Source organism: Campylobacter concisus (assembly GCF_003048375.1).
In the GTDB taxonomy this organism is placed as follows: domain Bacteria; phylum Campylobacterota; class Campylobacteria; order Campylobacterales; family Campylobacteraceae; genus Campylobacter_A; species Campylobacter_A concisus_T.
The window spans coordinates 403,700-634,385 of sequence record NZ_CP021642.1 but is presented as its reverse complement, the minus strand read 5'-3'; the positions used below and the strand labels follow the sequence as shown (position 1 = coordinate 634,385).

The 230,686-nt window shown below is 39.9% G+C and carries 229 protein-coding genes, 1 tRNA gene, 1 other RNA gene and 3 pseudogenes (2 of these 234 cut by a window edge); 64 read left to right on the top strand and 170 right to left on the bottom strand.

Annotated elements, in window-relative coordinates:
- The 3 genes in view from CCS77_RS03160 to CCS77_RS10685 are tightly spaced (at most 2 nt apart) and all read right to left on the bottom strand, a layout consistent with a single transcriptional unit that may run on beyond the window.
- Positions 1–845, bottom strand: the 5' portion of a protein-coding gene (locus CCS77_RS03160) for a cation diffusion facilitator family transporter (RefSeq protein ID WP_236635292.1). 79 nt of this gene lie to the left of the window's left edge; only the first 845 of its 924 coding nucleotides appear in the window; it begins with the start codon at positions 843–845; its stop codon lies beyond the left edge, outside the window.
- Entirely contained in the window at positions 820–1,239 is a 420-nt protein-coding gene (locus CCS77_RS10690; RefSeq protein WP_250645221.1) for an ABC transporter six-transmembrane domain-containing protein, read from the bottom strand. Before CCS77_RS10690 ends, CCS77_RS03160 begins: the two co-directional genes overlap by 26 nt.
- Before the next feature lie 2 nt (positions 1,240–1,241).
- Positions 1,242–1,724, bottom strand: coding sequence for an ABC transporter six-transmembrane domain-containing protein (locus CCS77_RS10685; RefSeq protein ID WP_250645220.1), 483 nt, complete (start codon positions 1,722–1,724; stop codon positions 1,242–1,244).
- A 141-nt stretch (positions 1,725–1,865) separates the two neighbouring features.
- Here CCS77_RS10685 and CCS77_RS03150 point away from each other — a divergent pair, with 141 nt between their 5' ends.
- From CCS77_RS03150 to CCS77_RS03140, 3 genes are all read left to right on the top strand, one after another.
- On the top strand, positions 1,866–2,240 hold the full coding sequence (locus CCS77_RS03150) for a cupin domain-containing protein (RefSeq protein ID WP_107916549.1): 375 nt from the start codon (positions 1,866–1,868) through the stop codon (positions 2,238–2,240).
- Positions 2,241–2,443: 203 nt separating this feature from the next.
- Positions 2,444–2,875, top strand: coding sequence for an NAD(P)-dependent oxidoreductase (locus CCS77_RS10465; RefSeq protein ID WP_236635290.1), 432 nt, complete (start codon positions 2,444–2,446; stop codon positions 2,873–2,875).
- A gap of 100 nt (positions 2,876–2,975) precedes the next feature.
- The gene (locus CCS77_RS03140; RefSeq protein WP_107916548.1) at positions 2,976–3,389 is read left to right on the top strand and encodes an Rrf2 family transcriptional regulator; all 414 of its coding nucleotides are present in this window, start codon (positions 2,976–2,978) and stop codon (positions 3,387–3,389) included.
- A gap of 47 nt (positions 3,390–3,436) precedes the next feature.
- Here CCS77_RS03140 and CCS77_RS10605 read toward each other — a convergent pair.
- The 3 genes and pseudogenes from CCS77_RS10605 to CCS77_RS03130 all read right to left on the bottom strand — a co-directional run.
- A pseudogene (locus CCS77_RS10605) lies at positions 3,437–3,517 on the bottom strand (hypothetical protein); the annotation flags it as partial.
- A gap of 210 nt (positions 3,518–3,727) precedes the next feature.
- On the bottom strand, positions 3,728–4,657 hold the full coding sequence (locus CCS77_RS03135; protein ID WP_004317514.1) for a ribose-phosphate pyrophosphokinase: 930 nt from the start codon (positions 4,655–4,657) through the stop codon (positions 3,728–3,730).
- Positions 4,658–4,757: 100 nt separating this feature from the next.
- Positions 4,758–5,165, bottom strand: coding sequence for a hypothetical protein (locus tag CCS77_RS03130; RefSeq protein ID WP_107714861.1), 408 nt, complete (start codon positions 5,163–5,165; stop codon positions 4,758–4,760).
- 132 nt (positions 5,166–5,297) lie between these two features.
- On the opposite strand from CCS77_RS03130, the gene CCS77_RS03125 reads away from it, so the two are divergent.
- Entirely contained in the window at positions 5,298–5,660 is a 363-nt protein-coding gene (locus CCS77_RS03125; RefSeq protein ID WP_107916547.1) for a DUF488 domain-containing protein, read from the top strand.
- Here the strand turns inward: CCS77_RS03125 and mnmA are convergent.
- The 11 genes from mnmA to aroQ are packed head-to-tail and all read right to left on the bottom strand — an operon-like array spanning position 5,647 to position 14,488.
- A complete protein-coding gene (gene mnmA / locus CCS77_RS03120) occupies positions 5,647–6,699 on the bottom strand; it encodes a tRNA 2-thiouridine(34) synthase MnmA (protein ID WP_256372123.1) in 1,053 nt (350 codons plus the stop codon). The two genes, CCS77_RS03125 and mnmA, sit on opposite strands and share 14 nt — an antisense overlap.
- A gap of 16 nt (positions 6,700–6,715) precedes the next feature.
- A complete protein-coding gene (locus tag CCS77_RS03115) occupies positions 6,716–7,306 on the bottom strand; it encodes a TIGR00730 family Rossman fold protein (RefSeq protein WP_021090074.1) in 591 nt (196 codons plus the stop codon).
- A complete protein-coding gene (fliY, locus tag CCS77_RS03110; RefSeq protein ID WP_103557968.1) occupies positions 7,306–8,160 on the bottom strand; it encodes a flagellar motor switch protein FliY in 855 nt (284 codons plus the stop codon). Before fliY ends, CCS77_RS03115 begins: the two co-directional genes overlap by 1 nt.
- Positions 8,150–9,253, bottom strand: coding sequence for a flagellar motor switch protein FliM (fliM, locus tag CCS77_RS03105; RefSeq protein WP_012140115.1), 1,104 nt, complete (start codon positions 9,251–9,253; stop codon positions 8,150–8,152). The genes fliY and fliM overlap by 11 nt, the downstream gene beginning before the upstream one ends.
- On the bottom strand, positions 9,253–9,957 hold the full coding sequence (locus tag CCS77_RS03100) for an RNA polymerase sigma factor FliA (protein WP_004317527.1): 705 nt from the start codon (positions 9,955–9,957) through the stop codon (positions 9,253–9,255). Before CCS77_RS03100 ends, fliM begins: the two co-directional genes overlap by 1 nt.
- Positions 9,929–10,273, bottom strand: a complete 345-nt coding sequence (locus CCS77_RS03095; protein WP_012140116.1) for a hypothetical protein — start codon at positions 10,271–10,273, stop codon at positions 9,929–9,931. The genes CCS77_RS03100 and CCS77_RS03095 overlap by 29 nt, the downstream gene beginning before the upstream one ends.
- Before the next feature lie 13 nt (positions 10,274–10,286).
- The gene (locus CCS77_RS03090) at positions 10,287–11,153 is read right to left on the bottom strand and encodes a P-loop NTPase (protein WP_021087392.1); all 867 of its coding nucleotides are present in this window, start codon (positions 11,151–11,153) and stop codon (positions 10,287–10,289) included.
- Positions 11,146–12,504, bottom strand: coding sequence for a flagellar biosynthesis protein FlhF (flhF, locus tag CCS77_RS03085; RefSeq protein ID WP_021090073.1), 1,359 nt, complete (start codon positions 12,502–12,504; stop codon positions 11,146–11,148). The genes CCS77_RS03090 and flhF overlap by 8 nt, the downstream gene beginning before the upstream one ends.
- A gap of 9 nt (positions 12,505–12,513) precedes the next feature.
- Positions 12,514–12,990 (bottom strand): 2-amino-4-hydroxy-6-hydroxymethyldihydropteridine diphosphokinase, encoded by a 477-nt coding sequence (gene folK / locus CCS77_RS03080; protein ID WP_004317550.1) that lies wholly within the window; start codon positions 12,988–12,990, stop codon positions 12,514–12,516.
- Complete coding sequence (locus CCS77_RS03075; protein WP_103575842.1) at positions 12,987–14,012, bottom strand: aminopeptidase P family protein; 1,026 nt, start codon at positions 14,010–14,012, stop codon at positions 12,987–12,989. The genes folK and CCS77_RS03075 overlap by 4 nt, the downstream gene beginning before the upstream one ends.
- The gene (gene aroQ / locus CCS77_RS03070) at positions 14,009–14,488 is read right to left on the bottom strand and encodes a type II 3-dehydroquinate dehydratase (RefSeq protein ID WP_004317604.1); all 480 of its coding nucleotides are present in this window, start codon (positions 14,486–14,488) and stop codon (positions 14,009–14,011) included. The genes CCS77_RS03075 and aroQ overlap by 4 nt, the downstream gene beginning before the upstream one ends.
- A gap of 84 nt (positions 14,489–14,572) precedes the next feature.
- Between aroQ and mqnF the strand changes: the two genes are divergently transcribed.
- A complete protein-coding gene (mqnF, locus tag CCS77_RS03065; protein ID WP_107916544.1) occupies positions 14,573–15,790 on the top strand; it encodes an aminofutalosine deaminase family hydrolase in 1,218 nt (405 codons plus the stop codon).
- Positions 15,778–16,641 (top strand): signal peptide peptidase SppA, encoded by an 864-nt coding sequence (gene sppA, locus CCS77_RS03060; protein WP_107916543.1) that lies wholly within the window; start codon positions 15,778–15,780, stop codon positions 16,639–16,641. The genes mqnF and sppA overlap by 13 nt, the downstream gene beginning before the upstream one ends.
- 51 nt (positions 16,642–16,692) lie before the next feature.
- Here sppA and CCS77_RS03055 read toward each other — a convergent pair whose 3' ends face one another.
- The 4 genes from CCS77_RS03055 to CCS77_RS03040 form a co-directional block, all read right to left on the bottom strand.
- A complete protein-coding gene (locus CCS77_RS03055) occupies positions 16,693–16,932 on the bottom strand; it encodes a ribonuclease (RefSeq protein ID WP_107917285.1) in 240 nt (79 codons plus the stop codon).
- Positions 16,913–17,344, bottom strand: coding sequence for a WG repeat-containing protein (locus tag CCS77_RS03050; RefSeq protein WP_107916542.1), 432 nt, complete (start codon positions 17,342–17,344; stop codon positions 16,913–16,915). The genes CCS77_RS03055 and CCS77_RS03050 overlap by 20 nt, the downstream gene beginning before the upstream one ends.
- Before the next feature lie 88 nt (positions 17,345–17,432).
- Positions 17,433–17,791: a transfer-messenger RNA gene (gene ssrA / locus CCS77_RS03045) on the bottom strand.
- A 30-nt stretch (positions 17,792–17,821) separates the two neighbouring features.
- Positions 17,822–18,226 carry a hypothetical protein gene (locus CCS77_RS03040; protein ID WP_004317574.1) on the bottom strand — a complete coding sequence of 135 codons (405 nt, stop codon included), beginning with the start codon at positions 18,224–18,226 and terminating at the stop codon, positions 17,822–17,824.
- Between the two features lie 85 nt (positions 18,227–18,311).
- Between CCS77_RS03040 and panB the strand changes: the two genes are divergently transcribed.
- Together panB and CCS77_RS10730 are read left to right on the top strand one after the other, a co-directional pair.
- Positions 18,312–19,127 carry a 3-methyl-2-oxobutanoate hydroxymethyltransferase gene (panB, locus tag CCS77_RS03035; RefSeq protein WP_107916541.1) on the top strand — a complete coding sequence of 272 codons (816 nt, stop codon included), beginning with the start codon at positions 18,312–18,314 and terminating at the stop codon, positions 19,125–19,127.
- Between the two features lie 102 nt (positions 19,128–19,229).
- On the top strand, positions 19,230–19,364 hold the full coding sequence (locus tag CCS77_RS10730; protein ID WP_256372120.1) for a hypothetical protein: 135 nt from the start codon (positions 19,230–19,232) through the stop codon (positions 19,362–19,364).
- Positions 19,365–19,366: 2 nt separating this feature from the next.
- Here the strand turns inward: CCS77_RS10730 and CCS77_RS03030 are convergent, their stop codons facing one another.
- The 16 genes from CCS77_RS03030 to galU all read right to left on the bottom strand — a co-directional run bounded on the left by CCS77_RS03030 (position 19,367) and on the right by galU (position 37,518).
- Positions 19,367–20,254, bottom strand: a complete 888-nt coding sequence (locus tag CCS77_RS03030) for a cache domain-containing protein (protein ID WP_107916540.1) — start codon at positions 20,252–20,254, stop codon at positions 19,367–19,369.
- Positions 20,247–20,618: an HIT family protein gene (locus CCS77_RS03025; protein ID WP_107916539.1), complete on the bottom strand. Its 372-nt coding sequence runs from the start codon at positions 20,616–20,618 to the stop codon at positions 20,247–20,249. Before CCS77_RS03025 ends, CCS77_RS03030 begins: the two co-directional genes overlap by 8 nt.
- A gap of 14 nt (positions 20,619–20,632) precedes the next feature.
- The gene (locus CCS77_RS03020; protein ID WP_103607166.1) at positions 20,633–21,673 is read right to left on the bottom strand and encodes an AI-2E family transporter; all 1,041 of its coding nucleotides are present in this window, start codon (positions 21,671–21,673) and stop codon (positions 20,633–20,635) included.
- A gap of 200 nt (positions 21,674–21,873) precedes the next feature.
- Complete coding sequence (locus tag CCS77_RS03015) at positions 21,874–22,953, bottom strand: cytochrome C (protein WP_107916538.1); 1,080 nt, start codon at positions 22,951–22,953, stop codon at positions 21,874–21,876.
- A gap of 23 nt (positions 22,954–22,976) precedes the next feature.
- Positions 22,977–23,987, bottom strand: coding sequence for a Holliday junction branch migration DNA helicase RuvB (gene ruvB / locus CCS77_RS03010; protein ID WP_012140129.1), 1,011 nt, complete (start codon positions 23,985–23,987; stop codon positions 22,977–22,979).
- Between the two features lie 49 nt (positions 23,988–24,036).
- Entirely contained in the window at positions 24,037–25,143 is a 1,107-nt protein-coding gene (locus CCS77_RS03005; RefSeq protein ID WP_107916537.1) for a sensor histidine kinase, read from the bottom strand.
- Positions 25,127–25,795, bottom strand: a complete 669-nt coding sequence (locus tag CCS77_RS03000) for a response regulator transcription factor (protein WP_103611339.1) — start codon at positions 25,793–25,795, stop codon at positions 25,127–25,129. The genes CCS77_RS03005 and CCS77_RS03000 overlap by 17 nt, the downstream gene beginning before the upstream one ends.
- A gap of 90 nt (positions 25,796–25,885) precedes the next feature.
- A complete protein-coding gene (nrfD, locus tag CCS77_RS02995; RefSeq protein ID WP_107916536.1) occupies positions 25,886–26,821 on the bottom strand; it encodes an NrfD/PsrC family molybdoenzyme membrane anchor subunit in 936 nt (311 codons plus the stop codon).
- On the bottom strand, positions 26,814–27,377 hold the full coding sequence (locus CCS77_RS02990) for a 4Fe-4S dicluster domain-containing protein (RefSeq protein ID WP_012140133.1): 564 nt from the start codon (positions 27,375–27,377) through the stop codon (positions 26,814–26,816). The genes nrfD and CCS77_RS02990 overlap by 8 nt, the downstream gene beginning before the upstream one ends.
- 9 nt (positions 27,378–27,386) lie before the next feature.
- Positions 27,387–29,660 carry a thiosulfate reductase PhsA gene (phsA, locus tag CCS77_RS02985; protein WP_107916535.1) on the bottom strand — a complete coding sequence of 758 codons (2,274 nt, stop codon included), beginning with the start codon at positions 29,658–29,660 and terminating at the stop codon, positions 27,387–27,389.
- Between the two features lie 291 nt (positions 29,661–29,951).
- Positions 29,952–31,295 carry an anaerobic C4-dicarboxylate transporter gene (locus CCS77_RS02980; RefSeq protein WP_021090082.1) on the bottom strand — a complete coding sequence of 448 codons (1,344 nt, stop codon included), beginning with the start codon at positions 31,293–31,295 and terminating at the stop codon, positions 29,952–29,954.
- Between the two features lie 91 nt (positions 31,296–31,386).
- Positions 31,387–32,787, bottom strand: a complete 1,401-nt coding sequence (locus CCS77_RS02975; RefSeq protein ID WP_012140135.1) for an aspartate ammonia-lyase — start codon at positions 32,785–32,787, stop codon at positions 31,387–31,389.
- Between the two features lie 493 nt (positions 32,788–33,280).
- Positions 33,281–34,870 carry an ABC-F family ATP-binding cassette domain-containing protein gene (locus tag CCS77_RS02970; RefSeq protein ID WP_107916534.1) on the bottom strand — a complete coding sequence of 530 codons (1,590 nt, stop codon included), beginning with the start codon at positions 34,868–34,870 and terminating at the stop codon, positions 33,281–33,283.
- Between the two features lie 60 nt (positions 34,871–34,930).
- Entirely contained in the window at positions 34,931–35,476 is a 546-nt protein-coding gene (locus CCS77_RS02965; protein ID WP_107916533.1) for a DUF1287 domain-containing protein, read from the bottom strand.
- Between the two features lie 3 nt (positions 35,477–35,479).
- Positions 35,480–36,700 (bottom strand): glucose-6-phosphate isomerase, encoded by a 1,221-nt coding sequence (locus CCS77_RS02960; RefSeq protein ID WP_107916532.1) that lies wholly within the window; start codon positions 36,698–36,700, stop codon positions 35,480–35,482.
- Positions 36,697–37,518, bottom strand: a complete 822-nt coding sequence (galU, locus tag CCS77_RS02955) for a UTP--glucose-1-phosphate uridylyltransferase GalU (protein ID WP_009294249.1) — start codon at positions 37,516–37,518, stop codon at positions 36,697–36,699. The genes CCS77_RS02960 and galU overlap by 4 nt, the downstream gene beginning before the upstream one ends.
- Positions 37,519–37,644: 126 nt before the next feature.
- On the opposite strand from galU, the gene CCS77_RS02950 reads away from it, so the two are divergent.
- From CCS77_RS02950 to CCS77_RS02925, 6 genes are all read left to right on the top strand, one after another.
- Positions 37,645–38,280, top strand: a complete 636-nt coding sequence (locus CCS77_RS02950; protein WP_107916531.1) for an IMPACT family protein — start codon at positions 37,645–37,647, stop codon at positions 38,278–38,280.
- A gap of 36 nt (positions 38,281–38,316) precedes the next feature.
- Positions 38,317–39,132, top strand: coding sequence for a prolipoprotein diacylglyceryl transferase (gene lgt / locus CCS77_RS02945; protein ID WP_107916530.1), 816 nt, complete (start codon positions 38,317–38,319; stop codon positions 39,130–39,132).
- A 119-nt stretch (positions 39,133–39,251) separates the two neighbouring features.
- Positions 39,252–39,950, top strand: a complete 699-nt coding sequence (locus CCS77_RS02940; protein ID WP_035160410.1) for a fumarate reductase cytochrome b subunit — start codon at positions 39,252–39,254, stop codon at positions 39,948–39,950.
- Between the two features lie 14 nt (positions 39,951–39,964).
- Positions 39,965–41,983: a fumarate reductase flavoprotein subunit gene (locus CCS77_RS02935; RefSeq protein ID WP_021087339.1), complete on the top strand. Its 2,019-nt coding sequence runs from the start codon at positions 39,965–39,967 to the stop codon at positions 41,981–41,983.
- The gene (locus CCS77_RS02930) at positions 41,976–42,695 is read left to right on the top strand and encodes a fumarate reductase iron-sulfur subunit (protein ID WP_004317555.1); all 720 of its coding nucleotides are present in this window, start codon (positions 41,976–41,978) and stop codon (positions 42,693–42,695) included. The genes CCS77_RS02935 and CCS77_RS02930 overlap by 8 nt, the downstream gene beginning before the upstream one ends.
- Before the next feature lie 329 nt (positions 42,696–43,024).
- Positions 43,025–43,408 (top strand): restriction endonuclease, encoded by a 384-nt coding sequence (locus tag CCS77_RS02925; protein ID WP_256372122.1) that lies wholly within the window; start codon positions 43,025–43,027, stop codon positions 43,406–43,408.
- 80 nt (positions 43,409–43,488) lie between these two features.
- Here CCS77_RS02925 and CCS77_RS02920 read toward each other — a convergent pair whose 3' ends face one another.
- The 10 genes from CCS77_RS02920 to CCS77_RS02875 all read right to left on the bottom strand — a co-directional run bounded on the left by CCS77_RS02920 (position 43,489) and on the right by CCS77_RS02875 (position 58,297).
- The gene (locus CCS77_RS02920) at positions 43,489–45,321 is read right to left on the bottom strand and encodes a dynamin family protein (RefSeq protein WP_107916528.1); all 1,833 of its coding nucleotides are present in this window, start codon (positions 45,319–45,321) and stop codon (positions 43,489–43,491) included.
- A complete protein-coding gene (locus CCS77_RS02915; protein ID WP_107916527.1) occupies positions 45,314–47,395 on the bottom strand; it encodes a dynamin family protein in 2,082 nt (693 codons plus the stop codon). Before CCS77_RS02915 ends, CCS77_RS02920 begins: the two co-directional genes overlap by 8 nt.
- Positions 47,396–47,728: 333 nt before the next feature.
- On the bottom strand, positions 47,729–48,472 hold the full coding sequence (locus tag CCS77_RS02910; protein ID WP_107916526.1) for a hypothetical protein: 744 nt from the start codon (positions 48,470–48,472) through the stop codon (positions 47,729–47,731).
- Positions 48,473–48,664: 192 nt separating this feature from the next.
- On the bottom strand, positions 48,665–49,675 hold the full coding sequence (gene tsaD / locus CCS77_RS02905) for a tRNA (adenosine(37)-N6)-threonylcarbamoyltransferase complex transferase subunit TsaD (RefSeq protein WP_107916525.1): 1,011 nt from the start codon (positions 49,673–49,675) through the stop codon (positions 48,665–48,667).
- The gene (locus tag CCS77_RS02900) at positions 49,672–50,970 is read right to left on the bottom strand and encodes a M99 family carboxypeptidase catalytic domain-containing protein (protein WP_107916524.1); all 1,299 of its coding nucleotides are present in this window, start codon (positions 50,968–50,970) and stop codon (positions 49,672–49,674) included. Before CCS77_RS02900 ends, tsaD begins: the two co-directional genes overlap by 4 nt.
- Positions 50,970–52,205, bottom strand: coding sequence for a uracil-xanthine permease family protein (locus tag CCS77_RS02895; protein ID WP_107916523.1), 1,236 nt, complete (start codon positions 52,203–52,205; stop codon positions 50,970–50,972). The genes CCS77_RS02900 and CCS77_RS02895 overlap by 1 nt, the downstream gene beginning before the upstream one ends.
- Positions 52,192–53,301, bottom strand: a complete 1,110-nt coding sequence (dxr, locus tag CCS77_RS02890; protein ID WP_107916522.1) for a 1-deoxy-D-xylulose-5-phosphate reductoisomerase — start codon at positions 53,299–53,301, stop codon at positions 52,192–52,194. Before dxr ends, CCS77_RS02895 begins: the two co-directional genes overlap by 14 nt.
- Positions 53,283–54,014 (bottom strand): phosphatidate cytidylyltransferase, encoded by a 732-nt coding sequence (locus CCS77_RS02885; RefSeq protein WP_107916521.1) that lies wholly within the window; start codon positions 54,012–54,014, stop codon positions 53,283–53,285. The genes dxr and CCS77_RS02885 overlap by 19 nt, the downstream gene beginning before the upstream one ends.
- A 634-nt stretch (positions 54,015–54,648) precedes the next feature.
- On the bottom strand, positions 54,649–55,755 hold the full coding sequence (locus tag CCS77_RS02880; protein WP_107916520.1) for a D-TA family PLP-dependent enzyme: 1,107 nt from the start codon (positions 55,753–55,755) through the stop codon (positions 54,649–54,651).
- An 88-nt stretch (positions 55,756–55,843) separates the two neighbouring features.
- A complete protein-coding gene (locus tag CCS77_RS02875; protein WP_107916519.1) occupies positions 55,844–58,297 on the bottom strand; it encodes a molybdopterin-dependent oxidoreductase in 2,454 nt (817 codons plus the stop codon).
- 154 nt (positions 58,298–58,451) lie between these two features.
- Here CCS77_RS02875 and CCS77_RS02870 point away from each other — a divergent pair, with 154 nt between their 5' ends.
- The 3 genes from CCS77_RS02870 to CCS77_RS02860 are packed head-to-tail and all read left to right on the top strand — an operon-like array spanning position 58,452 to position 59,953.
- On the top strand, positions 58,452–58,745 hold the full coding sequence (locus CCS77_RS02870; protein WP_107916518.1) for a putative quinol monooxygenase: 294 nt from the start codon (positions 58,452–58,454) through the stop codon (positions 58,743–58,745).
- Positions 58,746–58,777: 32 nt separating this feature from the next.
- Positions 58,778–58,999 carry a nicotinate phosphoribosyltransferase gene (locus CCS77_RS02865; protein ID WP_087581498.1) on the top strand — a complete coding sequence of 74 codons (222 nt, stop codon included), beginning with the start codon at positions 58,778–58,780 and terminating at the stop codon, positions 58,997–58,999.
- A gap of 51 nt (positions 59,000–59,050) precedes the next feature.
- Positions 59,051–59,953, top strand: a complete 903-nt coding sequence (locus CCS77_RS02860) for a hypothetical protein (RefSeq protein WP_107916517.1) — start codon at positions 59,051–59,053, stop codon at positions 59,951–59,953.
- Between the two features lie 267 nt (positions 59,954–60,220).
- Here CCS77_RS02860 and CCS77_RS02855 read toward each other — a convergent pair whose 3' ends face one another.
- From CCS77_RS02855 to galE, 28 genes are all read right to left on the bottom strand, one after another.
- Complete coding sequence (locus CCS77_RS02855; RefSeq protein WP_107916516.1) at positions 60,221–62,959, bottom strand: M16 family metallopeptidase; 2,739 nt, start codon at positions 62,957–62,959, stop codon at positions 60,221–60,223.
- A gap of 100 nt (positions 62,960–63,059) precedes the next feature.
- Positions 63,060–63,776: a basic amino acid ABC transporter substrate-binding protein gene (locus CCS77_RS02850; RefSeq protein WP_012140154.1), complete on the bottom strand. Its 717-nt coding sequence runs from the start codon at positions 63,774–63,776 to the stop codon at positions 63,060–63,062.
- Between the two features lie 671 nt (positions 63,777–64,447).
- On the bottom strand, positions 64,448–65,962 hold the full coding sequence (locus tag CCS77_RS02845; RefSeq protein WP_107916515.1) for a 2-isopropylmalate synthase: 1,515 nt from the start codon (positions 65,960–65,962) through the stop codon (positions 64,448–64,450).
- A gap of 140 nt (positions 65,963–66,102) precedes the next feature.
- On the bottom strand, positions 66,103–66,834 hold the full coding sequence (gene pssA, locus CCS77_RS02840) for a CDP-diacylglycerol--serine O-phosphatidyltransferase (RefSeq protein ID WP_009294672.1): 732 nt from the start codon (positions 66,832–66,834) through the stop codon (positions 66,103–66,105).
- 1 nt (position 66,835) lies between these two features.
- Positions 66,836–67,453, bottom strand: a complete 618-nt coding sequence (locus tag CCS77_RS02835) for a phosphatidylserine decarboxylase (protein ID WP_107916514.1) — start codon at positions 67,451–67,453, stop codon at positions 66,836–66,838.
- A gap of 2 nt (positions 67,454–67,455) precedes the next feature.
- Positions 67,456–69,381 (bottom strand): ATP-dependent zinc metalloprotease FtsH, encoded by a 1,926-nt coding sequence (ftsH, locus tag CCS77_RS02830; RefSeq protein ID WP_021087314.1) that lies wholly within the window; start codon positions 69,379–69,381, stop codon positions 67,456–67,458.
- On the bottom strand, positions 69,374–70,207 hold the full coding sequence (locus tag CCS77_RS02825; RefSeq protein WP_107916513.1) for a 50S ribosomal protein L11 methyltransferase: 834 nt from the start codon (positions 70,205–70,207) through the stop codon (positions 69,374–69,376). Before CCS77_RS02825 ends, ftsH begins: the two co-directional genes overlap by 8 nt.
- On the bottom strand, positions 70,207–70,572 hold the full coding sequence (locus CCS77_RS02820) for a chemotaxis response regulator CheY (RefSeq protein WP_002939933.1): 366 nt from the start codon (positions 70,570–70,572) through the stop codon (positions 70,207–70,209). Before CCS77_RS02820 ends, CCS77_RS02825 begins: the two co-directional genes overlap by 1 nt.
- Before the next feature lie 63 nt (positions 70,573–70,635).
- Positions 70,636–71,346: a 1-(5-phosphoribosyl)-5-[(5-phosphoribosylamino)methylideneamino]imidazole-4-carboxamide isomerase gene (hisA, locus tag CCS77_RS02815; protein ID WP_107916512.1), complete on the bottom strand. Its 711-nt coding sequence runs from the start codon at positions 71,344–71,346 to the stop codon at positions 70,636–70,638.
- A complete protein-coding gene (gene hisH, locus CCS77_RS02810; protein WP_103638682.1) occupies positions 71,346–71,957 on the bottom strand; it encodes an imidazole glycerol phosphate synthase subunit HisH in 612 nt (203 codons plus the stop codon). The genes hisA and hisH overlap by 1 nt, the downstream gene beginning before the upstream one ends.
- Positions 71,954–72,850, bottom strand: a complete 897-nt coding sequence (locus CCS77_RS02805) for a PDC sensor domain-containing protein (RefSeq protein ID WP_107916511.1) — start codon at positions 72,848–72,850, stop codon at positions 71,954–71,956. Before CCS77_RS02805 ends, hisH begins: the two co-directional genes overlap by 4 nt.
- Before the next feature lie 2 nt (positions 72,851–72,852).
- Positions 72,853–74,634 (bottom strand): UDP-N-acetylglucosamine 4,6-dehydratase (configuration-retaining), encoded by a 1,782-nt coding sequence (pglF, locus tag CCS77_RS02800; RefSeq protein ID WP_107916510.1) that lies wholly within the window; start codon positions 74,632–74,634, stop codon positions 72,853–72,855.
- A complete protein-coding gene (gene pglE / locus CCS77_RS02795; RefSeq protein WP_107916509.1) occupies positions 74,635–75,726 on the bottom strand; it encodes a UDP-N-acetylbacillosamine transaminase in 1,092 nt (363 codons plus the stop codon).
- Between the two features lie 49 nt (positions 75,727–75,775).
- Positions 75,776–76,366 (bottom strand): UDP-N-acetylbacillosamine N-acetyltransferase, encoded by a 591-nt coding sequence (pglD, locus tag CCS77_RS02790; RefSeq protein ID WP_107916508.1) that lies wholly within the window; start codon positions 76,364–76,366, stop codon positions 75,776–75,778.
- Complete coding sequence (gene pglC, locus CCS77_RS02785; RefSeq protein WP_107916507.1) at positions 76,353–76,958, bottom strand: undecaprenyl phosphate N,N'-diacetylbacillosamine 1-phosphate transferase; 606 nt, start codon at positions 76,956–76,958, stop codon at positions 76,353–76,355. Before pglC ends, pglD begins: the two co-directional genes overlap by 14 nt.
- Positions 76,951–78,066: a N,N'-diacetylbacillosaminyl-diphospho-undecaprenol alpha-1,3-N-acetylgalactosaminyltransferase gene (gene pglA / locus CCS77_RS02780; protein WP_107916506.1), complete on the bottom strand. Its 1,116-nt coding sequence runs from the start codon at positions 78,064–78,066 to the stop codon at positions 76,951–76,953. Before pglA ends, pglC begins: the two co-directional genes overlap by 8 nt.
- A gap of 2 nt (positions 78,067–78,068) precedes the next feature.
- A complete protein-coding gene (locus CCS77_RS02775; protein WP_107916505.1) occupies positions 78,069–80,168 on the bottom strand; it encodes an STT3 domain-containing protein in 2,100 nt (699 codons plus the stop codon).
- Positions 80,161–81,285, bottom strand: coding sequence for an N-acetylgalactosamine-N,N'-diacetylbacillosaminyl-diphospho-undecaprenol 4-alpha-N-acetylgalactosaminyltransferase (gene pglJ, locus CCS77_RS02770; RefSeq protein ID WP_107916504.1), 1,125 nt, complete (start codon positions 81,283–81,285; stop codon positions 80,161–80,163). Before pglJ ends, CCS77_RS02775 begins: the two co-directional genes overlap by 8 nt.
- Positions 81,282–82,325, bottom strand: a complete 1,044-nt coding sequence (locus tag CCS77_RS02765; RefSeq protein WP_107916503.1) for a glycosyltransferase — start codon at positions 82,323–82,325, stop codon at positions 81,282–81,284. The genes pglJ and CCS77_RS02765 overlap by 4 nt, the downstream gene beginning before the upstream one ends.
- Positions 82,322–83,380, bottom strand: a complete 1,059-nt coding sequence (locus CCS77_RS02760) for a glycosyltransferase (protein ID WP_107916502.1) — start codon at positions 83,378–83,380, stop codon at positions 82,322–82,324. The genes CCS77_RS02765 and CCS77_RS02760 overlap by 4 nt, the downstream gene beginning before the upstream one ends.
- A complete protein-coding gene (locus CCS77_RS02755; RefSeq protein ID WP_107916501.1) occupies positions 83,377–84,309 on the bottom strand; it encodes a glycosyltransferase family 2 protein in 933 nt (310 codons plus the stop codon). Before CCS77_RS02755 ends, CCS77_RS02760 begins: the two co-directional genes overlap by 4 nt.
- Positions 84,310–85,071 carry a glycosyltransferase family 25 protein gene (locus CCS77_RS02750; protein ID WP_107916500.1) on the bottom strand — a complete coding sequence of 254 codons (762 nt, stop codon included), beginning with the start codon at positions 85,069–85,071 and terminating at the stop codon, positions 84,310–84,312.
- Positions 85,072–86,589 carry an MATE family efflux transporter gene (locus CCS77_RS02745; protein WP_107916499.1) on the bottom strand — a complete coding sequence of 506 codons (1,518 nt, stop codon included), beginning with the start codon at positions 86,587–86,589 and terminating at the stop codon, positions 85,072–85,074.
- Positions 86,589–88,718 (bottom strand): STT3 domain-containing protein, encoded by a 2,130-nt coding sequence (locus tag CCS77_RS02740; RefSeq protein ID WP_107916498.1) that lies wholly within the window; start codon positions 88,716–88,718, stop codon positions 86,589–86,591. The genes CCS77_RS02745 and CCS77_RS02740 overlap by 1 nt, the downstream gene beginning before the upstream one ends.
- Positions 88,719–88,726: 8 nt before the next feature.
- Entirely contained in the window at positions 88,727–89,959 is a 1,233-nt protein-coding gene (locus CCS77_RS02735; RefSeq protein ID WP_103571625.1) for a nucleotide sugar dehydrogenase, read from the bottom strand.
- A complete protein-coding gene (locus CCS77_RS02730; RefSeq protein ID WP_107916497.1) occupies positions 89,956–90,399 on the bottom strand; it encodes an ecotin in 444 nt (147 codons plus the stop codon). The genes CCS77_RS02735 and CCS77_RS02730 overlap by 4 nt, the downstream gene beginning before the upstream one ends.
- Entirely contained in the window at positions 90,396–91,718 is a 1,323-nt protein-coding gene (locus CCS77_RS02725) for a UDP-glucose dehydrogenase family protein (RefSeq protein WP_107916496.1), read from the bottom strand. Before CCS77_RS02725 ends, CCS77_RS02730 begins: the two co-directional genes overlap by 4 nt.
- 8 nt (positions 91,719–91,726) lie before the next feature.
- Positions 91,727–92,710: a UDP-glucose 4-epimerase GalE gene (gene galE, locus CCS77_RS02720; RefSeq protein ID WP_107916495.1), complete on the bottom strand. Its 984-nt coding sequence runs from the start codon at positions 92,708–92,710 to the stop codon at positions 91,727–91,729.
- Between the two features lie 190 nt (positions 92,711–92,900).
- On the opposite strand from galE, the gene CCS77_RS02715 reads away from it, so the two are divergent.
- The gene (locus CCS77_RS02715) at positions 92,901–93,941 is read left to right on the top strand and encodes an LLM class flavin-dependent oxidoreductase (RefSeq protein ID WP_107916494.1); all 1,041 of its coding nucleotides are present in this window, start codon (positions 92,901–92,903) and stop codon (positions 93,939–93,941) included.
- Here the strand turns inward: CCS77_RS02715 and CCS77_RS02710 are convergent.
- From CCS77_RS02710 to CCS77_RS02700, 3 genes are read right to left on the bottom strand one after another with little or no spacing between them, the layout of a single operon-like run.
- On the bottom strand, positions 93,938–94,795 hold the full coding sequence (locus tag CCS77_RS02710) for a DNA ligase (RefSeq protein ID WP_236635301.1): 858 nt from the start codon (positions 94,793–94,795) through the stop codon (positions 93,938–93,940). The two genes, CCS77_RS02715 and CCS77_RS02710, sit on opposite strands and share 4 nt — an antisense overlap.
- A gap of 5 nt (positions 94,796–94,800) precedes the next feature.
- A complete protein-coding gene (locus CCS77_RS02705) occupies positions 94,801–95,859 on the bottom strand; it encodes an NAD-dependent epimerase (RefSeq protein ID WP_107916492.1) in 1,059 nt (352 codons plus the stop codon).
- 20 nt (positions 95,860–95,879) lie between these two features.
- Complete coding sequence (locus CCS77_RS02700) at positions 95,880–96,890, bottom strand: 3'-5' exonuclease (RefSeq protein WP_107916491.1); 1,011 nt, start codon at positions 96,888–96,890, stop codon at positions 95,880–95,882.
- A 63-nt stretch (positions 96,891–96,953) separates the two neighbouring features.
- Between CCS77_RS02700 and waaC the strand changes: the two genes are divergently transcribed.
- From waaC to CCS77_RS02675, 5 genes are all read left to right on the top strand, one after another.
- Positions 96,954–97,928: a lipopolysaccharide heptosyltransferase I gene (gene waaC, locus CCS77_RS02695; protein ID WP_107916490.1), complete on the top strand. Its 975-nt coding sequence runs from the start codon at positions 96,954–96,956 to the stop codon at positions 97,926–97,928.
- Positions 97,921–98,814: a lipid A biosynthesis lauroyl acyltransferase gene (locus CCS77_RS02690; protein ID WP_107916489.1), complete on the top strand. Its 894-nt coding sequence runs from the start codon at positions 97,921–97,923 to the stop codon at positions 98,812–98,814. Before waaC ends, CCS77_RS02690 begins: the two co-directional genes overlap by 8 nt.
- Entirely contained in the window at positions 98,808–99,512 is a 705-nt protein-coding gene (locus CCS77_RS02685) for a glycosyltransferase family 2 protein (protein WP_107916488.1), read from the top strand. Before CCS77_RS02690 ends, CCS77_RS02685 begins: the two co-directional genes overlap by 7 nt.
- Positions 99,509–100,573, top strand: a complete 1,065-nt coding sequence (rfaQ, locus tag CCS77_RS02680; protein WP_107916487.1) for a putative lipopolysaccharide heptosyltransferase III — start codon at positions 99,509–99,511, stop codon at positions 100,571–100,573. Before CCS77_RS02685 ends, rfaQ begins: the two co-directional genes overlap by 4 nt.
- A gap of 126 nt (positions 100,574–100,699) precedes the next feature.
- Entirely contained in the window at positions 100,700–101,398 is a 699-nt protein-coding gene (locus CCS77_RS02675) for a glycosyltransferase family A protein (RefSeq protein ID WP_107916486.1), read from the top strand.
- 133 nt (positions 101,399–101,531) lie between these two features.
- Here CCS77_RS02675 and CCS77_RS02670 read toward each other — a convergent pair whose 3' ends face one another.
- Positions 101,532–102,302, bottom strand: a complete 771-nt coding sequence (locus CCS77_RS02670; protein WP_107916485.1) for a polysaccharide deacetylase family protein — start codon at positions 102,300–102,302, stop codon at positions 101,532–101,534.
- 103 nt (positions 102,303–102,405) lie between these two features.
- Between CCS77_RS02670 and CCS77_RS02665 the strand changes: the two genes are divergently transcribed.
- A complete protein-coding gene (locus CCS77_RS02665) occupies positions 102,406–103,503 on the top strand; it encodes a glycosyltransferase family 9 protein (RefSeq protein ID WP_107916484.1) in 1,098 nt (365 codons plus the stop codon).
- On the opposite strand, the gene CCS77_RS02660 is transcribed toward CCS77_RS02665, so the two are convergent.
- The 5 genes from CCS77_RS02660 to CCS77_RS02640 are packed head-to-tail and all read right to left on the bottom strand — an operon-like array spanning position 103,451 to position 108,855.
- Positions 103,451–104,566 (bottom strand): glycosyltransferase family 4 protein, encoded by a 1,116-nt coding sequence (locus tag CCS77_RS02660; RefSeq protein ID WP_107916483.1) that lies wholly within the window; start codon positions 104,564–104,566, stop codon positions 103,451–103,453. The genes CCS77_RS02665 and CCS77_RS02660 overlap by 53 nt on opposite strands.
- Entirely contained in the window at positions 104,563–105,636 is a 1,074-nt protein-coding gene (locus tag CCS77_RS02655) for a glycosyltransferase family 9 protein (RefSeq protein WP_107916482.1), read from the bottom strand. Before CCS77_RS02655 ends, CCS77_RS02660 begins: the two co-directional genes overlap by 4 nt.
- On the bottom strand, positions 105,623–106,660 hold the full coding sequence (locus CCS77_RS02650) for a glycosyltransferase (RefSeq protein ID WP_107916481.1): 1,038 nt from the start codon (positions 106,658–106,660) through the stop codon (positions 105,623–105,625). The genes CCS77_RS02655 and CCS77_RS02650 overlap by 14 nt, the downstream gene beginning before the upstream one ends.
- Entirely contained in the window at positions 106,638–107,957 is a 1,320-nt protein-coding gene (locus CCS77_RS02645; RefSeq protein WP_107916480.1) for an O-antigen ligase family protein, read from the bottom strand. Before CCS77_RS02645 ends, CCS77_RS02650 begins: the two co-directional genes overlap by 23 nt.
- Positions 107,920–108,855 (bottom strand): glycosyltransferase family 9 protein, encoded by a 936-nt coding sequence (locus CCS77_RS02640; protein ID WP_107916479.1) that lies wholly within the window; start codon positions 108,853–108,855, stop codon positions 107,920–107,922. Before CCS77_RS02640 ends, CCS77_RS02645 begins: the two co-directional genes overlap by 38 nt.
- A 131-nt stretch (positions 108,856–108,986) precedes the next feature.
- Between CCS77_RS02640 and CCS77_RS02635 the strand changes: the two genes are divergently transcribed.
- Together CCS77_RS02635 and waaF are read left to right on the top strand one after the other, a co-directional pair.
- Positions 108,987–110,018 (top strand): glycosyltransferase family 4 protein, encoded by a 1,032-nt coding sequence (locus CCS77_RS02635; RefSeq protein WP_107916478.1) that lies wholly within the window; start codon positions 108,987–108,989, stop codon positions 110,016–110,018.
- A complete protein-coding gene (gene waaF / locus CCS77_RS02630; protein ID WP_107916477.1) occupies positions 110,015–110,968 on the top strand; it encodes a lipopolysaccharide heptosyltransferase II in 954 nt (317 codons plus the stop codon). The genes CCS77_RS02635 and waaF overlap by 4 nt, the downstream gene beginning before the upstream one ends.
- 34 nt (positions 110,969–111,002) lie before the next feature.
- Here waaF and CCS77_RS02625 read toward each other — a convergent pair whose 3' ends face one another.
- The 6 genes from CCS77_RS02625 to CCS77_RS02600 all read right to left on the bottom strand — a co-directional run bounded on the left by CCS77_RS02625 (position 111,003) and on the right by CCS77_RS02600 (position 118,298).
- Entirely contained in the window at positions 111,003–111,515 is a 513-nt protein-coding gene (locus tag CCS77_RS02625; RefSeq protein WP_201741725.1) for a DUF6882 domain-containing protein, read from the bottom strand.
- Complete coding sequence (locus tag CCS77_RS10460; RefSeq protein ID WP_201741724.1) at positions 111,454–111,711, bottom strand: DUF6882 domain-containing protein; 258 nt, start codon at positions 111,709–111,711, stop codon at positions 111,454–111,456. The genes CCS77_RS02625 and CCS77_RS10460 overlap by 62 nt, the downstream gene beginning before the upstream one ends.
- A 15-nt stretch (positions 111,712–111,726) precedes the next feature.
- The gene (gene dnaE / locus CCS77_RS02620; protein WP_107916476.1) at positions 111,727–115,338 is read right to left on the bottom strand and encodes a DNA polymerase III subunit alpha; all 3,612 of its coding nucleotides are present in this window, start codon (positions 115,336–115,338) and stop codon (positions 111,727–111,729) included.
- A 1,058-nt stretch (positions 115,339–116,396) separates the two neighbouring features.
- On the bottom strand, positions 116,397–117,299 hold the full coding sequence (locus CCS77_RS02610) for a glutamate--tRNA ligase family protein (RefSeq protein WP_107916474.1): 903 nt from the start codon (positions 117,297–117,299) through the stop codon (positions 116,397–116,399).
- The gene (locus CCS77_RS02605) at positions 117,277–117,522 is read right to left on the bottom strand and encodes an RNA recognition motif domain-containing protein (RefSeq protein WP_009294719.1); all 246 of its coding nucleotides are present in this window, start codon (positions 117,520–117,522) and stop codon (positions 117,277–117,279) included. The genes CCS77_RS02610 and CCS77_RS02605 overlap by 23 nt, the downstream gene beginning before the upstream one ends.
- A 224-nt stretch (positions 117,523–117,746) precedes the next feature.
- A complete protein-coding gene (locus CCS77_RS02600) occupies positions 117,747–118,298 on the bottom strand; it encodes a DJ-1 family glyoxalase III (RefSeq protein ID WP_103647540.1) in 552 nt (183 codons plus the stop codon).
- Between the two features lie 81 nt (positions 118,299–118,379).
- Here CCS77_RS02600 and CCS77_RS02595 point away from each other — a divergent pair, with 81 nt between their 5' ends.
- Positions 118,380–118,637 (top strand): SelT/SelW/SelH family (seleno)protein, encoded by a 258-nt coding sequence (locus tag CCS77_RS02595; RefSeq protein ID WP_257639680.1) that lies wholly within the window; start codon positions 118,380–118,382, stop codon positions 118,635–118,637.
- Between the two features lie 43 nt (positions 118,638–118,680).
- Here the strand turns inward: CCS77_RS02595 and CCS77_RS02590 are convergent, their stop codons facing one another.
- The 9 genes from CCS77_RS02590 to pheS form a co-directional block, all read right to left on the bottom strand.
- The gene (locus tag CCS77_RS02590; RefSeq protein WP_107916473.1) at positions 118,681–119,292 is read right to left on the bottom strand and encodes a DUF4304 domain-containing protein; all 612 of its coding nucleotides are present in this window, start codon (positions 119,290–119,292) and stop codon (positions 118,681–118,683) included.
- Positions 119,293–119,316: 24 nt separating this feature from the next.
- Complete coding sequence (efp, locus tag CCS77_RS02585; RefSeq protein ID WP_004317246.1) at positions 119,317–119,883, bottom strand: elongation factor P; 567 nt, start codon at positions 119,881–119,883, stop codon at positions 119,317–119,319.
- Positions 119,884–119,904: 21 nt separating this feature from the next.
- Entirely contained in the window at positions 119,905–121,485 is a 1,581-nt protein-coding gene (gene serA, locus CCS77_RS02580) for a phosphoglycerate dehydrogenase (protein WP_223230287.1), read from the bottom strand.
- Positions 121,479–121,961, bottom strand: a complete 483-nt coding sequence (locus CCS77_RS02575) for a hypothetical protein (protein ID WP_103602688.1) — start codon at positions 121,959–121,961, stop codon at positions 121,479–121,481. The genes serA and CCS77_RS02575 overlap by 7 nt, the downstream gene beginning before the upstream one ends.
- 5 nt (positions 121,962–121,966) lie before the next feature.
- The gene (locus CCS77_RS02570; protein ID WP_107916472.1) at positions 121,967–123,643 is read right to left on the bottom strand and encodes a 30S ribosomal protein S1; all 1,677 of its coding nucleotides are present in this window, start codon (positions 123,641–123,643) and stop codon (positions 121,967–121,969) included.
- Positions 123,644–123,723: 80 nt separating this feature from the next.
- Positions 123,724–124,548, bottom strand: coding sequence for a 4-hydroxy-3-methylbut-2-enyl diphosphate reductase (locus CCS77_RS02565; protein ID WP_103605497.1), 825 nt, complete (start codon positions 124,546–124,548; stop codon positions 123,724–123,726).
- Positions 124,529–125,815 (bottom strand): 3-phosphoshikimate 1-carboxyvinyltransferase, encoded by a 1,287-nt coding sequence (gene aroA, locus CCS77_RS02560; RefSeq protein WP_107916471.1) that lies wholly within the window; start codon positions 125,813–125,815, stop codon positions 124,529–124,531. The genes CCS77_RS02565 and aroA overlap by 20 nt, the downstream gene beginning before the upstream one ends.
- Positions 125,812–128,148, bottom strand: coding sequence for a phenylalanine--tRNA ligase subunit beta (gene pheT / locus CCS77_RS02555; protein WP_107916470.1), 2,337 nt, complete (start codon positions 128,146–128,148; stop codon positions 125,812–125,814). Before pheT ends, aroA begins: the two co-directional genes overlap by 4 nt.
- Complete coding sequence (gene pheS / locus CCS77_RS02550) at positions 128,145–129,140, bottom strand: phenylalanine--tRNA ligase subunit alpha (RefSeq protein ID WP_107916469.1); 996 nt, start codon at positions 129,138–129,140, stop codon at positions 128,145–128,147. The genes pheT and pheS overlap by 4 nt, the downstream gene beginning before the upstream one ends.
- 118 nt (positions 129,141–129,258) lie before the next feature.
- On the opposite strand from pheS, the gene CCS77_RS02545 reads away from it, so the two are divergent.
- Positions 129,259–129,612 carry a histidine triad nucleotide-binding protein gene (locus tag CCS77_RS02545; protein ID WP_004317216.1) on the top strand — a complete coding sequence of 118 codons (354 nt, stop codon included), beginning with the start codon at positions 129,259–129,261 and terminating at the stop codon, positions 129,610–129,612.
- A 78-nt stretch (positions 129,613–129,690) separates the two neighbouring features.
- On the opposite strand, the gene CCS77_RS10820 is transcribed toward CCS77_RS02545, so the two are convergent.
- The 4 genes and pseudogenes from CCS77_RS10820 to argH all read right to left on the bottom strand — a co-directional run bounded on the left by CCS77_RS10820 (position 129,691) and on the right by argH (position 134,260).
- Complete coding sequence (locus CCS77_RS10820; protein ID WP_430516332.1) at positions 129,691–129,999, bottom strand: CZB domain-containing protein; 309 nt, start codon at positions 129,997–129,999, stop codon at positions 129,691–129,693.
- Positions 130,000–130,056: 57 nt separating this feature from the next.
- Positions 130,057–130,362, bottom strand: a pseudogene (locus CCS77_RS10815) (methyl-accepting chemotaxis protein); the annotation flags it as partial.
- A 500-nt stretch (positions 130,363–130,862) separates the two neighbouring features.
- Positions 130,863–132,845, bottom strand: a complete 1,983-nt coding sequence (locus tag CCS77_RS02535; RefSeq protein ID WP_107916467.1) for an AAA family ATPase — start codon at positions 132,843–132,845, stop codon at positions 130,863–130,865.
- A gap of 11 nt (positions 132,846–132,856) precedes the next feature.
- Entirely contained in the window at positions 132,857–134,260 is a 1,404-nt protein-coding gene (gene argH, locus CCS77_RS02530; RefSeq protein ID WP_107916466.1) for an argininosuccinate lyase, read from the bottom strand.
- 269 nt (positions 134,261–134,529) lie between these two features.
- Here argH and CCS77_RS02525 point away from each other — a divergent pair, with 269 nt between their 5' ends.
- Entirely contained in the window at positions 134,530–134,919 is a 390-nt protein-coding gene (locus tag CCS77_RS02525; protein WP_012001374.1) for a hypothetical protein, read from the top strand.
- 2 nt (positions 134,920–134,921) lie between these two features.
- On the opposite strand, the gene CCS77_RS02520 is transcribed toward CCS77_RS02525, so the two are convergent.
- From CCS77_RS02520 to CCS77_RS02505, 4 genes are read right to left on the bottom strand one after another with little or no spacing between them, the layout of a single operon-like run.
- Positions 134,922–135,461: an oxidoreductase gene (locus CCS77_RS02520; RefSeq protein WP_107916465.1), complete on the bottom strand. Its 540-nt coding sequence runs from the start codon at positions 135,459–135,461 to the stop codon at positions 134,922–134,924.
- Between the two features lie 2 nt (positions 135,462–135,463).
- Entirely contained in the window at positions 135,464–137,641 is a 2,178-nt protein-coding gene (locus tag CCS77_RS02515; protein WP_107916464.1) for a heavy metal translocating P-type ATPase, read from the bottom strand.
- A 1-nt stretch (position 137,642) separates the two neighbouring features.
- Positions 137,643–137,846: a heavy-metal-associated domain-containing protein gene (locus tag CCS77_RS02510; protein ID WP_004317198.1), complete on the bottom strand. Its 204-nt coding sequence runs from the start codon at positions 137,844–137,846 to the stop codon at positions 137,643–137,645.
- Positions 137,843–138,397 (bottom strand): GNAT family N-acetyltransferase, encoded by a 555-nt coding sequence (locus CCS77_RS02505; protein ID WP_107916463.1) that lies wholly within the window; start codon positions 138,395–138,397, stop codon positions 137,843–137,845. Before CCS77_RS02505 ends, CCS77_RS02510 begins: the two co-directional genes overlap by 4 nt.
- Positions 138,398–138,547: 150 nt before the next feature.
- On the opposite strand from CCS77_RS02505, the gene CCS77_RS02500 reads away from it, so the two are divergent.
- The 4 genes from CCS77_RS02500 to CCS77_RS02485 all read left to right on the top strand — a co-directional run bounded on the left by CCS77_RS02500 (position 138,548) and on the right by CCS77_RS02485 (position 141,985).
- Complete coding sequence (locus CCS77_RS02500) at positions 138,548–139,255, top strand: YebC/PmpR family DNA-binding transcriptional regulator (protein ID WP_021093135.1); 708 nt, start codon at positions 138,548–138,550, stop codon at positions 139,253–139,255.
- Between the two features lie 11 nt (positions 139,256–139,266).
- Positions 139,267–139,761 carry a peptidylprolyl isomerase gene (locus CCS77_RS02495; protein ID WP_012001370.1) on the top strand — a complete coding sequence of 165 codons (495 nt, stop codon included), beginning with the start codon at positions 139,267–139,269 and terminating at the stop codon, positions 139,759–139,761.
- Between the two features lie 11 nt (positions 139,762–139,772).
- Positions 139,773–141,128, top strand: coding sequence for a cation:dicarboxylate symporter family transporter (locus tag CCS77_RS02490; RefSeq protein WP_107916462.1), 1,356 nt, complete (start codon positions 139,773–139,775; stop codon positions 141,126–141,128).
- A gap of 164 nt (positions 141,129–141,292) precedes the next feature.
- Complete coding sequence (locus tag CCS77_RS02485) at positions 141,293–141,985, top strand: aspartate/glutamate racemase family protein (protein WP_009294309.1); 693 nt, start codon at positions 141,293–141,295, stop codon at positions 141,983–141,985.
- Positions 141,986–142,505: 520 nt separating this feature from the next.
- Here CCS77_RS02485 and pckA read toward each other — a convergent pair.
- The 7 genes from pckA to CCS77_RS02450 form a co-directional block, all read right to left on the bottom strand.
- On the bottom strand, positions 142,506–144,080 hold the full coding sequence (gene pckA, locus CCS77_RS02480; RefSeq protein ID WP_201741731.1) for a phosphoenolpyruvate carboxykinase (ATP): 1,575 nt from the start codon (positions 144,078–144,080) through the stop codon (positions 142,506–142,508).
- 107 nt (positions 144,081–144,187) lie between these two features.
- Positions 144,188–145,990: a biotin/lipoyl-containing protein gene (locus CCS77_RS02475; protein ID WP_107916460.1), complete on the bottom strand. Its 1,803-nt coding sequence runs from the start codon at positions 145,988–145,990 to the stop codon at positions 144,188–144,190.
- A 121-nt stretch (positions 145,991–146,111) separates the two neighbouring features.
- Positions 146,112–147,500: a TRAP transporter large permease gene (locus CCS77_RS02470; protein ID WP_107916459.1), complete on the bottom strand. Its 1,389-nt coding sequence runs from the start codon at positions 147,498–147,500 to the stop codon at positions 146,112–146,114.
- The gene (locus CCS77_RS02465; protein ID WP_021085810.1) at positions 147,488–148,009 is read right to left on the bottom strand and encodes a TRAP transporter small permease subunit; all 522 of its coding nucleotides are present in this window, start codon (positions 148,007–148,009) and stop codon (positions 147,488–147,490) included. The genes CCS77_RS02470 and CCS77_RS02465 overlap by 13 nt, the downstream gene beginning before the upstream one ends.
- Complete coding sequence (locus tag CCS77_RS02460; RefSeq protein WP_107916458.1) at positions 148,002–149,354, bottom strand: sodium-dependent transporter; 1,353 nt, start codon at positions 149,352–149,354, stop codon at positions 148,002–148,004. The genes CCS77_RS02465 and CCS77_RS02460 overlap by 8 nt, the downstream gene beginning before the upstream one ends.
- 1 nt (position 149,355) lies before the next feature.
- The gene (locus CCS77_RS02455; protein ID WP_107916457.1) at positions 149,356–150,687 is read right to left on the bottom strand and encodes a sodium-dependent transporter; all 1,332 of its coding nucleotides are present in this window, start codon (positions 150,685–150,687) and stop codon (positions 149,356–149,358) included.
- Positions 150,687–152,030 (bottom strand): sodium-dependent transporter, encoded by a 1,344-nt coding sequence (locus tag CCS77_RS02450; protein ID WP_107916456.1) that lies wholly within the window; start codon positions 152,028–152,030, stop codon positions 150,687–150,689. The genes CCS77_RS02455 and CCS77_RS02450 overlap by 1 nt, the downstream gene beginning before the upstream one ends.
- 206 nt (positions 152,031–152,236) lie before the next feature.
- Here CCS77_RS02450 and CCS77_RS02445 point away from each other — a divergent pair, with 206 nt between their 5' ends.
- The 3 genes from CCS77_RS02445 to CCS77_RS02435 all read left to right on the top strand — a co-directional run bounded on the left by CCS77_RS02445 (position 152,237) and on the right by CCS77_RS02435 (position 153,594).
- Positions 152,237–152,539 (top strand): F0F1 ATP synthase subunit C, encoded by a 303-nt coding sequence (locus CCS77_RS02445; protein ID WP_004317263.1) that lies wholly within the window; start codon positions 152,237–152,239, stop codon positions 152,537–152,539.
- A 46-nt stretch (positions 152,540–152,585) separates the two neighbouring features.
- Positions 152,586–152,670: transfer RNA gene (locus CCS77_RS02440), tRNA-Leu, on the top strand.
- A 60-nt stretch (positions 152,671–152,730) separates the two neighbouring features.
- Positions 152,731–153,594 carry a VIT1/CCC1 transporter family protein gene (locus tag CCS77_RS02435; protein WP_107916455.1) on the top strand — a complete coding sequence of 288 codons (864 nt, stop codon included), beginning with the start codon at positions 152,731–152,733 and terminating at the stop codon, positions 153,592–153,594.
- On the opposite strand, the gene ribD is transcribed toward CCS77_RS02435, so the two are convergent.
- The 11 genes from ribD to CCS77_RS02380 form a co-directional block, all read right to left on the bottom strand.
- On the bottom strand, positions 153,591–154,652 hold the full coding sequence (gene ribD, locus CCS77_RS02430; RefSeq protein WP_107916454.1) for a bifunctional diaminohydroxyphosphoribosylaminopyrimidine deaminase/5-amino-6-(5-phosphoribosylamino)uracil reductase RibD: 1,062 nt from the start codon (positions 154,650–154,652) through the stop codon (positions 153,591–153,593). The genes CCS77_RS02435 and ribD overlap by 4 nt on opposite strands.
- A gap of 51 nt (positions 154,653–154,703) precedes the next feature.
- Positions 154,704–156,353: a formate--tetrahydrofolate ligase gene (locus CCS77_RS02425; protein WP_107916453.1), complete on the bottom strand. Its 1,650-nt coding sequence runs from the start codon at positions 156,351–156,353 to the stop codon at positions 154,704–154,706.
- Position 156,354: 1 nt separating this feature from the next.
- Complete coding sequence (gene rimP, locus CCS77_RS02420) at positions 156,355–156,771, bottom strand: ribosome maturation factor RimP (RefSeq protein WP_107916452.1); 417 nt, start codon at positions 156,769–156,771, stop codon at positions 156,355–156,357.
- Positions 156,764–157,129, bottom strand: a complete 366-nt coding sequence (gene rbfA / locus CCS77_RS02415) for a 30S ribosome-binding factor RbfA (protein ID WP_004317240.1) — start codon at positions 157,127–157,129, stop codon at positions 156,764–156,766. Before rbfA ends, rimP begins: the two co-directional genes overlap by 8 nt.
- The gene (gene infB, locus CCS77_RS02410) at positions 157,126–159,783 is read right to left on the bottom strand and encodes a translation initiation factor IF-2 (protein WP_107916451.1); all 2,658 of its coding nucleotides are present in this window, start codon (positions 159,781–159,783) and stop codon (positions 157,126–157,128) included. Before infB ends, rbfA begins: the two co-directional genes overlap by 4 nt.
- Complete coding sequence (locus tag CCS77_RS02405; RefSeq protein WP_021085774.1) at positions 159,770–160,024, bottom strand: hypothetical protein; 255 nt, start codon at positions 160,022–160,024, stop codon at positions 159,770–159,772. The genes infB and CCS77_RS02405 overlap by 14 nt, the downstream gene beginning before the upstream one ends.
- 21 nt (positions 160,025–160,045) lie before the next feature.
- Positions 160,046–160,930 (bottom strand): homoserine kinase, encoded by an 885-nt coding sequence (gene thrB, locus CCS77_RS02400; protein WP_107916450.1) that lies wholly within the window; start codon positions 160,928–160,930, stop codon positions 160,046–160,048.
- Positions 160,931–160,938: 8 nt separating this feature from the next.
- Complete coding sequence (locus CCS77_RS02395; RefSeq protein WP_107916449.1) at positions 160,939–161,301, bottom strand: glycoprotease; 363 nt, start codon at positions 161,299–161,301, stop codon at positions 160,939–160,941.
- Positions 161,302–161,381: 80 nt separating this feature from the next.
- On the bottom strand, positions 161,382–162,266 hold the full coding sequence (lpxC, locus tag CCS77_RS02390) for a UDP-3-O-acyl-N-acetylglucosamine deacetylase (protein ID WP_103636471.1): 885 nt from the start codon (positions 162,264–162,266) through the stop codon (positions 161,382–161,384).
- 60 nt (positions 162,267–162,326) lie between these two features.
- On the bottom strand, positions 162,327–163,697 hold the full coding sequence (locus tag CCS77_RS02385) for a M23 family metallopeptidase (RefSeq protein ID WP_107916448.1): 1,371 nt from the start codon (positions 163,695–163,697) through the stop codon (positions 162,327–162,329).
- A 61-nt stretch (positions 163,698–163,758) separates the two neighbouring features.
- Complete coding sequence (locus CCS77_RS02380) at positions 163,759–164,589, bottom strand: prephenate dehydrogenase (RefSeq protein ID WP_009294324.1); 831 nt, start codon at positions 164,587–164,589, stop codon at positions 163,759–163,761.
- An 89-nt stretch (positions 164,590–164,678) separates the two neighbouring features.
- Here CCS77_RS02380 and bamA point away from each other — a divergent pair, with 89 nt between their 5' ends.
- The 7 genes from bamA (at position 164,679) to recO (ending at position 171,347) form a co-directional block, all read left to right on the top strand.
- Positions 164,679–166,934, top strand: coding sequence for an outer membrane protein assembly factor BamA (bamA, locus tag CCS77_RS02375; protein ID WP_103636470.1), 2,256 nt, complete (start codon positions 164,679–164,681; stop codon positions 166,932–166,934).
- A 129-nt stretch (positions 166,935–167,063) separates the two neighbouring features.
- Positions 167,064–167,978 (top strand): acetyl-CoA carboxylase, carboxyltransferase subunit beta, encoded by a 915-nt coding sequence (gene accD / locus CCS77_RS02370; RefSeq protein WP_107916447.1) that lies wholly within the window; start codon positions 167,064–167,066, stop codon positions 167,976–167,978.
- Between the two features lie 2 nt (positions 167,979–167,980).
- On the top strand, positions 167,981–168,436 hold the full coding sequence (locus CCS77_RS02365; RefSeq protein WP_009294328.1) for a 23S rRNA (pseudouridine(1915)-N(3))-methyltransferase RlmH: 456 nt from the start codon (positions 167,981–167,983) through the stop codon (positions 168,434–168,436).
- Between the two features lie 11 nt (positions 168,437–168,447).
- Positions 168,448–168,804 (top strand): RNA polymerase-binding protein DksA, encoded by a 357-nt coding sequence (gene dksA / locus CCS77_RS02360; RefSeq protein WP_021085778.1) that lies wholly within the window; start codon positions 168,448–168,450, stop codon positions 168,802–168,804.
- 9 nt (positions 168,805–168,813) lie between these two features.
- A complete protein-coding gene (locus CCS77_RS02355; protein ID WP_107916446.1) occupies positions 168,814–169,812 on the top strand; it encodes a uroporphyrinogen III synthase HEM4 in 999 nt (332 codons plus the stop codon).
- A complete protein-coding gene (locus CCS77_RS02350; RefSeq protein ID WP_107916445.1) occupies positions 169,809–170,732 on the top strand; it encodes a tRNA dihydrouridine synthase in 924 nt (307 codons plus the stop codon). Before CCS77_RS02355 ends, CCS77_RS02350 begins: the two co-directional genes overlap by 4 nt.
- A complete protein-coding gene (recO, locus tag CCS77_RS02345; protein ID WP_021085792.1) occupies positions 170,733–171,347 on the top strand; it encodes a recombination protein RecO in 615 nt (204 codons plus the stop codon).
- On the opposite strand, the gene CCS77_RS02340 is transcribed toward recO, so the two are convergent.
- On the bottom strand, positions 171,344–172,492 hold the full coding sequence (locus CCS77_RS02340; RefSeq protein WP_107916444.1) for a Cj0814 family flagellar-dependent secreted protein: 1,149 nt from the start codon (positions 172,490–172,492) through the stop codon (positions 171,344–171,346). The genes recO and CCS77_RS02340 overlap by 4 nt on opposite strands.
- Before the next feature lie 135 nt (positions 172,493–172,627).
- Here CCS77_RS02340 and CCS77_RS02335 point away from each other — a divergent pair, with 135 nt between their 5' ends.
- Positions 172,628–173,611 carry a Cj0814 family flagellar-dependent secreted protein gene (locus tag CCS77_RS02335; RefSeq protein ID WP_107916443.1) on the top strand — a complete coding sequence of 328 codons (984 nt, stop codon included), beginning with the start codon at positions 172,628–172,630 and terminating at the stop codon, positions 173,609–173,611.
- Positions 173,612–173,703: 92 nt separating this feature from the next.
- Here CCS77_RS02335 and CCS77_RS02330 read toward each other — a convergent pair.
- From CCS77_RS02330 to obgE, 27 genes and pseudogenes are all read right to left on the bottom strand, one after another.
- Positions 173,704–174,515, bottom strand: a pseudogene (locus tag CCS77_RS02330) (cell surface protein).
- Positions 174,516–174,663: 148 nt separating this feature from the next.
- Positions 174,664–175,503 (bottom strand): SEL1-like repeat protein, encoded by an 840-nt coding sequence (locus CCS77_RS02325; RefSeq protein WP_107916442.1) that lies wholly within the window; start codon positions 175,501–175,503, stop codon positions 174,664–174,666.
- 229 nt (positions 175,504–175,732) lie between these two features.
- The gene (locus tag CCS77_RS02320) at positions 175,733–176,443 is read right to left on the bottom strand and encodes a Cj0814 family flagellar-dependent secreted protein (protein ID WP_201741723.1); all 711 of its coding nucleotides are present in this window, start codon (positions 176,441–176,443) and stop codon (positions 175,733–175,735) included.
- Between the two features lie 136 nt (positions 176,444–176,579).
- Positions 176,580–177,338, bottom strand: a complete 759-nt coding sequence (locus CCS77_RS02315; RefSeq protein WP_103613484.1) for a tRNA 2-thiocytidine biosynthesis TtcA family protein — start codon at positions 177,336–177,338, stop codon at positions 176,580–176,582.
- A complete protein-coding gene (locus CCS77_RS02310; RefSeq protein ID WP_107916441.1) occupies positions 177,335–178,018 on the bottom strand; it encodes a 5'-methylthioadenosine/adenosylhomocysteine nucleosidase in 684 nt (227 codons plus the stop codon). Before CCS77_RS02310 ends, CCS77_RS02315 begins: the two co-directional genes overlap by 4 nt.
- Positions 178,015–178,944 carry an ACP S-malonyltransferase gene (fabD, locus tag CCS77_RS02305; RefSeq protein WP_107916440.1) on the bottom strand — a complete coding sequence of 310 codons (930 nt, stop codon included), beginning with the start codon at positions 178,942–178,944 and terminating at the stop codon, positions 178,015–178,017. Before fabD ends, CCS77_RS02310 begins: the two co-directional genes overlap by 4 nt.
- Positions 178,945–178,953: 9 nt before the next feature.
- Entirely contained in the window at positions 178,954–179,538 is a 585-nt protein-coding gene (locus tag CCS77_RS02300) for an FKBP-type peptidyl-prolyl cis-trans isomerase (RefSeq protein WP_223154902.1), read from the bottom strand.
- A 55-nt stretch (positions 179,539–179,593) separates the two neighbouring features.
- Positions 179,594–180,436, bottom strand: coding sequence for a tetratricopeptide repeat protein (locus CCS77_RS02295; RefSeq protein ID WP_009294338.1), 843 nt, complete (start codon positions 180,434–180,436; stop codon positions 179,594–179,596).
- Positions 180,437–180,449: 13 nt separating this feature from the next.
- The gene (locus CCS77_RS02290) at positions 180,450–180,956 is read right to left on the bottom strand and encodes an OmpA family protein (RefSeq protein WP_002939415.1); all 507 of its coding nucleotides are present in this window, start codon (positions 180,954–180,956) and stop codon (positions 180,450–180,452) included.
- Between the two features lie 64 nt (positions 180,957–181,020).
- Positions 181,021–182,277 (bottom strand): Tol-Pal system protein TolB, encoded by a 1,257-nt coding sequence (tolB, locus tag CCS77_RS02285; protein ID WP_107916439.1) that lies wholly within the window; start codon positions 182,275–182,277, stop codon positions 181,021–181,023.
- 24 nt (positions 182,278–182,301) lie between these two features.
- The gene (locus CCS77_RS02280) at positions 182,302–183,249 is read right to left on the bottom strand and encodes a TonB C-terminal domain-containing protein (protein ID WP_002939376.1); all 948 of its coding nucleotides are present in this window, start codon (positions 183,247–183,249) and stop codon (positions 182,302–182,304) included.
- Between the two features lies 1 nt (position 183,250).
- Entirely contained in the window at positions 183,251–183,649 is a 399-nt protein-coding gene (locus tag CCS77_RS02275; protein ID WP_002939405.1) for a biopolymer transporter ExbD, read from the bottom strand.
- Positions 183,650–184,234 carry a MotA/TolQ/ExbB proton channel family protein gene (locus CCS77_RS02270; RefSeq protein WP_009294341.1) on the bottom strand — a complete coding sequence of 195 codons (585 nt, stop codon included), beginning with the start codon at positions 184,232–184,234 and terminating at the stop codon, positions 183,650–183,652.
- Positions 184,235–184,624 (bottom strand): ATP synthase F1 subunit epsilon, encoded by a 390-nt coding sequence (gene atpC, locus CCS77_RS02265; RefSeq protein WP_002939398.1) that lies wholly within the window; start codon positions 184,622–184,624, stop codon positions 184,235–184,237.
- Positions 184,625–184,642: 18 nt separating this feature from the next.
- Complete coding sequence (gene atpD / locus CCS77_RS02260; RefSeq protein WP_002939420.1) at positions 184,643–186,040, bottom strand: F0F1 ATP synthase subunit beta; 1,398 nt, start codon at positions 186,038–186,040, stop codon at positions 184,643–184,645.
- An 11-nt stretch (positions 186,041–186,051) separates the two neighbouring features.
- Positions 186,052–186,939, bottom strand: a complete 888-nt coding sequence (atpG, locus tag CCS77_RS02255) for an ATP synthase F1 subunit gamma (RefSeq protein WP_002939426.1) — start codon at positions 186,937–186,939, stop codon at positions 186,052–186,054.
- Positions 186,940–186,948: 9 nt separating this feature from the next.
- Positions 186,949–188,466, bottom strand: coding sequence for a F0F1 ATP synthase subunit alpha (gene atpA / locus CCS77_RS02250; RefSeq protein ID WP_107916438.1), 1,518 nt, complete (start codon positions 188,464–188,466; stop codon positions 186,949–186,951).
- Between the two features lie 14 nt (positions 188,467–188,480).
- Positions 188,481–189,011 carry a F0F1 ATP synthase subunit delta gene (locus CCS77_RS02245; protein ID WP_107916437.1) on the bottom strand — a complete coding sequence of 177 codons (531 nt, stop codon included), beginning with the start codon at positions 189,009–189,011 and terminating at the stop codon, positions 188,481–188,483.
- Positions 189,011–189,523, bottom strand: coding sequence for a F0F1 ATP synthase subunit B (locus CCS77_RS02240; RefSeq protein WP_012001332.1), 513 nt, complete (start codon positions 189,521–189,523; stop codon positions 189,011–189,013). Before CCS77_RS02240 ends, CCS77_RS02245 begins: the two co-directional genes overlap by 1 nt.
- Before the next feature lie 9 nt (positions 189,524–189,532).
- Positions 189,533–189,955 (bottom strand): FoF1 ATP synthase subunit B', encoded by a 423-nt coding sequence (locus CCS77_RS02235; RefSeq protein WP_103609739.1) that lies wholly within the window; start codon positions 189,953–189,955, stop codon positions 189,533–189,535.
- 95 nt (positions 189,956–190,050) lie between these two features.
- Positions 190,051–190,911, bottom strand: coding sequence for a ParB/RepB/Spo0J family partition protein (locus CCS77_RS02230; protein ID WP_107916436.1), 861 nt, complete (start codon positions 190,909–190,911; stop codon positions 190,051–190,053).
- A gap of 15 nt (positions 190,912–190,926) precedes the next feature.
- The gene (locus CCS77_RS02225; protein WP_002939402.1) at positions 190,927–191,709 is read right to left on the bottom strand and encodes a ParA family protein; all 783 of its coding nucleotides are present in this window, start codon (positions 191,707–191,709) and stop codon (positions 190,927–190,929) included.
- A complete protein-coding gene (locus CCS77_RS02220; RefSeq protein WP_107916435.1) occupies positions 191,706–192,341 on the bottom strand; it encodes a biotin--[acetyl-CoA-carboxylase] ligase in 636 nt (211 codons plus the stop codon). Before CCS77_RS02220 ends, CCS77_RS02225 begins: the two co-directional genes overlap by 4 nt.
- 1 nt (position 192,342) lies before the next feature.
- Positions 192,343–193,131, bottom strand: coding sequence for a bifunctional hydroxymethylpyrimidine kinase/phosphomethylpyrimidine kinase (gene thiD, locus CCS77_RS02215; RefSeq protein WP_107916434.1), 789 nt, complete (start codon positions 193,129–193,131; stop codon positions 192,343–192,345).
- A 16-nt stretch (positions 193,132–193,147) separates the two neighbouring features.
- Positions 193,148–194,053 (bottom strand): methionyl-tRNA formyltransferase, encoded by a 906-nt coding sequence (fmt, locus tag CCS77_RS02210; RefSeq protein ID WP_107916433.1) that lies wholly within the window; start codon positions 194,051–194,053, stop codon positions 193,148–193,150.
- Complete coding sequence (locus tag CCS77_RS02205; RefSeq protein ID WP_107916432.1) at positions 194,053–194,787, bottom strand: hypothetical protein; 735 nt, start codon at positions 194,785–194,787, stop codon at positions 194,053–194,055. Before CCS77_RS02205 ends, fmt begins: the two co-directional genes overlap by 1 nt.
- A 1-nt stretch (position 194,788) precedes the next feature.
- Positions 194,789–195,844 carry a GTPase ObgE gene (obgE, locus tag CCS77_RS02200; protein WP_107916431.1) on the bottom strand — a complete coding sequence of 352 codons (1,056 nt, stop codon included), beginning with the start codon at positions 195,842–195,844 and terminating at the stop codon, positions 194,789–194,791.
- Between the two features lie 176 nt (positions 195,845–196,020).
- On the opposite strand from obgE, the gene polA reads away from it, so the two are divergent.
- Positions 196,021–198,657 (top strand): DNA polymerase I, encoded by a 2,637-nt coding sequence (gene polA / locus CCS77_RS02195; RefSeq protein WP_107916430.1) that lies wholly within the window; start codon positions 196,021–196,023, stop codon positions 198,655–198,657.
- Positions 198,658–198,806: 149 nt separating this feature from the next.
- On the opposite strand, the gene ttdB is transcribed toward polA, so the two are convergent.
- From ttdB to larA, 8 genes are all read right to left on the bottom strand, one after another.
- Positions 198,807–199,418: a L(+)-tartrate dehydratase subunit beta gene (ttdB, locus tag CCS77_RS02190; protein WP_107916429.1), complete on the bottom strand. Its 612-nt coding sequence runs from the start codon at positions 199,416–199,418 to the stop codon at positions 198,807–198,809.
- Positions 199,415–200,314, bottom strand: a complete 900-nt coding sequence (ttdA, locus tag CCS77_RS02185; protein WP_107916428.1) for a L(+)-tartrate dehydratase subunit alpha — start codon at positions 200,312–200,314, stop codon at positions 199,415–199,417. The genes ttdB and ttdA overlap by 4 nt, the downstream gene beginning before the upstream one ends.
- Before the next feature lie 179 nt (positions 200,315–200,493).
- Positions 200,494–201,018: a lysozyme inhibitor LprI family protein gene (locus CCS77_RS02180; RefSeq protein ID WP_103574851.1), complete on the bottom strand. Its 525-nt coding sequence runs from the start codon at positions 201,016–201,018 to the stop codon at positions 200,494–200,496.
- A gap of 81 nt (positions 201,019–201,099) precedes the next feature.
- Complete coding sequence (locus CCS77_RS02175) at positions 201,100–201,522, bottom strand: DUF2809 domain-containing protein (protein WP_236635287.1); 423 nt, start codon at positions 201,520–201,522, stop codon at positions 201,100–201,102.
- 57 nt (positions 201,523–201,579) lie between these two features.
- Positions 201,580–202,326 carry a nickel pincer cofactor biosynthesis protein LarB gene (larB, locus tag CCS77_RS02170; protein ID WP_107916427.1) on the bottom strand — a complete coding sequence of 249 codons (747 nt, stop codon included), beginning with the start codon at positions 202,324–202,326 and terminating at the stop codon, positions 201,580–201,582.
- A complete protein-coding gene (gene larE, locus CCS77_RS02165) occupies positions 202,323–203,096 on the bottom strand; it encodes an ATP-dependent sacrificial sulfur transferase LarE (protein WP_107916426.1) in 774 nt (257 codons plus the stop codon). Before larE ends, larB begins: the two co-directional genes overlap by 4 nt.
- The gene (gene larC, locus CCS77_RS02160; protein ID WP_107916425.1) at positions 203,068–204,258 is read right to left on the bottom strand and encodes a nickel pincer cofactor biosynthesis protein LarC; all 1,191 of its coding nucleotides are present in this window, start codon (positions 204,256–204,258) and stop codon (positions 203,068–203,070) included. The genes larE and larC overlap by 29 nt, the downstream gene beginning before the upstream one ends.
- A gap of 2 nt (positions 204,259–204,260) precedes the next feature.
- Positions 204,261–205,511 carry a nickel-dependent lactate racemase gene (larA, locus tag CCS77_RS02155; protein ID WP_107916424.1) on the bottom strand — a complete coding sequence of 417 codons (1,251 nt, stop codon included), beginning with the start codon at positions 205,509–205,511 and terminating at the stop codon, positions 204,261–204,263.
- Positions 205,512–205,715: 204 nt separating this feature from the next.
- Here larA and CCS77_RS02150 point away from each other — a divergent pair, with 204 nt between their 5' ends.
- Positions 205,716–207,395 (top strand): anaerobic C4-dicarboxylate transporter, encoded by a 1,680-nt coding sequence (locus CCS77_RS02150; RefSeq protein ID WP_107916423.1) that lies wholly within the window; start codon positions 205,716–205,718, stop codon positions 207,393–207,395.
- Between the two features lie 92 nt (positions 207,396–207,487).
- On the opposite strand, the gene flhB is transcribed toward CCS77_RS02150, so the two are convergent.
- Complete coding sequence (gene flhB / locus CCS77_RS02145) at positions 207,488–208,561, bottom strand: flagellar biosynthesis protein FlhB (RefSeq protein ID WP_002942594.1); 1,074 nt, start codon at positions 208,559–208,561, stop codon at positions 207,488–207,490.
- 142 nt (positions 208,562–208,703) lie between these two features.
- Here flhB and CCS77_RS02140 point away from each other — a divergent pair, with 142 nt between their 5' ends.
- From CCS77_RS02140 to rpmA, 3 genes are all read left to right on the top strand, one after another.
- Entirely contained in the window at positions 208,704–209,666 is a 963-nt protein-coding gene (locus tag CCS77_RS02140; RefSeq protein ID WP_107916422.1) for a hypothetical protein, read from the top strand.
- Between the two features lie 107 nt (positions 209,667–209,773).
- Positions 209,774–210,088 carry a 50S ribosomal protein L21 gene (gene rplU / locus CCS77_RS02135; RefSeq protein WP_002942523.1) on the top strand — a complete coding sequence of 105 codons (315 nt, stop codon included), beginning with the start codon at positions 209,774–209,776 and terminating at the stop codon, positions 210,086–210,088.
- Positions 210,089–210,099: 11 nt separating this feature from the next.
- Positions 210,100–210,357, top strand: a complete 258-nt coding sequence (gene rpmA / locus CCS77_RS02130) for a 50S ribosomal protein L27 (RefSeq protein WP_002942569.1) — start codon at positions 210,100–210,102, stop codon at positions 210,355–210,357.
- A 118-nt stretch (positions 210,358–210,475) separates the two neighbouring features.
- On the opposite strand, the gene uvrA is transcribed toward rpmA, so the two are convergent.
- Positions 210,476–213,304, bottom strand: coding sequence for an excinuclease ABC subunit UvrA (uvrA, locus tag CCS77_RS02125; RefSeq protein WP_107916421.1), 2,829 nt, complete (start codon positions 213,302–213,304; stop codon positions 210,476–210,478).
- Between the two features lie 173 nt (positions 213,305–213,477).
- Between uvrA and CCS77_RS02120 the strand changes: the two genes are divergently transcribed.
- The 15 genes from CCS77_RS02120 to CCS77_RS10725 all read left to right on the top strand — a co-directional run bounded on the left by CCS77_RS02120 (position 213,478) and on the right by CCS77_RS10725 (position 226,260).
- Complete coding sequence (locus tag CCS77_RS02120; RefSeq protein WP_002942606.1) at positions 213,478–213,762, top strand: NADH-quinone oxidoreductase subunit I; 285 nt, start codon at positions 213,478–213,480, stop codon at positions 213,760–213,762.
- Positions 213,763–213,864: 102 nt separating this feature from the next.
- Positions 213,865–214,278 carry a nucleoside-diphosphate kinase gene (ndk, locus tag CCS77_RS02115; protein ID WP_107916420.1) on the top strand — a complete coding sequence of 138 codons (414 nt, stop codon included), beginning with the start codon at positions 213,865–213,867 and terminating at the stop codon, positions 214,276–214,278.
- Between the two features lie 14 nt (positions 214,279–214,292).
- Positions 214,293–214,652 (top strand): hypothetical protein, encoded by a 360-nt coding sequence (locus CCS77_RS02110; protein WP_002942543.1) that lies wholly within the window; start codon positions 214,293–214,295, stop codon positions 214,650–214,652.
- Between the two features lie 11 nt (positions 214,653–214,663).
- Positions 214,664–214,810 (top strand): 50S ribosomal protein L32, encoded by a 147-nt coding sequence (gene rpmF, locus CCS77_RS02105; RefSeq protein WP_002942540.1) that lies wholly within the window; start codon positions 214,664–214,666, stop codon positions 214,808–214,810.
- A 3-nt stretch (positions 214,811–214,813) separates the two neighbouring features.
- The gene (gene plsX / locus CCS77_RS02100; protein ID WP_103598196.1) at positions 214,814–215,803 is read left to right on the top strand and encodes a phosphate acyltransferase PlsX; all 990 of its coding nucleotides are present in this window, start codon (positions 214,814–214,816) and stop codon (positions 215,801–215,803) included.
- Positions 215,804–215,806: 3 nt separating this feature from the next.
- Complete coding sequence (locus CCS77_RS02095; RefSeq protein ID WP_107916419.1) at positions 215,807–216,811, top strand: beta-ketoacyl-ACP synthase III; 1,005 nt, start codon at positions 215,807–215,809, stop codon at positions 216,809–216,811.
- Between the two features lie 197 nt (positions 216,812–217,008).
- Positions 217,009–217,608 (top strand): peroxiredoxin, encoded by a 600-nt coding sequence (locus CCS77_RS02090; protein WP_002942572.1) that lies wholly within the window; start codon positions 217,009–217,011, stop codon positions 217,606–217,608.
- 122 nt (positions 217,609–217,730) lie between these two features.
- Positions 217,731–218,813: a PilZ domain-containing protein gene (locus CCS77_RS02085; protein ID WP_009294380.1), complete on the top strand. Its 1,083-nt coding sequence runs from the start codon at positions 217,731–217,733 to the stop codon at positions 218,811–218,813.
- Positions 218,814–218,821: 8 nt separating this feature from the next.
- The gene (locus tag CCS77_RS02080; protein ID WP_107916418.1) at positions 218,822–221,110 is read left to right on the top strand and encodes an ATP-binding protein; all 2,289 of its coding nucleotides are present in this window, start codon (positions 218,822–218,824) and stop codon (positions 221,108–221,110) included.
- A gap of 59 nt (positions 221,111–221,169) precedes the next feature.
- Positions 221,170–221,781, top strand: a complete 612-nt coding sequence (plsY, locus tag CCS77_RS02075; RefSeq protein WP_103607835.1) for a glycerol-3-phosphate 1-O-acyltransferase PlsY — start codon at positions 221,170–221,172, stop codon at positions 221,779–221,781.
- Positions 221,778–222,104, top strand: a complete 327-nt coding sequence (locus tag CCS77_RS02070) for a dihydroneopterin aldolase (RefSeq protein ID WP_107916417.1) — start codon at positions 221,778–221,780, stop codon at positions 222,102–222,104. The genes plsY and CCS77_RS02070 overlap by 4 nt, the downstream gene beginning before the upstream one ends.
- A 76-nt stretch (positions 222,105–222,180) precedes the next feature.
- Entirely contained in the window at positions 222,181–222,852 is a 672-nt protein-coding gene (gene hsrA / locus CCS77_RS02065) for a homeostatic response regulator transcription factor HsrA (protein ID WP_002942555.1), read from the top strand.
- A gap of 38 nt (positions 222,853–222,890) precedes the next feature.
- Positions 222,891–224,108, top strand: a complete 1,218-nt coding sequence (locus CCS77_RS02060; protein WP_188117583.1) for a sensor histidine kinase — start codon at positions 222,891–222,893, stop codon at positions 224,106–224,108.
- Between the two features lie 3 nt (positions 224,109–224,111).
- The gene (locus CCS77_RS02055) at positions 224,112–225,560 is read left to right on the top strand and encodes a Ppx/GppA phosphatase family protein (RefSeq protein WP_107916416.1); all 1,449 of its coding nucleotides are present in this window, start codon (positions 224,112–224,114) and stop codon (positions 225,558–225,560) included.
- 565 nt (positions 225,561–226,125) lie between these two features.
- Positions 226,126–226,260, top strand: coding sequence for a hypothetical protein (locus CCS77_RS10725; protein WP_256372119.1), 135 nt, complete (start codon positions 226,126–226,128; stop codon positions 226,258–226,260).
- 71 nt (positions 226,261–226,331) lie between these two features.
- Here CCS77_RS10725 and CCS77_RS02050 read toward each other — a convergent pair whose 3' ends face one another.
- From CCS77_RS02050 to CCS77_RS02020, 7 genes are all read right to left on the bottom strand, one after another.
- Entirely contained in the window at positions 226,332–227,210 is an 879-nt protein-coding gene (locus tag CCS77_RS02050) for an excinuclease ABC subunit A (protein WP_107916415.1), read from the bottom strand.
- The gene (gene fliN, locus CCS77_RS02045; protein ID WP_002942551.1) at positions 227,207–227,524 is read right to left on the bottom strand and encodes a flagellar motor switch protein FliN; all 318 of its coding nucleotides are present in this window, start codon (positions 227,522–227,524) and stop codon (positions 227,207–227,209) included. The genes CCS77_RS02050 and fliN overlap by 4 nt, the downstream gene beginning before the upstream one ends.
- Complete coding sequence (locus CCS77_RS02040; protein ID WP_002942548.1) at positions 227,521–227,940, bottom strand: chemotaxis protein CheX; 420 nt, start codon at positions 227,938–227,940, stop codon at positions 227,521–227,523. Before CCS77_RS02040 ends, fliN begins: the two co-directional genes overlap by 4 nt.
- 77 nt (positions 227,941–228,017) lie before the next feature.
- A complete protein-coding gene (trpA, locus tag CCS77_RS02035) occupies positions 228,018–228,767 on the bottom strand; it encodes a tryptophan synthase subunit alpha (protein WP_107916414.1) in 750 nt (249 codons plus the stop codon).
- Complete coding sequence (gene trpB / locus CCS77_RS02030; protein ID WP_107916413.1) at positions 228,760–229,941, bottom strand: tryptophan synthase subunit beta; 1,182 nt, start codon at positions 229,939–229,941, stop codon at positions 228,760–228,762. Before trpB ends, trpA begins: the two co-directional genes overlap by 8 nt.
- Positions 229,934–230,548: a phosphoribosylanthranilate isomerase gene (locus CCS77_RS02025; protein ID WP_107916412.1), complete on the bottom strand. Its 615-nt coding sequence runs from the start codon at positions 230,546–230,548 to the stop codon at positions 229,934–229,936. Before CCS77_RS02025 ends, trpB begins: the two co-directional genes overlap by 8 nt.
- A gap of 7 nt (positions 230,549–230,555) precedes the next feature.
- Positions 230,556–230,686: the final stretch of an EcoRI family type II restriction endonuclease gene (locus CCS77_RS02020; protein WP_103606795.1), read on the bottom strand. 595 nt of this gene lie beyond the right edge of the window; only the last 131 of its 726 coding nucleotides appear in the window; its start codon lies off the right edge, out of view; it ends in the stop codon at positions 230,556–230,558.

The following is a 230,686-nucleotide window of genomic DNA, read 5'->3' as shown; positions in this document are numbered from 1 at the left end:
TCACTCTCAAACTGAAGCGTGACATGGCCGATACCAACGTGAGAAAGCTCGTGCTCGATGTGCTTTATCATCTTTGAAATTTCAGCCACACTTAGCGCATCATCCACCACCACGTGGGCTATTAGCGCGTTTGTGCCAGCATTTATCGCCCAGATATGTAGGTCATGTACGATTTTAACGCCATCTACACCCTTTATAACGCCTAAAATTTCATCCATATCAAGCTTAAGCGGCACAGCTTCGATCAGGATATTAAAGCTATCTTTTAGCAAGCTAGCGCCGCTTTTTATGATGAGTAGAGAGACAAAGATACTTGCAATGCTATCGGCCTGCGTGAAGTTAAATTTCATCACAAGAAGCGCCGCGACGATGGCACCAACTGAGCCAAGCGTGTCGCCAAGCACGTGCAAATACGCACCTTTCATGTTTAAATTTTCTTTTGTATCAGCGCTTTTATGCATATAAATAGCCACGACTAAATTTACCACAAGCCCCAAAATACTAACAAAAAGCATTGTTTCAGCCTCTATCTCTGGCTCGTTAAAAAGCCTAACGATCGCCTCGACTACGACAAAGACTGCAAGTGCGATAAGAGCGATAGCATTTATGAAAGCAGCGATGATCTCGACCCTTTTGTAGCCAAAGGTCTTTTGTAAATTTGCCCTTTTTTCTGCGATCTTAAAAGCAACCAGTGACAAAAAGAGAGCCGCAGCGTCTGAGAGCATGTGAAATGCGTCGCTAATAAGCGCAAGCGAGTTTGAAACGAAGCCAAAAACGGCCTCAACTATCATAAACGTGAAAATTAGAAAAAACGAATTTCTAAGAACGCTCTTGTTGTGCATCATTGTCCTTCTTTTGGGCGTCGATCCTCTTACCGATATCTTTTAAATTTGAAAATTCCTCTATGAGCTTTGGCGAGTCATCAAGACTGATGACGAAATTCCATATATAGGTCATCACAGAGTAGATGTGGCCAGCATTTGTCTGCTGCGAGCTTAGCACTATTATCGCCACCAAAAAGAGCAGCGATGCGCTAATGCCGATGATAAAATAGCTCATCGCCTCCCTATTTGAGATCGCTATACGAAATTTAGAAACGACATCGTAGTGCCTATTTAACGTGCTTTTGTTAAAAACACCTATCACCTTTGCTTCTTTTTCTAGGCGGTCATTTAAGCGAAGATAAAGGTCGTCATTTTTCTTGATATATCTTGGTAAAAATATAAGAAAAAAGGTCATCACTACAAAGCACGCCACAGCGACCTTTGGCCGGGCAAAATGAGCATAAATGCTGAGCCGATGATCGAAATGACCGATGTAAAAAACATAGGAAAATGCGTCTCAAAGAAATTTACAAACTCTCGAGAGAGCGCTACTCTGGAGATGATGGCGGAGTCGTCTTTGGCATTTTGTTTTTCATTCATGATGACATTTACAGCAAGCTTTGCATATATACTTGCAAAAACTTGCGTATCCACGCGGCGCCTGATAGCTCCTACAAGCCACGCTATGAGCACAAAAAGTGCGTAAATGAGGGCATTTAACGTATTTCTTTGCATGATTGCGTTTATCGCAAAGCCCGCAAATATCGGATAAGCAAGAAAAAGTCCGTTCTCTGCTAACACAAAAGTAAAGGTCAAAATGAGTTTTTTGTTATGCTCGGTCGCTATGCCTTTTAGCGTTTTAAAGGCGTTATTTTGCAAATTTTGACTCCAAGTTATCATAAATTTTTCGTAAATTATAGCCTAAATTTGCAAATTTTGATAATTTTTTGTTGTAACTCTTGACATTACAACAAAAAATCACTATACTTCGCTCATCGGTTGTAAATAAAAAGATTACAACAAAAAAACAAGGAGAACAAAATGAAAAATTATCAAGTTGCAAAGATCGCAAATGCGCCAAGAGTCGAGCTAAAAGAGGCTTTAAATTTAACTGGCTGTGAGGTATCTATAAACGAACTTCCAGCAAATGTGAGCGTGCCATTTGTCCATGCGCACAAGCAAAACGAGGAGCTTTACATCATCATTGAGGGTGACGGCGAGCTTTTTATCGACGGCGAAGTGATAAAAGTAAGCAAAGGCGACGCAGTGCGCATAGATCCAGATGGTAAAAGGTGCTTTAAAGCTGGCAAAAACGGTATCAAAATGATCTGCATCCAGACAAAACGCGGTAGCCTAGAGCAATACACCATGACTGACGGCGTGATAGTCGATGACGTAAAGCCAAGCTGGCTGTAAATTTAAAAAGCAAAATTTAAATAGCAATCTTGGACACAAATGGCAAAAGCGGCGTAAATTTATCTAAAAATGGCTTCAAAACTCGGCGATTGTTAAAAAACAAAGAGTAAAACGACGACGTAAAAGTCATCTATAAAAGATATTTTTGAGCCTACAAAAGCTGATCTAACAGACTTCGATGCGATTATCAGCGCATTTGCCGTTTGGTCGTTATAAACCTTCTCTTCTCACAAAAAGTGGTCGCTCACCTAGTAAATTTACTAGAAGGCACTAGCACAAGGCTCGTCGTAGCTCTTGGCGCTGGCACGTTATTTGTTGATAGCAAAGGCACTATGCTCATGGATACGCCAGACTTCCCAGCGGCATATATGGGCGTGGCAAAGGCGACGGCGGAGTCATATTTTGAGCTAAAAGGTAGCACAAATGTGCTTTGGACGTATGTAAGTCCAGCAGGCGACTACGACGCAAACGGCGCTCGCACGGGCAAATACGTGCTTGGCGGGGATGATCTCATACTAAACTCAAAAAATGAGAGCTACATCAGCTACGCAGATCTTGCGCTTGCGATCATTGACGAGCTAAAAAACAAGAAATTTATCCAAAAGCGCTTTACCGCGGTCGGCGAGAGAGCTTGAGTTTATAAATTTGACGGCTGGCGAAGGCTCGTAAGTCAAATTTAGCTGGCTGTCTTTGGCAGAAAATTTAAGTATAATCACGAAAAATTTAAGGACGATCATGCAAGTTGGCATTAAATTTTCAACTGCGATACACGCGCTTTTGTGTGCTAAATTTTTTGAAAATGAAAAGGTTACAAGCGAATTTATAGCTGGTAGCATAAATACAAACCCAGTTATCGTTAGAAAGCTACTTGGCGTCTTAAAGGCTGCAGGGCTCGTAAATGTCGCAGCTGGAGTTGGTGGGGTAAGCCTTACAAAAGAGCCAAAAGATATAAATTTGCTTGAAATTTTTAACGCAGTAAATGAGAAAGAAAAACTTTTTAAAATTCACTCTGACTCGCCAAAAGCCTGCCCAGTCGGCGGCAGGATAGAAGAGCTTTTGAGCGGACACTTTTTAAGGGCGCAAACTGCCCTAGAAAACGAGCTAAAAAGCGTTACTTTGCAAGATTTATTAGACGAGCTTGCAAGATAAATTTAGGCTAGAGCTTGATCCTTTCTAGCCTAAAATAAATTTACAAACTACTCCTGCATTGCTATCCATTTTTGTGCGATCCTAACGGCATTTGTCGCAGCTCCCACGCGGATCTGATCGGCACTGCACCTTTTGATTAGAGCTTAAATTTTAGTGGCTAGCATGTAGAAATTTAGCGGCGAGATTTCATTGTGATTTTTGTTTATTTGGCTTTAAATTTAGGCTTGTTGCAAGCAGGATTTTAAGTCTTTTGGGCTAGAAATTTAACCCAACAGATAAATATCAATTAGCCAAAATGGATAAATTTAGCAGGCTAACGCTCTAGCCTGCAATGGTTACTAAAACAAGCTATTTACGCTTTCGTTGTGATAAACACGGCGTATCACTTCGCCAAAGAGTGAAGCTGTGCTTAGCACTTTTATACAAGGGAGTTCTTCTTTTAACGGGATCGTATCAGTCACTACTAACTCGTCTAAAAAGCCAAGTTTTAGTCTATCATAGGCTGGTCCGCTAAGCACTGGGTGCGTGCAAAACGCCATTACGCTAGTTGCGCCGCGCTCTTTGAAAATCTCAGCTGCTTTCACGATGGTGCCAGCGGTGTCGATCATATCATCAACCAAGATCACATCTTTGCCTTTAACATCGCCGATCACGTTCATAACTTCGCTCTCATTTGCTTTCTCGCGGCGTTTATCAACGATGACCATATCTAATAAATTTAGATTTTTTGCCAAGGCTCTAGCACGAGCCACGCCGCCTACATCTGGGCTTGCGACGACTGGATTTGGTAAATTTTTAGCTTTTACGTAGTCGTTAAAGATGATGCTACCATAGAGGTTATCTACTGGGATGTCAAAAAATCCTTGAATTTGTCCTGCATGAAGGTCCATAGTAACGACCCTGTCGATGCCTGCTGTTTGCATCATATTTGCCACAAGTTTTGCAGTGATAGGCACTCTAGGAGCTGCTTTTCTGTCTTGTCTAGCGTAGCCAAAATACGGCACGATCGCTGTTATAGAGCTTGCACTGCTGCGTTTTAAAGCATCAGTTAAGATAAGAAGTTCCATTAAATTTATATTTGCTGGGGCGCATGTTGGCTGGATGACAAAGACATCTTTTCCACGCACGCTTTCGCCGATTTGCACGCTGATCTCACCATCGCTAAATCTTTTTATGCTAGCTTCACTGAGCGGAAGCGACAAATATTGCGAAATTTTCTTCGAAAGCTCGATATTTGCGGTGCCTGAGAAAATTTTATAGCCTCTCATAATAGTAACCTTTTTTAGTGATCTTTATGTTGGGATTTTATCAAAATGAGCTTTAAATTTAAATTTATTATTCCAGCTACTTTATTTAAAGTTAAATTTGTTAGTTTTTATCTCCGCAGTCAAAAATTTGAGCTCTTACCCTATAACCAAGCGCAGACGAGCTTCCCACAGGGCAGGCTTTGATACCTTCAAAAAGCCAGTAGCAAAGCGCCTCTTCTTTTATAATGTAAAGTACGACTCTTTTATGGAGTCCTACTATTTCAACTGCTTCATTTTTTAGATCATTTATCGCACCTTGTCTAAGTCTTTCAATAGCTGGGTTTATTCTGCCATTTGCCTCATCGCTTCCCTCTGCCTCTCCTAAAACTTTGCAGCTATAAGGTGTAGAATTTACCATAGCTATACCTTTTGAATTTGGTGACAACGGCTTTGGTTCAAACTGTGGAGCAACACAACCAGACAATAGACCTGCAACCGCGCAAAGTAGAGCTAAATTTAAAACTTTCATCATAACCTCCTTGAAATAAATCCAGATGTTATTTTATTTCAAAAGAATAAAAAAGGCAACATAAATTTAAAGAAGATAATTAGTTAAAAATATTTTTGACTTTTTTATTTTATCAGGGCTAAAATCACGCTCATGTTTAAAATTTACAGAATTTACGACTTTATTAAAAGCGACGACGAGAGTTTTAAAGGTGTCTTTATCGATAGACTTTATCCTAGAGGCGTGAAAAAAGAGATCTTTTCTAGCTTCATCTGGCTAAAATCAGTCACTCCATCAAACGAGCTAAGGTCATGGTTTCATGAGGATAAGGAGGCTAGGTTTGATGAGTTTTGCAAAAGATTTAGGCAAGAGCTAAATGGCAAAGAGGAGCAAGAGGGGCTAAAAGAGCTTAAAAAGCTAGAAAAAGAGTATAAAAACGTGGCGCTTCTAACTGCTGTCAAAGAGCCAGAATTTAGCCACGTTAAGGTGATAAAAGAGGCGCTTAGTTCTTTATAAAGCCACTTGCGATGACGCGATCACCTTCATACATCACGCAAAGCTGACCTTGCGCTACGCCAAGTGCGTTTTGATTTAGCGTTAGCTTTGCGGTTTTGCTAGCTTTATCAACCTCTACAAAAGCCTCAAGTTTAGGGCTTCTATACCTTATCTTTGTTTCGCACTCAAATTTATCTTCATCTATAAATAAATTTACGTTTTCAAGCTCAACCACCTTTTGAGCAAGGTCATCCTTTGTGCCGACAACGATCTCGTTTTTATCAGCGTTTATCTTGATGACAAAGTGTGGCTCATGAGCGCCAAAAACCTCAAAACCACGGCGTTTGCCGATAGTGTAGTGCATGTAGCCTTGATGGCGGCCGATGATATTGCCGTCTTTATCGACCACGTTGCCTGGCAAATTTGTATTGTAGTGCTTATTTAAAACCTCAATGTAGGTATTTTCCACAAAGCAAATTTCACTGCTTTCTGCCTGAGTAGCGAACTCTTCAAGCACTTTTACGCCTCTTGCTAGCTCTTTGATATCTTTTTTAAATTTATCCCCAAGCGGGAAAATGACATCTTTTAGCACCTCTTTTGGCACCTGAGCTAAAAAGTAGCTTTGATCCTTGCTAGGATCTTTGGCGCAGGTTATAAAACCATCAACCACCTGCACGTAATGCCCAGTAGCAAGCTTCTCGCAGCCATTTGCCTTTGCAAAGTCAAGTAGAGCACCAAGCTTTATAAATTTATTACACAAGGCGCAAGGATTGGGCGTTTTGCCCTCTTTATAAAGCCTGACAAATGGATCATAGACATATTCGTTAAATTTATCCTGCAGATCGAGGATATGCACCTTGATGCCAAGATATTCGCCCACTTTTTTGACTTTTCTGATGTTTTCTTCATGATATCCTGGCTTTTGATGAAGCATCATGTAGCAGCCTTGCACCTCATGTCCAGCCTCTTGCAGAAATTTAGCCGTCATCGTGCTATCTACGCCGCCGCTCATTGCAACCATTATTTTCATATTTTTACCTTTTTTAAATTTAAAGGCGATATTTTATATCTTATTTTTAAATAGCCAAAATTTCGCTTACGATAAGCTCCAGATCATCGGTGATTTTATATAAGCTTAGATCTTCTTCGTTTATCGTTTTTTGAGGGATCAGCGTCTTTCGTATAAACTCATCAAGCCCTTGCCAAAACTCGCATCCATAAAGAAAAATTTTCACTTTTTTGCTGCCAACATGAGCAAGTACCAAAATTTCAAATAGCTCATCAAGTGTGCCAAAGCCGCCAGGAAAGACGACAAATGCGATAGAGCTATCAGTTAGGGCAAATTTTCTTGGGCTTAAATTTGAAAAGAGATATTTTGCGGTGACGTATGGATTTGTATTTTGCTCAAACGGAAGCCTCACGTTTAGTGCGACGCTAGGGGACTTTGCGCTATCAAATGCACCCTTATTTGCCGCTCTCATTATGCCGTCCCCACCGCCAGTTAAGATAGCAAAACCTAGCTCATTTAGCTTGTAAGCTAGCTCGTATGCCTTTTTGCAGTAGAAATTTTCTTCATCAAATCTAGCCGAGCCAAAGAAGGTTACATTTTTGTTTTTATACTTTAAAACGCTTGGAAATTTTAAGAGATCATTTACTAATTCATTCATTATTTTAACTGCTGAAGCCTCTCACGTTTTGAGCCTATCTGAGTGATCTGAATGCCAAAGTTTCCGTCTATTATGACAACTTCGCCAAGGGCTATCACCTTATCTCCTATCAAAATTTCAAGCGGGTCGTTTGCGAGTTGATTTAGCTCGATGACTGAGCCTATATCCATGGTTAGCACATCTTTTAAGAGCATCCTTTTTGAGCCGATACGAACGCGCATTGGTAGCCTTACGTCCATGATAAGGCCGATATTTCTCATCTCTTCTGCGCTAAATTCGCCCTTTAGTGCATGAGGAGCAGCTTGAGCCTTTGCGCCATCTGCTGGCTCGCTCTTAGCAGGCTCAAAAAATCTCATAAGCGTGTGATCGCAGACAAAAGCCACGTGCTCATTTAGATCCTCGATCTTTATGTTAAACAAAAAAAGCTTTTCAAAAACGCTAAAATCAAGCGATGAGTTTTCATCTAAGAAATTTACATTTATCACCTCAAAGCTGATCTTTGGCATGCCCTTTTGCGCTCCAAGAGAGGTGCTAAAGGCGCTAAAGAGGTTTGAAAATATCTCTTTTGCGGCGTCAAGCTCGTCGCTACCGAGGTTTTCATTTTTTGAAATTTCCTCCTCGCCCATCATCCACTCGCTAACCGCACTTATAAGCACCGGCGTGCAGGCGATCTCTGCTTTTGCATTGATGTCACCACTTAATGTCACACTAGCCATGACAACTGGCGGTTTTATGCCATTTTGCGCTGGCGCGTCAAATTCATTTCTCTCGCCGATCTCTGGCGCTCTGCCCGTCAGCCCTTCGATGGTCGCTTTTAGTTCATTTGAAAAGATGTTAAAAAATTCATTCGTCATTATCTTCGCTCTCTTCTTCGTTGTTGTGTTCGTTGGCCTCGTCGTATGCCATTAGTTTTGCTTTTCGCTCTTCTTCGTATTTTTCTAGGATGTGTTTGATCTCGTCTTTATCAGAGCGGATTAACTGCTCGATCTTGATAGACTTTCTAAATCTATGAAGCCCAACTTCTGCTAAAAATACCTCTTTTTTATCGATGCAAACGATCGCCTTATCATCAGCGCCTCTATCAAGCCTTAAGATATCGCCCTCTTTTAAATTTAAAAACTCATTTACGCTAACGATTGATTTACCAAGGATCGCCTCATAAAGCACCTCAGCGCGGCCTATTAGAGTTTTTAGCTCTTTGTTTCTACTCTTTTTAGCGCTAGTTTCGCCAAGCATGATGTCCCTATTTGCAAGGCGCGAAAGGATCGGCTCTAGGTAGATGACTGGATAGCATAAATTTATCATGCCGCTTGAGCCACCAACGATGATCTCCATGACGACCATGATAACGATCTCGTTTTGAGATACGATCTGCACGACGTTTGGACTGCTCTCTTTAGCCTCGACGTTTGGATACATATCAGTTATCATCGACCAGCTCTCTTTTAGGCGCTGCATGATCATCCTAAGCACCGCATCGAGTAAATTTACCTCGATGTCAGTTAGCTCTCTGTTTGCCTCGAAATTTTCGCCAGTTCCACCAAGTAAGCGATCTATCATAGGAAATGCTATGCTTGGATTTATCTCTAAGATGCAGTTTCCATCGAGTGGCTTTATCGAAAAGACGTTAAAGCTCGTTGGGCTTGGCAAACTCATCAAAAACTCGCCGTATGTCATCTGATCGACGCTGTGAAGCCTAAGCTCAACGATACTTCTCATAACGCTTGAAATTTGACTAGCTAAATTTCTAGCAAGCTTGTCGTGGATACCTTTTATCGCACGGAGCTGCTCTTTACTGACGCGGTTTGGACGCTTGAAGTCATAGATAATGATCTGCTTTTGCTCGCCTTGCGGGCTCTCTTCTATCTCGATATTGCTCGTATCGCCGTCTTCATCGACGACTTCAAGTAGTGCATCTATCTCTTCTTGACTTAAAATATCAGCCATTAAACCCCCAAGCTGCGTCTGATGCGATCAAGCAAACGTTTATGAATTTGTGAAATTCTACTCTCGCTGATATTCATTATCTCGCTGATCTCTTTTAAATTTAGCTCTTCGTAGTAGTAAAGCTGAACTATCATCTGATCGCGCTCATCAAAGTCTTTTAACGCACTTTCGATCTTTAAGATAAGATCCTCTTTTTCTACGCTTTTTTCAACATCGCTTTGACCGATTAGCTCCATTTGTTCATCGATCGGCAAAATGGTGATGATGCCACTAACACCCCTTGCCTCTCTTATCTTTTCGATATCTTCATTTAGCTTTTCAGCCAGATACTCATCGCTTGGCTCTTCTTCGTGTGTGTTAAAGTAGTTATCTATCTCGGTATTTATGCTCTTTACTAGCTTTCTATCGCTTCTGCTAACAACATCAAGCGCTCTAAGGTAGTCAAGCATCGAGCCATAAATTCTCTTTTTGCCATATCCCCAAAATGAGTCGTTTTGCTCTTTGTCATACTTCCTGCTAAGCTTTATCATCTCTTCAACGCCAACGCTTATAAGATCATTTACGTCGATACTTGAAGGCAAGCGCTCCTTTAGTCTAAACGCCATTGCACGCAGAGCTGGCATGTATTTTAAGACGATCTCGTCTTGCTCTTTTTTAATGGTGCTTTTATAAGCGTTAAGCTGCTTTTGCTTTAGTTCGTACATTTTGCTTACCAGAGTCTAAATTTTCGGTGGTTACTTTTAGCATGATATTTTCCATCCGTTTTTCCCTAACGTTTAGCTCAGAGATGAGATAGTCCGCGATCTCCTCATGTCTTTGCTTGTCAAAAAATTTCTTCAAAGTCCTTTTTACATCGACGTAGTTCATTATCACGATGTGAATTATAAGGTAAAAAAATAAAGTAATAACTAGCGTATAAACGAGCATTTCGATAGGCTCGCTCACCTTTAGCAAGGTAAAAACTATGCCTATGAAAAATCCACAAACCGTAAAAAATGCTATAAAATTTTCTGCACGCAAAGCTCAATCTCCATTAAAATTGTTCTATCAAACGCTTAAAGAAGCCCCCAAAGCTCCTGCTTTGCTCATCTTTAAGCACTTTTCGTTCCAACCTATAAAGCAAATTCGAAGCTATCTGCTTGATCTGCACGCTAGCAGAGCCGTAAGCTTCGTCATCTGTAAAGAGTGTCCTTTGCTTTATGCTCCTTGCCACGCTCTTATCAGAAGCCACGTAGCCAATTAGCTCTAAATTTAAATTTGGTCCGATATTTGCATTTGCCACTCGCTTTACATTTTCATAAATTCTAGTAGCCTCAGCCTCGTTTTTTACCATATTTAAAAGTAAAAGCTCGTTATTTTTAAATCTTGAAACGATCTTTATGACCGCATACGCGTCAGTTATCGCCGCAGGGTCAGGCACGGTTACCACGACAACCTCATCAGCCGCCTCTAAAAAGAGCTGCGTGCTGCCGCCTATGCCAGCACCGGTGTCGATGATCAAAAAGTCAAGCCCATCAAGTTCGCTCGCCTCATCTAAAAATCTCTCAAATAAAAATTGATTATTAAATTTCAAAATTTCATCGCCGCTCTCGCCAGGGATGAGGATGAGATTTTTATTTATAGGTATCAAGATATCTTTTAAGCTGCACTCGCCCTTTAGCACGTGAAGCAGGTTTTTGCCCATTTTTACATTTAGGATCACATCAAGGTTTGCAAGGCCGATATCAGCATCAAATAGCCCTACTTTATAGCCATTTTGCGACAAGACATTTGCCAAATTTGCACTTATCGTGCTCTTGCCAACGCCGCCTTTGCCACTTGTAATCGCTATAAAATGCGTATTTTTAGCCTTATTTTGAGACTGGACTAAATTTTGTAGTTTTTGCGCTTGGTTATTCATCACTAGCCTTTTGCTTTGTAAAGCCGTCAAACACGCACTCTACTAAAAATTCGCTCTTCGCCTCCACAAGATCATCAGGCACCTCTTGACCCACGCTAAAGTAGCTAACTGGCGTATTTGTCTCATATATCAGCGAAAAGACGTTGCCAAAAATTTTGGTCTCGTCAAATTTGGTGATTATTAAAGTGTCGATCTCCAAAAATGAAAATCCATTATAAATTTCTATCAGATCCTCGACCTTTGAGCCAGCTGAGAGGACTAAATTTACATCGATCTTTGCGCCGCTATGCTTTAAAAATTTATCAAGTCTTTCAAGCTTTTCTTTGTCATACTGTGAATTTCCAGTGGTGTCGATTAGTATCACGTCACAGTAGCTAAGCTGCTTTATGGCGTTTTGAAAGTCCTCTACCTCTATCACATCAAGGATTGGCAGTTTCATCATCTTAGCGTATTGAAATAGCTGCTCGACCGCTCCGATACGGTACGTATCAAGCGTGATGATGCCCGTTTTATAGCGCTTTTCGTTGCCGTAAGCAAAACGAGCCGCGAGCTTTGCAAGAGTCGTCGTCTTGCCAACTCCAGTTGGACCAACTAGCATCATTATGCGCTGTTTTTTATCGTTTAGTTCTTTTCTACATGGCAGCATATTTCTCAAAAGTGAGTAGAAGTACCTTTTTACCGCGGTTGGGTTGCTTTTCATCGAGACTGGCAAATTTTCAAGCGTCGTTTGCATGATCGCCTCTAAATGCTCCTCTTTCATGCCGCTTTGTTTTGCAAGCTTGTAGATGCTAGCGAACTCTGGCGGGATCGAGAGATTGTTGCGATTTGGGGCCTTTTCGTCCCAGATCATGTCAGTTATCAGCCCTATTTTCTCGCTTAGCACGCTTACTTGCTTTGCCACATCGTCTATTTTTTTATTCATGCCATTTGTGTTTGGCTCTTTTATCTCGTTCATATCGACATTTGCGATCGCGCTTATCTCTTTTGCGACGTCTGAGATGTTTAAAAGCACGCTCTCATTTGGATCGTAAGGCTCAGGCGACGTCGTCTTTGCCTCAAATTTAGCAGGCTCCTCTTTTATCTCAAATTTTGGCTTTGGCGGCTCGTAGTTTTTACTAAATTTAGAGTAGGCATTTTCATAGTTTATTGCTTTTACATTTGGTTTTGGTGGCTGCTTTACCTCGTCCTCTTCGACGCTTACTAAAATTTCATAAAGCGGCTTTTTGTTTATCGTTTTGGCTTGAATTTGCTTTGTGGTAACGAGTATGGCCTTCTCGCCGCACGCCTCTTGAGCCTTTTTCAAAGCCTCGATGGTGCTCTCGCCTGTAAAAGTATGAAATTTTGTAGCCATTTATATCCTTTAACCTCTCATAAGCCCTAGTGGCACGATCACGCTAAGCCTCTTGCTAGCCCCTGGGTGCGGGACGATAAGGCGCGGCGTCTTATAGACTTTTTTACTAAAATACAAAATATCCAGATCAAGCGTGCGTGGCGCATTTTTAAACGTCCTCACGCGCTTAAATTTACTCTCATAGTGCCCCAAAATTTTTAGCAAATTTCTAGGGCTCATAGATGTTTGTAAATTTATAACAGCGTTACTAAAATCATCCTGCGCTTCGTAGCCAAACGCCGCATTTATAAGGATCGGCGAGACTTCAACCACGTGAAAACGCCTATCTTCACTAATCGCTCTTATAAATTTATCAAACCTCTTTGCGCTATCGCCGATGTTGCCACCCATGCCAACTAGCGCCTCATACTTAAACTCATCTCTTTTTTGAAAAAAACTAGGGCAAAAACGGCTTTTTACGATCTTTCTTGCTCCAGCTAGCCTCATAAAATTTCGCACCCACCTTCTCTTGCAACCACGACGTCCTCGATGCGCACCCCAAATTCATTTTCTAGATAAATTCCAGGCTCCACGCTAAAGACCATGCCCTCTTTTATGAGCGTTTCGCTCCTTGCTGAGATGACTGGAAGCTCGTGTATATCAACACCTACGCCATGTCCTGTCGAGTGAAAAAAAGCCTTTTCATATCCAGCCTTTGCTATCACACTTCTTGCTGCAAGGTCTATCTCACACGCCCTAACGCCAGCTCTAGCGACCTTTATCGCAGCAACCTGAGCCTCTTTTACGATCTCGTAAATTTCTTGCATCTTGGCGTTTTTAAATTTTTGCTCCTTTGAGAAGTTAAAATTTTCATCAAAGCAAGCAGTTCTAGTGCGGTCAGAGCAGTAACGCTTAAATTTAACCCCAGCGTCAAGCAGCAGCAAATCGCCACTTTTTAAAATTTTATCCCCAGGCAGTGCATGCGCCTTTGCGGCATTTTCGTTTATCGCCACGATCGGATCAAAGCTAAGGCCTAGCTCATTTTTTTGCCTAAAGATGAGCGAGGCGTTGAAATGAAGCTCTTTTTCGCTCATCCCTTCGCCATTTTCACGCACAAATTTAGCAAATTCGTCAAAGCATTTCGCCCCAAATTCGCTAGCTTTTTTTAAAATTTTTATCTCATCTTCGCTCTTGCAAATTCTCTTTAGCCTAGAGAAATTTGCCTTTGGCTTGAAATTTATCTTAAATCCCTTGCTTAGCGCGTTAAACTCACTTAAGCTTAGCTCATCAGGGTTAAAAACGAGGCTGCTTGGCTTCATCTTTCTTAAAAATGCCCGCACCTCACTTATTAAATTTCTCTGCGCTAAAAGAACGACTACGCCTGCATTTACACAGCTTTTTGCCTCGAAATAATATCTCGCGTCCGTGAAAAAGTATTTCACGCCATCAAGGCATAGCAAAAACTCATTGTCGCAGCTGTAGCCGCACTCGTAAAATACGGCGTTTTCGTCCTTTAAGATGAAATTCATTGTGCTTTTTGATTTGCTCTTACTGCTTTGATTTGCTCAAAAATTTGAAGCATGCCTATCATCGCTAAATGATAGCCAACTGGTCCAAAGCCCACGATCTGACCTGCCGCAACTGGTGCGATGAGGCTTTTGTGACGAAACTCTTCTCTTCTATAAACGTTGCTGATATGCACCTCGATAACTGGTAGCGCAACCGCACTTAGCGCGTCACGGATAGCGATAGAGGTGTGAGTGTAAGCGGCTGGGTTTATGATGATGCCGTCAGCATCGCCCAAGCACTCTTGGATCTTATCGACTAGCTCGCCCTCAAGGTTGCTTTGAAAAAACTCGATCTCAACGTCATTTTGATCGGCGACGATCTTCATTTGAGAGTGGATATCCTCCATCTTCATAACGCCGTAAATTCCTGGCTCTCTAGCGCCAAGCATGTTGATATTTGGGCCTTGGATAACCATTATTTTTAGCTTCTTATCCATGTCACTCCTTTTTGATTAAATAGCCCAAATTATACATTTTCGTTCCTAAATTTTCGCTACAATAACAAAAATTTAAGGCTAGAAATGGAAATTTTAAAAGCAAAAAAGATCATCACTGGCGGAGAAAATCCAAAAATTTTAAGAAATTCTTGTCTTGTCATTGATGAAGGTAAAATTTTAGAAATTATAAACGAAAAAGAGGCGCAAAAGAAATTTAAAGAGGCGAAAATTTGCGACTTTGGTGATAGCGTGATAGCCCCAGCCTTCGTAAATACGCACGTTCATTTGGAATTTAGCTCAAACGTTAGCACCCTAAAATATGGCGACTTTATAAAATGGCTTGGCTCTATCGTCGATAAAGGCCGCGAGCTAGCTAGGATAGACGCTAAAAAAGCGATGAGTGAAGCCATAAATTCGCTGCTTAAAAGCGGAGTTTGTGCCATTGGCGAGATATCTAGCTTTGGTAGTGATCTTGAAATTTTAGCCACTAGTCCGATTAAAGTCGTGCTTTTTAGTGAGATTTTAGGCTCAAGCGAGCAGATGAGTGAACAAAATTTGCAAAATTTCTTAGCTAAATTTGAAAAAACAAAGGGCTATAAAAACAAAAATTTTACCCCAGCCATCTCGCTTCACTCGCCCTACTCTGTGCACCCAACACTCGCTAAAGCTGCCCTTGAGATAGCTAAAAAGGATGATCTTCTTGTTAGCACGCACTTTTTAGAGAGCAAGGCTGAAAAGCAGTGGCTAGAGCACGGTAGCGGTGGCTTTAAAAAGCATCTTTTAAGATTTAGCCAAGATCCTAAGCCGATGTATGACGCGCAGGGCTACTTTGCGATGTTTCGTGAGATAAATACTCTCTTTACACACTGCGTTTATGTGAGCGATTTTGCTAAATTTAAGCCTCATCACAGCGTGACACACTGCGCCGTTTCAAACAGGCTACTTGGCAAAAAGGCGCTAAATTTAAAAGAAATTTTCAAAAACAACGTCAGTCTAAACATCGGCACAGACGGCCTTAGTTCAAATATCATCCTAAATTTCTGGCATGAACTAAGAGCTGCACTTTTTACCCATGCTAGCCTTGATCTAAACGAGCTTGCCACCAGGCTTTTTGTCGCTGCAACGCATGGGGGCGCAAAGGCGCTTAGGACAAATAACGGCGAGATAAGGGCTGGACGCGCAGCTGATCTTGCCATATATAACGACCTAGAGTGCGATGATAGCGAGCTAATACTTCAGCTCATACTTCACACAAACGAGGCTAAAAAACTATATATCGGAGGCAAAATTTGCAAATTTTAAGGCTTATTTTTAGAGGAATTTTGGGAATTTTTAAATTTATCAATAACTACTTTAAGGCGCTCATATTTTTACTCATTTTATTTTTTATATTCGCACCAGATGGCAAGATGAAAGAGCCAAATTTAGCCCGCATTGACATCACCGGCACGTTAGTAGATACTAGCGAAATTTTAGAAGGACTCGAAAAAGCAAGGCTGGATAACAACATCAAAGGCGTGCTACTCTACATCGACAGCCCAGGCGGCGCGCTAAGCCCTAGCGTGGAGCTAGCCATGGCGGTCAAGAGGCTAAAAGAGAGCAAAAAGGTGCTCGCATACGCAGCTGGCAACATGGCAAGTGGCAGCTACTACGCTGGCGTAAATGCCGACACTATCGTAGCAAACCCAGGCGCTTTCATCGGCTCGATCGGCGTCATCATGCAAGGGGCAAACATCGAAAATTTAGCCAAAAATTTAGGCGTGAGCGAGCAGGTGGTGAAGGCTGGCGAGTTTAAAGAGGCTGGCACTTTTATGAGGAGCTGGAGCAAGCAGGAGCGCGAGAGCTTGCAAGGGCTCGTAAATGACGCTTACATGCTCTTTGTAAGCGACGTGGCGGCGGCTAGGAATTTAGATATCAAGAAAAAAGACGAGTGGGCAAACGCAAGGGTCTTTTTGGCGCACAATGCCCTAAAAATGGGGCTAATAGACAGCCTTGGCAGCTACATAGACGCTCAAAATGAGCTAGCAAAAATGAGCCTCGTAGATGAGCCCGTCTGGCAAGAAAAACCGCAGCTCGAAAAGATAATGGAGAAATTTACAAAGCAAGGCATAAACTCACTTTTTAACGCATTTTTCGAGACAAAGCTTAGATAAAAAACCAGCCAAGTTAAATTTAACTAGCTAGCAAAGCTTTTTATGGCTAGCTTATCTGAAATTCCCCTCGCTATCCACAAAGAGTTCTCGCTCTGCTATTTTTATCAAAAAAGTAGTTTCATTTATCCTTTGAAGCACCTCAAATTTACCATAAATGCTATTTTTGATAACGACACTAAAGTTTTCATCCAAAAGCCCAAATTTATCACCTAGTCGTGATAAGTAGAAAGTATTATTTGACCTGTCTATAGCCTTATCAAGCACCACTATCTCATTTTTTGCTTTCGTCAAAAATGACAAAACATCCTTTGGTGTTTATATAACCCCTTTTGCCGTCTTTTTGAACAGCAGCAAAGCCTTCGTAAAAGCTATAAGCGTCATCAAATTTACACTCTATGATCTGCTCACCTTTGGTGTTTATATATCCCCATTTGCCATCTTTTTGAACAGGAGCAAAGCCTTCTTTAAAATACCAAGCATAATCAAATTTACACTCTATGATCTGCTCACCTTTTGTGTTTATGTATCCATACTTGTAATCTTTTTTAACAACAGCAAAGCCTTCGTGAAAAAAATCAGCATCATCAAATTGACACTCTACGATCTGCTCACCTTTAGTGTTTATATATCCCCATTTGCGATCTTTTTGAACAGCAGCAAAGCCTTCGTTAAAACTCCAAACACCATCAAATCCCAAAAACATATCCCTCTCCTTTGTTTATATGAGTTGTGTTATTTTAGTTTATATTATTTTAAAAGTGAGTAAAAATTAAGAGAATTTTAAAGTAAGGTGGTGGAAGCGAGGGGGATCGAACCCCTGTCCAAAAGCAAAATCCGTACAGCCTCTACACGCTTAGCAAAAGTGAAAATTTCATCTAAAAAGGCTCACTTTCCAAAACCAAAATTTAGACTAAGACTAAAATTTCAGCTAGCAAGCAGTCACTTTACTGGCCTACTCTAGCTAAATTACTCGCTTACATCCTAGCTAGAATGAGACAAAGCGAGGCTCAACTGAACTTACGCAGCTTTAGCGTAAGCAGGAGCGAAATTAACGTTGTTTGCGTTTAAATTTAATTTGAGCTTTTTACGCTTTGCTCAAAGCGACGTGCCACCGTACAGACTCTGCTCCTGTCGAAGCCAAGTCGCTCCCATAAAAAATGAAATGGTTTAGTTGGATTGTTTAGTCAAGCTTTGCAGGTACGTCAATGATCTTTGGCTCAAGGACGCTAAAATACTCTAGGTCTTTCTCGACGTCGCCTTTGTATTTATGAAACTGATCGCTAATAAGCAGCAACCAATCTATAAATTTATCATTTGCTGGACCTTTTAAGCTTCTAGCCTCTTGAGTGACCTCTTCAGCCAAAGTAGTGAGCTTTAAGATCGGGTCAAGATGCATAAAACCTGCTGCTGATTTGATATTGTGAAAGATCCTAGAAAGCTCTAAAATGCTCTCCTTATATTTATCAGCTCTTCCTAAATTTATTATCAAAGGCTCTAGTAAATCGCACATCAAAGTGTAGTGGGAGAGAAACTCCTCAACTATATCATAAGAATAATCGACTTCAAGCCTTTTTAATATACCCATTTTCATGTCCTTAAGAAATTGGCGTAATTGTAGCAAAATTTTGATAAAATTGTTAGCATTATCACAAATTTTACCGGACTTAGCCATGAGAGATGAAAAAATCGCAAAGAAAAAACTCACTATAAATGATATAAAAAATAAAAAAGGCATCGAGCCTATCGTGATGATAACTGCCTACGATGCGCTTTTTGCTAAAATTTTTGATGATTATGCTGATGTGATCCTTGTTGGCGATAGCTTAAATATGAGCTTTAACATGCAAGAGAGCACGCTAAGTGCTGATATGAACACCATGCTTTATCACACAAAGGCTGTTTGCGCCGGGGCTAAAAAGAGTTTTATCCTAGCTGATATGCCATTTGGCAGCTACACAAATGAAAAACAAGCTATCAAAAATGCGATGAAATTTTTTAAGCAGACAAATGCCGATGCGGTGAAGCTTGAAGTTGGCATGCATCAGGTAAATTTAGTAAAACGTCTCTGCGAAGAGGGCATAAACGTGACGGCTCACATCGGACTAAAGCCGCAGTTTTTTAAATTTGAAGGCGGATACAAGATAAAAGGCAGAAGCGAGCTTGAGGCAAAAAGGCTGGTTGAGGAGGCTTTGGCGTTTGAGCAAGCTGGCGCGTTTAGCATACTTCTTGAGGGCACGCTTAGCAATGTAGCAAGCGAGATAACAAGACAGGTTCGTGTGCCAGTTATCGGTATAGGTTCTGGAGCAGACGTCGATGGTCAGGTGCTTGTCTGGTCTGATATGCTGGGTTTCTTCGAGGACTTTAAGCCTAAATTTGTTAAGCGCTATCTTGACGGAGCCACTCTTGTGCGAAAAGGCGTACAAAGCTACGCTAATGAAGTAAAAAACAAAATTTTCCCAAGCGAAGAGTTTTCGTATAAGGGTTAAATTTATAGCTAAACTTAAAAACGCAAATTTACTACGGCAAATTTTTAATCACGTGACACATCCTGTCATATCCTCTTTATAAAATGCAAAAACAAAGGAGAGGTGATAAACGAGATGACAAAAGATCAAATTTACAAGCAGCTTGACAATATAGCCAGCACAAAAGAGTATTTAAAACTAGCCGAACTTGCTAAATTTGAGCTAAAAGATCTTATAGAGAGCTTTTTAAAGAGGTAAATTTAAAAAAGCTCTTCTGATTCAAGATAGTTTTGCGAGATGTTTCGCTCTTTTTCGTCAGTATTTACGTGAAGGACATAGTAGCCTATCTGCGTGTTGCTAGCATCAAGTAGCGGCACAACGCAAAAATAGTGCGTCTTATATACGTAAAATTCATACTTTTTAAGGTCGATATCGCGCAAAATTCCAACTATATTTAAATTTGCACTGCTTAAATTTTCGATGTAATAATCACTTAAAATTTGATCACTCGGAGCGCTTTTATGTGCTGGCATCTTATCTTTTGATAAGAGCACAAAAAGATCTATGCCTTGCGTTTTATAAAAATTTCCAAGTGAGTCGTAGTTTAGCAAAACCTCGATACTACCGATGTTTTTGCCCTCATGCATCACATTTGAAACAGCCCTTATATGCACCCCCGCATACCACGCCTCGATGCCAACCATGGGCCTATCTTGACGCCTTGACTCTTGGACTAAAAACCTGCCACTAGCGATCATATCGCCATATCTGTTTAGATCCCAGCTTCTTACGTAGCTTTTTAAGTCTTTGTCATAAAGATGAAGTTTGATATTGTTATACATCGACGCTGCGCCAAGAGTTTTTGTCAAATTTTCGATGTTTTTTACGCATTCGTCGCGGTTTTGACCTAGCAAGCACATCTGTATAGACTCGTTTTGAGCAAGCAAGATCGAGATCGCCATTGATGAAAATTTCTCATCGTCGATGCTTTTGTTTAGCTGTTTCACATGATAGTCAAAAAAGACACGCATATTGTTTTGCTTTTTTTCAGCCATATATGAGCTATAAAGAAAGTAAAAGAGGCTACCAAGCAGCGCAAAAACGACTAAAACGATATAGATATTAAAATATTTTTTGTATTTACTCAAAACTAAGCCTTAGTTTTTCTTCTAAAAATTTAGCAAACTCATCAAATTTAGGCAGCTTAAGCTCGCTTTTTCTTTTGGGGCTAGCCCAAACGCTATCTGGAAAAAACGCGTCCTTTTCAAATCTCGCAATGACGTGAATATGCACGTGTGGTACGTAGTTTCCAAAGCTTGCGATGTTTATCTTAGTTGGTTTATAAAACTCAAGCATCGCCTTTTCAGCCACCAGCATCGCTTCAAAAAGCCTAGCTCTACTCGCCTCATCACAATCACTTAGCTCGCGGTAGGGCTTAGCAGTAAAAATTTTCACCCACGGAAGCTCGTTCTTTTCGCGCTCAACTCTTATAAATTTATCTTCATATATCATATTTTGCCCCTATTTTATACGAAATTTCTCTCTCGCAAAAGCGTGTAAAGCTTGATCGTTGAGATAAAAAATGTCACGATCGCAGGTCCAAGTATCACGCCCCAGAAGCCAAACGTCGTGATACCAGCGATCATCGCAAAAAAGATGAGTAGCTCGTTTATCTTTGTTGGTATCTTGACTAGTTTTGAGTTTATAAATTTAATGACAAGCGGCTTTAGCAGCGTATCAGCGCCAAATGAGATCACGATGATGGTGTAAAGTGCGATCGTGATAGCGGCTGCTGTGTTGCCATTTGCAAACTCATAAATGCTAATAGGCGCCCACGCCAAAAAGCCACCAACGACTGGGATGAGTGAAGCGAAGCTAAAAAATATGCCAGTTAGCACGCCGTCATAGCCGTAAAAACTGGTGATAATGGCAAATAAAAAGCCCTGGATGATCATATTTGCGATAGTTGAGTAAAAAACGACGCCCATCACGTTGCCAACTTCGCTAAGTATCGACTCAGTGTCCTCTTTTTTAAGCGGAAGCGCCTCTTTTAGATAGTTTATAAGCTCGTTGCCGTAAAGATTGCAAAAGAAGAAAAATACTAGGATGATGATCATATCAACGCCAAATTTAAGGCTTAGTTTGCCTAAATTTGCAAGATTAGCAGCGACTTGCGAAAATAGCATCTTGATATCAAGCCCGCCTATAAATTCCTTGATCTTTGGCTCTAAGAAATTTATCGACTCTGGCAGGCTAAAGTCGTAGTTTTTGATAAATTCGATCGTCTTTGTGACGTTGTTTATATCAAAGCCAGCTGCGTATTTCGCGATCTCGATAACGGCGTAAAGAAGCGGCGCGATAAATAAGCATAAAAGCGCAAATGTCGTAAGACCTGATGAGAGCGTTTTGCGGTTTTTAGTAAGCGTTAAAAATGCGATCTGCACGTTCGCAACAGCCACAGCAAGCAGCGCTGCGATAAAAATGTCAAGTAAAAATGGTTTAAAAAGATAGACCACCAAAGCCAAAGCACAAAACGCAAAAATTCCAAAAAACAGCCTGTTATTCATTTCGCTCCCTTAAAATGGGGTAATTATAGCAGATTTATCAAAGCTACTCATTTGCTTGATAAATTTGCGAAAACGCTTTGGCGCCAAATTTGCAAGGAGCAGGCTTTTGGCATTTTTAGCCTGCCACAGCTTAATAAATTTAGATAAATTTATACCTTACGTAAATTTTCTAGCTCAAAAGTCCCTATAAATTTAGCCTTTTACGTGCACTGAAAATTTGCTCCGACAACCTCACACTCATCACAAATTTGCATATAGATCGTGCCCTCGCCGTCTATCAAAGCACCAAAAGGAATTTGCGCTAGATATTTCATCCTTTGACCGCATTTTGGGCAGGCTAGATACTCAGCATCTTGCTGCCACTGCGGATATCCGCCAAGTAAAATTTCACTATCTATTATATATGAGTAATGAGCGCAAACCTCGCTGGCGAGCTCGAAATTTTGCCCATCAAGCACCGCCACAGCCTCTCTTACATAGTCTTCGCTCTCACCCTCGCCTACTACCTCAGTTTGCACGCTATTGCCGTCATTTTGGCAAAAGTACTGCACAAAGCCAACGCATGTCGGGCAAAATTTAAGCACAGCGTCATTTTTAAGCTCTAGCCCAAGTAGCTTTAGGCTCTCTTTTTTGATTGTAAATTCCAGCATCTCGCCGTTACAAAATTTACATTTTTCATCATTTGCTGCTTTAAATTTAACGCTTGCCTCTGCGCTTTGGCTTGGCTCGCAGGTAAAGCACTTATCAAAAACTAGGCTTCTTCTCTTGCCACTGCCATCAAAGCTCCAGCCTGCAACCTGCGCATATCCATCCATATCAACGTGAAGCTTTGCCCTCCAAGGCTTTGGCGCTTTATAAAGCTTAAAAAATAGCTCCCTCACCACCTCATCACCCTGCCACGCAAGCGCACAAAGGATGTGATTTGTTTTTACAGTGTTTTGGGCGCCCTTTAGGCTATTTATAAGCTCATCTCTGATCTTTATTGAAGCCTTTTTGTAAATTTCAGGTGGGTAGTACCCGCTGTTTTTTGTCACTTCTTCGATGATCTGCTCGTCGCAAATACCATGCAGATAAAAAATATATGTGAGGTCGCTGTAAATTTCATCATATTTATATAGCTCGTCAATGCGAGCGAGGATATCTTTCTGCCTCTTTTTGATCTCATCTTCGCTTAAGCCCTCGTAAAACTCCAGCTTCTCTTTTTGCCTGCACTCATAGCAGATCCCGTCAAAGTAAATCGTCCTTTGCTTGCACTTAGGACAAAGATGTGGCTCGCCCATTTTTGCTCCAAATTTAAATTTCGCTACTCAAAAAGCCCTTTTTCGATGTCGATCTTGACATTAAAGGTCTCAAAACACTTCGCACTTGCGATCCTGCCCTTTGCGGTGCGCTCAATAAAGCCATTTGCAAGCAGATATGGCTCGATGACGTCCTCAACCGTGCCCTCGTCCTCGCTAAGAGCCGCTGCGATCGTGCTAAGACCCATAGGACGGCGCCTTGCTTGCATCAAAATTTCTAAATACCTAATATCCATCTCATCAAATCCAAGTGAATTTACACCAAGTGCGTTAAGTCCCTCTTTTGCGCGCTCATGGCTGATGATTTGCTCGTCATTTACCTCAGCAAAGTCGCGAATTCGCTTTAATAGTCTAAGAGCGATCCTAGGCGTGGCACGTGAGCGTTTGGCGATCTCGAGCGAGGCGTTTTTGTCGCACTCTTTGCCAAGCTTAGCTGAGGCTATCTGCACGATACGGCTTAGCTCGCTACTTGTGTAAAACTGCAGTCTAAAGTCCATCCCAAAGCGGTCCCTTAAAGGCGCTGAGATCATGCCAGCACGCGTCGTTGCACCTATTAGCGTAAATTTTGGCAGGTCTATCTTGATAGTCTGAGCAGCTGGCCCTGAGCCTATGATGATATCTAGCCTAAAGTCCTCCATCGCAGGGTAAAGGACTTCTTCGATAGCTGGGCTTAGGCGGTGTATCTCGTCGATAAAAAGCACGTCGCCCTCTTGTAAATTTGTAAGGATCGCCGCAAGGTCGCCACTCTTTTCTATCATGGGAGCCGCGGTCATTTTGATACTTACGCCCATTTCGTTTGCGATGATGTGAGCTAAGGTCGTCTTACCAAGTCCTGGAGGGCCGTAAAATAGCACGTGATCTAGGCACTCGTTTCGCTTTTTGGCTGCTTTTATAAAGACGTCTAAATTTTGTTTTATCTTTTCTTGACCGATGTAGTCTTCAAATTTGCTAGGTCTAAGAGAGACTTCAAAGTCATTTTCAAAGCTTACTTTTTCGATTTCAACGATTCTATCCAAAGTTTTTCCTTCTAAATTTAAGGCTTCATTTTACGCTTTTATGCTTAATCTAAGCTCGTTTAAATTTATAGTAAAAGGTGCTGCCTTCATTATAAACGCTATCAACGCCGTATAAAATTTCATGTTTTTGGCAAATTTCACTGACGATATTTAGCCCAAGACCAAAGCCACCTTGGATTTCATCCTCTCTGACGTATCTTTTCCAGACCCTTTTGACGTCCTTTATCCCCTTGCCAAAGTCCTGCACGCTAAGATTTATGCGATCTGCTTCAAGCTCTAAATTTACTATTATCTCGCTCTCTTTTGGGCTGTATTTTATGGCGTTTGTGATGGTGTTATCGATGATGCGCTGAGCTTCTACCTTGCTTAGCATAGTAAATGCCTCACTTGCTAAATTTGTCTTTATCTCGATACTCTTGACATCAGCCACGCTTGAGAGAAATTTCACTCGCTCTTTAACATACTCGCCTAAATTTAGCCGTTCATTTGGAAATTTGATATAGCCACGCTTTATAAAAAACTCGACATCTTCGTAGGTTATTTGCATCTGTTTTAGGGCATTTTTGATGCGTGTTATATACTTGTTTTCAAGCCCTAGCATCTCAAGGTTCATGCCAGCTACGCCAAGTGGGGTCTTTAGCTCGTGCATAGCGTCGTTAAAGAAGTTGTTCATATACTTTTGAAACTCTTTATAAGGCTTTACGCTGCTTAAATATAAAAAATAGACGATAAAAAGCACTGCCACAAGGATGACAAGCAGCATGATGGCTGTTAAAAAGATGTTCTTTTTGTTATCAAGCTCCTTTTCTACGACGATGTAGTAAGGGGTCTTATCTTTTATAAAAAAGCTCTTGTAAAAGAGATATCCGCCCTCTTCTAGCGTTACAAATTTAAAGCTACTTGGCTCTTTGCTAAGCGTTGAGATGACTGGTTTAAAATTGACGTCATAAATCGCAAATTTATATTTTAGTGAGCTAGCTATATTTTCATTTTTGAGAAATGAATTTTTAATGATGGTTTCATGCTTCATAGCGCCAAAGAGAGCCTTTGAGCTGCTATTTTTCTGACTTAAATTTAAGATCACAAAGCTTTGAAAGCAAAAGAGCGACATTATGACAAATGTCGCTATGATCTGGATCTTAAAGCTCTTGTGCATCTATCTTGTAGCCTATGCGCCTCTTTGAGATGATAAAGTTATTGTTTGTCTTGTTTCTTATCTTTAAAACGTGCATCCTTATATCAGCGCCCTCGATCTCTTTGTCGTTCCAGACAAGATCTCTAAGCTCCTCCATACTGACGTAAGAATTTAGATGTGAGACCAAACACTCGACCAAAGCGACCTCTTTTGCGCTAAGATCGACCATCTTGCCATCTTTAAGTAGCACGCGTTTATTTAGGTTGAAGCTAAACTCGTTATTTATCTTTACTATGTTTTTATCATCAGTGCCATAGTACTTTCTCATAAGCTCAGCAACTCTAAATTTAAGCTCAGCTAGCTCAAATGGCTTTTTTAGATACTCGTTACAGCCAAGCTCGTAGCCAATCGCCATATCATCTATATCAACTAAAGATGTCGTTATCATGATAGGAGCGTTTGGATTTAGACTTCTTATATACTTGATGACCTCGTGACCATTTACTCCAGGCACTTTTATGTCAAGTATAAAAAGGTGATAGAAATTTTTTTCTATCAGGTCGCAAGCCTCTTGACCGTCGCTCACCGCTGTAACTTCATAACCAAGCGTCTGCAAAAACTCACAGACGCTCTCTTGAAACCCCAAATCATCTTCTAAAAGCAAAATCTTCAAAATGCTCTCCTAAAAAACAAACTTTAATAAGATTTTTATCTATTGTAATACTTAATAGGTAAATTTCAAATTAAAATTCTTTTTTAAGTATTAAATAAAAATTTGTCCTGCATAGACTATGTAATATCTTAGCAAAAAGACACCACAAATGACTAAAATAGCGTTTAGCACGGCAAATTCGCGTTTGAAATCATGCACCTTTAAAACGCTTAAGTCTAAAATGATAGGCACAGCCATACCAAGACCTATGACACCGATATAAAACATCAGCCCAAGTGAATTTGCGCTAAGTGCGTTTGCTACGCTCTGCGCACCACTTGCACTTGCACCTTTTACAACCATGAAAAGAGCGACTATCAGCAAAAACTCGACTATTATCGCTAAAAAGTCAAATTTTAATAAAAAGTGTGCAGTTTGGTTTTGCGCTCTCTTTTCATCTTTTAGCACGCCAAGAAGCAGCGTAAAAGCACCAGCACAGCTTAAGCCAGAAACTAAGAATAATAGTGGCAAAACAGGCGTGTTCCAAAGTGCGATCTTGTGAGCTGCGCTTAGCAAAAAGCCAGTATATGCGCCAACGCCGATGCCAAGGATGAAAAGTAAAATTCCAAGCAAACCTGAAAGCTTGCTAGCTAAATTTGCAAGCGCGTCAAAAAGTGAAATTTTAAGTGACGCGATCTCGTTTTTAAACGCACCAATCGCGTATATAACGCTAAGAGGCGTATAAACTAGAAGCAGCGCAACGCCTATTGACATAACTGAGTCAAAGTTGTAAAGCAAGAGTATCCAGTAAAAGCTAAGCGGCTTGCCAAGATCAAGCACCAAAAGAGCAAGTCCAAGGATGATTGCCACTGGAGCGATAAGAGCGGCTGCTTTAAAGTAGTAGTTGTCCTTGCCAAATTTATTTGAGATAAGCACAGCAACGATGCTAGCACCTGCGCTAAGTCCTGCTAAAAATAGATAAAAAGCTATCGGCCAGCCCCAGTAAATTTCTGTGTATTGAGCTAGGCTTCCTGACATGTTATTCATGGTGTGCTCCTTTTGTATTTGCGATCATTGCAAGTGAAGGTTTTGTGTTTAACTCCGCTTTTGGCAAGTAGTATTTGCTCTCTTTTAGTTTCTTTGAAATTTTAGAGTTTTCATCATTTACGTCGCCAAAGGTTAGGGCATTTGTAGGGCAGACGCTAACACAAGCTGGCTCTTTGCCCTCTTCTAGCCTACTCTCATAGCAAAATGTGCATTTGCCTATCTCACCATCTGGCAATACGTAGCGAGCGTCGTATGGACAGGCCAGGATGCAGTACTTACAGCTAACGCAAATTCTATGATCAAGCAGCGTCACGCCATCAGCAGTTTTAAAGCTAGCACCAGTTGGGCAAACCTCAACACAAGGTGCATCTTCGCACATAACACAGCTTTGACGTAAAAAGTCAGTTTTTAAATTTGGAAATGTCCCACTCATCTTTGCATGCACCTGCAAGCGGTAAAGTCCCCTTGGCACGTTATTTGCACTTCTGCAAGCTACCGAGCAGCCTTGACAGCCGATGCATAAATTTTCATCATGTATCATCATATATTTTTTCATTTTCTATCCTTACGCTTTACTTATGCTAACGCCAACATTTGTAACCATAGTCGCAGCCACTGGCCCCTCAGCTGGATCAAGAAGCACGCTTGTGTTAAGCCCTACGTGATCTATGCTCTTAAGGCCTGGCGTGATGTGTCCAAAGCCGTGATAGATAAAGAGCGTATCTTCTCTAATGCCCTCAGTCACCATAAGCTTGCCCTTTTGCTCGCCAAATTTATTCTTCACTAAGACTGTGTCGCCGTCACGTAAATTTTGCTTTTTAGCGGTGTTTGGATTGATCCAGATAGGGCTATCGCTCATGAGGTCATTTAAAAATGGAACTGCCTGAGTGTGACCGTTGGTATGAATAGGCGTTTTGCCGCATGTTAGGCAAAGCTCGTGTCCGTCAAATGTGTCCATATCTTTATCATTTAGCGCGCCATATCCTGCAAACTGCGCCTCGACATCAGGTAAAAATAGCTCTATCTTGCCGCTTTTTGTTTTAAGCTTAGCCATATCGTCCATCAAGCCATTTTCTCCTACAAATTTAGCAGCTGCTGGATATTTAGCGACAAATTTATCGATCATGCCTTTTTCTCTAAACAAAATTCCCGGCTCATCCCACGTGATAAAGCCATCTTTTTCTAGTGCGGCAAGTAAATTTACATCTCCGCCAGCTTGCTGCATCCTAAACTCACGTATGTCGTTCCAAGTGTAAAGCTCATCTATCTTCATGCGGCGTGCTAGCTCTCTAAAGATAAACGCCCCGTCCTTCGTGTCGCCAACTGGATCAACGACTTTATTTCTTATCATATAAGCTGGTTTTAGACCTGACTTGTCCTCTATGCCCTCGTCACGCTCTAGGTAACTGCTCTCAGGCAAAATGACATCAGCAAAGGTCGCCATATCGTTTGGATAGACATCGCTCACTACGATGAGCTCAAGCTTCTTCATCGCCTCTATGCTCTTCATCGTCTCAGCTACGTTTATGAGGTGGTTAAAGCGGATGTTAAACCAACCTTTTATGGCGTATGGCTTCTCGTTTAAGATAGCGTTATCTATATCCATCAAAACGCCATGTTTTCTGTTTACAAATTTATGCGCTCCAGCCTCGCCAGCGAAGTCTAGTCTGGTAACTTTTGGCACTTTAAATTTATCATCTGGGTTTTTAAGAACTGGGAATTTATCCTCGCCTACTAGTTTGTTAAAGGTCTTTGCGTTTTTGCCACCAAAAAGACCGCCCTTAACCTCCCAGTTGCCCATCATCGCATTTGCAACCATGATGGCTTTTGTCCTCATGTATTCAGCTCTTGTGGTAGTTGTCTTATGCCCAAAATCAAAAATAACTCTTGGAGCAGCTTTATAAATTTCATCAGCGATGCGTCTAACATCACTTGCTTTTATGCCAGTGATTGTCTCTTGCCATTCAGGCGTTTTGCCCTCTACGCTTTTAACAATCTCATCAAAGCCAGTTGTAAATTTCTCAATAAATTCTTTATCGTAAGTGCCATTTTGTATCCAAGTGTTGATGAGTGCTAGCACAAATGCTAGATCAGTGCCAGGTTTAACTGGTAGCCACTCATCAGCTTTTGCAGCTACAACGCTAAATCTTGGCTCAAGCACAAGTAGCTTTGTGTCCTTGCTAGCTGCAAATTTAGCAAGCTTTTTGGCATCAGCTATGACGATGCCCTCAAAGAGGTTGTGACCAAAATTTACAACGTATTTTGCATTTGCAAAGTCTCTTTTTAGCTTAGCGATGCCATACATCTGCTCGCAGACCATTTGGTAGGTGATCGGACAGCATGAAAAGTGCGAAAAGCAGTTTGGAGAGCCATAAGCTGAGGCGAAATTTACCATTAGCTTGTGCGTTTGCGAGCTTTTACAGGTAAATACAAAGCTTTCAGGACCATACTTTTGCTTGATATCAAGCATCTTTGAAGCGACATAGTCAAGCGCCTCGTCCCAGCTAACCTCACGCCATTTATTTTCGCCTCTCTCGCCAGCTCTGATTAATGGCTTTTTGATCCTATTTTCATCATAGAGCTGGCTAAGTCCTGAGCCGCCTCTTGCACAAAGAGAGGTTGCCGTGCCGCCAGCTTTTGGATTGCCACTTAAAAAGCGAACTTTGCCATCAACGACTTTTGCCTCGATAGGACACCTTGAAGAGCACATCTCACAAAAGCTATGAACGTGCTTTTCGCCTTCATTTGCAGCACCTTGCAAAGCACCACCTGATAGAGATGATGCAGCTGCGCTAACTCCTGCACTGAATTTTAAAAATTCTCGTCTATTTAAGCTCATCTTTCTCCCTTTAAAAGAAATTTTACTTTTTGTTATTTTATTATTTAAAGTTGAAACTAAAATTAAATTTTATTTAATAATTTTTTTTAGTTTTTATTTTTTATGATATGTGAGATTAAATATCAAAATAGAGCAAATTTTAAAAATGATAAATTAAGATGGATTAAATTTTAGCGCGATTTTTGCGTGATTTAAAAAAAGAAAATTTAAATTTGAAATTTAAGAATTTGATATAAAAAATTGAAAATTTAAAGTGGATTAAAAAAGCCGAGAGAGATCTCGGCTTAAGTTTTATATAAGAACTGGAGCTACTATAAATCCAAGGATAACTGATAATGCAACCATTATAGTTCCTGGGATGAAGAATGAGTGGTTAAATACAAATTTACCAACTCTTGTAGTTCCTGTATCGTCCATCGCTATCGCACCTAGTGTTGTAGGATATGTTGGCAATACAAATAGACCAGAAACTGCAGCAAATGAAGCTACAAGTATCCAAATTTGACCTGAATTTTCAGGGCTAGTCATACCAAGAGCAGCAGCAACAGCAGGCATCATAACCTTTGTTGTAGCAGCTTGAGAGTATAGCAAGCAGCTTAAGAAATAAAGTGCAACAGCTAGGATAAATGGATACTGAGTAACGAAGTCTTTTGCAACCTCTTTGATAGCATCAAGGTGTCCATTAACAAATGTTGTACCAAGCCATGCGATACCAACAACGCAGATGCACGCATTCATACCACTTTGGAAAGTGCTAGTTGATAGAAGTTTGCCTGTCTCAACTTTGCAAGCTACTGCTATCGTAAAGCCAATAGTTAGCATAAAGCTAATGATAGCTGCATCTCTTGAAAGGATAGGTTTTTCTACTAAATTTAAGCTCTTTGAGATGCAAAGCGCATAACAAACAACGATCAAAACGCCAACTGCAAAGATAGCAACTGATCTTTTTGCGTATGGTTTTGGCTCGTGATACTCGACATCCTTAACCTCTGCAACCAAACCTTTTGCAAGTCTATCTTGATAGATAGGATCTTTTGAAAGGTCAAGATCGTAAAATTTATTGATAATAAACGCAGTGATAATCATCGCAACAAATGTAGTTGATATACAAATAAATAGCAACACTGGATAGCTAACACCTAACTTCTCACATAGACCACTCATAGCAACAAACGCAGCTGAGATAGGACTTGCAGTGATCGCTACTTGAGAAGAGACAACTGAAAGCGCAAGCGGAGCTGAAGGTTTGATATTTTGAGTTTTTGCAACCTCAACGATAACAGGGATCATAGAAAACGCAGTGTGTCCAGTACCTGCAAGGATAGTTAAAAAGTAAGTAACTATCGGAGCAAGAAAGTTGATCTGTTTTGGATTCTTGCGTAAAATTTTAGTTGCTACTTGAACTAAATAATCAAGTCCGCCCGCAACTTGCAAAGCTGTGATCGCTGAGATAACTGAAGCGATGATCAAGATAACATCCATAGGGATGTCTTTCATATCGACTTTCATACCAAGTAAAGCGAGTATCACAACGCCTAGACCACCTGCGTAGCCAACGCCCATACCACCTAGTTTGACACCAAGATAGATGCCGCCAAATAGGACTATAATCTGTAAGATCAGCATTATATCCATCGAAAACTCCTTTATTAAATTTTATTACTAAAATCACCACTTAAGCGTGTCAGAATTCTGGCACGCTTTTAATAATACTTTGCTTAAATTTTTACTTAACCATGCTCGGATTTAGCATATTTTTAGGCTCTAAAATCTTATCGATCTCTTCTTTGCTTAGATAGCCTCTCTCTAGGCAGATATCGCCAACTGCCTTGCCTGTTTGAAGAGCTTCTTTAGCGATGCTTGCTGATTTTTCGTAACCGATATATGGGTTAAATGCTGTTACGATACCAACTGAGCCAAGAACTGATTTTAAGCAAGCCTCAGGGTTTGCAGTAAGTTTTTTGATAGCTTTTTCAGCTAGTGTTTTCATAGCATTTTCAAGGATAAATATAGAGTTAAATAGCGCATAAGCGATGCCTGGCTCAAATGCATTTAGCTCAAATTCGCCTCTTTCAGAGCAAAGCATAATAGTTACGTCATTGCCGATAACCTCATAGCAAGCTTCACCTACAACCTCAGCGATAACTGGATTTACCTTGCCTGGCATGATTGAGCTGCCTGGTTGCATTTGAGGCAAATTTATCTCACCAAGACCGCATCTTGGGCCTGAGTTCATTAGTCTTAAGTCATTTGCGATTTTTGAAAGTCTAACAGCTGCGGTTTTAAGCGCACCACTTACGTGGACAAAGTCTGCAGTATCTTGCGTAGCAGCGATAAAATCATCAGCCTTTTTAAAATCAACTCCAGTGATCTCTTTTAGTTTTTTAACAACTACATTTTTATACTCTGGGTGGCAGTTGATGCCTGTGCCTATCGCAGTTGCACCCATGTTTAGATGCGTCATTGACTCACGAGCAGCTGTGATCTTTTCGATGTCACTTTTGATGTAGCTTGCAAATGCGTTAAAAGTGTTGCCAAGTGTTGTAGGAACGGCATCTTCAAGCTCTGTTCTACCCATTTTGATGATATCTTTAAATTCTTTTGCTTTTTTCTCAAGCTCATCTTTTAGTAAATTCATAGCAGCAAGCAAGTCAGTAAGTTTTGCATAAGTTGCTACTTTAATAGAGCTTGGATAAGTATCATTTGTGCTTTGTCCAAGGTTTGTGTGGTCATTTGGATGGATGTATTGATACTCGCCTTTTTTGTGACCAAGGCTCTCAAGCGCGATGTTTGTGATAACCTCGTTTGAGTTCATATTTGTACTTGTTCCTGCTCCACCTTGAACCATATCAACGACAAATTGATCTAAAAACTCGCCAGCTATTACTCTATCAGCAGCTTTTGCCAAAGCATCAGCTATCTTTGGATCTAAAACGCCAACCTCTTTATTTGCAAGCGCAGCAGCTTTTTTGATCTGTGCAAATGCCTTTACAAAGTATGGATACTCTTTTAATGTTCTACCGCTCATGTGGAAGTTTTCAGTAGCCCTAAATGTTTGGATACCATAGTAAAAATTGTCAGAAATTTCCAACTCGCCAATAAAATCATGTTCTCTTCTGGTTGCCATAACAGCTTCTCCTTAGTAAAAATTTGTTACCGAGTGAAATTATATAGGTATTTGAGATTTTAAATATTAATGACTACTTAATTTTTTTAAGCTTTAAGTTTTTGACTTGATATGGCGCTCTTTTAAAGAAAATTATATTTCATATTTAAGCTGATTTTTAGGAATTTGCTTGTCTAAATTGTTATATTACTAATAATATCACTTTTTTATTATATAAAAAGGGTCAAATTAACTCAGATTTGTCCTACACTTTAAGTTTAAAAGCCATTTTTGAGAAAATTTAACAAATAATTAATGTAAATTTAAAGTTTAAACAACACAAAAATAAAAAAATTAAGTTAAACTTTAATTATAATATTACTTCGTGACACATTTATATGATGAAAATTTAAAATTTGCAGCTCTATCTAAATTTACAAACTCGCTATGAATGGTAAATTTAAGGGGATAAATTTAAGCTGCCCCTAGAAATTTCCTAGAGGCAAAGTAGCATTTAGCCTTCAAGTCCTAAATTTGCTCTATACTCTTCGTATGTGCCTTTAAAATCAACGACTTCGCCACTACCTTTTAGGTGTAAAATTCTATTTGCAAAGGCATCTATCAGCTCCCTGTCGTGGCTCACGCAGATGACTGAGCCACTAAAGTTGTAAAACGCCTCGCCAAGCGCAATGATAGCCTCAAGATCAAGGTGGTTATTTGGCTCGTCCATGACAAGTAAATTTGGACGATGAAGCATAAGTTGAGCTAGCCTTACACGGTGCTTTTCGCCACCACTTAGCGCGCCGACTGCCTTTTCTTGCTCAGCACCGCTAAAGAGCATCCTACCAAGACACTTTCTGATCTCGTCGATGTCTTTGTTTTTGGCATCTTGGAGGTACTCATAAAGCTTTAGCTCGCCCTCTATCTTATTTACTGTATCTTGCGCAAAATACCCTGGCTCTATGGTCGCACCTATATGTACCTCGCCCACGTCAGGCTTTAGCTCGCCCATTATAATCTTACAAAGTGTACTTTTACCAACGCCATTGTGACCGATGATAGCTAGCTTGTCGCCCTTTTCGAGCTTGAAATTTAACCCGTCAAATATCACTTTATCATCAAATTTCTTACTTACGTTTTTAAGCTCAATTAGTTCATTGCCTATCTCGCGGTTTGCACGAAATAAAATGCTTGGATCACGTCTGCTTGAGACAGCGATCTCTGCTATGTCGAGCTTTTCAAGCTGTTTTGCACGTGAGGTCGCCTGCTTTGCCTTGCTCGCATTTGCTGAAAATCTCGCGATAAATTTCTCTAGCTCCTCTTTCTCTTTTAGCTTCTTATCACGCTCCATCTCATGCTGCTTTGCAATCAAATTTGCAGCCATATACCAGTCGTCGTAGTTGCCTGAAAACTCGCGAATTTTCTTAAAATCCACGTCCAAAATGTTTGTGCAAACCCTATTTAAAAAGTGCCTGTCGTGACTGATAACCACAAGTGTGCCCTCGTGGCGGTTTAGCTCGTTTTCTAGCCATGCGATTGCGTCTATATCAAGGTTGTTTGTTGGCTCGTCTAAGAACAAGATGTCTGGCTTTGGAAATAGCACTTGAGCCAGCAAAACCTTAACTTTATCCGAGTTTTCAACCTCGCTCATAAGCTTATCAAATTCATTTAGTCCAAGCGAGCTTAAAATTTTTTCTATCCTAGTCTCGTACTCGTAGCTTGGATCCTCTTCAGCGCTTATCATCTCAAGCTCGCTTAAGCGCTCGTTTATCTCATCTGTAAATTCCTCGCTCATATAGAGCTTTTCTTTCTCTTTTACAGCGTCATATAGGCGTTTGTTGCCATAAAGCACGGCATCTTTTAGCGTGAAATTTTCAAACGCAAACTGATCTTGCCCAAGCACACCAACCTTTAGTCCATTTTCTATGATGATCTCGCCGCTAGTTGGCTCAATAGCTCCGCTTAAAATTTTTAAAAATGTCGATTTACCAGCGCCATTTGCGCCGATTAGTCCGTATCTGTTGTGGCGATTTAGCTTTAAATTTACATCCTCAAATAGCAAACTGCTTGCAAATCTTTGAGTAAGTCCCCTAACTTCTAACATTATTTTTCCTTGAATTTATTTTTTGCGATTTTGCCTAAAATTTGATTAAAAAGCCATTTGCTACTTTAGTCTAAAATGCCCCGTGATCTTGTAGCTATAAAGTATGTTTTCTTCTTGCACGCCAGAGCCGATATTGTGGATGACAAGCGGCGTTTGGCCTTCAAATTTATCTGAGATCACGCCGATGTGAGGTAGATTTCTTGGGAGCATCCATGTGACGATATCCCCTGGCAGAAATTTATCATCGCTCACCTCAAAACCTTTTCTTTTTAGATAGGTAGCGATGTTTAAAACGCGCCTGTGATCGATGTTTTTATCAGCCTTTTTAAGTCCCCATTTTTTAGGATATCTTGCGAAATTTCTACTCATATCTTCAAAAATAAGCCTTTGCAGATCCATATCCTGATGACGTAGCGCCCTTACCACAACGTCGGTGCAAACGCCCTTTTTGATATCCACGTCGCCCATTGGGTAAGCAAGCCTTTCATAGCTTGGATCATAACTTAGCGTCACGCCGATCTGCGACCTAGCGTCATTTACAAATTTACTCGCCGAAAAAGCAAAAATTTGCGTGGCAAAAAGAGCTAAAAGTAGAAAATTCTTCATTTTCTACTTTAAAAGCATAGTTTTTAAGATGCGTTTTCCTATCTCAACGCCTGGTTGATCGTATGTGTTGATGCCTAGCATGATACCAGTGGCCGAGGTTAGTAGCTCATAGTAAAAAATGAGCCAGCCAGCATGAAACTCATCAAGCCTCTCAAGCGTGATAGTATCGACACTTATGCCCTCTTGCACCAGCGCCATAGCAGTCGCGTCGCACTGCAAATTTATAAGCTCATTTAGGCTTAGACCCGCCACAAAATCGCACTCTTCAAGCCCTTTTAGGCTTAAATTTGGGATAGTCTTGTCGCTTGCGTGATCTTTTATCTTTATAAATGTCACACTCTTATCTTTTACGCCGTCCATGATAAGCTGCAAAAAGCTGTGCTGGTCGCGGCTACCAACAAGTCCGACTGGCGTAAGGCCGACCCTTTTATAGCCTCTTTTTTTACCAAGGCTCTCCGCCCAAAGCTGCACGTACCAGTCGTTAAATTCAAAAAATCTATCGCAATAGCTAAATATGACATTTATGCTAGCACTTCTGCTAGTGGCGTAGTGGTAGGCTTTAGCGACTATTGAGCTATCTTTTTGCTCGATGTATTGCTTTTTACAAGCAAGCGCGCCCTCCAAAAGTGCCTTTATATCGTAGCCGCAGATACCAAGAGGCACAAGACCGATCGCACTTAGCACGCTAAATCTCCCGCCAACATTTTTTGGGATGTTAAAAAATTTAATGCCATTTTCTTTGGCGAAATTTTCTAAATTTGTCCCAGGATCAGTTATGATGAGGAAATTTTTACCTAAATTTTGAGGCTTAAAGTCATCAAGCAAGCACTTAAAAATAGTGATCGTCTCGATCGTGTTGCCTGATTTTGAGCTTATTATAAAAAGGGTCTCGTCAAAATTTAGCCCACTAAGCGTGCTTTTGTAGCTGCAAGGATCGACGTTATCTAAAAACAAAAGCTCTCTTTTTATCCATTTTGTGCCTTCAAGCATCGATTTTAGCGCCTTTACGCCAAGACTGCTGCCACCAATGCCAACAAGTACTACATTTTTGATATGAGCTAGCCCCTTCTCATATTCCTTGATCTCGCCGAGCAAATTTTGCCCAAGAGCTGGCAGGTGGTAGTAGCCTATCTCGCCGCTTTCGTACTCGTCGTTTATGCGTTTGGCATAGGAGTCGATGACCTCGCTGCTTGCAAAGTTAAATTTAAATGAAGTTTCTATCATTTACTGCGCTCGTAAAAGAAATTTGTAGCCTCGACAAAGCCATCGATGCTGCCACAATCAAACCTCTTGCCCTTAAATTTATAAGCTAGCACCATGCCATCTTTTGCCTGCGTTTTTAGCGCGTCTGTGATCTGGATTTCGCCGTTTTTGCCTGGTTTTGTTCGCTCTAAGATGTTAAAAATATCTGGCGTTAGGATGTAGCGCCCAATTATCGCTAAATTTGTCGGAGCCTCGGCAGGATCAGGCTTTTCAACCATATCATCTACCATTATAAGATCATCTTCTATAAACCTACCACTTACGACGCCGTAAGACTTGGTCTGCTCTTTTGGCACCTCCATCACTGCAACGACACTGCAGCGATACTTTTCATAAATTTTAACCATTTGCGAAAGCACGCCCTCGCCGTTTTCATTTATACATAGATCATCTGCCAAAATGACCCCAAATGCCTCATCTCGAACTAGCGTTTTACCCGTATAAATGGCGTGTCCAAGCCCTTTCATAGCATTTTGCCTAGTAAATGAAAATGTGCATGAGCTCATTAAATTTCTAACTTCGCTAAGCAGTGACTCTTTTGAGCTGCCTGCGATCTCTTTTTCTAGCTCGTAACTGATGTCAAAATAGTCCTCAAGCGCCCTTTTTCCGCGTCCTGTGACAAAGGCCATATTATCCATGCCAGCCTCAAGCGCCTCATCAACGCCGTAGTGAATGAGCGGTTTTGTAAGGATCGGCAACATCTCTTTTGGGAGTGATTTTGTAGCTGGTAAAAACCTCGTTCCATATCCAGCCGCTGGAAATAGGCAAGTTTGTATCATTTTAGTCCTTCGTGAAAAATTGCAAAATTCTACTATCTTTTCCTTAATAATATAAATTTGTCTGAATTTACAAGGCTTTAATTAGCAAATTGATAAGATTTTTAAAATTTTTAAAAAAGAGCAAATTTGCAGACGATTGATAGGATTTTCAAAGCCCAGCTTGATATAAAAAAGTCAAATTTCTTAGCATTTTTGTGCCCGATAAGCTCGTTTAAAAGCTTGCACGAACACCTAAAAGAGGAGCATTTTAAGGCCGTTCATGTAGTTTGGGCGACAAGGGAGCTAAACAAATACGGACAAATCGTTGAAAATCAAAGCGATGATGGCGAGCCAAAGGGCACTAGCGGCCAGCCAAGCCTAAACGCGCTAAGAGGAGCCCAGCTTATAAATGTTGGTGTCTTGATAGTTCGCTACTTTGGCGGGATAAAGCTTGGCACTGGAGGGCTTGTTAGGGCCTACTCAGGGGCTGTGAATGAAGCGATAAATGAAGCCATAAAAGATGGTGGCGTGATGAAATTTGAGTTAAAAGATGAGGTTAAATTTTTTACGCCATTTTCGCTGATGAGCCGCTTTGAGCACTATTTTTCCACTAAAAATTTAAGCGAGTTTGAAAGAGAATTTAATGACCTCGGAGCGATCTGGAGCGTAAATTTAAACGAGGCTGAGTTTGCTGAGCTATTTAAATTTTGCAAAGAATTTGAAGCAAGCGAGTTTAAATTTCTAGCCTTGCCACTTGCCAGCAAAGCGCTGTTTATTTATTAATTGTAAAATCGCATAAATTTAAAAAGAAAGTAAAAAATGGAAATTTGGAACGACATTTATAACCACTTTAACCCAGTCGCCTTTAGCCTCTTTGGCTTTAGCGTGCACTGGTATGGGCTTATGTATATTTTGGCCCTTGTTTTGGCGCTTGCCATGGCAAAGTATCTCGTTAAAAAAGATGATATCCCTATCTCAAATCAACTTTTAGATAACTACTTTTTTTGGGTAGAAATAGGCGTCATTTTAGGCGCTAGACTTGGCTGGGTTTTAGTTTATTCTGGCGAAGCGGGATATTATCTAACGCAGCCTTGGCAAATTTTTAATCCAATCCACAACGGCGAGTTTATAGGAATTCGCGGCATGAGCTATCACGGCGCTGTGGTTGGCTTTTTGCTAGCGACAATTTTATTTTGCAAAAGATATAAGCAAAATGCTTGGCAGCTACTTGATCTTTGCGCCATTTGCATACCTTTTGGCTACACCTTTGGCAGGATAGGAAATTTCTTAAATCAAGAGCTTTTTGGACGCGTCACAGACGTGCCTTGGGCGATAAACGTCTTTGGTCAGCCAAGACATCCAAGCCAGCTTTATGAAGCATTCTTAGAAGGTTTAGTTATTTTTGTTGTTTTATTTTTATATAGAAAATATAAGAAATTTAATGGCGAGCTCATAGCACTTTACGCCATTTTATACACATTTGCAAGATTTATTTGTGAATTTTACAGAGAGCCTGATTCTGGACTTGGATTTATTATTTTTGGTCTATCAATGGGGCAAATTTTATCACTTATTATGTGCGGGTTCGGAATTTTTGTCTATATTAAACTCTATAAGAGATTTACGAAAATTTAATGTCAATATTTAAAATTTATTAAAGTAAAGTTCTGATAACATTAGCTTTATCAATTAATGCTAATGTTTAAATTAGTATTAAGAAATGATAACTTATTTCAAATTTCTTAGGAGGGCTCATGACCGGGCTTATAGAAGGTTTTTTGGGGAAACGGTCGGACGGCAAAAAAAGCCGCACTCCAGCCGCTTGGGATAGATGGCAAAGTATTACAGGATTTATTCTAGCCTGTTTCATATTGTGCCATATGGTTTTTACTTCTACTATACTACTTGGCAAAGACGCATTTAACGCTGTCGTAGGATTTGCAGAGGCTAAATTTTTATTTGGCGAGGCTACTTGGTGGATCACAAATGTTATAGCTGCTGTTATCTTTGTAGTTTTTGTAACTCACGCCTTCTTGGCAATGAGAAAATTTCCTGCAAATTATAGACAATACTTAATGTTTAGAGGCCACAAAGACCGCATGAAGCACCTTGATACCACACTTTGGTGGTTTCAGTTTTTAACAGGCTTTGCTCTATTTTTTGCAGCAAGCGCTCACCTTATAGATATTATCTTTGGCGGACACATCACTGCTGACAAATCAGCTGCTGCTTTTCACAAACTAGAAATTTTCTACTTCGCACTACTTGTTTTCATGGTCGTTCACGCTAGCGTTGGCATGTACCGCTTATATGTCAAATGGGTAAGCATTGATGGCGTAAATAAACACGAAATGTTTGCCAAAAGAAATAAGGCAAAGACAGTTGTATTTGTCATTTATGGCATACTTGCTGTGATCGCGCTAATCGCCGATTTCGTGTGGATCAGCCATTAAAAAGGAGCTAGAAGATGAATGTAAAATATTATGACGCATTGGTAATTGGTGGCGGTCTAGCTGGTCTTAGAGCTGCTGTGGCTGCTGGAGAAAAGGGTTTAAGCACCGTAGTTTTGAGCCTCATCCCTGTAAAACGTTCTCACTCTGCTGCTGCACAAGGCGGCATGCAAGCAAGTCTTGGTAACTCTAAAATGAGTGAAGGCGATAACGAAGATGTCCATTTTGCTGACACAGTAAAAGGTAGCGACTGGGGTTGTGATCAACAAGTTGCACGTATGTTTTGTCAAACTGCTCCAAAAGCTATTAGAGAGCTTGCAGCTTGGGGCGTGCCTTGGACTAGGATCACAAAAGGCGAAAGAAGCGCTATCATAAACGCTCAAAAGACAACTATCGTTGAAAAAGAAGAGGTTCATGGCCTTATCCACTCACGTGACTTTGGTGGTACAAAAAAGTGGAGAACTTGCTACACAGCTGACGCGACTGGTCACACCATGCTTTTTGCTGTTGCAAACGAAGCGCTTAAGCACAATGTAGAAATTCACGACCGCAAAGAGGCGATCGCTTTGATACACCAAAATAACCGCTGTTACGGCGCGATCGTTCGTGACCTAGTTAATGGCGAGATCACAGCCTATGTTTCAAAAGGCACACTTATAGCAACTGGTGGCTATGGTAGAGTTTATAAACACACTACAAACGCTGTTGTTTGCGAAGGTATCGGCGCTGCGATCGCACTTGAGACTGGCGTAGCTCAGCTTGGCAATATGGAAGCTGTTCAGTTTCACCCAACTCCGATCGTCCCATCTGGCATTCTTTTAACAGAAGGTTGCCGCGGTGATGGCGGAATTTTACGTGACGTTGATGGATACCGCTTTATGCCTGATTATGAACCAGAGAAAAAAGAGCTAGCTAGCCGTGATGTCGTTAGCCGCCGTATAATGGAGCACATCCGTGCAGGCAAAGGCGTACCTAGCCCTTATGGCTATCACGTTTGGCTTGATATCTCTATCCTCGGACGCGAGCACATCGAGAAAAATTTACGTGACGTTCAAGAAATTTGCGAAATTTTTAACGGCATCGATCCTGCTGACACTGAAGTATATACTGACGAGACAGGACATCAGCGTGGCAAAGGCTGGGCACCGATCCTACCTATGCAGCACTACTCAATGGGCGGCATCAAGACAAAACCAACTGGCGAGAGCCCAACTTTAGCTGGTCTATTTAGCGCTGGCGAGGCTGCTTGCTGGGATATGCACGGCTTTAACCGCCTTGGTGGTAACTCAGTTTCTGAGACAGTCGTCGCTGGTATGATCGTTGGTGATTATTTTGCAGATTACTGCGCTAGCCACGAGATCGAGATAAACACAGCTGATATCGAGAAATTTGTTAAAAAACAAGAAGACTATCTAAATAGCCTCGTCACAAAAGATGGTAAATTTAACGTTTTTGATATCAAAAACAAGATGAAAGAGGTAATGTGGGAACACGTTGCGATATTTAGAACAGGCAAAGGTCTAGAGCTTGCTGTTAAAGAGCTTGAAGCACTCTACAAAGAGTCACTTGATGTAAAAGTAAGCAACAAAGCACTATTTGGCAACCCAGAGCTTGAAGAGGCTTACCGCGTGCCAAAGATGCTAAAACTAGCACTTTGTATCGCAAAAGGTGCACTTGATAGAACAGAGAGCCGTGGCGCTCACTGCCGCGAAGACTATCCAAAAAGAGATGACCTTAACTGGCTAAACAGAACGCTTACAAGCTGGAAAGAAGGCGACACTATGCCAACTATCACTTATGAGCCACTTGATATCATGAAGATGGAGATGCCGCCAGCATTTAGAGGTTATGGTGCAAAAGGAAATATCATCGAGCATCCAAACAGCGCTATCCGCCAAAAAGAGGTCGATGAAATTCGCGAGAAAATGCAAGCAGAAGGCAAGAGCAGACAAGAAATTCAAGAGGCTTTGATGCACTATGACCTTCAACCAAAATATAAAGCACCAAATGAAAGAGCAGGTATAGGAAATGAGTAGAAAAATAACCATAAAAGCTTTTAAATACAATCCTTTAAGCAAAGTTTCAAAGCCTCATTTTGCGACTTATGAGCTTGAAGAGACTGATGGCATGACGCTATTTATCGCGTTAAATCAAATTCGCGAGAAATTTGATCCAGATCTTAGCTTTGACTTTGTTTGTCGTGCGGGAATTTGCGGAAGTTGTGGCATGCTAGTAAATGGCAAACCAAGTCTAGCTTGCAGAACTCTAACAAAAGACTTTGAAAGCGGTGTCATCGAGCTTATGCCCTTGCCAGTCTTTAAACTACTAAAAGATCTAAGCGTAGATACTGGTAACTGGATGAACGCTATGAGTAAGCGTGTCGAGAGCTGGATACACACAGATCATGAGACTGATATCTCTAAGCTTGAAGAGAAAGTTGAGCCAGAAGTCGCTCAAGAAGTTTTCGAGCTTGATCGCTGTATAGAGTGCGGAATTTGCGTCGCATCTTGTGGAACAGCTATTATGAGACCTGATTTCATCGGCGCTGTTGGTCTAAACAGGGTTGCTAGATTTAAGATAGACGCGCTTGATAAGAGAACTGACGAGGACTTTTACGAGCTAATAGGCGATGATGATGGCGTATTTGGTTGTATGACTTTGCTTGGCTGCGAAGACAACTGCCCAAAACACTTACCACTTCAAAGCCGCATAGCTTATATGCGTAGAAAAATGGCTGCTATAAAGTAGCAAAGGGGCTGTAAAAAGCCCCAAATTTATTTAAAAACTCTACAAACTGACGCCAAGATACAGATACAAATATCTAGTGCCGCAAATACTAAAAACACAAATATTAAAAGCGGAAACGACAAGACTATGCCTATTATATAGCCAAGTGGCAAGGTAATAAAAAATAAAAGACCAAAGCCAACACTAAAGCAAAAAATAGCGCAAACAATGAAGCGATCACATTCATAAATAAGTTGATATTTTCTGAGAAAAACTCTGTTAGGCTTACATATTTCATGCGGTGAATTATAGCTTTTAAGATTACAAAAATTGATTAAAATTTATCTAGCATTTTAGAAAAAATAGACTATGAAGCCGGAAGTTTTACAAACAAAGGTCCAGATGGTGGGATAGATGGCATAATAGACGAAGATGAGCTAGGACTTTCTAAAATTTACATCCAAGCAAAAATATATAAAGATGGCAGCAACATAGGCAGGCAAGAGATACAGCAGTTCATCGGTGCTATCTCAAATAAAAATACCAAAAAAGGCGTCTTTATCACTACAGCGAAATTTACAAAAGAGACCCAAACGTTTGCTAAAGATAGTCAAAACTTTAGCGTAGTCTTGATAGATGGCGACAGACTGGCTGAGCTAATGATAAAATACAAGGTAGGCGTTCAAACAGGACAGATATATGAAATTTGCAAGATTGATACCGACTTTTTTTAGGAAAATAATTTTTAAATATGCTAGCTAATTTAAAATTTACAAGGCGCTCACAGCTCACACGCGCAGTTTGAAGTCAAATTTCACTTTAATATCACCGAACTCTCTTGCAGTTTTTCTAGCTTTAAAATTTGCTCTTTTGGCTTTGCTTTTAGGCGCTCAAGCATCGCTATTTTTTGGGCGTAAATTTCATTAAATTCGGTCTTTATATCAAGCAAAGTTTTATTTAAAAAAGAGTTATTTGAGCACATAAGATCGTCAAATTCATAAAGGCTAAAGGCATTTAGCATGCGCTCATAAACCTCTTTTGCGCTTGGGATGTAAAGTGGAGTGCCCATTTGCAGGTGCGAATTTAGCGAATTTTCGATCTTTTGCTTTAGAAAATAAACCGCAAGTTTAAGCGCATTTTCGTAGTTTGATGCGACCTTTACGTCAAGCTTTTCAAAAAAGAGCGAAATCTTTTGCGTCGCCTTAAATTTGGCATTTTCATACTCTCTTAAGAAATTCTCATAGGTCCTGCCAGCATAGGTATTTATCGATTTTGTCTCGTAGTTTGAGGCAAACTCATCAAATGGATTAAAGCTCTCATAGCGAGATTTGTAGATGAAAAGCTCATCTTCTAAGCTTTTATAAAGCCCATCTAAAGCCGATATGATCTCATTTTCAAGCTCTTTTAGATCCCTTTTGTAGCGTTTAAAAAATTTAGAAAAAATGGCGTCTTCATAGATGAGCTTTGAAAAGACCTCGTCCGTGTCAAGGCTTATCATCTCAAAGTTCTCACGCTTATAAATTTCTTTGTTTAAAAGCGTCTTTGCTGGGTTAAATTTTGTCCTAGAAAATGGCTTAAGCAGCTTAAAAACTTCATCGCTTGCAAGCTTGATAGCCTCGCTCATATCGCTGTATCGCAGGGCGATTTTAGGCTTAAACTCCTCTTTTATCGCTTCTAGTTTTTCTTCAAGCGTGGCATTAAATTTATCCAAAATTTCACCAGCTGCATTATAAACTTTAAGGCGGTTTTCTTGCTCAGCGATTAAAAAATTTACTATCTTTTTCGCCCTTGCTTTTATGAAATTTTCTTTAAAGCTCGCGTTTAAAAACGTCTCTTTTACCGCGCTTAGTGCTTTAGCGAAATTTGAACTTTCTAGCTCGCTCTTGTTTTCATTTATGATGCCAAGGAGTGCTTGCTTTGACGAGATGGCGATGATATCTTCAAAAAGCTCGCCATAGGTTTGCCTAGCGTGCTTTAGCAAGCTTTCAAGCTCATCCTCGCTTAGCTTATCCTTTTGGTTGATGAAGCAAAGAGCCTTTAGATCGTTTGTCCTTAAAATTTCTTCTACGCTTTCAAGCTCGCTAGCCTTTGCAGCGTTGTTTGCGAGGCTTAGCCAGATCGCGCCGCAAACCTTTTTTAGCGTATTTTTGGTCTCTTTTGTGTCGGCATCTCGTAGCGAGTTTAGGCCTGGCGTGTCGATGAAATTTACCTCTTTTAAAATTTCACTTGGCGCATAAAGTGTCATACTCTTTATCTGCTCGCTCATGGCGTTTAGCTCTGCAAGCTCGCTGCTAGCTAGCAAGCTCTCGCTGCCATTTGTAAATTTCACGCTAAGAAGCGGCATCTTTGCAAATTTTAGCCGCACAGCCTTTGCCGTGACAGGCGTTAGACCTGATGGCAAGATGTTTTGTCCAAGCAGAGCGTTTAAAAAAGTTGATTTGCCACTTGAAAACTGACCGATGACGGCGATGAGAGGCGGCTCATTTAGAGTGTCGATTAGTAAATTTAGGCTATCTTTTATCTCATCGCTTGCGTGCAGGCTTGGATCGTTTAGCTCATTTACCAGCCTTGCTAGCTCGCCCTTAAAGTCGTTTGTAAAAACCTTAAAATATCTCGCCTTATAGGCATTTATGAACTCATTAAACATTTTCTAGCTCCCCTAAAAGCGAGCAAATTTCATCTTGCAAGGCGTTTTGCTCTTTTAGTTTTAAAAGTGAGTTTTGATTTTGCGAGCTAAGCTTTTCTAGCTCATGATCTAGCTCTTTTAGCCTCTGATCAAGCGTCGTTTTTTGAGCGCTTTCATAGGTTTTTATGAGATTTAAAAGGCGATTTTTTTCGTGGTCAGTTAAAATTTCACAAAATTGAGAGATATTTTTATCTTTTAGCAAACCCTCTTTTAAGCCTAAAAGTGCTTCACTTGTGTCATTTGAAATTTTCGCTCTAAATGCAGCTAAAAGCTCCTTAAAATCAAGCTTTACGCCCATTTGCTCTAAAAAGTCATTGATGTTAAAAATCTCATCTTTACTCATCACATAATCATCAAAATTTAAAGCGATATTTTGCTCGCACGATCTTGTTTGCACCAAAGTTTCGTTTCTAGCCTCTCTCATAAGTGCCATCACACCATCACGAAGTGTCGTTTTTGCGATTTGCTCTAGGCGCTCAAAATTTAAGCTTTGCTTTTTGCTTTTGCAGTAGGCTATCTCGCTTTTTACCTTATCGTTTAAGTTTTGCAAAAGCGTCTCAAGCCCCATTTTATAGATATTTTTGGTGTTGCTGCTTTCAAGCTTTGCAAGCTCGTTTTTGGTTAGGTTTTCAAGTTTAGAGAAATTTTCACTAAGTGCGTTTTTGACGTTTGCCTGCTCATTTTGAAGCTTTTTAAGCTCCACTTCATAAGCTTTGAGCGACAAAATTTCAGTCTTAGTGGCTTCAAGCTTGCTATTTAGGATATTTTTTAGCTCCTTTTGATACGAGCTTAAGATGAGGGCTGATTTTTTAGAATTTTTGCCAAAAAGCACCTCGTAAAGATAGTCCTTAAACTCCTCTACACCGCTATTTGCAGCGCCTTCTAAGTAGCTTTTTGCACTAAGTGCAAAGTAATCAATCTCCACGCCATTTATCTGCTCCCCGATCGCTTTTTTTGTGTAGTTTAGCGTCTCATTTAGCTCTTTAGCACTTAGCTCATCGGCGTGAGTTAGCACCACAGCAAGCCTTACTATGTGCGAGTTTTTAAGGCATTTTTTTAAAAAAAGCGCGTCCTTTTGCGTGGCGCTTTGCGAGGCGTTCATGAGGTGGGCTAAAAGGTCGCACTCCCTCATAAAATTTGTAGTGATCTGCTCTCTTAAAACCACCGCATCATCGATGCCTGGCGTGTCTATGATGCAGACGTTGTCCTTTAAAAGCTCCAAATCGTCATAAAGCTCGACGCTTTTTACGAGATTTGCTGTTTTTGAGCTTGAAGAGGTGTAGTTTTTTATCTCGTCTATGCCGATATCTACGCTTTCGCTTGGTAAATTTTCGCTTGGTATGCCAAGTGCTAAAAGCTCATCAATGCTGTAAAAATTTACCCTTGCAAAGCTATCTTTGGAGTATTTTAAAATGGTTAAATTTATCGTTTCTGGCACGTTTGAAGCGCCAAGGACGGGTTTGTTTAAAAGGGCGTTTAAAAGGGTTGATTTGCCAGAATTTATGATGCCACTTGCTGCTATGTTAAAAAGCGTTTCGTTTGATCTTTTTTTGGCTGCCGCAAGTGCCTCTAAAAATGCTTTATCGCTATCAAGCAAGCTTGCTTTTTCGTTTATCTCATTTAAAAAGTCTAGGTTTTTATGGAAGTGATCTTTTGGCTTGGTGTGAGAAATTTTAGCCTCATTAGCACCTTTGTTTTTGCTTATGATCTTTTCTAAAAAGGCAAATTTCTCATCATCTATGATCTTTTCATCACGTAATTTTTCTAGGTATTTTACTATCTCGTCACTTGAAATTTTAGCCTCGCTTAGCGCTTTAAGAGTCGCAAGCTGCGCACTTTGTATGCTAAATATATCCAGCTCAACCTTAAGCCTTTTTAGCACCGCTCTAAACTCATCAAGCGCCATAAACTGGTCTAAATTTCTCTCATCACAAACTAGAAGAAGAGCTAGCAGATCTGGGTAAAATGGCACGCTAGCAGCAGCATTTGTATAAATTTTATTTGCACGCCAAGCCTGTTTTAAAAACTCATCCATAAAGACTCTTTTTATTGATATTTTGGGATTTTATTAAATTTTTACTTATGAAGCTATCAATCAAAATTGTAAAGACCGTTTAGTAGGCAAAAGCTTTGATGCAAATGATTTTAGGACACTGCCTAGATACTCTATACTTGCAGGTTAAGAGGCATCTTATTTTTGCAATATGTATTGCATTAAAAAGAGCTTCATACAACTAAAAAAGTAGTCAAAAAGAAGTAGTGAGTTTTGGTTGCAAAATAACGAATTTGCTCTTATTTGAATGAACTAGAGCATGCTTTTAAAATGTAATACTTTTAAACTTAAAGATATTTATTTTAGTAGCAAAATTTATCTTGTATAAAACATCGCAACCAAACCGCGGTTTATATCTTTAGTATCGCCATCATCTATCTTCGTAGCCTTTGAGATGCTCACACTTTTATCGCTATTTATCGTAAAAGTGAGCTCAATAACTCTCTCATTTACCTTTCTAGCATTTTGACCAAAATAGATTACTTCTGGCTCTTTTTGTGAGTAGTAGGCGGCATATTTGCTTTGGGCTACGACGTTGTCAAAGACCCATTTTTGTTTGATATCTAAATTTTGAGCGAGCTCATTTTTAAACTCAAGGTCACAGCTAACAGAGGCTAGGTAGCCAGCACTTTCTTTCGTCGGATCAAATTTACAGTGCTTGTTTGCGATGGATAAAATAGTCTCTTTATCTATGCTTTTACCACTTTTTAATATGCTATTTGCGCTATCAAGTGCTAGCTCAAGGCTGTTATCAACTCTTTTTTGCTGAGCAGCTTTGGCGCTATTTAGAGCTTTTATGTAACTGCTATTTTTTCTTTCAAACTCATCTTCAAGCACATTTTTGCCCACCACGCAGCTTACTTTAACCACTTTTTTATCGTCACTGCTGATGTCTTGCCACTGAGTGCTTGTACAGCCTTTAAAGCTATCTATCGCTGAGCCTATTGTTATTGATTTATTACCTTTTAAAATGTAGTTTTTAACAATGCCTATGTTGCTTTCCTTGCAGCCCACTAATAATAAAAGTGCGCTAAATCCTAGAAATAGAGCCTTTTTCATCATTTTACCTTTTTGTAAATTTGACAAAATAGTACCAAACTAAAGTTTAAATTATTATGATTTTATTAAAATAAATTACATAAATATAATTTATTAAAATAACTTTGGAAAATTTAAGCTTGAAATAGCACAAACTTGTATTGTTTTAAAATTTAAAAATAGAAGATTTTAAATAAAAGGTTTTGAGTAATTTTACAAATCTAGCTCAAATTTCTTAAAACTAACCCTTGGATTTATAGTTAGCTTATCATGAGAGATAAACTCTTTTTTTAAGTATTTTTCACGTCCCGCTCTTGCTATCATAAGCGCGTTATCAGAGCAAAACGCAAGTGGTGCTAGCAAAAGTTTGCACCCATTTTTTTGGCAAAGCGTTTCAAGCCTTTTGCGTAAATTTAAATTTGCACTCGCTCCACCAACCACGCCAAATCGCTTGAAATTTCTTAGCGTAAAAACCTTTTCAAGCTTATTTAAGATGTGCTCACAGGCCGTATTTTCAAAGGCGTAGCAAATATCTGCGATATCTTTTTGCGTGATGGTTTTAAGCTTTGAAATTTCAACTCTGACTTGATTTTTAAGCCCTGAAAAGCTATATTCAAGGCGCTTATCGTGAAGAAGTGGGACGGTAAATTTAAACCTATCTTTATCCTCACACAAAAGTGCGTTTTGCTGCACCACAGCACCTCCTGGGTAGCCAAGATCAAGCATCTTTGCCACCTTGTCAAAGCTCTCGCCAAAGCTATCATCGCTTGTGCTTGCAAGCTCTAAAATCTCGCCATTTTCGTTAATCTCAAGTATCATCGTATGTCCGCCACTGACTAGCAAAACGCCAAGTGGAAATGTGGCTTCGCGGTCTAAAAATAGCGAGTAGATGTGGCCAACTAGGTGATTTACGGCGATTAGTGGGATATTTAGGGCGATACTTAGCGCTTTTGCCATGCTCACACCTCCTATCAGGCTCACACTTAGCCCTGGCTCGTTTGTCACGGCGATCGCGTTTATATCTTTTAAATTTGGCAAGATATCATTTAAAAGTGCTGGCAGTGCCTTTGTATGAAGCCTAGCTGCAAGCTCTGGAACCACGCCACCAAAGATAGCGTGCTCCTCTTCTTGTGAGATCTTTTTATAATAAATTTGCTCCAGCGTGCCTTCATCTATGAGCGCAACAGAGCTGTCATCGCAGCTGCTTTCGATGCCAAGTATCATCTAAACTCCGCTAGTATCATGCCAGCAAATTTCTCTTTGCCATTTTCGCTTTTGTAAAACTCAACTCGGTAAATTTTGCCATCTTTATCTATGCTATAGCTTTTGTTTAGGCTGTTTTTATCGATCTCTTGCTCGCTCTCATCAACGCTTTTAGTGCCGTATCCTATGACATTTACGCGCGTGTTTTTGAGCGCTTTTATCTTAAAGCTCTTTTTAACGCTAAATTTATCGCCACTTTTTAGCACAAGCTCGTTGCCATCGCTCAAGAGAGAAATTTTATCAAGCGGCTTTGCAAACTCAAAGTATTGCGGCTTTAGCCTTGTGACAGAGCGGTTGCCATACTGCACTTTGAAGCTATCTTTTTCTTTTATGACAGCGATTAGCGGATTTGGCGAGTGGTAGCTTAGCTCGCCCTTTTTAAATGGCACGAAGCTTATCACTGGTTTTAAATTTTTAAGGCTAAGAGCATAGCTGTCAAATAGCTCAAGTCTGATCTCTTTTTCGATCGCCTTTTTCACGTTTTTGACATCAAGCTCAAAGGGCCTAGTAAAGCTAATGCCAGCCTTTTTCATATACTCTTCGATCGCTATAAGGTGATAATATGTCCTTTGCTCGGCATTTAAATTTTTACTAGCTTCGTTTGCAAAGGCAGACTTGTTTTGCGTGATCGCGTAGTAGGTGAGACTTTTTAGCATCTCTTTATCGCCCATCGCTGTGTGTGTATTTTTGACGTGATATTGGTGTTTTGGGTCTATAAGGTGCTTATTTAGCACGTCTTTTACGCTTGATGCGATGCTTTCAAGTTCTGGGTACTTTGAGCCTAGCAATGTGCTTTGGTCGATGATGCAGGTGTTGCCCCATTTGTCTGGATTTTCATCCTTGCTTATAAATTTATCTCTATAATATCCACTGCCATCGTGCAAATTTAAGATGAGAGTGACGTTTTTGTCGGTGATGACGTCTTTTATCTTCATCACTGAGTTGTAGTCTGGATCGTCCTTTTCGACGTGGGCGAATTTTCTATTCATATCGCCCTTTGTGCCGCGACTTCGCTCGATGATACTTGGGAAATTTAAATTTGGCACGACCCAAAGCGAGCCTTTTGTGATGTTATAATCAGTCGCCACGATAGAAGCCGCCAAAAAGCCGCCTGGCTCGTCGCCTTGTATGCCACCGATTAAGAGCATAGTATTGCTACTTGGCTCACCTTTTTTGATAAGTGCATAGTCTAGTGCGCCTGCATTTGCAAGGCTTGCAGCCGCTAGAGCTGCCAGAAAAAGTCTAAATTTAGGCATTAATATCCTTCGTAATGCTTTGTTTTTGGTAAAAGCAAATTTAAAACTATACCAGTAACCGCGCCAAGTCCGATACCTGAAAATTTAACCGCACCAAGGTCAAGCACCATGCCGCCGATGGCAAAGATGAAGATGAGGGCTACGATTATCATATTTCTAGGATCGGCAAGATCGACTCTGTTTTTTATAAGTGTCTCCATGCCAACGCTTGCGATGATGCCAAAAAGTAACAGCATGATACCACCGATGACTGGAGCTGGGATGGTCGAGAGCACCGCGCCAAGCTTGCCAACGAAGGCTAGCACGATAGCAGTGATCGCTGCAAAGGTCATGATCGCTGGATTATACGCTTTTGTAAGGCTAACTGCGCCTGTGACCTCTGAGTAGGTGGTGTTTGGCGGACCACCAAAGGCAGCAGCTAGCGAGGTGGCCAGACCGTCGCCTAAAAGGGTGTTTTTAAGACCTGGATTTTTCAAAAAATCCTCTTTTGTGACGTTTGATATAGCGAGCATATCGCCGATGTGCTCGATCGCTGGGGCGATGGCGATAGGTATCATATAGATGATCGCTTCAAGTTCAAATTTTGGTGCGCTAAAGCTTGGCACTCTAAACCAAGGGGCGCTTGCGATAGCGCTAAAATCAACCATGCCAAAGCAGTAAGCCACGATGTAGCCAGCGATGATGCCAAGCAGGATCGGTATGAGCCTAAACATCCCACGTCCTAGCATCATGACAACGATAGTAGCGATAAGCGAGGTGGCTGCAACTATCATCGCTACGTTTTGGGTGTAAGTCTGGGTAGCTGAAGTAGCCATCTTAACGGCATTAGGAGCTAGTATCAGACCTATGGTCATGATGACTGGACCAACGACAACTGGAGGCAAAATTTTATGCAAAATTTTCTCGCCGCCAAAGCGAACGACAAGACTTAGCGCGACGTAGAAAAACCCAGCAAATATAACTCCGCCCATAGTCACTGGTATGCCCCATTTTTCGATGCCATACTGAAGCGGAGCGATGAAGGCAAACGAGCTTGCTAGAAAGATCGGTGGGACGTTTTTTCTAGTTATTAGCTGAAAAAGTAACGTGCCAAGGCCAGCCGTAAAGAGCGCGACGTTTGCATCAAGCCCCGTAAGGATAGGCACGAGCACCAGCGCACCAAAGGCTACGAACAGAAACTGCACACCGATCAAGCTTTGCCTAAGATCAAATTTATACCCCTCATACCTTTGCATTTAGCATCCTTTTTGCGTATTCTCTAACCTCTTTATCAACTTCATAAATTTCATCTACGCTTGAAATTTTAAGACTCTTAAATTTTTTTGCTGAGCCTAAAATAAGCCTTGATATATCTAAAAATGAGCACTTTTTCTCTAAAAAGCTAAATACTCCAACCTCGTTTGCAGCGTTTATGACGACACCTAGATCAGGACTAGCTAAGACTTCATCTTTTAGCGAAAAGACTGGATATTTTTTAGGGCTTATTTTATGAAATTTGATACTTTTTAGATCAAGTAAATTTGCGTGAGAGACGATATTTTGCTCAACTTTTTCAAAGATAGCATGCGAAATGGCTAGCTTCATATCTGTGCGTGAGAGGTGCATCGTGCTTGAGCCGTCTACGAACTCGACTACGGCGTGGATGGCTGAGGTTGGCTCTATCACGGCCTCGATATCTTTTATGCCGTAAAGCCAGTAGGCCTCCATCACCTCAAAAAGCTTGTTTGTCATCGTCGCACTGTCAATCGTTATCTTTGCGCCCATATCCCAGTTTGGGTGTTTAAGCGCGTCGCTTGGCGTGGCATCTTTTAGAAATTTGATCGGTTTTTTATAAAATGCCCCTCCGCTTGCTGTGATGATGAGCTTGCTTGGGGTAGTTTTATTTTCTAGTAGAAATTTAAGACCAAAATGTTCGCTATCAATGGGCAAAATTTCTCTTGTTTTTAAAAATTTACCGCCGACAACGAGGCTCTCTTTGTTTGCAAGTGCAAGTTTTTTACCAAGTGCTTGTGTCTTTAGACTAGGAGCAAGTCCAGCAAAGCCCACAAGAGCGTTTATCACCTTTTTTGAGCTTGAAATTTCAAGCATTTCTAGCAGTCCAGCCTCGCAAAAAAAGATGTTTTTAGCTTCAACGTTTTTTACATTTTTAGCTAACTTTTCATCGCCCACACAGACAAATTTTGGCTTAAATTTTAAAATTTGCTCGTTTAGCAAAGCTACGTTTTTGGCGCAGCTTAGCGCCTCAACCTCTACATTAAATTTCTCGCAAAGCACTAGAGCATTTTTGCCGATCGAGCCAGTTGAGCCAAGTATTACCACGATAGCGACCAAAGTAGCGCAACAACGCCAAATAAATAACCATCTATCCTATCAAGCATGCCGCCGTGACCTGGGAAAAGCGTGCCGCTGTCTTTGACGCCGCAAAGTCTTTTTAGATAGCTCTCAAAGAGATCTCCCCAGACCGCAAAGACGCAGACTAAAAAGCTTGAAAATAGAATTTGAAAAAATCCATCTGTTACGAAATTTCCAACTACGCAGCCAACTATGGTGCCTACTATCACGCCGCCAACTGCACCTTCTATGGTTTTGTTTGGTGAGCTTGGGCTAAACGGATGCTTGCCAAAGGCTTTGCCAACGAAAAATGCGCCACTGTCGCTTGCAACGACGCTTAAGATAAGCCATGCAAGATAGCCCATGCCATACTCTGAATAAAGCATCCACATCATAAAGATAGGAGTTGTCGGATAGACAAAAGGGGCGACTAGCTTTAAATTTTCGCTTTTTATGTGTGCAAGGATAGATGCCACTAGCATGATAGCTAGGATCGCGATGAAGATCGGATTTGTAAAATATGTAAGCACGTAAAATGCGAGTGCTGCATAAACTAGCTGTTTGTGATTGATGCCATAAAGCTTGAGCGACTCATTAAAGGCAAAGTAAAGCACAGCGCCAAGCAAAATAAAATTTAAAATATAATTATCTATAAAAAAAACTACCAAAATAGCAACAAACATCAAAACGCCAGTGATAATGCGTGAAGACATACACTCTCCTTAAAATCGTTATTTTGCCGTAATTATAACACTTAAAATTTAGACGGCGTTTATAAGAGTGAAATTTGGTTTAAAATGTGTTTGAAAATTTGATACGAGCATGAAAGGATGTTTAATGGGGCTTTACATTGCTTGCGTTTTATTGAGACTCCAACAAATTTTAAAATTTCATGAACGAGTAATTTCGGCTCTGATTTTAGTGGCAAGCTTTGCGAGACCTAAAATCAGTAGTCAATTCTTGCGAGTGAGTGAAAGTTTAAAATTTGCAAAATAGATTTTTATAAATTTAATGTTTGTTTCTTTGTTAAGGGGGAAGAGGCTTGAATTACGAAGTCGCTCCCTTCCCCCTTAACGATCCCCTAACCCCGACGACGTTATAGGTAGCATGCTTCAGTGCTTTGCACTGCATGCGTTTGAATATTAAGCGAGTATCAGAGAAATTTTAAAATTTTATGAACGAGTAATTTCGGCTCTAAAATTTGAGCTAAGCGGTAAGCGAAGCCAAATTTTAGTAGTTAACTCTTGCGAGTGAATGAAAGTTTTAAAATTTACCAAAAAGCATAAATTTACTACGATCCATGCAGTGGTTTAAATTTGTTTAGTGCAGATTTTATCTGCCATATCCCTACTCCACCCTGCCTCTTGCCAAAACTGGCACTTTTTCGCAGACCTCATCGCCGCTTACGAGATAGGCGTAGTCGTATAAATTTACCACCGGGCAGATGTGATTTGGATAGATGCGCACAAGATCGCCCACGCGCACGCTGTTAGCAAATTTCTCGTTTAAAATGATCGCATGCTCGTCAAATAGGCTATCTATCCACACTTCATGCTCTGCGATGAGCCCCATGCCAGGCGTCGTGCAAAAGCCCTCGCTGCGCCTCTCTTTAGTTAGCGCCTTTGCCCCAGCATCAAGGATCATGCGGGTCGCAGTCGGCCTTGAGATCACGACACTAAGCACGCTAGCAGCGTTCATATCAAAGCCACCATAAGCGTTTGCCTGTGACGCATCCATAAATATATATGTACCAGGGCGAAGTTCCGTGACACCTTTTGGTATCTCAAAATCATTTACCAGCGATGGCGTCGAGCCGATGCTAACGACTAAATTTTCATATCCAAACTCACGCGCGATATCAGCAAATTTTAGTGTTCTCTCGGTTGCCACCCTAAAAATTTGCTCACACTCACGCTTATCTTTTGCCTTGTATGAGTGTCCATCATGCGAGAAAACACCGCAAAATTCCGCGTTTTTACACTCCCCAAAAGCGCTCATCAAAGCTCTAAAATCGCTCTCTTCAATGACGCCTGAGCGGTTTTCGCCGACCTCTATCTCCACAAGTAGCTCAGCCACCTCTTTAGCCTCGCCAAAGACCTCGTCAATGAGCCTTAAAACGCCCACGCTATCGACGCCAAAGCTCACTTTAACGCCAGCTTTTCGCATGGCTATGATACGAGCAAATTTCTGCCTTGTGACGATCTCATTTGCGATGAAAATGTCGCTTAACCCCTCTTTTGCCATCACTTCAGCCTCGCCCACCTTTGCCACCGTGACGCCCTTTGCGCCGTGAGCCACTTGCATTTTCGCAAAGTATGGCATCTTGTGCGTTTTGGTATGTGGTCTTAAGCTTACGTTAAATTTATCAGCGTATTTTTGCATTTTTTCTAAGTTTTTTAGCACTATCTCCCTGTCTATGAGCAGTGCTGGAGTGTCTATTTTAGTGATTTTCATGAGCTATCCTTTCTTTTTTCTTAGATTTTAACTCTAATTATTTAAAAAAGGATAGCTTTTAGCACTTTAAATTTTCAAAGTGTTACTTTTAGGCCTTTCTTGCGCCGATCTTTGGTGCGTCAAACGCCCTGACACGTTTTGGCGTGCCCTTAAATTTCTCGACCTCGACAAGGCTCGTGTGAGCGGTGTTGCTCTGGCTCATCTTGCTTGATGGCACGTCTTTTGTGAGCACGTTTAAATTTCCGTGCAAGCAAAGGCTCTTTTCGCCCGGCAACTCAGGGTCGTACCATGCGCCCTCGCTCACGATGACAACGTTTTGTGGCACGTCCTCGGTGACAAACGCACCACATAAAATTTCGCCCCTGTCGTTGTAAATTTTCACCACATCGCCCATTTTTATCCCTCTAGCCTCGGCTGTTTTTGGGTTTATAAGCACTGGCTCGCGCTCTGCGATCTCGTTAAAATGGCGAAGCACGGAGTTATTTAGCTGCGAGTGAAGTCTAAATTTAGAGTGCGCGCCGCTGATGGCGATAGGGTATTTTTTATTTTTTGCGCCCAGCCACTCAAAGGGCTCAAGCCACGTCGCATGCGGTGGGCAGTCGTCGTAGCCAAAGCCAGCAACCGTTTCAGAGTAAATTTCTATCTTGCCAGATGGCGTTTTTAGCGGATTTGCCACTGGGTCGTCGCGGAATTTCTTGTAGTTTGTAAAGTAGCGTTTTGACTCATCGACCTTGTCAAATCTAAAATATCCCTTTTCCCAAAACTCATCAAAGCTTGGCATGCTCTCATACCCAAGTCCAGCAGCCTTTTTAACGGCATCTTCGTAAATTTCTTTAACCCACTCTAACTCAGTTTTACCCTCGCTAAATGCCTCTTCTCTGCCCCACTCTTTTGCGATCAGTCTTGCGATCTCGTAATCGCTTTTACTCTCGCCAAATGGCGCGACAAGCGGCTTAATGGCAAAGAGATATTCACTAGTTGAATTTGCCATCTCGATGTCTGTTCGCTCGCACTCAAGCGCAGCTGGCAAGACGATGTCGCTTAGTTTTGCCGTGCTCGTCCAAAACGGCTCGCAAGTGATGATCGCGCTAACTTTTTGCATAGCTTTTATCGCTCTATTAGTCTCAGGGTGCCTTGTGAATGTCGAGCCGTTGGCGTTAAACATCACTCTGATCTTTGGCAGCTTGTAGCTCTTGCCATTTCTAGTTATCTCTTTGCCAGGGCTTAAAAGTGCGTCTATGAGCCTTGAGTTTGGCAGCTCGTAGCCCTTAGTCTTTGGCACAAGGCCGCTATCTATAAATTTTTGTGGCACTTTTGTCTCAAAAGCCGCTAGTTTAGGCGCTATAAAGCTCTCGTCTGCGTTTTTATGCATGCCGTCATTTGTGACAAAGCCACAACCCTCTTTGCCGATGTGTCCAAGCATCGCATTTAGCGTCACAAGCGCCCAGTAGGCCATCTCGCCATGATCTTGCCTTTGTATGGCGTAGCCGCTAACGATAACTGAGTCGTTTTTGGCTAGGTCTTCACAAAAAGTTGCCAGATCTTGCTCGCTCACGCCACAAATTTTACTTGCCCAAGCTAGGTTTTTATTGACTCCGTCTTTTGTGCCGAGCATATATTCTTTAAATTTATCAAAGCCAACGGTGTATTTTTCTATAAATTCTTTGCTGTAAAGCCCTTTTTCAAAAAGGTAGTTACACATACCTATCATCATCGCCGTATCGGTGCAAGGCACTACTTCAAGGTACTTTGCGTCAAAATATCTTGTGCTTTCGTTATTATAAACATCGACGCTATAAATTTTCATCTCACCGCTTTTGCCTTTTTTTCTGATCTCGTCGTAGTATTTATATGAGTTGTGAAGCGGCACGCCAATGGCGATCTTGTTTGAAACGACCGGATTTGTGCCCCAAAATACAATCGTTTTGGCATTTTTTAAGATAGCCTCCCACTTTGTAGGCGCTAGTGTCGGGTCGATCGAGCCTGTGATGTGGGGCATGATGACAGTCGCTGCGCCGTATGAGTAGCCGCCAAGCTCATTTACATATCCGCCAAGCACGTTAAGTAGCCTCTTTGCAGTCTTTTGGCTGTGACCAACTTTACCAAGGCTACCCCACTGATAAACCTGTCCGTATATCGCTTCAGAGCCGTATTTATCGAAATTTTCTTTTAAAATTTTCGCGCTTAGCTTTATCGCCTCGTCCCAGCTTACGCGCACAAATTCCTCTTTGCCACGAAGCTCTGGCTTTGGGTTGTTTGGGTCAGCCAAAAAGCTCTTTCTAACAAATGGAAATTTGACCCTGCTTTCATTTTGGATATGATCAAGAAGTGCGTTGTTTAGCTCATTTGGGCACGCATCACCCTCAAATGGCTCAGTCTCTACCACGCGACCTGCGATAGTTTTTACATAAAATGGGCCAAATTTGTTCGCACATAGGCCACTTTGCTTATCAAAAAGCGCCTGAGCTGCTCCGTCAAGTTCTTTTGCCTGAAGGCTTGCTGCGCTTAATGCACCAAGCTTTAAAAAGTCTCGTCTTTTCATTTTTTCTCCGATATTTGGTTAAATTTGTTTGGTTTTATGAGTTATAAATTTAGTATTTTGTATCATCTCGTCATGAAAAGGCCTTGTAATGTAATACGCAAACTTGCGTCTTATGTTGCGCAATTGTAACCAAAAAATATTAAAGGATAGGCAAATGGTGGGATTTTATGTAAATTTAAAAATAAAAGCTGGCTTTGAAGCGAAATTTGAAGAAATTTTAAAAGAGATCGTGCCAGCTTCAAGAAAAGACAAAGGCTGCATAAGCTACGAGTGCGGCAGGGTTGCGGGCACGCAGAGTGAGTACTGCTTTATGGAGAGCTGGGAAAATTTAGAAAGCCAAAAAGAGCATATGAATAGCGCTCACATGGTGAAAAATGCGGCTGCACTGGAGGCTTGCAAAGAGAGCCAAGAGGTGAAAATAATAAATTTCGTGGACGTAAAGGAATAATATTTGCTTAAAAAAGGGCAAATTTTAGAAAAATGAGCGAAGAAAAGATGCTTGAGATGATAAATGCGACTGCCGATGTTATATTTATGGCTATACTTAGAGGGCGTGTGAGCCTTGAAGCCTGCAAAAAGGACAAGGAATTTATAGACGCCCTAAGAGAAGAGCTGCTTAGCAAAAACCCAAACAAGCTCAAAGTCGCGCAAGACTCGCACCAGATGATCGCCATTTTTGAAAAATACCGCAATAAAAAATAATCCCACTTAAAATTTAAATCCATTTGCCGATATTGTGTTAAAGGATTTGACATGATAAACGCACTAAATGGACTTAATCAAAGCTTTAACTATCAAGACGCTTTTAATAAGCAGCCAACGACTATCGCAAATTTAGGCAAAGTAAAAATTTCTCCCAATGCCCTAGACATCAAGCATCTATCGCTTTCTGGCTACTCGTCAAATGATAAAATTTCTATCTGGGGCAAGATGAACGGGCTTGATAGCTCTATGGGCAAAGATGAAATCTCTAGCCTTAAAAATTTCGTTGATAGCACGAAGCTTTGGCTAGCAAGCTCCATCCTAACTAACGAGAAAAACGGCTTTAGCGTAGATGAATTTAACAAAACCTACAATATATCTGCTATTGCCACCGACACTATTGGCATCATGATCAATCACAATAATGGCGCGCTTCATCTAAGCCCTGAAGCTAGAAATTTGCTAGATTCTGATCTAAGCATAGATAAATTTAAAGACAAATGGCTGGAATTTACCGCCGAAAGGATACTTGGCGAGCATGCAAATGTGAAAATTTCTTTCAAAGACGGGGCTTTGCAATACGAGCAAACATCGGCTAAAAAGCGCATAGATATCTTAGGTCAAGCGATGCTACAGCGTGTAAGCTACGCTGATAAAAATAGCAAAGATGAGTTTTTGAAATTTCTAAAAACAAGCTATGAAAAAGGAGAAAATATCGCTGATGTGCTGCAAAATATCGCTCTTGTGCCAGTTAGAGAAGATGGCGATGAGGATATAGAAGAAGAGAAATTTAAACCTATGCAAGTTACCAAAAAGAGCGTGACCTACACAGACAAGGATATAAAACGCGAGTTTTTTGAGGAATTTATCAGGCGCGAGGTAGAAAACGGCGCGAGCTTTGATGATCTAGTGCAAAAGCTAAATAAGCTAAAGCCAAAGGATATACTAGCTTAGCTTTAGAGTTTAAATTTTGGGGCTGGCTTAGCGTGCTAAATTTATTTTGCTTAAATTTTTGAGGTTGGCTTAGTTCTCTAAATTTCTATTTAAATTTGAATTAAAGAGTTAGCCCAGCTCCAAATTTTTCTACTCAAGTTTAAATTTAAAGAGCTAGCTTGACTTCTCAAATTTCTGCTTAATCTTAAATTTTAAAGAGCCAGTTTCGCTCCATAAATTTATATTCAAGTTTAAATTTAAAGAGCCAGCCTAGCCCCAAAAAAATTTCTACTTCGGATTATTTATACTTATCACCATATTTTTCTCATCAAGATATAGCCTAGCAGCCTCTTTGATATCGTCATTTGTGAGCGCTTTGACCGCATCTATATACTCATCAGCCGTGTAAAGTGGCGTGTTAAAAATTTTATTTGAGATGATGAGATTTTGCCAAAACTCAGGCTTTTCGTAATCTTTTTTTATAGAAATTTCACTCTGCGCCTTAAAATCCTCCAAATGCTTTGGCAAGAGCGCGCCATCACGCTTGATGCTAGCTATTATCTCTTTTATCTCGGCGATGATCTTGTCCGTGTTTGCAGGGTCGCAAGTAAAGCCGATCACCGCCTTTGAGTGCTCATACGGATAGCGAGCGAGCCTAGCGTTTAGGCTAAAGCCGTATGTTTGACCTTTGTCTTCTCTGATCTTTTCTCGAAGCGCCGTTTTTAAGACCGAGCTTAGCGCTCTTAGCTTGACCACCTCTTTGAAGCTATATTTTGTATCTAAATTTATTATATCCACGCTCACATCGCTTCTTTTTGTGCTTTGATACTCCCTTTTAAACGTGTGCTCTCCCTTGATGCTTCGCACGCCGTCATCTTTAAAATTTTCAGCCTCGCCAAGCTTAGGCAGCGTGGCGATATACTTTTTAACAAGTGGCAAAAGCCTCTGCTCGTCGGTGTCGCCGATGATTACGAAGGTGTATGAGGCTGCGTTTGTAAATTTATCTTTGATGATAGCTTTTAGCTCATTTAGCTTTAGCGCATCGATCTGCGCCATCTCGATGGGCGCTACACGCTTATTGTTTTCATAAAAAAACTTGCTAAATTCGGTACTAAATTTATATTCAGGTAAATTTTGCTCTTTAGCTAGCTCATCTTTTGCTCTTTGTTTTATCCTCTCAAGCACGTTTGCATCGGCTCTTGGGGAGCTAAACTCTAAATTTATAACAGCTAGCAACGAACCAAGATCGCCACTGCTTGAAGAGCCGTAAATGCCCTGTGTAAGCGCCTCTATGCTCTTTTCGTAGCTTACTATCTTGTCGTTTAGCACCTTTGAAAGCTCGTAGTTGTTAAATTTGCCAACGCCACTCTCATTTGTAAACGCAACCGCAAAGCCGCCAAGCTTAGGATCAGCTAGATCTGAAGTGCCGCCCTTGCTAATGGCTGCAAACAAGATACTATCTTTTTTGGTGGCTAGTGGCTTAAAGATGACTTGCGAGCCATTTGGCAGCTTATAAGTGTAGATGCCATGCTTTTGGTCAAATTCGCTAGAGACTATATCTTTTGGCTCTAAATTTTCATTGCCAAGGCTCTTATTTAGGCTCTGGCTAGCCAAATTTGTATCGTAAGGTTTTGCCTCATCTTTTAGCTTCAAAAAGGCATCTTTGCTAAGCTTAAAACCATCTTTGCTAAAGACCCTCACGCGCTCATCAGGTATGGCTAAAATTTGCCTAAATCTAGCATTAACATCCTCTAGCGTGATCTCGTTTAAGAGCTTTAGGCTAAGGTTTTTGCTATCTTCATCGCTTAGTACAAAGCCTCCATTTTCGATCATATTTAAAATTTCGCTTGCATAAACGCTTGATTTTTTAGTTTTTGAGCGTTTAAATTTAGCCTCTACATTTGCCACAAATGCCTTTTTAACATCGGCAAAATCGCCTTTATTAAAGCCAAATTTCTCAATGCCCTTTAAAACGCTTAACATATCTTTAAGGCTAGCGTTAAAATCATCTCCGATCACATTTGCCTCAAAGCTATAAATTTTTTGCTTTGCTTGAAGCGTTTGCGCCATAAAATCAACACTTAAATTTGATGAATTATTTGCGTTTTTTTGCTCATAAAGCATATTTATAAGGCTAGCTATTAGCGCATCTTTTAAATTTCGCTTCACATCAGCCTCGTCTGAGACTGGCTTAAATTTATCAAAAAAGCTAAGTCTTACAAACTGAGCTGCCGTCTCGTTTGCGTCGTAGTTAAAGACATTTAGCCCATCTTTAAAAGCGATGCTTTTATCTGGATGAACGTATGAGTTGCTATTTTTTGCTGCGCTAAAGCTTTTTTCTATCAGAGCTTTTATCTCGTTTTTATCAAAGTCGCCAACTGCTACAAAGCTCATAAATCTTGGCTGATAAAGCCTCTCGTAAAACTCTTGCATGTGCTTAGCATCTACGCTTTTTATCACGTTCATATCGCCTATTGGCACTCTTTTTTGATAGATGCTGCCAGCAAAGATGTCCTTGCTCTGGGCAAGATAGAGCCTATATGCTGGCGTGTTTCGCTGACGCTCCTCCTCCATTATGACGCCTCGCTCCTTATCAAGCTCGCCTGCGTCGATCTTTATGCCATCGATCCAGTTTGAAAAGACCTTGAAAACGTCCTTTAAATTTTTCTCATTTACATTTATGCTTAGCGTGTAGCTCGTCTGATCGTAGCTTGTTTGCGCGTTTAGATCAGCGCCAAATTTAACCCCGAGGCTCTCAAGCTGTTTAATGAGCTCATTTTTGCTAAAGTCACGGCTGCCATTAAACGCCATGTGCTCCAAAAAGTGCGCAAGCCCCTGCTCGCCGTCTCTCTCATCGGTCGAGCCTGAGTTTACGACTAGGTAAAAGATGGCCGTTTTTTGTGGGAGTTTATTCTCTTTTATATAGTATTTAAGCCCGTTTTTTAGCTCTCCACTTAGCATATCTTTGTCATTTTGCAAGGCAAAGAGGCTAAGCGCTAGGCACAAAAGTAGCAGAATTTTTCTCATAATCCGTCCTTTAAATTTCTATGTAAAAGCGGATTTTAGTATAAATTTTAAAATGCAAGATAAAGCTAGCCTGCTAAATTTGCAGGCTAGTTTGGAGGTGTTATTTTAGTTCGTATTTTTTAAGCAGTGCGTCGTAGCTGCCGTCTTTTTTCATCTCATCTAAAATTTGATTTATCTTAGCGATAAGCTCGCTCTGCTTATTTTTATCAAAAGCGATTGAAAAGCCCTCGCTACCATCAACCTCTTTGAAAAATGCCTCTACTTCAGGGTTTTTCTTGATAAAGCCATAGCCGATCGAGCTATCAAGGATAACTGCGTCAAATTTACCAACTTTTAGCCCCATTATAAGTGGCACAGTATCTTCTGAAGGCACTACTTTTGCGCCATTTATCGCATTTGCGGCTAGCTCTTGGATGGTGCCTTGTTGCACGCCTACTTTTTTGCCAGCTAGCTCCTCTTTAGCTTTTAAAGCGTCGTTGCCTTTTTTCTTTAGGTAGATGTTTTCAGTTAGATAGTATGGCTTTGTAAAGTCGATCGACTTCAGTCTATCAGGAGTCGCGCTCATCGCACTTATGATGCCATTTATCTTGCCAGCTTTAAGCGCTGGGATGAGGCCATCAAAGCTCATATTTATGATCTTGTATGAAAAGCCAGCACGCTTTGAGATTTCGTCTATCAGATCGATGTCAAAGCCTGTTATTTTGTTGTTTTCATCGATATATTCAAATGGCGGGTAGTTTGCCGCTGTACCAAATTTTAGCTCGTTTGCACAAAGAGCAACAAAAGCTGTCAGTAAAAGAGCAAAGATCTTTTTCATGTCTATCCTTTAAGGTGATTTAAAGCCCTAATTATCGGCATTTATCTATTAAAATTTGTTTAAATTTAACGTAATGACAGAAATTTGCACAAGAGCGTATAGGTAAATACGCCAAAAGAAGTCAAGCAAATTTTAAAATTTCATAAACAAGTAATTTTGGCTCTAAAATTTGAGCTAAGCGGTAAGCAAAGCCAAATTTTAGTCGTCAATTCTTGCGAGCGAGTGAAAGTTTTAAAATTTGCAAAAATAGCTTGACTAAATTTGTAAATTTCTTTTTATTTAAAGGGAGACAAGTGGACTTAAATTTTGCTTAACAGGCTCGCAACTGCATGGCAGACACGAAGCCCGTCCCCTTATCTCTATTTTTAAATCCCTCGTCCTCTTGCAGTTACGAGGCAAAGCCCGAGTAAAAACCACTCGCACGTTAGAGGTGGCATGCTTCAGCACTTCGCGCTGCATGCGTTTGTATATCAGTGGGCTTCAGGCAAATTTTAAAATTTCATGAGTGAGTAATTTCGGCTCTAAAATTTGAGCTAAGCTGCAAGCGAAGTCAAATTTTAGTAGTCAATTCTTGCGAGTGAATGGAATTTTAAAATTTGAAAAACGCAGTAAATTTAAAGAATAGCTAAATTTAAATTAGCCAGCTGCAAATTTAGCAGCCAGCTAAAATTTTAGTTTTTATGGATGCGAAGGTAGCTATTTAGTGCGCCGACATAGGCTTTTGCGCTTGCCATCATCGTATCGATATCAAGTCCGTGACCCATGACAGCGGCATTGCCCTCAAACTCGACCTTGACATCAACCTTCGCAAGAGCGTCTTTGCCCTGCGAAACGGCCGTAACCTTATAGTCTTTTAGCGTGCCATTTATGCCACTAATGCGGTCAATAACCTTAAATATCGCATCCGCAGTGCCATTTCCAAGGGCGGAGTCACTGATGATCTCGTCGTTGTGCTTGATACTCATAGAGGCACTTGCTAAGCTTCCACCGCTACTTTGAAGAAACCCTGTGATCTCGTAAGCTTGTGGGATCTTAGTGATCTCCTCGGCTACAAGCGCCCTGATATCGTCGTCAAATATCTCTTTTTTCTTATCCGCCAACTCTTTAAATTTCTCAAACGCCTTATTGAGTGCCTCGCTATCAAGGTCAAATCCAAGGCTAGCAAGCTTATCTTTAAAGGCGTGGCGGCCGCTGTGCTTGCCAAGAACGAGCGAATTTTTCTCTAGACCGATGCTCTCAGCGCTGATGATCTCGTAGGTCTCTTTGTGTTTTAGCACGCCATCTTGGTGGATGCCACTCTCGTGCGCGAAGGCGTTTTTGCCAACGATTGCTTTGTTTGGCTGTGGCTCGATACCTGTGATGCTAGCGATCAGTCTTGAAGTTGGATAAATTTCTTTTGAGATGATGCCTGTGTAAAGCGGCGCAAAGACGTCCTGACGAGTTTTGATAGCCATCACGATCTCTTCAAGTGCAGCGTTTCCAGCACGCTCGCCGATGCCATTTATCGTGCCTTCAACCTGCCTTGCACCAGCTTTTATAGCAGCTAGCGAATTTGCCGTAGCCATGCCTAGATCGTTGTGGTTATGCACCGAAACTACCGCTCTACCACCTATAAATTTTACTATTTCGCTAATGCGAGCTGCGATCTCCTCTGGATACAAGTAGCCAACCGTATCTGGGATATTTATGGTTTTTGCCCCTGCGTTTATCGCTGCGTCGCAAATTTCTTTTAAAAAGCTCATCTCACTTCTGCACGCATCCTCGCAGCTAAATTCCACGTCGTCGCAAAACGTTTTTGAGTATTGCACTGCCTCAACTGCACGCCTGATCACCTCGTCTGGGCTCATTTTTAGCTTGTACTGCATGTGGATCGGACTTGTTGCTATGAAGGTGTGAATTCTTTTGTTTTTTGCCGGAGCTAATGCCTCGCCAGCTGCCTTAATATCACGCTCAACCGCACGTGCAAGCGAGCAGACAGTGATGTTTGAAGCTTGCTTTGCGATCTGATTTACCGCGTCAAAATCCCCTGGGCTAGCCGCTGCAAATCCAGCCTCCATCACATCTACACCAAGCCTTTCAAGCTGAAGTGCGATCTGTAGCTTTTCAGCTGTGTTCATAGAAGCTCCTGGGCTTTGCTCGCCATCTCTTAAAGTCGTATCAAAGATTATAATTTTATTTTTATCCATTTTTTGTCCTTTTATGATTTTTTATATTTAAATTTAATGAGTTAAGTAAAGAAGAATTTGCTACCTAAGTAGCAGCAGTAGAGAGTTTTTGATTTCGATTTTTGGTAAAAATTTACGCGATTTTATTATGCCATTTTCGCTCATTCGCTCTCCTTTTTTTTGTGATTTTTGCTAAACATTATCGCCGCTCTAATAATACCATAAAGCATATAAACGCTCATAAAAAAGGTCGCACTCTCGTAAGGATATAGATAAAGCATAGAAAATACAACTACAAGTGCTACTAAAATTCGCATAACATGAGTTTGTTTTAAATTCATCTTTTTAAAGCTTGGGTAGCGGATGTTGCTAACCATCAAGATAGCTAAAACTGCTTCAAGCAATATCAAGCACCACTCAAAACCATATAAAAATTCATGCTTTAGATAAACACCAACCCAAAGCACTCCAATGATGGCTGCTGATGGTATAGGAAGTCCGATGAAAACATTTGGCTCGTATGTGCCGGTAGTGACATTAAAACGAGCTAGTCTAATAGCTCCAAAGACTACAAACATAGCTGCTATTAGCGCACCAAATCTACCAAATTTTGCACCAACTGTTAGATAAAATAAAATCGCTGGGGCCACACCAAATGCTACAAGGTCTGCAAGACTATCAAACTCCACGCCAAATTTACTTGTAGTTTTTGTAAGTCTTGCCACGCGTCCATCAAGTCCGTCTAAAATCAGTGAAAGAATGATGTAAATAATAGCTTTAAAATAGTTTCCCTGAATAGATGAAATAATGCTTATAACGCCCAAAAAAGCGCTTGCAGCGGTAAATAAATTTGGCAAGATATACATTAACTGCATTTTTTGTATGCTATTCATTTTATTTTTCCTCTTCAAAGTATCCAAGAAGTGAAGCAGCTTTAACGCTCTCGCCAACGCTTACACAAATTTTAGTATCTCTTGGCAAGTATAAAATCACTTCGCCGCTTCCTAAAAAGCCAAATTTTCTAGAGGCTTTTAGACTGGTAATGTTATAAATTTCTAAACTTCTACTAAAAACTCCAGCTATGATCTTCATAGCAAATTTGATATTTCCTTTTTCAAAACGAATTATCGCTCTTTCGTTTAGCATCTCTGAAATTTTCATAGCCTGGCATAAAAAGAGCCCATGCCTTTTTTTAACTTCAGTGACGTTAGCATCGCTTATAGCTCTTAGCGTACCTACGCCAAAAAATGGCTTTGAGATAACTATCTTAGCTACCTCTTTATCATCAAAATTTGAAACGCTGATCTCTTTTATCTTACCATCTATTGGCGAAAGTAAGGCTAGTTTATCATCAGTAAAAGGCTCTCTTTCAGGGTCTCTAAAAAAATATAGAGTTAAAAAAAGTAGTGCTAGAAAAAATAGTGGCGCAATACCAAACAATGCAGATATAGCAAATAAAATCAAAAAGAATAATATAAATTTATACCCTGCTTTTGCGATGTAGCCACTCATTTTTATTCCTCTTTTTTGCCTTTTTCCTCTTCTTCAAGCTCTACAAGCCTGCTTTCAAGACCATTTTCTTCTTCGTAGTTTTTGATGATCTCTCTAACTCTTTTTCCCTCGATAGTCTCTTCTTCATAAAGCGCTGAAACCATGTTTTCAATGGCGCCTTTATAAATTTCAAGAAGACCAAGCACAGCTGTATATCTCTCATGAAGAAGTGCTTTTACAAACTCATCAACCTTTTCAGCCATCTTGTCGCTATAGTCTTTTATGCTTTGTCCACCATTTAAAAATGTTGCACGTTGCTTTTCAAGTACCATAAGACCGGCAACATCACTCATACCATACATGCTAACCATAGCTTTTATGATATCAGTCGCGCGCTCTAGGTCGTTGCTAGCTCCAGTTGATATCTCTTTTATAAATACCTCTTCAGCAGCTCTACCAGCCAAAAGCACATCCACTTCTGCAAGTAGTTCATGCTTTTGCATCATAAATTTATTCTCTTCAGGTGTATTTAGCGTATAGCCAAGCGCTGCAAGACCGCGTGGCACGACTGAGACCTTTGTTACTCTTTTTGCACCTTTTGTTAGCTCAGCTACCAAGGCATGGCCACTTTCATGGTAAGTGACTATCTTTTTCTCTTTTGGATTTACGCGGCGTGATTTTTTCTCTAAACCAGCTATCGATCTCTCGACAGCCTCCACTAGATCAGCCTGCTCGACAAAAGTCTTTGACTTACGTCCTGCAAGAAGTGCCGCCTCATTTATGATATTTTCAAGGTCAGCACCTGCTAAACCAGTAGTAAGCCTTGCGATGTCCTCGATATTTACATCTTTGCCGATTTTAACATCTTTCATATGGACTTTTAAGATGTCGCAACGTCCTTTAAAATCAGGCTTATCAACAAGCACTTGCCTGTCAAATCTACCCGGTCTTAAAAGTGCAGCATCTAAAACTTCAGGTCTATTTGTAGCTGCTATAACGATGACTGGCGACTTGTCCGCATCAAAGCCGTCCATCTCAGAAAGAAGCTGATTTAGCGTCTGCTCTCTCTCGTCATTGCCACCCATCGGACCAGAATTTCTGCTCTTACCGATCGCATCGATCTCATCTATAAATACAATCGCTGGAGCCTCTTTTTTTGCATTTTCAAAAAGGTCTCTAACCCTACTTGCACCAACACCAACAAACATCTCAATAAAGCTTGATGCTGACATAGAGAAAAATGGCACGCTAGCCTCGCCTGCAACTGCTCTTGCAAGAAGTGTTTTACCAGTACCTGGAGGGCCAACTAGCAAAATACCTTTTGGAATTTTAGCTCCAAGTCTTAGATATTTATCTGGGCTCTTTAGATAATCAACTATCTCTTGAACCTCTTCTTTTGCCTCTTCTACGCCTGCAACATCGTCAAATTTAACTTTTGGTTTTTCAGAATTTATAAGCTTTTTTGCACTTCCTATGCCCAGTATGCCACCGCCGATATTTTTTTGCATACGACTAGCGATAAACATCCAAATAGCAAAAAATATAAACACCGGTATGATCCATGAAAATATAAGATCTCCAAACCAGTTATTTTCGCTATAAACGCTGTAAGTTATGCCGTTTTGCTCAAGTATGCCAATGAGCGTTGGATCATTTATGCGCTTTGCGAGGTAGATGGTTTTGTCATTACCAACGCCTTTTATCGTGGTTTCAGATATCGCAACCTCATTTAATTGCTTATTTTTTAGCATATCTTTAAATTCAGAATAAGCTATCATCTTGCTTTGAGCGTTGCTACCAAGCCCAAAAGTACCGCCTAGTCCGTCGCCACTAAAGCTTCTAAAAGCTAGAACTATAACTATCGCAAAAATAGCAAAGATAAAGATGGGATTTTTGTTAAAAAACCCGTTATTATCGCCATTATTTTGGTTATTATTTTGATTATTCATCCATTTCCTTATAAACAAAGCTAACCCAATCATTAGCCTGTTTTATCTCAACTAGCTCCAAATCCTTAAATGTATCTTTAATCCTATCTTCGTATTTGTTCAAAATTCCTGACAATACTAAATAGCCGCCTTTTTTAAGTGATTTTTTCAAGTCATTTGAGAGCATAAAAATGACATCAGCAATGATATTTGCTACGACGATATCATATTTTTGCTCTAAATTTGCAATAGATCCTGTCCAAATTTTATTAAATTTAACCTCATTTAGCTGAGCATTGCTAAGCGAGCTTTGCGTGGCCTGCTCGTCTGTATCGCAGGCATCGACATTGCAGCCAAGCTTTGCTAAAGCTATGCTTAATATCCCGCTTCCGCATCCCACATCTAAAGCGCTATCACCACTTTTTGCATATTTTTGTAAAAGTTGCAAGCAAGAATTTGTGCTTTCATGGTGCCCTGAGCCAAAGGCTAGAGCTGGGTCGATTATGATATTTGTTACGCCACCAAGTGGCTCTTCCCAGCTAGGTCTAATATAAATTTTATCAACCAAAATAGGCTTAACTGCCCTTTTATATTCGCCTAGCCAGTCTTTATTTTCTTTTAAATTAAGAGAAATTTTTAAATCATTTGAAATTTTACGAACGCTAGAGAGCCCTTTTGCATACTCTTCGACACCCCAAGCTATATCTTTTAGATCATACTCTTCCCTGATGATGATCTCATGGTCTAGCTCTTCTACACAGGTGACCCCAAAAGAAAAAACTAACTCTAAAATTTCATCATAAAAATTTGATGTTTTGATGCTTAATTCGTAAAATTTATCTTTCATTAACCAAGAACGTCTTCAAGCTTCTCTTTTAAAACTTGTGGCGTAAAAGGTTTAACGATGTAGTTATTAACACCTGCTTTTAAAGCTGTTATAACCTCGGCTTTTCCGCCCTCTGTTGTTACCATTATGATAGGCATATCAACATATTTTTGCTCAGCCCTTACCTTTTTAACAAGTTCAAGACCGTTCATCTCAGGCATGTTCCAGTCAGTAATAAGAACCTCAATACCCTCGTTTTGTGTCAAGATATTCCAAGCTTCAAGCCCGTGCTCAGCCTCAAGAATTTCTTGATGTCCTAACCTTTGCAAAGTATTTTTTATGATCCTTCTCATTGTTGAGCTGTCATCTACAACCAAAATCTTCACATAATATCCTTTTAGTAAAAATTGCCCTATTCTAGCTAATTAAAATTTATAAAAGCTTTAACGCTAGCCAACTTGTTTGAAAGCATCTTTCAAATCAAGTCGTCCCTCATAGTAAGCTTTTCCAACGATCACGCCAGCTATCTCTTTTGTCTCTTTTAGCGCCAAAATGTCGTTTATATCGCTCACACCGCCACTTGCTATGGTCTCAAGCTTGCTGCTTCTAGCTATTTGCAAGCTAAAATCAACATTAACTCCGCCAAGCATTCCATCTTTGTTAATATCGGTGCAAATCACAGCTTCTACACCCACATCTGCAAATTTTTTTGCAAGATCGACTGCTTTTATGCTTGAAACCTCACCCCAGCCCTGCACTGCCACATAGCCATCTTTGGCATCTATGCCAACTACGACCCTATAAATTCCAGCCATTTTTGCTGTAAATTCTGGATCTTTTAGAGCAACTGAGCCAAGGATTACCCTGCTAACTCCAAGGTCCAAATAGCGCTTTATACGCTCTTCATCCCTTATACCACCGCCAACTTGCACCTTTAAATTTGTAGCTTTTACTATCTTTTCGATCGTCTTAAAATTTATGGCTTCCCCTGCAAATGCTCCATCAAGATCGACCACATGCAGCCATTTTGCGCCGTAATCTTCAAACCTCTTAGCAAGCTCACTTGGCTCACTGCTATAAATTTTAGCACTTTGCATGAGCCCTTTGCTAAGCCTAACTGCTTGCCCCTCTTTTAGATCTATCGCTGGGAAAATTTCCATCATAACCTCGCAAAATTTTCTAAAATTTTAAGCCCAACCTCATGACTTTTTTCTGGATGAGGCTGAAAACCAAAGAGATTTTCATGCTGCACCGCGCTTGTAAATTCATATCCATAAGTTGTCTTTGCAAGCGCAAATTTATCATCACAAACCACGTGGTAGCTATGCACAAAGTATAAATACTCAAGCTCTTTTAATCCTAATCTTAAAGGGCTATTTTGTTTAAACTCGAGTGTGTTCCAGCCAACATGTGGGATCTTTAGCGGTTTATCAAATTTAGCTTCATCAAATTTAACGACCTCTCCCGGTAAAAGTGAAAGCCCCTCATGCTCGCCAAATTCAAAGCTTTTTTCAAATAAAAGCTGCATACCAAGGCAAATTCCTATAAAGGCTTTTCCGCTTTTTACAGCCTCTTTTATCGCTTCATCCATGCCGTTAAATTTGAGCTTTTTCATCGCCTCGCCAAATGCCCCAACGCCTGGCAGAACGATGTGAGAGTGCTCTTTTAGGCTCCCAGGCTCACTTAGTAAAACGCACTCATGGCCAAGGAATTTAAAAGCATTTATCACGCTTTTGATGTTTCCAGCACCATAATCAATAATAGCGATCATTTGTTCTCTTGTCTTTTTACACTAAAGAGATAAAAGCTAAGTGCCGCCATCAGCATCGCCACACCGCCTATTAGATAGATAGCGTTTATGATATTTTCAGGTGCGGTGATAGCAAATTTAAACACAAGCATAAGCGCTTCTATAGCAAGTGCGATGATGATAGAGCCGATAAATCTAACCATCGTCTTATAAATAACGCTATTTTCTTCGTGATTTTTGCCCAAAACCTCTTCTTCAAATATCGTCTTAACAAGGTCAAAAATGGCAAGAGCTAGCGTTAAAATAATGGTTGATTCAAAAATTTCTTCTACGTTTATATGCTCGATACTCTTTGAAATAAAGCTCTTTACGCCGTGCCAAAATAAAAATGCGCAGATCATAAAAAGCGATGCACAAAAGAGAGCATATACTGTCTTTAAAAATCTACCAAAATGCTCCTCGACAAAGCCGCTATCGACCATATTTAGGATATTTTCTAGGCTTATGTCGATGCAAGCTATAAATTTAAGCTCATTTTTTTCATTATAGATAGGCACGCTTGCTGTGACGCATAAACCTCCATTTAGACTTGATGGATATGGATCGCTTAAAACGCACCTTTTCTCGCGCACAGCGGTGTAGTAATATGCCTTGTTTGCACGGTTTTCGCCTTTTGGAATTTTATACTTTTCATTTAGGCTGATCGAGTCATCGATCTGTATGCCATTTTCGTCTAAAATGTATAGTGCGTCAAAATTTTCTATCTCGTGGCTGATCTTATCAAAACCAGCTTTTATATTTTCCAAACAAACCCCAGGCAGTCTGTTTGGCAAATTTCTACTAAACAAATAGCAGATATACGCCCTTGCCTTATATCTCGTGTCACTAAATCTCTTAATATCTTTTATAACCAAAACTAGCCTTTTAAATTTAATGCATGATTAAACTCTGGCACGATCACCTTAAGAGCAGGCGCTACCTCGTCATCTTCAAGCTGTAAAAGCCCATTTATCTGTGAATTTAAAAGAGTTAGATCGTATGGCTGTGAGTGTGTCACGAAGATCGACTCATACTTAGTTTGAACGTCATCTTTGTTGATCAGTAGCTCCTCATAAAGCTTCTCGCCAGGTCTAAGCCCCACAAATTCGATACCCAGATGCTCTTTGTTTGAAAGCAGAAGCATCTTTTTAGCAAGATCGACGATCTTAACTGGCTCGCCCATATCAAGTACAAAAAGCTCTCCGCCTTTTGCGATAGAGGCTGCTTGAAGGACTAGCTGACACGCTTCAGATGTAAGCATAAAGTATCTTGTGATCTCTGGGTGCGTGACGCTTAAAGGCTTGTTTGCAGCGATCTGCGCTTTAAATTTAGGTATAACTGAGCCACTTGAGCCAAGGACGTTACCAAAGCGCACACAAACTATCTCGCAGATACCTGCTTCGTTTGAATTTAGCGCATAAAGCTCGCAAACACGCTTAGTTGTGCCCATGATATTTGTTGGGCGCACAGCCTTGTCTGATGAGATCATGACAAATTTCTTAGCACCATATTTTTTAGAAAGATCGACTGCATTTTTTGTACCAAGGATGTTGTTTTCAACTGCTGAGCGAGGATTTAGCTCGCAAAGTGGCACGTGTTTATATGCTGCCGCGTGGATGACGATCTCTGGTCTAAATTCCTCAAAAACCTCTTCAAAGTCTTTTAAATTTGTGATATTTACAAGCTTGCTAACAGTTCTTTTATCTCTTGTATCTTCGCCTATTTTATAAAGGTTAAACTCGCTGTGTTCAACCATTATAAGCTCGCTTACGCCATATTTCAAGCACTGCTTACAAATTTCGCTTCCTATACTACCGCCAGCTCCAGTGACAAGCACTTTTTTGTCTTTTAAGAAATTTGAAATGGCTTCTGGATTAAGGTCTTTTGGCTTTCTAGCAAGCAAATCTTCGATCGAGATATCTTTGATCGGCTCATTTTCGATAAGCGAAAAGAGCTTCATATCTCTTATGCCATATCCAGTAAGCTCATCAACTAAAGCTTGAAGCTCGTCTTGATCAAGTGCTAGTGCGATGATAGCAGTCTTTGCGTCGTAGTCTTTTATAAGGCTTGGTATATCTTTTTTATCTTGAACTAAAAATCCATCACAATATGTGCCAACAAGATCGCTTCTACCATCTACCACACCAACTGCATAGTAGTCAAGATAGCCCTGCTTTAAGCCACGTAAGACGTGAAGCGCCTTTGAGGTCGCGCCTATAACGATACAAGGCTCGCCTTTGTGAGGTCTGTTTGAAAAGTCAAGCACCATACGTTTTGAAATTCTCAAAAGCCCGATAAGTAGGCATGAGATGAGAAGGTCGATAAATATGACGCTTCTTGGGTAAGGATTTAAAAAATCTTGTATGATGAAAAACACGATCGTAAATAAGATCGCCGCGCAAACGTGAGCTAGGAAAATTTTACGAGCTTCATTTAAGCCGAAAAATCTCCACGGCACCTTGTAAATTTTAAACATCCACATAAAAAAGAGCTTAAATACGATCAAAAATCCAGCCGTTACAAAAAGCCCTTGCACGTAGATATCTGGGATGTCGGCGTTAAATCTTAAAAGATAAGCTGCATATATCGAAAAAACAAATATAAAAACATCACCAAGAAGGAAAAATACGAGCCTCTTTAACTTCGTTGCATGAAACATTTAAGCATTTTCCTTGACTATTTTTATCACTCTTTCTTGTGTCTGCTCGCTCATATCGCTGCCACTTGGCAAGCAAATTCCTCTTGAAAATAGATCTTCGCTATATCCATCAACAAAACTTAGTGCGCCTTTAAATACTGGCTGCATGTGCATAGGCTTCCAAAGTGGGCGGCTCTCGATATTTGCATCAGCTAGTGCTTTTATAACTTTTAAATGTGCATCTTTTTTAGCAAAAACACCAGTTGTGAGCCATCTATTTCCACGAGAATTTGGTAGCTCTGGCATAAATTCTAAAATATCGCCAAGCTCTTTTTCATAAATATCAAATACTCTTCTCTTTTGTTCGACTCTCTTTTCTAAAACCTCCATCTGAGCCACGCCAATAGCGCCTAGGACGTTGCTTAAGCGGTAGTTGTAGCCATAATCCTTGTGCTCGTAGTGAAGCAAAGGCTCTCTTGCTTGAGTGCTGTAAAATCTAGCTTTTTCTACAAATTCGCTATCTCCAACTAGCATGCCGCCACCTGAAGTGGTGATGATCTTGTTGCCATTGAAGCTATATCCGCCCATCACGCCAAATGTGCCAAGCGCCTTGCCGCCGTAAAATCCACCAAGTGCTTCAGCTGCATCTTCAACCAAAGCGATGCCTTCGTTTTGGCAAATCTCGCAAATTTCTTTCATCTTTGAAGCTTGGCCGTAAAGATGTGTGACGACTAGTGCTTTTGGCTTTTTAGGTAAATTTGATATCGCTTTTTTTAGTAGCTCTGGGCTTAAATTCCAGCTCTCGTCGCTATCTATAAAGACTGGAGTTGCCTTTTCATAAAGTATCGGCGAGACTGAAGCCATAAAAGTAAAGCTAGAAGCTAGCACAAGATCGCCCTCTTTTACGCCAAGGACGCGAAGCGCTAGGTGAAGTGCCGCAGTTCCAGCGCATAGCGCAAGCGCATCTTTGGCGCCAGTATAAGCTTTTATGCTATCTTCAAATTTATTGACATATTCGCCAAGCGGCGCTATGTAGTTGCTTTCAAAAACTTTTTTTATATATTCTTGCTCTTTTCCACTCATGTTTGGTGGAGATAAAAAAACCCTATCCATTTTCATACCTTTCGTGATTTTTTGGCGATTTTAGCACTTATTTTTAAATTTATATCTTAGCGCGCTCGCATGCAGGCACGCCGTAAGCCTTTATGCCGTCCTTTATATCTCTAACAACTACGCTTCCAGCGCCTATGATGCAGTTTTTGCCGATGCTTATGCCTTGAATGACGCTTGAGCCAATGCCAACGTGCGTAAATTCTCCCACGCTCACATTACCAGCAAGGGCTGCATTTGGGCTGATGTGAGCAAATTTACCTATCACGCACTCATGCTCTATCACCGCGCCAGAGTTTATGATAGCGCCCTCTTTTATGCAAGCTTTTGCGTTTATCACGGCATTTGGCATGACCACTGTGCCTTTTTCTATCACAGCACTCTCGCTCACAACCGCACTTTTATGGATCAAATTTACTATCTCAAAGCCAGCGACCTCGACCTTTTGGCTGATCTTTTGCCTTGTTTTATTATCACCTATGGCTATTATGATGTCAGCTTTTTCAAGCTCTGGGCTAAATTTACGCTCGCTAGCATCATCTAAAAAAACTATCTCATCATAGCCATTATCTCTAGCGATGTCAGCTATCACAAGACCATGCCCACTCGCTCCGTAGATGTAAATTTTCTTAGTTTTTGCCATTAAATTTCTCCGTCGTCGCCTGCCCCTCTTTGCTGACGCCACTTCGTTTTAGCACCTTTTCGATGGTCATTAAAGCGATCTTTACATCAAGCATAAAGCTTAAATTTTTAGCGTAATAGACGTCGTATTCAAACTTCTTTTCCCAACTTATGGCGTTTCTGCCATTTACCTGCGCTAGCCCGGTAATGCCTGGGCGCACATCGTGGCGGTGCTTTTGTGTTTCGTTATAGATGGGTAGATACTCTACTAAAAGCGGCCTTGGTCCGATAAAACTCATATCGCCCTTTAGCACGTTAAAAAGCTGTGGTAACTCATCGAGGCTAAGTGAGCGGATAAGTTTGCCAAATTTACCAAGACGCTGATCATCTGGCAAGAGCTCGCCATTTGCGTCACGCTCGTCACTCATCGTCTTAAATTTATAAATTTTAAAAATTTTCTCATTTAGCCCTGGTCTTGCCTGAGTAAAAATGACGTCGCGGCTAACCTTAAAATAGATAAAAATCGCCGTTGCTATGATGATAGGCGATGTTAAAATGAGCAAAAATAAAGCTCCCAAAATATCAATCACTCTCTTTAAAAAATTTCTATACATCTATAAATTTCCTATAAATTTCTATATATCTTTTTGCGATTTGCTTCTCATCAAACTCACTAACTGCCCAGTCTCTGCCATTTGCACCAAGCTTAGCGCAAAGTGCTTCGTCATCAAGTAAAATTTTTATCTTGCCAGCAAGATCACTTGCATCTTTTACCTTACATAAAAGCCCGTTGTAGCCATCTTTTACAGCTTCATTACAGCCTGTCACGTCACTTGCAACGACTGCTTTAGCCATGCTCATCGCCTCTAAAACCGTTCTTGGAAAGCCCTCTTTGTAGCTTGGCAAAGCTAGCAAGTAAGAAGCTTTTAAAAGCTGTGGTATGTCGTTTCTAGCGCCAAGATATCGCACCTTGCCACCTTTTAAAAAGCTCTCGTCTGCGGTTGATTTATTACCAGCAAAGCCCTCACCCACAAAGACAAATTCGCAGTTTTTATAACCATTTAAAATTTCTGCTGCCTCATAAAATTCACGAACACCCTTGTGCCACATGGCTCTTGCGATCATGAGAACCACCTTTTTATCGCCAAGATCAGCTGCCTGCGTGATAGCTGGGTCAAATTTAGCAGTATCGACGCCGACACTTTTTATGCGATACACTTTGCTTTTATCTATCAAATTTTTAGAGATCAGATAGTCTGGATCTGCGTCATTTACGAAGACGCAAGCATCAGCTTTTGCAAAAGAGAGCTTATAAAGGCTCTCCATGACAAAACGCACAGCCTTTGTCTTAATATCATCATCGATATAAAAGCTACCAAGGCCTTCAACCAAATTTATCACGTGCTTTATGCCAGCGTTTTTAGCAGCAAATGTGCCAAAGACATTTGACTTGTGAGCGCCAGTTTGAAGCAGGTCTAAATTTAGCTCGCCTAAAATTTGAGATAGTTTTTTTGAGTTATTTATCACGGTTAGCGGATTTAGGCTCGCCTTATCAAGCTCGTAGGTGACGGTGTGAAAGCTTTTAGCAAGCTCATTAGTGAAATTTCCTTTTGGAGCGATAGCAAAAACCTCATGCCCCATATCTTTTAAAGCCTGCATAATAGGGCGTCTAAAAAAGTGTATGCTCATATCAGCGTGGCTTAAAAATCCTATCCTTGCCATCTCTACCTCTTTAGCCTATAAACTTTTGCCGCCCCATCAAGTATGACTGGCTCAAAGACCTTAGGATCATATCTTTCAAGCACGAAAAGCTGGATGTAGGCGCTATTTAAAATGCTCTCATCAAGGATGATAAACCTACCATAATCCCTCATAAAAATAACAGAAATGTTTGAGCTTTCATTATTTTTATACTCTTTTACATTTAGCTTGCCAGCCTCGTTGTAGTCGGTCTCTATGAAAGATCTTAGCGGTAAGACATTGCCATCATAGATCAAATTTGTGACATCACTTGTTAGAGTAAATCCGCCACTTAGCCTAATGCCCTTTTCGCTTTGCGAGATCGCTCTAGTGGTGATGAAAAGTCCGTTGTTTAAATTTTTACCACTTTTTAGATCGATCTTGCTAAACTGCAAAATGGTCGGGAAAATGCTAAGCATCCTATCTGGCAGATAATAATATATCTCTCTGCTCTTTGCTGGCAGGCTAAAATTAGCCTCTTTTATCTCGCTAAAAAACTGATCGGCGCTTAAATTTCTATCTTTTAAAATTTGAGCCAAGTTGCCGTTAAAGTGCTCTTTGAAATTTCGCTCAGTGTATTCTACATCAAGCCTTGCCATATTTGCTGAGCTCATCTCGTCGCTACCAAGCGCAAAGCTCACGGCAAAATTTTCACGCCCAAGGTGCTTTCCGCCGTCAATTAGCGTCTTAACATCGCTGTAATACCTGATCGGATATCCATAGTCCCACCACGCAAGCACGTAATCTTCGCGCCCTGCGATGCCTTTTAGCTTGTTTAAAATTTCAACCTCTTTATTTACAAAGACTGGCTCAGCCTTGTAGCCATAGATGTGAATGAGCGCTGGAGCAAGCACAAGAGCTGCTATGAAGGCTCTTATGAGATTTAGCACGGCTCCTTTTAGCTTTAAATTTGCAAGCACGAACTCCACTAAATAGCCAAAGCCAAGCGCCATGATAGGCACGGCGTAAATGGTAAATCTAAGGCCGCTTTTAAAGGCCAAAAAGCCAAGTGCGAGCATGCCAAGCGAGACGGCAAATGAGCGGTGCTTGTAGCAAAAAAGAGCGACGCCAGCAAGCGAGATCAAAAATGTGATGACATTTGCGCTGATCCTCTCACAAAATAGCGTAAAATCAACGACGCTTGACTCTTGGATAGTTTGATTGACATTAAAAAAGTGAAAACTCATACCGCCAACTTCAGGCGCATCTCTAAAGACGTAAAATTTAAGCTGAAAGATTATCGGATTTAGCCCGCCACGGATGACAAAGACGACAAAGATAATCGCCAAAATGCCAAGAGCAAATTTTAAATTTATCACCTCTTTTTTAAATAGACAAAGTGCGTAAATAACGATAACAGCGATAAATTTAAGAGTTATATCAAGATTTGAAATAGCAAGTAAAAGCAGAGAAATTTCAAGGTAAAAAAGTGGATTTTTCCTATCAAAAATGAGCGTGTAGAGTAAAAATAGTCCAGTTAAAATGCTAATAAGCGAAAAGGCGCTCATATACCACCACATATAGATAAGCACGCTTAAAGGTGCTATTATCAGGCTCTTTGCGTCCTTTTTCTCAAGCACTCTAACAAGCCCCCAAACGACAAAAACGCTAAGTGGAATGATGAGCATATCAGTGTCGTAGTAACCTGCCATAGTGCGGTTGTAGTAGCTATTTGCGATCACTGCAAGAAGTGCAGCGATGAAGCCAGCCATTTTTGCTTTGTATTCATTTGCGATCAAGACAACAGGCACAGCCACAAGCGATGAGAAAAATACGCTCATATAAATCATCGCTGTCTCGAGCTTCACGCCCAGAAATTTCACGATCCAGTAAGTAAGTGTCGAAAGCGGATAGCCGTAGTAGCTAAGGTCGTTTTCCTGGTGAAAGCCAGCCAGCATATCCCTTGCGCCCTCGGCAAATGCATAGCCGTCGTTTGTGCTGATCATCAGCTCGTTGTTCCAGAAAAATACCGGATACTCGCTCGCCCAAAAGACCCAGTAAAGCCTACAAACCATGCCAAAGATGACTGCGACAAATATCATAAGGTATAAAGAGTAATTTTTAAAAAACAAATTTCTATTCATTAGGATTTTCCAAAAAATTTATAAGCTCACTCGCTATATTTTCACTATCAAAAAATTTAGCCCGATTATACGCAACATTTTCAAAATTTTGCCTTATCTTTGGCTCGTTAAGCACTTTTAACATCGCCTCTTTCATTGCATTTTCGTCATCAACAGGCACTAAGATGCCAAACTCGCTATCGCCCAAAAGCTCCTTTGCGCCGCTCTTGTGCTCGGTTGAGATGATAGTTTTTTCGCATGCTAGCGCTTCAAGCAAGACGTTTGAAAAGCCCTCAAAACGCGAGGCACAAAGCAAGCAAGAGGCGTTTTTTATATGCCTAAAAGGATTTTTATCAGTGCCAAGAAGCTTTACTCGCTCGCCCACGCCAAATTTATCTATCAAATTTTGCAGCTCGTCCTTTAAAGGCCCTTTGCCAAGGATGCCAAGCGTAGCGCGAGGGTCGTTGATTGAAGCTATTATTTTTATTAGCATGGCTTGATTTTTACCGCTATCAAGGCGGCCTATGTTTATGAAAAATGGCTTAAAGCCATCCTCAAGTGGCTCATCTTTTAGCAAATTTATAGTTTTTAGATCAAGGGCGTTATAAAGCACCTTTGTTTTGTCCTCTCTCATGCCAAAATTTCGCACCAGATCCTCTTTGTTGCCAGCTGCATTTGCGAGGATTAGATCAGCTTTTTTATAAAGATGATTAAGTAAAAATTTATTAACTCTGCCGCTTAGATCGTTTTTATATAGGATCGACGGACAGCTTCGCTCGCTGATAACTAGCCTAGCCTTTAGCCCTAAAATCCTAGCAACCCCAGCGATATAGCAAGGGCGGTTCATCAGCACAAACTGCGTGTCGATGCCCAAAATTTGACAAAGATTTTTATATTTAAAGGCAAGCATTGGCATCGCTAAAAAGAGCCTTGCAAGCTTCTTTAGCCCGCTCTCGTAAGGATCGCTATTTTCTATAAAGTGAATTTGCACCTCGCTTGGGATCTCATACGCGATGACCTTGCTCATTAAGATGAGATGAACTTCATAACGTTTGATCAAAAATGGCAGTAAATTTGCCACATTTCGCTCAGCCCCACCAGGCCCCATCGAGTATAAAAAAACGGCTAATTTTTTCACTTGCTAACAACCTTTTTTATAAATTCTCGCCACTGCTTGATGATATTTTCTTTGCTAAATAAATTTGCACTTTCGCTGGCGTTTTTTGCTAGTTTTTGCCTTAAATTTTCATCTTTTAAAAGCATTTCAAGCTTATCTTTTAGATCATTGCTATCACCATTTTTAAAGATAAGCCCGTCTGTGCCGTCATTTATAAGCTCCTTTGCGCCCACAGTGTCGCTACTTAGCCTAGCGCAGCCAAAAGCACCTGACTCGATTAACACATTTGAAAGCCCCTCGCTTCGTGAGCTAAGAGTGAAAATTTTTGCCTCGCTGTAAAGCTTACTAACATCACTTATGTGACCTAAAAATTTGACATTAAGCCCTAAATTTAGAGCCATCTCTTTTAGCTGCGCCTCCTGCCTGCCACTGCCTGCGATCTTTATCTCCCAGCCATCAAGCAAGCTCTTATCCACCTTGCTAAGTGCCTCAAAATAGACATCATAGCCCTTTACCGCCTCCAGCCTTGCCACGCTTAAGATGACGTTTTGCTTCTCACAAATTTCAGGTACGTCGATAAAAAGTGGGTTGTGGATGACCTCGCGATTTTTGGCAAATTTATAGTAGTCGTAGTCACTTTTGCTTAGCACGCTTAGGCCATCTACAAAGCGGTAGCTAATATCACGCATAGCGCTTGCGATTTTGCTTTTTAGGTAGCTGTGCTCGTGATGCTCGGTTGCTATAAGTTTGCTCTTTAGCCCAGCATTTGCCAGCACGCAAGCGACGTTTGTCCAGTCGATAAAGCTAATTATCAGATCAGCCCTTTGCTCCTTAAAAAGCGCTCTAAGGGCTAGGATTTTTTTAAATTTTAAAGCAAGCCCTGAGCCAGTGACATTAAGATTTACGATCTTTATCTTTTCACTAAATTTATAAAGCCCAAGGTCTTCTTCAAGCAGGGCGATAGTGATCTCATTGTCTTTGCTAAGCTCATTTGCAAGCACGTTTAGCACGCGTTCAGCCCCACCATTTCTAAGTGCGGCTATGACAAAAAGAATTTTCACTTTACACCTCCAAGCCTTAAAAGCTCCAGCCATTTTTTATAAATTTGCTCCACGCCAAACTCATCAAGCCTAGCCCTTGCATTTTTAGCAAATTCACCCATTTTTGCCTCATCTTGCAGCAAATTTGCAAGCTTTTCGCTCATCTGATCAGCGTCATTTATCTCGCAAAGCAAGCCATCAAAGCCATCTTTTATAAGCTCTTTTGCCCCGCTAGTTTTTGTCGCAACCCGCACGCAGTCATAGTTTATCGCCTCTATCAATGTGTTTCCAAGACCCTCGAAATTTGAGCAAGATAGCAGCACCTTTGCCCTTTTATAAAGAGAGGCGATGTAGCTTACATTTCCTAAAAACTCCACCTCTGCACCCAAATTTTTAGCTAAATTTTCTAAATTTGACCTCTCGCCGCCATCTCCAGCGACAACAAATTTATAGCCGCTTTGCTTTAAGCTTGCAGCCACTCTTACAAACATTTCGCAGTTTTTTATCTTATTTAGCCTGCCAACAAATATGATCAAATTTTCTTTAGTAAAGCTCTCACTGCGTATCTCTTCAAAGAGCGGGTTGTAAATTTTCATCACATTTTTGCAAAATTTCGAGTAGTAGCCAAGATCCTCGTCGCTTAAGACACTAAGTGCGTTTGCAAATGGATAGCTAAGGCGTCTTAGCACCTTAAAAATGGCTCTTTTTGGCGCAAGATAGTTTGTGTGCTCGCTTATGATAATAGGCGTTTTTAGCCCAGCTGAGCTAAAGAGCACCAAGGTATTTACGGCGTCTAAAAATGATATAACAGCATCAAATTTGCCCTCTTTTATGAGCGCCCTTAAGGCAAGCACCTTTAAAACTCTCTTTTTTAAATTTCCAACCAAGCCAAGCTCATCAGCCCCAACGCCCAAATTTATGAGCTTCACGCCACTTGCCAGCTCGTAAAATGGCTCATCTTTGTCAAATTTAACAAGGCTTACATCATGATCCATGCTAAATCTTGATGCGATCACCGCGCAAACTCTCTCCGCACCGCCACTTCTAAGCGTTGATGTGACAAATAAAACCTTCATACGCCAAACCTTTGTTTTATCTTTACTCTAAGCTTTGAGAGTGCCGGTAAAATGCCACTTGGTAGCGGGCTAAGTAGCAAAAAAATAAACGCTTCTTTACTAAATTTAATGCTAAGACTCTTAAAGATACACCTTAGCATAAGGCCATATTCGCCTGCTATTTTGGCGTAGTAAGCGGCGTTTTTATACTGCATAGCTAGAAATTTTGGCTCATTTTTTATAGCGATGTCGTAGTGCAAATTTGCTGTTTTTATGTAGGCGTTTGCCACGTTTAACGCGTGTTTGCCAGCATTTAGCGTCACACTATCGCTTCTTGCGATACGGTAGATGTAAAGTGGCTTTTTAAGATAAAAGACATTTTTTTCAAAAAAGCGGATATAAAGCTCATTTTCGCCGCCAAAACTGCTCTCATCAAATCTAAAGCCGTCTATAAATTCACGCGAAAAAAGTTTAAAATACTCGCCATTTATCCGCCCGCAGTGATAATCAACCTTGCTCATCGCCCCACTCTTGCTATATGGGCTTCTACCAGCTATCATCTCGGTCATCACGCCATCTTTCTCGCAGATCGCGTCTGCAAAAACGCACGAATACTCGCTACTTTTTAAAATTTCATAGCACACAGCAATCGCCTCTGGCAAAAGCTCATCGTCATCGTCAAGCAAGCAGACAAACTCGCCTGTTGCGTTATCAAAGCCGTTATTTTTGTTGCCATTTGGGCTCTTTTTGTGAGCGCTGTTTTTTACAAATTTGATCCTAGCATCGTTAAAACTCTTACAAATTTCTCTCGCACTCTCGTCATCGCCGTCATCGGTCACAACTATTTCTAAATTTTTATAGCTTTGAGCTAGAGCGCTTTTTATGGCCTTTTTTAAAAGCTCTGGACGCTTATAAGTCGCGGTTACTATGCTAATTAATGGCTCGCTCATTTAGCCCCTTTTAAAAATTCTCTCATAGCCTTGAAGCTTTTCAAGTCGTGAGAAAAATATAAATTTAATTGTTTTTATGTAGGCCTTTAAATTTGCGCTGTATCCCCTCTCAAGGCGCTCGCCCTCGATGTTTGAGCCACTTAGATCAGTTGGGTGTGCAAAAAGATCGCAAAAATACATCTGCATATCATTAACGCCAAGCAAATAGTCCCAAACGTCGGTCGTGCAAAGCGCATTTTTATGAATTTCAAGCAAATTTTTAGCACTTTTTTTAGTTAGCACATAAGCCCCTGCTCTATAAATGCTTGAAAATGAGTGCTTTGAGACCTGCCAAAGTGGCTTGCTTAGGCTAGCATCCACCTTTTTACCAAAGGCGCTAAACCTGCCCTCTAGCCCATCTTGCATGCCACATATGAGCACGCTCTCTTCTGGTATTTTGCTAGCTGCTAAAAAGGCCTCTTTTATCGCCTCATCATCTCCGATCACGTCATCTTCAAAGATGAGTGCAAATTTCGCATCACTTGCCAAAAATGCCTCGTAAGCTTTTACGTGCGAGAGCGAACAGCCAACCTCTGCTGGGCTTAAAACCTTGCCGTAAGCTTTAAATGATGGCGAAATGATCTTGTAGTACTCCCTCGCGTTTAGCTCCCTGCCATCAACTGCGTCTATTAGATTAAAGCTATCATAAGAGCTAAATTTTTGCTGCAAAAGCTCGCGCCTTTTAGTGTCTTTTGCCAAAGAGATCAGATAAATTTCATTCATTTAAGACCTTTTAAATTTTTTTAAAATTTTACGCCAAACTATGCCTCGCTCAAAGGCATTAAAAAACAAAAAATATCCCAAAATATAAGCTGCGCCGGCGTAGATCGCAGCAAAGATGGCAAATTTTAGCCAGTTATCTAGGCTCACAAAGTCCTTGCAGGCAAATATCGCAAGCACGCAGAGCGCAAAAACGGCTAAATTTTTAAAATAAACCCCATAAAACGTGGTGAGCTTTACCTCCAAATTTAAGGCTGCATTTATAAGGTCAAAGCCGAGAATTCTTATGCTATAAAAAACGGCTGCGACGATGACGATGCCATAAACGCCGTAGCCACTAAATTTAAGCAGTGCGATCTGCGCTATGATCGTGCTAACGCCAAGGATAGTGTTGGCAATAGCTGGTCGGCGAAGCTTGTTTGTCGCGCTATCAAGGTTAAAAAGCGAAAAAACAAAGCTTATAAAGACAATGGGCACTAGCGTGATCATCGAGACGTTGTAGATAAATTTGACCTCATCTGCGCTTTTAAAAGGCAGCCAAAGCGTGTAAAAATCCAGCCCAAAAACGACGAAAAATGCGGCCGGAGCGCTCATCACAAAGGCGATCACCTTCATTGAAAATTTAGCCTCTTTTATGAGGTCCGTGATCAAATTTTTAGAGTAAAGCTCGACAAATTTTGGCGCAAAGATACCGCTAAGCTGCGCTACAAAGCTCTCCAGTATGATAGGGGCGGCCTTAGCAACTGAAAGAAGGCCAGTGGCGTTTGCACTTACGAAAATGTTGCAGATAAATAGGTCCATACCTGTTAAAAGTATACGGTTTAGCGCGTTAAAGCTATTCCAAATGCCAGAGCTTAAAAGCTCTTTGATCTTAGAAAAGTCAAATTTACTAAGGCTAAATTTTAGATCCGGTGTGATGCGAGCCGACATAAAAATAGTGCTAAAAAAGACAAAAAGGCTAGCAACTAGCGCTGAAATCGCGATGTATGAAATGAACGGCTTAAAAAAGAAAAAGAGCGCCACGATAAGAGCTGCTAGGATCGCGCTTGAGATGGCGTTTCTGATGGAGAGCAGATAGAGCTTGTTTGTCACAAAGGCACATACCGTCAAAACGCCGTTAAATAGCCCAACGCAGAAATTTATAAAGTAAAAAACAAGGGTCATTCTCACATCAAAAAGTAAATTTTCAGGGACGTTTAAAAAGCTTTGCAAATTTAGTATGAAAACAGAGCTAAGCACCACGACTACGGCACAAAAGAAGATATTTACAACAAGCACTGATGAGTAGTAGGTGTTTGCAAGACTTAGGTCTTTTTTGTGCCACGCATGAGCGACGAAGCGGCCGCTCACTGAGTTTATCGCCACGCTCACGACTGCGGCATAGCTAACGATGGCGTTGCTAAGGCCTACAAAGCCAAATGCCTCGTTGCCAAGGCTTTTTAAGATAAAAGGCGTAAGAAAGAAATTTATGCCCATTGATACGACAAAAACGACGATTGAGCTTATTAGATTGATTAGCATTAGACTTTTAACCTGTAAATTTTTACGCCACTTGAGATGGCAAATGGCTCAAAGTATCTCTCATCTGCTCGCTCAAATATAAAAAGCTGCACAAGAGCTGAATTTAAAGCATTTTCATCAACTAAAACCACGCGCGCATAGTCCTCTAAAAACAAAACAGAAATTTTCGCCTTTTCGTCGATAGTTTTCTCGTCTATTTGTAGCCCTTTACCAGAGCCTTTTATCTTATAAAAGGACTTTACGGCTACCTTTTCGCCGTTTTGTGTGATAAATTTTGGCTCTTTTAGTGGTAAGATATAGCCATTTCCAAGGTCTATGCCAGCCTCACTAACGCTATTTATAGGGCTAATGTAGTAAAAAAACTCTTCTTTTGGCTTCTCGCCACTCATAACGTCGATGTAGCTATATCTAAAGACATTTGGGGCGATATCTATCATATCTGGCACAAGATAGTAAAAGACCTCTTTTTTTGCCGCTGGCAAAGTAAAATTTGCGCTTTCAAGCTGGCTTAAAAAGAGGTTTAGATCGCTTGTATTGTGATCTTTTAAAATTTCTTCTAGCACTCTACTTTTTTTCTCAAACGAGATGTCGTTGTACTCGCTCACTACTCTGGCTAGCTTAGCTGAGATTGTCTCATCTTTTCTTAAGGCAAGGCTAACAAAGTAGTTATTCTCGCCGCCTTGCCTGCCAGGATCATTTAGCGTCTTAACATCAGCAAAGTACCTTATGGCATATCCATAATCCCACCACGAAAGCACGTAGTCATCGTGCTTAGCAGCCTTTTTTAGCTGATCAAGCGCCATTGCCTCATCGTGCGTGATCAAAGTATGCGGTCTATAAGAGTAAGCGATCTCTAAATTTGGAGCAAGAGCAGCAGCCGCAAAGATAAAAAAGGATAAATTTTTAAGAGAATTTCTAAGGTCAAATAAATTTAAAAAAAAGTGCAAGAAATATCCAAACCCAAGTGCAACAAGTGGCGTTACATACATAGCAAATCTAACTCCGCCAAATAGCGATAAAGCGCCAAGTCCAAGCAGTGGCAGGCTAAGTAAAAATGGACGAAATTTAAAGCAAAGCACCAAATATCCAATCGCTGCTGCTAGTAAAATAAGGATATTTCCAGCCATGAAATAGACAAAATATAAAGGGCTAGCGCTTTTTACCTCATCAATTAGCGTGTATTCGCTTATAAAGTGAAATTTACTTGCAACCTCTGAGCTGCTTTTAAAGACATAACTGCCAATCTTTGAGATAATAAGATCAAAACCACCAAAATAGATAAAAATAGCTAGCATAATAGCTAGAAAAATGCTCAAATTTCTAGGTGAAAGCAGTTTTTTATATTTGCAAAAAATGGCGTAAAATGAAGCAATAACCGCTAAATTTAAAATCAAAATTTTATTTGCGATGAGTGGATCTTTTGAAAAAATATTGAAGCTAACGATGCTTATAAACATAAAAAATATCGCTTGGTAGTTTTCTATCCTGCTTCGCACAAAAGCAAGCGTGTAGATAAAAAAAATAAAAATGATGCTTAAAATAAGGGCATAAGAGCTTTGATACCACCAAAGATAAAGCGATACAAAAAGGCTGGGCAAAACGATAAATTTTTGTTCATTTGCATTTAAAAGTCTGATCAAAAGATAGATGATAAAAAGCGCAAATGTAACATTTAGCATATCGCTATCAAAGTAGCCAAGCGACGTTCTTACAAGATAGCCTGGCAAGATAACGCTCATAAATGCAGCCACAGCTCCAGCTTTTAGGGTCTTGAACTCATTTGATATCAAGATAACTGGAAGCGCGATAAGGGGTGCTAAAAGCGCGCTCATATAAAACATCACGCTTTCAATCTTGAAAGGTAAAATTTTGCAAATATAAAAAACTATGGTTGAGATTGGGTGATTAAAGGGGCTAGAGTCATTTTGCTGATGAAAGCCAACCAGCATATCTCTAGCGCCCTCTGCGTAATAGTATGCGTCATTTGTCGTAAGCATAAATTCGCCATTAAAGTAAAACTCTGGCATATCCTTTGCCCACAATACCCAAAGCATCCTAGCTGCAAATCCAAACAGATAAGCAGCCAGAAAGATAAGTAAAATTTTACAATTTACGCTTACTTTGTGCACTAAATTCCTTACAGCCTAGCGTCAGCCTCTGGGTAGATATTTTTTATATCATAAACCAAGTGGCCTTTTAGGTTGAGCTTTTTAAATTCATTGTGAGCTACGGCGATCACGATGCAGTCGTAGTCGTCTAGGTTATACTCTTTTACTAGATCAAAGCCGTACTCATGTTTTACCTCAGCGCTATCAGCCCAAGGATCAGTCACATCGACCTTGCAGCCAAAGTCTTTTAGCTCATCAACCACGTCTATAACGCGAGAGTTTCTTATATCTGGGCAGTTCTCTTTAAATGTCATGCCAAGAACAAGCACGCGCGCTTTATTAATAAGCACGCCTTTTCTTATCATTAGTTTTATCACTTGATCGGCTGCATATCTGCCCATATCATCGTTGATGCGGCGACCTGCTAGGATCATTTCAGGGTTGTAGCCCACTTCTTGAGCTTTGTGAGTTAGATAGTATGGATCTACGCCGATGCAGTGACCGCCGACTAGACCTGGGCGGAAATTTAAGAAATTCCACTTCGTACCAGCAGCCTCAAGCACGTCTATGGTGTTGATGTGAAGCTTTTCAAAGAGCATCGCAAGCTCGTTTATAAAGGCGATGTTAATGTCGCGTTGGGTGTTTTCGATGACCTTTGCAGCCTCTGCTACTTTGATGCTTGAAGCTTTGTGGGTGCCAGCTGTGATGATAGAACGGTAAATTTCATCGACCTTGTCAGCGATCTCTGGAGTTGAGCCACTTGTTATCTTTTTGATCTTTGTCACAGTGTGCTCTTTATCCCCTGGGTTTATGCGCTCTGGAGAGTAGCCGCAGAAGAAGTCTTTATTAAATTTAAGCCCACTCTCTTCAAGAAGTGGCACGCAAATTTCTTCTGTAACGCCTGGATAAACGGTGCTTTCATAAACAACGATGTCGCCTTTTTTAAGCACTTTTGCCACGCTCTGGGTCGCTTTTACCACTGGGGTTAGATCAGGGCGTTTGTTCTTATCTATAGGAGTTGGGACGGTTACGATGAAGAAGTTGCAACTTCTGATGTCATCTAAATTTAGGCTAAATTTCATGCCATTATCGATCGCTTTTTTCATCTGCTCGTTGCTAAGTTCAAGCGTTCTATCATAGCCACTCTTAAGCTCTTCTATACGTTTTGCATTTACGTCAAAGCCGACTACTTCGTACTTCTCACTAAAAGCTGCCGCTAATGGAAGTCCTACATATCCAAGTCCTACTACTGCTATTTTCATTTCTCTTTCCTTTTTAAAATTTTTGGTTTTATCGTTTTTATACGTTCATAAATTCTTATCTCTGCGCCTATACCTTGCGGAGTTACGATCCTTATGGGGCTAGCGCCAGGCAAAATTTGAGTAAATTCATAATAAATTTGCCTCTTTTTCTTTTTGTCGTTGCAAGGCTTAAGCGGCTTATCTTCTGCGCTAAATTCATAATAAACCCCGCTTTTATCCTCTTTTTTATCTAAATGTCCACCCTCTAGCATAGCAAATTCACAGTCTGTTTGCACCTCTTTAAAAAATGCAACTTCATATTTAAAATAATCAACCGGCATCTTTGAGACAGGCAGCTCAAAAACCTGCTCTTGCGTCTTTGCCTCGCTTTTACCTGTCTCATCACTAGCTAAGAGAGCAAAAGGTAGCAAACAAGCTATGAGAGATAAAATTTGCTTCACGCTTTGACGCCTATTTGAAAATACTTAAAGCCATGCTCGGCTAAAATTTTAGCGTTATACTGGTTGCGTCCGTCAAATATGACAGCGTTTTTTAGCCTCTCTTTGATCTCCATAAAATCAGGCGATCTAAACTCGCTCCACTCCGTCACAAGCACCATAGCATCGGCGTTATCAAGAGCGTCATATTTATTTTTAGCGTATTTCACATCTAAATTTGGCATATATTTTTTAGCTTCTTCGCTTGCTTTTGGATCGTAAGCGACCACTTTTGCGCCAGCCTCGTCTAAAAGCTTTATCAAAATTAGCGAGCTAGCCTCTCTCATATCATCGGTATTTGGCTTAAATGCAAGCCCCCAAAGTGCGATCGTTTTGCCCTTTAGGTCGCCGCCAAAGAAGTTATAAATTTTCTCAAATAGCACTCTTTTTTGAGCCTTATTTCTTGACTCGACCGCGTTTAAAAGCTCTGGCTCAAAGCCATTTTGTCTAGCTGTGTAGATGAGTGCCTCGACATCTTTTGGAAAGCAGCTGCCGCCGTATCCGCAGCCTGGATAGATGAAGCTATATCCGATCCTTGAGTCGCTGCCGATGCCTTTTCTTACTAAATTTACATCAGCTCCCACACGTTCGCAGATATTTGCTATCTCGTTTATAAAGCTGATTTTAGTCGCCAGCATCGAATTTGCAGCGTATTTTGTCATCTCGGCTGACTTTACGTCCATGCAGATAAGCCTGTCGTGATTTTTCATAAATGGCTCATAAAGCTCCCTCATCACGCTAAAGCCCCACTCGCTGCTAGCCCCGATAACTACGCGATCTGGCTTTAAAAAGTCTTCAACCGCAGCGCCTTCTTTTAAAAACTCTGGGTTTGAGACTACTTCAAATTTAACATCTACATTTCTCTTTTTAAGCTCAACTTCGATCACCTCGTGCACCTTAGCTCCAGTGCCAACTGGAACGGTTGATTTATCGACTACAATTAGCGGTTTGCTTAAATTTTCTCCGATAGATTTCGCAACTGAAAGGACATATTTTAAATCCGCCTGTCCATCAGCGCCCATAGGCGTGCCAACCGCGATAAATAGCACATCTGCATGCTCTAGCGCCTCGGTTATCTGCGTGCTAAATTTAAGCGAACCATTTTTGTAACACTCACTTACGATATCAGCAAGCCCTGGCTCATATATAGGCACGACGCCGTTTTTTAGCGCCTCGATTTTTTTGCTATCAACATCGACGCAGATCACGCTGTTGCCCATCTTAGCAAAGCATGCACCACTCACTAGTCCAACATATCCAGTTCCAATTACTGCTATTTTCATGCTTATCCTTAAATTCTCTTTTCCCACTCAAGAGCGGTTTTTATGATGAGCGCTAGATCGTCTCTTTTTGGCTTCCAGCTTGTTAGCGAGCGTAGTTTGCTTGCGTTTGAGATTAGGATAGCTGGGTCGCCGTCCCTTCTTGGCGCATTTAGCACTTTAAAATTTACTCCGCTTACTTTTTTTGCGGTCTCGATGACCTCTTTTACGCTAAATCCCCTGCCATATCCCACGTTAAAAGTCTCACTACCGTTTTTGCCGATATACTCCAGCGCGCTTATGTGGGCGTCTGCTAGGTCGCTAACGTGGATATAGTCTCTAACGCATGTGCCATCTTTTGTCGCGTAGTCATCGCCAAAGATACCCATGCTCTCGCGCTTGCCAAGGGCAGTTTGCACGGCCACCTTGATAAGGTGAGTGGCGTTTGGATAGTTCTGACCGATAAGCCCCTCCTCGTCCGCGCCTGCTACGTTAAAGTAGCGAAGTATCGCAAATTTGAAATTTTCATTTGAAGCGGCGTAGTCCTTGATGATCTGCTCACTCATAAGCTTGCTTCTGCCGTATGGATTTATCGGGTTTGTAGGTGTTGTCTCGCTTACCTCCGCCACGTCTGGCTCGCCATAAACTGCGGCAGTTGAGCTAAATATAAATTTATTTACGTTGTAGGTTTTTGCATATCTTAACACCCTTGCGACGTTTGCGGTGTTGTTTAGATAGTATTTTAGCGGTTCGCTCATACTCTCAAAGACCTCAATAAACGCTGCGAAATGGATGATCGCATCAAATTTGCCATTCGCGAAAACTTCGCTTAGATCATCCTCTAAATTTGCATTTATAAATTTGAAATTTCCTATTTTTTGGAGTGCCTCAAGTGCTTTTTGTGAGCCCTTGCAGAGATTGTCGATGATGGTTATCTCATCTTTGCCTTGCTTTAAAAGTGCTTTTACTACGTGGCTGCCGATATATCCAGCTCCACCTGTTACTAAAATCTTCAAGTTTAAGCCTTTCATAAAAAAGTGGTTAATTTTATCAAAAATAGAGTAAAGCAAAAGTAAAGCAAGGTTAGTTTTTAAATTTTGCTTGAAAGCTGCGTGGATAGGTCTTTGCCTTTATAAATTTAAAATAGACTTACAATCTATTTTAAATTTAATCTTTATAATCCCTCATCTACAAAAAAGGACAAAAATGAATGTTTCAATCTTAAATTTACTACCGATAAAACAAGGCGGTGACGCAAAAGAAGCCATAGATGCGGCCGTCAGACTGGCTAAATTTGCCGAGAATATCGGCATAAATCGCTACTGGGTTGCCGAGCATCACAACATGCAAAATTTAGCAAGCTCAGCCACGCAGCTCATCATCGCGCACATCTTAGAGCATACAAAAAGCCTTCGTGTGGGCTCTGGTGGCGTGATGCTACCAAACCACAGCCCCTACTCTATCGCCGAGCAGTACGCCACTCTTGAGACTCTATATCCAAACCGCGTCGATCTTGGGCTAGGCAGAGCTCCAGGGACCGACCAAGAGACAGCTGCGGTGCTTAGACGCGGTGCCAGAGAGATAGAATTTGATATGCAAATAAACGAATTAATGGACTATTTTAACGCCAAAAGAGCCGTAAAAGCCTATCCAAAAATTGAAAAATTTCCACCTATTTACATACTTGGCTCAAGCATATATAGCGCATATGTGGCGGCTGAGTTTGGTCTGCCTTATGCCTTTGCGTCGCACTTTGCACCACGTGCGCTAGAAAAAGCGGTAGAAATTTATCGTCAAAATTTTAGACCTTCTTCGTTTCTTGCCACGCCTTATGTCATCGCAGGAGCAAATGTGATAATAGCCCAAAGTGACGAGCTAGCAAAGAGTTTAGCCACTACGCAAACGCAGTTTTTCTTAAACGTAGTAACTGGCGGAAAAGAGTATTTGCAACCGCCAAAAAAAGATAACGACGAGGTCTTTGCCATAAGTGGCAAGGCAGGCGCACAGGCTCCGCATTTTGGACCGATCGACTTTAGGCAGATAGAGCTAAAAAATAGAGAAAGAAGCGTCACGGAAGAGATGATGGCGTGCTCTTTTATAGGCTCAAAGCAAAGCGTTAAAGAGCAAATTTTAGAGTTTCAAAACAGACTTGAAGTCGATGAGATCATGGCTCAAAGCTTCATTTTTGATGAGGATGCACAGCTTGACTCTTTTAGGGCGTTAAAAGAGATCGCGGATGAAATTTAATCCTCTCTAACCCTTAAAAATATAGGAAATCTTGGCTTGCCATTAGTCGTTAAATTTTGAAATTTATATGTGATGATAGAGCCTATCTTTGGGGGATTTGTGCGCTGCTCGTCGCTTAGTCCCGAGCCTATTTTAAAGATAGTGCCCTCTTTTGGCTCGCCAGCTCTTTCTTTATCATCCTTGCTACCAAGTGCCTTGCAGGTGAGTGAGCCAGCAAATTTTTCGTATTTGCCGCTGCCTTTATTTACGGCGATAACCTCACACTCGGCGTCTTTAAATTTCTTAAATTTGAGCGCATTTTTACTTCGTTTTCGCTCGTATGGCGCATTTGGCTCACGCACCACAGCTCCTTCGCCACCCTTTGCGATGATACTTTCAGCAAATTTTAAAAAGTGAGCGTTATCGCGCATTTTTATCTGTTTTATGATGATCAAATTGTCATTTGGCTCATTTTTTAGAAATTTAGCCAAAACTTCAAGCCTACGAGGCAAGCCACCACTTGCCTCTGGCACGTCAAAAATGTGAAATTTAAGCCTGCTCCACGCCTTTTCATCTGGCAGCTTATCCATAACGCTTGCTTGAATCTCTTCAAATTTAAGCTCCTTTGCGTAAAGCTCGCCATCAAGTGCAAATTTAGGGAAATTTTTAGTAAAACTTAGCGGTGCATTTAGCTTTTTGCCCTGCCTTGAGAGCAAATTCTCTCCGTCCCAGTAGGCACGCACGCCATCAAGCTTCTCACTAGCTAGCCAGCCTGAGACGTTTTGATCTTTAAATTCGCTAAGGCGCAGCAACTTAAATTTGCCCTGCCCTGCTCCAAAGGCAAAGCTAAGGCAAAATACCAAGAATACAGCTATAAATTTCAAATTTTTATGCCGTAAAACTCGCTATACCACTCGACAAATTTAGCCACGCCGTCATTTACTTTTGTATTTGGCTTGTAGTCAAAGTCAGCCACCAAGTCGCTCACGTCTGCAAATGTCGCTGGCACGTCGCCTGCTTGAAGTGGGAGGAAATTTTTCTTGATCTCGCGGCCGATCTTTATCTCAACTGCCTTGATGTAGTCCATGAGCTCGACTGGGCTGTTGTTGCCGATGTTATAGACCTTAAACGGCGCTTTTGAAGTGGCAGGGTCTGGGTGCTTTGCGTCCCAAGCTGGGTTTGGTTTGGCTGGGTTGTCGATGCATTTAATTATGCCCTTTACGATGTCGTCCACGTAGGTAAAGTCGCGCTTCATCTTGCCGTAGTTGAAAACATCGATGGTTTTGTCTTTAAGTGCGGCGTCAACAAACAAAAATAGCGCCATATCAGGGCGTCCCCATGGTCCATAAACCGTAAAAAAGCGAAGCCCAGTCGTTGGCACATTAAATAGATGGCTATAAGTGTGCGCCATCATCTCGTTGCTCTTTTTAGTCGCTGCGTAGAGGCTTATAGGGTGATTGACCGCCTCGTGCGTAGAAAAGGGCATGTTCTCATTTAAGCCATAAACCGAGCTAGAGCTTGCATAGACTAGGTTTTTGATCTCATTGTGGCGGCAGCACTCGAGGATGTTCATAAAGCCTGTGATGTTGCTGTCTATATAGGCTTTTGGATTTATGAGCGAGTAGCGAACGCCAGCTTGTGCGGCTAAATTTACCACTACGTCAAATTTCTCCTTCTCAAAAAGCTCTTTCATCGTCTTTTCATCAGCGAGGTCAGCTTTTATAAATTTTAAATTTGGATGCGTTTTTGAGGTGATAAGCTTGCCATAGTCTATCTCGCTCACGTCAAAGCCTGCCGTTTTTAGGCGTGCAAGCTTTAAATTTACGTCGTAATAGTCATTTATCACGTCATATCCAACGACCTCATCTCCGCGCGCCACAAGGGCATTTGCAAGGTGAAATCCTATAAATCCAGCTGTTCCTGTTACTAAAATTTTCATATTTTTCCTTTCGTTTTGACCTATTCGTCGTCTAAATTTATCTCAGGCACTTTCTCTTCAAAAAGTGTCTTGCTCTTTGGCTCTTTTGGCTTTAGATCGCTTGCTTTTTTGAGCAAACCGCCCAGCATATCGCGGTTTAGCTCCTCTTTGCTAATCGGCCTTACATCATCAAATTCGCTAAACTCTAAAGCCTCTTTATCTACCTTTATCTCATAGTCTAGCTGTCCGCTAAGCCTTGCTAGCTCGTCACTTATCGCAGAGCAAAAGACCTCGCTATATCCCCTGTGAGCGCAGTTTTTAGCTAAAAATTCGCTCATCACGTTTAGGTGATTTATATAGTCATCTTGCAAGATATTTGCCTGCAAAAGCTCAAATTTCAAAAATAGCCAGTAGGTGTTGAGCACGTCGCTTTCGCAGTATTCTTTTATCTTATCAAGCTCGCCTGCGTAGTATAGCTCAAGCACCTGATCACCGTGCACGTCGTACTTGCCAGGTAAATTTAAGCTAGCACAAAGCGTGTCGAGCTTTAGCCCTCTCACACTTCCAAAATCGCTTATAAAATCAAGCAAATCAAGGTGAAATTTAGGCGAATACCTTGCCCTATAATTTTCCCATTTGTTTTTGTTTAGCTCTTTGTTTTCGCTCTCGTAATATGCCGCTGCGTTTAGGTTGTAGCGCATCGCACGCACCATAAGCATTGGCAGGTCAAAACCACGGCCGTTAAAGCTAACAAGCCTTGGGTTATAATCATTTATAAATTTTAAAAATTTAGCGATGATCTCGCGCTCGTCCTTGCCCTCCATCGTGCTAACTTTTAAAAATTTGCCGTATTCATCGGCCATCACCGCAGAGATCGCCACGACTCTATGAAACATCACAGGCAAAAACTCACTCCCACTGGCCTCTTTTTGCAAGGCCATCGCCTGCACGCTCACATCTTCGTCGCTTCCGTCGATGCCGTAAATTTTTCTTATCAAATTTGCATCAGGTATCGTCTCGCAGTCAAAGACGCAGATGTAACTTTTCGCCATTTTAGCCCTTTTTTAAGCATTTTTTTTTAAAATCATACCAAAAATTTATATTTAAAGTAGCCAATGCAAGATAAAAATCAACTAAAAATAGCCATAGTAAAGCTTTCGGCACTTGGGGACATCGTCCATGCAGCCATCGTGCTTCAGTTTATCAAAAAGCACTACCCAAATGCTCACATCACATGGCTAGTTGATGCCCGTTTTGCAAGCCTTTTAAAAGATCATCCCCTAATCGACGAACTAGTCATTTTGCCACTTAAAGAGAGCTTTAAAAAGAGTTACAAGATCATAAAAACGCTTGGTAAATTTGACAAGATCATAGACCTGCAAGGACTTTTCAAATCAGCCGTCGTCGCAAAACTACTTGGCAAAGAAATTTATGGCTTTAGCAGAGAAAGTGTCAAAGAAAAGATCGCAGCCAGGCTTTATAGGCATAAATTTAAGATCGACTACAACGAAAATATCATAGTTAGAAACCTAAGCCTTGTTGGATACGCCTTAAATTTTAGCTTTGAAAAAAGTGAAATTTTAAAAAAATCGCCCTGCTTTGAAATTTGCAAAAAATTTAAAAATGAAAGCGGCAAAAAACGCGTTTTAATCGCTGCCTTTGCAAGCGAAGAGAGCAAAATTTATGACAAATTTAAAGATGTGATCAGACTGCTTGATGGTTGCGAAATTTACCTTTGCTACGGGAGTGAGAGCGAAAAAACAAGGGCTGAGGCGATCATTTCAGGCACAAAAGCAAAACTGCTTGAAAAGCTAAGCATAAAAGATATGATAGATTTTATCGCGAGCTGCGATCTGGTAATCGGTAACGATAGCGGTCTAACGCACCTTGCATGGGCTGTAAATAGGCCTTCTATCACGCTTTTTGGCAACCGACCAAGCCACCGCAATGCTTACATCACAGACAAAAACTTAGTTGTTGATATGGGCAAGGAGATAGATGCTAGAAGTATCGATAAAAACGACTTTTGCATAAGAGAAATTTACCCTGAAACGGTTGCAAATTTCGCAAAAAGGCTGCTAAATGGATAGGATATATCTTGCTGGCTTTTACACTTTAAAATTTCTTATATTTTTACTGCCTAGCTCGCTTCAAAACCTGCTTGCTAAATTTTTAGCATTTGCATTTATGAAGCTTAAAAAAAAGAGATTTCATATCGTGATGACAAATTTAGACCTTGCATTTGGCGAAACGAAAACCAAAGAAGAAAAGCTTGAGATCGCTAAAAAATGCTACTACAACTTTGCAAAATACCTTGGTATAAATTTCATCCTCAATCAAAACACGACAAAGCAAAAGATACTTGAACAAATTGTTTTTAAAAATGAGCACTTTTTACTTGATGCGATGAAGTCTGGTCGGCCTATCATCGTCACAACGGCGCATTTTGGGCAGTGGGAGATATTTGGTCTAGCTGTCGCAGCTCATTTTGGGCCATCTTCAGTGCTTGGTAGAAAGCTTGATAGCAGCGTCATGGATAAAATTTTAAGAGCAAATAGAGCGCAGTTTGATGTGGAGCTCATTGACAAAGATGGCGGCGCAAAAGATATCTTAAAAGCGCTGAAAGCTAGGCGAATAGTAGGAATTTTAGTCGATCAAAATACCGCGCCAAAAGATGGCATAAAGGTGCAGTTTTTTGGCAAAGATGTGCTTCATACACCAGCTGCAAGCGTGCTAGCGCAAAAGACAAATGCCCTTATCATAAACGCATTTATCTACCAAAAAGGTGAAAATTTAAATGAAATTTGCTTTGAAGAGCCAATAGATATAAGCACGTTTGATAAAGAAGATGCTGTGCAAAAAGTGACGCAGATGCAGTGCAGTGCGTGCGAAGAGATGGTTAGAGCAAGGCCAGAAGAATACTTTTGGTTTCACCAAAGGTTTAAGAGGTTTTACGAAAATGAGTACAAATGCTAAGCGTTGTCATTTTGACTTTTAACAGCGAAAAGTACCTAAAAGAGGTGCTAGAGAGCGCTAAATTTGCTGATGAGATCATCGTGGTTGATAGCGGCTCAAAAGATAGCACAGGGCAAATTTGTGATGGCTTTAGTAACGTGAAATTTCACGAGCAAGCTTGGCTTGGATTTGGCGCGCAAAAGCAAAAGGGCGTGGATCTAGCCAAAAATGAGTGGGTATTTGTGCTTGATAGCGACGAGGTGATAACAGACGAGCTTAAAAATGAGATCATTAGCACGCTAAAAGAGCCTAAATTTATAGCTTATAACGTTGCTAGGCTAAATTTTTTCTTTGGCAAAGCGATAAAAAATATGGGGCTATATCCAGACTACACGGTGAGGCTTTTTAATAAAAATTTTGCCAAATTTGATGGCAGAGCTGTGCATGAAAAGGTTGTTTTAAATGACGGCTCACAAAGGCTTGGCTCGCTTAAAAATCACTTCTTGCACTACGCGTATGAGAGCATCGAGCAGTTTATCGCCAAGCAAAATCGTTACTCAAGCATGGGTGCAAAAAGAAATTTGCTAAAGGCGCTTACAAGCCCAACTTGGACATTTTTTAAGCTTTATGTGCTAAAAGGTGGCTTTAAAGAGGGCTTTTCTGGCTATGTTATCGCTAGACTTTACGCCCAGTACACATTTTGGAAATATATAAAATGAAAATACTTGTGATTAAATTTAGAAACATCGGCGACGTGCTTTTAACAACGCCGCTTATTGAAAATTTACACCACTACTACCCAGATGCAACCATCGACTTTGCCCTAAATAAAGGCACAGAAGCGATGATAGAAGGCAATCCTTATATAAATAAAATCCACATTTACGATAGGCAAAGTGCAAATTCTGGCTTTTTTAAAAAGCTAATGACCGAGCTAAAATTTATAAGAGCGATCAAAAAAGAGAAATACGATATGGCGGTGCAAACGACCACTGGAGACCGCGGCGTCATCATCTCAAAATACGCCAAGATAAAAAAAATAGTTGGCTTTTTAGGCAAGCATAAGGCGATAAATAAGCTTTTAAGCGTAAAGGCAAAATACTACGAAAATTTCTCTCACACGGTCGATCTAAATTTAAACGCACTAAGGGCTTTGGGCTTTGAGCCGGTTAACAAAAAAGTGAGCGTCTTTTCAGACGAGAGCGTGGAGTATCTAAATTTACCAAAATGCTTTGTGCACGTGCATCTAACAAGCCGCTGGATGTTTAAATGCGCAAACGACGAGAGTATGGCAGAGCTCATAGACTACTGCGAAAACGAGCTAAATATAAAGGTCGTGCTAACAAGCGACAACAAAGAAAATGAGCTAAATAAGCTTGCAAATGTGCTAAAAATTTGCAAAAGCGAGCCTATAAATTTAGGTGGCAAATTAAATTTGAAACAAACGATCACCCTATCAAAGCGCTCAAGCCTCTTTATCGGCGTCGATACTGCCATAATGCACATCGCTGCGGCAAATAACGTGCCAGTGATCGCCTTTTTTGGCCCTAGCGGAGCTTTTGAGTGGGGACCTTGGGATAATAGCTTGATGCAAAATGGCTACACAGCGCAAAATGGCATCCAAAGCATGGGCAAGCACATCGTCTATCAAAAGGAGTGGGACTTTGTGCCTTGCGATAAAGAGGGCATAAAAGAGCACGGTGTTGAAGATACTTTAATGGACTTTAGCGATGAGATGCCAGAGATAAAAGAGAGGATAAACAAAATTTTAAAAGGATAAAAATAAAGCTTCCTATTAAGCCCCCCCCTCGTACTTTGCAATTAAAAATCGCTTTTATATAAAGCTTAGCTATGTTATGCATTTTTATTGCGATCAAAATAATATAATCTAGAATTGCTGAATATTATGAAATTTGTCATAATAGATGACGGCTCACCATTAAAATATGAAATACCAGATTTTAATCTAAATTTACGCTGGATAAAAATCAATGAAGACATAAAATGGAACCAAAGTGGAGCAAGAAATTTAGGAGTTCTAAGCGCAAAAAGTGATAGACTAATAATCACGGACTTAGATCATATCTTTTATGAAGACACATTAAAGTTTATGGCAACCTATAATTTTAAAGAAAAAGAAATCTACAAATCTAGACGTACTCATATTCATAGAAATGGCTTTGTGGCAGGCAACTATCCTGGTGCAGGAAATATATATGCAATGAGCCGAGGTGATTTTTTAAAATATTTTGGCTATGATGAAGAATTTGCTGGAAACTACGGCTATGAAGATAACTTTTGTGCTGAATATTTTGATGCGCTTGGTTTTAAGAGAAAATATATTACAAAGAGAAAATATTTTTACAGGGAAAGAGACGATAACGATGTTAATCACAAAAGTTCATATCACTCATTAAACAGAGATGATTCACAAAATAAAATAATTTATGAAAAGAAAAAAGAAAAAATGAAGAAATATGGTGCAATAGTAGCACATTCAAGAATATTTCTAAATTTTACTTGGCATGTTTTAAGCGAACAGTTTAGAAATAACATCCCAGAAAACACTATAAAAAAGAAATTTTGGCTTTTGAATTGGAGATGATAAAATTACGATAAGATTCACTGATATTTTAAATAATAAAAAAAGAATCGCTATATTTTGAGATCAAAAAAGTTCTTTATCTTTTTTGATCTCACTAATTAATTGAAAAAAATTAATTAATGTTTTATTGGTTTTAACTCCTAAGAAAAGCATATATCGAGCCCAAAAAGTCATTTTGATAGATAAACATGGTCTTTTTAAGCCATTTTTCATCGCGCTTTGTCACTATGCGTTTTATCTCCTCTAAATTACCATCGGCCTTATTTATGCCGCGCTTTGTCGTGAAAAACGCCTTATAGCCATGCTTTTTAGCAGCACTTAGATACTCATCATTATATTTGCCTCTTGGCCAGCAAAGTGCGTCATCTTCAAAGCCAAAATTTTTCTTCATAAACTCACGGCAAAGACCAAATTCCTCATCCAAGCTAAGCTGCCCAAAATATCCATCAAAATGCCCGTGCGTATGCGAGTGAAAATAAAAGCACTCACTCATCTTCTCGATCTGCTCTAAATTTAAGATCACATCTTGTGGTCTGCTAGGAGCCGTATTTTTACACTCACTATGGCTGCCATTTAAGAAAGTTCCACGACTTATCTCATGGGCCTTTTGCGCTGCTTCTATCCAGCCAGTAACTATAAACATATTTGCTTTTAGTCCAAATTCTTTAACGATAGGATAGGCATAGGTGTAGTTGTCCATCCAGCCATCATCAAATGTTATACAAACGCTCTTTTTAGGCACCTCAAGCTCGCCTTTTTTATATGCGATAAATTCATTTATGCTTAACGTTTTATAGCCATTTTCAGCTAGAAATTTCATATGAGATCTAAACTCATCCACGCTACTAGCGATAAAGCCGCCCTTTTCAAGCACGTGGTGATACATCAAAACTGGTACGCTCATTTTTACCTTTTTATAAAGTTTTATTTTTTAATTTTGTATTCTAACAACCTATTTATTAAAAACTATGTAAAATATGCCTTAAATCAAACTAAAGGAATTTGTTTTGTTTTACCTTTTACAATATCTACTTTTTTATCCCATATTTAAATTTATAAGTTTTTTTAGAAAACCATCTGATAAAATTTTAATCATACAAACTGCCAAGATCGGCGACTATGCAAATTCGACTATTATTTTTGAGCCTTTGGCTAAATTTGATATATTGCTTGATGAGATAAATGTTGCTTTTGCCAAACATGACAATAGGATTGATAAAATTTTTATAATAAATGATATAAAAAAGAAAAAAACTTCCAAGCTAAGACTGGCATTTGCACTTTTTAAACAAAACTATAAAGATGTTTATGTCCTTATGCCAAATAGTCTAAATCTTTTCTTAGCACGCTGCACTCTGGCTAAAAACATAGTAACTATCAAACATTATGCTACTTCTAGCAGCTTTAAACTGCTAGCTTTTGGTATGAAAAAAATTTCACATACATTAAATGACTTAACACTATCAACATATCTAAAGATGATAAACGTTAATGAGTTAAAATTTGAAAAACAACTACAAAAACCACTGTTTGTACCATCAGAAAATATTATCAAAAGCGATAAATTTAAGGTAGGTATAAGTCTTAGTGCTGGCAATAAAATGAAAACGCCACCTAATCAAATTTGGGAGAAGATCTTAAAAATTTTCTCTAAATTTGACTGCGAAATTTATGTTTTTGGCGTTGGTGATGAGGCTAAACTGCTGGAAAAACTAATTTTAGAAAGTAGTGAAAGAAATAGTTTTGAGGGATTAAAATTTATATCGATGATAGATAAGGTCAAACTTGAAAAACTTCCGTTTTATCTATCACAGATGCAGTTATACATAAGCTCTGATACTGGAAACTACTATGTGGCTGACAGCGTGCACACTCCAACGATATGTTTAATGGGACCATGCTTTGCAAGTGAGCAAAGAGGAGTATTTGATTCGCTTGTTATAAATTCTGCTTTATCCCCAATTAGTTCGGTATTTAAAACTGTTAGAAATATAGATGCAAGTTCCTTTTTTGAGCTCAGCAAAGATGATCTAGAAAAGATTGAACGATTTGTCAAAGATCACTATATATCGCATCAACGCTGCGAATATAGTTATCTAAGCTAAAAGTATCAATAACTGCACTATCTGGCGCTTTTGAGCTTGATTTAGTTAAATTTTCAAGACATTTTAAAAGCGACCTTGGGTCTCTTTGGACTATGAAAAAATCTTCTTTTTTTGATGATATATTATAAATTTCTCTTATAACTGGTATGTCTGAGTAAATAACGCCAAGGCCACAACTAAGCCCTTCTATAACGACTCTTGGCAGGCCTTCATCACTTGAAAAGCCTAGTACGTAGTCACAATTTTTATAAATTTCTCCCATTTGTTGCACAAATCCCAAATATTGTGCTTTACCAGATTTTATTAGCATATCAAATTTCTCTTTTGCACCAGGTGTCAGCTCTCCACTGCCTGCAAAATAAACATCGACATCATCTCTTTTTAAAAGAGTTAGCGCATCAAAGACCAGCTCATGTCCTTTGAGTGTTAAAAAATTTGCAGGCATTATTATATTGATCTTATTTTTATCAAATTTTATATTGTCTATAACTGTTGTCTCATTATTAACTATCACTGGATTATATATGATGTTTTTTTGTATTTCTATCTGTTTGGCATAAAATTCATAAGTTGAGTTTGAAACGCAAATAGGTATAAATTTTTGTTTATTTAAAATTTTAAGTTTAAATGGTTCTATGGGAGAGTTCTTTCTTAAATGCTGTATAACTTTAATGCCTAAAACATTTGCGGCTTCGATATAGGCAAGATTTGTTGAAAAGTGATTATTTAGATGAATTATGTCTGGTTTTTCATTTGAAAGCATAGCGATGGCATATTTATAATCTTTTTGATAAAGGTATTTAGCTAAAGCTTCTTTGCTAAATATACGCAACAGCTCTTTTATTATTTTTGCTGGCTGCCTCTTTGGCATAAATTTTATAAAGTTCACGCCAAGATTACTGATTATTTCGGATATATTTTGCTCACCAACTTTATAGTCATTTTCAAAAAAAACGCTAAATTGATATTTCTTGTATTTTTCTAGACCTTCTAAGAGATATATAAAGCTCTTTGTTCCGCCACCATATTCATGTCCAGTATCCACAAACAAAATTTTTTTCAAATCATTTCCTTGAGCATATCATAAACCTCTTTTTCATCAATTTGCAACATACATTTTTGAAATTTACACTTTTTGCCTACGCATGGAGAGCAAGTGCGTGGTTTTTTAATAAATTTATGAATATCTATATCAAAATCTGGATTTGAATTTATAGGTGATGCCACCGTAAAAAGACCAATAGTTGGAGTTTTTAGGGCTGCTGCGACATGCAAAGGACCAGTATCTGGCGTGATTAGTATATTTAGCCTTGAAATTAGTGCGGCTGCTTCTCTGATATTAAATTTACCAGCAAGGTTTAAAAGACGAGGATCATTTATCCTTTCTTCTAACTGCTTAGTCATGGCACGCTCAGCAGGACTTCCTGTTAAGACTATGATAGCATTTCTATCTTGCAAAACAAGCTTTGCAAGTTTTTCCCATTTATCTATAAACCACTGCCTAGAAATAGTGCTAGCACCCATTTGAAAACCGATAATTTTACGGCTCTCATAGCCTTTTAGCGCCTCATCAACATTAGTAAAATCACTTGCCCCAAGGTATAAATTTAGACGCGTGTCACGACTTTGAATGCCTATAAATTTAAGCTGTTCTAGACGGTTTAATACCACATATCTATCATCTCCATATGGCTCTGGAACATTTGAGTGAAATGAGCTAAACTTATTATTTAAATTTGGCAGTTTAAATAGATATTTTGCCCCACTAAGAACAGCTAGTGGAGTAGCTTGCGGTTCATTTGAGTGCAAAATAAAAACTATATCTGGTGATAGTTTTTTTATTTTTTTTAAAATATCCAAAAACCCACTTTTTTTACCATCATATAATAAAATTTCATCAATGTTTGGATCGGTTTTAAAAAGTAACGCAGTAGATGGATTTAGTAGCGCAACTACTTTTACATGCGGAAAATTTTGCTTAAACACTCGAAATACTGGTGTGTTAAAAATAGTATCGCCCAGCGCTGTGTTACTAAAAAAACAAACGCTTTGAAAAGGCTCGGTTACCAACTGTGTCTTTTGTATTTTTTTAAAATTTAAAATTAGACGCATAAAGTTTTCAAAGAGTTTCATACATTTTTTCCGTTTGTCTCACCATTGTTTGGATTGAGAAATTCTCCACTATAAAATCTCTAGCATTTGCGCTAAATTTGGCACGAAGATTGGCATCTTCTATGAGAGTTTTTAGAGCATTTTTTAAAGAATCTTTGTTGTCGTTCTCAAATAAAAGTCCAGTTTCATTATCTTTTATCGCTTCGCCAATGCCTCCTACATCACTACCTATACAAGGCACGGCACAAGACTGAGCCTCAAGCAATGCTGTGCCAAGGGCTTCCATTTTTGATGGCAAAACGAATAGATCAAAGCTACCTAAAAAATCGCTCACATCGGCTCTATTGCCAAGCATTAAAATGTTTGAGGTTTTTATATTCTGCAAATTTTCATATTGTGGGCCATCACCTACTACAACCAAAAAAGTATTTGATAAATTTAACTCATTAAATGCTTCAAATAAAATTTTGTGATTTTTAGCAGCTCTCAACACTGCCACAATGCCCACTATAATGGAATTTGTTGGTAAGCCAAGCTGGTCTCTTATGTTTTTTTTAAAATGTGGAGTAAATTTATCAGTATCGACTCCAGTGTAGATAGTCTCTATTAAGCTTTCTTGTACTCCTTGAGATATAAGCTGAGTCTTGACGGCGTTTGAAACAGCAACGATCTTATCATTTATGTTGTAACTAAATGGCGACCTAATTGGCGTTTGCAAATGTCTAGTGCGAACTACCTTTGCACCAGTTATTTTACTAACTATGGAACCTATAATTCCATCTTTACCCGAGTGAGTTGAGATGATTTTTATCTTATTTTTCTTTACAAATTTGCAAATTTTTAAAATTTCAAGGATATTAAAAGATTTTTTAAGGTTAAACTCGACAAATTCACACTCTATCTGCTTTTCAAGGCTTTTTGAGCCAGGGTTTAGCCCATAAAAAACTTTAAATTTGCTCTTGTCTAGTCCGTTTATCACACGCTGCGTGCGGTGCTCTTGCCCGCCAAATCCAAGAGAGCTTTCAAGCTCTAGTATATTTAACATCGTTATTAGGGCCTTTTTTATAATATATACCAAGTGCCATACCTAATGTAAGGTAGAAAAGTTTTGCTTCGCTACTTCCAAAAAAACTACCAAATAGCAAGCTTGCAATAAAACCAAGTCCGCCAAAGAAAATCGTGTGTCCAAACACCATTAAAAGCATATTATTATTTTTACTTACCTGAATGCTAGTTTTTAAATAACTTATCCAAATTCCAATAAATGCGAGAAGCCCAAATATGCCAAGCGAAAAAAACATCCCTAAAAATTCATTATGAACTTGTGAATAATCAGAAAAAGGCACATCTTGCTCGCTATTTAATTTTCTAATAGTTTTTCCATATAAAAATCTACCATATCCAGTCGGCACAAATGGCTCATGCAGTCTATAAATAAGGACTGACTTCCACGAAGCTATTCTAGAAGGAACTGACTCAGTTAGCCCCATTTCAGAGTATGTCCCCATCTCTTTTGGAGATTTTTTCATAAGCTCAATATATTTTGGTATTAGTGTCAAATTATATCTATCTGGAGATATGTGATGAGAAATCTCATAAAAACCAAAGATAAATATAGTAACTAACGCGCAAGATAATATTCTAATTTTATTTGATCGTATAAAAATAAAAAAAACAGCTACTAGCACAAATATAACACCTATATAAGTAGCTCTTGTATTGTTTGAAATGATGCTAACTAGTGAGATTACTAAAAAAAGAACCGCGAATGCTTTATTTTTTTGAAATGTTAAAAGAGAAATGGCACATCCAAAAGCATACACTGCCCAAATTCCAAACCTCTCGCCGCCACCATCGTAAATATATCCATCTAACAACCCACCAGTTCTATAACGAAAATCAAAGCCAACATTAGCCCACGTTATTATATTTATGACAGAATGCAGTAAAAGTGAAGAGAAAAATATATAAATATAAATTTTAATTTTCTCATATCCTAAATTCATAAAATAATAGAACAAAACGATCATAAATGCGACATTTTTTATAACACCCTTATTAACCTCTTTTAGTGTTTCATTTATATCTATGGTAAAAAAAAGTGATATATACGCCAATAAAGCTATGATAAAAAGTAGAGCTAGTGGGGCTTTTATTTTTAGTAAATCTTTCAAGCTCCATTTTTTATACTCTGTTGCAACGACTAAGAGAGTAAATAATGACATAGATATGGACTGTATAGAAGCTACTTTTGCCACTGGCAAAGAAAAGAGATAAATGGTAAAAAATATATATTTTAAATTTTCAAGCAAACTGTAATATTTTGTTAAAAATTTCATCATTTTTGATTTCCTCTGCTATTTTGTTTGGGCTTTGCAAGACTATGCACTCACCGCTGCCGTAGATTGGTGCCCATCTTAAAGGATTTGTTTTTCCAAATAAAACGATCGTCTTTACACCAAGCGCTGGAGCTAAATGTGCTACACCTCCGTCAAGAGTAAGAACAAATTTGGCTGCCCAGATATAACTTGCTAGCTCATCTAAACTTTTTGTTCTAGCAAAAACAACATCTGCCTTATGTGATATGTCATTACCAAAGTTGGCCTCTTCTGCACTAATGGCAATATTTTTAAATCGTTGCTTTAGAAATTCTAAAATTTCTAAGATTTTACCTTCACTTAAGCGATTTTGTTCTACTCGTGATGAGATATGAAAAAATACAAAGTCTTTAAATTTTTCATTTTTTTCACTTGGCACGTAAAGTGTTTTTTCATCTTTAAAATTTACCCCAAGTGGCGCCAAGCATTGACAACACAGCATGGCTTCATGTAAGGACTGATCAAAATTTAACCTATCTGTTATGAGATGTCTATCTTCGTTTTGTTTGACTGCTCCTATTATCTTTTTAGCACGAGCCACTCTTGCAAAGATAGCGGCAGATGGCGAATAGGAGCTTCTAAAAATAACAACTACATCATAATTCTCACGCCAAATTTGAAATAAAATTTTACACTTTCCAAAAAAAGCTTTAACCTTCGCGGCAATGGATCTCACATGCTTTGGCTTTGTATATGTGTATATTTTGTTTAAAAAAGGGTTGTTTTTAACAACACAAGCATTTAAGCTATTTACTACGATATCTATCTGAGTCTGAGCGTAGGCTTTGCGCAACGCTTTAATGGCTGGCGTAGTGCAAATTAAATCACCTATGTTGTCATTTCTTATAAGTAAAATTTTCAAAATGTTCCTTCATTAAAATGGCAAATTATATCTAAGATTATTTTAAAACAAGCCAATTTTTAGGTTAAGGCATTTTTTTGTATTATTAAATAATTTAATATTATTTAAAAATGTTTTTGGCGGAGTTATAGATGAAAAAAATAGTATTTTTAAGAACTAATCCAAACGCAGTTGGAGGTGCTGAAAGATACTTAAGAAGGCTTATTAAGGCCCTAAATGAGCTTGGTATCCAAACAGAAATTCGCTCATATCTTGGAGATGCTGGCATATCTTCTTGGAAAAAGGCGCTAAATTTTAACCGCCAAGTAAAACGCCAAAAAAAAGAGGACGAGTTTTATTTTAGTCTAGAGCGAGTAAGCTGCGCCGATATCTACAGGGCTGGAGACGGCGTGCACAAGGTTTATAGGGTGACAAAGAACTTTTGGTGGCTAAACCCCCTAAATTTCGTCTATCCATACTTAGAGAAAAAATGCTTTAAAAACTCCCAAAAAATCATCACAAACTCAAATTTCATAAAAGAGCAGATCATCGCGACTTACGGCATAGAGCCTGAAAAGATCACGACTATTTATAACGGCGTAAATTTACCTCAAAGGGTGCAAAAAGCCGAGGCAAAGCTCACGCTTTGTGAGGAATTTGGACTTAAATTTGAGCTTGCGACCCTGCTTTTTGTGGGAAATGGCTTTAAAAGAAAGGGGCTAAAAGAGTTTTTACTCCTTGCTTCAAAGCTAAAAACGCCCGTAAATACGCTCATTGTCGGCAAAGACAAAAACATCTCAAGCTACAAACGCCTAGCTAAAAAACTTGGACTAAACGCCTACTTTCTCGGCGAACAAAAGAGCACGGCGAAATTTTATGAGGCGAGCGATATTTTTATCTTTCCAACGCACTATGAGCCATTTTCAAATGTCGTGCTAGAGGCGCTTAGCTTTAAAAACGTGGTCTTTACGACGGCTCAAAATGGCGCTAGCGAGATTTTAGAAGATAAATTTGTGCTTCAAAGCCCAAATGACGAGAGCGCACTGGAGTTTATAGATGAAATTCTCACAGACCACGAGCTTTTAGCGAGCCTACAAGAGAAAGCCTACGAGCTTTCTTTAAATTTTAGCATTGAAAAGAACGCCGCTCTTACGCTTGAAGTGATAAAAGACGCCCTAAAATGAGAGTTTTTATCGAGCTTCCAACCTGGCTAGGTGATAGCGTGATGGCAAGCGCTGCGATCGAAAATTTGGTGCAAAATGAGAAGAATTTACAAATCGTTTTTTTTGGCTCATTTGTAGCTTGCGAGCTTTACAAAAGCCATCCAAACTGCGAAAAAGTGGTCGTTGATGAGAGCAAAAAGGCTAAATTTAGATTTTTATCACTTGCAAAAAGTGCTAAAAGTCTTGGCAAATTTGATCTAGCACTTAGCTTTAGAAGCTCGTTTGCTAGCAAATTTTTACTCTTTTTTATAGACGCTAAGAAAAAAGCCATCTTTAAAAAGAGCAAAACCGTCCTTCATCAGGTGCTAAAATATGCAAATTTTGTAAAAAATGCCCTAGGCCTAAGCGAAATTTCTACTCAGCTAAAGCTGCATTTTACACCTCAAATTTCAACCAAAAAAACACTAGCTCTAAATCCAGGTGCGAGCTATGGAAGTGCGAAAAGATGGTATCCAGAGTACTTTGCGCAGGTGGCTTTAAATTTTAAAGATGAGTTTGAGATCGTTATCTTTGGTGGCAAAGGCGAGCAAGAAATTTGTGAAAAAATAGAGCAAATTTTAAAAGAAAACGGCGCAGCCTGCCAAAATTTAGCTGGCAAAACCAGTGTCAAAGAGCTTTGTGAGCGCATAGCTGGGCTTAGCAAAAATGGCATTTTCGTCACAAACGATAGCGGCCCTATGCACGTAGCTGCCGCTTTTCATATACCAACGATCGCTCTTTTTGGACCGACAAAATTTAGCGAAACCTCGCCCTGGGGCAATGAATTTGCAAAGATAGTGCATCTAAATTTAGCTTGCATGCCCTGTATGAAGCGAGTTTGCCCGCTAAAAACGCATGCTTGCATGAAAGAGCTAAAGCCACAAATGGTGATAGATGAGATAAATTTACTAAGAAAAGAGCTAGATTATTAAGCTAAGTGCCTAATAACCCAGCTAAAATATAAACTTACAACTTCGCGGAGATATTTGTCAGTCTATTAAGATCATCAAATTTAAAGCTAAGTTCATCCTTAAACTTAGCTACTATCTCATCTTTGTTTTCGCTAAATTTTATCTCGCAACCTAGCAAAAGTCCTTTTATAAAAAGCCTGTGATCTAGCTCATAGGCGCTTATGCACTCATTTACTACGCTTACTACTTCGTTTGCTAAAACTGGCTCTTTAAAGATGGTCTCCGCCCTAAATGCCACGTATGCAGCGCCTCCGTCGTAATCAATTTTGTAGTAGCTTAGCTCCTCGCCAAGCGCCACGCAAGCAACCATGCTGAGCGTATGACCATTTACATTTTCGTCCAGCTCAAACTGCGCCGTGCTAAACGCTTCAAGCCCAAATTTCTCGCCAAACTCACGCGCCCTGTTTGCAAGGCTAAGCAAGCGCTCGTCAAAGCCATTTACATTTTCATAGCCCCAAAAGCCAAGTGCTAGACGAAAAGCTTTCAGAGCCGATAAACTGCATATCAAACTCCTGCTTGTCAAAGCAAATTTTGCCACTTTCAAAGTCAGCCTGCCATTTGCTAGCCTCAACCACTTGCTTAAAAAGCCGTTTTTGAAGCAGCATCGCTCTGCCAAGGCAAGCGCTAAAAAGCTCACTCCAGTTACTTTTATCTATGCCAAGCTCATCTAAAAAATGGCTCTTTTTTCTAAAAATATCAAACATTTCTTGTCCTTAAATTTACGCCGAAGCAGCGAGCTTTTCTATCTCTTCGCCTACATCGTCGCTTACGATAAAGTCAGTCTTATAGATGAAAATTTCGCCTGTCGTTTCATTTTTTATCTTCAAAATTAGCCGTTTTTGATTATTTGGCGCATTTTTGCTAAAAACTAGCGAGTAAATTTGCTCCAGCTTTTGCCTGCTAAGCTCGCTAAGACTTAAAAGCACCTCTAGCTCGGCATACTCTCTTACTTTTTGAGGGGCGCTCGCATCTTCGTTTTTACTAAATTTAGAGTTTTGCTTTAGCTTTCTAGTCTTAAAGTCTAAATTTTGCGCATCTTCTAGGCTATAAACCTCATTTAAATTTGTCCTTACAAACTGATCGTCGCGCGAGATATTTATCCTAAATGCATAAGGCAGATCGCGCTTTGCCTCGTCTTTTACGATATCTTCGATGTTGCCAAGCTCTCTTTCAAAGACGGCGATCTCGATGTTGCCGTGAAAGTCCAGCACATTTATAGTGCCCATTTTTTTGCCACTTTTTGTGATCCTTGTGCTAAAGTCCTCGATCTTGCCAACCACCAAAATTTCAGCACTTTGTGGCAAGGTTTCAAACTCCGAGCTTAGCGTGTATTTGATCTTATTTATCTCGTCCTTATAGTCATCAAGCGGATGTCCTGAGAGGTAGATACCAACGCTCTCTTGCTCAAATTTCAAGATCTGTTTGATGTCAAATTCATCATCTATAGTGACGAAATTTATCTTCACATCATTCATGCTATCATCTTCGCCAAAGAGGCTCTCGGCCGCATTTTTACGTATCTGAGCTGCATTTTTGCAAGCTTCTACGATATTTTCTACATTTTGTAAAAGCATCTTGCGGCTAAAGCCAAATTCATCGAAGCAGCCAGCTTTTATAAGGCTTTCAAAGACCTTTTTATTGACCTTAAATGGATCGATCCTTGAGACAAAGTCATCCATGCTCTTAAACTCGCCCTTTGCGTCACGCTCAGCGATGATGTTCTCAATTGCTGCTCCGCCAACGCCTTTAATCGCTCCAAGCCCAAATATAATGCCGTCGTGATCACCATTTTTAACTACGCTAAATTCTTTGGTTGATTTGTTGATAGATGGTGGCAAAGTATCGATGTTTATGCGTTTTATCTCATCGATGTAGCGAACGATCTTATCGACGTTGCTCTCCTCGCTTGTTAGAAGTGCCGCCATAAATTCAGCCGGATAGTAAGCCTTCAGATAAGCAGTCTGAAATGTGACATAAGCGTAGGCTGCGGAGTGAGACTTGTTAAAGCCATATCCTGCAAATTTAACGATCAGCTCGAAAAGATCGTCCGCCTTTTGGCCATTTAGCCCCTTAGCCTCAGCGCCTTTTACAAACTCGCCCTTTAGCCTATCCATCTCCTCTTTGATCTTTTTACCCATCGCACGGCGCACAAGGTCCGCCCCACCAAGACTAAAGCCGCCTATGGCTTGCACGATCTGCATGACTTGTTCTTGATAGACGATGACGCCGTATGTTGGCGCAAGGATCGGCTCAAGCTCCTTAAATGCGTATGTTATCTCCGCCTCGCCATGTTTTCTTTTGACGAAGTCATCAAGCATACCACTCTCCATCGGTCCTGGTCGGTAGAGTGCTAGCATCGCGACGATATCCTCAAAGCAGTCTGGGCGCAGGCTAGTTCCTAGCTTTCTCATGCCCTCGCCCTCTATCTGAAAGATGCCGATGGCTTGGCCACTTTGTATCATTTTATAAACGCCAGAGTCGTTTTTATCGACCTGCTCCCAGATGATGTCTCTGCCAGTGCGCTGTTTAACGAGTTTGATCGCATTGTCGATAACCGTTAGCGTCTTAAGGCCAAGAAAGTCAAATTTTATTAAATCAACGTCTTCAAGGTATTTGAGGCTATACTGCGTCACAAAGCGATCTTCTGGGCTGTTTGGCTGGCGAAATAGCGGGGTTTTATTCCAAAGCTCTTCGTTTGAGATGACGACACCCGCTGCGTGCTGACCTGCGTTTCTGTTTAGCCCCTCAAGATCAAGGGCAAATTTCCAAATTTTTGCCGCCTTTGGATTTTGACTGATTAGCTCAGCTATCTTTGGCTCTTTCTCGTAGGCGTCTTTTAGCGTGATGTTAAGCTCATCAGGGATAAGCTTTGCCATCGCATCAGCCTCCGCATAAGGCATGTCGCAGACTCTAGCGACATCTCTAATGACACCCTTTGCGAGCAATTTACCAAATGTAATAACGCCAGCAACGTTAAATTTACCGTATTTTTGCGTGACGTAGTCGATGATCTCGCCGCGTCTGCTCTGGCAAAAATCCACGTCGATATCTGGCATGCTAACGCGCTCTGGGTTTAGAAATCTCTCAAAAAGCAGGTTGTATGGGATAGGATCAAGGTCGGTGATCTTTAGCGAGTAAGCGACCAAGCTACCAGCCGCGGAGCCACGTCCTGGGCCAACTGGCACGCCTCTGCGCTTGGCTTCGTTGATGAAGTCCCAAACGATCATCATATATCCTGGGAAATTCATCTTATTGATGATGCCGATCTCTATCTCAAGGCGCTTTCTATACTCTTCGTGTAAATTTTCAGGGACAAATTTCAGCCTCTCTTCAAGACCCTTTCTACACTCATGCTCAAAAAATACAGCGTCATTTTTGAAGCTATATCTGTTTTCTGGCTCTGGGAGGGTCAAATTTCTCTCCTTAGCGCACTCAAGAGTAAATTTAAAATTTGGCGGAGTTGGGTTGCCAAGCTTGATCTCAAGGTTGCACTTATCCACGATCTCTTGGGTATTTTCTATCACTTCAGGGATATCTAAAAATAGCTCATTCATCTGCTCTTTGCTTTTAACAAAAAACTCATGGACGCTGTGGCGAAGGCGGTTTGGATCGTCTAAGGTTTTGTTCATCGCGATGCACATGAAAACCTCGTGTGCAGCGGCTCTTTCTTTAAAAGTGTAGTGGGTGTCATTTGTGGCGATGACCTTGATGCCAGTCTCTTTTGCGATACGCAAAATGTCATCATCTATGCGCCTTTGATCGCCGATGCCGTGGCGCATGATCTCAAGGTAAAAGTCATCGCCAAAAATTTCTTTATATTCAAGCGCGACCTCTTTTGCCCGCTCGTAGCCTTTAGCGCCAAATTTGACGTTACGGTCGCTTAAATTTAGATGCCAGCTCACCTCGCCCTGCAAGCAAGCAGAGCTGCAAACTAGGCCCTCGCTATGCTCTTTTAAAATTTTTTTATTGATACGAGGATAGTAGTAAAAGCCCTCGATATAGCTCATGGAGCTAAGATACATCAGATTTTTATAGCCGGTCTCGTTTTTGGCGATTAGGATGAGGTGAAAGCGCTGTTTGGTGCTCTTGTCATCGAGCTGTTCGCCGTTATGCACGTATGCCTCAATGCCAATTAGCGGTTTTATCCCATTTTTTTTCATCTTTTTGTAAAAATCAATCGCGCCAAACATGTTGCCGTGATCTGTGATCGCTGCTGCCGTGTCGCCTCTGTCATGGAGCGTATGAGCTAGCTCTTCTATCTTGTTTGCTCCGTCTAGTAGGGAGTATTCGGTGTGTAAATGTAGGTGTGTAAAGCCAGAATTTTCACTCATTTTTTATCCTTTTTAATGAGCGGATTTTACAAAATTTTGGCTAATAAGGCGCTTGATGATAGCTTAATGATAGCTTTAAAATTTAGAGATTTTTCAGTCTATAGCAAGAGCAAAGCGCGCGATTATGCTGTAACACTGCGCTATTTAGCGTTTGACAAATTTTAAAATTAGAGCCGGCAAATCACGGCTTTAAATTTAGTAGTCTGCTAAGGCGAGTGAGTAAGATTTTAAAATTTGCTTTGCGATGCATACATTTTATTGAAATTCCAGCAAATTTTAAAATTTCATGAGCGAGTAATTTCGGCTCTAAAATTTGAGCTAAGCTGCAAGCGAAGCCAAATTTTAGTAGTCAATTCTTGCGAGTGAATGAAATTTTAAAATTTACAAAATAGCAAATTTCTCTTTTAAAAATACAGACCTTAAATTTAAAAACTCTTTTATCCAAAAGGGAGACAAGGGGACTTGAATTACGAGGCCGTCCCCTTATCCCCCTTTTTAAATCCCCCAATCCCCTCGCACGTTGAAAGGGCATGCTTTAGTGCTAGCGCACTGCATGCGATTTATTTTTAAGAAATTTCCAGCAAATTTTAAAATTTCATAAGCGAGTAATTTCGGCTCTAAAATTTGAGCTAAGCTGCAAGCAAAGCCAAATTTTAGTAGTCAATTCTTGCGAGTGAGTGAAAATTTAAAATTTGCAAAGCAATCTAATCAAATTTAAATGTTTGTTTTTCTTGTTAAGGGGGAAGAGGCTTGAATTACGCTCTGCTTGCAGTTGCGAGCTTGCGAAGCAAAGCCGTCCCCTTATCCCCCTTTTTAAATCCCCCCAAACCTCTCGCACGTTAGAGGTGGCATGCAATAGCGCTGACGCACTGCATGCGTTTTATCGTCAGGCAAGTGTAGGCAAATTTTAAAAATTTATGAACGAGTAATTTCGGCTTTAAAATTTGAGCTAAGCGCTAAGCGAAGCTAAATTTTAGTAGTCAATTCTTGCGAGTGAATGAAAGTTTTAAAATTTGCAAAATAGTGCAAACAATAACACCAGCACTACATATCTAAATTTATATCAAATTTTTAGAGTTCATCAACCTCTCAGCTATATTTTTAAGCATAAATTCATAAAGCAAGTTTGAAATTTTATCTGCTGAGCTTAAATTTAGTCCAAGATCATTTGCTAACATTTTGTAGTAAATTTGAGGACTTTGACTTAGATCTATTGGTGGCGACTTGGAGCTTTTAGAAAGCTTTTTGGCTCCGTCTAAAAGTAGCTTGTGGTGGATAAATTTAGCATTTAAAAAGCTAAAATTTAGCCTTTTTGCAAGGTATCTTTGAGCTAGCGTGCAAGGCAGCAGGTCCTCGCCTCTAACCACTAAATTTACTCCCATATCCTCATCGTCTATGACGCTTGCGAAGTTGTAAGCTGGGGTAAAATCCTTTTTGTAAATGACAAAATCGCCCATCTGCGCTGCCACTTGCCTGCCAAGCTCATCATTTTCATCCACGCTTAGTCTAATAGCGGTTTTATCTTTTATAAATTTTAGCTTTTTATCTTTGCAAATTTTAGTGTAAATGCCGTTTTTATAGGCATCTTTTGTGGCTCTTGTGCACTCACAAATGTAAATTTCATCTAGCTTTTTAAGTGCGTTTTCATATCTTTTGGCTCTTGTTTTGAAGCTAAAATTTTGCTCAAAGTCGTCTATGCTTTTAGCACCTTTGTCATAGCAAAGCCCTAAAAATTCTAAAACGTCAAAGATATTTTGAACAAATTCGCGCCGGTATCTGCCAAGGTCATAATCATCAATCCTTAAGTGCAAAACACCGCTCAGTGAGCGCGTCAAAAGGTAAGTCAAGATGAAATTGTAGGCGTTGCCAGCGTGTAGATAGCCACTTGGTGTCGGAGCTATGCGCGAGACTATGCCACCAGATGGTGGCAAATAGTCATTAATCCCTTGGTCTAGCCTCATTTACTCTTAAAGTGCGTCCGCCAAGTTCTTTTTCATTTAGTGCGTCGATCGCCTTTTGGCCCTCGTTCGCGTCGTCCATTTCAACAAAGCCAAAGCCCTTTGAGCGGTCTGTTTCTCTATCTTTTACGATTTTTGCGCGCCTTACTTCACCAAATTGTGCAAAAGCTTCCTTCAACTCTGCCTCTGTCGTTCTATACGACAAATTTCCTACATAAATGTTCACAGGATTATTCCTTAAAAAAATTATCGATCTGATCGATTAGAGAAATAATAGCTTATTTCCGTCAAAAAGATGTAAAAATCAAGAAAAATATTACAAATTTTTAAAAAATATCCTTAAATACAATAAATCGCAACAATACGGCATTATAATATCTATCACTAAACAAAATTTATCCTTAAGTTTAAGTAGAATAATTAAATAAAAAATTACAATTTTTTTATAAACTATTTATAAAGTAAATCATTTTTTACTTTAAGATAGGCCTCTTCGCCAAGCAAATTTTTCACTATAAAAAGCGCAAATTCCATAGAAAAAGCTGGCCCCTTGCCAGTGATGATATTTTGATCTTTTAGCACGTTTTTATCGCTCACGTAGCCTCTTTTGTCGCTTCTTACATTTTCTTCAAAGCCAGGATAGCAAACAAAATGCTCTTTAAGCACACGTGCTCGCTCAAGCACCATAGGAGCGGCACAAATGGCACAAATTAGCTTGCCTTTTTTATCAAATTCTTGCAAAATTTCCCTTAGCTTAGCGTCATTTGCAAGATTTTCTGCACCAGGCAGACCTCCTGGAAGCACGATCGCATCATAGCCTAGCTCCTCCACCTCACGAAGTGTGACATCAGCTTTTACATTTATATTGTGAGCACCTCTGATCTGCGCGTCCTTCAAGCTAGCGATAGATGCTATAGCTCCAGCTCTACGCAAAACATCGACGGAGGTTAGCGCCTCGATCTCCTCAAAACCATCAGCTAGGATTACGGCTACCTTTTTCATAAAATCGTCCTTTCTTGTGTTATCTGTTTGTTAGGATAAATTTTATATAATCAAAGCTTATTTCACAAGAAAGGACAGAGCATGCAAGTAAAAATTATTTACTGCAACTCTTGAAACTATCGTCCGGTAGCTTCTCGTGTAGAAGATGAAATAAAAGCGAACTTTAGTGATGCAAGAGTCGAGTTGGTTGTAGGAGATGGTGGAAATTTCATCGTCGAGGTTGATGGAAACGTTATCTTTTCTAAAAAGGATCGCATCGGAAACGATGAGTCAAGGTTCCCACACGGCGAAGAGATCACAACTCTTATAAACAAATATCTCAAAGAAAAGTCGGCTTAATGCTAACTAGCGGGGCAGGCAACTGCCTCGTTTTGCTCCAAATTTACTCTTTAAAATTTATCTCATCTTTTTTATATTTTTTAAGCAGCTCGTTTATCTGGTTTTGAAATTTACCCCACCTTGCTTCAATGCCGTGCTTTGTGAAGAGCCTTTTGGCATGAGAGATCAAAATTTCACATTTATCTTTTATCAAAAGATATTCGTAGAGCTGATTTATCGCTGCAAGGCCGTTTTGTTCGAGTATTAGCTCTATTAAATTTGCTTCAGAGTTATTTTGCTCAAAAAATTTAAAAACAAAGCCAAGATCGTTTGCTACATTTTCATAAATTTTAGCCACGTCACTATCTGGCTCTAGCTCGTAGTGTGAAGCAGATGTGCGAGTGATTTCATGTATTCTGGCTCTGTAATGGCACTCATACTCTTTTGGCTTGCTAAGCGCTTCTTTGCCAAGAGTAGCCTCTATAAAAGGGGCGTAAATGCCGCAATTTATATAAAATCTCGTGCGCTCTGAGCTATTGCCACTACTTTTTTGAAAATTTACAACATAGATAAAATTTGTGGTATTTTTGTAGAAATTTAAAGCGCTCTTGCTAAAACCATTATCCTTAAATAGCGGCTTTAGCAGAGCGATAAGCTCGTCAAATTTCTCTTTCATAAATTTAACGTGCCAGATGTATGGTTATTTATTTGCGCGCTCGATGTACTCGCCACGAACTGTATCAACGCGGATGACCTCGCCTTCTAGTACGTGAAATGGTATCTGAACTACCGCGCCGCTCTCAAGAGTAGCTGGCTTTTTGCCACCTTGTGTGTCACCCTTGAAATTTGGTGGAGTTTCAACTATCTTTAGCTCGACTACTTGTGGCACTTCAACGCCGATAGCATTGCCGTTGTGAAATAAAATTTCAACCATCATGCCATCGATCATCCATTTTTTAACATCGCCCACATCCTCGTCGCTGATCGCAACTTGCTCGTAAGTAGTCGTGTCCATAAACTGGCAAAACTCACCATCATCATAGAGGTATTGCATCTCTTTTTCTTCAAGATGCGGCTGCTCGCACTTATCGCCTGCGTGAAAAGTCTTTTCAAGAACCTTTCCATCGACAAAAGATTTGATCTTTGCACGAACAAAAGCTGCGCCCTTGCCCGGTTTAACGTGTTGATATTCTACGATTTTATAAGGAACGCCATCGATCTCGATCTTTAGTCCCTTTTTTAGATCGCCCATTGAATATGAAGCCATTTTTTATCCTTTCGTAATTTGTTATATAACTGCGTATTGAGCCCAAACACAAGCTTCAAGTGCGTTTAATCTCTCTAGCGTTTCTGTTTTTATATGTTCATCAACCAAGATGACCGCAAGCGCCATGCCGTGCTCATCTCTACCAAGACGGAAGTCTGCGATATTTATCTTCTCATCAGCTAAAATTTTACTGATCTGAGCGATAACGCCTGGTACGTCGTGGTTTTTAAAGATGATCATCTTGCCTTTTGGCTTGAAGTCAGTCTTAAAGCCATTTACGGTTACGATGCGTTGTTGATTTTCACCAAAGACCGTGCCACCAACGCTTACGATGCCATTTTCAGTCGTAATTCGAACTGTGATCTTGTTTTTAAAGATACTATCTCCACCTGTGCTAGTTTCGGTAGTTATGCCTTTTTCGTCGCATAAAAATTTAGCATTTACGTAGTTTATCGCATCGCCAAGACTCTCTTTTAAAGCGCCAACGATTGCAAAAGTTAGCATTGAATTTGCATATTCACCAATCTGCCCGTGAGTCTCTATACGGATAGCTTTGATCGCGCTTTTGTTTATCTGAGCTGCAAGAAATGCCATCTTGCTTGTAAGATCGATATAAGGCTCAACAAACGGCGGTAGATCTTCTGTTTTTATAGGTAAATTTAAAGCGTTTGGATAGCTTATACCGCGTGCTGCCAATATAGCTTGCTCGACTGCCTCAACTGCGATATTTCGTTGTGATTCAAGGGTATTTGCCCCAAGGTGTGGCGTGACGCTTACATTATTTAGATCAAGAAGCGGATGGCTTGTCGCTGGCTCTTTTGTAAAGACGTCAATACCAGCAAATGCTATCTTGCCACTTTTTAGCCCTTCATAAAGTGCCTCTTCGTTATAAAGACCGCCTCTAGCGCAGTTTATAAGCCTTACGCCATCTTTCATCTTTGCTATCTCTTTAGCGCCGATCATATCGGTGGTCTCTTTAGTCTTTGGAGTGTGGATCGTAATGAAGTCACATGCCAAGATGTCATCAAAATTTTTAGTATAAGTGCCACCCATATCGATGACTTTAGATGGATCGATATATGGATCGTATGCGATGATATCCATGCCAAAAGCTTTTGCGCGAGCTGCTACTCTTGAGCCGATGTTACCAAAACCTATCACGCCTAGCTTTTTCTTAAAAAGCTCAACTCCATACCACTTCTCTCGTTTCCAAATTCTATCTAGTTTTAGATCGTTGTGAGCGTATTCAAGTGATCTTGCAGCTGCTAGCATGTGCGCCATAGTTAGCTCAACTGCTGCGATAGTATTTGCGGTCGGGACGTTCATAGCGATGATGCCTCTTCTTGAACAGCCATCTATATCAACGTTATCCACGCCAACACCAGCTCTAACGATAGCTTTTAGCTTCTTACCAGCTTCTAAAAACGCCTCATTCACCTCAGTCGAGCTTCTAGTGATCGCTACATCAGCCTCGCCTAAAATTTTTAAAAGCTCATCTTTTGGGGTATTAACTGCGTCTATTACATTTATATCTTGTTCTTTTTTTAAAAGTTCAAAACCTACTGGGTGTATCGCATCGCAAACAATGATAGTTTTCATAATTTTACCTCTCTCACACTTGAGTGGATATCGTAAACTCTTAGCTGCAAAATGATATTTTGCAAAAGCCTTGAGTCTTGGGTATTTAAAAAGATCTGGCTCTTAGCCCCATCTCTTACTACAGTGAAATCAACCTCGCTATTTCGCAAAGTCTGCATCAAACAAAACATAGAGTAGATGTCATTTTTATCTATCATAAGTTCATATGCTGTGATCTTTGGCTTTTCTATCTTAGGTCGGTTGTATTCTATAAAAATTTCATTTACGGGCAATACGTAATCTTTTTTCTTAATAGTTGCCAGCTCATTGATCCAGTTTTCACTGCCAGCTGTGTTTTTGGTTATATTTTGCTCACTTGTAATATTTTTTTCAGTAGTTTGGCTGAAATTTACGCTTGCAAATTTAACAAGATAAACTCCAACCAAACCTAACATCACAAAGAGCAGAACAACTACTAATAAAAACGTGCGTCTGCCCATTTATACTAGCGTAATTGTTCTTTTATGATGTCGCCAAGTGTTACTTTATCATCGTTGTCGTTGATCTCATTTAACACTTCACGCTCTTTTTGTTTTGCTAAACGGCGTATGCTTAGGCGAATTCTATTTTTCTTCTCATCGATAAATGCGATAGCAGCTTCGATCTCATCGCCGATCTTTAACGTGCTAGCATCTACGCTACCTAGATCTTCTTTGCGGATTAGCGCATCGACATTATCGCCAAGCTCAACAAACACGCCAAAGTCTTTAATGTCACGGATCGTTCCTTTTACGATGTCGCCTACACTAAATTTATTAGCAAATGCTTGAACTGGGCTTTGTTTTAGATCTTTTAGGCTTAGAGAAATTTTTTGCTCAGCGCTGTCGATTTTGATGATCTTTACTTCTAGCTCATCGCCAGCCTTAAACATATCTTTGCACTTGTCATTTCTATCCCAAGATGCATCTTCGTTGTGTAGCAAGCCCTCAACGCAGCCTACTCTAACAAATGCACCAAAATTTGTGATAGTTGTCACAACACCTTTTACTACGTCGCCCTCTTTGAATTTAGCTTTAAATTCATCAAATGGCTTTGGAAGTAAATTTTTAAGGCTCACTCTTAAGCGGTGTCCTTTTGCGTCTATTTCGATAACCTCAACATCGATCTCTTGACCTTCGCTAATGTGATCTTTTGGATTTTTGATATTTTTGTCCCATGAAATTTCAGATATATGTAAAAATCCTTCAATATCATTTCCAAGATCGACAAATGCGCCATAAGGCTCGATGTTGCTAACTGTTACTTTTATAGTGTCGCCAACTTCTAGACCGTCGCTTATGATCTCTTCCCAAGGATCTGGAGTAGCTGCCTTGATAGATAGAGATAGATGGCGTTTTTCATTGTCATAGCTAATAACTTTAACTAAAACTTTATCGCCTTCTTTGTATAAAGAGCTAGGATTTACTGGACCTTTATAGCTTATCTCGCTGTAGTGCACAAGTCCGTCTACACCGCCAACATCAACAAACATACCATAAGTTGTGATCTTTTTAACTGTGCCCTCTATAACGCTATCGTTTTCTACTATGCTTGATAGGGCTTCTTTGCGTTTTTTGCGGTCGTCATCTAAAATTTTCTTTCTTGAGACAACGATGCTGTTCTCTTCTTTATCGACTTTTATAACTCTTACTTTGTATGATTTTCCAACTACGCCCTCAGCGTTTTTAAATCCGCTGTGCGTTCTTGGTAAGAAAAATTCTACACCATTTGCGTCTTGAGTGATAAAACCACCTTTATTTTTTCCAACTACTTTTACGTCGATTTCGCCAGAATTTTCAGGATCGTAAGCTTCAATGAAAGCTTTAACTTTCTCTTTTCTAAGTGCTTTTTTGTGCGACACTATAGGTCTTCCATTTCTTGATCCAGTTATTACAACTTTGATCGTATCGCCAACTTTATGCGTCAGGTTGCCGTTTGTGTCAGTGATTTCAGAAACATTTAAAATGCCTTCTGACTTCTTGCCAACGTCGATTAAAACCTCATCACCATTGATACTGACGATCTTTGCGTCACTATCTTCTTCAGTCTTTTTAAAAGACTCCTCTAACATCGCAGCAAAATCAATATCTTCGATATCTTCGTCTTTTGCTTTTCCTAATTGAACACTTTTGTTCACAGCCATCTTGATCCTTTAAATTTTATTATGCCAGTAGAGGCAAATTGGCTTATTATAGTTAATTGTGGCTTTAGCTAGGATAAATTTTATACTTTTTTGATTCTATCAACGACTTTTTGTATGATCCAGTCAGGTGTGCTAGCCCCCGCACTTATACCACACAAATTTTTGCCCTCAAACCATGATCTTTCAAGCTCTTCTTCACTTTCTATAAGATAGCTATCTTCGCAGAAATTTTTAGATATTAGGTAGAGTTGTTTTGTGTTTGAGCTGTTTTTTCCGCCGATTATTATCATCACGTCAGCTCTTTTTGCTAAATTTTTAGCAGCCTCTTGGTTTTCAAATGTCGCGTTGCAGATCGTGTTAAAAACGCGCAACTCTTTTACATGAAGCATGAGATAGTTTGCGATCTGCATAAATTTCTCAACTTTTCTAGTAGTTTGGCTAACAAGCGCGACCTTTTGTTTAAATTTAATGCCCTCTAACTCACTCTCTTCAAGCACGACATAGACATTGCCCTTGGCATACGACTTCACTCCTTTTACCTCTGGGTGATGCATGTCGCCAAAGATCACTACATCATAGCCCTCTTCGCTCATTTTTTCGCAAATTTGTTGTGGCTTTGTCACAAACGGACAAGTTGCATCGATCACTTTTATATCGGTTTTTTTTAGCTCTGCAAGGTCGTTTTTAGTGATGCCATGAGTGCGAATGATCGCCTTTTTCTCATCTTTTAGCTCATCTATGCCCTCAAGCGTCTTTACATTGTAGTTTTTCTCAAGCCTATTTATCTCTTCATTGTTATGGATGAGCGGACCGATAGTTGCGGCATCTCCAGCATTTTCAGCTATCTTTATCGCTCTTTTTACGCCAAAGCAAAAACCATAACTACTAGCAAGCTCGATCTTCAACCTTAGCTCCCATTTTCTTTAAAATTTCAGCAAAATTTGGAAACGAAGTGGCGATAAATTCGCTCTTTTCTATCTGCATGCCACATTTTAGCCCAAGTATGGCAAAGCTCATGGCGATCCTGTGATCTCCGTGGCTATCTATCGTGGCAAATTTAGTCTCAGAGCCAATTATGATAAAGCCATCTTCGAGCTCGCTAGCACCTATGCCGCACTGCTTTAGCGCATTTATCGTGACAGCTATCCTGTCGCTCTCTTTTACGCGAAGCTCTTTTGCATTTGTTAGCTTGCTTTGACCCTTTGCGCAGGCAAATGCGATGGCTAAAGCTGGGGCTTCGTCGATGAGCCACGAGATATTTTCGCTAACCTCTACGCCTTTTAAATTTGGCGAGTATCTAACCTCAATATCGCCGATATCTTCATATTTACTTGAGGTTTTGTGAAATTTTATCTCAGCGCCCATTTTTTCTAAAACTTTGTAAGCTTCGATGCGAGTTTTATTTAGCAAGATATTTTTTAAAATAATATGCGAATTTGGGATAATTAAAGCTGCAACCGCAAAGAAAAATGCTGAGCTTGGGTCATTTGGCACGTCTATATCAAGTGGCGCAAGTGGGGCTTTCATAGGCTCCAGAGTGATCTCTAAGCCGTCACGCTTTATATCAGCTCCCATGCCAGCAAGCATGCGCTCAGTGTGGTCTCTGCTTAGCTCTGGCTCGCTAAATTTGCAGCCATTTGAGTAAAGAGCCGCCAGCAAAAGCGCACTTTTTACCTGAGCTGAGGCGATCTTGCTCTCAAAACTAAACCTTTCAAATCTCGTCCCTCTTATGCAAAGAGGAGCGTTGTTTGCGTTATTTGCGCCATCTATCTTTGCCCCCATTTCATTTAGAGGCTTTGCTATCCTTGCCATCGGACGAGAATTTAAATATTTATCGCCACTTAGCACGAAAAAGCCGTCCTGCGCGGCTAATAGCCCCATAAAAAGTCTCATTGCCGTGCCTGAGTTGCCACACTCTAAAATTTCATTTGGCTCTTTTATCTTTTGTGGCGGAGTAATTATTATCTCAGCGCCGTTATCCTCTACTTTTGCGCCAAGGAGCTCGACTATTTTTAAGGTATTTAGAGTGTCGCCTGCTCTTAGGTAGTTTCTAACGCGAGATGGCTTGTCGCTTAAAAGCGAAAACATCGCGCATCTATGCGAGATAGACTTGTCAGCTGCGATGTCATCGATGGTTAAATTTAGACTTTTTTCTAATGGATAAATTCTCATCTTATTCCGATATTTAGTTTCTCTTTTAGCTCGCTTAAAATTTTATCCATAAGCGCGTTTATATCGTCATCTTCGAGCGTTTTTTCCATATCTTGGAATGTAAATTTAAGGCTAAGGCTGATCGCACCATTTAGTTTTGCATCTTTATAGATATCAACTGGCAAGAACTCTTTTAACTCTTTTAAATTTAGCCCTCTTATGCACTCATAAATTCGTCCAGCCTCGAAGTTTTCAGGCACGATGAGACTAAGATCCCTTGTCGTGCTTTGAAATTTAGAGTATGGCACTGCAAGGATTGGCTCAAATTTAAGCTTCGCAAAATCAATCTCACAGACATAAGTTTTAGGCAGATCTCTTTTTGCCTCTACCCTCGCATCAACTCTGCCGATATAGCCGATCTTTTCGCCATTTTGATAGATGTGTGCCTGCTCGTATGGGCTAAGATATGATATCTCTTGGCAAGGTTTTAGCTCAAATTTACCTATTACATTTTGCACCATCGCTGCAAATGCGTAGAAATTTGCCTCTTCGCCCTTTGCGCCGTTTATCAGTGTTGGCTCTTTTAAAAGACCTGATACGACAAAGCCTAAATTTAAACCTTGATTTGCATTTTCGTCAAAAACTTCGCCAAGCTCAAAAAGCCTAACTGAGCGTTTTGAGTTTTTGATGTTTTTCTCGCTTGAGCTTAGAAGGTGGTTTGCAAGTGCCGGTCTAAGCGTGTTTAGCTCGTTGTTTATAGGATTTAGTATCTTGATCTTGCAAGGCTTGAAATTTAGCTCACTTAGCTCATCAAGGTTGTCAAATACGTAATGCACGCTTTCAAAAAAGCCATTGTCGGCTGCACGGCGCCTTAAATTTAAAGAATTTTTATAGTCAAAATATGTCTTATTTAGCCTATTTTTCTCAGAGAAATTTAACGGCGTTGAGGCGATATTGTCGATGCCTATTATCCTCACGATCTCCTCGCAGATATCATGAGAATTTACGATGTCATGGCGAAATAACGGCACTTTTACATTAAAGCTCTCTTGCTCGACATTTACCGCGATCTCAAAGCCAAGTTTCTTTAAAATTTTAACGACATCGTTTCTTGCAACCTCTTGACCGATCATATTTTTAAGCTCGCCAAGCGAGATGCTAAGCGTGATAGGCTCGGTGTTTAGAAGTGACTGTTGTGAGCCAGCAAAAAGACTTAGGCTATCTTTAAAGCCAGCTAGCCTTTTAAAAAGATAGTCCGCCCCGTAAGCTAAATTTGGCTCGCTACCACGGCTTGATCGATAAACTTGATCGCCTTTTGGTAAATTTTTATTTTCAAAAATGGCCTTTGAAACAATATCTGGTTTTACGTAGCTAGCCTCTACCAAGATCACCTTTGAGCCCTCATCAACCCTAGCCTCATCGCTTTGGTAAATTCCAGCAACGCCTAAATTTTTATCCTCGCAAAAGACCACGCACTCACCATTTTCGCCGTTTTTGATGTCAAAAACTGCTTTTTCGCCCTCGCCCACAAGCTTAGCGTGATCATAAGCTCTAAACAAGACGCCCGTGCAAAATGTCGCGTATTCAAGCAGTCTTTCTACTAAATTTGTCTTTTGACAATCAATTAGAGCTAGCCTCAAGCGAGTTAATAAATTTTCACTTAATGCATTTTTTAGCTCAAATGCTTTATACAAAAACGAGCCATTTACCTTATCTTCGGTTCGCACAGATGCGATCCTGCCGATGCCTAGTAAATTTTCGCTATCTTCATTTTCGTGACTATCTTTCATATTTAGATCAAGTGCGGTGCAAATTTCTCTTGCGATGCCGTGTAAATTTTGGCAGTCGCCCCTGTTTGCTGTGACATCAACCTCGATGATCACATCTTTAAACGCTTCAAATTCACCAAGACTTGTGCCAAGTTTTAGCTTGCCGATACTCTCATCAAGTGGCAAGATGCCGTCATTTGTCTTAGGTAGTCCTAGCTCAGTTGAAGAGCAGATCATACCGCATGACTCGATGCCTCGCAGCTTTGCCTTTTTGATCTCAAGACCATTTGGCATCGTCGTACCAATGAGCGCAACTGGCACAAACTGACCAGCCTCGACGTTTTTAGCCCCACACACTATCTGAAGCGTTTCGCTGCCAACATCAACCTGACAAACGCTTAGCTTATCGGCATCTGGGTGCTTTTCTCTACTTTTTACGTAGCCAACTACGATGCTCTTTGGTAAATTTATCTCTTTATAGCTATCAACTTCTAAACCGATTGAATTTAATGTCTTTGAAAGTGTCTCGCCGCTAACCTCGCCAAGGTCGATCCACTCGTTTAACCAATGCTTTGAAATTATCATTTAAACTGCTCCAACAATCTTAAATCTCCCTCAAAAAGTGACCTTAGATCAGGCACTCTATGAAGCAACATCGCAAATCTCTCAACGCCAAGGCCAAAGGCATATCCACTTACATTTTTATAGCCAACCGCCTTAAATACATTTGGATCAACAACGCCGCATCCAAGCACCTCAAGCCAAGTAGTCTGCTTGCACACCCTGCAGCCCTTGCCGTGGCAAAATATACAACTAATATCAACCTCTGCGCTAGGCTCCGTAAATGGGAAAAAGCTAGGGCGAAAGCGCACTTCAACGGCGCCAAACATGTGCTTCAAAAAGCCCTCAAGCATTGATTTTAAATTTGCAAAGCTAACTTTCTCAGCGTCCTCCACCACAAGGCCCTCGACCTGGTGAAACATCGGTGTATGCGTTAAGTCCATATCACGTCTAAAGACCGTGCCTGGCGCTATCATGCGGATAGGTGGCTTTTGATTTAACATAGTTCGCACCTGAACTGGGCTCGTATGCGTCCTTAAAAGTCTAAAATCATCTAGGTAAAATGTATCTTGCATATCCCTTGCTGGGTGGTATTTTGGTAAATTTAGCGCCTCAAAGTTGTGAAAATCATCTTCTATAAGCGGTCCAGTCTCGAGCGAGAAATTTAGAGCTAAAAAATACTCAATTATCTTATCCATCGTAGCCATCACAGGGTGCAGCGCCCCGCTAGCAACAGGCTCGTTAAAGAGCGTGATATCAGCGGCCTCTTTTTTCATCTTATTATCTATCTCTTGCTCGCTAAGCTCAGCCTTTTTGGCTTCTATAAGCGCGCTTAGCTCATCTCTTTGCTTATTTAAATTTGCTGCAAATTCCTTTTTTTCATCTTCGCCAAGCTCTTTTAGCTTTGCAAAGCCTTGCGCCAAGATGCCCTTTTTGCCAAAAATTTCTACCCTGACCTTCTCGAGATCATCAAGAGTTGAAATTTCATTTTTGATTTTGTTAATGAAATCTTGCAATTTTTTACCTTTATGAATTTTTGCATCGATTTTATAGAAAAAGAGTTAAAATCAAGATAAAAAGCGCGAAATTTAAGCACACTTTGATATAATTTCTCAAACTTTCAAAGGAGCTAAAATGACCATATTTGAAAAGATCGTTGCTGGTGAAATTCCTTGTAACAAAGTGCTTGAAAGCGAGAAATTTCTAGCTTTTAACGACATCAACCCAAAAGCGCCGATCCACATCCTCATCATCCCTAAAAAACACTACAAAAACTTCCAAGAGATGGATCCAGTTTTGATGGGCGAGATGACTAAATTTATCCAAGAAGTGGCGAGCTTAATGGGCGTTGATAAGAGCGGTTACCGCCTCATAACAAACTGCGGCGAAAACGGCGGTCAAGAGGTTATGCACCTACACTTTCACCTACTTGCTGGCGCAAAACTTGGCTGGAGTGAAGGCGTAGCTGATCCACAAAGCACATTTTAAAAATAAAATTTAGACTCTTTTTGAGTCTAAATTTCACTTCAAATTTTTACTTTTTAAAACATCTAAAATTAAATAAATTTATTTCCTAGCAGCTTTTACCGCTTCAAGTAGCTCTTCAAAGCCTGCTTTACTTGAGTGCTCGACATCTTTTAGTATCTCGACACCTGCTAGATGCCCCTTATCTTTGTCAGCAAAAATCGCCATAGCCTTATCTAGTCCGTGATGGACATTTTCGTGGTGCGTAGCTATGCTTGAGAGGGTTCTTGGATCTTTTATGATGGTATTTTTCACATCCTTTTCATACCACTTGCCAAATCTACACTCATGCACGTCTTGAATTTTATTTATCTCGCCAAGAAGCACGCCTCGGTAGCCATTTAGCTTCATGTTGATGTGATCTATCTTGCCGTTGCTTACATTTACTTCGTTTGTGACATTTAGAGCTTGATTTAGGATGTTTTGCGTGTTGGCATTTACGCTTGAGATGTTGCCCTCAAAACCGCCTAAAATTTGCATCGCATTTGCTGAAATTTTAGAGAAACTCTCGCTCATTTCGATCATCGTATTTGCACTTTGCTTAAGGCCATTTATATTTACTTCAACCTCAAGTGTAGCCTTTTGCGTGCGCTCTGCAAGCTTTCTAACCTCATCTGCAACGACTGCAAAGCCGCGTCCATGCTCGCCCGCACGAGCCGCCTCGATAGCAGCATTTAGTGCTAGCAAATTTGTCTGATCTGAGATGTCTTTTATGAGATTTATGATCTCAACGATAGAATTTACGCTTCCATCAAGCGAAGAAGCGTCGTTTGAGAGATCGCCACTCATCTGGCTTACTTGCTCGATCGAGCTTAAAATTTCAGCCGTTTGAGACTTTAGCTCGCCTGTTTCTTTGAAGGTTTTTTCATTTAAATGGTTTATATTTTCAAGCATTTTTAGGTTTTCTTCGATGGTTGATTGCAAGAAATTCATACCATCTTGATAGCTAGTAAGCAGCAAATTTACAGCCTCTTGCTTATCCTTAGCTTGCTCTTTTGGCTCGCAAGTTTTGACATTTTTTAGCTCATTTTTAAGTGCTAAAATTTCAGCCTTTAAAGCTTCATTTTCTCTTTCTAAAGCTTCATTTTTACTACCAAGCTCTTTATTTTTGCTGTCAAAAAACATTTTTCATCCTTTAAAATTTGTAAATTTCGCGTAATTATAATTAAAAATTCTACTATATGGTTGCGATTTTAAAAATTTATTTTGATTTTTTACTCCTTAAACCAATTTTCAATCTCGTCGATCCAATCTGGACTTTTGGCGTTATTATCTAGAGCTATTTCAACATATTTTTTAGCAAACTCTATTTTTCTATATCCACTATCTTGATCAAAAAAGTCTTTTAGTATTTTTCTGTCATCATCTCTTAGATTAAAACAAAAGTGTGAATTAAGAGATTTGTCGTCTTTAAAATTCTTTACATCTCCAAGTATAGCAGAGATATCTTCGTCTTCAATATATGTTTTTAATGCTTTAACAAAAACAATACCGTTCAAACAGTCCTCTATCTCAGTTTTCATTTCACAATCATTGTAACCCACATCAACTAAAATCGTTCTTTTCTCACTGTTTTTATTTAGAATTCTTTTTGCCACCATTTTTTTATCCCATGCACCTTTGCATACAAGCTGTTCACTCTTACCATCACTATCAATCAAGCAATATATCTTGCCATTTATGTTATCTTTTTCCGACATTGGCAATTTTAGATACTCATAAATTTTTATGACTTCAGATGCCCCACCAACTGGCAATATTCTTAAATTATACTTTTCCACCAAATCTTTAAAATAGAAGTCAAAATAAATTTTATCAGAGCTACCCTCACAAATCAACCAATTATATGGTTTATCAAGCCTTACCGATGAAACAATTGATTGAACCAAATCATAAATACTTTTAAGTTGAATATCGCTTGGTATTTGAGTATAGTCTATATTTCTAATTTGTTTCAACTTTTCCCTATAATTATATAAATCAAATGTGTTAAAATTAAATTCAAGGCTATCTTTTGCGTTTTTCTTTGTCAGAAAGTGTGCATTTGCGTTGATAGCAACTGGGAGAAAACCGTACCAATGAGTAGTCACAATAACTTGTGCTTTATATTGTGAAATTTCTATTAACTTTTCAAATTGAGCAAAATTTTTTGATAAATTTAAAGATGCTTCTGGTTCATCTATGGCAAGTATAATTTCTTTGTGTTCTATAGTTTGACTATCTAGTAATGCCGCAGCTATATCTATAAGTGCCTGTCTTTTCTCACCAGAACTTAAGCTGTCAGCTTTTATTTTATTACCATCAACTATTTTATGTAAAACTCTTATTGAAAAAAACAACTCAATAACTTTATCTATTAATTCCTTTGGTGTAATATTAATTCTATTTGAAGGACTCTTATAGGCATAAAGGTTTAAAAGATCGTTTTCCAACTCTCTAACAAATACATTTAAATCTGTATTTATACTTTGCAAAGGTGTCTTAATTATTTTTTCTATTTTAGTGCTAATATCCATACCGATTAATTTTTGCATATTATCAGTCTCAAGCTTTGTAAACTCCTCTATCCCAGCTTCTACTGGCATGTAAATATATGAATAACAATCCCAAACAATATGATTTAAATACTTAAAGCATTCTCTAAAATCTTTATTTTCGCTTTCCTTTTGGCTATTAAATTTAATTTCAAATAATTTTGAAATAATACTATCAAAAGAACCAAAATATGCACTATAATCATCCTTATGAGCATTACCAGAAATAATTAAATAATGACTTTCACGATATAAAATATCAATTTTTTTTAAATCATTAACTAAGTTTTTAGGCTCTTGACTTTTATTGCTTCTAAAATCATTCTCAACCTGCTCAAAATTCCATAAATATTCACTAATTTTTTTAACTTTATCTGCTAGCTCATTATCATTTTTATCATAATTTTTAATAATTTTATTAACTATATCTTTTTTTAATAGATGAATAACTACTATATATGGTGTATTTGCATCGGTAGTGCTTGCTCCTTTCGTTAGGTTCCATTCCCTGTCATTAAAATAAGTATCAAGAGCCTCCAAAATTGAACTTTTTCCTGCACCATTATCACCTATATATGCTGTAAAATTATGACTAGTAGTAACTGGTATATATTTAACTCCTCCATATATTTTATAGTTCTTTAATAAAATTCCAACGATCATCTCATTACTCCTTAATTTTGAAGCCAAGTCTCCAAAATTTCTATCTGATCCTCCACACTTTTATTTGCCGTGCCGCCTTTTGAAGTGCGGGCCTCTTTTGAAGCGTGCAGATCTAGAAATTTAATAGCATTTTCATCTAAATTTTCATCGACACTTTTTAGCTGCTCTTTGTTTAGCTCACTTAGATCAAGCCCCAAGTTTTCAGCCTTTGCCACAGCTTTTCCGGTGATGAAATGAGCCGTTCTAAATGGTATATTTTTCTCACGCACTAGATAGTCAGCCAGATCAGTGGCACTTAGATGGCCTGTTTTTGTCGCTTTTAGCATATTTTTTTCATTAAATTTAGCCGTTTTTATCATCTCATTTAAGATAGTAGCTGAGCTTAAAATGGTCGCAACGCTATCAAAAATACCCTCTTTATCTTCTTGCATATCTTTATTGTAAGCAAGTGGCAAGCCCTTCATCGTCGTTAGCAGCGCTACTAAATTTCCATTTACACGCCCAGTTTTACCGCGTATGAGCTCAGCGACGTCTGGATTTTTCTTTTGAGGCATGATGGAGCTACCCGTGCTATAAGCATCACTAATGCTTACAAAGCCAAATTCCTGCGAGCTCCAAAGTATGAGCTCCTCGCAAAGCCTAGAAGCGTGTGTCATAAAAACACTAATGTTAAATAAAATCTCCAGCGCAAAGTCGCGGTCGCTCACGCTATCCATCGCATTTTGCGTGCAACCTGCAAAGCCAAGCTCGTTTGCAACGATGCTCCTATCTATCTTGTGCGGCGTGCCTGCAAGGGCTGCTGAGCCAAGCGGACTTAGGTTGTTTCGCTCATACGAGCTGACAAATCGCTCAAAATCCCTTTTAAACATAAAAGCGTAGGCTAGCAAATGGTAGCTAAGGCTTACTGGCTGGGCGTGCTGAAGGTGCGTGTAGCCTGGCATTAGCGTATCTTTGTGGTTTTTGGCTAAATTTGCAAGTGTGGCGATGAGCTCTTTAATGAGAGATGAAATTTCTAAATTTTTCTTCAAAACGTAAAATTTAAAATCAAGCGCAACCTGATCGTTTCTGCTTCTAGCTGTGTGAAGTCTGCCACCAAGCTCAGCTCCGATGATCTCGCTAAGGCGCTTTTCAACCGCCATGTGGATATCCTCATCCTCTATCTTAAAAGCAAATTTACCAGCCCTTATCTCAGCTAAAACCTCATCAAGCCCCTTGATGATCGCCTCTGACTCATCTTTTTTTAAAATTCCACAAATGCCAAGCATTTTAGCGTGCGCTTTACTGCCAGCGATATCCTCTTCAAAAAGATTTTTATCAAAATTTATAGAAGCGTTAAATTCCTCGAGCAACTTCGAGCTAGCCTCGCTAAATCTACCCTCCCACATCTTTTTATGTGCATTTTCATCTTTTTTCATAGCTTTGCCTTTGACTAATTTTGCGTGATTTTAACAAAATGGTGCTTAACTAGGCTTTTACAAGCATTTTAAAAATAAATTTTTTGCTCAAAAAAGTGAAATGTAATATAAAAATTATGCTAGAGTAGTAAAAAAGTTATATATATAATTTACATTTAAGGTTATTAAAATATAATTCGCCCAGCAACTTTTTAAAAACTATTTCAAGTTTTTTGATTTATTGCCGATATAGTTATAAATGAAGAAATAAACTAAAAAGGAAGGACGATATGCAAATAGATGCAAATATGAACTCAAATGTTTTCTATCATAATGGCTACACATCTATATCATCGAGTAGCGCTAAAACCAGCATATTAGTGTCTTCTGGCTATGGCACAAAAGATATCGTTAGAAGTAATGATGTGCATGTAGAACAAAGAGAAGAAGTTAGACAAAAACCTACAATTATTAGAAAAGAAGATGTCACAGAGTTACAAAAAAATTTAGAAAAATTACAAGATCAAAGAAGCGATATAGCTGATCAAATTTCAAGCATCCAGCACCTGAAAGATCGTGATTCTATGCAAATGCTTCATCATCTAAATTTAGAACAATCAAGCATTCAAAATAACATTTTAAGTATTAAAACTCAAATGACAGAAATGGTACAGGCTTAAGACTAAGCCTTACCGATAATAGTTTTTAAAACCAAACAAAAATCCTCTAAAAAGTATCCCATTGACTTATAGAAGTTACTGCAAGCGTTTTGCTCAAGCTCTTTTGCAAGTTGCTCGGCATATGGTAATAAAAATGAGAGGCTAAAAGCAGCAAGAAGCTGCATAGACTCTTTTGTCGCCTCCTTTTTTAAGATATTTGCTATCAAAATGAGCTGATTTGAGATGCTATCAACCTCACCCATTTTTGGCTCAAAATTTATAGCCTTGTAAAATTGCGCCAAATCATCTTTTGCGCTTGAAAAATAGTAGCTTGCTTCAAATTTTGCCTTCAAAATGACAAAATCATCACACAAGGCCGCACTACTCTCATCTTTGATAAATTTAGTGTAAAGCTCATTTCCTTTTATGTTTGCATCGCTCTTTGTTTGCGTTATCCACGCATTTGTCTTTTTGATACGCATAAAAGATGAGACACCCAAGATGCCATTGAAATTTGTAGCAAGTGCAGCCGCTACGACGCTATAAAGCTCTCCAAGTCTCAAATTTAATCCTTAAGCTTCAAATATCTAAGTCTAAGTGCATTTAGCACGACAGTAACCGAGCTTAAGCACATCGCCATTGAGCCATAAACTGGGCTTAAAAGCAGTCCAAATACCGGATAGAGCACGCCAGCAGCCACTGGTATGCAAATGGCGTTATACATAAATGCCCAAAACAAATTCTCTTTTATGTTAGCAATAGTCGCATTTGCAAGTTTTACAAGCCCGCTCACGCCACGCAAGTCATTTTTTACAAGCACGATATCACCAGCGCCTTTAGCGATATCTGAGCCTGAGTTCATAGCGATGCCAACGCTTGCCTCTTTGAGCGATGGCGAGTCATTTATACCATCTCCCACAAAGATCACGCCACCTCGGCTCATTAGCTCTTTTACCTTGTTAAATTTATCCTCAGGTAGCATATTTGCGTAGTATTCGCTCACATTTAGCTTGCTAGCGATATTTGCCACTACTTTTTTATCATCGCCTGATAGGATCACGCTTTGTAAATTTAACCTTGCAAGCTCGTTTATAACGCTATTTGCTTCATTTTTTAGCTCATCGCTTAGCGTTAAAAAGCCGCTAAATTTTTGATTGACCGTGCAAAGTATGACACCGCTTCCATCATTTGTAGCCTCTTTTATCGCTTTACTATCAGCTTCATTTAGCAAGATATTGTTTGCTGCGAGCAGTTTTTCGTTGCCTATTATTATCTTATTGCTTTCATCTTCATAGACGATGCCTTGACCAACTACGTTTTGAAATTTACCATTTAGCTTTTGTAAATTTATGCAATTTTGTTTTGCATATCTTACGATCGCCTTTGAGATCGGATGCTCGCTTAAATTTTCAGCAGATGCCACTAGCTCCAACTCTTTTTCACTCAAATTTGAGTTTTTGACGCTGATTAGCCCCTTACTTAGCGTGCCAGTTTTATCAAATGCTACAAATTTAGCATCTTTTATAAGCTCTAAAACTTCTGGGTTTTTCACCAAAATCCCAGCTTTTGCGCCACGCGCGAGGGAGCTTACTATTGCTATTGGCGTGGCAAGACCAAGCGCGCACGGGCATGAGATGATGAGCACGCAGATCGCGCAAGAGATCGCATAGGCGAAATTTCCACTAAAAATTATCCATATTAAAAATGTAAGAACTGAGATCGCCACGACGCTTGGCACAAAGATATTTGCTATCTTATCAGCCAGCCGTCCGATAGGCATCTTTTTGGAGCTAGCGTCGCTTAGCAAGCTTAAAATTTGAGATAGTAAGCTTTCAAAAGAACCCTTTGTCACCTTGACGCTTATGTAGCCATTTGTGTTTAGAGTGCCGGCAAATACGCTATCGCCTACCTCTTTATAAACAGGCAAGCTCTCTCCTGTAAGCATAGAAGCATCTATCTCAGCGCCACCTTGAACTATCACGCCATCACTTGGGATGTTGTAGCCATTTTTTACGATGACGATGTCGCCTACTTTTAGCTCATTTACATTTACCTCTTTGCTCTGTCCATCTGGCATGACCAAAAAGGCGGTCTTTGGTGAAATTTTAAGTAGCGTCTTTAGGTAGTCGCCAGCTTTTGCCTTTGAGCGCTCTTCAAGATACTTACCTAGCAAAACAAAGGATATTATCATCGCTGCGCCCGAGATATAGACGTTTTTTAGATCATCTGGGATGAAATCTGAAAAGATCACAACAAAAAGCGAGTATAAAAACGCACTGCCGCTTCCAAGAGCTACAAGCACGTTCATATCGTAGTTTTTGTTTTTGACAGCCTCTATGGCGTGTGCAAAAAAGTCTTTGCCGCTAAAAGCTAGCACCAAAATTGCTAAAACTAGCATCAGTAAATTTACTAACATATTGTGAGGTGCGAACATCTCAAGCGCCATTATCACGATGCTTGCGATAAATGCAAATATAAATTTGTTTTTTATCGAGGTTATATGCTCATCTCTTTTGGCTTCAAATTCATCAATATTTGTCGCCACAAAATAGCCAAGCTTCTTTATCTTTTGCTCTAAAACTTCACGCACGCTAGCGTCTTTTAGGACAAACTCACCGCTTGCGTTTGCAAAATTTACATTTGCTTCAAGCACCCCATCTATCTTTTTTGAGACCTTTTCGATAGCGTTTGAGCAATTTACACAGCTCATTCCCGCTATATTTAGCTTGACTTTTAAAGGCATATCAAAGCTCCTTTATAACGTCAAATCCCAGATCAGCCATTTCTGATTTAAATTTCTCTACATCGCCATCTTTTATATCAAGGCTTACTTGCCTTGGCTCTTTGCTAAGATCGACTTTTATCTCGCCAAAGTCATCTTCAAGTGCGTTTTTTATAGTATTTGCGCAGTTTTGGCAATGCACGTTATTTACCTCAAATGTTTTCATATTATCTCCTTTATCATGTGGTCGTATTCGTGTAAATTTATGATCTTTTTGGTGTTAAATTTAAAGCCAAGGCTCTCGTAAAATTTACGAACTTTTGGCTTATTTACATCAACTATCAGCGAAACCTTTTTATGTCCTAGCTCTTTTGCTTTGGCAAATGAGTGCAAGATAAGCTCTTTTGCAAAACCTTGGCCTCTAAATTTCTCATCCACAGCGATGCTATCTATATAAAACTCATCGTCAAAGCACTCTTTTTCTACCTTGGCGTCTTTGCCAAGTGCCTTTAGATGCTGAGAAATTTCTCTATCAAACTGCCACGCGTCGCCACCAAAATAAGCACACATAGCAGCGATGATCTGCTCGTCACGCCTATAGATATAAACATTTTTATAGCTAAGTCTGTTTGTCTCGCTTTGAAAAAATTTCTCTAAAATTTCATCGCTTTTTGCTGGATCGTCGTATCCACTTAGCTTGTAGGCGATATCCTCCATCGCTAAATTTAGTAGTTTTATGCAGATTTTTGCATCTTGTTTTTGAGCATTTTTTATCATGGCATGATTATATGCCTTTAGCTTAAATTTTTACCAAATATTATTTTCAAATTTACAAATTAGGCGCTTTAGCAGGCAAACTAAAAATGTTTTAAAAAAGTATAAAATTTTTTTAGTTATAATCCGTAAAAAATTTATTTAAGGATATTTATGGGACGAGCATTTGAGTACCGAAGAGCAGCAAAAGAAGCTAGATGGGATAAGATGAGCAAGGTATTTCCAAAACTTGCAAAGGCTATAACAGTAGCGGCAAAAGATGGCGGATGTGATCCAGATATGAACCCAAAACTTCGTGCAGCCATCGCAGCAGCAAAAGCTGAAAATATGCCAAAAGATAACATCGATGCGGCTATAAAAAGAGCAAATGGCAAAGATAGCGCAGATATCAAGACTATCTTTTATGACGGCAAAGCAGCTCACGGCGTGCAAATCATCGTTGAGTGCGCTACTGACAACCCAACAAGGACAGTTGCAAATGTAAAAGCGATATTTAGCAAAAATGGCGGAGAAATTTTGCCAAGTGGCAGCCTTAGCTTTATGTTTACAAGAAAGAGCGTTTTTGAGCTTGAAAAGCCAAGTGCTGATATAGAAGAGATCGAGCTTGAGCTGATTGATTATGGACTAAGTGACATTGAAGAAGATGAAAACGCACTATTTGTTTATGGCGATTACGCAAATTTTGGCACACTTCATGAAGGCATAGAGAAGCTAAATTTAGTAGTTAAAAAAGCTTCACTTCAGTATTTACCAAATCAAACCGTGAGCCTAGATGAAGAGCAAATGCTTGAGGTCGAGAGGCTTCTTGACAAGCTAGAAGACGACGATGACGTCCAAGCAGTTTATACAAATATCGAGTAAAAAGGAGCAACATGCGTTTTGATGAGTTAAAAGTTTATGATATAAATTTAGACGAACTAAAAAAAGATAAATTTGCGGTTTTAAAGACAGAAAAAGGCGATATCAAACTTGAGCTTTTTGCCGAGGATGCACCGCAAGCTGTTGCAAATTTTGTCCATTTGATAAAAACAGGCTTTTATAATGGCCTAAATTTCCACAGAGTTATACCAAATTTCGTCATCCAAGGCGGCTGCCCAAATGGCACAGGCACAGGCGGTCCTGGCTGGAGGATAAAATGCGAATGCGACAACCAAAAGGTAAAACACGAGCGTGGTAGCCTTAGCATGGCTCATGCGGGTCGCGACACTGGCGGATCGCAGTTTTTCATCTGCCACAGCAAGCAACCTCATCTTGACGGCGTGCATACAGTCTTTGGAAAGTGCGCTGACGATGAGAGCTTAAAGGTACTTGATGCTATCAGGCAAGGCGACAAGATCCTCTCAGCAGAGATCAAAGAGAGCCTATAAAAGGGGAATTTATGGAGAGTACAAAAACGCAAAAAAGTCTCTTTGTGAGACTATTTACCAATCTCGCCATTTGGGTTGTGATAGGTATAGTTGGCGGTGTTATCGTCGGTATGGTCGCACCTGAGCTTGGCATAGCGAGCAAGCCAGGTATTGATTATTTTATAAAAGCCCTTAAAATTTTAATCGGCCCTATCATCTTTTTAACAATCGTCTCAGGCATCGTCGGACTTGAGAGCTTAAAAGATCTTGGCACCATCGGACTTAAGGCGTTTATCTACTTTGAGATAGTTAGTACGCTCGCTCTTGCTGTTGGTATCATCTTTGGCGAGACGCTTCGTCCAGGACACGGCATGAACCTTGACTACACTCAGCTTGACGCCTCGAGCGTGGCTAAATTTACATCTCAAGCTGGCAACATGGACGCAAATAGCGGCTTTTTAGCGCACACACTTCATCTTTTAAGAGGCGCTGTGCCAGTAGATGACATCTTCCCTTATGTGCATATACTTGATCCATTTATAAAGTCAAACACACTTCAAGTGCTTTTCATGGCGATAGTCGTTGCCATCGTGCTTTCACTACTAGCGCATGATAAAAAGCAAGCTTGTCTAAAACCGCTTGAATTTATCCAGCACTACGTCTTAAAGCTACTTACTTGGCTTATGCTATTTAGTCCAGTGGCTGCCTTTTCGGCGATGGCTTATTTGATCGGTAAATTTGGCATCGGAACGCTTCTTGGTATGATGGAGCTTCTTGTTGTTATGGCACTTGCGAGCTGCTTTTTCATCTTTGTCGTGCTTGGCGTCATTTGCTACTTTGCCAAGGTCAATGTCTTTAAATTTATGCGCTTTATCTCAAAAGAGGTCTTGGTCGTTTTTGCGACAAGCTCGAGCGAAACAGCTCTTGCGCCACTTATGCAAAAGCTAGAAGCAGCTGGCATAAATAGAGGCGCAGTTGGCCTTATCATCCCGACTGGCTACTCATTTAATCTTGACTGCACCAACATCTATCTAAGCTTAAGCGTTATCTTCTTAGCTCAAGCATTTAATATCCCGCTAAGTTTTGAACACCTAATAAGCATACTAATCGTGCTAATGATCACAAGTAAAGGCGCGGTTGGCGTTACAGGATCTGGCTTTGTCGTCCTTGCTGGCACACTAAGCGCACTTCCAAGCACTGGCATACCAGTCGTCACCGTGGCTGTGCTACTTGGCGTTGATAAATTTATGTCAGAGATGCGTGCTGTTGGTAACCTTTGCGGTAATGCCGTTGGCTGCATGATCGTATCTATCTGGGACAAAAAGGTAGATATGGAGAAATTTAGATACGCGCTAGATCATCCAGACGAATTTCACTTCCACTCATAATAGAATTTTTAAGGGGCAAATCGCCCCTTTTTATCTTAAAATTTACTTCAAAACTTAAAGTGCTTATCCCCTATTTTTACAATACCCAATGAAAATTTAGAAATTTTATTTTTAAATATAGAAACTAATATTATAATTATTGAAAATTTTAATTTGGAGGAGTTATGAAGACATTAGGCATCATAGGCGGCATGGGACCACTCGCCACGGCTGATTTATACAAGAAGATCATCGATATAACCCCAGCAACTTGCGATCAAGAGCACCTACACATCGTTATCGACTCATACGCTCAGATAGAAGATAGGACAAAATTTATCATGGGCGAGGGAGAAAGTCCGCTTCCAAAGCTAATTCAAAGTGCTAAACTTTTAAAAAATGCAGGATGCGAGGCGATGCTAATGGCTTGTAACACAGCTCACTATTTTGCCCCAAGCATCGAAAAAGAGGCTGGAGTGAAAATTTTGCACATTGCAAAAGTTACAGTAGATGCCTTGCAAAAGAAATATCCACACGCTAAAAATATCGCTGTCATCGCAACAAGTGGCACAAAAAAGGCTGGCGTTTATGATCAAATTTTAAAAGAGCGCGGGCTAAAAAGTGTGGATTTTAGCAAAGAGACGCAAGATGTCATTATGGAGTGCATCTACAAGGGCGTCAAAGCTGGCAAGCTAGAAGAGTATGTGCCGGTATTTTATGAAGTGCTTTCAAACATTGAAGCTGACGTTTATATCGCAGGCTGCACCGAGATACCGATGTTTTTACCATTTATCAGCAGCGAGTATAAATTTATAGATGCGACATTTGAGCTAGCAAAAGCTGGCGTAGAATTTGGACTAGAAAAGAGAGTATTTTGATTAAATTTAGCCAGATACCTGGCTAAATTTTTGTTTTAACTGCAAAAATCCTGCTACTTATACTAAATACAACAGCGGCTTTTATAGTAGAAATTTGATATCAAATTTAGCTGGAGTGTTTTGGCTAAATTTAAATTTTTAACTGCAAAGACCACACTACTTACAATAAATTTAACAATAATTTTTATATTAGAAATTTTGAGATTTAAAGAGATTACAAAATATTTTAAATTTAACTGGAGCATTCAAGCTGAAATTTGATTTTTAACTAAAAGGATCACTTGTATTAAAATTTCTGATATCAGGCGATTAAATTTTTCGAGCATTTATAAAGAGTATTTTTTTGTGTAAGAAAATTTTAGAAAGTCTATTTAAATTTGACCGAGCTATTTTGCAAAATGTTTTAAATTTTATATTAGAAATTTGAAAAAGAGCTATATTTTACAGCTCTAAAATTTTTGCCATTTGATAGTTTAAATTTAAAAAGCCTTGTAGGCAACATACCCGCAAGGCTATAAATTTAAGCTTTTGGACCAGCTTTTGCGTACTCAACGCCCTCTTTTACATCTTCATAGCGTTTGAAATTTTCAACAAACATCTTTGCAAGCTTGTCGCGTGAAATATTGTACTCAGCTGGGTGTGTCCATGTATTTATTGGATTTAGCAGTTTTGTCTCGACACCATCAAGCTCTTTTGGGATAGCGAAGTTAAATTTATCAAAATTTTCAAACTCACATTTTGTGATGCTGCCGTCTAAGATCGCATTTATGCAAGCACGTGTCGCTTTTATGCTCATACGCTTGCCAACGCCGTAAGCACCGCCGCTCCAGCCTGTATTTACAAGATAGACATTTACGCCGTGCTTATCTATCTTCTCGCCAAGCAGTTTTGCATAAACAGTTGGGTGAAGTGGCATAAATGGCTCACCAAAGCAAGCACTAAAAGTAGCGACTGGTTCAGTAATACCGCGCTCTGTGCCAGCAACTTTTGCTGTGTAGCCACTTAAGAAATAATACATCGCCTGCTCTTTTGTCAGCTTTGCAACTGGAGGAAGCACGCCAAAAGCGTCAGCACTTAAAAAGATGATATTTTTTGGGTGTCCTGCGCTTGAGCTTGGCTCGTAGTTGTCGATGTGATAGATCGGATAGCTCACACGTGTGTTTTCAGTCTTTGAGCCATCTTTATAATCAACCACGCCGTTTTCGTCAGCCACGACGTTTTCAAGCAGTGCATCACGCCTGATCGCTGCGTAAATTTCTGGCTCGCTGCTTGGATCAAGGTTGATACATTTTGCGTAGCAGCCACCCTCAAAGTTAAACACGCCATCATCGTCCCAGCCGTGCTCGTCATCGCCTATTAGTTTGCGTTTTGGATCGGTTGAAAGTGTCGTTTTACCAGTGCCAGATAGGCCAAAAAATAGCGCCGTATCGCCCTTTTCGCCTACGTTTGCAGAGCAGTGCATGCTTAGCTTGCCCTCAAGTGGCAACCAGTAGTTCATCATAGAAAAAATGCCTTTTTTCATCTCGCCACCGTACCATGTGCCACCGATCACTGCGACATTTTCCTCGACGTTAAAGATGACAAAGACGTCTGAGTGTAGTCCATCAGCCTTGTAGTCCTCATTTTTTGTCTTGCAAGCGTTATATACTACAAAGTCAGGCTCAAATTTAGCCAACTCCGCTTCACTTGGGCGGATGAACATATTTTTTACAAAGTGCGCTTGCCACGCTACTTCAGTGACAAAGCGGACTGATTTTTGGCTCTTTTTGCTAGCTCCACAAAATGCATCTTGGATGAAAATTTCTTTGCCACTTAGCTGCTCTTTTGCTTTTTTAAGAAGCTTGTCAAAGAGCTCTTTTGTGATAGGCTGATTTATCTTTCCCCAAGCGATGTATTTTTGGCTTGGATCTTGCTTGACAAAGTACTTGTCTTTTGGGCTTCTGCCTGTAAAAATCCCAGTATCAACCATAAATGTGCCGTTACTTGAGACTCTGCCCTCATTGTTTGCCTTTTCAAGCTCAAAAAGCTCGTCGTAGCTTAGATTGTGATTTATCTTTTTGATCTCTTTTAGACCTAGCTCGTCTAGCTTATTTATCATGTTGTTTCCTTTTAAATTTTCGTTTCTTTATAAATTCTGACCTAAAAGTCATCAAAATGTTAATCAAATTTCGCTTAACACTATCTTTTTAAAAGTGGCAAAATTTATTTAAATCTAGCCACCACTTGATTGTTTGCGACACTTTGACCTTTGCTAACCTCGATAGAGCCTATGATGCCATCTTTTGGGGCCTTAACCTCTATCTCCATCTTCATCGCTTCAAGCACGATTATGGCCTGACCTTTTTTGACATGATCTCCTGCGCTAACTAAAATTTTATGCACAGCACCTGGCAAGCTTGCGACGATGTCGTTTTCTGTTGCGCCTGCTACTGCACTTTTGGCACTTTTTACGCTCTTGCCTTCAACTTCAGTGATTGATTTTACTTGGATGCTGTCGTTAAAACCTTCGCTTACTTCGACATTGTAGCGGCTACCATTTACGACGACGCTATATCTGCCACTTTGAGTTTGTCTGCCCTCGTTTGCTTTAGCATTTGGATCGATTTTTCTTACATTTACTTTGGCTTCGCCTTTTAAGAACGCGATGCCCTTTTCTTTACAAGCTGCTGCTATAAAGACGTTTTCTTCGGTAACTTTGATCTTATTTTGTTTTAAAATTTCTTTTACATGTGCAAGTGACTTGCTCTCATCTTTATCAGCTATATCAACTGCATGTTTTGTAGTTGGTTTTAGTCCTAACTGCTCGCTAGCAAGCTTAATGATCTCTTTATCAGGCGTAACTGGAGTCTTGCCAAAGTAGCCAAGCACCATTTTACCGTATCCCTCAGCGATCTTTTTCCACTTGCCAAACATTACATTATTAAAGGCTTGTTGGAAGTAAAACTGGCTAACAGGGGTTACTGAAGTGCCGTATCCGCCCTTTTGCACCACTTCGCGCATAGCAAGGATGACCTCAGGGAATTTATCTAAGATGTTGTTATCTCTCATCATCTGGGTATTTGCGGTGAGCGCGCCACCAGGCATCGGTGAAAATGGTATGAGCGGGCTTACTTGCACAGCTTCAGGCGGTAAGAAATACTCTTTTAAACAATCATTCAAAACACTTTCGTATTTTAAAATTTTCTCCACGTCAAGTCCGCCAAGATCGTAGTTTTTGCCTTTTACTGCGTGAAGCATGGTTAGGATATCTGGCTGACTTGTACCACCACTTACTGGGCTTGCGGCTAGATCTATGCCATCAACGCCAGCCTCAAGCGCTGCAAGATAGCAAGCAACGCTTACGCCTGCGGTTTCATGTGTGTGAAGTCTGATGTGAGTTTTTTCTGGGAGTAGCTTTCTAGCCATTTTTATGGTTTCATAGACCTTTTGTGGGCTGCTTGTACCACTTGCATCTTTGAAGCAAACGCTGTGATATGGGATATTTGCATCTAAAATTTCTCTTAAAATTTTCTCATAAAATTTAACGTCATGAGCTCCCACACAGCCACTAGGCAGATCCATCATAGTAACAACAACTTCGTGCTTTAGCCCGTGATGAGCGATCCTTTCGCCTGAATATTTTAAATTTTCAACATCATTTAATGCGTCAAAATTTCTAATAGTAGTAGTTCCATGTTTTTTGAAAAGTTTTGCGTGAAGGTCGATTAGCTCGCGGCTACCAGTGTCAAGTGTGACGGTATTTACGCCTCTGCTTAGGGTTTGAAGGTTTGCTTTTGGTCCTACGATGCTTCTAAATTTATCCATCATCGCAAAAGCGTCTTCATTTAGGTAAAAATAAAGGCTTTGAAATCTCGCTCCGCCGCCAAATTCAAAATGCTCTATGCCAGCCTCTTTGGCTGCTTCAAGCGCGGGCAAAAAGTCGTTCATAAGCACTCTAGCGCCATAAACTGACTGAAAGCCATCTCTAAAGGTCGTATCCATAACATCGATAAATTTCTTTGCCATATTTCACCTCATTAAATTTATAAATTTACTAAAAAGCGGTCATAAAAATGGCTAAGTTGGGCAGAAACTCAAATTAGCCATTTCGCTTGCTTTTGGTATTTTACAACCAAAAACTTTTATATCATTTAAAAAGTGAGAGTAAGAAGTTAAATAATCCGCCGTGGCTCGCATCTAGCACCGGCTTTATCTCCATCAAAAATACGCAGAAAAAGATTAAAACTGCCACTTGGATAATGATGTAAGGCACCACGCCTTTATAAATAGCAGCTGTTTTTATCTCAGCAGGTGCGACTGATCTTAAGAAAAATAGACTAAATCCAAATGGCGGCGTCAAGAATGAAGTTTGTAAATTCATAGCAACTAAGATCGCTAGATAGACTGGGTTTATGCCTAGTTTTGCAGCGATTGGCACCAAGATAGGAAGCACGATATATGAAATTTCAACAAAATCTATAAAAAAGCCAAGCACAAAGATAACAGCCATACTAAAGATGATAAAGCCCCACTTCTCGCCTGGTAAATTTGTCATGAAATTTTCAACTATCTCATCGCCTCCAGTGTAGCTAAAGACCATAGAAAAGGCAGTCGCACCAACAAGTATAGCAAAGACTAGAGCTGTAGTTTTTACGCTCTCAGCCAAAGCCTCTTTCATCATAGAAAATGAAAATGTCCTATAAAATATTGCCAAGATGATAGCGCCAACGCAGCCAAATGCTGAACTTTCAGTCGGTGTAGCGATACCTGCAAAAATGGATCCTAGCACACAAATAACTAGCAAAAGTGGCGGAAAGATCGCAATTAGCGCTCTAACAATCTGCTTAAATTTACTAACGCCACTCTCGTCTTTTACGATAGGAGCGACCTCTGGCTTAAGATAAGCAACTATCAAAATATAAACTATATAAACCCCAACTAACGTAAGTCCTGGCACAATGGCTTGATGAAAAAGCTCACCAACTGGCACTGAGAAGATGTCGCCCAAGATGATAAGCACGATAGAAGGTGGGATGATCTGACCAAGCGTGCCGGCAGCGCATATCGTGCCACATCCTAGGGATTGGTCGTATTTATACTTTAGCATTACAGGCAAGCTTATAACGCCCATAGCAACAACGCTAGCACCTACGACGCCAGTTGATGCAGCAAGAAGCGCTCCAACTAAGATAGTGCTTATCGCGATACCGCCTCTGATTTCTCCAAAGAGCATGCCCATACTCTCAAGTAATCTCTCGGCTAGCTTTGACTTTTGAAGCACGACGCCCATAAAGACAAAGAGTGGAACTGCTATGAAAATTCTACTCTCCATGATAGAGAAAATTCTATAAGGCATGAAGTTAAACATATCTTTAAATACTTCTATACTGCCAAGTAGCCCATCACCATCGCTAAGGCTCTCTACGACGCTGCCAACCATGCCAAATATCATCGCAACCGCACCAAAGGTAAATGCCACTGGAAAGCCAATGCCAAGCATCAATAGCGCGGCTATAAACATTATTAATCCCGCCATATTTTCTCCTTACTAGCTTTCTTATAGCGATTTAAATTTTTTATAAAAAAGCCGATCGCAAAAAATACAAGCACATAAAATGAAAAAGGGATCATCGCTTTTATGATCCATCTATGGGTAAGACCGCCTGGATCTGCGCTGGCCTCTGCCGAGCTGTAAGCATCTCCTACAAATCCAAATGATAAATTTGAAACCAAAAGCGCAAATGGTATGATAAAAAATACAGTACCAAGCATATTTACAAGGGCTTTATTTCTTTCTGAAAATTTAGCATAAAAGATATCAACTCTAACATGTGCGTCCTCTTTTAGAGCATAGCTCATGCCAAGTAGAAATATCACAGCAAAAAAGTGCCACTCAAGCTCCTGAAATGCAACGTTGCCGTAAGAAAAAAAGTATCTTGCCACAACGTTAAAAAAAACGTCTATTATCATCAAAGCCATAATAAACATACAAATATAGCCGACTATATCACCAGCTTTGTCAAAAAATCTCTCAATCTTATCCATTAAAAACCTTTAATAGTTCATTTATCATGATGATGAGCACACAAACTGGTGCTACATATCTTAGTAAAAAATACCATGTATTAAATACAAAATCACTCATATATGGGCTAAATAGTACATATAAAGCATCTTTTTTCATAAAATATCCTACAAATATCGCTCCGCCGATACCGCTAATTGGTAGCAAGATATTTGAAGCGGTAAAGTCTAGGAAGTCAAAGAAATTTTTACCAAATATCATAAATTTATCGCCAATATTTTCTATATTTGATAAAAGACATAAAAATCCCACTATGAAAATCCCAGCTCCAACTATGCAAAGCGCTTTTTTCCTACTCATGCCATACTCTCTGATCAAGAAAAAGACAAATGGCTCGACGATAGAGATGGCTGAAGTGATACCAGCAAAAATGAGCGCAGCAAAAAATGCCACCGCTAAAATTTGACCTATCGCGCCAAGCTTAGCAAATAGCGTTGGTAGCGAGATAAAGACAAGACCTGGTCCTTGAGACGGAGTAGCGCCAAATTCAAATATAAAGGTAAAAATAACAAGACCTATCATAATAGCAAGCGCGATATTTATGAAGACGATACTAAGCGTTGAAGTGGCTAAATTTGTATCATCGCTTAGGCTAGCTGAATAGGTGATGATCGCTGCCATACCAAGAGATAGTGTCCAAAATGCAAGGCCAAGAGCAAGCAAGAGTGAGTTAAATGAAATTTTGCTAAAGTCAGGAATGAGTAAAAACTCGGCTGATTTCACAAAGCCATCCATCGTTATAGAGTAAAAAAGCATGATCAAAACCATGATAAATAGGCTTGGCATCATCCAAACATTTAGCTTCTCTATGCCACTTTTTACGCCTTTTGATAGGATAAAAAAGCAAGCTGCAAATGCTATAATAAAGTAAAGTGTCTGCTCGCCAAGACCATGCGTCAAAAGATCGTTAAATATCACTTTTGAGCTATCTATATCGCTTGGGAGACCAGTAAATGAGAGCGTGAAATATTTAAAGACCCAGCCGATGATCACGATGTAATATGATGAGATGATAGCCGCTGTCACCATGGCTAAAATTCCAACCAGTTGCCATAAATTTTTATTTTTAGCTGCTAGCTTTCTAAAGGCATTAACGCTGTCACTCTCACTAAGCTTGCCAATACTAAGCTCTGCCATAAAGATAGGCACACCAACTAGAAAAGTTATCAAAAGATATAGGATAATAAACGCCGAACCGCCGTTTTCACCAACCATGTATGGAAATTTCCATGCATTGCCAAGTCCGACAGCCGATCCAGCGACTGCTAGGACATAGCCTATTTTAGAAAATTGTTCTTTTGCCATATTATGAGATCTCCCTTATTAACACCACCAGAACTAAAAGTGGAGCCACAAATCTAATTAAAAAATACCAAATTTTAAATATAACCTTGCCCATATAAGGCACAAATAGCTCTTTTAAAAGCTCAAATTTCATAAAGTAGCCAACAAAGATAGCAAACAAGATGCCACCAAGTGGGAGCATGATATTTGAGCTTAGATAATCAAGTAGGTCAAAAAAGCTCTTACCAAAAAATGTAAGCGCATCTTTAAATTCACTTGTGCCACTTAATGCGCATAAAATTCCTAAGATATAAACCACGCAAGCAACGATTAGAATTGATTTGTTTCTACTAAATTTTAGGCTTTTGCTTAAGAAAAATATAAACGGTTCAACCATCGAGATAACCGAGGTGATGCCAGCAAAAAATAGTGATATAAAAAATGTAAATGCCAAGAAATTTCCAAGCAAGCCAAGCTTAGCAAATAGCGTCGGTAGCGAGATAAAAGCAAGCCCTGCGCCTTTTGATGGCTCTGAGCCAAACTCAAATGTAAATGTAAAGACGATAAGGCCGATGATGACGCTTATTATGATGTTCGCAAAGACGACATAGAGTGAAGAGGTAAATAAATTTGTATCATCGCTTAGACTTGATGAGTAGGTAAGGATGCAGCCAATGCCAACGCACATCGTAAAAAAAGCAAGTCCAAGAGCGTTTAAAACAGCTGCCTGATCTATCTTTGAAAAATCAGGCACTAGTAGAAATTTAGCCGCTTTATCAAAGCCCTCCATGCCAAAAGAGTAGCCAAGCATAAGTAAAAGCAAGATAAAAAGAGCTGGTATGAGATAGACATTTATGCGCTCGATGCCGCTTTTTACACCTTTTGTAAGGATGAAAAAGTAGGCAAAAAACGCGATGCTAAAGTATAAAATTTGTTCATTTATGCCATTTGAGGTGAAATTTACAAAAAACGTCTCTGAACTTGCGATATCTTGAGGTAGCTCACTAAGACTTAAAATGACGTATTTTAAAACCCAGCCAATGATGAGCGTGTAAAAAGAGGCTATAAATAACCCGGTCACCATGATAACGCCAGCAAATTTCCAAGAATTTGCCCCTTTTGTAGCTAGGCTTTTAAACGCTCCAACCGTATCAAGGCGTGAAATTTTACCCATCGCCATCTCAGCAAAAAATATGCTAAGACCAACAGCAAAGGCAAAAAATAGATATATAAGGATAAATGCCGAACCGCCGTTACTGCCGACCATGTATGGAAATTTCCACGCATTACCAAGGCCGATAGCCGCTCCAATTATCGATAAGACAAAGCCAATTTTACTAAATCTCTCTGCCATTATTTACCTGCCATCTGGTAGATCATTATCGCACAAATGGCAACTGGCACGACATATCTTAAGAAAAAGTACCAAATTTCAAAAAATGCTCTTCCCATAAAATCGCCAAAGAGCAGATATAAACTCTCTTTTTTAAGCCTGTAGCCAACAAAAAAGCTAAATACGATAGCGCCTATTGGCATCATGATATTTGATGTGAGAAAGTCAAGCGCGTCAAAAAATGGCTTACCGCAAACACTAAAAGCACTTGATGTGTCTGAATAATATGAAAGTATGCAAAAGATACCCAAGATATAGACAAAAGCGCCGATGTAAAGAAGCGCCATTTTTCTTGAAATTTCAAATTTCCTAACCAAATAATAAGCAAAAGGCTCGATCATCGAAACTGCACTCGTAATGCCAGCAAACAATAACGATACAAAAAATGCGACCGCCATGACGTTGCCAACGATGCCAAGCTTTGCAAAAAGCGTGACAAGCGAGATAAAAATAAGGCCTGGACCACTTGCCGTGCTATCAGCCCCATAAGCAAATATAAAGGTAAAAACAACAAGCCCCATCATAATGCCTATTAAGATGTTTATAAAGATGATAGAGAGGGTTGATTTTATTAAATTTGTGCGCTCTGGTAAATTTGCAGCGTATGTTGGTATGACTCCAACACCCATAGATAGTGAGAAAAACGCAAGGCCTAGAGCTTGCAAAACAACATCTGGCGTGATCGCACTAAAATTTGGTACAAATAAAAATTTAGCCGCCTTCACAAAGCCATCTCCCATGCTAAGCGCGTAAAAAAGCATGCAAACTAGCAAGACAAAAAGGCTTGGCATCATCCATATATTTAGTTTTTCTATGCCACTTTTTACACCTTTTGAAACGGCAAAAAAAACCATCAAAAAGACTAGGCTAAAGCATAGCACGGCGCTGCTTAAATCATTTGATAAAAGTGTGTTAAACTGCTCCCCTGCAGCTTTTGTGTCAGATAAAAGTGGCGAAAAACTAAGATAGATATACTTTAAAATCCAGCCAATAACCACCATATAAAATGAAGCTATGAGGATTGCGCCGATCATGAAAAAGCCAGAGAGCGACCACACTTTTTTATTTTTTGGAGCAAGTTTGTAAAGAGAGCTTACGATGTCGCTTTCGCCAAGTTTGCCGATGCTAAGCTCTGCCAAAAACGCCACAAATGCGATAGCAAATGTAAGAAGCAAGTATAAAATTATAAATGCCGAACCGCCGTTATTTCCCACCATCGTAGGAAATTTCCAGGCATTGCCAAGACCCACAGCAGAACCAGCCATCGCAAGAACAAAGCCTATCTTTGAAAATTTTTCGTTCATTGAAAACCTAAGATTAAGAATAAATTAAATTCTTTCAAAGATAGCATAAAAAAACTTTCATTTTTCTAAGCCAAGAATTTTTTATAGGCAATTTAAATTTTTAGTGTTTTTATTTGAAACAAAGTTTTGTTTTTGTAATATTACGGCTCATGAAGTTTGAGTAGGGGACAGATCCGAAAGAGCTTTAAAATTTTAAAGGAGCAACGATGAAAAAGATCGTCTTTTTAATTCTTGGTCTTGCTGCATTCGCATTTGGCGCTGACGGCGAGATGATCAGATCATATTCAGTTATCGCTGGCGGTATCGGCCTTGGCCTTGCAGCTCTTGGCGGTGCTATAGGTATGGGTAACACAGCTGCTGCAACTATCAGCGGAACAGCTAGAAACCCTGGCGTTGGTAGCAAACTTATGACTACAATGTTTATCGCACTTGCGATGATCGAAGCACAAGTTATCTACGCACTTGTTATTACACTTATCGTTCTTTACGCAAACCCAATGCTTGGCTAAGCGTAAAGCTTAAATTTAGCCCCTTTTTGGGGCTTTTGTTCTTTTCGCGATCATGGTGGAATTGGTAGACACGCTATCTTGAGGGGGTAGTGCCGTTAGGTGTGCGAGTTCGAGTCTCGCTGATCGCACCATCTTATCTCTCTTTCTAAATCAAAATCTTAAATTTCTAAGCTATAAAAAAGGAAAAATTTATGTTAGACAAAAAACGTGCTTTAAAACAATTACAAAACGAAGCAGACGATGCTGCTATATACTCACTTCTTGAAGCTAGCGAAAAAGACGATGAGAATAAAAAAATACTTCGCAAATTAATCACCGAAGAGAGACGCCACTATGCTTTTTGTCAAAAGATAACTGGCGAGAGCAGAAGTGCAAATTTATTTAAAGTCATCTTCTATACGATACTTGTTAAAATTTTTGGCACATCTTTTACCCTAAAATTTATGGAGTCGCGCGAAGAAAATGCGGAGAAATTTTATCTTGACATCGTAGATGAATATCCTGAAGCTCGTGATATTTATGAAGAGGAGATGAATCACGAAAATAGTCTAATCTCCATGCTGAAAGACACAAAACTCGTAAATGCTGGTGGCATCGTGCTTGGCATGAATGATGCTTTAGTTGAGCTAACAGGTACACTTAGCGGCATCGCGCTTGCATTTTCGAATACAAAATCAGTTGGCGCAACAGGCCTTATCATGGGCGTAGCAGCTGCACTCTCTATGGCTGGCTCAGCATATCTTGAGTCAAAAGAAAATCCAAGTGATGAGATCAAACCGCTTACTTACTCGCTCTACACAGGCGGCTCATACATCATAACAACGGCATTTTTGATACTTCCATTTTTCATCTTTTCAAGCGGTTTTTACGCCGTTTTATCGATGTTTTTCTTTGCACTAGTTGCCATCATCACTTACAACTTTTATATAAGCGTGGCAAAGGAGCTTAAATTTTTACCAAGAGTGGTTGAGATGTGCGTGATAACTTTTGGCGTTGCGATCATATCTTTTGGCATCGGCTTTTTAGTTAAACACTATTTTGGACTAGATATTTAATCCAAAATTTCATACCAAGTGTAGCTATCATCTCCGAAATTTCCACTAAAAAGTGGTTTTAAATTTAGATCAAGCCTTAAATTTTCACCATTTTTAAAATTTGAGCTTTGATAGATAAGCAGCCATTTTACATTTGCTAGCTTGCCCTCTTTTGCGAGCTTTAAAAACTCACCAGCCCCTTCAAACATGCTAAGACCTTTTAGATCAAGCTCTTTTTGCACGCTCACCTTGCGACCTGGCACGCTAAAAAGCGGTATCGTTTCATCAAATTTATCACTTCTTGAGTAGATTATGACGTCTGGATTTTTACCGCCACTTACTAGCCTGCTATCAAGCTTTGGGCGGTCCGTCCGCACTGTGTTACCACCGATCACTAATGTATCTATGACGCTTCTTAGTTTATGCACATGCGTGCGGCTAAGCTCATTTGTGATGATGCCGCCACTTGCCACGCCGTTTTTACTAAGGGCGATTTTTAAAAAGCTAAATCCACCATTTTGATATGCCAAAAATGGCTCAAGCAGCTTATCACAGCGCTCTTTTAAAATACCAAATTTAACTCTCACACCAGCACTTTGCAGCAAATTCGCGCCGCCACTTGCTATTTTATTTTCATCGTGGCTGCCGATTATGACCTCACTAAAGCCAAGCTCTTTTAGCAAATTTGCACAAGGTGGCGTTTTGCCATGGTGCGAGCAAGGCTCAAGAGTGACATAAGCTTTTGCATTTTTTAGTAAATTTGAGTGATTATTTAGTATAAATTCGTAGCTGGATTTTGGCTCCAAAAGGCCAAATTCGCCCTCTTTTATCTTAGGGCTAAATTTAGCATTATATGCTTTTATAAAATCATCTTTAAATTTTTCACTTTTTTTGCAAAGCGCAAAGAGTATCGCTGTCGGTTCAGCGTGTAAATATCCAGCCTTTTCATGAGCCTTGCAAGATAAAATTTCTCCACTTTCATCAAGGATAAGGCATCCAACGGCTGGATTTGGGTAGGTCAGGATCTGAAATTTCCAAGCCTCACTTAAAGCAAGACCCATGTAAAATTCATCGTTCATCCATGCCTCTTTAAAAAACACACCAGCCTTTGCCAGTGTGTTTTCATAAATTTACGACAAGCCGTCGATCTTGCCGTCTGCGTCTATCCTCATATTGACCGCAGCTGGCACTTTTGGAAGTCCTGGCATCAGCATGATCTTACCGCAAACCGCGACGATAAAGCCAGCTCCCGTTCTAATGTCAAGGTCTTTTACACTAAAAGTAAAGCCCTTTGCTCTACCCAAAAGCTTCGCATCGTCGCTAAATGAATACTGCGTTTTTGCGATACAAACTGGCAAATGGCTCAAATTTAGCTCTTTTATCATCTCAAGCTTTTTAAGAGCGGTCTCTTCAAAGACTACCTCACTAGCTCCATAAATTTCCTTAGCGACCTTTTCTATTTTAGTTTTCGTATCGTCGCTCATCTCGTATGTGAAATTTATCTTGCTTGGCTTATCGCACGCCTTTAAAACTAGCTCAGCTAGCTCAAGCGCACCTTTGCCACCTTTTAAGAAATTCTCACAAACAGCCACTTCTACGCCAAGCTTTTGGCAGTACTCTTTTACGAAATTTATCTCTTCATCAGTGTCAAAGCCAAATTTATTAAGCGCCACAACAACATTTTGACCAAATTTACCTTTTAAATTTTCGATGTGTCCGCCAAGATTTTCGATACCTTTTTTAAGTGCATTCATATCTGGTTTTGTGATCTCGTCTTTGTTTGCTTCGCCGTTATATTTTAGCGATCTGATAGTGCTTACAAGCACTACAGCGCTTGGTTTGATATCAGCAACCCTGCATTTTATATCTAAAAATTTCTCCGCGCCAAGCTCCGAGCCAAAGCCAGCTTCTGTTATGACGTAGTCAGCTAAATTTAGAGCCGTTTTTGTTGCGATGACAGAGTTGCAGCCGTGTGCGATGTTTGCAAATGGACCACCATGCACGAGTGTAGGTGTGTGCTCTAGTGTTTGAAATAAATTTGGCTTGATCGCATCTTTTAAGAGTATGCAAACAGCGTCTTGGCAGCCTAGATCACGCACGTAGATAGGCTTTTTATCGCTATCATAGGCGACCATGATGTTTGCCACGCGCTCTTTTAGATCAGAAAGGCTTGTTGCTAGACAAAGCACAGCCATGATCTCGCTTGCGGCGGTGATGTTAAAGCCATCTTCTCTTGGCACGCCATCAGTCCTGCCGCCCTGCCCCACAGTGATAAATCTTAGCGCGCGGTCATTCATATCCATGCAGCGCTTCCATAAAATTTTCTCTATTTTTAGTGGATTTTCTTGATAGAGGCTATTATCTATCATCGCTGAAATGAGGTTATTTGCCGATGTTATAGCATGAAAATCGCCAGTAAAGTGTAAATTTAGATCCTCCATCGGCGCAAGCTGCGAGTAGCCGCCACCTGCTGCTCCGCCCTTTATGCCAAAAACTGGCCCTAAAGATGGCTCGCGAAGTGCCAAGCAAACCTTTTTATTAAGTAAATTTAGTGCGTCAGCAAGACCTATTGACATAGTCGTTTTACCTTCGCCATATGGGGTTGGATTAGTCGCGGTGACTAAGATGAGCTTTGAGTTTGATGACTCAAGTCTAGGGGAAATTTTAGCCTTAAATTTGCCGTAAAGCTCAAGCTCATCTTCGTTTAAGCCTAGTTTTGCGGCAACTTTACTGATGTGTTCTAGTTTTGTTTGGTGAGTTATCTCGATGTCGCTTAGCATTTTACCACTCCAAATATGTTTTTGCTTTTTTTATCTCACTGATGTTGATCTCAAAAATTCCCTCTTCGTTTTCTACTGCGACGCTCTCTTCGTCAGCTTTTACAAGCCTTCCTGCAAATTTCTCAGCCTCGGTTTGAACTTTAACTAGCTCACCAACGCTCGCTTTAAAATGCGAAGGCTTGCTAAGCTTTCTCTCAAGGCCAGGCGAGCTAACCTCAAGATTGTAGTCTCCGCTAACTGGCGGTGTCACGTCAAAGATAGGCGAGAGCAGACGGCTCACTTTTTCGCAGTCTTCAAGGCTCACTCCGCCATTTTTTGTGATATAAACTCTAAAAATAGCCCTGCCATTTTCATTTGCGATCTCGCTGTCGTAAAGCTCAACGCCGCATTCGCGCACTAGTTTGTCTAAATTATCCATTTTTGTTTAAATCCTTTGAAATTTTATCAAACAACTTATCCATATGGTTTTGATACTCTAATCTATCGTCAAATTTAAAGTGAAAATTTGGACATCTATACCAGCCCTCAGCCGCCATACAGTGGTTTTGTAAATGTCTGCAAACTCGCTTTAAATGCCCCAAAATATACTCTTGCTCGCGCTCGTCAAACATCATCTTGTCAAGATAGACAAAGGCGTCATATCTGCCCTTTTTGCACTCGACGTCAGTGACACAAAGACCTTTTAAAATGCTATCTTCAAGAGTGGCTAAAGCCTCTGGTATGAGCTCTTTTAGCACGCTCTCTGTTCTCATACGCTTTATTTCGTTAGCGTTCATAGAGTAGCTTTCTCCTTGACTTCTTTGAAGCTTTCGATGTAGTCATTTTCTCTGATATCGTTGAAATTTTCGATACCAACGCCACACTCGTAGCCTTTAGCGACTTCTTTGACGTCATCTTTGAAGCGTTTTAGTGAGCTTACCGAGCCCTCATAAACGACCACGCCTTCTCTAATAAGGCGAATTTTTGCACCTCTGTTTATCGTACCCTCAGTGACTATACATCCAGCGATTGCGCCTACTTTTGGCACATGGATCACTTGGCGAACCTGAGCTTGACCAAGCTGCTCTTCTCTGATGATCGGCGACATTAGTCCGCCCAAAATCGCCTTCACATCGTCGATTAGGTTATAAATAACGTTGTAAGTTTTTATCTCGACGCCGCTCTCTTTTGCCTTCTCTTTTATCTCACCAGTTGGCCTTATGTTAAAGCCAAGGATGATACAGTCGTTACTTGCGCTTGCAAGCGCAACGTCGCTTTGCGTGATACCGCCAACGCCTGAGTGGATCACATTTACTCTGATCTCGTCATTTGCTAGTTTTTCTAGGCTCGCTTTTAGCGCCTCGAGTGATCCGCCAACGTCAGCTTTGATGATGACCGGAAGTGTTTTTAACTCGCCCTCAGCGATCTTAGCACTAAGCTCATCGATACTAACCTTTGTGCTCTTACTAAGCTCTTTTTGACGGATATATTCAGCCTTTTTCTGTGCGTATTCGCGAGCCTCTTTATCAGTTTTTACGCCTATTAATGTCTCGCCAGCCTCCGCTATCTCGCTAAGACCAACTATAACGCCACATTCGCCTGGTTTTATCTCTTTTAGCGGCCTGCCCTGATCATCAAGCAAGCTTCTTATCTTACCGTATGCAACGCCAGCTACGACAGTGTCTCCGACATGAAGCGTGCCGTTTTCAACGATGATGGTAGCTACTGGACCACGACCCTTTTGAAGTGAGCTCTCGATGACAGTAGCCTTTGCGTTTGCCTTTGGATTTGCCTTTAGCTCCAAAAGATCAGCTTGCAAAAGCACGATCTCAAGTAGATCATCTATGCCCATGCCTGTTTTTGCAGAGATCGGTACAAATTCATACTTGCCACCCCACTCTGTTGGCATGATGTCAAGCTCAGCAAGACCGGTTTTTACTAGATCAGGATTTGCTGACTCTTTATCCATTTTATTTATTGCGATGATTATTGGCACGCCAGCGGCTTTTGCGTGGCTAACTGCCTCTTTTGTCTGTGGTTTTACGCCGTCATCTGCTGCAACGACGATGATAACTATATCAGTTACACCAGCGCCCCTTGCACGCATAGCCGTAAATGCCTCGTGGCCTGGAGTGTCGATAAATGTGATGTTTTTGCCGTTTTTATTTACCATATAAGCGCCCACGTGCTGAGTGATACCACCAGCCTCTCCTGCTGCTACGCGAGACTTTCTTATGTAGTCAAGTAGCGAGGTTTTGCCGTGGTCGACGTGGCCCATGATGGTTATGACTGGCGCTCTTGGCTGGAGATTTTCATCATCTTTTATCTCCTCTTCATAGGCTGCAACGTAGTCAAATTCTTTTTGATCGTCGATGATATTTACCTCGACATTGAACTCATCAGCCAAAATTTCTATCGCATCTTCATCCAAAAAGTCGTTTTTAGTTGTCATCATACCAAGCATAAATAGCTTGCCTATGACCTCGCTAGGCTGTTTGTTTAGCTTTTCAGCAAATTCGTAAACGCGAATTTCTTTTGGGATATTTATCGAAGTTACAGCTTCGCTGTTTTGTTTATTTTCAGGCTTTTTGTGTTTTTTTCTAGCTCTTCTTTGTATGCCGCCTTCGCCAAATGAATTTATCGTGTTATTGACGGTTGTTTTCATCGCATTTGGCTGTTTTGTCCTTTGCATAGGAGCTGGTGCTGGTGTTTTGAAGCTAAAATCAGGCAATACAACCACATCTTCATCTTCAAGCACGATGTCGCCAAAGTCGCTTCCGCCAAGCAAGTCCATCTTCTGGGCACTATCTTTTTTGCTTACAACTGTTATCTTTTTCTCTTTTTTCTTTTTTCTAGCCAAATTTTCATCGCTAGCAGAGAACATACTCTTAAAATCGCTAATGTTAGCCACTGCTGCCTCAGCCTTTTTCTCCTCCTTTACTGGAGCTGGCGCCTCGAAATCTTTTTTCTTTTTAACTATCACAAGGCCGCGTCTTTTTTGAGTCACATCAGCCAAACTCTCTTTTGGCTTTGGTGCTTCAGCTGGCTTTTGCTCAACCTTTACAGGCTCTTCTTTTTTAGGCTCAGCTTTAGGTTTATCCTCTGAAATTTGCAACTCTTTTTTAGGCTCAGTCTTCGCCTTTTCAGGCTTTGGTTCAGCCTTAGTGGCTGCCTTTTTAGGCTCAGATTTAGGCTTTTCTTCTTTTTTAGCCGGCTCTTTTTCTGCCTCTTTTTTAGGCTCTTTTTTTGCTTTTGGCTCGCTCTTTTTCTTTTTAAATTTATCTGGTATTACGCCAGTTTGAACGTATTCATATATTGCTTCAGCCTCTTCAAGGCTCACAGCATTTGAGTGAGTTTTTACCTTTAGGCCTAGTTCTTGAGCTTTTTCGACTATCTCTTTACTTGGGTAGCCAAGCTCATTTGCGATCTCTGAAATCCTAACATTGCTCATTTAAGAGTATCTCCTTTAACTTCGGTGCGTCAAGTCCGAGAGCACCTTTAGTTTGTTTATCAATTATTTTTTTTAAAATTTTGTCGTCTTTTTGCAAACAGCCATCACACAGATAGAAACTGCGACCATTTCCTTTGCCGCACTCTAAATTCTTGCCTACCAAGCGGTATCTTTTTAGCAAGTTTTGAGAAAATTTGACTTTGCAAGCGACGCATGTCCTTACTGGATTATTTTTATTCATTATACCTTTTTAAACTTGTTTCTAGCTTTGCGTGATTTCGTATCCATCGTTATCAAATGAAAAAATTTCCACTCTAAAATCACTAAATTTACTCTTTAAAATATCTTGTAAATTTTTAGCGTCATCTTTATATGCGATGTTTAAAAAGCTTGAGCCTGAGCCTGAAAGTGTGCTCATTAGCGCTCCATTTTCATAAGCTACCTTTCGCACCTCAAAAAGCTCTTCTAAAGCGCTCATTCTGCGCTCTTCGTGCATCATATCTTCACTTGCTATCCTCAAAAGATCATATCTTTTTTCATAAAAACAAGATGTTAAAAATGCAGCATGAGAGAGGTTATTTACGCACTCTTTCATGGTGTAGTTTTTTGGCAAAATTTGTCTTGATGATGCCGTACTCATCGGCTTATTTGGGATGACAACAACCGCTTTTATATCATCGCTTAAATTTATTTTATTTGCATAAACATTGCCGTTTTTTACGATAGCACTGATAAATCCACCATGAACTGCTGGCGAGATATTATCTGGATGGGTTTCATAGATGATCGCTTTATTTAAAACGACGCTTTTGCTAGCCTTAAACCCAGCCATCTCGTAAGCTGAAGCTATGGCTCCAACGATCACTGCAGAGCTGCTACCAAGCCCTCTTGAAAATGGGATATTGTTTTCAAAAACGACTCTAAAATTTTCATTTTTTCCAGTTAGCTCTAAAAAAATTTCATTAAAAATGCTTAGAAAAATGTTGTTTCTCTTTAAATTTACGCTATCGCTTCCCTCGCCATTTATCGAGACCGAGCTAAATTTAGATGGTTCGATCTTTACGCTATTAAAAAGCTTTAAACTAAGCCCCAAAGCGTCAAAACCTGGTCCTAAATTTGCACTTGTTGCAGGGATTAAGATATTCAAATTTTCTCCTAAACAGCTTGGATGATATAATTTGGAAGTGTATCTGAATTTAGTTTTAATTCATCTAAATTTAAAGGCAACACAAATCTCACTGGCTCAACTTTTTCAAGTGAAATTTTGCCATCTTTTAAGACAAAGCTTAAATTTTTATTTGCCCTGATTGCTTGGCCACCATTTAGACTAAAGCCGCTAACTGCGTAAAACTCGCAGCCCTTTGCCAAAGAAAAAGTTTTTAAGATAACATAGGCCACCTTTAGTCCCATAAAGCTACCTGGTGTGTTTGCGTAGATGATCTTTGTGATGTTAAATTTAGAGGATAAATTTTCTAGGATTTTTATCAGAGCTTCGCTGACATGCTCGTCAGTTGTGATCTCATCAAATTTTACGCCATCTTTATAGACTCCAACTAAAAGCGGAGTCGATAAAGAGACTACTAAAATTTCAATATTTTTTATGCAAATACCTTTTGATACTCTTTTAAAAGCTCGCCACTAAGTGTTGCGATCTCATAATTTTTCTCATCTGCCATTAAAGCAAGTGTTAGTTTGTGATTTAGATCGTGGCTGCCAGCAAATGCTGTGTAGTCACCAAGCAATGGTGCTCCAAGCAAGCTCAAATCGCCAACTGCATCTAAAATTTTATGTCTTACAAACTCATTTTCAAATCTCAAACCCTCTGGATTTAAAATATGTGTATCATCGATAGCCACAGCGTTATCAAGTGACGCACCAAGGGCTAAATTTTGAGCTTGTAGGCGTTGCAAATCTTTTAAAAAACCAAAAGTTCTAGCACGAGCGATATTTTTTACAAATGAACTCTTGCTAAATTCAAAAAGATATCTTTGTTCGCCGATAACTGGGTGATCAAATTTGATTGTATAGTCAAATTTTGGATTTCTTGAAGGCGAAGTTCGCACAAATTTTGACCCCTCAACCACCTCGACCTCGCGGCGGACAAGGATGACTTTTTTACCAGCATCAAGATGTCTTATACCAGCTTCATCAAGCAACATACAAAAGCTTATCGCACTGCCGTCCATGACAGGAATTTCGTTTGCATCAACTGAAATTCTAATATTATCAATGCCGTATCCATTTACAGCTGCCATTAGGTGCTCTATCGTGCTGATAAAGCCCTTTTCGTTGCCAACGACGGTTGCCATTTGTGTATTTATAACGTTTTTAGGCTCAGCTTTAAAACTAATACCAAGATCTTCGCGGTGCAAAATAATACCTGAATTTGCATCAAGAGGTTCTAGTATAAGTCTTATCGGCTCACCCTTATGAAGCCCTATACCAACGGTCTCAACGCGTCTTGCGATAGTAGTTTGTTTCAAAAATTTTCCTTATATTTTTTTGTTCGCTTATGATAGCACTAAAAAATCAAATTTGCAAATTTAATTCTTATCTATCATCGCCTTTGCGGCATCTAAGACACTTGTCACATTGTCTTTTATCCACTTTTTATCCATCCATTGCTGAGGTCTTACCTCTTCGCCTTGGACCAAAATTCCAAAGTGAAGGTGATCTCCAAGTGCAAGACCGCTCGTTCCAGTTGTGCCTATTTGATCGCCAGCAGCAACCATGTCGCCCTCTTTTACTTTAGCACTTGAACAGTGTCCGTAAAGTGAATAAAGTCCAAATCCATGATCGATCACGATGTTCAAGCCATAAATTCCATTCTCAGATGCTAACACGACGCGGCCCGCATTGCTAGCTATTATCGGAGCTGATGCCACGCTTGCAAAATCTATACCCATGTGCCACGACTCACTTACTTGTTCGTTATTATATGTATAGAAGCGGTGGTCGGCAAAATCAGCCACTTTCTTGCCATTTCTAAGCGGGTAAAATGGAATTATATTAAAGCCATTAGTGATGTCAGTATCGGCGTTTGAAGTGAGTGCTGCTATCTTCTCTTCGTTTGAGTTTCTTAGCGTTTCATTGACAAATTTCATCTTATCAAGCCTTGAAAGAGCGTTTGGATCTTTGGCGTATTGATCTGTTAGATCAACGATCTTTCCGTCTAAAAATCTATCATTTAGCGCGATCGTTGAAGTTTTATACTTTACATTTTCATAAAAATATCTCACGTGAGACTTGCTCTCATTGCCCGCAAAGTCTCTTGCGATGACCTCAGCGCTAAAGTTTTCAACCTGTACTGGCCAAGCAACAAGTGCTGCATAAAAGCCCTCTTTGTAAAATGGCACAGCCTTAAATTTCTTACCAAAATTTGTCTGGACATAAACCTCTTTTAGCTGATTATCAGTCGCTCTAAAAACGACAACTGCGCTACCGCCTTTTGAGATAGAGTAAGACTGAGAAAGTACGTAAAGATCAGGCTTAGAGGTATCAAGTACGACTTCAACCTTTTTGCTTGCTTTATTGCCAGTAAAAAAGCCCCATTTGCTAGTATCGACCGCTTCTATACTCATCTCATAAGTGTCTTTTTGAGCAAAAAATCCAGTCTTTGGGAAGGTCAAATTTACATCAAGCTCAGTACTTGGGTTTTGTATGATTTGATTTAGTAAATTTAGGTCATTTTTGCCGTCATTTATGCTAATGCGCACAAATTTTATTCCGCTGTCATCTTTAAATTTGATATTCATAGGCGAGCGAAGGTTCCAATAAACCTTATCAGCAACGCCGATGATTGGCTCGTTTCGCTCAAAGTCTTTAGACATCAAAGCATAACCAAAGCCACCAGCCAATATCAAAACAAGTAAAACTACAACAATGCCAAAACCACCTATTCCACGTCTATACATATATTATTACCTTAAATTTTATTTGCGAAATTTTACATATAATCAATAAATTTTTAGTTAATTACAAAATTTCTCTTACGGCTCTAGCTTCGCTCATCCAATCAAAAAGCTCATCCCAGCGCTCGTCTTTTATAAGATCTTTGCATAAATTTAGCTCTTTTTCAAACATATTTATCGCGGCAACGACATTATTTTTATTTTGCTTAAAGATATCGCTCCACATAAATGGCGAGCTCTTTGCAACACGTATCATACCCTTAAATGTAGGCCCGCCAAGGGCTACGATATGCCTTTTATCCTCTTCTTTTAAGATCCCGCTAGCAAGCGAAAATGCAATAGCGTGAGGCAGATGCGAGATGAGACCCACGTGATGATCATGCTCTTTTGCACTCATGAAAATGATTTTCATGCCAAGGCAAGAAAATAACTCAACGCTTCTTTTTACATGTTTTTCTGCACTCTCAGCAAAGTCGCAAACTATGACAGTCGCCCCTGTGTAAAGTGACTTAAAGGCAGCCTCAGGACCAGAGTACTCAGTACCTGCCATCGGGTGAGCTGGGATGAAATTTTTACGAATTTTTTCTGGCACGGCTTCTATTATCTTTTGCTTTGTCGAGCCAAAGTCAATGATCGTCGTATCTTCACTAATGTCAGTTAAATTTTGCACGATGCTTACGATAGCCTCAACTGGAACAGCCAAAAAGATGATGTCACACTTCTTTTTCATCTCATCAATGCTTAAAATTTCATGCACCAAGCCAAGTTCTAGCGCTTTTTTGCTGTGATTTTCATCTTTATCATATCCGCTAACACATGAGATCAATTTTTCATCTTTTAGTGCAAGACCAAGCGAGCCGCCCATAAGACCAAGTCCGATGATACCTATTTTCATAAAAAACCTTTAAAATTATAAAATTTAAATTTTTTAAAAATAAAATATGATATTATACGCACTTATACTAAAACTCTAGGTTAAATTTAATGAAAAAGAAATTATTTTTACTAGCACTAGCTTTAAGCGGTCTAAATGCGCAAACTATTCAGTCAATAAATTTCAAAGGTCTAATCCACCTTTCGCCTGATGTAGCCACTCAGATAATGGGGCTAAAAGTCGGTCAAGAGCTAACGCCAAAGCTTAGCGACAAGGCTATCACAAATTTATACAAGCAAAATTATTTTGATGATATCTACATAGAAGATACGGGTAGTGGCAATCTTTTAGTAAAAGTAAAAGAGAAGCCAAGTGTAGCTAGAGTCGATCTAAAGGGCGTTGTGACAAACGACAAAACTGCGATCGAGTCGCTAATCAACATAAAACCTGGCAATATGTATGATGAGCTAACTATCGAAAAAACAAAAGAGAGAATTCGCCAGTATTACGAGTCAAAGGGCTACTTTGACACAGTTGTAGATGTAGAAAAACAGCCAGTTGCAGACAACGACAGCTCACTTTTTATCACTCTAAATATAAACCGCGGCGAAAATATGATAATCAAAAAGGTAAATTTAGTCGGCGCAAAAGAGTTTGACTATGATGATATCGAGCCAGTTGTTGCAAACAAAAGTAGAGAATTTATGGGTTGGCTTTGGGGCAGAAACGACGGAAAAGTTAAACTTTTTGAGCTTGAAAATGACCCAGCAAGAATTCAAGATAAATATTTTCAAAAAGGCTATCTAGACGCGACTGTTTCGTCACCTTATCTAAATGCATCATTTGATAACTACACAGCCGATCTTACATACTACATCCACGAGGGCGAGCCTTATAAGGTTTCAAACGTAAGCATCACAGCACCTGAAGAGCTAGGACTTGATACTAAAAAGATCATAGACGACTTTAGACTTGAAGCTGGCGATACGATGAACTCAGCAAGACTTCGCCAAGATATGAAAAAGCTTGACGATATGGTCGCTGACAAGGGCTATGCATTTGTCAAAGTATATCCAAAGACTGATAAATTTGATGAAAATAAAACAGTTGATATCGACTACGAAGTTGATCCTGGCGAAAAAGTATATATAAGAAACGTTCAAATTTCAGGAAACGATAGAACAGTTGATCGTGTCGTAAGACGTGAGCTATATCTAACTGAGGGAAATTTATATAGTAGAACCGACCTTCAAGACTCAAAAGATGCACTAAAAAGAACAAGCTACTTTGATGATGTCGAGATAGAAGAGGATCCAGTTGATAAAAACACAGTCGATCTAAAAGTAAAAGTAAAAGAGGCCTCAACTGGCTCAATAAGCGGTGGTATCGGATACGGAAGTAGCGATGGCTTGCTGCTAAACGCTGCACTTTCTGACACAAACATCTTTGGCTCTGGCCTTCAAGGACAAGTAAGCGTTGATAAGAGTGATAGAGAGCTTTCGGGTCAGATAAGTCTTACAAATCCAAGAATTTTTGACTCAGAGTATAGCCTTGGCGGAACACTCTATGCAAACGACTATGACTGGAGAACATATAAAGAGAGAAGCTACGGCTTTAGCACAACACTAGGTAGAAAATTAACCAGAAATTTAAGTGCATCACTTACTTATAACATCGAGCAAAGTAAAGTTACTTTAAAAGATGATGAGCTTAGAGATATAAATAGATACACAGGCAAAGAAATTTATAGAGAAGGCAAGGCTATAAAAAGCGCTATAACTCCAGCTTTAACATATAATAGCACCGATGATTACTACTTGCCAAGACGCGGTATCATAGCTAGCACATCATTTGAGATAGCAGGACTTGGCGGCGATATGGATTTTGTTAAAAACCGCACAAATTTCAACTACTATCTAGGTCTTAGAGAGTACATCGACTACGATCTTATCTTAAGATATAAAGCAAGCTTTGGCAAAATTTGGGAGAGAGGCTATACTCCGATTAACGAAAGACTTTACCTTGGTGGTATAAGAAGCTTACGTGGTTACGAGAGCAGAACCGTATCTCCAAAAGTAAAATATAATGGCGATTACTATGAATACGGCGGCGAGACTTCATTTAACAACTCAGTTGAGATGAGCTTTCCTATAATAGAGCGTGTCAAAATGCGTGGCGTTGTATTTTACGACTATGGTATGATCGGCGAAAATAGTCTAAATGAGATAAAAAGATCATCAGTTGGTACAGGTATCGAGTGGATAACACCTATCGGACCACTTCAACTAATCTTCGCAAAAGCTCTTAAACCTAAAGAGGGCGATGATACAAATACATTCGAATTTACTATCGGAAGACGCTTCTAATAAGATACTTTTAAGGGGCTAGTTTGCCCCTTAAATCCCCCACAAACAAACAAACTTTAAGTCATATAAGAAAAAGCAAGGCTAACATTAGATATAATCCCACAATTTTTAATATAAGTGGGTAAAAAGATGAATTTCTCAGACATTTTTTCAAAGATAAGAAAAGCTCAACCTCGTCCAGAAGAAGCACCTACACACTGGGTAAAATGCGACAACTGCCACTCACTGATGTATTACAAAGAAGTTGAAGCTTGTTTTAATGTATGCCCAAAATGCGGCTACCACATGAGATTAAAAGCTGATGATCGCATAAATTTGATCTGCGATGAAGGTAGCTTTGTAGAATTTGACGCAAATTTAAAACCAGTAGATCCTTTAAATTTTGTCGATAAAAAATCATACAAAAAAAGAATCACAGAAAATAAAGAAAAGACAGGACGCACAAGCTCAGTGATATGCGGCGAAGGCAAATGCAACGGGCAAGAGATCCAGCTAGTTGTTTTTGACTTTGGCTTCATGGGCGGCTCACTAGCTTCAGTCGAGGGCGAAAAGATCGTAAGAGCGATAAAACGCGCGATCGAAAAATGCCAAGCCTTAATCATCGTAAGCGCATCTGGTGGCGCTAGAATGCAAGAGAGCACATTTTCTTTGATGCAGATGTCAAAGACTTCAGCAGCCCTAAAACTTCTTGATGAAGCAAGACTACCATATATTTCTATCCTTACAGATCCTACGATGGGCGGCGTTAGTGCATCATTTGCATGGCTTGGAGATCTAATAATCGCTGAACCTGGCGCGCTAATAGGCTTTGCAGGACAAAGGGTTATCAAACAAACCATAGGCGCTGATCTTCCAGAGGGCTTTCAAAGGGCTGAATTTTTGCTTGAACATGGTCTTATAGATGACATCGTGCCAAGAAGCGAGCACAAAAAATATATAAGCGATATGGTTAAATTTCTTACAAGCAACAAAAAAGCCGTTAAAAACGAGGCGACAAGCGAGAGTGAAGCTGGCTTTGAGCTAAAGCTAAAAACCAAAGGGTAAGTTTGGAAATTTCGGTTTTTAGCATTCAAAAATCATCGCGTGATAACTTTGAAAACGAGATACAAGAATATATAAAAATGAGTGCAAAATTTGCCAAGATAAACGACAAAATCATATTTAATGAAAAGATAGCAAAGGCTCAAAGCAGCGGCAGAAGTGATGCGCTAAGAGCTTATGATGAAATTTACGAGCCAAATTTAAAAGGCTTTTGTGTGATGCTTGATGAAAATGGCTCACAGCTTGACAGCCAAGAATTTGCTCAAATTTTAAACTCAAATTCACAGATCAATTTTTTCATAGGTGGAGCTTATGGGCTTAGCCAAAATTTAAAAAACAAGGCACAAAAAGTCGTAAGCTTAAGCAAGATGACTATGGCGCACAAAGTCGCCAAGCTCGTACTTTTTGAGCAAATTTTTAGAGGGCTTTGTATCAATGCAAACCACCCATATCACAAATAAAGGAATATAAAATGACTCAAAACGAGCTAAATTTTTTCAAAAAACTACTTGAAGATAGAAAGTTACAAATCAAAAAAAATATTTATGACTCATCAGTTGAAGTAAGTGGCCTAAGAGATAGTGGAGTAAGCGATGAATTTGACATCGCTTCAGTAAATACTGACCAGCTTATAGAGCAGTCTATATCAACCCAGCAAAGAGCCGAGCTTCACGAGATCGACGAGGCGCTTGAGAAGATAGCAAACAAGACTTATGGAATTTGTGACATGTGCGAAGAGGAGATCGGCGTCCCTCGCCTAAAAGTAAAACCGCATGCAAAATACTGCATAGCTTGTCGTGAGATAATAGAAAAAACAGCAAAAAACTAAGGAGAAAATATGAAAACCAGAAAATTTCTCGTCTACTGCATCATCTACACAGCAGTTGTTGCAGGACTTACCTATTCTCTTAATAGTTCAGACTTCACCTTTGAGCTCTTAGGTCAAGCCATAACCTTGCCAGTAGCTGTCTGGGTGGCACTTCCAGTAGCCCTTTTGGCGCTCCTTGCCCTACTTCACATCGCATATCACGGATACGCCTTTTATAGATATAAAAAATGGATAAAAAAAGATAGCCAGCTCTACAAAGACCTTGCAAAAGAGACGCTTCTTGGCTTTGAGAGCAACAAAGACTTCAAAACCGATACTTACAAGATCGCCTCACAGCTCACACGCTCTATCTCACCAGTAGGCGAGCTTAAAGATGTTGGCGTTGATGACGGCGAGATAAATAACATTTTACAAACCATAAAAAGCATAAAAAACAAAGAGATCGTCGATCTAAAGAAATTTAGACTAGCAAAAGATAGCAAGCTAAACATCCTAAACGAGCTAAACAAGATCGAGCAGATGCCTACTTACTATCTTGATGTGCTTAAAAATCAAGAGCAAAACGATAGCCTTAAAAAGGCAGCCTTCTATAAGCTCATAAAAACAGCTTCATTTAGCGAGATTAAAAAAATCGATCCAGAGCTAGCAAGCGAAGATATAATGACCATTATCACGCGTTTTGTAAATGATGAGATCGACCTAAGTAGCGATGAAATTTTCGATCTTTTAAATAATGCAAAAGTAACAAAAGCACAATACGACAAAGCAGCTATAATGCTTAAAAATAAACTAAAACCAGACGCATTTATCGGCATCTTTGAGAAGCTAAAAAGCATCCATGCTGACGCTGATGAAGCCTACGTATATGCGCTATTTGAGCTTCAAATGCTTGATAAAGTAAGAGAAGCTATCGAGGGCAGCGACCCTGATGAGTTTAAAGAGATAAAGGTTTTACTATTTTTGCGAGATAACGGCAAAATGGTGCCTAGCTCGCTATTTTTTAAATGATAGACTTTAGTAAAAAGCCACTTTTCTTAGCGCCACTTGCTGGTTTTTCTGACCTGCCGTTACGAAGCGTCGTCAAGAAATTTGGCTGCGACGTCACTGTTAGCGAGATGATCAGCGCAAATGCTCTGGTCTATGAGAGCAGTGACAAAACCCTTGAAATGCTTAAAAAGTCCCCAAACGAAGAGCCCTACGTCGTCCAAATAGCTGGTAGCGACATAGAAAATTTAAAAAAAGCCGTGTTGATAATCAATAAATTTGATGGGATTTATGGGCTCGATCTAAACTGTGGCTGCCCTGTACCAAAGGTCGTTAGACAAGGCGCAGGATCGGCTTTACTAAACGACCTAGACAAACTTCAAAGCATAATCGAAGCCATAAAAAGCATCTCAAACAAAGAGAGCCTAAGCGTTAAATTTAGACTTGGCTTTAACGACAAAAATGAAGAGAAAATCGCAAAGGCCTGCGAAGAAGCGGGCGCAGACTACATCGCAGTGCATGGGCGCACCAGAGCTGGTGGATACAGCGCAAAGGTTGATTATGAAGCGATCGCTAGAGTAAAAGCGAGCGTGAAAATCCCAGTTATTGCAAATGGCGACATAAACGCGCAAAATGCAGATGAAATTTTAAATCTCACAAAATGCGACGCCCTTATGATCGGTAGAGCAAGCATCGGCAACCCTTGGATATTTCACGAGATAAAGACCAAAAGTAGCGTGGATAAGGCACTAAAACAAGAGATCATACTAGCTCACTTCGACGCTATGATCGAGCACTACGGCGAGCACGGACTTTGCATATTTAGAAAGCACCTCCACCAATACAGCAAGGGCATAGACGGCGCAACAACATTTAGAAACGATGTAAATTTTATCAAAGATGTGGCAGCGATGAGAGAGCGCATAAGGGAGTTTTTTGCCTAGATGCAAGGCTACATCCTGCGCGTGCAAAAGGTCAGAGACGAGGACCTTTTAGTCTTTGTGCTAACGCCAAATTTGCTCGTAAAGTCATATAGATTTTTTGGCGCACGCCACTCAAACATCATGACTGGCTACAAGATCGACTTTGAGCTCGAGCAAGAGGCTAAGTTTCTACCAAAGCTTAGAAGCATACTTCACCTTGGCTTTAAGTGGCTGCTAGAGCGCGACAAACTCATCATTTGGCAGCAGTTTATGCGCCTACTTTATGATCATCTAAAAGAGGTCGAGCAGCTCGATGAAATTTACTTTTTTGAGCTTGATCGCTGCGCCAAACAGATGCAGCTACAAAACCCAAAACGCCTTATCATCGAAAGCTACGTCAAAATTTTAGAGTATGAAGGCAGGCTTCACAGCGAGCTTGAGTGCTTTATCTGCGACGAGGAGATAGAAAGCGAGCTTTGCCTAACTCGTGGCTTTTTGCCCTCTCACAAGCACTGCCTTGATAGAAGCGAATTTGACGCTAGCAAGATCAAAAATTTGTTTGATACAAAAAGCACGATCGAGCTAAATGACGATGAGATAAACCGCCTTTATAAAATTTTACTTGACGGACTTTAGGCTTTTACCTTCATCCTCTCATCAAATTCTTTTAAAACATCCATTATTTTATTTGCTAGTCCCTCAAGCGTTTGATCTTTTTTTAGCTCTAAATTTCTAAGCTTTAAAATCCTAGCTAGTATATCTTTTAGATCTTTCTTGCCAGATAGTATCTCATTATAATAAGCTTTTGGTATGCCTATCTCGCTTCTATCTTGCTTTGTAAGTATGAGTTTGTCTCTATATACATTGCGAGCCTCATCAGTTATCCTTGTTGTGCCACCTTGCAACACAAGACCTTGCTCGTTTTTTAAAAATGCGACAAAGATTTGCTCCTTTGTATAGCCTTGTTCATTATCATATACAGACATATCAGGCTTAAAGTCATATCCAGCACTACTAACCCACATATAAGGGATAGTATGCTCAGTTGTCATAACTTCTGGAGAGAAGTCAAGGAAATTTCCATTAACTTCTACATTTATGTCTTTTAGATCATTCATTAGCTTACGCGCATCGTCTGCATCTTGGGCTGTCCTGAAGACATGAGTTACCTTCTCATTACTCCTATCAGTTAGCCCATCTATCTCATCGCTCGACATCCTACCCATTAGATATTCGGAATAATCTATTTTTTTATCTTTTGAAAAGTAGCCCTTTGGCATCTTTGCTAGATCTTCATTTGAGTAAAATTCTTTGCCCTTGCTAATAACTCCAGCTGAAATTTGATCAAAAATTTTATAGTATTGCTTGATGGTATCTGCTAGATCGATATTTGCAAAGCTATCCTCTCCAAATAGCACATTATCTTTTTTTGTATTCATTGAAAAATTTGTAAAGTTTGGGTGTTTTTGATTGTGTAGCACTATCGCATCAAGCGTGCTTTTGTGGATTTTAAAGTCCTGTGGCAAGCCTGCTGCCTTGTTAAAATCAGCTCCCATAAATCCTTTAGCATCTACACTATATCCATAACCCTCTTGTGAAGTAAATTTAGCCTGATAAAGAGAGTCGATACTACTAGATGAAACAAAGTCATTCTTGGGAGTAGTGGTTTGGCTGATCGAATTTATATTTGGAGTGTTAGGCAAGAAATTTGCAAAGCCTTCGCTTTTTGTCTGTTTTTGGTAGTGCTGTTTTGTTAAGATGGAGTTATAAGAGACTTTCATAGCTTACTCCTTGAATTTAGCTTCAAAGAGCAAGCAAAAGTTGTGCCGAAAAATTTGCTTCTTATCTATCTTTTGCAAATCAAACCACTGGAACACCTTTTGCTTTAAACATAAAAGAAGCTATGAGGTTAAGCTATGAATGATATTAGCATCTTAAGCACAAATGTAAATTCATATACTAAGCAACAGCACAAACAAGACAGGTCTTCAAATTTTAGTGATATCTTTAACCAAAAGACCAAAGAAAAGAGTAGTGAGCCAAGCCAAGAGCCAGCTAAATTTAACTATATCTCTTCTTCACAAAACAGCCTCATCTCATTAAATTTTAATGACCTTCAAGCTTATGGTTACACAGTAGATAAGGCTAGCTTTATGGGAGCTGACTTTAACAAAGCAGCAGGCTTACCACAGGACTTTAAAATCCATAAAAGCACGCTTGATGAGATAGTTAGATACAACAACAAAACATATCTCTTTACGCAAGATAGAAGCAAGGCTGCCTTTGAAAAGATAGACGTAGCTGATACTACAAAGCACTACTATAAACTTTTTAAAAGCATTGTAGGTGATGAAAAAGATAGATATAGCGAAGCTGATCTAGCAAATTTACCAAAAGGCTTTAGCTTGGATACCAACCAAAAAACATTTGGTAAAAATGCAAATTTCTTAAAAGATGTGAGCCTAATATCTGTTACAAATGTATATAAAACATTTGATCAATTTAACGATGCAAAGAGCGTTAGAGATGAGCTTAGAGGCTTTGGAGTAAGCCACGAGGTCTATGAGCTAAATTTTAGCAAAGAGCGTCTTGGCACAAGAGCCAGTGATGAATATACATTCAATCCAGATATGTCGGTATATCAAGCAGATAATACTTATAGCAATGCTGGTGTATTTGTGGGATTTTTAAAGAGCTTTAGTCCTATCGCTAGTGATAGTGGCGAGACGAAGCTTAGCGTGGAGGCAAGCTCTTACTCAAAGCTAATGAGTGAGCAAAGCCTAGCTGATGATATGGTGCCTCTCTCAAGGCTTTTAAAAAATGAGAAGATGATCAAATTTATTTTAGAAGAGTTACTAAAAAGAAATACTCACTTCAAAATACGGCAAAAGTGCTGGTGAGATAGTAGATAGTGTGCTAGCTCATGCCACAAAGCTTCAAAATGAGACAAAAGTTTAAATAGATAAATTTAAAAGGTGGCTATCTTTATCCATCAAGCCATCTTATTTAAAATTTGCTTCTTATCTATCTTTTGCATAAGCTCTAAGACATCTATGCCTCTTTTTTCTTTAAATTTTAAAAGTTCTCTTGCATAGAGAAATTTTTGATCCTTGTTTATATCATAGGTCTCATACTTCTTTTTAACCTGCATAGGTTTAAATTTCTTCTCGCTTTGCTCTTTGGCAAAATTTGCATTATATTCTTGTTCTTCTTTATGTAGTTTGGCTAGAAATTCTTTATGCTCTTTTGTGGTTTTTTCTACATCTTCTCTATAAAGCTTCTTAAACTCTTCTATGCTTAGATCAGCTCTAACAAACAAAGCAGCACCATCATTGCTCATCATAGTGCCTTCTGGAAATGATTTTACAAAGGCTTCTAGTTCTGCCTCCTCTTCTGCTGTGCCAAGACCAATCATAAAGCCAATTATTGTTGGCTTGCCATTAACAGAGTTGGTAAGTAGCCAATCCATATAGCTTTGCAGCTCTCCAACTCTAAATTCCTCCATAGTTTCTGGAGGGTATTTTGACGCTAAAGCTCTTCTTTCTTTCATGGGGTAATCAGACAGCATATTATCATTCGATTTATAGTATCTGTTATCCAGCCCTCTTTACTTTGGTCTATATCAATAAATTCTTTTACATTATCAGTCCAGGGTCTAAACATATACTTTGAGTAATCAAATTTTTCTTCGCTGACGCTTTTGTCTTGCTTGCCTTCTTTGGTTATATTTTCTGTTGCATTTTCTTTTTGAATAGTGTTATCTTGTATCGGTGTATTGATAAGTCCGTTTATGCTAGTTATCATTTTCAATTCCTTTGAAAGTAATGGCCTACAATAAAATTTGTAGACCACTTAAATTTTTACCAACCGCCTAGGTCAGATTCCATTCTTCTTTTAAAAGCGTCTCGTAATTGTCTAACAACGGTAAAGAACATCTCATGCTAATTAATTTTTAATAGCCTTTTTCGTTTAGCTTTCTGTAATTATCACATCCCAACTGAAGTCCTAAATCACAAGCATTCCCGTAATATTGTTTTGCAGTGTAAAAATCTTGTTTTACACCTCGACCGTTGTTGTATGAAACCCCTAAGTTATAGCAACCATTAGCATTTCCACTATCACAAGCTTTTTTAAACAGTTTAACAGCTTTTTGGTAATCTTGTTTTACGCCTAGACCGTTGTTGTGTGAAACCCCTAAGTTATAGCAACCATAAGCATTTCCACTATCACAAGCTTTTTTAAACAGTTTAACAGCTTTTTGGTAATCTTGTTTTACGCCTAGACCGTTTACATATAAAACCCCTAAGTTATAGCAACCCGCATCATTTCCACCATCGCAAGCTTTTTGATAAAGCTGCCCAGCTTTTTGGTAATCTTGTTTTACACCTAGACCGTTGTCGTATAAAAGCCCTAAGTTAGAGCAACCCTCAGCATTTCCACTATCACAAGCTTTTTGATAAAGCTGCCCAGCTTTTTGGTAATCTTGTTTTACGCCTAGACCGTTTACATATAAAACCCCTAAGTTATAGCAACCCGCATCATTTCCACCATCGCAAGCTTTTTGATAAAGCTGGGCGGCTTTTTGGTAATCTTGTTTTACACCTTGACCTTTTACATATAAAAGCCCTAAGTTATAGCAACCCATAGCCTCTCCACTATCACAAGCTTTTTTAAGCAGTTCAACAGCTTTTTGGTAGTCGCCTTTCTCGTAAGCTTCTATTCCCGATTCAATAAGATCTTTGGAAAACCCAATAGAAAATAAAACTACAAGTAAAACTAAAATTCTTTTCATTTTTACCTCTTTAATTTAACCTAATAGACGATATTTTGTCTTTTTTAAACTTAAATTATTATTAATTATATATTTACTTTTGTGATAAAATAGTATATATAAGCTTACCTACCATTTCCTATACTTTTTTCCTATACTTTTCTAAAAAATAAACTCTGGTTTTGGTTTATATTTTTTTAGGAGAAATGGGTCAAATTTCAAGCATAAATTTACTCCTAAACTCTCGTATCTACCTTTTTATAAAGCCTATCTTTGCTAGATAGTTCCTTAAATTTGATGCGAGCTTCATCTCATCTTCGCTACTAAAGATGTTTGTCACGACCTCGTTTTTGCGACTATTTAAAAAGTCAATATTTGATCTATCGCTCAAATCTGCGTTAAAATCGATGCCTTTCATACCTTGCGAGATGTAGCCTTTTGGCAAATTTGCTATGTCGCTATCTGTAAAACTATCTTTGTTTAAACTCTTACCCATTACCTGAGAAAAAATAGCGTAATACTGACCTATCGTGTCTGCAATGTCGATATTTTCAAAGACGTCATTGTCAAAAAGCTTGCCGCTTGCGTTGCTGTAAAGGACACTATTTATGTTATTTTGCTTTGTTGCGAAGTTTAGAAATTCTTTTATCGTGCTTTTGTGAAGCTTAAAGTCCTGTGGCAAGCCGGCTGCTTTATTAAAGTTAGCGTCCATAAAGCCAGCATTGTCGCTTTGATAAGCTAGCTCATTTTTATCTTTAAATTTCACGCTATAAATGCTTTGCTGTGTATCTTTTGTAAGCTCAAGTCTTTGTAAATTTTGTGCAATGTCTTTTATTTTTTCATTATTTGCAAGAGCGTTTTGAAATTTGACACTTTCGGACTGCTCTTTTTGAAGTTTCCTTGCTTTTGCCTCAGTAGCTACTGAGCTATACTTTTGCGTGCTAACACTAAAAATGCTCATCTTTCATCCTTGCTCATCAAATTTATATTTAGTAAGCAAGGAGCGTTCCTGCTTCAAAATGAGTTGTGACTTCTGGGTAGTTGTAAGAAATTTGGTTTTAAATTTAGCTCAAAAGGGCAAAAACGAAGAGTTAAATTTACTCTTCGCTGCCTTCGTTGATACCAAAAAATGTATCTGTGTGGATGTTTTCAAATGCTGCTTTAAGTGATGTAAAAAGCTTTGGATTTTCTTTCTCTAAATTTGCTAGAAGCTGCTTAGTCTCATATCTAGCATGTGGCATCTTCACGTCAAATCTCATCGCAGGACACGCCTCATCGCCAACAACCCTTAGCTCATTTTTGATCGCATTTTCGCGAAGCTGTCTCTCACGCACAAAGATAAATGGCCTGATCACAATGATGCCATTTTTTGCTTTGTATTTTGGAGCAAGCGTCCTAAGCGCGCCATTGTAGGTGAAATTCATAAAAAAGCTCTCTGCTGCGTCGTCCAAGTGGTGAGCGATCGCAAGCTTGTTAAAGCCGTGCTTTAGCGCATAGGTGTAAAGATACCCTCTTCTCATGCGCGAGAAAAAGCTGCAAAAGCTAGAATTTTTGCGGATCTTCTCCTTTGATATCTCAAATATCGAGCTATCTATCACCTCATGCTCTATGCCATGCTCGTTGCAGTGCTTGGTAAGATACGCGTAGTCTTCGCCCATGCCGTAGCTTAGCGTCACTGCCTTAAACTCAAATTTCTCAGGTGTGACGTTTTGGATGTGCTTTAGCACGTGAGCGAGTGCGAGGCTATCTTTGCCGCCGCTAAGACCGAGCAAGATCTTATCTCCGCCCTCTATCATCTTATATCTAGCGTTTGTTTGGCCAACTTGCCTAAGCAGTCTCTTGCTAAGCTCTATCATAAGCTCTCCACCATTTCTAGGATAAATTTAGCGCTGACGTTTGCTGAGTCTTGTAAGAATTTATCAAAGTCAAACTCAGCCTCATTGCCAGCTCCGTCGCTAATGGCTCTAAGGATGAAAAACGGCACGCCAAGCGTCTCGCAAACTAGCGCAACGCTCGCACCCTCCATCTCGGTAGCACTCGCGTTAAATATCTTTTTGATCCACTCTTTTTTCTCGTTGTCACAGATGAACTGATCGCCAGTTGCGATGATGCCTGAATTTAGGCTCATGCCCTTTTTGCTAGCGACATTTTTAGCTAGCTCATTTAGACCTTCATCGCTTTTTACAAATATGCTAGTCCCTGGCACAAAGCCGTATGGATGCCCAAACGCCGTGATGTCAAGGTCGTGCTGCACAAGGCTAGTGGCATATAGCATATCGCCTATCTTTAAGCTCTCATCAAGTGAGCCAGCAACACCAGTAAAAAGCAGTTTTGAAGCCTTAAATTTCTCTATCATCAAGGTCGCAGTGATCGCCGCATTTACCTTGCCGATCTTCGAGTAGGCGATGACTAGGTCTTTGCCTTTGTAGTTTGCCTCGTAAAATTTATTATTTGCATATTCGGTAGTTCTATACTCGCCAACCATCTCAAGGATCGGCGTGATCTCCTCTTGCATCGCTCCAAGTATCGCTATCATCTCTCCTCCAAAATCTTCACAACCTCTTCAAGGCTCGCCATGTCAGTGACGCTGTATGTCGGTTTTTCTGTGATCTTTTTGTTTATGCCTTTTAGTGTCGCAGCACCAAGCTCGATAAAGCAATCAACCTCGTTTTCGTAGTTTTTGATGCTTTGCTTATAGCGAACTGGATGCGTTAGCTGCTCTTTTAAAAGAACTAATGCTTCATTTTTATCGGTGTAAATTTTTGCATTTACGTTTGAAACGACTGGGGCAAAATTTGCAGCCAAAATGCCCTCAAGCTCGTTTGCTAGTTTAACACTAGCTGGCTCAAGTATCGGGCAGTGGCTAGCTACTGACATATTTAAAAGCATCGCTCTTTTTGCACCTGCTTCTTTAAATTTTGTCTCGTATTTAGCAAGGTCAGCCCTCACGCCAGCTACAACTATCTGACCATCGCAGTTGTAGTTCGCAGCGTAAATTTGCAGTCCCTCATCCTGTGCTTCTTTACAAATCTCCTCAACGACTTCATCGCTAAGTCCAAGCACCACCATCATGCCAGCATCTTTGCCAACGCAGGCTTCTTGCATAAATTTACCACGTAAATTTACAAGTCTAATCGCTTCAACAAAGCTAAACGCACCACTAACTGCAAGAGCTGTAAATTCTCCTAGCGAGTGACCTAGGCTAAACTCTGGCTTAGCCTTTATGCGCTCACTAAAAGCTAGATAGCTCATAAGCGAGTTTAAAACGATAGCTGGCTGAGTAAATTCTGTCTTATCTAGCTTGTCGTTTTGAGTAAATAAAAGCTCTTCAAAGTCAATGCCTGTGTCGTTGCAAGCGTCATTTAATAGAAGTTTTGCCGAAGAGAAATTTTCATAAAATTCTTTTCCCATACCAATATTTTGCGAGCCTTGACCCGCAAAAATAAAAGCAAATTTTTTCATTTTGGCTTCTTAGTGGTGGTGATGTCCGTGACCACCGCAACCGCAACCACCTTCGCCATGTCCGTGACCACCGCAGCACTCATGCTCGTGATCATGATCATGTCCGCCACAACCGCAAGTGTGAGCGCCTGCTACCATGCCAGTTGCTTTTTCATCTTCAGTAGCGTCTCTAACTTCTAAAATTTCAACATTAAACAGCAAGTCTTTGCCAGCGTATGGGTGGTTAAAATCAACTGTTACTTCGTCATCTTTGATCTCTTTAACGATGACACGAACGCTTGAGCCATCTTCATTTTGACCAAAAAGCTCCATGCCTTCATGTAGGTCTATGCCAGCAAATTGCTCTTTTGGAAGTGATTGGATGGCATCTTTATTGTATTCGCCACAACCCTCAGCAGCTTTAATGTTTATAGTAGCTTTGTCACCTGATTTTAGTTTGCTAACTTCTTCTTCAAGCTTTTCTATAATGTGGCCATGCCCTGTAATAAAAGAAATTTGACCACCTTCTTGCATATTTGACTCTAAAATTTCGCCAGTATTAGCGTCTTTTAGCTCATAAAACATAGTTATAACTTGATCTTTACTCACAATAATCTCCTTGGAATTTAGTTTTGATTAATGTGAGATTATATCTAAAAAAGAGTAAATTTTAGTTTCTGTTAGGAGCGGCTTTGGCTTCTTTGCTATCTGGATAGCCTACTTTTAAAGCCTTATAAAACCTGTTGGCACTTTGAGTATCACCGATCTTATCAAAGCTTATAGCTGTGTGATACAAAAGTTTTGGAGTGTAGTCAGCCTTATCTTCACTTTGTATACTTTTTTTATAGTATTGTATGGCTGTACTGTATGATTTTTGACTATAAGCAACTTCACCTAGATAATAATTTGAAGCACCAGTTTTATAGCCTTTTTTGTTTAAATATTCAAAATACTCAGCTGCTTCTGTGCTATTGCCAGAATTTAAAAGCTTAATGCCATCAGCTAAAATGTCCTTGTCGCTTTTGCCACTAAAATTTGAAGTTGGCTTATTTTGTTGTTTTGGATTTGCATTTTGCTTTGGTTGAGCAGCGTTTTTATCCATTATCGCGCCTAATTTATTTAAGGCAGCAGTAATATTTTTATAGTTTTTATCTTGTATATCTCTAGTCTCATCAACATAAGCTTTTAATGATGTCAAACTTACACCAGAATCGCTTATACCACCATTGACTTTGGTTTCGATATCGTTCATTCTTTGCTCAAGCTTGTTCATCCTAGCACTCATGCTCTCGATCAAGCTTTGCAAACCTTGAAGTTGTTCTGAAACATTATCCATGTTTTCTTCAATATTTTGAACACTTCTTTTATTGCTTAGAGTTGCCTTTTCATCATCTGTTAGTCCATATGGATTTGCGCTATCCATATTACCTGCGTCAAATGCCGAAACTTCTTGAGCTGAACTTATAGAGAAAGCGGCTCCAAGAAGAGCCGCAATGATTATTTTTTTATTCATTATTACTTACAGATTAAGGAAGTACTTTGAAATCTGCACGTCTGTTTTGAGCGTCGCAAGCTTTTGTTTTGTCTGTACAAACTGGGTTGCTTTCGCCAAAGCTTACTACAGCGATTCTATCAGCGCTAACGCCATTTCTTACAAGAGCATCTTTAGCACTTTTAGCACGTTTTAGACCAAGAGCATAGTTATACTCATCTGTACCCCACTCGTCGCAGTTACCTTCTACTTTTATAGAAAGAGCTTGAGCGTCAGCTTGGTTAAATACTGATGCATTTGAGCTAACAACACCTTGTTGGTCAGCTTTGATATTAAATTTATCAAAGTCAAAGTATACACTTTTAACTTGGCTCTCGATGTTAGCGATAAGAGCTGCTAATCTATCAGCATCACTCATGCTACCTGAGTTATCTGCAGATTGATTTGAATTTGCATTCATATCAACTTCAGGGTTTTTAGAGCTACAACCGCTCAACAATAAAGTTGCAACTGCAACACTTGCTAGAACTACTTTTTTCATTCCATATCCTTTTTGAAAAATTTGGTCGAATTATAACATATTTTTTTTAAATATTACCAGAATATTACCAATCAATAGATTGAATTTTACCTACTTTTAGTGGAAATTGGAAACTCCTGTTCTCATTTAATCTAACAACGCCAAGCGAGCTTTGACCGCCAAGTTCTTTGATAAAAACAACACTTTGACCATCACTTGAAAATCTTGGATAGTTATTTTTACCATTTGCTGTAAGCTGGCGAATAAAATCAGTTTGAGTTGAGATTAGATAGATATTAAAGCCACCACTAGCCTCTCTACTTGAATAAACTACATAGTTTTCAAAAGTGCTTACTGAGTTATTATTTTTGCCATGAAACACCATTTGCTCAACACTTCCGCCTGAAGTTGCAGGTGTTGCAAAGATGTTTGGATATCCAAGTCTATCTGAGACAAAAACTATCCTACTGTCATTATCTACGAAATTTCCATTTACATCAATGCCTGGATAGTTTGTGATCTGAGTTAAATTTTTGCTACCTGTATTATAGATGAAAATATCTGGTTGATCTTTTGGAGCCATAGTTAATAGAATTTTACTTCCATCTTTGCTAACATCAGATGCTATAAGCATACCCATACTATCTATTATCTTTGTTTTAGTGCCTGAATTTAGATCATATCTAAACAAAGTTGGTCTATTATTTACATAAGATGTATAGTAAAATTTACTCTGATCAGCGCCTGCCCATTTAGGGAAGATATTTAGACCGCCGCTTACGATCGTCTTTTGATACGTAAGTGTGTAATCAGCCACTATAATAGAGCTTTGGCGAGCCGAAGTGTATTTTGCTAGGATGATAAATTTCTCCATCCAGCCAACTGGTGGTAAATTTAGCTCATTTGTTAGCTCAACTATACTTTTGTGTGCCAAAAACGGATACTTCGCGCCATCAGGCATGTTATATACTCTCTCATACCTTGTAGTTGCAGTTTTAGCATCGATGAGTTTTACTCTTAAAGTAAGAGGTGAGCCCATAGAACCCTCAAGAGCATATCTAAAGATAAGCTCAACACCTTTGTCGCTCATTGTATTTGTAGCTGCTGTTCCCTCATAGGTTGAAGGCACATGATCTTCGATAACCTCAAAGTCTGAGCTAACTTTCAAGTCACCTAGCATGATCTTAAAGAATTTATCTTTAAAGCCTGCATCACTAACAGCTGTAGTTGCATCTTGCAAAGCTATCTTTGGCAAAGCAACACCTTGGTTGATAACAGATATCGTCGCATCAGCAGCATAAAGCCCTAGAGCAACGCACAAAAAAAGAAAAATTTTCTTCATCTCTACTCCGTAAATTTATAAATTTTAGTTTATTTTATCTTCTAAATTTAAATTAAAAGTAGTACTTTTGTCTGGATTAAATGGAAATTTCTCTGCAGTAAGCTTTTCCAGACACTCTCTAACCTTTGCATTAAACTCTTCATTATATGATAGCTCTAAAATTTCATAGCTGAAATTTCCACTCTGATCTATCATGACTTTTACTTTGGCAAGGTTTGCAGAGTCAGCTTTATAGCTTTGCCATCTTCTTTGAATTTGTTTTGTTATGGCTCCCATCAATGGATCATAAGTGCCGGTCATTTGTGACTTTGGAGCTGTTGGGTTTTGATCTATCTTTAAACTCTTAATTATGTCGCTAGCCTCTTTTGCAGCTTTTGAGCTAGAAGCCTCGCTTTTTTTGCGGCTTTGCACTTTATTTTCAGCCTTTTTTATACCATCATCTTTTTTAAGCTTAGTCGAGTCTATGTCACTAAAGAGATCTTTTATATTTGGCTCTTTTGGTTTTGGCTTTTCAACTGGCTTTGGCGTAGGTTTAGGCTCTGGTTTTGGCTCTGGCTTGACATCCTCTTTAGGCTCTTCACTAGGTTTTGGGATTTCAGGTTTTGGTTCTGGTTTTTTAGGCTCAGGTTTTGGCTCTTCTTTTGGAGGAGTTGGCAAGCTTGGGGTTGGTAATGGCTCATCTGGCACAACAGGTTTATTTGTAGTCTCTTGTTTATCTTCTTCTGACTCTTTTTTAGGTTCTGGTTTTGTCTCTTTTACGACCTCTTTTGCTTGTTTTGGTGCTTTTATGGTTTGATCAACTTCTCTATCAACCATAACTACATCCATAATAGCATCTTTGTCATCAGTATATTTTTTAGGAGGTTCGCTAAAAAAAGTAAGCTTTATAAACAAAGCAAGCACAATGATAATGTAAATACAAAACGCTACAAAAAACGAACTAAGCGTTGGAAATTTAACTTTATTAGGCATCTTAACCGTTTGTCTCTAAAGCTACTTTATTAAAACCAGCACCTTTTAAAGTCTTTAATACAAACATAACATCATCGTATTTTAAATTTTTATCAGCCTTTATGTATATAGGCGAGGTTTTGTCATATTTTGCACTCATTAGTGCAATGTTATCTGGAAGTTCAGCAAGGCTCATTGTACTTTGATCTATTCTAACTTGTCCTTGTGCATTTATAGAGACTATAAGATCTTTTTGTTTAGACGTAGATGTTTTTGCCTTTGAGCCATCTGGCAATGTTATATCTTCTTGATATGTTATAGTTGGCATTGTAACCATTAAAATAGCCAACAAAACAAGCATGATATCAACAAGAGGCGTTATGTTTAACTCTGGTGTTTCGTCGTCAAATTTAAGAGCCATCTATAACGTCTCGTCATCTTTTTTAAGTGCTATCATAACGTCAGCTTGACGCTCGATAACGCTCATTAATTCGTAAGCTTTTCTTTTTATAAGCAAGTTAAATGTATATGCTGGGATCGCAACAAAAATTCCACAACCTGTCGCAACAAGCGCTTCTGAAATAGCTGGGGCTATAACTCCAAGAGATGAACCTGCACCATTTCCTAGCTGTGAAAATGTCTCCAAGATAGATACAACTGTTCCAAAAAGACCGATAAATGGAGAAGTAGAAGCTATTACACTAAGCCATGTAAGCCCACTTGTAGCATTTTTTTCGGCAATGCTTATGCAAACATTTAGCTTTTCTTTCGAAATTCTACCACTTGCACACTTCTTTAAAGATGAGTCATTTGGTATATTTTTAGCGCCCATAAGTAGTGCTTCTAGCGCATTTTGCTCGCGTTTTTGCCAAGCTCCTATGCCAGCCATTCTTGAAAAAAGAATTGTAAAACTAACTATAAAATATATTGACAACCAAGTTAAAACTATAATTGTAATAAAGCTACTTCTTTGAATGTAATTTAAAAATATATCTATTCCGCCCACTTATCTTGCTCTCACTACATTTTCCATTTTTGATATAGTTGCTGCAAAAGCATTTGTATCACTGCTCATACTCTCTATCAAATTTCTAGCAGCTTCTAATGAATTTGCAAGCTCACTTTCGCTATTGCCAGAGACATAGACCGCACCGTCAGCTAGTATAACTACCTTGCCTTCGTCGATCTTTGCATAGCCCCAGTTAATAGCAACTACATCATGCTTTTTATGCTTATCTTCTATATCTATAATACCTGCTTTTAAAAGAGATATTAATGAGGCGTGGTTTGGCAAAACACCAAACTCACCCTCGCTACCTGGAAGCACTACACTACTCACGTCATCATTAAATATCTGACCTTGAGGAGTTACGATCTCTAAATGTAATTTATCCATTACGCTTCCTTTTTAAATTTAAGCCTTAAGTTTTTCAGCTTTAGCTAAAGCCTCATCTATATTTCCAACCATATAAAATGCTGCTTCTGGTAGATGATCATATTTACCTTCTAAAATTCCCTTAAAGCCAGCGATATTTTCGTCAAGACTTACATATTTGCCAGGGCTACCTGTAAATACTTCAGCAACGAAGAATGGTTGAGACAAGAATCTTTCTATCTTTCTTGCTCTATCAACTGTTAGCTTATCTTCTTCGCTAAGCTCGTCCATACCAAGGATAGCGATGATATCTTGAAGGTCTTTATATTTTTGAAGCACAGCTTGAACGCCGCGAGCTACCTTATAGTGATCTGCTCCTAAAATTTGAGGATCGAGCATTCTTGATGTTGAATCAAGTGGATCAACAGCTGGATAGATACCTTTTTCTGCAATCGATCTGTTAAGAACTGTCGTAGCATCAAGGTGAGCAAAAACAGTTGCAGGAGCCGGGTCTGTAAGGTCGTCCGCTGGAACATAAACAGCTTGAACAGAGGTAATCGAACCTTTTTTAGTTGATGTGATCCTCTCTTGGAATTTACCCATCTCACTTGCAAGAGTTGGCTGATAACCAACAGCTGATGGGATACGTCCAAGTAGAGCTGACATCTCTGCGCCTGATTGAGAGAAACGGAATATGTTATCGATAAACATCAAAACATCAAGTCCCATCTCATCACGGAAGTACTCAGCCATTGTAAGTCCAGTTAGTGCGATACGGTTTCTTGCTCCTGGTGGCTCGTTCATTTGGCCATAGCACAAGGCAACTTTATCCAAAACGTTACTTTCTTTCATTTCGTGATAAAGGTCGTTTCCTTCACGAGTTCTCTCGCCAACGCCTGCAAATACAGAGTAACCGCTATGCTTAAACGCAACGTTGTGGATAAGCTCCATAATAATAACTGTTTTACCAACACCGGCACCACCAAATAGACCAACTTTACCACCCTTTGCATAAGGAGCTAGAAGATCAACTACCTTGATACCAGTTTCGAAAATTTCGCTCTTTGTACTTTGCTCTTCAAATGGAGGAGGATCGCGGTGGATAGACCAGTGCTTATCAAAATTTATACCCTCGCCCTCGTCGATCAAATCGCCAACTACGTTAAAAATTCTACCCAAAACCTTTTCGCCAACTGGCACACTTATAGGTGCACCAAGCGCTTTAGCCTCTAAACCACGAGTCAGACCCTCACTCATATCCATAGCGATCGTTCTAACTCTATTATCACCTAGGTGAGCAGCAACTTCTAATATTAGTTTATGTTTCTTGCCCTCAACCTCAAAGAAAACTTCGATAGCTTCATTGATCTTCGGCAAGTAGTCATTAAAGTCAACATCGACCACAGGGCCCATAACTTGACTAATAACACCCTTCATTCATACTCCTTTTATTTCATTGATTCAACACCACTGATGATCTCGATAAGCTCAGTGGTAATAGACTCTTGTCTTGCTTTGTTGTAAGCAAGATTTAACTGTTTGACGCGTTGTTTAGCATTGTTTGTTGCATTATCCATAGCTTGCATTCTAGCGCTGTGCTCAGCCGCTAAAGAGTCAACTAAAGCATAATACATACTATACTCAAAATATTTATTAAGCAATTCATCCATAATCTTAGTATAGTTGTCCTCTGGCTCAAATTCCATCAAAGAATTTGTCTCAACCGCAACTATCTTAGACGGCTCAATAGGCACAATATCATTTACTCTAATCTCTTGAGAAATCATATTTTTATAGCCATTGTGTATTAGCACAACCTTATCTGTTATACCATTTGTAAAGTCATCAATGGCATCTTTTATGATCTTTTGAGCTTTTTCATATGTAGGAGAAGAGCTAGCTCCAACATAAGTCTCAAGTAGTTCAACGCCTTGGAAATTGAAAAATTCAATGCCTTTTTTACCAACAGCTCTTAGTCTAACTTTGATCTTTTTGGCTTTTAGCTCATCGATCATGCGCCTAACTGTCTTTATGGTCTGGACATTAAAGCCACCGCAAAGCCCTTTATCAGCGGTAACAAATATAATATCAACCTTTTCTACACTCTTTGTTGTGTTAAAAAATTTACTCTCAGTCATAACTGAAGCGTATTGATTGATCTTATAAGCTATCTCCGATAAAACCTCATTGATCTTAAGTGCGTAGACTCTAGAGTAGCGTGCAGCCTCTTCAGCTTTGCGAAGCTTTGCTGTTGAGACAAGCTTCATCGCACGCGTCGTCTTTTGAGTGTTCTGGACGCTCTTGATCTTTCGTTTTATATCTTTTAAATTTGACATATCTTAGCCCTAGTTAGCGGCAAAAGTCGCTTTAAAATCTTTCAACGCTTTATGTAAAATTTCTTCTACTTCTTTATCAAGAACCTTTTTAGTTCTGATCTGCTCAAAAATTTCAGGGTATTTTGCCTCGATATATGGATATAGCTCAGCTTCAAATTTTGTTACATTTGTAGTTGCAACGTCATCTAAATAGCCCTTAGCACCAGCAAATATAATAACTACTTGATTCTCAACTGGAAGCGGAGAATATGGAGGTTGTTTTAGTACTTCAACCATCTTTTGTCCGCGCTCTAGTTGTTTTCTTGAGCTCTCGTCAAGATCGCTTGCAAACTGAGCAAAAGCTTGTAGTTCGCGGTACTGAGCAAGGTCTAGTCTTAACGTACCAGAAACTTGCTTGATAGCTTTGATCTGAGCTGCACCACCGACACGAGATACAGAAAGACCAACGTTGATCGCTGGGCGGATACCTGAGTTAAATAGGTCGCTCTCAAGGAAAATTTGACCATCTGTAATAGAAATAACGTTTGTTGGAATATAAGCTGAAACGTCGCCTGCTTGTGTCTCGATAATAGGTAGAGCTGTTAAAGATCCGGCACCTAGCGCGTCATTTAGCTTACTTGCTCTTTCTAGAAGTCTTGAGTGAAGGTAGAAAACGTCACCTGGGTAAGCTTCACGACCTGGTGGTCTTCTTAAGATCAAAGACATCTCACGGTAAGCAACCGCATGTTTTGACAAGTCATCATAGATGATTAACGCGTGGCGAGAGTTGTCTCTAAAGTATTCACCCATTGTTACGCCAGCGTATGGTGCAAGGTATTGAAGCGCAGCTGCGTCACTAGCACCAGCATTTACAACTATCGTGTAGTCCATAGCGCCATATTCTTCAAGTTTTTTAACGACTTGAGCAACGGTTGATTGTTTTTGACCGATAGCTACGTAGATACAAACAACATCTTGACCTTTTTGGTTGATGATAGTATCGATAGCAACTGTTGTTTTACCAGTTTGGCGGTCGCCGATGATTAGCTCTCTTTGGCCTCTACCGATTGGCACAAGTGCATCGATCGCTTTGATACCTGTTTGAAGTGGCTCATGAACGCTCTTTCTAGCCATGATACCTTTTGCTTTTTCTTCAACAAAGCGAGATTCAGTAGCTTCGATTGGACCTTTTGCGTCGATTGGCTCACCGAGTGAATTTACAACACGGCCGATCAATGCGTCGCCAACTGGAACGCGTAGAAGTTTTTTTAGTCTTTTTACAGAGCTTCCTTCTGTGATACCGCTAGTTTTCCCAAGGATAACTATACCAACACTGCTCTCTTCAAGGTTAAGAGCCATGCCCTTTTCGCCGCTTTCAAACTCTACCATCTCACCAGCCATAACGTTTTTCAAACCATAAACGTTAGCAACGCCATCAGCGACTGAGATGACTTTACCGGTCTCTTCTACATCAACACTTAAATCAAAATTTTCAATACGCTCTTTGATTATCGTGCTAATTTCGTCAGCTTTAATTTTTGCACTCACGCTTTCACTCCTTTTTAAATTGCTTTTAATATATATTCACTCATTTGACTTTTTAGTCTGTCGATAGAGAAATTTACCTCGACACCTAAATCGTCTAACTCAACTTTTACACCGTTGTAATCGCTATTTGAGCCATCAAGCTTAATCTTAGAGTTAAATTTCTTAGAGAAATTCTCTTCTAAAGCTTTTAGCTGCTCAGCGCTTAGATCAAAATTTCCAACAACCTCGCCGCGATATGTATTTTCAAGTAAAGATTGCTCTATCTTCATCTCATCTAGTATCGCAGGTATAAGCTCTAGCCTTTTGTTTGCACCAAGAAGCTTTATAAAATTTGCAAATTTAGTATCTTGATTTTTAACCAAAGATAGTACAAATTCAACCTTTTGTGAAGCCTTTAGTGTTGGCAAACTTATAATGCTTTTAAATTTATCGCTAGTAAAAGCAGCAGCTAGCTCTGATAAATTTTCAACAAATGCATTAAGCTCATTGGACTTTACGTCGCTTAAGATCGCTTTTACGTATTTTTTAGCTACTACTTCATTCATTAGCTAACCTTTTTAAGTATGATATTTACAAGCTCTTTTTGATCGACTTTTAGGCTATCACTTGAGAAAATGTCGCTCAAAATTTCATTTACAACGCCTTTTGTCATCTTGCGCTCTTCAAATTCTTTTTGCTCTTTATAGCCTTTTTCGATATTTGCGATATCGTTTTGAGCCTCTTTTTTAACTTTAGCAGCTAAATTTACAGCCTCTTTTTTCGCAGTTTCGATTAGAGCATTTGCATTTTGCTTAGCCTCTTCTACACGCTTTAAAACGTCATCTTTTTTAGCTTTTGACTCACGAAGCTTCTCTTGGATACTCTCAAGCTTATTTGCGATCCTATCGATCCTGCTTTGATAAAGAGCTTTTAGTGGCTTAGCAGCAAAATAGACCAAAATAGCAAAGAAAAGTAAGAAGTTTAGCGTTCTCTCGACTATGTCGTAGTTTGTTCCACCATGCTCGCTAGCGTATGCTAGAAATGGAAGTGCTAGAAAAAATAAAATTTTTATCTTCATAAATTTCCTTTAAATTTTAGAGAGCTTAGCGTTTAAAGCTGCTCTAAGCTCAGGTAGTTTAGCTGATAGATCTGCCTTTAGGCTATCTTTTTGAGAGCTTAAAGCGTTTAAAAACTCATTATAATCAGCCTCTAAACTACTTTTTATTGCATTTATCTCTTTTAAAGACTCTTCTTTTGCCAAATTTAAGGCCTCTTGTCTTATTTTGTTAGCCTCAGATCTTGCATTTTGTATGATCTCTTCGATCTCTTTTTCATGAACGCTTAAGTCGCTTGCATTTTTGCTAGTGCTCTCTTCGTCATTTTTTATAGAGGCATTTCTGTCGTCTATAAATTTAAGCATTGGCTTGTATAGCAAAGGATTTAAAATGGCGATCAAGACAAAGAGAACGATAGCCGTTAAAAGCATCAATGGCACATCTATTTCTAACATCCACTCTCCTTATTTTGTTATTAAGTTTTATTTAATATTCAAATCAAAGTCTGATTTTACAATAAAATACTAAAAATAAAAATAAATTTGTAATTCTATTTTAGCTTATCGATAAATTCTTCTACCTGTGAAATATCGCTAAATTCTAATATTAAATTTTTAGATTTTACCTTCGTCTTTATCTTTAAATTTTTAAAAATTTCTTGTAAATTTGATAACTTTTTGCTCATCTCCTCTGAAATTTGAGGCTTTGGCTCTTTTACTTCTTCTTTATTTTTTATCTTTTTTACTAAGATTTCTGTATCTCTAACGCTTAGCTTTTGTCCGATGATCGTATCGACGACCATTCTTTCTTCTTCACTACTAAGTCCTACGATAACTTTAGCATGACCTTGCGTGAGCTTGTCTTCTTGCAAAAGTCTTTGCGTGTAGTCGCTAAGTAGCAAGAGCCTCATTGTATTTGTTATCTGAGTTCTACTCTTATGGATGATGTTTGCTAAGCCATCTTGTGTGATCTTATACTCGTTTATGAGCTCTTTATATGACTTTGCGAGTTCGATTGGATTTAAATTTTCACGTTGTATGTTTTCAATAAGCGCAAGCTCTCTTAAATTTTGAGACTTGATATCAGCGATGATCGCCTTTATCTTGCTTGCTCCAAGCATCTTTGTAGCACGGTATCTACGCTCACCAGCTATTAGCATATAGCCGTCATCCTTTTTGATGACGATTATTGGTTGTATGAGACCGTGCCTTTTGATGCTGGCACTTAGCTCTTTTAAGGCCTCTTCGTCAAAATGCGTCCTTGGCTGGTAAGGGTTTGGTAAAATTTCATCTATACTTATCTCTTCGACTATCTCAGAGTCGTTTAAATTTGCGATCTCTTTGCTGTAGGCCTGCTCTACATCTTCAAGTATCGCGCTAAGTCCGCGCCCTAATCCACCTTTTTTCGCCATTTTTTTCCTTATTTTTTAGTTTAAAATACAATATGCCAAATTTTGATATGCGATCGAGCCTGGTGATTTTATATCATAAAGTATCACCGGCTTACCAAAACTTGGGCTTTCAGCAAGTTTTACATTTCTTGGAACGACTACAAATTCCTCTTTGCCGTCCTTGCTTTTAAAGAGCTTGTTTTCAAAATGCTGCTTTAAATTTGCAATAGTCTCTTTTGAGAGATTATTTTGCGAGCTAAACATAGTCGGTAAAAAGCCCTTTATATTTAGCTTTGGATTTATCGTTTTTTTGATGATCTTAACTGTGTTTAGGATCTGCGCCAAGCCCTCAAGTGCGTAAAATTCGCACTGGATCGGGATGATCACGCTATCGCTTGCACTAAGAGCATTTATCGTGATGCTTCCAAGCGCTGGAGGACTATCGATGATGATAAAATCATAGTCGTCTACAACTTCTGAAATTTTGTTTTTAAGGATTAGTTTATAGTCTTTGCTTTGATCGTTAAATTCTTGCTCGATGCCGACAAGTCCGATGTTTGACGGAGCTAGAAAAAGCGTTGGGATCTCAGTTTTTAGCACGATTTGTGAGAGTTTTTTCCTATCTGTTAAGACGTGATAGATGTTAAACTCATAGTCGCTTCTGCTAAAACCAAGTCCAGTCGTCGCGTTTGCCTGTGGATCGATGTCTATTAATAATACTTTTTTCTCAGCAACCGCCAGTGATGCGGCTAAATTTACGGCCGTTGTGGTCTTGCCAACGCCGCCTTTTTGATTAGCTATTGTTATTATCTCGCTCATCTTAAAGAATATACCTTTTCCCCGTTTAATAATATCGCTCCATCATCGCAAATTTCAGCATCCTGAAGCGAAACAGCTCTATTTGCAATATGCGTAATAAAACTTTTTGACTTGCAAAAGTCTATCCTAAATTTGCTAAAAATTGGCTTCCATAAAATCTTTTTATCAAGCATGCTAACAAAGCCCCAAACTAGCTCATCTACGCTAGTTTTGATGTCCAAAATGCCCGCGTTTTCGGGTGCGCTAGCTAAATTTATTCCCATGCCGCAAATATAAATTTCATCCACTTTATTTGTCAAAGTGCCGCCTATTTTGCGCTCGTCCACGTAAAAATCATTTGGCCATTTTAGCCAGCACCTTGAGCCAAGTTCGCTCAAGACTTCACGCATCAACATAGAAAAATATATCGAGATCGAGGGCGGAGGTATGTCGCTTGGCAGCTCATCTTCGCTTACGCAAAATGACATAAACAAATTTCCGCCAAGCCCCTCCCAGCTGTTGCCGCGGCTGCCGACCCCTTTTGTTTGATTGTACGCTACGATCATGTGTGGTGGCTTTATCTCGCCGTTTTTTAGGGCTTCTATCAAAAATTCCTGCGTCGAAGGCAGACTTTGAAAAAACTCTACTTTCAAATCACACCTTAAATTTATAGAAGTGATTTACCGGATTTTGTCCACCACCGATGATAACCGCGTTTTTAATAGCGTTAAAGATATAATCATGCGCATTTTTCACGCTCTCTTTTAGACTATGTCCATTTGCTAAATTTGAAGCGATCGCGCTTGATAGCGAGCAGCCTGAGCCATGTGTCGCAGTCGTTTTTATGCGCTCATCACTAAAAATTTCATATTCCTTGCCATCATAAAATATATCAAGCGACTTGCCTTCTATCTCGCCACACTTTAGATAGACGCTCTTTGTGCCAAATTTCAAAAGCTCCTTGCAAGCCTCTTTTAGCTCGCTCTCGCCCTTTAGCTCACGCTTTAAAATTTCGCGCGCTTCAAAAATATTTGGCGTGATCACGCTTGCAAGCGGAAAAAGCTCCTCCACGATCGCGTCTTTTGCAGCGCCTTCTAGCCAGATGTCGCCATTTTTACAGCTCATTACAGGATCAAGCACGACTGGTGGTAAATTTTTGATCTCTCTTAACGTTTTTGCGACGCTTTTGATGATCTCAACGCTTGGGACAACGCCTATTTTTATCACATCAACTCTTATATCATCAAATATCGCCTTGATCTGATCCTCGATGAGCTTTGGCTCAACTAACTGCATGCCAAATATGCCCTTTGTATTTTGAGCAGTGACCGCTGTGATCGCTCCCATCGCATATACGCCGTGTGCTATAAATACCTTTATATCAGCTAAAACTCCAGCTCCGCCACTTGGATCAACCCCTGCTATACTTAACGCATTTTTCATAACCGCTCCTTTAAATTTATTTTAATTCATCGCCAACACTAAGGCGCTTACCATTTATATATGCTTTTGCGTTTGTTGGCTTTTTACTTGGCTCTTGAAGCTCATAAATTTTGACCGCCCCACCCTTGCAAGCAACCACAACGTGGTCCTTTTCTACACTTAAAATTTCTCCGCTTTTGCCACTTTTGTCGCTTAGCTCAAGCGATAAAATTTTTAGCCCGCTTGCCAGATAAAGCCCTGGCCAAGGTGTTAATGCACGAAATTTATTATAAATTTGTCCCGCCTCTTCATCAAAGCTAAAAAGTCCGTCGCTTTTACTTATCTTTTTGCAGTGCGAGGCTTTGCTCTCATCTTGCTTTTGTGGCTTTAAATTTTCAAAATTCTTAAGCACTTTTACGATTAGCTCACCGCCAAGCTCGCCTAGCTCACTAAAAAGCTCGCTCGACATCTTGCTCTCGCAAGGCGTGTAGATGAAGTCTAGCATATCGCCAGTGTCAAGCCCAGCGTCCATTAGCATAGCTGTGACGCCAGTTTGTTTCTCACCTGCTAGGATCGCGCTTTGAATGGGGCTTGCCCCTCTATATTTTGGCAAGATTGAAGCGTGTAAATTTATACAAGTCGCCACGTCAAGCACGCTCCCAGGCAAAATTTTGCCATAAGCTGCCACTACGATAAATTTAGGCTCAAATGCCTTTAGCTCGGCAACCACCGCCTCATCTTTTAGCGTATTTGGTGTAAAGACTGGCACGCCTGAAAGCTCATTTTGCGCATAAATTTTAACCTCACTTGGGGTTAAAATTTGCTTTCTGCCAACTGGCTTATCAGGCTGGGTAAAGACCGCTTTTATATTAAATCCAGCCTCTTTTAGGTGCCTAAGTATCCTAACAGCATAATCAGGCGTCCCCATAAAAACTACATTCATCACTTTTCCTTACCGACAATCCAAATTTGTCGTTGACTGGTTATATCTGAGTAAATTTTATCATTGCCTTTCCAATCTCCTGCAACGACTATATTTCCGCCTCTATTTTCTAAAATGCCACTCAAAATTTTATTAAATAAGCTCTCGTCATTCAAATTTAATGTGAAGATAAATCGATCCTCCAGCTTTACAAAAATTGTTTTGCTATCTTTTGAATAATTGCGAAATTTTGCTTCTATCAGCTTTTTCCCAAAAACGCCTTTCGTATAACTTTTTACGCTTCTATTATCCAAAAGCATTTTCCAAATTTTTATACCCGCAAATTCGTCGTTTATATCCATACTTTTACAAAGATCATATATTTGGCGTATCGTTCTTACTTGTTTGATTTCGTTGCCTGAGGGCAATTTTGAATTATTCAATGGGAGAGCGCTGCAGTTTTGCGGCACGGCAAACTTAAATAGATTGTCCATAAAGCTATCAAATTTAAATGCTTTTTCGTCAAAATTTTCAATACTTCCGACATTTGAATTTTTATAATAGCAATCAAGGTTGTGTGGGTGTGATTTCAATGTTGCTCTAAAATAAGCCTTTGATACACCATCTTGATTACATAAAAAAAGATGAGCGTCGCACTGCGGATTTGGACAATAAAAACGCTTGCTTCTATCTGAACACTTGGATGCTAGAATTTTTTTTTGTCTCGATAAATCCTCAAAAGCAAATATAGACACATTAATCCTTTTTAAGTAGCTCAAGCAGTGCAAATTTAAGCTCATCGATGTTCTCATTTGTCGCTGATGAGATTGGCAAAACAAAGTATGGTTTTTTCGCGTCAAAGCTGTATAGGTCTTGCTTATAGATAAATTTACCAACTTGATTTGGCTCTAAATTTATGTTTTTCATAAATTCTTTTATATTTTCATCTAAATTTTCAGCCGCATCGACTCTGGTGAGCGCGATAGCATAGTCCCTGCTAGCAAGCACACTTGAAAATTTAGCGACCTCATCTTTTAGCACGCTAAACTGCTCGCTCATACTTCTGTAGTTTGCGCTATCTATCATAAAAAGCAAAATTTTATTTCTCTCGATGTGCTTTAAAAACTGCACACCAAGACCGCGTCCGTCGCTCGCTCCCTCGATGATGCCAGGGATGTCAGCCATGACAAAGCCACTAAACTGATCGACCTCGACAAGTCCGAGCTTTGGCGTAAGCGTGGTAAATTCATAGTTTGCGATCTGTGGTTTGGCGTTTGAGACGGCTGAAATGAGGGTTGATTTGCCGACATTTGGAAAGCCAACAAGCCCCACGTCAGCTATCAGTTTTAACTCTAGCCTGACCTCTACGCTCTCTTCTGGCATGCCCTTTTGAGCGTATTCTGGGGCTTGGTTGATAGAGTTTTTAAAGTGAAAATTTCCAAGTCCGCCCTTGCCGCCTTTTAAAAATAGCGTCCTTTGCCCCTCCTCTACCATGTCGCAAAGCAGCTCGTTTGTCTGTGCGTCATAGACCGCCGTTCCTGGTGGCACGATGAGCTCTAGGCTCTCGCCCTTTTTGCCAGTCATTCTTTTGCCCATGCCAGCCTCGCCGTCGCTCGCTCTCATCGCCTTTTTGCCCTTGTAGTTTGCCAGTGTGTGGGTGTTGTTGTCGCAGACAAAATATACATCTCCGCCGTCACCGCCATCTCCGCCGTCTGGGCCGCCTAAAATGACATGCTTTTCGCGGCGAAAGCTTACTGCACCAGCTCCGCCATGGCCTGAGCTTAGGGTTAATTTCACGCTATCTATAAACATTTTTTACCTTAAATTTATCTATTATTTAGTTTGAATTTTAGGCGAGATTATATCTTTTAAATGATTAAAATTTGTTTTGCGTTTAAAATCTCACTTTGTTTTTAGCATCTTATAAATTTAGAAAATCAGCCAAATTTTTGCCTAAATTTCATAAAATGGCGCAAAAAGGATAGAGAATGAAAACACTTACGATTATTGATACTTTTGGCTTCTTTTTTAGGCTTTACTACGCTATGAGCGGGCTTAAAAACAGAGATGGCAAACCAAGTGGCATGATAAGTGGCTTTGCAAATTTCATAGCAAGCCTAAAAGACGAGTACCAAAGCGACTACCTCATCTTCGCACTTGATAGCAAGGGCAAGACCTTGCGCCACGAAATTTTGGGCGAATACAAGGCAAACAGGAGCGAGCCGCCAGCTCAGCTAAAAGAGCAGCTGCCAGTTTGTATAGATATGATAGAAAAAATGGGGCTTTACAGCCTTAGCCGCGAGGGCTACGAGGCTGATGATATCATCGCAAGCACAGTTAAAATTTGCAAAGATAAAGATATATTTGTGCGAATAGTCACGCACGATAAAGACCTTTACCAGCTCATAGAGGACGGCAAAGTGAGCATCTACAGCCCACAAAGCAAGATCGACCACGATAGTGCTAGCTGCTTTGAAAAGTATGGCGTATATCCAGCGCAAGTGAGGGACTTTTTAGCGATTGCAGGAGACAGCTCAGATAATATCCCAGGCGTCAAAGGTATCGGCGCAGTGGGAGCTAAGAAGCTTTTGGCTGAGTATGGCAGCTTAGAGGGAATTTATGAAAATTTAGCCCTTCTTAGAAACGAGCGCACCAAAAATATGCTAGCAGCCGCAAGAGACGAGGCGTTTTTGAGCAAAAAACTAGCCACACTCTTTGATGACGCCATCACTTCGCTTGATCTTGAGCACTCTAAATTTCCAGAGCAAAATCCTCTGATAAATATCTCAGAAATTTTAAAAGAGTATGACCTAAACAGGCTTCTTAAGAGCTTACAAAAAGAAGAAAATGCCGAATTTAAGCTTGGCTTTAGAGCAAATTTACTACTTGATGAGGCAAGCATTGAAAAACTACTCTCAAGCGTCACTCCAGAGACCATAGTCGCCTTTGACACCGAGACCACGGGCGTTGATAGCAAGAACGCAAAGATCGTTGGTTTTAGCTTTTGCTTTAACGACGAGGACGCCTATTACGTGCCAGTGGCTCACAACTACCTAGGCGCGCCAAAGCAAATAGACCTAAAATTTGCCACTTGGGCGGTAGGGCAAATTTATAAAGGCTGCGTAATCGGACAAAATTTAAAGTATGACTTTGAGATCGTGAAAAACAACCTTGGGCTCAACCCGCCTGCAAATTTTAAAGACACGATGATACTTGCTTGGCTTAGCGATCCAAACTCAAGTGTCGGCATGGACGCGCTAGCAAAGAGACTATATGACTATGACACGATCAAATTTGAAGATGTGGTCAAAAAGGGGCAAACTTTTGGCGATGTGCCGCTAGAAAATGCCGCTAAATACGCGAGCGAGGACGCTTGGATAACGCTTAAATTTTATAAAACTTTTCAAAACACGCTTGATAAAAATTTACTAGCCCTTGCCGATACGCATGAGTTTCCTTTTATCCTCACGCTCTTTGACATGGAGCAAAACGGCATCAAGATAAATGAAGCTAAGATGCAAAAGCTCATCCTTGAAAACGACACCAAACTAAAGGCGCTAACAAGTGAAATTTACGAGCTAAGCGGCGAAAATTTCAACATAAACTCCGTAAAACAGCTTGGCGTCATACTTTTTGAGCACTTAAAACTCCCTACCAAAAAGAAGACAAAAACAGGATATAGCACCGATGAGAGCGTGCTAGCTGAGCTTACGGACGCTCATCCAGTGATAGAGAAAATTTTAGCTTACCGCGAGCTATATAAACTGCAAAGCACCTACTGCGAGCCGCTTTTAGCACTTGCGAAAAAGGATGAGGGCTCGCGAATTTATACGAGCTTTTTGCAAACTGGCACGAGTACTGGCAGGCTTTCAAGTAAAAATCCAAATTTGCAAAATATCCCAGCTCGTGGCAACCTCGCAAAAGATGTCAGAGAGTGCTTTGAGGCGCGCGAGGGGTATAGTTTTGTGGGGCTTGACTACAGCCAGATCGAGCTTAGACTGCTAGCTCACTTTAGCCGTGATCCTGCGCTGCTTGAAGCGTTTAAAAATGATGAGGATATTCACGCAAGGACGGCTATTAGCATATTTGGTAGCAGCGACGGGCAAAATAGAGCCGTGGCAAAGAGTATAAATTTTGGCCTAATTTACGGCATGGGCTCAAGCAAGCTGGCAAATCAAGTAAATATCACAAGAGCCGAGGCAAAAGAGTACATAGAGCGCTATTTCAAGGCGTTTGCGACGATCAAAGAGTTTTTAGAGAGCATAAAAATCTCAGCCAAAAACGATGGCTTTGTGCAGACACTACTTGGCAGAAAGCGCTACTTTGACTTTAAAAGCGCTACGCCTATGCAAATAGCGATGTTTGAGCGCGAGGCGGTAAATACGGTTTTTCAAGGCTCAGCGGCAGATCTAGTTAAGATGGCGATGGTAAAAGTTAGGGCAAATTTAGATGAAAAAGCGAGTATGTTGCTTCAGATCCACGACGAGCTGATCTTTGAAGTAAAAGACGAGTTTGCACAGGAATTTGGCAGAGCGACGCAAAAGACGATGGAGGAAATTTACAAGCTAAATGTGCCACTTAAAACATCGCTAAATATCGCCAAAAACTGGGGTGAGTTAAAATAGAGTAAATTTTGGCTAGAAAGAGCGACGGTAGGTTTTAATACCAAGCACACAGCAAAAACTAGAGAAATTTTAGAAGCAGCAATAAACAATGCGCTTTAAATTAGCCTAAATTTTAAAGCGCATTTATAAGCTATCAAGCCTAAATTTATCTACTTTATAAACCCTACCTGCGGTAAAATTTCAGCTAATGCCTCGTCCTTTTTCTCGTTAAATTTGACCTTATTTTGCTCAAAAAGATTGTTTCCATGCGCATCTATCGAGACGATTAACGGGCCAAACTCCTTGACGCGGCACTTCCAAAGAGTCTCAGGCATACCAAGCTCCGTCCAGTCCGCACTCTCTATCTCTTCAACCTGCGTTGCGGCCACCACCGCACAGCCTGCTGGAAATACACAGTGAACAGCGCCAAACTCATTGCAACCGCTCATAGTGCCCTCACCCATACCGCCTTTGCCCACGATGAGACGAACGCCAGTTTTTGCGATAAATTCTCGCTCAAATTTCTCCATTCTCATGCTGGTTGTAGGTCCTACTGAGACCATCTCAAAGCTTTTTTCGCCAGTTTTTCTGATGATCGGCCCTGCGTGTAGGATCGCACCGCCTGTTATATCTAGCGGTAGCTCTCTACCCTCCTCCACTACGCGTCTGTGCGGCACGTCTCGGCAGGTAACGATGTGTCCCGTGAGGTATATGACATCGCCGATTTTGATGTTTGAAAGATCCTCGGCGCTTATTGGCGTGGTTAAAATTTTCTTACTCATAGCGCGAACTCCTTGTGCGATTTTACGTCGAAATTTAGATCTGTGTCCCAGACGATGTGACCCTTGCGGTGCGACCAACAGCCCACATTTACGGCGACAGCTATGACGCTTGGGTGGCGAGCACAGTTTTCTATATGCACGCCCATGACAGAGCTTGCACCGCTCATGCCTTGTGGTCCAAGGCCAATTTTATTGATGCCCTCTTCTAGTAACTTTTCAGTTAATGCGGCTCGTTCGTTTGGATTTTTAGAGCCCAAAGGCCTCATCAGCGCCTTTTTAGAAAGCAAGGACGCTACGTCGATCGAAGTGCCCACGCCAACACCCACTAGTAGCGGCGGGCAGGCGTTTATGCCGTAGCTTGTCATTATATCCATGACAAATTTAACAACGCCCTCATAGCCCATGCCAGGCATCAGCACGGTTGCTTTACCAGGCAAGCTGCAGCCACCACCTGCCATATATGTGTAGATCTCGCACTCGCTGCTATTTGGCACGATCTCCCAAAACACACTCGGCGTGCCCTTTCCGACGTTTTTGCCGGTATTGTACTCATCAAATGTCTCGACGCTGTTGTGACGAAGCGGGGCCTCGCGAGTAGCTTGCAGTACCGCCTCTCGTAGCAGCTCTTCAAGCTCGCCGATAAGCGGAAAATTTGCGCCACATCTTACGAAAAACTGGATCACTCCAGTATCCTGACAGGACGGGCGGTTTAACTCCTTTGCAAGGCGCTGGTTTTCAAACATCGTTTTGTAGATCTCCTTTGCCAGCGGTTGCGTCTCGCGCTCGCTAAGCTCAAGTAGCTTCGCCGTCACGTCGTCAGGCAGCACTTTGCCCGTGTAGCCGACAAATTTCGCCATGACCTCAGTCATCTTTTGCACAGCTTTTTGTTTATCCATTTCAACTCCTTAAGCCTTAACAAGCAAGTTATATAAAATTTTATCAAAAAGCTATTTATTTTATGGAGTACAATTTATAATCTAATAATTTTAATGCATTTTCATAAATCTAATTAGCTTATTTAGATATTTAAGAGAGACAATAGCTCCTTTTCTCTATGTAATTAAAATATTTATTTTTACTCTTTGTCTAAAAAAGTAAATCGGTTGTAGTATTCTAAATTTTCTACTATATTTGCTAACTCTTCTGCTCTTTGTTTAATGGTGTTTATAAGACAATATGAATGTCCAAGAGTTTCAGTATTATTGTACATAGGTAGAGGATGTTCTGCGATACACTTAGCATCTCTATATGCTATCCATTTACGTTGAGCATCTTTTAGATTATTTTTAATTTTTTGTACTTTTAAACCATTCATTGCTTCTTTATATTCTTTATTTAAAATTTCATCATAAACCTTTTCCTCTATTGACGCACACTCCTCCATATCTAATGTACTAATTCCTTTACAAGCTGGTGTTTTTTTCTTTAAATTTTCTATTATTTCTTGTACCTCTGTTTTTGGCTGATTTGCACTTATGCATTCCTCAATATCTTGCGTATTACTTGCCTTTTTTAAACACTCTTTTGTTGCGATTGTAAGTTCGGTTTGCCCATACAATGCTATGTTTAAAAATAACACCACTGTAAGTAGTTTTTTCATCTTATCTCCTTATAAATTTTGTATAACGATTGTATAAAATTTTGTTATAAAAAGTCAATTTTCACACAATGAGGATTTTGCTTAAAATATGGTTTGGTGCTTTTCTAATAGCATATAATTTATAATACAGCCAGCCGCGTAGCAGAGTAGATCGGTAAGATCAAACGTCCCGCCGATCATTATCTTTAAAATTTTATTTTCTATGCCTAAAATTTGCACCACTCCAAAATACTGCGCAATCTCCAAAGCCGCCGCAAAAGCAAAAATTTTAAGTGGCAATTTTGATGGCGCTACGCTAAAAATAGCTCTCGCCAAGGCGTAAAGCAAGATAACAGCCAAAACGTCGCCAGCGTAGTGACGCACAAAGCCACCCTTTACGCAAACTGCGATGTAAATTTCAGCTGTCAAGATCACGCCAGCCACAGCTAAAAACGCCAGCCTCGTTTGCAAGCTTTCTCTTTTTGCTAAAGTTTCTTTTTGCCAGCTTAAATTTATCTCTTGCAACGCTTTTTCCTTTAAATTTAGCTCATTTATCCGCCGAGACGCAAACATAACATAAATTTAGAGATGATTTATCAGGCTTGCGTTATATGCGGCGCCGTATCCGTTGTCGATATTTACGACGCTAACGCCATTTGCGCAGCTGTTTAGCATGGCTAGCAGTGCTGCAACTCCGCCAAAATTTGCCCCGTATCCCACACTAGTAGGCACTGCGATCACTGGAGAGCTTACAAGTCCAGCTAGCACGCTAGCAAGTGCACCCTCCATGCCAGCAACGGCGATCACGACCTTTGCACCACGTATCTCGTCAAGCTTTGCGACCAGCCTATGTAGCCCTGCTACGCCGACATCGGTAAATTTTCTCACGTCATTGCCTAAGAATTTTGCTGTCTCGTAGGTCTCCTCCACGACTGCGCCATCAGCAGTGCCAGCAGAGACTATCGCGATGTAGCTTTTTGTGAGTGCCTGTTCTTTAAATTTGACGCTGATCACCCTACCGCGAGCGTTAAAATTTGCCTGCGGAAAGATCTCACGAATGCGTTTAAAAACACTCTCATTTGTTCTTGTGATCAGGATATTTTCATTTTTTTCGCCGATCGCACTAGCAATTTGCAAAATTTCATCATCTGTTTTATTTGCCCCGTATATCACCTCACCAGTGCCATTTCGCAAAGCGCGCTGAGTGTCGATCTTGGCGCATCCGATATCGTTAAATGGGTAGTTTTTTAGATACTTTAGCGCATCTTGCTCGCTCATCTTGCCGTTTTTTATACCAGCGATAAATTCTAAAATTTCAGTCTCGCTCATGCCAAAACATCCTCTCTAAGCCCCTTTAGATCAAGCGTCACCTCTGCCGCGCCAAGTGCGACTAGCTCTTTAACGATAGACTTAAATTTTACGTCGTTTAAAAAGTTTTGCATGCTAGAAAATGGCATTTGCAGCTTCATTTTTCTATCATCAAGCCTTGCTCGCACATTTGCGTAGCCGCTTTTTATCAGTAAATTTTCAGCCGCTTCTACTAAATTTAGATCGCTCACGCTTATCTCTTTTTCATGAGGCAAACGAGTTAGCAAGCATGCGTAGCTTGGCTTGTCTGCTGTTGCTAAATTTAGCTCGCGTGAGAGCTCGCGGATCTCAAATTTACGTAAATTTACAAGTGGCGAAAGCACGCCAAGCTCCTCTTTTGCCTTAAGCCCTGGGCGATATTCGCCAAGATCGTCCTTGTTTGTGCCGTCAGCCAAATTTGTAAATCCAAGCTCTTTTACACGAGCAAGAAGCCTTGAAAAAACTGCTTTTTTACAAAGATAGCAGCGATTTTGTGGATTGAGCTTTATCTCATCGGCGATGCCTACCTCAAATACCTCGTGCCTGATGCCATAAAATTTAGCAAATTCTATCGCCTCATCTATCTCGCGCAAAGACATATAGGGCGATTTTACCGTGAGTGCTAGCGCATTCTCACCAAGTACGTCTGCAGCGACCTTTAGCAGTAGTGAGCTATCTACGCCACCACTAAATGCAACGGCTAAATTTCCTAGCTTTTTTATATCATTTTTTAGAATTTCTAATTTCGTCATACTTTTTAAAAATTTCTTTTTTTACTTGAAATATCGATGTTTTATGCATAAGTGCCGCGCTTTTGCACTCGTCAAATTCAGGCTTTGCTTTTTCATCATCGCCTGAAATTTTTAGTCTTATATCGCCAAATTTAGTCTCAACAATTACAAATTTTCGCTTTAGCTCGGTTTTTACGACATCTATCTCGCGAACACCGATGGCCGTCGTGTGCGTAAATATAAGCTCTTTTAGCTTTTTCGTATCTTCGCTTTTACACAAGACGTTTAGCTCAAAACCGATGCGTCCTTTTTTCATATATATAGAGTGACTAAAGACATCTAGTGCGCCATTTTCGCGTAAAATTTCACACGCAAAGGCAAAGCTTTCTGCGTCCATATCATCTATGTTTGTGGATATCATTTTTTGCACCAAATTTTGGCACTCATCCACCTCGCAGATCATCGCACGAAGGGCATTTGCAAAATTTGGAACGTTTTTTTCACCAGCCCCGTAAGCTACTCTTTCTATTTTGAAATTTATCTCACCCACAAACTCATCTGCGCATGCTTTTAGTATCGCAGCACCTGTTGGCGTAGTCATCTCAAAATTTGCTCGCCCAAGACTAACTGGCACATCTTTTAAAATTTCACAAACCGCTGGCGCTGGGACGTTAAGATATCCGTGGTCGCACTTTACTACGCCGCCGCCAAGCTCGATCTTTGAACTAACGACTCTAGAAATGCCAAAATTTTCTAATAAATACTCAAAGCAGATCGCCGCTCCAACGACATCTACTATGCTATCAACCGCTCCAACCTCGTGAAAATGCACCTCATCGATGCTAACTGCATGCACTTTTGCTTCAGATTGAGCGATCACGTGAAATATCGCAACGGCCTTTTTCTTGCAAAATTCGCTCAAATTTGAGCTAGCCAAAATTTGCTTGATATCAGCGTAGCTTCTAGCGTGAGGCTGCGATTTTAGTAGCACGACGTCGATTTTGGTCGCAGCGATGCCGTTTTTTACTACGTTTTTTTGCTCTAAGCGAAATTCTCCGCTCAAATTTAGCTTCTCTAGCTCAGAGCAAAGATAGCTAAAATCCACTCCAAGCCCGACAAGAGCGGCTAAATTCATATCGCCACTAATGCCAGAGCTTGCGTCATAGTATAAAATTTTAGCCAAACTCACACCTTAGGCACGGTCATAGAGCCAAACGGCAAGATGATTATTTTTGCATCCGCACCTTTTTGCACTAGTGCCTCATCTACAGCCTTTTGTAGGTCATGATACGGCTTTAGATGCACAGCTCTCATCTCATCGTCGCTTAGATCAGTCACAGCCCAAGTCTGCGCCCAAAGCGAAATTTCAGCCATTTTTGCAGCTTTGTGATAGCCAAGCTTAAAGCCAGAATTTATCTTTTCTAGCACTTTTTTTGGCGTATCGGCCGATGCCATAAGGTCAAAGAAAGGTTTTGGACCGATGCCTGTGCGGCATTTTGCGACCATTATTAAAATTCCATCTTTCGCAAGCGCTAGTTTGCCGTTATCTAGGGCTTTTTGCGCCTGATAAAGATCGACATCCATAGGATATGGTGCCACCGAGATCACGATGTCAGCCTTTTGTGGGATATTTACGCAAAATACCTCATCGGCCTTTTTTACGCAGTCATAAAAGCTATCGTTCAGATCGCCAGCACTCGCATAATAGACGCCGTGCTCGCTATCAAGCACGGTTTGTATAGAAAATACGTCGATATTTGAAAGAACTTTCATCGCATCGATCATATCTTCATGCACAGGGTTGCCCTCAAGGCGCAGCGCCTGAGCGTCAGGACTAAGTGCTAGTTTGTGGTTTTGCGTGATGCTTTCGTATGAGGCAGTGCCTGGCAAAAAGGCCTTTCTACCGCCGGTGTAGCCTGCGAAATAGTGGGGTTCGACTGAACCTATGACGATCACTTTTTTAGCTTCAGCCACGATCTTGTTTAGATACATCTGTGTGCCGTTTTTGCTCTCGCCTAAAAAGACCATCTCATCGTGCTTTGAGTCGTGGTCGTGAACCTCGTTTTTGGCTCTGATCTCTGGGTAAATTTCTTTAGAAAATATCATATTGTATTCATCTAGCGTGCCCTCTCTGTGACAGCCAGTGGCGATGATGAAAATTTTATTTTTATCGCGAAGCTTTGGGTAAATTTGCTTTAAAATTTTAGCAGTTGGCGTAGGTCTTGTGCCGTCATTTACGATGATAACGATCTTTTCATCTCCAGCGATAAACTCATCAAAGCTCTTTTGATTTATCGGATTTGCTAAAGCCTTTGCGATAAGCGCTGCTTCGTCAAATTTAGCGACCTTGTTTGGGTCAAAAACACCAAGCAGATTTTTTTCGTCTATTTTTAAATTTATATGGTCATCTTTGCCATAAGCGATAGGGATTTGCATGCTTCTCTCCTTAAATTTAACTATTAGTTGTTTCCTTTTAGGATTTTATCTCAATCTTTCTTTTAAATATATTTATTTTTCCACAAAAATATAGATAAGATAACAAGAATTAAATGTAATATTAAATTCTACATATCTTTTTTAATTAGTATTTAATTTTAATATTTATATACTATTTACGTAATTTTCGAAAAGGGAGAAATCATGGAATTTCTTACAAGTTTGTCTGAGAGTACGCAGTTTTTCTTACAATTAATCGTCGTGCTCGGCTGTTTGTTCTACGGAGCAAAAAAAGGTGGTATGGCACTTGGTGTCCTTGGCGGCATCGGTCTTGTTATTTTGGTATTTGCATTTGATTTAAAACCAGGTAAGCCTGCTATTGATGTTATATTAACTATTCTTGCAGTTGTTGTAGCAAGTGCTACACTTCAAGCAGCTGGTGGTCTTGATGTTATGCTTCAGATCGCTGAAAGAGCGCTTAGAAAACATCCAAAAACAGTTTGTTATCTTGCACCTATTTGTGGCTGGACACTAACAGTGCTTTGTGGTACAGGTCACACAGTTTATACACTTTTACCGATCATCTATGACGTATCAATGAAAAGTGGTATCCGTCCAGAACGTCCGATGGCAGCTACTACGATCTCATCTCAGCTTGCCATCATCGCAAGCCCAGTTTCAGTTGCTGGTGTGTCTATGGTTGCTGTTCTTCTTGGTACTGGTACAGTTCATATTGAGGGCTTTACAAGCTATGTTGATCTATTAAAAGTTACCATCCCTTCTACATTTTTAGGTGTGCTTTGCATAGGAACTTACTCAGTATTTAGAGGTAAAGATCTTGATAAAGATCCAGAATTCCAAGCAAAAATAGCTGATCCAGAGCAAAGAAAATATATATATGGTTCTGATGAGGCACATTCATTGATCGGTGTGCATTTGCCAAAAAAACAATGGAATGTTATGTGGATATTTCTAGCTACAATCGCTGTTGTTGCGGTTCTAGGCTATTACAAACAACTTCGCCCAAGCTGGACAAGCAATGTTCCTGGTAAATCAATAGAAATAATCGTAGATAAAAAAACAGTTAAAAACATCACTGTTAAAGACGGACAAGTTGTTTCTATGGTTGGCGATAGCAAAATCGTTTCAAACGTAAAAGACAATAAAGTAAAAGACGCTACTAAATTTACAAGCGTTCAAGTGCTAGATAAAGACAACAAAGTAACACAAAGCATTGTTTTAAATGGCGCTGATGTTGTTATCACTGCAGGTGATAAAAGCGAAACTATCGCAAACGCGAACATTGTAGTAAAAGATACTATGAAAAAGACTGCACCACTTGGCATGGTTGATACGATCCAAATTTTCATGCTTTTAGCAGCATCTATCATGATGATCTACTCAGGCATCAAAGCAGCTAAGATCGGTCAAAATGAAATTTTCCACAGCGGTATGGTTGCACTTGTTGCGATTTACGGCATTAGCTGGATGGCTGAGACAATGTTCCACTCACACATTGATATGCTCAAAGGCTCACTTGGCGAGGTTATGAAAGCATATCCTTGGATGTATATCATAGTTGGCATGCTTATATCAAAATTCCTAAACTCTCAAGCTGCTGCAGCTGCTACATTTGTGCCACTCGCTGTTCAAATAGGCGTTCACCCAGGCGTTATTGTCGCATTTGCTACTGCTTGCTATGGATACTTCATCCTACCAACGTACCCAAGCGACCTTGCAGCCGTGCAGTTTGACCGCTCAGGCACAACACATATTGGTAAATATGTAATCAACCACAGCTTTATCATCCCTGGTTTCATAGGTGTATTTAGCTCTTGTGCTGTTGGCTGGGTGCTAGCAAATATCTACGGATATCTTAACTAAACTTTTATTTCTGACAAGCTGTTTTAAAGACAGCTTGTCTTTTTTCTACAAAATTTACTACCACTTTTATAAAAATTTTTGGCTTAATGCTCTCAAAGTTTATCTTGAAATTTCTGCTTATTACTCATATAAACAAAGCTTAGCACTTCAGCTACAGCCCTAAAAAGGTGCGCTGGTATCGTATCATCGACCTCACAAACCCTATAAAGCTCCCTTGCAAGAGGTGGGTTTTCATAAATTTGCACTCCGTTTTCAACCGCTACCTTTTTTATCTGAAGCGCCAAGAAATCAACCCCTTTAGCAAGTATTATCGGCGCTTCGTCACGGCTTTTGTCGTATCTGATCGCCACGGCGTAGTGAGTTGGGTTTGTTATGACGACGTCAGCTTGTGGGATATTTTGCATCATTCGGCGTTTGGCTGCACGCATTTGCGCTTGGCGGATCCTGCCTTTAACCTGCGGGTCACCCTCCATCTGCTTGTACTCGTCCTTGATCTCTTGCTTGCTCATGCGAAGGTCTTTAAAATACTGAAAACGCACGATGAGCAGGTCAGCAAGGCCGATCACAAAAAGTATAAAAAGCATGACGCTAACTAAGATGATGAGCTTCTCTTTTAGCCACGCGAGCTGGTCAAACATAGAGAAAAATAGCGTGTGCGGAAGCTCTTTTATAAACTGCAAGAAAAAGTAAAATCCAACTCCAAAGACGATGCTTACTTTAACGACGATCTTGACGCTCTCGATCGCCTTTTTCATTGAAAATAAATTTTTTAGCCCTTTTAGCGGATTTATCTTGCCAAAATTTGGCGTTATGGGCTTTGTGGTAAATATAAAGCCAAACTGCATTACATTTGCGATTATGCCGGCAACCGCGACGCAGATGCAAACTGGCAGGATCATCAAAAGCGCCCTGCCAAAGGTATTTACAACGATCATTTTTACCGTTGGCAAAGTCAGTGGTTGACCGATAAATTTAGAATAGTAGATGTAAAGCGAGATGACCTGATCTTTCATAAAATTTAGCATCGCAAGCAGCACGCCAATAGCGATAACTAGGGTCACAAAGCCTGATAGGTCCTGACTTTTGGGAACGTTGCCGTCCTTTTTGGCGTCTTCTATCTTTTTGGGGGTCGCTTCTTCGGTTTTTTCCTGATCTTCGCCTGCCATCTTTGTCCTAAGCTCGCTTAAATTTGGGCGATTATAGCCAAAATGCGGTTAAACTATCCGCTAAATTTAACTTTTGCAATTCAAAAAACTAAGCCATTTTAGGCGTTTTTGGCTAAAATTAGCAAAAATAAGGAGAGGCAAAATGTCATTTTTAGAAGGCTTGTTTAATATTTTTAAAGCTAAAAAACCGCCAAAAAGCGACGAAGAGCTACTTTTAGATGAGTATGCAAGCATTTACGCTGAAATAAAAGAGAAAAATTTAAATGAATACGACTTTTTATGTGAGCTCATACGATTGCTCTCTTTTTCAAGAGCTAGACGATACGACTTTTGCCTTGAAAAGTGCCTAGCTGATGGCGACGCCGAGGCACTAAATGATCTCATTTTTCAATACGCTAAGCTAAATTTACTCCCAGGATGCAGCGGTGGATATGACCAGTGCGAGAAGCTCATACCAGCGTTTTTTGCTATCGCTTGTGGCGACACAGATAGTATGGCAAGCATCTTTCCAAAAGGCCTGCCACCTAGCAAAAACGGCTATAAATTTCTATGTGTTATGCATGATCTGCTCACTGCGATGCTTTGGCAAGATGAAAATTTACTTGCCCCTGCCCTAGAAAAAGCTCGCACTTTTGCAGAGTCTAAAAAGCCAGCAAACGAAAGAGAGGCGGTTAAATTTGTGCTTGCCTTGCATGAAAAAGATACGGCTGCTATGAGCGAGCATTTGCAGAAATTTTGCTCCACTTTTGGCAGGACAGATGCGCCCAAATTTGAAAAACGCCTCTACATCTTTGCGCACGGACTTCATGCCTTGGCGCGCTACTTTTTACCGCTTGAACTCTTTAAAGAGATAAAGCTACCAAAAAACGAAAATTTCAGTAAATTTTATGCGCAGAGGCTCTTTCAAAACGAAATTCCCAAGCCAAAACTTTATTTTACTTTTCCACCCGAGCTTGAACTGATAAATGTGATCTTAAGCGCTCCAGCAGCTAAAACGCTGGTATATCAGCCACACTTGCCAAGCGACAAAACATTTTTCTTAGATCACACATCTATGATAAGAAATTTAGCCGACAAGATCATAAGATCAGGGGCATTAAAGTAGAATTTATAAACTTTTGGCTAACATTCACACCTTACAACCAACAAAGCTCCATAAATCTTTTGCAAAAAAGTGCTTTTTGGTCTTACCAAATTTTAGAAAGGTAGAGTATGTCAAAATACGCTATATTTAAGCATGGCGGTAAGCAATATCGTGTTAGCGAGGGCGAGTTCCTTAAGCTAGATCACTTTAGCGCTGAAGCTAAATCAACCGTTGAGATTACAGAAGTTTTAGCTGTAAACGACGGCGAAGTAAAGGTAGGTGCGCCATTTGTTAAGGGTGCAAAAGTTGTTCTTGAGGTCGTTAATGAAGGCAAAGACAAAAAAGTAGTTATCTACAAAAAACGCAGACGTAAAGACTCAAAACTAAAACGCGGCTTTAGAAGACAATTTACACGTGTAAAAGTCGTAAGTATCGCAGCTTAAGGAGATAAGATATGGCACACAAAAAAGGTCAAGGTTCAACCCAAAATAACCGTGATAGTATCGGACGCCGATTAGGTGTTAAGAAATTTGGTGGTGAGTTCGTTCGTGCTGGAAATATAATCATCCGCCAAAGAGGAACAGCAACTCACGCTGGAAATAACGTAGGTCTTGGCAAAGATCACACTATTTTTGCATTAGTCGATGGCTTTGTAAAATTTGAAAGACTTGATAAAAACAGAAAAAAAGTATCTGTTTATCCAGCTGCATAATCCCAGGGGCATTCGCCCCTTTTTCTTTTAAATCCACTTAAAAATTTAATAAATTTAATTTATCTTACATATTATATAGCTTGGCATTTTAGACAAATACAAACCATATAAATTTATTTTATTTCGCTTTTAACAAAGCAAGCTCTTGCGCTAGGAATTCCCCTGTGTAGCTGCCAGTTTTTTTGTAGTTTTTAGCTACCTCTTTGACGCTGCCACACGCTATTACTTTACCGCCTTTTGCACCGCCTTCTGGTCCCATATCTACGATATAGTCGCAGTTTTTGATAACATCCATATTATGCTCGATCACAAAGACTGAATTTCCAAGATCGACCAGGTGATTTAGCACCTTTACTAGCCTATCAACATCTGCAAAATGAAGTCCCGTCGTTGGTTCATCAAGGATGTAAAGTGTATTTCCAGTGTCACTTCTACTAAGCTCTTTTGCTAGCTTCACACGCTGCGCCTCACCGCCACTAAGTGTGACTGCGTTTTGTCCAAGCGTGATGTAACCAAGCCCCACGTCTTGCAGTGTGGTGAGCTTTGAAGCGATCTTTGGCACAGCCTTAAAAAACTCAACCGCTTCATCTATGCTCATATTTAGCACCTCGGCGATATTTTTGCCTTTGTATAAAATTTCCAAGGTCTGAGCGTTATATCTAGCGCCATTACAAACATCACAAACCACGTTTATATCAGGCAAAAAGTGCATCTCGATCGTGATCTCACCCTCGCCTTGGCACTTCTCGCAGCGCCCACCTTTGACGTTGAAACTAAAGCGCCCTATTTTATAGCCTCTAAGCTTGGCCTCTTTAGTCTGCGCAAACAAATTTCTTATCTCGTCCATCACGCCGGTATAAGTCGCTGGATTTGAGCGTGGAGTGCGGCCGATCGGGCTTTGATCGAGGTATATGACCTTGTCTAAATTCTCAAGTCCGTTTAAATTTACCCCAGCTATTTTTTTCACTTTTTTAGCTCTATTTAGCTGCTCCTGCGCCTCTGGAAGCAAGGTCTGAAGCACTAGCGAGCTCTTGCCAGATCCTGAGACACCAGTGATGCCAACAAGGTTTCTAAGTGGAAATTTAGCGGTTAAATTTGAGATATTGTTGATATTTACATTTGAAATTTCGAGCCACTTCTCAGCTTTTCTATTTTTTTGATAGTCGATCTTTTTCTTGCCGTTTATGTATTGTGCAGTCTGGGTATCTGAGCTTAAAAGCTCTTTTGCCGTGCCTGCAAAGACCACGCTACCGCCAAATTTACCAGCTCCAGGACCGATATCTACGATATAGTCAGCCTCCTCTATCGTCTTTTTATCATGCTCGACGACGATCACGGAGTTGCCTTTAGCTTGCAAATTTCTAAGCGTCTTTATGAGTTTTAACGTATCTCGCTCGTGAAGGCCGATACTTGGCTCATCAAGCACATACATGACGCCACTGAGCCCACTTCCTATCTGGCTCGCGATCCTGATGCGCTGTGCCTCGCCACCGCTGATCGTCCTAGCGTCGCGCCCAAGCGACAAGTAGCCAAGCCCCACGTCATACAAAAAGAAAAGCCTCTCGTTGATCTCTTTTAAGATAGGCTTTGCGATCGCCTTATCGTAGTCACTTAGGTAGGCAAAATTTTTCTCATTTGAGAAAAATGCGGTGCAGTTTTCTATGCTCATATCTAAAATTTCACCAAGCCCAAGGCCAGCGACCTTGACCGCTAAGCTTTGAGGCTTTAGTCTGTGGCCATTACAAGCGTCACAAATTTTCTCGCTCATATACTCGTCAAAGTCCTTATAATCCTTCAAAAGCCCGTGTGAAATTTTGACCACACCATCAAATTTTCTAAGCAGTTTATTTCGCTTCCAAAAAAACTCAACATCCTTGACGTTGCCATATAAAACGAGCCTCTTTTCATCTTCGCTAAGCTCGTAATATGGCTTTTTGATATCGATGCCGTTTTGCTCGCAAAAAGCAAGTAAAAATTTATAGTAATAGCTCATATTGTAGCCGTAAAGTAGCTTTATTGCGCCGTTTTCTATCGACTTTTCCTCGTCGATGATCTTGCTCATATCTAGGCTATATCTTATGCCAAGTCCGTCGCAGTGCTCGCAAGCGCCCTTTGGCGAGTTAAAGCTAAAGCTTAGCGGCTCAAGCGGCGTAAATGAAATTTTGCAGTCAAAACAAGCCATGTGCTCGCTGTAGTGTATAAAACTCTCTTTTAAGCCCAGCTCGTCAGCGTTTGCGATCTCTATCTCGACCTCGCCAAAGCTCTCATTTAGCGCCTTTTCAACGTCACTTGCTAGGCGCTCGTGATTTTGCTCATCGATGGCGATCCTATCAACGATGACCTTTATCGTGTGTTTTTTCGTTTTTGCAAGCTCGATCTCCTCGTCAAGCCTCACCACCACGCCATCTATCTGCGCCCTTACAAAGCCTTTTTGGCGTAAATTTTCGATCAAGTCTGCCCATGTGCCCTTTTTCTCACGAACTAGCGGCGCATAGATGATCACCTTTGCGCCAAGTGGGAGCTTTGAAATTTCATTTATGATGTCGCTCGCACTCATTTTTGAGATAGGTTTGCCGCATTTATGGCAGTGCTGCACGCCAACCCTTGCGTATAAAAGCCTTAGATAATCATAAATTTCAGTGATCGTGCCAACCGTTGAGCGAGGATTTTTTGAAGTTGTCTTTTGATCGATCGCAATTGCAGGCGTTAAACCCTCGATCTTATCAACATCAGGCTTGCCCACACGGTCTAAAAACTGCCTAGCGTAGCTGCTAAGGCTCTCCATATACCTGCGCTGCCCCTCGGCATAGAGCGTGTCAAAGGCTAGCGTGCTCTTACCACTGCCGCTAAGGCCGGTAAAAACTACTAATTTATTTTTAGGAATTTCAAGGTTTAAATTTTTAAGATTGTGCTCTCTGGCGCCAGTTATTTTTATAGTATCATTCATTAAATTTATACGACCTTTTTAAAATTTTAATCTGTAAATTTAGTCTAAAAGTGATAAAAACTTTATAAAGTAGTTTAAAGAAATTAAGCGTGCTATGAAAATTTAAGAGTATATTTATATCATTTTCAGTTTTTTTTGATATTCTACGCCAAAATTTTATTTAAGGAGAAAAAATGTCTGTAAAAATAACCGATATATGCATAAGCTGTGGTTCATGCATCGATGAGTGCCCAGTTTCAGCTATTGTTGATGATAGCGATAACCCAACTGGAGCAGATACATACTATGTTTATTCAAACAAATGCGTTGAGTGCGTAGGCTACAACGACGAGCCAGCCTGTGCATCTGCCTGTCCAACTGATGGTTGCATCGTTTGGGATGCCGTAGTAGCAGGACAACCTTCACGTGATCAAATCGGTGCTGATGCTCGCACTGGCAGTACTCCGGTTATCCAATAAATTTACAAAATTTAGGCTCAAATTTGAGCCTATTTTATTTTTAAGCTTTATTTGATATAATTGCCAACTTCATTTAAATAACCTAAATTTTAAGGAAAATTTATGCAAAGAACACTTTCTATTATTAAGCCTGACGCTGTTAAGAAAAATGTTGTTGGAAAGATTATAGATAGATTTGAAAGCAATGGCTTAAGAATCGCAGCTGCAAAGAAAATCAAACTTAGCAAATGCGATGCAAAAGCATTTTATGCAGTTCATAAAAATAGACCTTTCTTCAACGATCTAGTTGATTTTATGGTAAGCGGACCAGTTGTGGTTATGGTTTTAGAGGGCGAAAATGCAGTTGCTAAAAACCGCGAGCTAATGGGTGCAACCAACCCAAAAGAAGCAGCTCCTGGCACTATTAGAGCTGATTTTGCTGATAGCATTGATGCAAACGCAGTTCATGGAAGTGACAGCCTAGAAAACGCTGTAAATGAGATAAATTTCTTCTTTGCTTCAAGAGAAATTTGCTAATTTTGGACTAAAACTTGATTATTCCGTTTTCTAAAATAGCAAACAAAGAGATAAACTTTGAGCTAGTAAGAAACAATGATCTAGTTTTTAGTGGAATTTTAAAAAGAAAAGATCCTTTTTTGGTAAAATGCCAAGGTACTATAAAGGGCGAGATAAAATATATTTGTGATCGATGTGGTGATGAATTTATGCTACCTATCGATCAAGACGTAGAGCTAAATTTAAGTGACGGTGTCTATAAAGACAGAGAAAATGAGCTTAGCGATACGGTTGAATTTTTTGATGGCAATATTGATTTAAAAGAAGTTTTTGAAAGTGAGTTAGAAGCTTTTAAGAGCGATTATTTTTATTGTGAAAAATGTAAAAATTTATAAAGGAGAGTAAAATGGCAGTACCAAAGCGAAGAGTGAGTCATTCTCGTGCAGCAAAACGTAGAACACATTACAAAGTTACACTTCCAGTGCCTGTAAAAGACAAAGATGGTTCTTGGAAAATGCCTCACCGCATAAACAAAACAACAGGTGAATACTAAAATATGATTCGCATTGCTATTGATGCTATGGGTGGTGATTTTGGTGCAGAACCTATAATATCTGGCGTTATCGAAGCACTGAAAGAGGCAGAATTTAAAGCTGTATTAGTTGGCGATAGCAATGCCATAAAACCACTCATTCCACAACCCTATTTAAAAAATATAGAATTTATAGAAGCTACCGAAGTCATCTCTATGGCTGACGGAGCGACAGACGCTCTTAAAAGAAAAGATAGCACGATCTACAAAGCTGTTGAGCTTTTAAAAGACAAAAATGTCGATGCTGTCGTTTCTGCTGGTCACAGCGGTGCTACTATGAGTTTAGCTACGTTAAGAGTTGGTAGATTAAAAAATGTATCTCGTCCAGCGATCGCTACGCTTATGCCTAATTCAAAAGAGACAGCTACTTTGGTTTTGGACGTTGGTGCAAATGTTGATTGCAGAAGCGAACACTTATTTCAATTTGCCATAATGGGCGAAGCCTATGCAAAAGAAATTTTAGGCAGAAAAGAGCCAAAAGTAGGTCTTTTGTCAAATGGCGAAGAAGAGAGTAAAGGCAATGAAGTCAGCAAAGAGGCTTTTAAACTAGTTTCTAGACTTGATAGCTTCGTTGGCAATGCAGAGGGCAATCAAATTTTTGATGGCAGCATTGATGTCATGGTTTGCGACGGTTTTATGGGAAATATCCTACTAAAAACAAGCGAAGGCGTCGCTGATGCCATAGGCAAGATCATCAAAAAGCAAGTTAAAAAATCACCCCTTGCTATGGCTGGATCGGTACTTATGAGAAAAGTTTTCAAAACTCTAAAAAAACAAGTCAGTTACGATGAGTATGGCGGTGCTCCGCTTCTTGGCGTAAATGGCTGCGTCATCATAAGTCACGGCAAAAGCAACTCAAAAGCTATAAAAAATGCAATCTTTCAAGCAATTAAATTTGCTAACTCGAATATAAATAAAGTTATAGAAGAAGAACTTTCACACTTTGCAAGGTAAAATATGCCAAAAGCTTCATTGATCTCCATTGCGTCATATGTCCCAGAAAAAATTTTAACAAATTTTGATTTTGAAAAAATGGTCGACACGAGCGATGAGTGGATAGTGAAGCGAACCGGTATAGAACAAAGACATATCGCAACGACTGAGATAACAAGCGATCTTGGCACAAAAGCTGCTGAGCTAGCTATAAAACGCTCAGGGCTTGAAAAATCACAAATCGACGCGGTAATCTGCGCTACGATATCTCCAGATCATCTTTGCATGCCTTCAACTGCCTGCAAGATAGCTTCAAATTTAGGCTTAAATTTTGGCATTACAGCTTTTGATATAAGCGCAGCTTGCACAGGATTTATCTATCTTTTAGAGCTTGCAAATTCTCTTATCATAAGTGGTGCTAAGAAAAATGTCTTGATCATAGGAGCTGAAAAACTAAGCTCGATAATCGACTACACAGATAGAAGCACATGCATACTTTTTGGTGACGGAGCTGGCGCTGCTGTGATAAGCGCTAGCGAAGAAAATGAGATCATCGACATCCACACTGCAAGCGATGGCAGACAGGCTGAGCTTTTGATAACTCCAGGATGTGGTAGTGCATTTCCAGCTAGCGATGAGACGCTAAAAAATAGACTAAATTTCATCCACATGAGCGGGAATGAGGTCTTTAAGATAGCGGTTCAAACGCTTAGCAAAAGCGTGATAGAAATTTTACACGCAAACAAAATGCAAAGCGAAGATATCGACTTTTTCATACCTCATCAAGCAAATATCAGGATAATAGACGCCGTAAAAAATAGGCTAAATTTTACAGACGAGCAGTGTGTTTTGACAGTTGCAAAATATGGCAACACAAGCTCTGCTTCGATCCCAATGGCTATAAATGATGCTTACGAGGATGGGCGCATCAAAAATGGCTCTGTTTTGCTTCTTGATGCATTTGGTGGTGGCTTTACTTGGGGTTCGGCGATACTAAAATTTGGCGGTAGAAATTTTAGCGATCTGTAATTAATCGCTTCTATACCCAAAACTTTAAATTTAATAAAATTTCTACAACATCTTCTATAAATTTTTAAAAATTTCCATTCATTTTCAAATGCATATTAAAATTACACTGTTTTAAATTTTTAGATCTATTTAATTAGAATTTAAATTTTTATGGATATAATTTCGCAATCAATAAAATTTATTATTAAGGAGAAAAAATGTTAGTAACAAAAAAAGCACCTGACTTTACAGCTGCAGCAGTTTTAGGAAACAATCAAATTGTAAATGATTTCAACCTTTACAAAAACATCGGCGAAAAAGGCGCTGTTGTATTCTTCTATCCAATGGACTTTACATTCGTTTGCCCAAGCGAGATCATCGCATTTGATAAAAGATATGACGAGTTCAAGTCACGCGGTATCGAAGTTATCGCGGTTTCTTGCGACAACCAGTTCTCACACTTTGCATGGAAAGAGACTCCAGTAAATAAAGGCGGTATCGGCAAAGTTCGCTTCCCGATCGTAGCTGACATGACAAAATCAATCGCTCGTGGCTTTGACGTACTTCTAGAAGATGCTGGCGTAGCACTTCGCGGATCATTCTTACTTGATAAAGACGGCACAGTTCGCCACGCAGTTATAAATGACCTACCACTTGGCAGAAACATCGACGAGATGATTAGAATGGTAGATACTATGTTATTTACAAACGAGCACGGTGAAGTTTGCCCAGCTGGCTGGCACAAAGGTGACGCTGGTATGAAACCAAGCACTGAAGGTGTTGCTGACTACCTTTCACACAACGAAAGCAAACTATAATTATTCAAATTTCTAGGCAGCTTTGCCTAGAAATTTCCTCTCTACACAAATTTAAATATTTTTTTAATATAACTTTATATATGATAGCGATGTTTTAATAAATAACCTTTTTTGGAGACCCCATGGAGTTTAAGGGCAGGCAAGAACTTGTCGAAAATTGCGAGGATTGCATACTTGGTTTAAGAGCTAAATTTATAGATGAGGGCATCAAATTTTGCAGACAACTAACCCTTGTAGTGCCACACGAGCAGATGAAAATTTGCCTTGAGAGTATCTTTGACGCGCTACTCATCCAAAAACCAAATGCCACACAAATTCGCGACGACTTAAACAGCCTAATACCAAAACTAAACGCAAAAGATGAGCTAGTAAATTTCTTGCTCTTAAATTTGACACTAAATTTTAGTCATGCTTGCGACGATGCAGTATATGTGGGCTATTTTGTAAATGCTGTCTCAAGAATGAAGGAAATTTTATATAACACGCAGGATCACCAAGAAGCCACGGTAAAAACGATGATCGATACTGGCTCATTTTTTTACGAAGATCCGATCAACACATTTACACGCATGAAAAATGCCAAGGTCCGCCCTGAGTTTTTAAATTTATACGACGGACTAAATATAAAATACGAAGCCGAAATTTTAGAGGTTAAAGAAGATAGCGTCGTTTTTCGCGTAGATATGATGCAAATTTTAGCTATGAAGCAAGATGGCAAGGGCTTTATCCTGCCAAACAGCTTCTTCTCAAAGCAACTTCGCGCCGACATCATCGACTACAATATCGCCGATAAAAGTGTCACCCTTTCAAATTTCTCGCGCACAGCGACCATGCATGCAAACAAGAGAAAATTTCAGCGCGTCTTGCCAAACCGCTTTACCAAAATTTCTCTAAAAGGCGAGCAAGGCGAGCTTGTTGGCAGCCTTTATGACATCTCAGAAGGCGGCATGAGCATATTAAGCTCACAAGCTACAAATTTTAAAGACGGCGAAGAGTTGGAGGCAAATTTTGACATCATGCTCTCACCAGATGAAGTAAAAAACGTCTCTTTGAAGCTAAGGCTCGTCACTGAGCTAGCATACAAGGGCTACATCAGATACTGCATGCAGCTAGTTGATGATGACAAAACGATAAAAGACTTCACACAAAAGCGCGTCAAAGAGACACTGGACGAGCTTCGCTCACGCATAAATTTATACGAATAAGGCAATTAGTGAAAACCATACAAGAGAATTTAAAGCTTTTTTACATCGGACTAAAAGATAAAGAGCCATTTTTTTATAAAAACAAGGACCTAACCACCCACGCAGCCATTATCGGTATGACTGGCAGCGGCAAAACAGGCCTTGGTATCACACTTTTAGAAGAAGCCTGCATAGACAATATCCCCTCCATCATCATCGATCCAAAGGGAGATATCACAAATTTAGCCCTCACCTTTCCGCAGATGAGAGCGGAGGATTTTTTGCCTTATGTCGATGAAGCAGAGGCTACAAATAAAGGTCAAAGTGTAGAGGAATTTGCCACCTCTCAGGCCGAGCTTTGGAGAAACGGCATAGAGTCGAGCTTTCAAGACCTTGAGCGAGTAAAAATTTTAAAAGATAGCGCTAGCTTTAATATCTACACACCAAAAAGCTCAGCTGGCATAGGTGTGGCGCTACTTAGCGACTTTGCCTGCCCAAATATTAGTGACGAAGAAATTTTTAGCAACTATATAAACTCACTCGCAGCGTCGGTGCTATCGCTTATTGGCATGAGTTCAGAGGATATGAGCTCAAAAGAGCAGCTGCTTATTTCCACTATATTTGAGACTAAATTTAAAGAGCAAAAAGACGTCAGCATCGAAGAGCTTATAAATTTCATAGCAAATCCGCCGTTTAAAAAGATAGGCGTTTTTGATGTAGATACCTTCTATCCAAGCAGTGAGCGTCTAAAGCTTGCCATGAAGATAAACGCACTCATCGCAAGTCCAAGCTTTAAGGGCTGGACGCAGGGCGTTAGACTTGAAATTTCAAAGATGCTTTTTGACGAAAACGGCAAAGCAAAGTGCAATATCTTTACGATCTCACACCTAAATGACGCTGAAAGGATGTTTTTTGTCACCCTTTTACTAAACGAGATCATCGCGTGGATGCGCGGCACAGAGGGCACTAGCTCACTTAGAGCGATCCTATATATGGATGAAATTTTTGGCTTTTTTCCGCCAAACGCAAATCCTCCGTCAAAAACGCCTATGCTCACACTTTTAAAACAAGCCCGTGCATTTGGTTTGGGCTGCGTTTTAAGCACGCAAAACCCAGTCGATCTTGACTACAAAGGCCTTAGCAACATCGGCACTTGGTTCATCGGCCGTCTCCAAACAGCGCAGGATAAAGCCCGCGTGATCGACGGGCTAAGCGGCATCGCAGACTCAAGCTTAGACAAAGCCTCACTTGAAAATCTCATATCAAATTTAGCCAAAAGAAATTTCTTACTCAAAAATATAAACGAAGATGGCCTAAGCGTCATCTCCACGCGCTGGGCACTTAGCTACCTAAAAGGTCCGCTCAGCCGCGAGCAAATTTCAAATTTGATGAAAGATAAAAAAGAAAATTTAAGCAGCCAAGGCGTAGATAAAAGCGAGATGAAATTTAGCGCAAAACCTATCATCTCAAGTGCGATCACGCAGCTTTATGCTAGCTCAAAAAGCCTCACACCAAATTTACTAGCAAGCGCAAAAGTGAGAATTTATGACGCCAAAAAAAGCATAGATAGCGTTTGTGAGGTGAGCTATCTTTACGAGCTTAGTGAAAACGACAAAGAGCCAAACTGGAGCGAGGCTAGCGAAGGCATGCACGTTGATGCGAGCGAAAATGAGCCAAGCGGCGCAAGCTTTGCTACTGTGCCAAATTTCGTAACGAGCGCTAAAAATTTTAACGCTTTAGAGAAAGAATTTAAAGAGTTTTTGTATAGAAATTTCAAATTTAACACCTTTGAAGCGATGGGAATTTACTCAAAAGAAAACGAGTCAAAAGAGGAGTTTTTCATAAGACTTCAAGATAAGTGCAATGAAATTTTAGAGGAGCAAACCGCAAAGCTCACTGCTAAATTTGAAAAAGAGCAAAAGAGCTTGCAAGATAAGCTAAACAAAGCCCTTGCAAAGCTTGATAAAGAGCAAAAAGAGATGACCACAAGCGGCCTTGATGCGGCTATAAATATAGGCGCAAGCATATTTGGAGCGATATTTGGCAACAAGCTCTTATCTCGCCAAAACGCCGGCAAGATCGCATCAAGTGCAAGAAGCGCAAACAAGGTCTTAAAAGAGCGAAGCGACGTCAAGCTTAGCGAGCAAAGCGTAAATGATATAAGCTTAGCCATAAGCGAGCTCGAAGAGAAATTTGCACAAGAGTGCGATGCGCTAAAAGAGGCGAATGATGTTAAAAACATCACGATAAACGAAACGCAAATTTCGCCAAAGAAAAGCGACATCTACGACGAAAAAATCGTGCTTTTGTGGAGATGATTTATAAAAAAATTAGTATTTTTTTAATATCATATCTCTTTAAATTTAAAAGGTAAAATATGCAAAATTTAATACTTTATGCCGTTAGCTACCTGCTTGGCAGCATCCCATCAGGGCTCATACTAGCAAAAATTTTCGGACATGTTGATATAAAAAAAGAGGGCAGCAAAAGCATAGGCGCGACAAATGTTTTAAGGGTTTTAAAGCAAACAAACCCAAAACTCGCCAAAAAATTAGCCATTTTAACAGTAGTTTGTGACGTTTTAAAGGGCGTTTTGCCACTTATCGTAGCCTCTTTGCTTGGAGCTAGCCAAAGCGTGCTTTGGACGATGGCAGTTTTAAGCGTTGCGGGGCATTGTTTTTCTATATTTTTAGGCTTTCAAGGAGGCAAAGGCGTGGCGACCGGGGCTGGCGTGCTCGCATTTTTCTTGCCAGTTGAGATCATAATCGCTCTTGTCGTTTGGTTTTTGGTCGGTAAATTTTTAAAGATAAGCTCTCTAGCCTCGTTATGCGCGCTGATAGCTCTCATCGCATCAAGCTTTATTATCCACCCAGAGCTTGATGAAATTTACACTCACGCGCCGATCCTTATCATTGCTTTTTTGGTAGTTTATAAGCACATACCAAATATCGTTCGCCTGCTTTCAGGCAAGGAGCAAAAAGTCGTATGAAAAGTGAAATAATAACGATCATTAAGGATTATAAATTTCAAACCGTTATCGGGATGTTTGACTTTGAGCGAGTTGCAAAGCAAGAGGTAAAAGTAAGCTTAGAATTTCGCTCGACTAGCTTGATTGATTATGTTTTGGTGGCGGATTTTATAAAAGACTTTTACAATGAGATGAAATTTCAAAGCGTAGAAGAGTCGCTAGAAGCAACCTGCAAAGCGCTAAAAGAGAGGTTTAGCTCGCTTACTAGCTTAGATATGGAGATTTTAAAAACCGAGATTTTACCAAGCGCAATCGTCGGTGCAAAAATCAGCACTGTTTTTTAAAAATTTATTAAAGTATCTTGAAATATTTCTTAATTTATGATACAATCGACCATAAATTTTAGTTTAAGGAAAAGAAATGCGTATTTTAATAGTAGAAGACGAAGTAACGCTAAATAAGACGATTGCTGAGGGCTTGCAAGAGTTTGGTTATCAGACAGATAGCTCTGAAAATTTCAAAGACGCTGAGTACTACATCGGCATCAGAAACTACGACTTAGTTTTAACTGACTGGATGCTTCAAGATGGTGACGGCGTTGATCTTATAAACATCATAAAACATAAATCTCCACGTACTTCAGTCGTAGTTCTTTCTGCAAAAGACGACAAAGAGAGCGAGATAAAAGCGCTTAGAGCTGGCGCTGATGACTACATCAAAAAACCATTTGATTTTGACATTTTAGTGGCTAGACTAGAGGCTAGACTACGCTTTGGCGGCACAAATATCATCAAGATAGACGAGCTTATCATCAACCCTGACGAAGAGAAGATCACATATCTTGGCCGTGACATCGAACTAAAGGGCAAGCCATTTGAGGTGCTTACTCACCTTGCAAGACACTCAGATCAGATCGTATCTAAAGAGCAACTACTTGACGCTATCTGGGAAGAGCCAGAGCTCGTAACTCCAAATGTTATCGAGGTTGCTATTAACCAAATTCGCCAAAAAATGGACAAACCGCTAAATATTTCGACAATAGAAACTGTTAGAAGACGCGGATATAGATTTTGCTTTCCCAAAAAAGCTTAAGAAATAGATTTATACTGCAATTAGCATCTGGTGCGATGATGCTAATTGCCGTTGTTTCGGTGATGCTCTATCACTACATAAGAGTCACCGTTTTTCAAAGCGTAGTTAGTGAGTTAAACCAGCAAGCCACAGCTTATAAAAACAATCCACAAAATTTCAATCCTAACAATCTAAAAACTTTTACTATAGAAATCCCAAACAAAACTCTAGCCACCGTAAAAGTGGGCGAGCTTAAAGGCGAAAAGCCCTACCTTGTGATGCAAAAGATAAAAGATAAGAGTATAACCACTCTAACAACAAGGCTAGATGACAGTAGCTACTTAGTCCTAGAAAAAGAGACGACGCTTCAAAGCCAGATAGTCGAAGAAATTTTTATAGATATTATAATCGTAAACGTCACAGCGATACTTTTGGTGCTTTTTTATGCACTATTTTTATCAAGAATGCTTTTAATACCTATAAAAATTTTAAGTCACAAGCTTACAAATTTAGATGAGAAATTTCTAAAAGAAATCGATATCAAAAGCTTGCCAGACGAGTTTCTGCCACTTGGTAATAGCATAAATAGGCTAATTACTCGCATACAAACTTTTGTCTTATACCAAAAAGAGCTCTTTGTAGGCGTTGCACACGAGCTAAAAACTCCACTTGCTGTCATGAAAACCAAAAATGAAGTTACGCTTTTAAAACCAAGAGATAGCGAAAAATACATAGAAGCGCTAAAATCAAATAACGAAGCGATCAACGGCATGAACGCTATGATAGGCTCGGTCCTTGAGATAGGTCGTCAAGAGGGCGCGCAGTTTGAAGAGCCAGTAAATACCGACGTGATCGCATTTTTGAAAAAACTAGGCAAAAACTACGAGGTGCTCGCAAAAGGTGAAGAAAAAAATCTCGCACTCGATCTAAAACCTGAAATTTTTAATCTAAATATCCAAACCAGCCTACTAACTCACATCGTGCAAAATTTCGTCCAAAATGCTATCAAATTTTCTCCAAAAAATAGCACGATTACAATTAGCTCAAAGCTTGAAAAGAGCAAATTTATCATCGAGGTTACCGACGAAGGCGTGGGTATAGACGAGAGCAAGGACTTGTTTGCTCCATTTAAAAGATACGGCAACAAAGGTGGTGCTGGACTTGGACTATTTCTCGCAAAGGGCGCAGCACAGGCACTTGGCGCTGAGATATCTATAAAAAATAGAGAGAACACAAACGGAGCAGTTGCAAGCCTCGTTTTAAATTTAAAAGGATAAAAAATGGCAAAGAGAACCGCAGTGATCGATCTTGGCTCAAATTCTATGCGTATGGCGATATTTGAGCGCACGTCACGCTTAGCATTTTTTATACTAGCTGAATATAAAACCAAAGTGCGACTGGGCGAAGGTGGATACGGCTCAAACAACGAAATTTCAGAAGCTTCAATGCAAAAAGCGATCAAAGCTTTTGGCGAATTTGATAACATCATAAAAAGCTACAAATGCTCCAAAGTCCTATGTGTAGGCACTTCAGCGCTTAGAGATGCTCCAAACTCATGCGTTTTGATCTCTCTTTTAAGAAAAAAACTTGGCATAAATTTAAAAGTAATTGACGGCAAAGAAGAGGCTACTTTTGGAGCGATAGCGGCTAAAAATTTGCTTCACAATCTAGCCGAGTGCGTCACTATCGATATCGGCGGAGGCTCGACCGAGCTTGCTAGGATAAGTAACGGCAAGATAGTCGATGTCCTCTCACTTGATATAGGCACGGTTAGGCTAAAAGAGCTGTTTTTTGATAAGAAAAATTTAAACAAACTACCCAAATTTCTATCACAGATCACAGCGCAGATAGATGAGCGATTTAAGTGTCCAAATTTAATAGCCATCGGCGGCTCTTTAAGAGCGATCTCATCAGCCATAATGAGCAAAAATTTATATCCGCTCTCATCGCTGCATGGCTTTTGCTACAAGCTTAGCGACGAGCAAGCCTACATCGAGAGCATCGCAAACGTTAGCGTGCTTGAACTAAATAAATTCCCTATAAAAAAAGATAGATATGACACCATAAGAGAGGGCGCACATATATTTTTAGCCCTTGCCAAGGCGCTAAATGCCAAAAACGTCATCACAAGTGGCGTTGGCGTAAGAGAGGGCGTATTCTTAAAAGACTTTTTGCGTCCAAGTCTTAAATTTCCAGAAAATTTTAACCCAAGCGTCAAAAGCCTGCAAGACCGCTTCATTCTCTCTTGCAACAAAGCCGTGGCAAGATACGCAAAGGATATTTTTGTGGCGCTTAAAAAGCTTCATGGGCTAAATGAGAGCTATCTTGAGACGCTGCTAATTGCTGCAAAGCTCCACAACATCGGTCAAGAGATAGGCTTTTACGGCGATCACAAAAACTCAGCCTATATCATACTAAATGCCCTAAACTACGGCTTTTCACACGAGCAAAAGGCACTAATAGCCGCAGTCATCGGCACAAATGGCAAGAAAAATATTTATGAGTTTGAAAAGTATAAAAATTTATTACCAAAGGCTGAGTGTGTAAGGTGGCTAAGCTTCATCCTTGCGCTAGCCAAGGCACTTGATATAACCTGTGAGAAGTTAAATTTAAGCTTTGAGTTTAGCGGTCACACACTAAAAATAGAGGGCGCAAAAGAATTTGCTATGGCAAAAGAAGAGATAAAAAAGATCGCAAAACCTGAAATTTTTGCCATTTCGTTTGTATAGGTCAAAAGTAGCTGGTATTTTTAAAAAAACGCTAGTGTATTTGGGCAAATTTTAAATTTATTTCATTCTAAAAACGAGACTGAGCGACTATTGCTTGAGATTACGAGATAGCAAAATCTATTCACTACGTTAGCAGCGCATGAGTTAGCGTATATTACATATGATTATGAGCGAGCGCATCACACTTCTAAATTTAGTAAGCCGCTAAGGCGAATGTAAAAAGTTTTCAAATTTGTAAATTTGCTTTATTAAAGCAGGCAAGTATCAGGCAAATTTTAAAATTTCATGAACGAGTAATTTCGGCTCTAAAATTTGAGCTAAGCTGTAAGCGAAGCCAAATTTTAGTAGTCAATTTTTGCGAGTGAATGGAATTTTAAAATTTGTAAAGACAGTTTGATTAAATTAATAAATTCTTTTTATCCAAAAGGGAGACAAGGGGACTTGAATTTTGCTTCGCAGGCTCGCAACTGCGTGGCAGACACGAAGCCGTCTCCTTATCTCCCTTCAGATCCCTCGTCTGCTTGCAGTTACGAGACGAAGTCGAAGTAAAGCCCGACGACGTTAGATGTGGCATGCAATGGTGCTTGCGCACTGCATGCGGTTAGAAATTCAAGCAAATTTTAAAATTTATGAACGAGCATATCACAGCTCTAAATTTAGTGGCGAGTGGCTACGAGACCTAAATTTAGTAGTCTGCTAAGGCGAGTGAGTAAGATTTTACAATTTGCGAAAATGCTCTTCTAAATTTTTAAATTTAGTAGCGAAGCGGGACTAAAATTCCCCGCTCATTTTATCTTTGTAGTTATTTAGGCTATTTTGGCGCTCTTGCAAAAATGAGCCAAGTTTTTTCTTATTTTCTTCAAAAAATACCGCAAAGTCCTGCTCATTTTGGATCTTCTCTTCGCCAAAGCTATCAAGCATGACGTTTGAGTTGCCAACTATCACTAAATAGCGTCTATTTTCGTAGCTTAGAAGCATTAGCTTGTTTGTGCGGTCAAGATATTTTTCATAGATGATATTGACGCCGCTATTTTGATTTTTAAGCAGCCAGTTCATCGACTTTGTGTCGTTTTGTGGTTGATTTTGTGGCGTTTTGAACCCGCTAAAGTCACTACTTTTTGAAGTGATATATCTTTTAAAAACATATAAAAATATAAGAAGCGCGATGAGCACACTTAGGACGATGAAGTATCTCGAATCAATATTAACCATAGGTTCATTTTCTGTCTTTGGCGTGCTAGCAGTTTCTATCTTTGCGCTAGCTTGAGGCATATTTTGCACCTGCGTTTTTGTGTTTTTTAGCGTTACACGGATGCGAAGTCCGAAGCTATCTGTTGTCTTTGAAGCATTTACGATGATCGCATCGTTTGAGCGTAAATTTAAAACTAGAGAGTTTTGCTTTGGCTCGATCTCAAGCTCTTGAATGATCTTTGAATTTATATCCTTGCTCGCGCTTTGATCGTAGCTTAGAGAATTTAGTATCAAAGAGGTAGTATCTTTTTCACGCTTTTGAAAGATGTTGCCCTCATACGGCGCATCAAAGCTAAGCATGATATCGACCCTATCGGTGCGCTCATAGATGTTGTATGTTAGCAAGTTTGAGGCAAAGATCTGCGTAGCAAAAAGCACAAAAAATAGTATAAATTTCATAAAAGTTCTTTTTTGAAGTACTGAATAACTGACTTTGAGTCCAAAATTTCATTTATCCTGATGGCTAAATTTTTCTCATAAACCATTACTTCGCCTTTTCCAAAAATTCTATTATTTATATATAGCTCCACGCTCTCGCCAGCTGGTTTTTCGAGGTCTATGACCGAGCCAGCTTCAAATTTCAAAAGCTCATTTATGCTAACTGTGGTAGTTCCTAGCTCAGCTATAAAATCAACGCTTATATCCATAAGCTCGTCATAGCTCTTAAAAAGCCCTAGCTGTTCTAGTGTCTCTATCGCACCTTCGTCGTTCATTGTATCTTGTAGCCTATTTGAAATGTTCTATTTTTTATCTTATATATAAATTTCTCTTTTAGCTTTATGCCAAAATTCTCAACCTCGCCCAAAAACTCAGGCGTTCCGAGTTTATAAGCATTTGGCTCTTTTTCATTTAGCAGATTTTTAGCCTTGCCGATGATCTGATTAGCTATCTCTTTGCAAAGATCGTCCAAATCGCCACCATCGACATCTTCGTGACCAAAAAAGGCATTCATAAAAATTTTCAAAGTATCTTTTTTAAAAAATAGATAAAACTGATACTCGCTTTTACCCTTATAAACTGGTATGCTAGCCCCGTAAAATCCCTTACCAAGGCTCTTGCCAAACTCTAAATCCAGCCCCAAAGTATCCTTGCAAAGATAGCTCGTGGCTTCATCTATAACTTTTCTCATATCTCTTCCTTAAGACTTGAAATGCGCGTTAATTATACTTTGGCTTTACTAAATTAGCTATAAATTTATTAAGCATTTTAAAAGAGTTTATCGACTTCTTTAACTAGCTCTTTTGCGCTAAATTTGGCGCAAAGCTTGACTATTTGCGTGCCTATGATCGCAGCGTCAGCGTACTTTTTAACCTCACCAACGTCCTCTTTGTTTTTGATGCCAAAGCCCACAGCCACTGGTAGATCGCTCTTTTTCTTAAGCTCTAGGACTAAATTTTTTATCCTATCTTCATCGGCTCTTTTTGAACCGCTAACGCCGATAGCACCTAACACGTAGATAAATCCTGAGCCAAATTTTAATATCTCATCCGCCCTGCCCCCAGAGGTGACGCTAATAAGTGGCACAAGGCATAAATTTAGCTCTTTGCACTTTAGAGCAAACTCCTCACACTCCTCACAAGGAAGATCCGGCACGATAAAGCCGCTAACTCCAGCTTCACGTGATCTTTTTAGAAATTTATCAACGCCATAAGCAAAAATGATGTTGTAATAAACTAGAAAAACAAGTGGCTTTGTCACTTTTGCCTTGCAGCCCTCAAGCATATCAAAGACAACGTCGGTATTTACGCCACTTTGAGCTGTCTCAAAGCTAGCTTGCGCGATGAGTTTGCCATCAGCCAGCGGGTCAGAGTATGGGATGCCGATCTCAAGCAGATCAAGCGTGCTCTCATCTAAATTTTCTAAAAATTCCTTAGTTTTTTCTAAGCTTGGATAACCAGCCACGATGTAGCCGATGTTTGCCTTTTTGCCGTTAAATGCGCTTCTAACCTTATCCATAAATTTTTCCTTTTTCGTAGCCGATAACTGTGTTTATGTCCTTATCGCCCCTGCCTGAGATATTTACGACGATGACGCTTTTTTTATCAAGTTTTGGGCAAAGTTTCTCCAGATACGCCACCGCATGCGCGCTCTCGATGGCTGGGATGATGCCCTCCATCTTGCTTAGAAAATACAAGGCATTTATGCACTCATCGTCGGTCACGGCTTCGTATCTTACCCTTTTGATGTCGTTTAGGTGGGCGTGCTCTGGGCCGATGCCTGGATAGTCAAGACCTGCTGAGATGCTATGCACTGGCGAGATCATGCCGTACTCATCTTGCAAGACCGTCGTTTTCATGCCGTGGATGATGCCGGTTTTGCCCTTGCTAAGCGTAGCTGCGTGATAAGGGGTATCTATGCCAAGGCCGCCAGCTTCTATACCTACTAAATTTACGCTCTCATCGTCCAAAAACGCACTAAAAATGCCAATAGCATTACTGCCGCCGCCAACGCAAGCGATGACGTAATCCGCCTTTTTGCCGTAGTCTGCAAGCTGGGCTTTTGCCTCTGTGCCGATCACGCTTTGAAAGTCACGCACGATCTTTGGATATGGGTGTGGGCCAACGGCTGAGCCAATGACATAAAACGCGCTTTCTATCTCATTTACCCACGCTTGTATGGCCGCCGTAGTCGCCTCTTTTAGTGTTTTTAAGCCATCTTCTACGCTCACCACTTTTGCGCCAAGAAGCTGCATACGAAAGGCGTTTAACTGCTGTCTAGCCACATCTGTTGCGCCCATATAGACGTCACACTCTAAGCCCAAAAGTGCCGCTGCAGTCGCTGTTGCCACGCCGTGCTGACCAGCTCCAGTCTCAGCTAAAATTTTCTTTTTACCCATTTTTTTAGCAAGCAGTGCTTGAGCAAGAGCGTTATTTATCTTGTGCGCGCCCGTGTGGTTTAGATCCTCTCTTTTTAGGTAAATTTCATGTCCGTAGTGCTCGCTTAGGCGCTTTGCAAAAAAGAGCGGACTAGGCCTGCCAACGTAGTTTTTCAAAAGATCATTAAGCTCGTCTTTAAACTCTTTTGTCTTTGCGATGCTCTCATAAGCATTTTCTAGCTCATCAAGGGCAAACATCACCGTCTCAGGCACGAACTGCCCGCCAAATTTTCCAAAATACGCCTTACTATTCATCTTCTACCTCACCTATGATCTTTAAAATTCTCTCTATCTTTTGCGCATCTTTTATGCCGTTTTCGTCCTCGACTTTTGAGTTGATATCGACTAGATATGGCCTAAATTTCAGCGCCTCTTTTATGTTGTGCTCGCCTATGCCCCCAGCCATGCCAAATTTAAATTTAACCTCTTTTAAAATTTCCCACTCAAAACTGGTACCGTTTCCACCGGCATTTTCGCCCTTGCAGTCAAAAAGCGCCATGTCAAAATGCTTAAAATCAACCTCTGGTAAGCTATCTTTGACGCTAAAAACCTGCCAAATCTCAAGCACCATATCTTTTAAATTTGCCTCTAAATTTTCACTCACCACTCCATGCACCTGAGCCACGTCAAGACCAGCAAACTGGCAAATTTCCATTATCTCGCAATCACTTTGCTCCGCAAAAACGCCAACTACTTTTTTGCCCTTGCTGTGGGCAAATTTCGCTATCTGCCTAGCTAAATTTAGCTCGACCTTTCTTTTGCTTTTGGCAAATATCAGCCCGATAAAATCAACATCCAAAGCACAAACCGCACTTGCCTCATCTAGCGTTTTGATGCCACAAATTTTAACTAGAGATTTCATTTTTGACCTAAAAAATATAATATCGCAAACTTGTTTCAGCGATTTCTTTCATTATTTCAAACATTTCATCTATACTCCATTCATGTTTTCTAAAATACATGCTAACTGGAGAAAATTTATTATGTTCACTATTACCAT

What these genes read in the sequence shown, in the direction of transcription:
- CCS77_RS02140 (WP_107916422.1), top strand. Translation starts at nt 208,704, where the DNA reads ATGTCATTTTTAGAAGGCTTGTTTAATATTTTTAAAGCTAAAAAACCG.
- CCS77_RS02880 (WP_107916520.1), bottom strand. Translation starts at nt 55,755, where the DNA reads ATGAAAATCACTAAAATAGACACTCCAGCACTGCTCATAGACAGGGAG.
- CCS77_RS02230 (WP_107916436.1), bottom strand. Translation starts at nt 190,911, where the DNA reads ATGGCGAAAAAAGGTGGATTAGGGCGCGGACTTAGCGCGATACTTGAA.
- accD (WP_107916447.1), top strand. Translation starts at nt 167,064, where the DNA reads ATGAATTTCTCAGACATTTTTTCAAAGATAAGAAAAGCTCAACCTCGT.
- CCS77_RS02070 (WP_107916417.1), top strand. Translation starts at nt 221,778, where the DNA reads ATGAAAAGTGAAATAATAACGATCATTAAGGATTATAAATTTCAAACC.
- CCS77_RS02715 (WP_107916494.1), top strand. Translation starts at nt 92,901, where the DNA reads ATGAATGTTTCAATCTTAAATTTACTACCGATAAAACAAGGCGGTGAC.
- CCS77_RS02340 (WP_107916444.1), bottom strand. Translation starts at nt 172,492, where the DNA reads ATGAAAGTCTCTTATAACTCCATCTTAACAAAACAGCACTACCAAAAA.
- CCS77_RS02850 (WP_012140154.1), bottom strand. Translation starts at nt 63,776, where the DNA reads ATGAAAAAGATCTTTGCTCTTTTACTGACAGCTTTTGTTGCTCTTTGT.
- CCS77_RS02575 (WP_103602688.1), bottom strand. Translation starts at nt 121,961, where the DNA reads ATGGGCAGACGCACGTTTTTATTAGTAGTTGTTCTGCTCTTTGTGATG.
- dksA (WP_021085778.1), top strand. Translation starts at nt 168,448, where the DNA reads ATGACTCAAAACGAGCTAAATTTTTTCAAAAAACTACTTGAAGATAGA.
- CCS77_RS02735 (WP_103571625.1), bottom strand. Translation starts at nt 89,959, where the DNA reads ATGAAAATAGCAGTAGTAGGACTTGGATATGTAGGACTTCCATTAGCG.
- trpA (WP_107916414.1), bottom strand. Translation starts at nt 228,767, where the DNA reads ATGGATAAGGTTAGAAGCGCATTTAACGGCAAAAAGGCAAACATCGGC.
- CCS77_RS02610 (WP_107916474.1), bottom strand. Translation starts at nt 117,299, where the DNA reads ATGAGGCTAGACCAAGGGATTAATGACTATTTGCCACCATCTGGTGGC.
- CCS77_RS02465 (WP_021085810.1), bottom strand. Translation starts at nt 148,009, where the DNA reads ATGGATAAGATTGAGAGATTTTTTGACAAAGCTGGTGATATAGTCGGC.
- CCS77_RS02750 (WP_107916500.1), bottom strand. Translation starts at nt 85,071, where the DNA reads ATGAATGAAATTTATCTGATCTCTTTGGCAAAAGACACTAAAAGGCGC.
- CCS77_RS02535 (WP_107916467.1), bottom strand. Translation starts at nt 132,845, where the DNA reads ATGATCGTTGGAATTTTATTAAAGAACTATAAAATATATGGAGGAGTT.
- CCS77_RS02245 (WP_107916437.1), bottom strand. Translation starts at nt 189,011, where the DNA reads ATGAATGAAGTAGTAGCTAAAAAATACGTAAAAGCGATCTTAAGCGAC.
- CCS77_RS02570 (WP_107916472.1), bottom strand. Translation starts at nt 123,643, where the DNA reads ATGGCTGTGAACAAAAGTGTTCAATTAGGAAAAGCAAAAGACGAAGAT.
- CCS77_RS02275 (WP_002939405.1), bottom strand. Translation starts at nt 183,649, where the DNA reads ATGGCTCTTAAATTTGACGACGAAACACCAGAGTTAAACATAACGCCT.
- CCS77_RS02920 (WP_107916528.1), bottom strand. Translation starts at nt 45,321, where the DNA reads ATGTTTAATGAGTTCATAAATGCCTATAAGGCGAGATATTTTAAGGTT.
- CCS77_RS03115 (WP_021090074.1), bottom strand. Translation starts at nt 7,306, where the DNA reads ATGAATGAATTAGTAAATGATCTCTTAAAATTTCCAAGCGTTTTAAAG.
- pglD (WP_107916508.1), bottom strand. Translation starts at nt 76,366, where the DNA reads ATGGCAAAAACTAAGAAAATTTACATCTACGGAGCGAGTGGGCATGGT.
- CCS77_RS02435 (WP_107916455.1), top strand. Translation starts at nt 152,731, where the DNA reads ATGTTAGACAAAAAACGTGCTTTAAAACAATTACAAAACGAAGCAGAC.
- tsaD (WP_107916525.1), bottom strand. Translation starts at nt 49,675, where the DNA reads ATGATACTTGGCATCGAAAGCAGCTGCGATGACAGCTCTGTTGCGCTC.
- CCS77_RS10685 (WP_250645220.1), bottom strand. Translation starts at nt 1,724, where the DNA reads ATGATAACTTGGAGTCAAAATTTGCAAAATAACGCCTTTAAAACGCTA.
- CCS77_RS02775 (WP_107916505.1), bottom strand. Translation starts at nt 80,168, where the DNA reads ATGAATAGAAATTTGTTTTTTAAAAATTACTCTTTATACCTTATGATA.
- CCS77_RS02475 (WP_107916460.1), bottom strand. Translation starts at nt 145,990, where the DNA reads ATGGCAAAGAAATTTATCGATGTTATGGATACGACCTTTAGAGATGGC.
- ftsH (WP_021087314.1), bottom strand. Translation starts at nt 69,381, where the DNA reads ATGAATAATCAAAATAATAACCAAAATAATGGCGATAATAACGGGTTT.
- CCS77_RS02225 (WP_002939402.1), bottom strand. Translation starts at nt 191,709, where the DNA reads ATGAGCGAGATAATAACAATAGCTAATCAAAAAGGCGGCGTTGGCAAG.
- CCS77_RS02725 (WP_107916496.1), bottom strand. Translation starts at nt 91,718, where the DNA reads ATGAAAATAGCAGTAATTGGAACTGGATATGTTGGACTAGTGAGTGGT.
- pglF (WP_107916510.1), bottom strand. Translation starts at nt 74,634, where the DNA reads ATGTTTCATGCAACGAAGTTAAAGAGGCTCGTATTTTTCCTTCTTGGT.
- CCS77_RS02150 (WP_107916423.1), top strand. Translation starts at nt 205,716, where the DNA reads ATGGAATTTCTTACAAGTTTGTCTGAGAGTACGCAGTTTTTCTTACAA.
- CCS77_RS02760 (WP_107916502.1), bottom strand. Translation starts at nt 83,380, where the DNA reads ATGAAGGTTTTATTTGTCACATCAACGCTTAGAAGTGGCGGTGCGGAG.
- rpmA (WP_002942569.1), top strand. Translation starts at nt 210,100, where the DNA reads ATGGCACACAAAAAAGGTCAAGGTTCAACCCAAAATAACCGTGATAGT.
- CCS77_RS03150 (WP_107916549.1), top strand. Translation starts at nt 1,866, where the DNA reads ATGAAAAATTATCAAGTTGCAAAGATCGCAAATGCGCCAAGAGTCGAG.
- argH (WP_107916466.1), bottom strand. Translation starts at nt 134,260, where the DNA reads ATGAAAAAAGATGAAAATGCACATAAAAAGATGTGGGAGGGTAGATTT.
- CCS77_RS02545 (WP_004317216.1), top strand. Translation starts at nt 129,259, where the DNA reads ATGACCATATTTGAAAAGATCGTTGCTGGTGAAATTCCTTGTAACAAA.
- waaF (WP_107916477.1), top strand. Translation starts at nt 110,015, where the DNA reads ATGAGAGTTTTTATCGAGCTTCCAACCTGGCTAGGTGATAGCGTGATG.
- atpG (WP_002939426.1), bottom strand. Translation starts at nt 186,939, where the DNA reads ATGTCAAATTTAAAAGATATAAAACGAAAGATCAAGAGCGTCCAGAAC.
- CCS77_RS10820 (WP_430516332.1), bottom strand. Translation starts at nt 129,999, where the DNA reads ATGAAGCTAAATGGCTACCGAGGCGTGCTTCTTGGCGAGATAAATAAA.
- CCS77_RS02525 (WP_012001374.1), top strand. Translation starts at nt 134,530, where the DNA reads ATGCAAATAGATGCAAATATGAACTCAAATGTTTTCTATCATAATGGC.
- CCS77_RS02865 (WP_087581498.1), top strand. Translation starts at nt 58,778, where the DNA reads ATGAGCGAAGAAAAGATGCTTGAGATGATAAATGCGACTGCCGATGTT.
- CCS77_RS03040 (WP_004317574.1), bottom strand. Translation starts at nt 18,226, where the DNA reads ATGGGTATATTAAAAAGGCTTGAAGTCGATTATTCTTATGATATAGTT.
- CCS77_RS02180 (WP_103574851.1), bottom strand. Translation starts at nt 201,018, where the DNA reads ATGAAAAAACTACTTACAGTGGTGTTATTTTTAAACATAGCATTGTAT.
- CCS77_RS02675 (WP_107916486.1), top strand. Translation starts at nt 100,700, where the DNA reads ATGAAATTTGTCATAATAGATGACGGCTCACCATTAAAATATGAAATA.
- CCS77_RS02990 (WP_012140133.1), bottom strand. Translation starts at nt 27,377, where the DNA reads ATGAAAAAATATATGATGATACATGATGAAAATTTATGCATCGGCTGT.
- pssA (WP_009294672.1), bottom strand. Translation starts at nt 66,834, where the DNA reads ATGAATAGCATACAAAAAATGCAGTTAATGTATATCTTGCCAAATTTA.
- CCS77_RS02755 (WP_107916501.1), bottom strand. Translation starts at nt 84,309, where the DNA reads ATGAGCGAGCCATTAATTAGCATAGTAACCGCGACTTATAAGCGTCCA.
- CCS77_RS02870 (WP_107916518.1), top strand. Translation starts at nt 58,452, where the DNA reads ATGGTGGGATTTTATGTAAATTTAAAAATAAAAGCTGGCTTTGAAGCG.
- CCS77_RS02335 (WP_107916443.1), top strand. Translation starts at nt 172,628, where the DNA reads ATGAATGATATTAGCATCTTAAGCACAAATGTAAATTCATATACTAAG.
- dnaE (WP_107916476.1), bottom strand. Translation starts at nt 115,338, where the DNA reads ATGAGTGAAAATTCTGGCTTTACACACCTACATTTACACACCGAATAC.
- trpB (WP_107916413.1), bottom strand. Translation starts at nt 229,941, where the DNA reads ATGAATAGTAAGGCGTATTTTGGAAAATTTGGCGGGCAGTTCGTGCCT.
- CCS77_RS03135 (WP_004317514.1), bottom strand. Translation starts at nt 4,657, where the DNA reads ATGAGAGGCTATAAAATTTTCTCAGGCACCGCAAATATCGAGCTTTCG.
- CCS77_RS02900 (WP_107916524.1), bottom strand. Translation starts at nt 50,970, where the DNA reads ATGCCTAAATTTAGACTTTTTCTGGCAGCTCTAGCGGCTGCAAGCCTT.
- CCS77_RS02290 (WP_002939415.1), bottom strand. Translation starts at nt 180,956, where the DNA reads ATGAAAAAAGTAGTTCTAGCAAGTGTTGCAGTTGCAACTTTATTGTTG.
- rimP (WP_107916452.1), bottom strand. Translation starts at nt 156,771, where the DNA reads ATGGATAATTTAGACAAACTAGTGCGCGAATGCGGCGTTGAGCTTTAC.
- CCS77_RS02490 (WP_107916462.1), top strand. Translation starts at nt 139,773, where the DNA reads ATGGAGAGTACAAAAACGCAAAAAAGTCTCTTTGTGAGACTATTTACC.
- CCS77_RS02895 (WP_107916523.1), bottom strand. Translation starts at nt 52,205, where the DNA reads ATGCAAAGGTATGAGGGGTATAAATTTGATCTTAGGCAAAGCTTGATC.
- CCS77_RS02930 (WP_004317555.1), top strand. Translation starts at nt 41,976, where the DNA reads ATGAGTAGAAAAATAACCATAAAAGCTTTTAAATACAATCCTTTAAGC.
- CCS77_RS02025 (WP_107916412.1), bottom strand. Translation starts at nt 230,548, where the DNA reads ATGAAATCTCTAGTTAAAATTTGTGGCATCAAAACGCTAGATGAGGCA.
- CCS77_RS02980 (WP_021090082.1), bottom strand. Translation starts at nt 31,295, where the DNA reads ATGGATATAATGCTGATCTTACAGATTATAGTCCTATTTGGCGGCATC.
- hisA (WP_107916512.1), bottom strand. Translation starts at nt 71,346, where the DNA reads ATGGAAATTTTCCCAGCGATAGATCTAAAAGAGGGGCAAGCAGTTAGG.
- CCS77_RS02090 (WP_002942572.1), top strand. Translation starts at nt 217,009, where the DNA reads ATGTTAGTAACAAAAAAAGCACCTGACTTTACAGCTGCAGCAGTTTTA.
- CCS77_RS02690 (WP_107916489.1), top strand. Translation starts at nt 97,921, where the DNA reads ATGGATAGGATATATCTTGCTGGCTTTTACACTTTAAAATTTCTTATA.
- pglC (WP_107916507.1), bottom strand. Translation starts at nt 76,958, where the DNA reads ATGTATAGAAATTTTTTAAAGAGAGTGATTGATATTTTGGGAGCTTTA.
- CCS77_RS03125 (WP_107916547.1), top strand. Translation starts at nt 5,298, where the DNA reads ATGTTTAAAATTTACAGAATTTACGACTTTATTAAAAGCGACGACGAG.
- CCS77_RS02295 (WP_009294338.1), bottom strand. Translation starts at nt 180,436, where the DNA reads ATGAATAAAAAAATAATCATTGCGGCTCTTCTTGGAGCCGCTTTCTCT.
- panB (WP_107916541.1), top strand. Translation starts at nt 18,312, where the DNA reads ATGAGAGATGAAAAAATCGCAAAGAAAAAACTCACTATAAATGATATA.
- efp (WP_004317246.1), bottom strand. Translation starts at nt 119,883, where the DNA reads ATGGCTTCATATTCAATGGGCGATCTAAAAAAGGGACTAAAGATCGAG.
- bamA (WP_103636470.1), top strand. Translation starts at nt 164,679, where the DNA reads ATGAAAAAGAAATTATTTTTACTAGCACTAGCTTTAAGCGGTCTAAAT.
- CCS77_RS03005 (WP_107916537.1), bottom strand. Translation starts at nt 25,143, where the DNA reads ATGCACAAGAGCTTTAAGATCCAGATCATAGCGACATTTGTCATAATG.
- CCS77_RS02935 (WP_021087339.1), top strand. Translation starts at nt 39,965, where the DNA reads ATGAATGTAAAATATTATGACGCATTGGTAATTGGTGGCGGTCTAGCT.
- CCS77_RS02505 (WP_107916463.1), bottom strand. Translation starts at nt 138,397, where the DNA reads ATGATAAAAAATGCTCAAAAACAAGATGCAAAAATCTGCATAAAACTA.
- CCS77_RS03130 (WP_107714861.1), bottom strand. Translation starts at nt 5,165, where the DNA reads ATGAAAGTTTTAAATTTAGCTCTACTTTGCGCGGTTGCAGGTCTATTG.
- CCS77_RS02635 (WP_107916478.1), top strand. Translation starts at nt 108,987, where the DNA reads ATGAAAAAAATAGTATTTTTAAGAACTAATCCAAACGCAGTTGGAGGT.
- CCS77_RS02650 (WP_107916481.1), bottom strand. Translation starts at nt 106,660, where the DNA reads ATGTTAAATATACTAGAGCTTGAAAGCTCTCTTGGATTTGGCGGGCAA.
- flhB (WP_002942594.1), bottom strand. Translation starts at nt 208,561, where the DNA reads ATGGCAGGCGAAGATCAGGAAAAAACCGAAGAAGCGACCCCCAAAAAG.
- phsA (WP_107916535.1), bottom strand. Translation starts at nt 29,660, where the DNA reads ATGAGCTTAAATAGACGAGAATTTTTAAAATTCAGTGCAGGAGTTAGC.
- uvrA (WP_107916421.1), bottom strand. Translation starts at nt 213,304, where the DNA reads ATGAATGATACTATAAAAATAACTGGCGCCAGAGAGCACAATCTTAAA.
- hisH (WP_103638682.1), bottom strand. Translation starts at nt 71,957, where the DNA reads ATGATCGCTATTATTGATTATGGTGCTGGAAACATCAAAAGCGTGATA.
- fliM (WP_012140115.1), bottom strand. Translation starts at nt 9,253, where the DNA reads ATGGCTGATATTTTAAGTCAAGAAGAGATAGATGCACTACTTGAAGTC.
- larB (WP_107916427.1), bottom strand. Translation starts at nt 202,326, where the DNA reads ATGAGCGAGACTGAAATTTTAGAATTTATCGCTGGTATAAAAAACGGC.
- CCS77_RS10725 (WP_256372119.1), top strand. Translation starts at nt 226,126, where the DNA reads ATGTGGCATGCAATGGTGCTTGCGCACTGCATGCGGTTAGAAATTCAA.
- CCS77_RS02860 (WP_107916517.1), top strand. Translation starts at nt 59,051, where the DNA reads ATGATAAACGCACTAAATGGACTTAATCAAAGCTTTAACTATCAAGAC.
- CCS77_RS02500 (WP_021093135.1), top strand. Translation starts at nt 138,548, where the DNA reads ATGGGACGAGCATTTGAGTACCGAAGAGCAGCAAAAGAAGCTAGATGG.
- CCS77_RS02700 (WP_107916491.1), bottom strand. Translation starts at nt 96,890, where the DNA reads ATGGCGAAAAGTTACATCTGCGTCTTTGACTGCGAGACGATACCTGAT.
- CCS77_RS02235 (WP_103609739.1), bottom strand. Translation starts at nt 189,955, where the DNA reads ATGTTAGAAATAGATGTGCCATTGATGCTTTTAACGGCTATCGTTCTC.
- fabD (WP_107916440.1), bottom strand. Translation starts at nt 178,944, where the DNA reads ATGAAAAAATTTGCTTTTATTTTTGCGGGTCAAGGCTCGCAAAATATT.
- CCS77_RS03015 (WP_107916538.1), bottom strand. Translation starts at nt 22,953, where the DNA reads ATGGGCGAGCCACATCTTTGTCCTAAGTGCAAGCAAAGGACGATTTAC.
- galU (WP_009294249.1), bottom strand. Translation starts at nt 37,518, where the DNA reads ATGATACAAACTTGCCTATTTCCAGCGGCTGGATATGGAACGAGGTTT.
- CCS77_RS02645 (WP_107916480.1), bottom strand. Translation starts at nt 107,957, where the DNA reads ATGATGAAATTTTTAACAAAATATTACAGTTTGCTTGAAAATTTAAAA.
- ribD (WP_107916454.1), bottom strand. Translation starts at nt 154,652, where the DNA reads ATGAACGATGAATTTTACATGGGTCTTGCTTTAAGTGAGGCTTGGAAA.
- CCS77_RS02455 (WP_107916457.1), bottom strand. Translation starts at nt 150,687, where the DNA reads ATGGCAGAGAGATTTAGTAAAATTGGCTTTGTCTTATCGATAATTGGA.
- flhF (WP_021090073.1), bottom strand. Translation starts at nt 12,504, where the DNA reads ATGGCTACAAAATTTCATACTTTTACAGGCGAGAGCACCATCGAGGCT.
- rbfA (WP_004317240.1), bottom strand. Translation starts at nt 157,129, where the DNA reads ATGAACGCTAACGAAATAAAGCGTATGAGAACAGAGAGCGTGCTAAAA.
- mqnF (WP_107916544.1), top strand. Translation starts at nt 14,573, where the DNA reads ATGGAAATTTTAAAAGCAAAAAAGATCATCACTGGCGGAGAAAATCCA.
- CCS77_RS02835 (WP_107916514.1), bottom strand. Translation starts at nt 67,453, where the DNA reads ATGAGTGGCTACATCGCAAAAGCAGGGTATAAATTTATATTATTCTTT.
- fmt (WP_107916433.1), bottom strand. Translation starts at nt 194,053, where the DNA reads ATGAATGTAGTTTTTATGGGGACGCCTGATTATGCTGTTAGGATACTT.
- CCS77_RS02320 (WP_201741723.1), bottom strand. Translation starts at nt 176,443, where the DNA reads ATGAGCATTTTTAGTGTTAGCACGCAAAAGTATAGCTCAGTAGCTACT.
- ttdA (WP_107916428.1), bottom strand. Translation starts at nt 200,314, where the DNA reads ATGGATAAACAAAAAGCTGTGCAAAAGATGACTGAGGTCATGGCGAAA.
- CCS77_RS02670 (WP_107916485.1), bottom strand. Translation starts at nt 102,302, where the DNA reads ATGAGCGTACCAGTTTTGATGTATCACCACGTGCTTGAAAAGGGCGGC.
- CCS77_RS02450 (WP_107916456.1), bottom strand. Translation starts at nt 152,030, where the DNA reads ATGAACGAAAAATTTTCAAAGATAGGCTTTGTTCTTGCGATGGCTGGT.
- CCS77_RS02445 (WP_004317263.1), top strand. Translation starts at nt 152,237, where the DNA reads ATGAAAAAGATCGTCTTTTTAATTCTTGGTCTTGCTGCATTCGCATTT.
- CCS77_RS02280 (WP_002939376.1), bottom strand. Translation starts at nt 183,249, where the DNA reads ATGCCTAATAAAGTTAAATTTCCAACGCTTAGTTCGTTTTTTGTAGCG.
- CCS77_RS02120 (WP_002942606.1), top strand. Translation starts at nt 213,478, where the DNA reads ATGTCTGTAAAAATAACCGATATATGCATAAGCTGTGGTTCATGCATC.
- CCS77_RS02875 (WP_107916519.1), bottom strand. Translation starts at nt 58,297, where the DNA reads ATGAAAAGACGAGACTTTTTAAAGCTTGGTGCATTAAGCGCAGCAAGC.
- CCS77_RS03020 (WP_103607166.1), bottom strand. Translation starts at nt 21,673, where the DNA reads ATGAATAACAGGCTGTTTTTTGGAATTTTTGCGTTTTGTGCTTTGGCT.
- infB (WP_107916451.1), bottom strand. Translation starts at nt 159,783, where the DNA reads ATGAGCAATGTTAGGATTTCAGAGATCGCAAATGAGCTTGGCTACCCA.
- recO (WP_021085792.1), top strand. Translation starts at nt 170,733, where the DNA reads ATGCAAGGCTACATCCTGCGCGTGCAAAAGGTCAGAGACGAGGACCTT.
- pglE (WP_107916509.1), bottom strand. Translation starts at nt 75,726, where the DNA reads ATGGATAGGGTTTTTTTATCTCCACCAAACATGAGTGGAAAAGAGCAA.
- CCS77_RS02960 (WP_107916532.1), bottom strand. Translation starts at nt 36,700, where the DNA reads ATGATAGAAACTTCATTTAAATTTAACTTTGCAAGCAGCGAGGTCATC.
- CCS77_RS02845 (WP_107916515.1), bottom strand. Translation starts at nt 65,962, where the DNA reads ATGGATAAAAATAAAATTATAATCTTTGATACGACTTTAAGAGATGGC.
- aroQ (WP_004317604.1), bottom strand. Translation starts at nt 14,488, where the DNA reads ATGGATAAGAAGCTAAAAATAATGGTTATCCAAGGCCCAAATATCAAC.
- plsX (WP_103598196.1), top strand. Translation starts at nt 214,814, where the DNA reads ATGATTCGCATTGCTATTGATGCTATGGGTGGTGATTTTGGTGCAGAA.
- CCS77_RS02315 (WP_103613484.1), bottom strand. Translation starts at nt 177,338, where the DNA reads ATGATAGAGCTTAGCAAGAGACTGCTTAGGCAAGTTGGCCAAACAAAC.
- CCS77_RS03025 (WP_107916539.1), bottom strand. Translation starts at nt 20,618, where the DNA reads ATGATATATGAAGATAAATTTATAAGAGTTGAGCGCGAAAAGAACGAG.
- CCS77_RS02965 (WP_107916533.1), bottom strand. Translation starts at nt 35,476, where the DNA reads ATGAAGAATTTTCTACTTTTAGCTCTTTTTGCCACGCAAATTTTTGCT.
- CCS77_RS02470 (WP_107916459.1), bottom strand. Translation starts at nt 147,500, where the DNA reads ATGGCGGGATTAATAATGTTTATAGCCGCGCTATTGATGCTTGGCATT.
- CCS77_RS02975 (WP_012140135.1), bottom strand. Translation starts at nt 32,787, where the DNA reads ATGGCAACCAGAAGAGAACATGATTTTATTGGCGAGTTGGAAATTTCT.
- CCS77_RS02485 (WP_009294309.1), top strand. Translation starts at nt 141,293, where the DNA reads ATGAAGACATTAGGCATCATAGGCGGCATGGGACCACTCGCCACGGCT.
- CCS77_RS02380 (WP_009294324.1), bottom strand. Translation starts at nt 164,589, where the DNA reads ATGAAAATAGGTATCATCGGACTTGGTCTTATGGGCGGCTCGCTTGGT.
- CCS77_RS02515 (WP_107916464.1), bottom strand. Translation starts at nt 137,641, where the DNA reads ATGCCTTTAAAAGTCAAGCTAAATATAGCGGGAATGAGCTGTGTAAAT.
- CCS77_RS02350 (WP_107916445.1), top strand. Translation starts at nt 169,809, where the DNA reads ATGATAGACTTTAGTAAAAAGCCACTTTTCTTAGCGCCACTTGCTGGT.
- folK (WP_004317550.1), bottom strand. Translation starts at nt 12,990, where the DNA reads ATGAGGCTAGCTGGAGCAAGAAAGATCGTAAAAAGCCGTTTTTGCCCT.
- CCS77_RS10690 (WP_250645221.1), bottom strand. Translation starts at nt 1,239, where the DNA reads ATGACCTTTTTTCTTATATTTTTACCAAGATATATCAAGAAAAATGAC.
- ttdB (WP_107916429.1), bottom strand. Translation starts at nt 199,418, where the DNA reads ATGAGTAAGAAAATTTTAACCACGCCAATAAGCGCCGAGGATCTTTCA.
- CCS77_RS02970 (WP_107916534.1), bottom strand. Translation starts at nt 34,870, where the DNA reads ATGTTAGAAGTTAGGGGACTTACTCAAAGATTTGCAAGCAGTTTGCTA.
- CCS77_RS02060 (WP_188117583.1), top strand. Translation starts at nt 222,891, where the DNA reads ATGCTAATTGCCGTTGTTTCGGTGATGCTCTATCACTACATAAGAGTC.
- CCS77_RS02910 (WP_107916526.1), bottom strand. Translation starts at nt 48,472, where the DNA reads ATGAAAAAGGCTCTATTTCTAGGATTTAGCGCACTTTTATTATTAGTG.
- CCS77_RS02425 (WP_107916453.1), bottom strand. Translation starts at nt 156,353, where the DNA reads ATGCTAAGCGACATCGAGATAACTCACCAAACAAAACTAGAACACATC.
- fliY (WP_103557968.1), bottom strand. Translation starts at nt 8,160, where the DNA reads ATGACGAATGAATTTTTTAACATCTTTTCAAATGAACTAAAAGCGACC.
- ndk (WP_107916420.1), top strand. Translation starts at nt 213,865, where the DNA reads ATGCAAAGAACACTTTCTATTATTAAGCCTGACGCTGTTAAGAAAAAT.
- CCS77_RS03090 (WP_021087392.1), bottom strand. Translation starts at nt 11,153, where the DNA reads ATGAATAACCAAGCGCAAAAACTACAAAATTTAGTCCAGTCTCAAAAT.
- CCS77_RS02600 (WP_103647540.1), bottom strand. Translation starts at nt 118,298, where the DNA reads ATGAAAAAGGTAGCCGTAATCCTAGCTGATGGTTTTGAGGAGATCGAG.
- nrfD (WP_107916536.1), bottom strand. Translation starts at nt 26,821, where the DNA reads ATGAATAACATGTCAGGAAGCCTAGCTCAATACACAGAAATTTACTGG.
- atpD (WP_002939420.1), bottom strand. Translation starts at nt 186,040, where the DNA reads ATGAAGGGTGTTATTAGTCAAGTTATGGGCCCTGTGGTCGATGTTGAC.
- rplU (WP_002942523.1), top strand. Translation starts at nt 209,774, where the DNA reads ATGTCAAAATACGCTATATTTAAGCATGGCGGTAAGCAATATCGTGTT.
- CCS77_RS02855 (WP_107916516.1), bottom strand. Translation starts at nt 62,959, where the DNA reads ATGAGAAAAATTCTGCTACTTTTGTGCCTAGCGCTTAGCCTCTTTGCC.
- CCS77_RS02460 (WP_107916458.1), bottom strand. Translation starts at nt 149,354, where the DNA reads ATGGCAAAAGAACAATTTTCTAAAATAGGCTATGTCCTAGCAGTCGCT.
- polA (WP_107916430.1), top strand. Translation starts at nt 196,021, where the DNA reads ATGAAAACACTTACGATTATTGATACTTTTGGCTTCTTTTTTAGGCTT.
- rfaQ (WP_107916487.1), top strand. Translation starts at nt 99,509, where the DNA reads ATGAAAATACTTGTGATTAAATTTAGAAACATCGGCGACGTGCTTTTA.
- CCS77_RS02055 (WP_107916416.1), top strand. Translation starts at nt 224,112, where the DNA reads ATGGCAAAGAGAACCGCAGTGATCGATCTTGGCTCAAATTCTATGCGT.
- CCS77_RS02050 (WP_107916415.1), bottom strand. Translation starts at nt 227,210, where the DNA reads ATGAAATTTATACTATTTTTTGTGCTTTTTGCTACGCAGATCTTTGCC.
- CCS77_RS02355 (WP_107916446.1), top strand. Translation starts at nt 168,814, where the DNA reads ATGAAAACCAGAAAATTTCTCGTCTACTGCATCATCTACACAGCAGTT.
- CCS77_RS02085 (WP_009294380.1), top strand. Translation starts at nt 217,731, where the DNA reads ATGGAGTTTAAGGGCAGGCAAGAACTTGTCGAAAATTGCGAGGATTGC.
- CCS77_RS02495 (WP_012001370.1), top strand. Translation starts at nt 139,267, where the DNA reads ATGCGTTTTGATGAGTTAAAAGTTTATGATATAAATTTAGACGAACTA.
- hsrA (WP_002942555.1), top strand. Translation starts at nt 222,181, where the DNA reads ATGCGTATTTTAATAGTAGAAGACGAAGTAACGCTAAATAAGACGATT.
- obgE (WP_107916431.1), bottom strand. Translation starts at nt 195,844, where the DNA reads ATGTTTATAGATAGCGTGAAATTAACCCTAAGCTCAGGCCATGGCGGA.
- CCS77_RS02310 (WP_107916441.1), bottom strand. Translation starts at nt 178,018, where the DNA reads ATGATAGCGATACTTGGAGCGATGCAAGAGGAGATCACGCCGATCCTT.
- CCS77_RS03100 (WP_004317527.1), bottom strand. Translation starts at nt 9,957, where the DNA reads ATGTACGAACTAAAGCAAAAGCAGCTTAACGCTTATAAAAGCACCATT.
- CCS77_RS02590 (WP_107916473.1), bottom strand. Translation starts at nt 119,292, where the DNA reads ATGAAAGAGAAATTTGACGAGCTTATCGCTCTGCTAAAGCCGCTATTT.
- larE (WP_107916426.1), bottom strand. Translation starts at nt 203,096, where the DNA reads ATGACGAAATTAGAAATTCTAAAAAATGATATAAAAAAGCTAGGAAAT.
- lgt (WP_107916530.1), top strand. Translation starts at nt 38,317, where the DNA reads ATGGAAATTTGGAACGACATTTATAACCACTTTAACCCAGTCGCCTTT.
- CCS77_RS03075 (WP_103575842.1), bottom strand. Translation starts at nt 14,012, where the DNA reads ATGAATTTCATCTTAAAGGACGAAAACGCCGTATTTTACGAGTGCGGC.
- CCS77_RS03140 (WP_107916548.1), top strand. Translation starts at nt 2,976, where the DNA reads ATGCAAGTTGGCATTAAATTTTCAACTGCGATACACGCGCTTTTGTGT.
- waaC (WP_107916490.1), top strand. Translation starts at nt 96,954, where the DNA reads ATGCAAGATAAAAATCAACTAAAAATAGCCATAGTAAAGCTTTCGGCA.
- CCS77_RS02240 (WP_012001332.1), bottom strand. Translation starts at nt 189,523, where the DNA reads ATGAAGATAAAAATTTTATTTTTTCTAGCACTTCCATTTCTAGCATAC.
- CCS77_RS02685 (WP_107916488.1), top strand. Translation starts at nt 98,808, where the DNA reads ATGCTAAGCGTTGTCATTTTGACTTTTAACAGCGAAAAGTACCTAAAA.
- fliN (WP_002942551.1), bottom strand. Translation starts at nt 227,524, where the DNA reads ATGAACGACGAAGGTGCGATAGAGACACTAGAACAGCTAGGGCTTTTT.
- atpC (WP_002939398.1), bottom strand. Translation starts at nt 184,624, where the DNA reads ATGGATAAATTACATTTAGAGATCGTAACTCCTCAAGGTCAGATATTT.
- CCS77_RS02745 (WP_107916499.1), bottom strand. Translation starts at nt 86,589, where the DNA reads ATGCTAATCAATCTAATAAGCTCAATCGTCGTTTTTGTCGTATCAATG.
- CCS77_RS02885 (WP_107916521.1), bottom strand. Translation starts at nt 54,014, where the DNA reads ATGTCTTCACGCATTATCACTGGCGTTTTGATGTTTGTTGCTATTTTG.
- CCS77_RS02940 (WP_035160410.1), top strand. Translation starts at nt 39,252, where the DNA reads ATGACCGGGCTTATAGAAGGTTTTTTGGGGAAACGGTCGGACGGCAAA.
- pheT (WP_107916470.1), bottom strand. Translation starts at nt 128,148, where the DNA reads ATGATAATTTCAAAGCATTGGTTAAACGAGTGGATCGACCTTGGCGAG.
- CCS77_RS10460 (WP_201741724.1), bottom strand. Translation starts at nt 111,711, where the DNA reads ATGTTTGATATTTTTAGAAAAAAGAGCCATTTTTTAGATGAGCTTGGC.
- CCS77_RS02405 (WP_021085774.1), bottom strand. Translation starts at nt 160,024, where the DNA reads ATGAATAAAAATAATCCAGTAAGGACATGCGTCGCTTGCAAAGTCAAA.
- pglA (WP_107916506.1), bottom strand. Translation starts at nt 78,066, where the DNA reads ATGGCAAGGATAGGATTTTTAAGCCACGCTGATATGAGCATACACTTT.
- CCS77_RS02095 (WP_107916419.1), top strand. Translation starts at nt 215,807, where the DNA reads ATGCCAAAAGCTTCATTGATCTCCATTGCGTCATATGTCCCAGAAAAA.
- CCS77_RS02510 (WP_004317198.1), bottom strand. Translation starts at nt 137,846, where the DNA reads ATGAAAACATTTGAGGTAAATAACGTGCATTGCCAAAACTGCGCAAAT.
- CCS77_RS02385 (WP_107916448.1), bottom strand. Translation starts at nt 163,697, where the DNA reads ATGTATAGACGTGGAATAGGTGGTTTTGGCATTGTTGTAGTTTTACTT.
- aroA (WP_107916471.1), bottom strand. Translation starts at nt 125,815, where the DNA reads ATGAGAATTTATCCATTAGAAAAAAGTCTAAATTTAACCATCGATGAC.
- CCS77_RS02325 (WP_107916442.1), bottom strand. Translation starts at nt 175,503, where the DNA reads ATGAAAAGAATTTTAGTTTTACTTGTAGTTTTATTTTCTATTGGGTTT.
- rpmF (WP_002942540.1), top strand. Translation starts at nt 214,664, where the DNA reads ATGGCAGTACCAAAGCGAAGAGTGAGTCATTCTCGTGCAGCAAAACGT.
- larA (WP_107916424.1), bottom strand. Translation starts at nt 205,511, where the DNA reads ATGCAAATCCCTATCGCTTATGGCAAAGATGACCATATAAATTTAAAA.
- CCS77_RS02705 (WP_107916492.1), bottom strand. Translation starts at nt 95,859, where the DNA reads ATGAAAATTTTAGTAACAGGAACAGCTGGATTTATAGGATTTCACCTT.
- CCS77_RS02040 (WP_002942548.1), bottom strand. Translation starts at nt 227,940, where the DNA reads ATGAGAAAAGTTATAGATGAAGCCACGAGCTATCTTTGCAAGGATACT.
- CCS77_RS02825 (WP_107916513.1), bottom strand. Translation starts at nt 70,207, where the DNA reads ATGAAAGATAAATTTTACGAATTAAGCATCAAAACATCAAATTTTTAT.
- thiD (WP_107916434.1), bottom strand. Translation starts at nt 193,131, where the DNA reads ATGAAAAATGCGTTAAGTATAGCAGGGGTTGATCCAAGTGGCGGAGCT.
- plsY (WP_103607835.1), top strand. Translation starts at nt 221,170, where the DNA reads ATGCAAAATTTAATACTTTATGCCGTTAGCTACCTGCTTGGCAGCATC.
- tolB (WP_107916439.1), bottom strand. Translation starts at nt 182,277, where the DNA reads ATGAAGAAAATTTTTCTTTTTTTGTGCGTTGCTCTAGGGCTTTATGCT.
- CCS77_RS02915 (WP_107916527.1), bottom strand. Translation starts at nt 47,395, where the DNA reads ATGGATGAGTTTTTAAAACAGGCTTGGCGTGCAAATAAAATTTATACA.
- CCS77_RS02655 (WP_107916482.1), bottom strand. Translation starts at nt 105,636, where the DNA reads ATGAAACTCTTTGAAAACTTTATGCGTCTAATTTTAAATTTTAAAAAA.
- CCS77_RS03050 (WP_107916542.1), bottom strand. Translation starts at nt 17,344, where the DNA reads ATGTTTTTGGGATTTGATGGTGTTTGGAGTTTTAACGAAGGCTTTGCT.